Origin of the sequence: Siphonobacter aquaeclarae (assembly GCF_900103285.1) — a bacterium.
Classification (GTDB): Bacteria; Bacteroidota; Bacteroidia; order Cytophagales; family Spirosomataceae; genus Siphonobacter; species Siphonobacter aquaeclarae.
The window spans coordinates 120,579-351,264 of sequence record NZ_FNGS01000005.1 but is presented as its reverse complement, the minus strand read 5'-3'; the positions used below and the strand labels follow the sequence as shown (position 1 = coordinate 351,264).

Genomic DNA, 230,686 nt, shown 5'->3' with positions numbered 1-230,686 from the left:
TGATTTGCTTCTGCTCGCACGTGGATACCTCACCGGACTGCTCCGGGACAGGCGTCAAACCGTTGGTCCACTCTAGTTATGACGGCGCTGATCTCGTTCTCCCTGACGACCCGTCGCAAATAATCCGCCTCGCGGATCATCCGGACCTGGCATTTCAGTTCAGCAACGATATTATTACGGCCTCCGGAACTACCCTGCTCGGAGCGGATAACAAGGCCGGCGTGGCCGAGATTATGGACGCGGCGCACTACCTCGTCACGCATCCGGAAATTCAGCACGGTACCATCCGTATCCTCTTTACGCCGGACGAAGAAGTGGGTATGGGTACAGCAAAAGTAGATATGGCACGACTCGGGGCGGACTTTGGCTACACCATCGACGGCGAAACGCTCGGCTCCGTAGAAGATGAGACCTTTTCAGCCGATGCGGTGAAGATTACCATCAACGGCGTCAGCCAGCACCCCGGTTTCGCGAAAGGACGGATGGAAAATGCAATCAAAATTGCTGCCGATATCCTGAGCCGCCTCCCCAAAGACCGCCTTTCACCTGAAACCACCGAAGGCATGGAAGGCTTCGTTCATCCGACGCACATCGGCGGGACGGTCGAACAGGCCACATTGGAATTCATTATCCGGGACTTTGCCGTGAAAGGCCTTCACGAAAAGGAAGAGTACCTCCGCAAACTCACCAACGAGGTACTCGCGTTCTACCCCGGTTCATCGGTCGCGTTCGACGTATTCGAGCAGTACCGGAATATGAAGGAAGTATTGAATCAATATCCGCAGGTGGTGGAATATGCGCTGGAAGCGATCCGCCGCACCGGCGTGGACGCGAAACAAACCAGTATTCGCGGAGGTACGGATGGATCCAGGCTGTCTTTCATGGGCCTTCCCTGCCCGAACATCTTCGCCGGCGAGCATGCTTTCCACTCCAAACACGAATGGGTTTCCCGCCAGGACATGGAAAAAGCAGTTTCTGTTATCGTTCACCTGGCACAGATTTGGGAGGAAAAAACAGCATGAATGCACTCGCGACGATCCCCATCCTGCGCATCTTCGACGAAAAGAAGGCGTTTGAGTTTTACGTAGACTGGCTTGGCTTTCAGGTCGACTGGCAGCATCGCTTCGACGATAATGCACCGCTTTATATGCAGGTTTCCCTCGGCCAACTACTCCTTCACCTCTCTGAACACCATGGAGATGCCTGCCCGGGTTCTCAGGTGTTCGTCGAATGTTCAGGACTGGAAGCCTACCACGCCGAACTACTCGCCAAAAACTACAAATACAACCGCCCCGGCCTCGAAGAAGCCGAGTGGGACGCCCTGATCATGACGGTACATGATCCGTTTGGGAATAGGGTTTTGTTTAACCAGCGGAAAAACTAGTTTTCTGTTTTCGGTTTTTAGTTTTCGGTTGGGGTTCGTCAGATTTGCACACAACTGATAACCGAAAACAGTCAACTGAAAACCGCGTTCGATTTCACTCCATCACCATGAAAAAACTACCCCTCCTCTTAGCCGCGCCCCTGCTGTGGCTGGCTGCCTGTGAATCCAAAAAAGGTTCGTCCGAAACGAGCGAAAGTACCGCTGATACCCTGCACTATGCAGTGACAGCGGATTCCGTCAAAAGCAAAACCTGCATCCGGCCTGATTCGCTGTGTGCCACCGCCAGTTTTGCCTATCCCGTTTTCGATGGAAATAAGGCGCTCAATGACAGTATTTTGCGGGATGTCCTGACGTTTTCGGGCTTTTTTGATGGGGAATCCACACCGGAAGAGTTGAAGAAATCTACTCCAAAATCAGCCATGAGCGACTTCGTCGGCGGGTTTGATGACTTTGTGGCTGACCAGCGGAAGCGCTTTCCGAAAGAGCCGATTATGGGCGGCGTGTGGACAAACGAATTGAAGGCAAACGTACTCTATCAGACGAAAGACATGATCGCCGTTTCCTATTTCAATTTCATCTATTCCGGCGGCGCACACCCCAATACCAATACTTCCTATGCCAACTATCACCGCGACGGGCGGAAGGTACGCCTTTCGGAACTCTTTCAGGCAGGCTATGAACCCAAACTGGCCGCTATCGCCGAGAAAATCTTTCGGGCGCAGGAAGGGTTGAAAGCCGGCGAACCCCTGGGCGAGAAGTACTTTTTTGAAGGAGGACGGTTTGTTTTGAACGACAACTTCAGCATCCGGCCGGATGGTATTCTCTTCCATTACAATCCGTATGAAATCAAGTCGTATGCCGAAGGGCCGACCGATCTTTTCCTCCCGAATGCGGAGCTGAAAGCACTCCGGAAATAGCTACTTCTGTGAATGCTGTGCTTTCTGTGAGCAATCTGTTTTTTTCTCACAGAAAACACAGAATTCACAGAAAGGCAAGATTATCCAGTCCATTTTCGCGGATGAGTATCTCGGCTGCTGAAAGCTGCTCGTCTATCGCATCAGCGAGCCAGTGAATCGCCAGCCCGTCCCGCTCCATTTTCCGGAAAAACGTCATCTGCCGCTTGGCAAACTGATGAATGGCGACGCGCAGCCGGTCGGTCATGGTTTGCCCGTCCAGCACACCGGTGAGGTATTCGGTGACGAACTTGTATTCCAATCCGTAAAAAATCAGCTTCTCCGCCGAAACGCCCTGCGCAAGCAGCGTCTGTACTTCTTCGATCAGCCCTTCGTTCAGGCGGGTTTCCAGGCGCCGGTCGATGCGTTCTCTCCGGCGTTCAACCGGCGGATTCAATCCGAATACAAGTGGAACCGGTACGGGTCGTTCCGCCTCCGGCATGGGATGAATGCGCAGGTACTCGGCTATTTCAATCGCCCGGATCGTTCGCTTGCGCGTGGACAGGTCCGCCCGTTCGTGATATTTTGACGACAGCGCGAGAAAGCGCCGGCGAAGTTCTTCGTCGGTCGACTCCCCCAATTCTTCCCTTAATTGAATATCCACCGGAATACCCGTAAACTGATGGTTGTTCAATACAGCTTCCAGGTATAGTCCGGTACCGCCGCAAATGACCGGCAGCTTTTTTCTTTCGAGGATATCGGTATAGGCTTTTGTAAAGTCCTGCTGAAACTGATAGATATGGTATGTTTCGCCCGCATCAACGATATCAATGAGGTGATAGGGAACAGGCTTTCCATCGACAACGTACTCGTCATAGTCTTTCCCCGTGCCGAGATTCATACCCCGGAATACCTGCCGGGAATCCACACTCAGAATCTCGCCATCGTACAGGGCGGCGAGGCGTGTAGCCAGACGGGTTTTGCCGGAAGCGGTGGGGCCAAGTACGACCAGGCACGTCGGTTTCATCGTTTTTCGAGCAGGTATTTGTAGTTGCCGGTATTGAAGACCCGGATCCAGCGCGGATCGGGATCAACGTCGAGCCGTTCCGGATAATATCGGATGAGTGTATCAGGATCAAGCCAGAAAAACTGGACGGGCGTTGCACCGACACGCCGGAATCCGAGTTTTTCGTAGCTGCCTCCGGTGGACCAATCCCGGTCGGCATAGGTCATCACATCATCCGGCGCATGGTCCCGGAGAAAGGCCTGCACCAGTTTATCCAGGCCGCCAACCACGAGGTGATCGAGGGCATTGGCAAAACGGACAAGTTCCCCCGACCGGTAACCTTCTCCGCGGGAGGGCATGGGTCGTAGGGCACCGAATCCTGCCATCGCCACACACCCGTCCGTTACGTTAAAACCGGCATTCTGGTACTTGTCTTTTAAAAACAGGCCATAGCCGTATTTCATTTTGACCGTACCCTGGAGGTGATTATGTGTAAAGAAGCGGTCGCGTTCCGGTCGGGTGACAGGTCGTACATCGGTCAGTCGTGCCGAAACCCGGGCGAACCGACCGCTCATGGCACGTAGTCTCGACCGCGTAATAAGCGTATCACGCCGCCAGGTATCTTCCCAGAGATGCACCAGGGTATCTCCCATACTTTCAAACCGGTCGGATAGTGCGAGACAAGTCTCCGGCGACGGAATGGCATCGAGCGGAATCAGGTGAACGGCGTGCCGGGCATGCCGGAGAATCCGGTCGCCGTCGGAACGCCAGTCCGGCCCCAGAAACGCCTCTACAGCTGATTGAAAATCGCTCATAATGCGCAAAAATAAAGGGAAGAGCGCTGGCTCTTCCCTTTTGTGATGGTTTTACCGGTTGGCTTTTCTACCGTCCGATCAGGATTTTGTTGGTAACTTCCTGATCGATCGTAATGTAGCCGGGGTAGTTAACTTGTTTGTTTCCCATCGTAAGCGTCGGCTTAATCTTGATCGTCAGCTTGCTGGGTTTGGACGAGCTGCTTCCGGCGAGGTTCTGGACAAATTGAATGAAGGCGTCACGGGTTTTCGCATCGGACAGCAGCTGGAACGCATTGGCCGACAGGTTCACCGGAACGCGGATTCTTCCGCCGGGCTGTACGGCGATACGTTGGTTGAGGAAGCCCGTTGCGAGTTCCTGACCGGTCAGCAGCACCTTGTATTCGAGTTGGTTGATAGCGGCGAGCTTGCCCGTCGGGTTGGTGATGTCGAGGTTGATGCGCGCGTCGAGCGGCACGTTCCGGCGCAGGAGCGCAGCGCTCAGTTGCGGGTACTTGAGGGGGTTGAGGGCTTCGAAGCTTTTGAACTCGGAGATATCGATACCGGCGAGGTAGACGCTGTCGGCCGACGCCAGGTTATACCGGCAATCGCCCAGGGCTTTTGCTTCGGCAATTTGTTTGTTGACGCCGCAGCGGGTCAGGGAAACGACCGTCGCCAGCAGGGCAACGAAAAGAAGGGTCTTTTTCATGGTGGAATGAAGACAAAGGAATCGGCAACAAAAGTAACCAAGATTGGGAAAGGGGGGCATTTTTTCCATGCGGATGGAAGGAGTTTAAGGAGAATTAACAGAAAATGCCCGGTGAATGGATTACGAGTCGTCTGACCACTGCCGAATAAAGCGAAAATCCGGGGACCTGCGTCAATCAACTCGGGTTATTTCGAATTATAATATAACTATTCCACTATAAACTATACAAAATAAAACACAACGCACTGATATTCAATACTAAAAATCGACACAACCTTTCTATATATTGCATTTTTCCAGACTCATCCAACCTCTCATCCTCCTTTTTCCCCGATTCGGTAACCAAAATCCGGCATTCGGTCTCTTTGATTTTCGGGGGCGGGTCCGGTCAGGCAACTTTGTGTCAGTCAAACGAAAACAATAACACGCCGATAACCGGATCAACATCATGAAAAAGTCCATCGCATTCCTCGCCAGCCTGTTTGTTGCTACTGCCTCTTTCGCTGCTACAACTGAAGAGCCGCAAATCACAGTCACGAACGACAACAAGGTACAGCTCTCCATCAACCCCGAACAAGGCGTTGCATCGGTATCCATCCGCGACGAAGACGGCCACCTCATTTACACCGACAAGTCCAGTCTGACCAACGGATACAACCAGAAATTTGACCTGTCCAACCTGAAAAACGGCGCCTACAAGCTGTCCGTTTCGATTGGTAACCAAACCATTGACAAGACGATCAACCTGGGTGAAAAACCGGCTACGAAGCAGATTGTGGTTGAATAGTTCCCCTTTCCCCCTGAAAAGTTAAGAGAGGCGGCTCCGTTATGTACGGAACCGCCTCTCTCTTTTTCTGTGTATTCTGTGCTTTCTGTGAGAACACATTTTTCTTTTTTCTCACAGAAAGCACAGAATACACAGAAGTCAGCGGGTAAGGGTTTTCAGATAACTCAGGCTTTGCGGAACCTGTCGATAATAAACCGGGCTTTCGTCTTCAATGTAATAATGCCGGATACCTGCCTTATGCGCCGCCCGGAGGATTTCCGGCAGTTTTGCCTGTCCTTCACCCAGGGTTACGTCGTTCGTAACCGGCGTACCGCCCGACAAATCCCCTTTCACCCCCTTGCGAAGGTCTTTCAGGTGCATCAGTTTGAACCGGTTGCCGTATTTGTTCAGCAAGGCCGCGGCATCCTGACCCGGAAAAATCGTCCAGAGAATATCCATTTCAAAGCTTACATACTTCGGGTCGGTATGCTGGACGATATAGTCAAACAAGGTACCATTTTCATAGGGCTGAAATTCATAGCCGTGGTTATGATAGCAGAAGGTAAGGCCGTACTTTTCCTTCAGGTGCTTTCCGATCCGGTTGAAGTTGGCGGCTGCTTCTTTGGCGTCTTCCAGCGTAAAAGGTGCTTTCTTGAGAATCCAGGCCAACATGACGTATTCCGCACCCATGGCTTTGGCATTGGCGCCTACTTCATCGGTTTTGTTCAGCAGATCATCGTACCCTGCGCCGAAGGACGTACAGCGGATACCGCGTTCGTCCAGCAGCCTTCGCGACTCGGCAATCGTCTTTCCGGGAAAAGCTCCGCACTCTACCTCCTTGAAGCCCAGTGCTTTGATCGTATCAAGCGTGGCTTCAACGTTCTTCTTCATGCTTTCGCGGAAGGTATACGTTTGCAGCCCGGGCGGCTGCGGAAACAAGGCCTGCTGTGCCACCAGGCGGGCAGCAACAAGACACAGTACGAGGGTTAAGCGGGTACGCATGGTCAAGAGGTTATAGTTCCGCCGGGTTGCGGATGGCCGAATCTACAAAAAATTCCTACCAGCGGGTGCTGAATGCGTACTGTCCCGAACCTACCTCGTAAACCCTGTAGCCATTTTCTGTCCGCAGTATCCGGTACGCTGCGGGCAGCCCGTTTTCCAGTACGGTTTCACCCTGGCGGACGGGTATCCATATTTCTGCGGTGCTGTTGACAGGTACCTGAACATCCAGCTGGTACCGCCCCTCTTCTTTCCTCCAATGACAGGCAATTGCACCCCGCACCGAGCGGTACTCTCCCTTTGCCCAGGTGAGGTCTCCGGCGGGCTGGGGTTTCACCTGAAAACGGGCAAATCCCGGTTCTAATGCATTGATACCGAGCAGTGAACGGTAATACCATTCGACGATGGAGCCGAACATCGGGTGATTTTGAGAGTATACGCCATCGGAATAGGCCCAGGTTTCCCAAAGCGTCGTCGCGCCTTTTTTGACCATGTAACCCCATCCCGGAAACTCTTCCTGAGACGCAATCTGCCACGCCTGCCCGTTCCGGTCATTTTCCCGCAAAACATCGAAAAGCATTTTGGTCGCGAAAATGCCGGTAGACAGATGGTTGTTTTTCCGGGCAAACTCTGCGTCGAGCTGCTTCAGGGCGGCGTCTTTTTCCGGACCGGCGGCCAGGCCGTACCACAGGGCAAAAAGCTGGGCGGTCTGTGTGGCGTTGTCGAAACGGCCGGTTCCGGGGACGAGGTAGCGACTAACAAGGGCGCCTTTAATTCGTTCAGCCAGGCGGCTGTAGCGCACCGAGTCTTCGGTTTTTCCGGCAATAGCCGCAAACTGCGTCATCAGCCGCGCATGGTGGTAGTAAAAAGCGCCGGCAGTGAATGCTTCCGGCTTGGTATCAAGCGCCTCATGGTCACTGATGTCCTGGAAAAACAGGTTGTACTCGGCTTTGGACTGAAGGTATTCGATCTGCCGGCGCAGCGCGGGATACTGTTCTTCGACCAATAGCCTGTCTCCGTAAAAATCATACAACTGCCGGATCAGGTGCGGATAAGCCAGTTGCCAACCCAACGGACCGGCATTGCCTCCCGGACCACGGTCAGCAATGCCGACAAACGGGGCGGTTTCGGTGATGCCTCCGTCTTCCAGCTGATCATTCGCAAAATCACGGACAGCCTTCCGGTAAAACTGCGCCATGTCATATTTATAAAGATACGACTCGGCCGTTCCTACAATATCCCCTCCGTAGCCCAGCTTTTCCCGTGCCGGGCAGTCCGACTGCACACTGAAAACATTGCTCAGAAAGGTCCAGTCTGCCAGCGTGTTAATCTTGTTGAGCAGCTCTGACGAACAGGCGAAAGTACCCGTGGCAGGTAAGTCCGCATTCATCCGCAATCCATCTATATCCGCCAGACCGGGCTTGCCGGGCCAGCCTGTCAGTTCGACATAGCGGAAGCCGTGAAAAGTAAACCGGGGCGACCAGGTTTCAATACCCTTCCCGTTCAGGATATAGCTATCTTCCTGCCAGGCGATAGCCGGTGCGCCGGGTCCGCCGGTACCTTCCCGTTTGATCTGGCCGGCGACGGTCGTCATACCATTCAGCATACCGTCCGGATAGACATCTTCTCCGTAACGCAGCGAAATACGGGTTCCTGCCGGCCCCTGTACGCGGAGACGGGCTACGCCGGCAAAGTTCTGCCCCATGTCCGCCACGAAAATGCCGGGCTTGGGCTCAGTGATCCGGACGGGCTTCAGTACCCGGGTCACCCGGACGGGCGGCTGCAGTTGCGGCGTCAGTTCGCCGGAGGGACCGGAAACGACCACGGCCGCTTTCCAGTTTGCGGGTCGTTCCAGTCGGGCGTCATAGTGTTCACCGAGGTACACCGAGTTCCGCAGGACAGGCCCGGGAGCGGTTTCCCAGGATTGGTCCGTCGTAATCCGCCCGGAAGAGCCGTCAGCATAGGTTACCTTGAGGCAGGCTTTCAGGCAGGGGCGGCCCGTCTGCTGAACATCCCGCAGGTTGAACCGACCGAAGAGCCGGAGCGGCAGTGGATTATACCATCCATTACCCAGCAGTACCTGAAGCGTATTTTCGCCGGATTTCAGCATCGTCGTCACATCGTAAACAGAATAGAGAACCTGCTTCCGGTGAGCAGTCCATCCGGGCTCCAGCATCCGGTCGCCTATTTTCTTTTCGTTCAGGAAAGCTTCGTAGTATCCTAATCCGCTGATATACAGCCGTGCGGAGCGGATTTTCTTCTTCGGGGAAAAGGATTTCCGAAACAAGGGACACGGATCTTCCTTATAAAATTCTTCATCCCTGGAAGGCAGAGGTTTGCCGTCGCCGATCCAGTCGGCCGACCAGCGGTCAACCGTCTCAAACCACGCCACCGGGCTCCAGTCTCCTGCCTTGCCGTCCTGATCATATGCCCTGACTTTCCAGAAATACCGGACGCCGGGTTTCAGCGCAGTGCCGCTGTAGACGACGGCCACGTTTTGAGCGGAGGCTATCCGGCCGCTTGCCCAGGCAGTACCCCGGCCCTTCGCCAGGTCTGACGGTGTTTCGGCGACCAGGATTTCGTATGCGCTCTGGTACTGGTTTCGTTGAGAAGAAGTTAACATCCAGCCAAACCGGGGCCGGGTGACATCAATACTAAGGGGATTGACGAGGTACTCGGTCGTCAGTTTTTCCGGGTTGATGACCGCGTTGGCAGCGGTACCGGCCAGGAGCAATACGGCAAGCAGAAAGAGTTTTGCAGGCATGGAGGTCAGTGATTTCGGCGGATTTCATACAAGCGCCCTTCGCCGGGTAAAAACGTCCCGGTAATACGGCGGACACGCCGGGGCCGCCCGTCGGTTTTGGATATTTCCCGAAGCGAACGCAGGCCGGTCCGGAAATCCGGCTCAGCCGGACGGGTAAACGAAGCGTTCACAACCATCACATATTCACGGCCTTCCGGCCCGGCAAACCGGGTGATGATCCAGGGAATATGGCGGTCTTCCGGCTGCCAGAAATAACCAGCCGGAAGCGGAGTCGTACCTGCCCACAAACTATCTCCGGTATGAAAAACTTCCATAGCATCCAGGCTGCGCAGGGTTTTTCCGAGCTGCTTCATTTCCCGGTTCAGTTGCCGGAAAGGCTCGTAAAGATGGGTTTTCTGCCCGAGCGAATCGATGACCGAGTTCAGGAATTTCTGGCTGCCCTGTCCGGTCGGAGTAGCGTAGCAGAACCACACCGGGTTTTTAATACCGTATGCCAGATTCGAGTATACATTCAGCCGCATTTCATCGGTCGTCGGCAGGCGGTACATGCCAACGATCCCGAACGACTGCAGGTATGAAGAAGTCGGAACACGGTAGCGCAGCCCGGCCTTCCGGATGATATCGAGATTCCGATAATACGTCTTTTCCAGCCGTCCTTTGACTTTATAGGGATAGATATCGAACGACAGGTACTTCAGCCGGTCAGCTCCTACTCCTTCCACCCAGCGGTTCACATAGTTCGTTTCATATTCTTTCACGGCAAAATCCGGAAAGAGATTGACGTGCGGTACCCGGTCGGGATCCAGCGATGCGATGGTTTTGTAGGTAGCAATCGCCCAGGCCAGTTGAACCGAATCCGGCTCGTCCTTGATGTAATACCCTGCTGTAGCCGGATGCCGGCGATAGGCCTCGACCATTGCCCGGATATCGGCGTCACTTCCGCGGACGCGGGGATCGGAAACATATACTTTCAACCCCGCAGCCTGCGCCAGATCCAGCATACGGAGATTCCGTTCCGGCGTATTGAGGTCAGTACTTTCGACGTTCTGAATGAAATCGACACCCGCATCAGCCAGGATACGGTACTGGGCCTCGTTGGTATGTTTCCAGACCGGAGGCCAGAAAATGCCGATGCGGAAATCCTGGGCCGCCGCCGGAAGTGAAAACAGGCAGAGAAAGCAACTGATAATCCGGAACATAAGGGGGGTGAGGTTAAGCGGGCAAAGTACGCGCGGACGTTGCCGTCCGCCAACCTGTACTTCCCTGACGGGCTTTCCCCGTAATAAAAAAACACCTGTTGCCCGGACCGGACAACAGGTGTTAAGTACTTGTCAATCAGTCTATTCCGACAACTCGGAAGCCGCGTCCTCATCCAGAAACCACTGGAGATCTCCTTCCGTCGGATCGATGAGCTGCGCCGGAAACTGCTGGATATCCTCTTCGTCTTCGATGATGTGACGTACTGCCAGGGCCTTTCCTTTTCCGTACACGAGGTAGGCGATGTTCAAGGCCTGGTTGATCAGGGGAGCCGTGAGCGAAATCCGGTATACGTTTTCTTCCGGCAGGAATACCTCTTTCACTCCGACGCTCGTATCCGTCAGAATTGTCGTATGCGGAAAAAGCGAAGCCGTATGGGAGTTGTCTCCCAAACCGAGCAGTACCAGGTCAAACACCTGCGGACCGCCCCCGAAAAACGCAGCAATCGTTTCAGTATACGCCGCCGCCGCTTTCTCTGGTCCCAGCTCCGTCGGAACCGGAAAAACGTGCGCCGGATCGATGTTCAGGGGATCGAACAAGGCCGTTTTGGCCATGAGGTAGTTGCTGTCCTTATCGGTATGCGGCACGTTGCGTTCGTCGCCGAAGAAGAAGAATACCTTGCTCCAGTCGAGGTCGCCGGCATGCGATTGCGCCAGGATTTCGTAGAGCTTTTTGGGCGAGCTACCACCGGAAAGGGCTACTGAAAACCGGCCGGTTTCCGCTATCCGTTCCTGCGCAACGTCGAGAAAATACTCGGCGAGGCCGGTCAGGGTTTCGTCCGCAGTTTCGAAAATGTTGAGGGTCATGTCGTTACTTTTTGCCGTTCAGCGGCAGTGAAAACCAGTGGAAACCGTCGCGGGCGATGAGCGCCTCCGCTGCCTCGGGACCCCAGGAATCGGCCGAATAGTTCGGGAAACTGAGGCTCGTTTTCGATTGCCAGGTATTGAGCACCGGCATGAGCAGGTCCCAGGCCGCCTCTACCTGATCGCCCCGCATGAAGAGCGTCTGATCGCCCAGCATGGTATCGAGGAGCAGGGTTTCGTAGGCTTCCGGCGCATCGTTGGTATAGGTCCCCTTGTAGTCGAAAACCATATCGACTGTATTCAGGACCATGTTCAGACCCGGGCGTTTCGCCTGTACCTGCAGGCGAATGCTCATTTCGGGTTGAATACTGATAATCAGTCGGTTTTGCTGCCAGCTTTCCGCCGTTTCCGTCGGGAAAATGTAGTGCGGTACATCCTTGAACTGAATCATGATCACGGATGACGACTGGTGCATACGTTTCCCCGTCCGCAGGTAGAACGGTACCCCATGCCAGCGCCAGTTATCGATGAAGAATTTCATCGCGGCGAAGGTCTCGGTGTTCGATTGCGGGTTCACCTTTCCTTCTTCCCGGTAGCCCGGCACTTCCTTGCCTTCAATCCAACCCTTGGCATACTGGCCGCGGACGGCGGAGAGACGCACGTCGTCGGGCGTAAACCGGCGCATGGCTTTCAGGACGTCTACCTTGCGGTTCCGTACTTCGTCGGCACTGAAGCTCACCGGCGATTCCATCGCCACGAGGCAGAGGAGCTGCAGCAGGTGGTTCTGGATCATGTCGCGGAGGGCGCCGGCGCCGTCGTAATAGTCACCCCGTTCGCCAACTCCGAGCTGTTCCGTCACCGAAATCTGTACGTGCTGGATGTAGTTCCGGTTCCAGAGCGGTTCGAGGATGGAGTTCGCAAAACGGAACGCCATGATGTTCTGCACCGTCTCCTTTCCGAGGTAGTGGTCGATGCGGTAGATTTGCTTTTCGTCGAAGATCTTGCCGAGAAGCGCGTTGAGTTTTTTGGAGGACTCGAGGTCGTGGCCGAAGGGTTTTTCAATCACGATACGCGTCCGTTCGGTATCGGTACCGAGCTTCGCTTTCGAGATGTTCTCGGCGATGACGGGGAAGAAATTCGGCGAAACGGCGAGGTAATAGATCACGTTGGGTTTCGCGTTCCATTCCTTGCTGTAGTGGTCGATCCGGCGACCGAACTCCTTGTACGTTTCAAAATCGTTGATATCCGATACCTGGTAGGCGACGTGCTTCGAAAACTCGGCCCATTTGGCTTCGTCGGCCTTCCCACGGCGGGAAAACTGGTTGATGCCTTCGAGGAGTTTCTCGGAGAATACTTCGTCCGTCAGCTTCGTCCGGCCGGTGCCGATGATCGTAAACTGCTGGGGAAGAAAACCGTCGAGGTACAGGTTGTATAAAGCCGGAGCCAGTTTTCGGGAATTAAGATCGCCGGTACCACCGAAAATGATGAAGATGGTCGGCTGTAATGAGAGAGTGGAGTCCATGGGAATGGAAAACTGTTTTCAGTTTTCGGTTTTCAGTTGCTAGGCAGTTTTCGGTTTTCGGTTTCCGGTTTTCGGTTCTGACAGGGACCAAACAAGTATCATCCCTGCCAAAACCGAAAACCGAAAACTGTCAACCGAAAACTAAAAATTTCTCAATGCCACTGCGTATGAAACACACCTTCCTTACCAATGAGTTCATAGGTGTGCGCGCCGAAGTAGTCGCGTTGCGCCTGGATGAGGTTAGACGGCAGGCGACCGGTCCGGAATGATTCGAAATAGCTCAGCGCGGAGGCGTAGGCCGGAATTGCGACACCGGAAGTAATAGCCGAAGCGAGTACTTCACGGGCGCCGCCGAGGGATTCTTTCACGAGGCCGGCGATGGTCGGGTCGAGCAGCAGGTGCTCCAGTTCCGCGTTCTGTTCGTAGGCGTGGTAGATTTCCCGGAGGAAAGAAGAGCGAATGATACAGCCGCCGCGCCAGATTTTCGCGATTTCGCCGAGGTTCAGGTTATAGCCGTAGGCGACAGACGATTTCGCCAGCATGTGCATTCCCTGCGCATACGATACGACCATACTCAGGTAGAAAGCCTGCTCCAGCTTTTCGAGGAAAGCTTCCTTATCCGTTGCGATGGGGCCGGACGACAGTGCATAGAGCGCGTCGGCCTGCTCCCGCAGTTTTTTGTATTTGGACAGATCCCGCTGGGAAACGGCTGTATCGATCAGCGACAGCGGAATTTCCAGGTCCATAGAAGCCTGGGAAGTCCACTTGCCGGTACCTTTTGCCTTGGCTTCGTCCTTGATCAGGTCGACCAGGTAAGCGCCGGTTTCAGGTACTTTATAGCGGAAGATATCCCGCGTGATTTCGACGAGGAAGGAAGCCAGGCGGCCGTTGTTCCACTTCTCAAAAACGCCTGCAATTTCTTCGTTATCAAGGCCTAAGCCATTCTTCAGTAACGCATAGGTTTCAGCCAGAAGCTGCATCAACCCATATTCGATACCGTTGTGAACCATCTTGACAAAGTGACCGGAAGCGCCGGGTCCGATGTACGTCACGCAGGGAACGCCGTCTACTTTTGCCGCAATGGCTTCGAGTACCGGGCGTACCACTTCGTAGGCATTCGGATCGCCGCCGGGCATCATGCTCGGGCCGCGGCGCGCGCCTTCTTCGCCACCGGAAACGCCCATGCCGAAGAAGTGCAATCCTTTGGCCTGCAGCTCCGTTACGCGACGGTTGGTATCGGTGAAATGTGAGTTACCGGAGTCGATGATGAGATCGCCTTTGTCGAGCAGCGGCTCCAGACCGGCGATGACGCTGTCTACGGCCTTGCCCGCGGGCACGAGGAGAACTATGGTACGCGGGCTGGTGAGACTCGCAACAAATTCGGGCAGGGAAAGAAAGCCTTTTACCTGACGCCCCTGCCCTTCCTCTTCCAGGAGGGCGATCTTGCCGGCGTCGGTGTCATGACCGGCTACGGCGACGCCGTGATCCGCCATGTTGAGCAACAGGTTCCGGCCCATGGTGCCCAGGCCGATCATGCCGATCGTATACGAAGGTGTACTCATTTTTTTCAAAAAGGAGATAAGAAATGAAAGGTCAGTTTTTGTTTTCCTGAGCGGAAACTTTGCCGAGCCGGCGAACGTGCCGTTCGGCCCCGGTAAACCGGGCATTGAGAAACGTTTCGACGATCTCTTTCGCCGCCATGACGCCGGTTACCCGGCCGCCGAGGCACAACAGATTGAGGTCGTCGTCTTCCACTCCCTGGTGAGCAGAAAAATGTTCGTTGATCAGCGCCGCGCGAACGCCCGGCACCTTATTCGCCGCAACCGAGGCCCCCACCCCGCTGCCGCAGACCGCGACTCCGCGGTCTACTTCTCCCCCGGCTACCGCACGGGCGAGCGGCAGCACGTAGTCGGGATAGTCATCCTGATTGTCAAGCTCGTAGGCGCCAAAGTCCGTTACTTCATGGCCCAATGATCGCAGAAATGGCAGGATCTGTTGTTTGAGTTCAAATCCGCCATGGTCGGTAGCGATTCCGATTTTCATCGTGCGTGTTGGTTTACGTGCGGCATTCGGGCGGCAATATACCCGCCCAACGTCAGGTTCACATCATCCGGTACCCATCATTTCTTCCGGGACCGTTACGGGTCACAACTCCCTCCGCTCTCTTTCTGTTCCGGTTTTTGCCGGATAGCTGGTCATTTGCTATCGTTTTGGTGGGCTATTGTTATTTAGACTGTTTATAATTTACTTTGCCGACCGCTAGCTGCGAGCCCTGCATGAAGAAACTGATCGGAAAACTCCACCTGTACCTCGGCCTGTTATCAGGACTGATCGTTGTGATCATTTCCCTTACGGGTTGCATCCTTGCTTTTGAACAGGAAATCCGGGATATCACCGAGCCCTACCGGTTTTCGGCAGCCCGGCCTCGTCCGTACCTTCCCCCTTCCGTCCTCAAACAGGCGGCCGAGAAAGCCCTTCCCGTTAAAAAAGCCAACGGCGTGCTGTATCACGAACCCGGGCGGAGCGCGGAAGTAGGTTTTTTCCAGGCCGACCCGGAGTTTTACTTTGTGGTGTTCCTGGACCCGTATACCGGTGCAGTCAAAAAGGTATGGGACGAAGACGCCGATTTCTTCCATTTCATCCTCCACGGGCATTATTACCTCTGGCTACCGGAGAAAATCGGGCAGCCTGTTGTGGCAAGCGCCACGCTGGTTTTCTTCCTTATGCTCGTTTCGGGATTGATACTTTGGTGGCCTAAAAACCGCAGCGCTGCCAAACAGCGGTTTTCCGTCAAATGGTCAGCCGCCTGGCGCCGCAGGAATTATGACCTCCATAATGTACCCGGGTTCTACATACTGGCCATCGGGATGGTATTTGCCATTACCGGGCTGGTATGGGGATTTACCTGGTTTTCTCAGGGATTGTATACGCTGACGGGCGGCAAGGGATCCGATGTATACCAGATTCCGCCGTCAGATACCACCCGTTTCGCTACCTCATCGGTTTTTGCGCCGGATCAGGCCTGGTTTCGTCTCCGGAAACAATACCCGCAGACACAGGCGATGAATATTTCCTTTCCGACGACCAAAGGAGAATCCATCTTTTCGTACGTCAACTTCCGGGAGGGTACCTATTATAAAGTTGATTACGTTTATTTCGACCAGCATACCCTCCGGGAAATCCCTATCGACGGCCCCTATACCGGCAAGTACGCCGATGCTGCTTTCGCCAAAAAACTCCGGCGGATGAACTACGACCTGCACGTCGGCGCGATCTGGGGCCTCCCCGGAAAAATTCTTATGTTTTGTGCCAGTCTGATCTGCGCCAGCCTGCCCGTCACCGGAACGCTCATCTGGTGGGGCCGCCGGAAAAAAGCGCCGAAAGGCCGCAAAGCAGGCAAGCGCGTCGCTACGGCGTAGCAAGGTCGGGCCGACGGCGAAACAAATCAGCCCGTCCCGTTTCGGTCACCTGCGTTTGCCAGATATATAGTTTTTTCAGTTGCTTCATCCCCGATAGTGCCGGTATGCTCTGATCGGTCAGCAAATTTTCCGATACATTCAGAAAGCTCAGTTCGGGAAGGGATATCAATACCGATATTCCATTGTCTGTCAATGAATTACGTTGCAGGATCAGCCTGGAAAGATGCGGGTATCCGGCGAGCGACCGAATAGCTTCATCCGTCAGCCCGCAGCGGCTCAGTTCCAGCCAGAATACCTGTTGCTTCAATTCGGCAAGCAGTTTCAGGTCTTCTTTGAGGTTTTCGGGGGAAGTACCGCGCCGGGAAGCAAACGATATGTCGAGCAAATGACTTCCCGCTTTCACCGGTCGGATAAGTATTCCCCGCTCCGTCAGTTTCCGGACAGCCGCCTCCGGCGCTTCGGGAACATCCGGCAGGCGCGGTTCCCGCTTCTCTCCCGCTTCCATTCCCAGGTACGTCGCTGCGACAAAGCGCTGCGGCTCCTTCCATTCGGTAACCGTCTTCCGGAAATCCATACCCGATTGTATCCACCAGCGGAGCAGGGCGATTTCGGTTTTCGTCAGCGGCGGCTGCCCGTTGGCCGGCATAAAGGCTTTTTTGTCGGGAGTGAGCATGATACGCCGGATGAGTTCGCTTTTGTGTTCGTCTCCCGGTACCGCTGCCGCACCGCTCCTCCCGCCTTTGCGGATACCTTCTTCACTGCTCAGGTCGAGGTCGCCATTGCTTTTCTGCCCGTTGTGGCAGCTTGCGCAGCGCGCTTCCAGTACCGGTTGTACCAGGTCGGCATATAGGCGGATGGAATCGACCTCGGCGGGGAGTTTCTTCGCGAGTATTGCTTCTTTTTTTCCGAACGGAAGGGCGAGGTAGGTATCTCCGTGCGTCATGGAGCCGCCCAGGTGCCCGGCAACGCTCATAAAGACGACCGCCCCAGCCAGCAATATCCGGCTGACATACAGCGCTTTACGTCGGCGCGATAGCCACGCTCCCAAGGCAAGCAAACCCACGCAGATACCCGTCCACTGGTGCCAGAAAAGTGTATCGGTATTATATCCGCCGCCGGAGGCGAGAAGAAACCCCGACCAGGCCGAAAAACCGGCCGCAACAGCCCCCGCCAGCAGGCTCAGGGATATCCCTTTTTCCAGCCCGCTGATATACCGGGACAGGAGTTCCAGCAAAGCGGCCAGCAACAAAATACCGATAGGCAGGTGTACCCAGAGCGGGTGAAAGTGCCCGAAAAACAACGTCCAGTCAGTCAAGGTAAGTCAGGTTATCAGGCCAGCAGGTCTTTTACGACGGTACCGGCTACGTCGGTCAGCCGGAAACGGCGTCCCTGAAATTCATAGGTTAATTTTTCATGGTCGATACCGAGAAGGTACAGGAGCGTCGCCTGAAAGTCGTGTACGTGGACGGGATTCCGGACAATGTTATACCCGAATTCGTCGGTTTCTCCATAGGTCAACCCCGGCTGAATACCGCCGCCCGCCATCCAGACCGTAAAGCACCGCGGGTGATGGTCCCGGCCATAGTCTGTTTTGGTGAGTTTTCCCTGGGAATAGTTCGTCCGCCCGAATTCTCCGCCCCAGACAACCAGCGTATCGTCCAGTAATCCCCGCTGTTTCAGATCCTGGACCAGCGCAGCAGACGGCTGATCGGTGGCCTTGCATTGCTTCGTGATGGCCGTCGGCAGGTTTCCGTGCTGGTCCCAGCCCTGGTGGTAGAGCTGAACGAATTTGACATTTCGCTCGATTAATCTTCTCGCCATCAGGCAATTAGCCGCGAAAGTACCCGGGTTTCTTGCTTCCTGTCCGTATAAGTCGAAAACCCATTCAGGCTCGTCCGACAAATCGTTTACTTCCGGCACGGACGTCTGCATCCGGAAGGCCATTTCATACTGGGAAATCCGGTTGGCGATTTCGGGATCGCCGTAGAGTTCTTCCTGCGCGGTATTGAGATCCTTGAGCGCATCGAGCATGTAGCGCCGGTCGGCCGTTGAATACCCTTCCGGATTGCTTAGAAATAACACTGGATCGGTTCCTGAGCGGAACTGTACGCCCTGGTGCTTCGACGGCAGAAATCCGTTTCCCCACAGCCGGGCGTACAGCGGCTGATCCTGAGGCGCATCCTTGGATACCATGACGATGAACGACGGCAGGTTGTCATTATCCGACCCCAACCCATAGCTGATCCACGAGCCGATACTCGGCCGGCCCGCCAACTGATTCCCGGTCTGGAAAAAAGTCAGCGCCGGGTCGTGGTTGATCTGCTCGGTAAACATGGATTTCACGAAACAAAGGTCGTCCGCCACCTTCGCCGTATGCGGCATCAGCTCGCTGACCCAGGCGCCGCTTTTCCCGTGCTGGGCGAAGGCGTAGGGCGAGCTGACGAGCGGCAGGGAAGATTGCTGGGCGCTCATCCCCGTCAGCCGCTGCCCTTTCCGGACCGATTCAGGCAGGTCTTTGCCGTGCATTTTTTCCAGAAACGGCTTATAATCAAAGGTTTCGAACTGAGACGGCCCGCCGCTTTGAAACAGGTATACGACCCGTTTTGCGCGTGGGGCAATCGGCGGAGCCACCAGCGCCCGCTCTCCCGGATCGGAATAGATGCGGCCGGGCAATAGCGAGCCAAGGGCCAGGGAGCCGAATCCGAGGCCGGCTTTGGTCAGAAAGGAGCGGCGGTTAAAGGTATCCGCCAGGTGCTGGGTAAGCGGGTTTTTCATCGCTCAGTGCCGGGTTATGAATGCGTCGGAATTCAGGATCAGGCTTGCTGTGGCGGCCGCGGCCGCCAGTGCCGCTTGGTCAGTAGCTTCGGACCGGGATTCCCCCGCCATCAGCCAGCCTTTCATCTTTTCAGGGGATTGGGTAAAGGCCTTTCGCTGCTGTTCAAAAAAGGATAGGAGAATCTGCAACTCCTTTGGCTTCGGTTGCCGGCAGGCCAGTAAACGGAAGGCATAGGTGATCTGGCCGGGTACGTCTGTCGAAGCGTTCACCGCCCGCGCTGCCACCGCACGCGTCGCTTCGACAAACTGCGGATCATTCAGCAATACCAGCGCCTGCAACGGCGTACTTGTTTTCTGCCGTTGCACCACGCAATAGCTGCGCGATGGTGCATCGAAGGTATTCATCGACGGCGGCGGATTGGTCCGTCGCCAGAACGTATACAGGCTTCGTCGGTACAGTTTCTCCCCCGTATCAGGCTGATATACACCACCATTAACTGCCCATAGGCCTTCCGGTTGGTACGGCTTCACGCTGGGGCCGCCGATCGCGGGCGACAGCAGCCCGCTCGACGCCAACGCATGATCCCGGATCATCTCCGCGCTGAGCCGGAAGCCCGGTCCACGTGCCAGCCAGGTATTGTCGGGGTCTGATTTGCGGATCGCGGGCGTGGTCGTGGATGCCTGCCGGTATGTCGCCGACAGGACAATCAGCTTTTGCATCGCCTTCATATTCCAGCCCGATTCCCGAAAGGTAACCGCAAGCCAGTCCAGCAATTCCGGGTGGCTCGGCAGCCCGCCCTGATTGCCGAAATTATTGGCGTTTTTCTGCAACCCGGTACCAAAATAGGTCTGCCAGTAGCGGTTGACTACTACCCGCGCCGTCAGGGGATGATCCGGGTCGAGCAGCCATTGCGCCAGCCCCAGGCGATTATGCGGCAGGCGTTCGGGCAGCGGCAGGATACTGTTCGGCACGTCAGCCGATACCTGCTCGCCATGCGCATCGTACACACCGCGCTTGAGCAGGTACGTCGGGCGCGGGGTTTTCATTTCTTCCATGACCATGACCTCGTCTACCTCTTCCTCCGCTTTGCTTTTTTCGTCCCGAAGTTGTTGCAGGAAATGCAGTTGTTCCTGATAGACAGGCGATTGTGACAGCGCAAATGACTGGCGATCGGCAGGCCGGACCATCGCTACCGCCCCTGCACCCCGAGCCAGCGCCATGATTTCGGGGGTTGAAAGCTCGCGGTTATATACCGTCAGCTCGTCGACCAGCCCCTTTTTGAAACCCGGACCGCGCCAGTCGGCCCCGACCATCAGTCCTGTCTGGTCACCCTTGAAGAGTATATCTTTGTAGAGGTTGTCTTTTTCGGTGAGAAGGGCGGTTTCGGCACCGTCAACAAACAGGCGCAGGCCGTTGGCTTTGCTGGAGCCGTCATAGGTCATCGTCAGGTGCAGCCATTTTTCCTTCGGCAGTACCTGTTTTCCGAGGCGGACGATGCTGTTGGCTGGCCAGGTATGGGCCATAAGTAGCTCGGGTTTGCCATCTCTCAGGTTCAGAAAATAACCACGGAAATTGTAGAGAATATCGCCGTTTCCTTTGTGGACGAGTGCTGCCTTTTGTACGTCTTTCGGGATCTTCACCCAAACGCCGATGGTGAACGGCTGCGAGCGGTTGAAGACGCCCACCTTCCCCAGTTTCAGGATATCGTCTCCGTTGGATTGAAAGGCCATTCCGGATTTTCCGGGTGCGAGGACCGGATCGGCGACTTCTCCCTTGTCGGTTGCCTGAACGCTGGAAACGAATTTCCCGTCCACCAATTTATCAAAGGTAAAATGGGCCTGGAGGCCTTTATTCAGGTCGATCTGTGCCGTTGGAGAAGCCGCGCTCTCGCGTCTGGCGGCCTGTCCGAGCGCTACTTCCGCGGCTCGTACCCTGGCATTAAGCTCCTGAATGCGATGGTATTGGCGGCGCGTGGGCAGGCGAAGCGTCGGCACCGGCACGGCGTCATCCCAGGAAATCTGCCCTACTTCGTCGACGTTGTTGAAAAAGGCAAAGAGACTGTAATAATCTTTTTGTGAAATGGGGTCGTATTTGTGATCGTGGCAACGGGCGCATTCGACCGTCAGGCCGAGCATCGCCGTACCGAGGGTATTGGTACGGTCGGCGACGTATTCCACCCGAAATTCCTCGTTCACGATCCCCCCTTCCATGTTTTGGGAGTGGTTGCGGTTGAAGCCCGTGGCGAGACGCTGCTCCTTCGTTGCATTCGGCATCATATCACCGGCCAGTTGCCAGGTCAGAAACTGGCTGAAGGGACGGTTGCGGTTAAACGCATCGATAACCCAGTTGCGCCAGGGCCACATCGCCCGGTACCGGTCGACCGTATACCCGTGCGTATCCGCGTACCGGGCGAGGTCGAGCCAGTCCACCGCCATCTTCTCTCCATAATGCGGCGAAGACAGCAAGCGGTTCACTACTTTTTCGTAGGCATCGGGAGATTTGTCGTTGAGAAATGCCTGCTGTTCTTCAACCGTCGGCGGAAGCCCGGTCAGGTCAAGCGTGACACGCCGGAGTAACGTTTCCTTATCCGCTTCCGGAGCGGGTTTCCAGCCTTTTTCTTCGAGTTTTTGTAAAACGAAATAATCAATTCCGTTGCGGGGCCAGGCGGGTTGCCTGACCTCCGGAAGCGGCGCTTTTTCGGGTTTGATCAGCGCCCAGTGGGGTTTGTAATCAGCGCCCTGTTCAATCCAACGGATGAGAACGGCTTTTTCGCGGTCGGTGAGCATGCGGTTCGATTCCACCGGGGGCATCACGCGGCTTTCGTCCGTTGAAATGATGCGGTGAAATACTTCACTTCCGGCCAGGTCTCCCGGTTGGATGGCGGTATGTCCGCTTTTCAGCGCCGCCATTGCTCCTTCGCGGGTAGCGAGTTCGAGGCCGCCTTTCTGGCTGTTTTTGTCGGGGCCATGGCAGAAGAAGCACTTATCCGACAGAATGGGCTTTACATGCAGGTTGTAGTCGATCTTTTCCGGCAGCCCGGCCTCCGCCCGCTCGACGTTGACCGGTTTATCTACGCCGCATCCGGCCAGCCAAAGCCCGGCCGAAGCCAGCAGTGCCGCCTGTTTCCTCCAACCAAGAAAGTAACTACCTGAAAATGAGCCAATACCCATCATTTTTGCCTGTCAGAATGATTGTGTTCTGACAGGCAAAAATAGGATTTATGAGAGAAGGAGAAAATGAAGAGAAGCGAGGAGTTTTTATAGGGATCCGACTTGTTGCCCTGCGTGGCCCGCTCTAGAAAGTGCAGCCTAATGGCCTCGCTTGTCGATCAGATGTTCCGATTAATCTTTCGGCAGCTTTAGCTATAGCAAAGAATATCAGAGATAAGAAGTTCTATCCCAAATACTTCCTTTCAAAAAAGAATCCGAAAACGCTATCTCTTTATTAAGCGCCCTCTTTCGAATAAGATATTTCTTTAAATCGATTGCCTTGTTTTCGTGTAGTCGTTCAAGATTTTCGATTTCAGAAAGGTTGAAATGTCTTCTCTTGGCCTCACTATAGTGCTCCCATTCTTTTTTTTGCAGGGTCGTATACTCTTCGCCTAATCGGTATGGATTATCTTGATTTGTAGTTCGTTCGAGTGAACATCCTCCCCTGGCACATAATGAAATCGTCTGTTCAAATGAAAAAAAAGGCTTCTGCCGGATAAACATCGAATAGCCAGGAGCGATAAACGAAAACTCGCCGCTGTGACATTTAATTATCCATTGAACATCTTCTTCTCTTACTTGCTTCTCTATATTTTCTATTTCTATATCTCCCATGTAAAAAACCGATTCACATGAAAAATCTGTAATTTGGTCAAATACGAGTGTTGCAGGTACAATCCAGAAGGTAAAGGCCATTCCCACTATTTCGGGTTCATTCCATTCAAGAATATAATCGATGTCCATTTCCACGGATTTCCCTACTCGGAGTTTATAAATCCGACTGTCATGCCAGCCCATCTGATTGAAATCTTCTTCCGTCCAGATGTTCTTAAATGGCATATATTCTTTCTGCATTTTCCGGCAATTCAGTAACTCGTTATAAATGACAGTAAGCCCGACTCTTCTTCCTCCTAAAAAAGTAATTTCTCGCGTCAAAATTCAGATTACAATAGGCAAAATAGCTATTGAAATAAATTACCTGCTATATCACCGCCAATAACTCTTTATTGAAGTATCCAGTAACCCAGTATTTGCCTTGTTTGCGAGCCAGCCATCTCCCCCCGGTGGTTGAGCTACGTCGAAACCACCTGATCGGAATAGCTTTTGAATAGTTCATTATGCTGCTGTGGTTTCGACATAGCTCAACCACCGGAGACGGTCGTTTGTATGGAAGTACTCCGTGACTCAACATCGTCAGGCGCAGCCTGACAATTAAAAAAAAGTCCGGAGCGGATGCTCCGGACGGCGGGAAATAATCACGTCTTTGCACTACCTCACCTCCTCATCCCGCTCCTTCGCATACGCTTTTCCAAAGTCTACTTTCTTCACCTGACTCACCACAAAGGCCAGTCCCTGAAACAGGTGCTTCGTGAATACCGGATCCTGATAGTCTTTTTTGTCATGGCCGAGGGCCGTGCACCAGGTATGGCCGCCGTCGAACCGGTGGTGCCAGACGGCAGGATACAGCCGCGTATAGCCTCCGCCGAACGTACGGATCTGGGCGCGTTGGGAGGTATCGAGCGAGGTCAGGTCATGCGCCATGATGACCGTCGGGCCCGGCGATAGCTCCTTCGAGAAATAACACTCGTCTTCCTTTTCCCAGACATCCGGCAAACCGGCGAGCGACGGATGCTCCTTATCCAGCTTCACCACCCGCAGCTTCTGAAACTTCGGGTGCCAGGCAAACGTCCCGCCCAGCATGCGCTTGAACCAGTACCAGTTACGCTCCGTACCCATTACCGAGTGGATACCGACAAACCCGCCGCCCGCCTCGATGTAGCGGCGGAAGGCCAGTCGCTGGACGTCAGTATCGAACACGTCGTTGTTTGTACTGGTGAAAACCAGCGCATTATACCGGGCCAGGCTGGCTTCGGTAAAGACGGCGGGGTTCGAGGTACTGTCCACCGTAAACCCCTGCTCCTTCCCCAGCCGCTGAAAGCAGGCAACGGCAAAGGGTATGTTGTCATGCACGTACCCTTTGCCGTTTTTCGTGTAGACTAAGATGCGGACTTTCTTCCAGTTGACCTGGGCAGAGGCCGACGCCCCCGCCCAGAGCAGCATCCCGACGAACAGCGCTCTGATCATGCCTTAGCTGAGCTGGATACGTTGCGCGTGCTTCTGGGCTTTGAGCGCCAGCTCCGTCGCCAGAAAACAATGCTCCTGCGACATGGCCGTTTCGGTGCGGTTGAGCACGTCGCTCACCAGCTGCTCGCCATACGGAAGTACTACCTTCGAGCAATCAATGTATTGTGTGTCCTTCTGATCAATGAGGAAGAGGTGATTGCCGCCTTCCCGACCGGCGATATCAATGTTCTTCCGGATTTCGATGAACCCTTCGGTACCGAGAATGGTTAGGCGGCCATCGCCCCAGGTTTTGAGGCCGTCGGGCGTAAACCAGTCTACCCGGATATACCCCATGCCGCCGTTTCCGCGGAGCGTTACATCCCCGAAATCTTCCAGACCGGGATACTGCGGGTGGTTGACGTTTCCGACCTGCGAGGCCACAATATCTGCCTTCGTCGATCCCGTAAAAAACAGGTACTGATCGAACTGGTGTGAAGCAATGTCACACAAAATACCGCCGTAATGATTCTTTTCGAAGAACCAGGCCGGCCGGGATTTCGGGCTCATGCGGTGCGGACCCAGACCTATCGTCTGGATCACCTTGCCGATAGCGCCGGCTTTGACGAGTTCGCCGGCCTTGACCGTAGCCCTGTTTTCCAACCGCTCGCTGTACATGATGGAATAAATCCGCTTGGTCTCTTTCTGTACCTTGCGGGCTTCGGCCAGTTGCTCGAGCGTGGTGATACCGGGCTTGTCGACCATGTAGTCTTTCCCGTGTTTCATCACCCGGATACCCAGGGGAGCGCGCTCGTCGGGTATGCCGGAGCTGAGTATCAACTGAATACTGTTGTCCTCCAGAATACGGGCCTCGCTATCTGCCTGTTTGGCCTGCGGGTAGCGTTTGGCGAAGGCCGCTGCCAGGTCCGGTTCCTTCGCGTAGAAGGATACCAGTTCGCCGCCGCCACGGACGACGGCTTCCACCTGCCCGTAAATATGCCCGTGGTTGATACCGATGACCGAAAAGCGGATGCGTGCTGCCGGTTTCCGGCTCAGCGGCATTGCGGCGGACGCGATGGAACCGATGGTAGAACTACCGGCAAGACCGGCAAGGCCGGCAAATGATTTCTGAAGGAAAGATCGTCTCTTATTCATGAGGGATTAGGTTTTGGCAATGGCGTAGGCTTTGCGCTGCGGGCGCGAGAGCAGCTTGTTGGCTTCTTCGTCGTTTTGGAAGCGCTCCTTTGCCGGGTCCCAGTATAGTTTGCGGTTGAGTTTCATCGCGGCATGGTGCAGCAGGCAGGCCGAGCACGACCGGTGCCCGATTTCTGCCGGAGCGATAGGTTCCTTGCGGGCAGCGATGGCTTCCAGCCAGTTGCCGTGGTGTTCCTTGCTTTCGGTGAGGTGAATTTCGCTGGGACCGATAACCGACGTCAGCAGTTTCGGATCGCCGGCGTCGAGGGCTTTTGCCGCCTGCTGTTTGGCGACGGGGTCACTCGCCGTGACGGATGCGTCTCCCCGGGAAACGAAAATCCAGCCGTCCGTTCCTTCAAAGCGGATGCCGTTCGGCAGTTCGTTGCTGACAACCATGTGGACGCCGTTGGCGTACTTCGCCTCCGTCCGGAAAATACCATGTACATCCCACAGCCCGCTTTTCGGGAAATCGGCTTTGCCCCAGATTTCGACGGGACCGGTATGCTCGGTATTCATCGCCCAGTGAGCGCAGTCGATGTGGTGCGAACCCCACCCGGTAATCATCCCGGCGCCGAACTGCTCGCAGCGGAGCCAGCCCGGGCGGTCGTAGCCTTTTTGAGGGTGAACGCGCTTTTCAGTATAGTAGACGTCGGGCGTCGTGCCGAGCCACATGTCGTAATTGAGGTTTTGGGGGATGGGCATCTGTGTTTCCTCGTCTCCCGAAGGATCACCGGGAAGACCCACGTATACCGTCTTCAGTTGCCCGATACGCCCGTTGCGGACCAGCTCCGCCGCATACCGGAACTGCCGGGACGAGCGCTGCTGACTTCCCACCTGGACGATTCGACCGGATTTTTTCACGGCGTCGGCCATCTGCCGGCCTTCCGCGATGGTGAGAGACGCCGGCTTCTGCATGTACACGTCTTTTCCGGCCTGCACGGCATGAATAACGATGGGCGCATGCCAGTGGTCGGGCGTGCTGACGAGCACCGCGTCAATGTCTTTGTTGGTAAGGAGTTGCCGGTAATCGTCGTAGACTTTCACGCCGTCGTACGATTTGCCTGTTTTCTTGCTGTAGTACCCATTGACGAGTTGCTTCGCTTCCTCGGCGCGGTTGGTATCCACGTCGCAGACCGCCATAATCAGGGCGTTGTCATACTGCCAGACACCAGGCATGTCATGCCCCCGCGAGATACGCCCCGTGCCGATGGCGGCGACGTTGATGCGGTTGCTGGGGGCATTTTTGCCGAAGACAGAAGCAGGTACGATGGTCGGGATGCCGATCGACAGGACAGCGCTCTTCGCGGCCACGTCCAGGAAGCGTCTTCTGGAGAACCCGTTCTTTTCCATAGGTTTACGGTTTAGAGGCCGAGACGGCCGAAAGTCAAACTTGGGGAAAAGACGGACATTTTCCAACCGGACCCTATGAATCCGTCAGAAAGGTAAAATAACATCGCTCCGGCGGCTTTCCGGGATAATGTTCAGACGGGTAAGACGGCCGTTTTCATACGTTCCTTCCACGATGGTCTGATACGGCGCATGCAGTTTGAACCGGACGTCCCACTCCTTTGGCCAGGCCGGAAACAGGCGGATCGTTCGGCCGTCGGTTTGCATGAGCATTTCCTGCAACCCGATCATACCCGAACCTCCCCAGTTGTGGTCGGGCGTCCAGTCAAACCCCGGTCCCCAGAATGCCGGAAAGCGCCGGCCGGAGTCGCCCAGTTTTTGTTTGGTCAGACGGGCGGCTTCGTCCGTCAGTCCCAGCCGCGCGGCAAAGATGTTGTGTTGCCGCCAGCCTACCGGACTGACCTGCTTTTGTACATCGGGATCGTAGAGGTACGTATTCCGGGCGGTATCGAGTCCGGCCTTTCCGATTCCATAGACTCCCCAGGGATAGACGGGATACAGCTGCGGGCTTTCGGTATTGTTGACCCGCTCCCAGTGCAGGGCGGGCGAGAGTACCGGTCGTCCCTCCGACTGCCGGAACGAAAGCGGCGGTATCCGCGTCAGGAATCCCTCCCAGTGTTTTTTCTTTTCGGGGGAAAGTAAGCCGGTTTCGAGCAGGCGTTCCGTCACTACTTTCAGTCCTGCGATGGTCGAGTTGGCATTGTAGGCCATTTTATACGTTTCCGCAGCGGAACCCGGGTAGAGTACCAGGCGACCGTCTCCGTCGAGCGCAGCAGCGCCCCGCTGCCGGGCGAGGTACTGGTAATGTTCGTCGAAGAAGGTCAGGCAGCTTTCAATGAAAGGAAGATACCGGCCTGCGTCGCTTCCGGTATACCTGCTTTCGTCGAGCATCATCAGGCAAAATTCCAGGGAAGTATCCCAGAGGTATTCAAGCCATTTGTTGTATTCAAGGCCTTTGTCGAAGGATGCCGGTCGTTTCCAGCCATACTCCGCCGGATTGGGCAGGCCGAAATTCTCCAGTTGTTCCGTAAAAGAAGCGCCGTTGTGCCCCCAGTAAAACCGGGTACGGGCTTCCGCAGTTGGCAGGAGCCGGAGGTAAAAGGCAAGCTGGGATTCCAGCACATCCGTATCTCCCGTCTTCAGCATCGGGAAATACACCAGACGCTGGTTTTGTGCGGTATGCGTGCCGCCGCCCCAGGCCCGGAAATCAGGCGTAAAGGGACTCTTCGGATCTACCTCTTCCGGATCATAGGTAAAGAGTCCGCCGTTGAATTTGGTGGGCCACTCCCCGCGGGCGTTGCAGCCCATGAGATACCGGAAGAGCGTGTAATTCCGAGCCGCCTGCACCGCCAGGGTATCTTTTCCGGATATGACAAGATGGCTGCGGTCCCAGAACAGCTTCCACCACGCCGCTGTTTTGAGCCACGACTCCGTCCTCGAAATTACTTGAGACTCCTGCTTCTTTAGTCCTGACAGCCAATTATTCAACTGCTCTTCTTGCGCTGTATGAAGCACGACCCGGAGTCGATGCTGTCTCGCCGCGCTCCGGCTTTGCAGTTTCCAGCCGGAGAAAGAGGTCGAGCCGTATTTGCCGGATGTATTGCCGGCCGGCTCCAGGTTGGTACCGGTGAGGCGTCCGCCGAAGGTGCGGAATTTCAGCGGATCGTATAGCTTGTTTTGGATAGATGACAGCCCCTCATGCGCCACGGTCGTATCAAAGACCGTCCGTCCGCCATTCCGGTGAAAAAAGAGTACCGAAGCACCGTCAAACCGGATGCTGTCGCGGGAAGTCGTCACCGTACCCGGATACATGTGTTTCCAGGTATTGGCTTTGTTTTCGGCGCCCTTGGCGGTACGTTCGGTTGTGCGCCAGGATTCATAGGTCGCTTCCACGCGCGTGGGCGAAGTACTTTCCACTTCTACATGCACCACCGGCCGGAAGACATCGACCCATACGTGAATCCTGTTTTTCCCGGATTTTAACCGGATACTGCCGTCAGAAAGCCGTAATTCCTGTTCGAATGATTGATCGGTCAGTATGTTGGGTGATAGTTTTACCCGTAGACGGCCGGTTTTGAGCAGGGCATTGTTTTCGTCGAAGGAACCGGAGCGGGCGATATAGCAAAGCAGTTCACCGTTTTCAACCCAGACATTCAGGCCGATATCCCCGCCTCCGCAGGGCATGGATTCGGAGGAATTCCGGCTGGGAGTCTTCCAGATCACCGGATCGGGAGCGTATGTCTGTGCGGCGGCGGCACCGCAGACGAACAGCAGAACAGGTAAGAGGTAGCGCATAGTTGGTAAGGGGCAAAAATAATCCGGTAACCTGATCCTGGAAATTCACGAAGCAGACTTTCTTTTGTACAAATCCGGGGTGAGCGTGCAGGGGGCATGGGGCCTCGCGTAGCGAAGACGTGCCTCTCCCCCCGGTGGTTGAGCTCCGTCGAAACCTCCGGCAGCCGTTTTTTTCATCCCCGACGCTCCCGCCACGCTGGTTTCGACGTAGCTCAACCACCGGCTATTGTGCAGGGGCAAGGAGCAGAGGGCATGGGGCAACCCCACCCTAAACCCTAAACCCTAAACTCTAAACTCAAAACCCTAAACTCTAAACCCCAAACTCCTGAAAACCCCTCTCCCCGACCCCATCGCCCGCAGCCTGCACCTCTCGCTCCTGCACATGGGCTTTACGCCGCTGGATCAGCAGTGGCAATACGACCGTGTCATCAGCCCGTTTTCCCGGATGTACCTGATCACGGACGGCGAAGGCTGGGTCTCGCACAACGGGCAAAAGTTCGTCCTCAAACCCGGCTACCTCTACCTCATCCCCAGCTTTACCTACAGCCGGTACCATTGCGAGGAGTATCTCGAACAGTTTTACCTGACCTTTTTTGATGAGCTGGAGGAAGGGCTATCTATTTACGAGACGCGGCCGGTCCGGTATGAAGTGCCCGCCCTGCCGCACGACCGCCTCCTCTTCGAACGGCTGCTGGCCCTCAACCCCAACCGCGCCATTATCGAAAAAGACCCCAAACTATATGATAACCGGCCGGAGATCCTGAGTTTCAACCAGCGGGCCGATCAGCCGCTGCCCGATTACCTCGAAACCAACGGAATACTGCTGCAACTGTTCTCCCGCTTTCTGGAAGGGCAGACCGATCAGGAAAACCGGCGGGCACAGGGCCTTCATCAGCTTTCGGCCGTGCTTCAGTTTATCAACCGGAATCTGCACGACAAGCTGACGATTGAGCAACTGGCAGAGAAGGCCCACCTGAATGTCGACTACTTTTCCCGTCTGTTTCTGAGCATTGTCGGCGTCCGGCCAATGGATTACCTCATCAACAAACGCCTGGAGCGGGCGCAACTGCTCATGATGACGTCCCGGTCGTCGCTCAAGGAAATCGCGGAGCAGGTCGGGATACCGAACATCTACTACTTTTCCCGCCTCTTCAAGCGGCGGTTTCAGGTACCGCCGGGTGAGTACCGCTCGCGGGCCCGCTTCGGTTGAGTATGTTTGCGACATGAAGCGGTTGTCAGCATTCTTTCTGTTTCTTACGCTCTCCGCATCTGCGCAGACGCCGGAGCAATGGTACCGGCGGGAAACGGGTAGCCGCCTGTCTTCCCCAAACCGCCATATGTTGCCCGACAGTCTCTTTTCAGGCGCTTTTTTCCGCTGCCGTCCGCTACCGGCAGCGCACCCCTCCCTGATGGCGGGGGCTTCCCGGCTGGCGTGCCTGTCTGACGAGCTTTCGGCTATTCATACCCGGATTGTTCAGGCGCAGGGCGAAACCGGTAATCAGATACGCCTCGCCAAACTCTTGCTCGATGTCCGTCGCCAGGCGGTCGAACAATACGCGCTTCTCCGGAACGCCGCTAAACGGTTGCCCCTCGTCCGGAAACGCCTGAATACCTATGTTTTCGACGGATCTTGCGCCCTTACCCGGTACGACGGCCTTATCACCGAACTCCTCGGTACCGCCCCTCCTCCCATCGTTCCCTGATAAAAAAAGCCCGGACGAAACGCCCGGGCTTTTGTCTCAACTTGTGATTGACAGGATTAATATAACTGATTGAAGAGCCATTTGAAGGTCCCGTGTGCCTGCGCCCGGAAGGTGATCTCCGGCCCGAAGGCATAGAGCTTGCCGGCGCCTACTTTGGCTTCGAAGGCCGTTACGCCGTCCTGCAGGTAGGCTTCGCCCCAGGCCCATCCGCTGCGGAGAGGCTTGTTGTTCGGGAACCAGGCGAGCGGCGCCACAACGCCTTTGGCAACCGCGTCAGGCGACAGGTGGAAGACCGGGCTGTTTTCAAATACGATATCCGTTTCCGCCGGCAGGCCCCAGCTGGCTTTCGCAGTCGAGTCGACGCTTACCTTCAGAATAGAGCCCGGCACATAATACTTCTCATTCGGCAGGGGGCGCTCCACGCCGGCTGACGTCAGCTCCGTGAGGGCATTGCGAACCGGCAGACCGAGGTGGAAGGCCAGCGCTGTGCTGGTACCGATCGTCACGACTTTTCCGCCTGCTTCGAGGAAGGCTTTCAGCGCGGGGATTGACTTCTCAGCCGTCATCCGGCCCATCATCGGGCGGAATTCTGCGGGGATTTCGTCTTCCTTCGGATCGGTGCGGAAGGCGGCGTATGGGTCGTTTTCACCGCCGCGGTACGCCGGAATAGCCCGGGTTACGAAGACGATGACGTCGTACTTCTTCTTCAGGTCGCCAGCGTCAATGTCTTTCGGATAGACCACGGTGAACGGGAAGTGGTATTGTTCGAGAATCCAGCGGGTCCAGCCAGACGGCATCGAACCGCCGTACGTGTCCCACAGCGCAATGCGCAGCGGAGCTACTTTTTCCATCGCTCCGGCCGGCTTTTTCGCTACGCCTGCTACGCTGATTCCCAGGGTTTTGGAAGCATCTCCGAGCGTGGTTTTCGCCTTGGCGCTACCGGGGACATAGAAGCTGCCGGCAGACGGCCCGGAGGTAATCCGGAATACGTCCAGACCGGCTTTCACCAGGTCATTGACAGCGATGAACGAGTCGTTCACTTTAGAGCTCAGCAAATATCCTCCTGAGGCAGAAGCACTTACGCTTCCCGGCGCGAGCTGGAGTTCGCCGTACGGGAGTTTGGTAAACGGTCCGTCAAATCCTTCGAGAATACGGTCAAACTTCACACCCATCTGGAAAGCGAGGGTCCATCCGGCGGAATCGTAGGGCCGGATCGGAGGGCCTCCGGGGTATTGGAAATCGTTCGGATAATCCTGAGGCTCGAACATATCGAGGATGTGCGGACGGAAGGCCTGCGCCGTTTTGACGACAAACGATCCGGCCGGGTAGCTCTTGCCGTTTACCGTAAACGGCGCCGTCGCTTTTTCGATCTGGATACCGGTACGGATGAGGGCGTTGACGAATTTCACCGCTGTCGGGAAATCGGCCTGATCCGACGGAATAATGAAACCACGCGGATCACGCAGGATCGGCGCGTGCATCAGGCTGTCGTAATACTTGAGGGGAACACCGGCGCCGCGGGCGTTCCAGCCCATCGGATCGGCATTGGCGGCCGCAGCAGCGCCTCCTCTGCCACGCGGAGCGGCTTTCGCCTGGTCGTCACGGTAGGCCGTGTTGATGGCTTCTACCCGCTTCGGATACGGCGTCCAGTAATCCTTGCTGCCCCGGTCGATGGAGTTTTTACCCATCTTGTAAATGTTGTAAAGCAGGTGATCCGGGTTCCGCGCAGCGTAGTCGAGCACGGCGTAGTTGAGGGATACGGAGTAGTCGATCGACTGGCGGAAGTACCATTTCTGCGGCGTCACCGGGTTCGGCGTGTTGTTATTCGGAATCAGGCGCTGAGGGACAAGGGGTACTTCCTCCGGCGTCGGGCCGCCGATGATCTCGGTCAGCAGGCCGATCATGTTGTGGAAGTGCGTCGTAGTCCGCAACCCGCCGTTGTACCAGGTCGAGAAGCTGGAGCCGTTCAACCGGGTAAAACCGGGCTTGTTTTCGGCATTGAGGCGGTTGTACATCGCCGCGCCAAGGGCGTCGATGCCCGTCACCATACCCGGATCGAAGACGTAGTTGAACGGATCACGGTACGGAGGACCAGCCAGTACCGATCCGGCAGGACCGCGCTGGTGGTGGTTGTACATGATCTGCGGGATCCATTCCACGAAAAGCTGGCGGCCGACGTTCCGGGATTCCTTCATGTTCTGAATGAAGTAATCCCGGTTGTTGTCGTGGCCGACATACTTCTGGTACAACCGGGGGATGGTCTCCATCTTCCGCTTTTTCGGATCGCTGTCCTTCATGTACCAGTTCGCAACAAGCTCCTGCCCGTCCGGGTTGATGTGTGTGAAGAGAATCACAACGTTATCGAGAATACGCTTCGTTTCGGCGTCCTTCCGGCTGGTCACCTGCCAGAGGGTTTCGATGAGCTGGTGGGTGGCCACCATCTCCGTCGAGTGGATGCCGCCGTCGATCCAGACGATGGCCTTGCCTTCGGCTGCCAGGGCGTGAGCTGCCTCATCGGTGAGGCCTTCAGCCCGGGCCATTTTCACGGAAATTTCCTGCAGGCGGGCCAGCTTTGCGTGGTTTTCGGGGGATGTCACGATCGCCATGAGCTGGTCGCGCCCCTCTTCGGTTTTTCCGATCACCTGGAGTTTGACCGTCGCAGGGTTCGCAGCCGCGATTTTCTTGAAGTACGCCTCCGTCTGGGTATAGTTGGCGAGGTGGTAGTCGTCCCCGATCGTAAAACCGAAGTGCTCCTTCTGGGAAGGGACCTGGGCTCGGCTTCCCAGGCTGAAAAGCAGCAGAAAACAGAGAAGTCGATAAAAGCGTGTTGTCATACGGAACTGGTTTTGGTTATGCGATGAACTACTGATTTTTGAACCGAACCCCCACGCGGCAATCACATGGCTCTCCCCGCGACTCGTCGCAGGCATTATCCTGGAACTGCACCATGCGCATGCCATTCTTCATGGTCAGAATAAACTTAAAGAGAAAATAGTCGTTGACAGCCACCTTCGTCAGATCCGTTTTGGTGATCTGAGCGAGCTGGGTTGCAGTAAACGTGTACGTTTTGGGGAACGAGGTTACGGTCTCAACCAGTACTTCAGCGGAACCCACCGTACTGGGCAGGGGGAATTGCCTTTCCGTCGGATAAACGCCTGCTAATGAGAACGTCATGGGGTAAGCCGGAGGGCTCGACTCCTTTTTGTTGTAGCTAAGATACACCTCAATCGAGGCAACATCCGCCACGCCGCTGTTATAATAATCGAGCGTGTACTCAAACTGCTGATTGACAGCATAGTTCGGATCCTTCAGGTTAAAGAAGGAAACTTTGCCGGTCTGGATCGTAGGTAGTGCCGATTTGGCGGTATTGACCGTCACTTTGGGCGTGGCCGTGGTCACGTACTTTTCCCAGTCGTAATCGACCGTCTTGCACGACAGCATACCTGCCAGGGCGAGTACTAGTAAAGAGTATCCTTTCATTGGCTGAAAAGTCAGGTGTTTAGTGCAGAGGGCGTGGGGCAGAGGGCATGGGGCAGAGGGCATGGGGCACGATCCATCAACCCTGAACTCTAAACCCTAAACTCCAAACCGAAAACTATAAACCGTAAACTGAAAACCGAACATGCCCCTTATTTATCCCAGAATACCGGCGTCGTCTGCTGGGCACGCTGGAGTTTGTCGCGGTTGGCGATAACGGATTCGTTGGACGTCATTTCGGTTTCCGAATAGTAGTACCGCATCGGGAAGGTATCGAGGGGTGAAACAAGGTCGTCGAGTTCCGGAAGGCCCGTCCGACGGAAGTCGTTGTAGGCCTCCACCCCATTGCCATACGACGCAATCCACTTCTGCATCATCAGCAGGCGAAATTTCCCGTCGGCGTCGGCGGCGTCCCACTGCTGCCCGAGGCGGGTAACGAACCCGGTGATCGTCGCCGCCGGAATCGCATTCCCCTTGTTGGCCGTCGACACCGCGCTAACGCTGTTGAGCTGGGCCGTCACTGCATCCAGAAAGAGCTTGCGGGCGTCTTCGCCGGTGTTGAGTTTCAGGGCCGCTTCGGCGCGGATAAACCCGGCCATGAAGTTGGTCAGCAGAGGCAATACGCCTGCGCCGGTACCGTCTCCTGACGTAAAAAGCGCGATTTTGAAGGAGTTGGCCGTCGTCACCGCACTCGCGCCGGTGTTGTTCAGGTAGACGTTTGACGAGGTCAGGGTACTGATTGTTCCGTTGTCATACAGTCCGGCTGCCGGGTAAATACCGACGATGGCACGGGTACTGTGATCGGCGGGAGAAGCGGTACCGTCTCCCGGAAAGCGACCGTAGTAGCCGTCGCCGTTGGTCGAGTTGGCCAGACCGGCATTGTCCCGCATCCGAAAAACATAGTACCGGAGCCTTGGATCGTCCTGCGCCTTCAGCCGGTTGATCAGCGGCATGCTCATGTACCCCGAGCGACTGTTGTTGTACATCGCTGTATACCAGGGATGCCGGGCGCTGGGTGCCACGTTGCTGCCGTAGCGGAAGGTAAAATCCTGGCTGTTATCCGTCATGAGCGGCGCCTTGCTGTCGAGCAGCTGTTTGATACCGGCAGCCGCTTTTGACGGGTCCGACAGGCGGATCTGATTGTACATTTTCAGCTTGAGCGTATTCGCCATGCGCTGCCATTTGTCTTTCGATCCCTGGTAAAAGATATCCGCAGAAGCGAGGACCGTGAAGCCTTTGTCCATGTCGGCGAGGGCTTCGTCGATCAGTGTAAACAGGCTGGTGTAGATCACGTCGCCTTTGTCGAATACCGGGTTGGCGAACGTCCCGCCCGCCTGGGAGTACGGTACGTCGCCCCAGAGGTCCACCATAATGCTGTACAGATAGGCTTTCTGGAGTTTGGCAACGGCCACATATCCCCATTGCTTCTGCTCGGTACCTACTTTGATGATGGTTTCGAGATCAGGAATTGCGCCGGTGTAGAAGGCTGACCACGCCTGGGAGAACGTCGAACCCGACTGATCCCAGCGATTGAGCGAACCCGACGCAAAGTGCTGAATAACAGCTGTTCCGCCGCTGTTGATATCCTGAAAATTCCCGCCGATCACTACCTGCGTCGCCGGCAGCATCAGGTTGAGCGTCGGAGTCGTCGGGTTGTTGGGGTCGTTGTTGATGTCGACAAAGTCTTTGCAGGACCCGAGAAACAGAAGACTTGTCAGAAAGAGAAAGGCTCTTTTCATGTCTGTTGGCAGTTAGAAGCTGACTCTCAGGTTGATACCATACCGGCGGGCTGTCGGTACCCCGAGTGAATCGAAGCCCTGGTTATTGGCAGCGCCGGTACTTACTTCGGGGTCATAGTTCATGTACTTCGGCGTGTTCGGCGCCTTGTACCAGAGGTTCCGACCGCTGATCGACAGGGACGCGGCGCCGAATGGCGTATGCTTCAGCAAACCCGCCGGCAGGGAGTACCCGAAGGATATTTCCCGCAGGCGGAACACCGTCGCATCGAAGACATACCCCTCTCCGATCCCGCCGGGACCGTACCCGCCGTTGAAAAAGTAATCGATCACTGTCAGTGCTGTGTTATTCGGAATTTTCTTACCCTCTCCGTCCAGTATCGGCTGAAGGGTATTGACGTTTCCGAGTACGCCGGGACCTACCCAGAGCGTCTCCCGGTCTTCCGTGTCACGGGTTACCCCGCGGGAAAGAGCATTGCTGATGTTGGTCGAATAAATCGCGCCGCCCTGCTTCCAGTCGAACAGCACGTCCAGCGTAAACCGCTTGAACGAGAAGCTATTGCTGAGCCCGACGATGAAGTTCGGGTTGGGATTACCGATCGGGCCGCTCGTCGCCGCCGCAATCGGCTTGCCTGTCTGCGGGTTGACCAGGATATTCCCCTCATTGTCACGGGCATAGCGTGTTCCGTAAATCTGCCCATAGGGCTGCCCGGCAATGTGGACGTTGGATCCGTAGACGAGCTGGGCGATACCGCCGAGGTCATCGACACGGTTACGGTTGCGGGTGAAATTGGCGTTGATATTCCATCGAAAACCCGAGGCCGAGACATACGGCGTGCCGCTTACAGCTACTTCAAAACCTCTGTTTGAGGTCTGTCCGAGGTTGATGATCCGGTCGGTAAAGCCCGAACTCGGCGCTGATTTTACGGTGAAAATCTGCGAGGTACTGCGCTTGTTGTAGTACGTCACATCCACCGAAAGCTTGTTGTCAAAAAACTGAAGCTCCGTTCCAACTTCAAATTCGGTAATGAATTCAGGCTTGAGCACGGAGTTCGCCAGAATGTCCGACAGCGTCAGGGTGCTTACGTTCGTGACGGTTCCGTTGGAAAAAGGCGCGCCGAGGTCGCCGGAACTCGTGTTCGACGTGTACACATTGGACGTCTGGTACGGAGAAGCTTCGTTCCCGACCCGCGTGTAGCCGACCCGTACTTTTCCGAACGACAGCTTCTTTCCGGCCAGGTGAAAGGCTTCCGTGAAAATCAGGGAGCCGTTCACGCCGCCGTACAGATAGCTTCGGTTTTGAGGAGGGAGTGTTGATGAAATGTCATTCCGACCGACGAGGTTCAATGACGCGTAGTTTTTGTAATCGAGGGTAATGTCCGTGAAAAAGGCATAGTACCGCTGCTTCAGCCGCGCCCGGTTGTTCGGCAGGCCGCCGAGCGTGATGGTCGACGTATTGCTGATGTCGTTAATCCCTGCCGTGATAATATCCGTACCCATGAACGCCGAGCGCTGCGTCAGGCGCTGGTTGACGTTGTTGCCGAAGATGGCCCGGACGTTGAAGTCCTCCCAGAAACTCTTCGTCGCCGTTACGAGCAGGGTATTGTCCAGCTCCTGCCGGTAGATATTGTCGGTATTGATGGTACCGTTGGCATATACCGACGAGCCTTTGCCCAATACGCTCACCCGCCGGTCGGTATAGGCGTTGAAACCGGCCGTGTTCTGAATATTGAGCCAGGGCAGCGGGTCGAAACCAAGCACGAAGTTGCCGTAGTAGCGGTCAACGTTGCTGGTCGACGGACTATGCCTCACCGACCAGTACGGGTTATCCACCCCCGCATAATCGTACACGTTGGCACCGGTATTCGGGTTTTCGAAGGGGTAGTCGGTCAGGTTGTAGCTCGTCGGCAGGTAATACATCGTACTCATCACAGAGCCTGTACCGCCGATCGGGGGCGATTTCTGATCCGTCATGATGTAGTTGATCGTACCGCGGGCGTAGAATTTGTTGTCGAGGCGGGCATTGCCGCCAACGTTGATCGACGTCCGGTTGATGTCGTTCCCCGGCACCATACCCTTATTCGTCATCCGGCTGAGACCTACCGTGAAATTCCCCTTCTCGCTTCCTGAATTGACAGTCAGCGCGTTTTCAAATACCATACCCTGCCGGAAGAAATCCCGCTGTGCCTTGCCGGCATACGACCGGTACGGTACCTGCACCGGCGTTACGCCGTCGGCTTCGTAAAACTGCGGGAAGTCGGCCGCTGAAAAACCGGCACGCGCCAGCGGATGCGGGATGGTCGGCCGGCTGCTATAGGCGGAGCCGGAAGATCCGTATACGGCGCTGCGGTAGTCTCCGTTCGTACCTTGTCCGTATTTCTGCTGGTACTCAGGCAATCCGGCGATTTCTTCAATGGAATAAGACGTGTTGTACGTGATCTCTGTCCCTTTCCGGCTCTTCTTCGCCGACGCCTTCGTCGTGATGATAATAGCGCCGTTTGCCGCGCGGGAGCCGTAAAGCGCCGCTGCCGCAGCCCCTTTCAATACGGTGAGGCTCTGGATGTTATTGGGATCGAGGTCGAAGGCGCGGTTGGCGGTCGACTGGCTGCTCTGCGTCTGCCGCTGCCCGCTGCCGCCTACCGGCGCGAAGGTGGAGTTATCGAACGGGACGCCGTCGACGACGTACAAAGGCTGGTTGTTATTTCCAAGGGAAGAATTACCGCGGATGGTAATATTGGTAGCGCCGCCGGCTACCCCGCCGCCGCCCTGAATGTTAACGCCGGCGACTTTCCCGGCCAGGGCCCGGATGGGGTCCGGTTCGTTTTTCTGGGCGAGGGCGTCGGAATTAATGGTGGAAACCGAGTAACCCAGGGCTGTCGCCTTCCGCTCGATACCTGCGGCTGTGACGACTACTTCGTTGAGCTGCTTCATCTCGGTATCCAGTACGACGTCGAGCGTGGTCTGCCCGCTCAGCGTCACTTCCTGGCTCACATACCCGATGAACGAAAACACCAGGGTACTCTGCCCTGACGGGACGCTGAGGGTATACCTGCCTTCGGCGTCGGTGACAGTCCCGCGGGAAGTGCCTTTTACGCGGATGTTGACGCCCGGCAAACCGGTTCCGTCCTTCGCGGCTACCTTTCCTTTGATGATGATGTCGACTTCGCGGTCGACCGTCACCTTCGCAACACCGGCGCTCCGTCTTTCAGAGATGATGTAGGTTTCGCCGATTTTTTCGAAAGACAGGTTCAGCGGCGTCAGCAGGCGGGACAGGCTTCCCTCAACAGAGGCGGAAGTCAGGGCAAACGCTCCGTCTATACGTTTGTTTCTCAGTTCCCGTTTTTGGTAGGCGAATTGGACGTGGTAGCGCTTTTCAAGCTCGTCGAAGACTTCCGTCAGCGAACGGTCCCGCCCGATGGCAAGACGTTGCCCATGCGTCGGGAGCGTCAACACGAACAACGAAAGCAGCACCGTGCTTCGTAGTGGTAATGCCATATCTTGTTTTGGTTAGTGAAACTGATCCCGGGATGCAGTAGTAAGACAAGTGACGGCCGTGTCGAGGGTCCCCCTGTTTTTCAAAAAAAAGCAGATTATTCAAGAGGTTATACTCTTTATTTATTTAGTACCAATTTGGCCATTCCGACATTTTACCGAATAATCTTCTACTTCCGGAGAATAACCGTACTGTCTCTGCGGGCGGTATTGATTTGCAGTGTCCGGGCGATGACCTGCAATACGACATCGAGGTTTTTCCGGGAAACTTTACCGGTAAAGCGCTTGCGGGCCAGGTTATCCTCGATCCGGACGCGGATGCCGTAATAGTCTTCGAGCGCCTTGCCTACGTCCGACAGCGCAGCGTCGTCAAATACAAACAGATCCCGTTTCCATGCAGCCCATTCGGCGGCGCCATCGCGGGAGACAGACATGTGGCCGCGTTTGGAGTCATAGGCCATGAGATCGCCGGGCGCCATTTCTCTCCGGCCCGTACCCGCCGATACCGCGACTTTTCCTTTTTCGAGGAAGACGCTCGTTTCTCCGGGACGCAGCCGGACATTGAACTCCGTCCCGAGCACGTCAATTTTCAGGCGGTCAGGCGTCAGGACATGGAAATGGCGGGAATCGTGGAAAACGGAGAACCAGGCTTCTCCCTGCTCCAGCGTCACTTCGCGGCTTTCTCCGCTGAGCGCCTCCGGGTAGCGGAGACGGCTGTTGCCATTCAGCCAGACAACCGATCCGTCCGGCAAACGGATTTCCTTTGTTTCCCTCGGTTGGGTTTCCACCAAAACCGAAACGGCCGGTTCCGGCGCGGAAAGGTACCACCATCCACCGGCAACAACCGCTACGGCCGCAGCAGCAGTTGCAGCCCAACGGCTCCAGCGCCTTCGGGGTAGTTCCTGATCGGGCAGCTCGCGGATTTGCTCGTCCAGATAGGCATGCATGATCTCGTCGAGTTCCCCTTTTTGATAGAGGTGGACGAATACTTCCAGTTCCTGCATGGAGGCCGCAGACCGCATGTAGCGGTCCACAAGGCGGGTCTTCAGTTCTTTTTCGTTCATTCAGCGCGTGGTTGTGCCGGTAAGACAACGGCCGGGCAGTAGTGGGGTCCCCCCCGGCAGCCGGAAATTTGAATCAGGACCGGAAAACAGCCGCCAGAAATACGCTGAACGTAATACCCAGGTCGCGCTCCACAGCCAGCCGCAATACCTTCATCGACCGCACCATGTGCTTTTTGACGATATTCCGGGAAACGCCCAGCAGGTCAGCGACTTCGTCGTACGACAGTCCCTGTTGCCGGCATAGTTCAAATACCCGTCGGCTCTGCGGCGGAAGCGTCGCAAGAACAGACTGAAGAAAGCGCTGGTAGTCTTCGGCCTGGAGCGTCTCCTCGGGAGTGGTCGTCTGAACGTCCCGGTACTGCCGGACAAACCCGGACAGTGTACGCTCTTCCGATACCACCTTTTTCAGCATGTTCAGGCTCTGGTTCTTGCCGGCGGTCAGGAGGTAATACCGGAACGACTGCACCTGGTCGAGGCGCTGCCGGTCCTCCCAAATCCGGATGAACACCTCCTGGCAGGCGTCCTTGGTGAGGTCGGAGGATTTGAGTATCCCGTAAACAAAACGGTAGAGAACAGGGCGATACCGGTCGTACAATTCGGAAAAAGCCTGCTGGTCTCCGGCGGCAATCTGCCGCAGCATCAACTCTTCGGTTGCGAGTTGCATGATAGCCCAATCGTTTGGTGTCGGAACAGAAAGAACAGCCGTCTGCGCAGGCAGACGGGGAAATCCGGTCAACAAATCCAGAGGAAAGATGCGGCAGGCTTACCTGAGGGTGAGGCTAATTAACAACTTGACCTACAATAAATCAATGTGTTTTGTCAAGAAAGAAAAGAATGGAATTTTTGTGCAGTAAGATGTTGGGATTGTTCTATTTTGTTTGGCAGAGAGGAGTGTTGGGATAGATGCAGGGGGCATGAAGCAGAGGCGCGAAGACGAAGCTCTCCCCCCCGGTGGTTGAGCCCGTCGAAACCTCCGGCAGCCGTCTTTTTTTTCATCCCTACCGCTCCCGCCACGCTGGTTTCGACGTAGCGCAACCACCGGCTATTGCGCAGGGGGCAGAGGGCATGTAGCAGGGGCGCGAGGACGAAGATCCCCCCGGTGGTTGAGCCCCGTCGAAACCTCCGGCAGCCGTCTTTTTTTTCATCCCCACCGCTCCCGCGCTGGTTTCGACGGGGCTCAACCACCGGCTATTGCGCAGGGGGCAGAGGGTATGGAGCAGGGGCGCGAAGACGAGGCTCTCCCCCCGGTAGTTGAGCCCCGTCGAAACCTCCGGCAACCGTCTTTTTTTTCATCCCTACCGCTCCCGCCACGCTGGTTTCGACGTAGCGCAACCACCGGCTATCGCGCAGAGGGCATGGAGCAGGGGTCGCGAAGACGAAGCTCTCCCCCGGTGGTTGAGCCCGTCGAAACCTCCGGCAGCCGTCTTTTTTTTCATCCCTACCGCTCCCGCCACGCTGGTTTCGACGTAGCTCAACCACCGGCTATTGCGCAGGGGGCATGGAGCAGGGGGATCGCGAAGACCAAGCTCTTCCCCTCCAACTCTAAACACGAAACCCCAAACTCCCAAACAAAAAAAGCCTCCCACACCGGAGAGGCCCTAACTGAAAACCCAAAACGGAAAACCGAAAACTGCCTACTCCACTCCCTTCGCATTCATCTTCAACGTGTATACCGTTGTGGAGGCAGTGATCAGCAGTGTCTTTCGGTCTTTTCCGCCGAAACACACATTGCCTACCCAGCCAGAAGGCACAGGAATCTGCCGGATCTTTTTGCCGGCTGCGTTGTAGACAGATACGCCGCGACCGCTCAGGTAAACGTTTCCATGCGTATCGAGCGTCATACCATCGGAGCCCTGTTCGCAAAAGAGTTGCTTATCGGTCAGAGCGCCGTCCGGAGCGATGGTATAGCGGTATGTCTTCCAGGAACCGATGTCTGAAACATAGAGGTACTTCCCGTCCGGCGTGCCGACTATGCCGTTGGGCTTCTTGATATCTGCCTCAACGATACGGGCTTCCTTCGCGCCTTTCGGCAGAAAATACACACGTTCTGCTTCCAGATCAGGCTTTTTGCGGGTCCAGTAGTCGCGGGGATAGAACGGATCGGTGAAATAAATACCCCCTTTCGGCGCGATCCAGAGGTCGTTCGGTCCGTTGAATTTCTTCCCTTCGAACGAGCTGAGCAGGACGGTTACTTTTCCTTTTTTGTCGATCGACCACAGCTCGTCGTTTTCGTCGGCGCAACTGATCAGGTTTCCTTTCCGGTCGAAATACATGCCGTTGGACCGGCCCGTTTTCTCCCGGTAAAGCGACAACGTACCATCCGCTGCATACTTCCAGATCTTATCGTTCGGCTGGTCGGTAAAGAAGATATTTCCTTCCCGGTCCACCGCAGGACCTTCGGTAAACGTGAACTGGTCTGAAACCAGCTGCAACATTGCACCCGGTGCTACGACCGAGTCCGCCTGCGCGAAAACCGCGCCGGAAAACAAAAAGCAGGTAATAAAAAAAAGCGTGTGTTTCATAGGTTCAGCGATCTACCAGACATAGGTACCGACCGAGCCATCGGGCAGGGTTGCGGTCACCGTTTTACCGCCGGAGCGGATGGCAAAGGTCTGTTTTTCCCCGCTCACATTGGCGACGATCAGCACTTTTCTTCCTTTTGGTGTCCGGAAAGCCACATTCGGCAGGCCTTTTACTTCGTTGGAAGCGATGCGGACCGAGCCGGGACGGACATACTTTGACGCGTGCGCCATCGCATAGTAGGCGATGTTCCGGGATACCCTGTCGCCGTCGATCGTCACCGCGCCTTGGCACATCGGGCAGCCGCCCCGATCGGTAAACGGCTTGTTTTGCGGATCGGCCGCCAGGTTCCATTCCAGTACATTACGGCACCAGTTGCGCGTCGCTCCGATAAAAAGCCGCTCCACCGGCTCGGTGATCTTCATCGGGCCGTCTTCCTTTCCGATCACCATTTGTTCGGTGAAATAGAGGTGCTTGTCGGGGTACGCATTGTGTACTTCCGACAGCGCCTCGATCTTTCCGTTATAGAGGTGAAACGCCGAGCCGTCGATGTACTTACGGGCTTCGGGATCATTCAGGATGGAGATCGGGTAATCGGGACGATCGGCGTTGTGATCGTAGATGATGATCTTCGTTTTGATACCGGCTTTTTCGAAAGCAGGGCCAAGGTTTTTCTTGACGAAGACTGCCTGATCGGGCGCCGGCATCAGGAGGCTGGGGTTATTGCCCGGGTGCAGGGGTTCGTTCTGAACCGTAATGGCATCGATCCGGATACCTTCCTTTGCCATTTCCTGAATGTACCGGACAAAATAGCGGGCGTACACGTCAAAGCATTCCGGTTTCAGGCTGCCGCCGCGGGTATCGCCGTTGTCTTTCATCCAGACAGGCGGCGACCAGGGCGAGCCCAGGATTTTTATCTTCGGATTAATCGCCAGGATTTCCTTCATCACCGGAATAACATCCTGACGGTCAAGGCCCAGATCAAATTTCTTCAGGTCAAAATCGGTCTCTCCTTTCGGAAGATCATCGTAGGAGAATACTTTTTCGTTCAGGTCGGAAGCGCCGATCGTCAGCCGGATATAGCTAACGCCAATCGCATTCCCTTTTTCCCCGAATAATTCTGTCAAAACAGCCTTGCGCGCAGCGGGTGACATCCGGATCAGGTGCTGAGCGCTACCGCCTGTTAGGGCATACCCAAATCCATCGATCGTCTGAAATGTCTCGACATCGTTGACGTCAATAACCGGCCCGGAAGCCGCTGTCGCCGAAAAACGCAGCGCCTCCGGCTGGCGCGCAAAAAGCGCCGAACGATCGGCGTGGGTAAGCCAGGCCTCAGCCTTTTGCTGGGCCAGGGCCGGCAGACCCGCTATCAATAAAAAAGGAAGAAAGACTTTTTTCATGTACTTAATTTTTTGTCAGATTGATTTCGCTGAGCTGGAAGCCGCCGGTATCGAACCAGACACGCAATACATTTTTGCCTTTACGAAGCGATACATTCTTTTTTTCCGTAGGTCGCCAGCGGTCCACACCGCCTGTCGCCGGAACGGCTATGTCGGTAGCAGCCATTTCTCCGTTCAGCAGCAGGGTAATACGGCCCGCATCGGTTTCGGAGGCGACAGAAAAGGAGATATCGTACTTCCCGTCCTTTTTCGCCCAGAAGGTATACTGAAGCCATTCGCCGTCCTCAATATGGTCTACAACGTATTGATTACCAGCTTTACGGATGTCGACGCCGTCGTTCCGGTATACCCGGCCGCGGTTACCTGTCGTATTGACGCCGGGGGTATACTGATAGCTGGCTGTATCGCGGTCGAAGTAGGCGGAACGCTGACGGCCCAGGTCAAAATCCACTGCCCGGATGGTACCACCTCCTCCGATTTCTTTCACGGCATACGGGATAGACAGTTCGGAACGCGTCTGCCGGAACATGGCGTCGATGACGTCGCGGTGGTAGACATTGTTTTCAAGCTTCAGGTTGTCGAGCCATTCGTTCAGCGTACGTTCGGCCTCGGAAGCGGAAGGCTTCTCCCCTTTCCCGGTCCAGTAGTCAACCAGTTTCTGATACCCGGCGGGCTGCCTGATTTCGAGGGGGTTGGCGATACCCATTTTCTTTTCCTGCCACCAGCACCAGCCGATGTTTTCGCGTTCACACAGCCGGATGCATTCGGTAAACCAGTTATTCGAGTTTTCGCCTGTCTCGCCCAGCCAGATCGGAACATTGTACTGCTGCCGGAGGTCGAGGAACTTCTGAATAGCCGCCTTGCTGTTGTAGTTTCCGTATTTATGGAAACTGAGGGCCATGTTTTTGTCCCATGCCGGCATCAGGCCGCTGTAATTATTTCCGAAGCCGTTTCCTTCTATGATAATGAGGTGGTTGGGGTCCACCTCCCGAATAGCTTTGGTGATGTCGACGAGGAGTTTCTTCAGCGGTTCGTTTTTCGTCTCGGCAGTTCCGCGGACATCTTTGGGATCCTCGAAACCCCAGTTGGGCTCGTTGATAACGTCATAGCCACCGATCCAGCGGCTGTTTTTATACCGTTCAGCGAGCTTCCGCCAGAGGGCGACGGTCTTCTGCTGATTCGCTTCGCTCTGCCACAAAGACGGCTTGTCCGGATGGCGGTCCGAAATCGGCAGGTCGTTTCCCTGACCGCCTGGCGCGGCGTGGAGGTCGAGAATGAGATACATCCGGTTGGCTTCGCACCACTTCAGCAGCTCGTCGGTCAGGGCAAAACCTTCTTCCAGCCAGGTATCCTTGCCTTTAACCGGCTCCTCCTCAGCAGGCAGTGTATACAGCGCATAGTGCATCGGCAGGCGGATGGAATTAAATCCCCAGGCCGCCATCGAGTCGATATCGACTTTCCGGGTATGGTTGGCGAGCCACTTGCGGTAGAAGGCGTCCGCCTTTTCCTTACTCGTGACGTCGGCAATGGCCGCTTTGATTTTGTACTGCTGGCCCAGCGGGCTCAGCCGGAACATGTACCCTTCCTGGAGCATCCAGCCTCCCAGGCCCATGCCGCGGAGGATTATTTTCCGTCCGTCGGCGTCGACGAGGTCCCTGCCTTCTGCCCGGAGAAATCCCTGGGCGCCGGCGGTAGTCGTCAGCGCAGCCAGTGCCACCAGGCCGGCCATCTTGCGAAAAAATTGCATGAACACATTGAATTTCAGACCGTCACCGGTCGCTGAACAAAAAAAGCCGACCGGCCGCTTCGCAGAGGAAGCAGCCAGTCGACCCGAAAGTTACCTTATTTCGTCCCTCCCCACTCCTTGCTCTGCTGGATTTTGGTATTCTCCATTTCGAGCAGGGGAATCGGCAGAATTTCATTTTTTCCGGCGACAAACCCACGGCTGCCCAGCACGGCGGCTGCCTTGCCCCAGCGAACGAGGTCAAACCAGCGGTGCCCTTCGCCGGCCAGCTCTACGCGGCGTTCGGTGATGATGTTATCCATCGTCGCGGCCACGTGGTGCTTGTTGTCTCCGTAGGCCCGGTCGCGCACGGCATTGAGCAGTAGCGCGGCCCGGGTCAGGTCTCCGCCTCCGCGCACCAACGCTTCGGCTTCGAGGAGATAGGTATCCGCCAGGCGGATTTCATAGAGGTTTTGCGGGAAGTTCAGTTCGGGAGCGCCTGCGCCGGTCCAGCGGTTGGCCTGGCGGCCGGCAAACTTCTCCAGGAAATAGCCGGTGTTCATGTATCCCTTTTCATACGTAGCGATACCCGCTTTTTCGAGGCTGTCGAGGTTGGCGACTGTCGCCCGGCTCCGGGGATCGTTGCGGATGGCATTGAACAGATCCGCCGTGACGGGCAGGAAACTCCATCCCGAAACGTAATCAGGTGCTTCCGGCTTCAGCGTGCGGTAGCCGCGGGGACCTACCATAATATTGAGGACGTTCCCTTCCGTACACGACACACAGCTCCAGCCGCCGGCGGAGGTATTGGTAAACGATATCTCGAAAATCGACTCACTGTTGAATTTGTTGTTCACTTTGAAAACGTCAGCGAAGCTGCTCAACAGCTTGTATCCGAAGGGATTGGTACTTCCCGGGGTACCGTTCACACCTGCGAGCTCCTGCGCCGCCTGCGTGAACTTCTCCTGCTGAAGGTACACTTTTCCGAGAAGAGCTTTGGCGGTTCCCTGCGTAACCCGACCGCCTTCGGTGGCAACGGGTACGGTCGCCGGCAACACGGCAATCGCCTCCGTCAGATCCAGCTCCATCTGTTTGTAAACTTCGGCGGGAGCGGCCTGCTCAACATTGTACATGTCGCTCGTCGCGACGGTCTTCGTCAGCAGCGGAATATTCTTGAACAGACGAACCAGGTCGAAGTAGAAATACGCCCGGAGGAATTTGGCTTCGGCCGCATACCGCTTCTTCAGGTTTTCGTCCATCGGTACTCCGGAGAGTTTCTGGAGAATGGTATTCGCGCGGAAGATACCGGAGAATCCCTTGTTCCAGAGGTCGCCCTGCGGGCCGGTCGCCGGCGTGAGGGTATAGTTGGAGATGACCTGGAAGGCCGTCACGTCAGACGGGCCGCCACCGCCGGCGAAGTGATCGTCCGAAGCGGCGTTCATCGCCCCTATCTTCGTTACATATCCGTTTGATTGCCAGCCGACTACATCATACACAGCGACAAGACCGTTGAAGGCTTCCTGCTGGTTCCGGTAGTAGTTGGCTTCCAGATCGGTTCCTTTCGGCTTCACTTCGAGGAAGGAGTCCGAGCAGGAGACCAGTAAGGTGGCGGCTACAACCGCCAGGTATTGGGTATATCGTTTCATTCGTCGTTACAGCTTAAAAACCAAGATTCAAACCAACCATCAGGGAACGCGCCTGGGGATAGATACCCCGGTCGATACTCATGACGCCACCGCCGATTTCCGGGTCATAGCCGGTGTATTTCGTAATTGTGGCGAGGTTCTGGCTCATGGCGTATATCCGTGCCCGTTGCATACCCAGCTTCTTCGACAGTACCTGCGGAAGGGTATAGCCTACCTGCAGGGTTTTGATGCGGAAGTAGCTGCCGTTTTCGAGATAGAAGTCAGAAGGGTTCAGGAAGTTCTTGTTCGGATCGCCGTTTACGAGCCGCGGGAAGGCGTTGGTTGTACCTTCGCCGGTCCAGCGACCAAGCGCTTTCGTCTGCCAGTTGGCCGGCTGGATATCCAGGCGGCGGAGTCCCTGGAAGATTTTATTACCTGCCGCGCCTTGTCCGAATACCACCAGGTCGAACCCTTTCCACGCGGCATTGAAGGTAAAACCGAAGGTGGTAGTCGGGGTCGGGTTTCCGAGGAAGGTACGGTCGAGGTCGTTGATTTTGCCGTCACCGTTCAGGTCCGCCCAGCGGAAATCGCCCGGTTTGGCACCCGGCTGGATTTTGGCGCCGTTTTTGTCGACATACGCATCCACTTCGCCGGCATTCTGGAAGATACCCATGGTCTGGAAGCCGTAGAAGGCGCTGATGGGCTGACCGACGGCTGTCCGCGTGATCGGGTAGCTCGACGCCTGGAAGGTCTGGCCACCGGAGAGGTATTCTACGCCGCGGCCCAGGTTGGTAACTTTGTTTTGAATAAAGGATACGTTGCCGTTGAGGGAGAGTTGCACCTGTCCTACCTTGCGGCTGTAGCCCAGTTCGATTTCAACCCCGGAGTTGCGGATATCGGCGATGTTGGCAGCCGGGTTGGAAATCGCGCCGATGTAACCCGGAATCCGCGGATTCTGGAGGACGTCGGTCGTTACTTTCCGGAACCATTCTACTGTCAGGCTCAGCTTCTGGAAAAGCGTCGCGTCGATCCCGATATTGGTCTGGCTGGTCTGTTCCCATTTGAGATCCGGGTTTGCCGGGGCGTTGGGGCTATAGCCGATGACATAGCTGCCGGACGTGCCAAAGGTGTAGTTCCGACCGCTGCCAATCGTGGAAAGGAATGCAAAATCACCGATGGCGTCGTTTCCTACCACGCCATATCCCCCTCTCAGTTTCAGGAAGTTGACGACGTTATTGGCGGGAAAGAAGTTTTCCCGCGAAATTACATAACCCACTGACACGGAAGGGAAAATACCGTATTTGTGGTTCGCGCCGAAGCGGGAAGAACCGTCGCGGCGGATCAATGCCTGGATCAGGTATTTCTCGTCAAAATCATAATTCAAACGGGCGAACAGGGAGCTTACTTTGTGAAGAGCGCCTTCGGATCCGTCGGAAGATCGCTGGTCGGTCGGGCGCTTGTAATTCAGTGAAGCGTCGTCGAAGTTATCAACCGGAATATTGAAGAACGTCACGCTTGTACCATAGGAGTTGTTGTCCTGATACGCTCCCTGGCCGAGAAGCAGGGTGACGTTGTGGCGGTTGAAGACCCTGTTGTAGGAAATCGTGTTTTCGACGTTCCAGTCAAGCTTCCGGTTATTCCCGCGGGTGAACGACGTTTGGGAGTTGATCGTCGTCGCGTTCAGCCAAGATATCGGCGAGAAGCTCTCCGAACCCCAGAAAGACAGCTTCGCACCCAGTGTAGACCGCAGTTTGAGGCCTTTGACGGGCTCGGCTTCCAGGTATCCGTTGCCGACGAAATTATCGCTCCAGCTGTAGTTACCTAAACGGGTCTGGATATACGCAAGGGGATTGGTGATTTCCTGCGCAACATATTGGGAGATACCGAACGGGTTGCCGTTGGCATCGCGGCGGATCCCGATATTGGTATACGGGGCGGCAGCGGCTACCGCCGGATCGGTAATCACGGCCGGCGTAATCGGATCGAGGTTGATCGCCGAGCTCAGCGGGCCGCCGAATTCGCTGTTCGTATTACCCAGACCGATCGATTTCTCGCGGGCATAGCCAACATTTTGCCCGAAAGTCAGCCATTTAGCCAGCTTGTGCGTCGAGTTCAGACGCAGATTGAGGCGCTTGTACTTCGAAATGGCCGTCGCGACGATACCTTCCTGATCAAGATAGCCGAAGGAGAGGTAGTAGGTCGACCGGTCGTTTCCCCCGCTCAGGCTCAGTTCATGGTTCTGACGTTTGGCGCTGTTGTTGAAAATCAGCGCCTGCCAGTCGGTTCCCTTGCCAAGCGCGGCTGGGTTGGAGAAGATCGGCTGAGCGCCGGCGTTCACCGCCGATTCGTTGCGAAGGGTCGCGTACTGCTCCGCGTTGAGCAGATCGAGCTTCTTTGCCGGAGCGGAGGTTCCGAAAAAGCCGTTGTAATTGATCTGGAGCGCGCCCGATTTACCTTTCTTGGTCGTGACGAGGATTACACCAGCCGCAGCCCGTGCACCATAAATAGCCTGAGAAGCAGCATCTTTCAGGACTTCTACCGACTCAATATCGGACTGGTTGAGGTAGCCGATACCCCCGTTGTCGACCACGACACCATCGACCACCCAAAGGGGATCGTTGTTGTTGAGCGTCGTAATACCCCGCACCCGGACGGTGGAACCGGAACCCGGCTGTCCGGAGCTGGAGGCAATTGTGAGACCGGACGCGCGGCCCTGCAGGGCTTCTTCCACGCGGGAAATAGGCATAGATTGCAAATCGGAACCTTTTACGCTTGAAATCGCTCCGGTGACGACACTTTTTTTCTGGGCGCCATAGCCGACTACGACGACCTCCTCGAGGTTATTCACATCGTCTTCCATCACAATGGCCAGCTCCGTCTGGTTCCCCACTACGACCGCCTGCCGCAGCATGCCGACCTGGCTGAATACCAGCGTCGCGTTTTTGTCGGGTACCTGAATTTTGAACCGGCCCTGGGAATCGGTCGACGTCCCGGTTGTCGAACCTTGCACCAGTACCGACACGCCCGGCAACGGGGCGCCTCCGGTTTTGGCCGTTACGCGACCGGTCACCTGAGCGACCTGCGCGAGTAGCCACACCGGTTGGAGCAGCAGTAAACCGAGCAACCACACAGTAGATTTTCTCTTCATCAGCGAGAGGGGTTAAGAGTAAGAAATAGGAAATAACGGGCGGTTAACCCGGACCGAAACTAGCCTCCCGCGTTGCCGTTCCGGCTTTTTTCCTACCCCTACATGAACACTACAGACGGCCTTCGGAATGCCCCTAACCTGCTTACTTATCCCCTACTCTTCCACTACATACACCGGCTACCACCCTGACTTTCAGGTACTTAAAAAAGGCGTCTCATTCTTGCACTTTACCGGTAATTTTTGGCACTACAGACGCGATAACTGTCAGCGTGACACGATAGAGCGGGGTCACGGTTTATAGTTTTCAGTTTACAGTTTTTGGGTTTACGGTTTGGGGGACGGCGACGGTCGTTTATTGACACGGTATTATAGTTTGTGGTTTGGGCCACCAGCAGCGTCTCAAACCACAAACTATAAATGGGCAATCAGTCCGCCCCCAAACAGCAAACTATAATGCCACCACAATAGACGACCATCGCCGTCACCCAAAACCGAAAACTGTAAACCGCAAACTGAAAACCGAAACCCTACCCCCTCCCCACTCCCGTCAAAAACTCATACAGATTCGCTTCTGCCGGAAGCTGGAGTTTTTTCCGGAGGCGGTAGCGGCCCACTTCGATGGCCTTGACCGTGACGTTCATCAGGCGGGCAATTTCCTTCGACGACAGGTTCATTTTCAGAAACGCGCAGAGCTTCAGGTCGTTCGGAGTCAGCTCGGGGTATTGATCCTTGAGGCGGACGAAGAAATCTTCGTTGACAGTATTAAAATGAAGGGTAAACTGCCCCCAGTCGGCATCTTTACTCTCCACGTCGCGAATGAGGCGCAGTACCTGCCTGAAACTCAGGGCACTGTCTTTGGCATCCTGCTTCTTCACCCAGGAGGTAATCACTTCCTTCACCTTCACCAGTATTTCACCCCGCTGGACGAGCTGCATGGTCATCGTGGCCAGTTCGCGGTTTTTGAAGTCCATCTCGGCTTCGAGTTTTTCGTTTTTCAGGCGGACGATCTCCTTTTCCGAGCGATCCATCTCCAGCTGGTGCAGGTATTGCAATTGCTGCTGCTTGCGGACGTGTTTCCGGCGCTGCCAGGTGAAAAGCTGGAACAACAAACCACCGGTGAGTATTGCATACACCAGCCAGGCCACATACCCTTCGTACCAGGCAGGCAGTATCTCGATTTCATAGCGCAATACCGGTGACTCGTTTCCGAAATTGTTTCGTGCTTTTACCAGGAATACATAAGATCCCCAGGGCAAACGGGTGTAGTCTTTTTCCGGTTTGGGACCCCAGGCCGACCATCCGCGGTCAAAACCTTCCAGCTGATAACTGAACTCTACCGTATTCTGCAAGGCCGACGGCGGCGAGGAAAACTCAATGTGCAGCGAGTTCATTCCGGCAGCCAGGACCAACCTGTCTCCCTGTATATCAGACATTTTACCTTCTTTCATCCGGTATCCGCCAAATACCAGCGAATCCGTTACACTGGTGATGCGGATTTCGCCAAGCAATACGCCGGGTTTCCGGGTTTCCTGCTGGTACTTGCGGTAGTTGAGACGGAAGAATCCTTTGTCACTTCCTATGAAGATATTTTCTTCATCAACGGGATGGATGAACTCGAACCCGCCCACGAGCCGACCCTTCATTTCCGGAAAAAAGACCACCGGATCGCCCTTCCTGCGAAAATCGACGTACCCCAGCTGTTTATCACTCGCAAACCAAACGTTACCGAGGCGATCGTCCTTCAGGTATTGCAACGGCCGTGTTCCGAGTACTTTCTTCAGCGTTGGCTCCGGGAAGAAACGGCCACTACGGTATTCGTACACACCTTTCTCGGTGGCTACCATCATCTTCCCACGGATTTTGTAGACGTAATTGTACCGGGCCGATGGTAGCCCCTGTTTATCTGTCAGCAATTCCATCGACGTGTAGCGGCCCGTTGAACGATCCCATCGAAACCTGAATACGCCCCGGACGGGGTGAGACGACCAGACGGTCCCGCTGGCCGAATCCGTTACCAGAAAACGCAGGGGTTCTTTCATACCGGCGATCTGCCCGCGGTCCTGAAAACGGCCATCGCGATACCCAAGTCCGCGCAGGCCCTGGTAGGTACCCGCCAGCCACGCATCGGCGGCATAGCGACGAACCAGCCAGGTTCCCGTTTGCAGGTAGACAGGCGTAAGCCAGTTGCCTTCTACGCGATACAGGCCGTTTTCATGCCCCATCAGAAGCTGGTTATTGACGACCTCCAGGTTCCAGACCTGCCCTTTTCCGGCTGCCAGTTCACTGAAACGGCCTTTGGAAAGATCTCCGGTGGTGAGAGGCGCGACAAAGAGCCCGGAAGACATCCCTGCGTATAGATTGCCTTCATGGATCGCCAGGGAGTACCCTGCCGCGTTACCGCCCGGGCTGAGGTACTGAATGGGGCTGTTGATTGCGACATGGTCGATACCATCGTCGAGCCCGAGCCAGAGGTTTTGCTCGCGGTCAAGCCACATACCGCGGATATTAGCGCTTTGCAGGCCGTCGGCGGCCGAGTAGCGGTCAAGAACCGCACCGTCTTCATTGAGCAGGAATACCCCGGCAGACGACGTACCCACTGCCAGCCGGCCAGGGCCCAGCCGCAGGGCGCAATAAATCCGGTCGGCCAGAAGGGTTTCGTCAACCGCCGTCCGCAACGGAATCAGGATCGATCCGCGGAGGCGGAAAATGCCTTTTTTCAGTGTAGTCAGGACGAGATCTCCGGCGCCGGATTCCAGAATACCCGTCACGCCGAAACGCGCGAGCAGCGAATCCTGACAGACAGGTTGCCAGGTAGTACCGGACAGGCGGAAAAGCCCTTTTCCCCGTTCCTGGCCATAGAGCTGTTGCCCGGCCATACCCATGTATGCCCAGGCGGAGGCAGATTTGTAGACCGTCATTTTCCCGTCCCGGTACCACATAATCTGCCGAAGGGATTGAAAGAATACATCCTTTCCGCGGATAACAATATTCCAGATATCGTTGAAGCTCCGGTCTGCGGGAGGCAGCAGCGGCAGCAGGGAATGATACCGCAGAATACCCTGCCGGTCGGGAAAGAAATAACCCAGTTCGTCCTGCGCGCCGACAAAAATCCGGCCGTCTGCGTCGATTTCCACCGAGCGGACTACCGTACGGTTCGGCAGCGGGTGTACCGACCAATAGCGGCCGTTGAAGGTGAGAAGTCCTTCGTTGTTTCCGAAATAAAGAATGCCGGATGCGTCCTGTTCCACATCCCAGTTCTGCATACCGGCCCGGTAATCCTGGCTCCGGTAGTGGGTAATCTGCGGTGTGGCGATCCGGTTCTGCGCGTAAGTGAATAGAGAAAGAAACGGCAGAAGCAGTAAAATAGATTTCATAGGCGACTCTCCGCAAACCTGCGCGGGAAAGAGCAAGACGGATTTCGCCCGCCCGAACCCCGAGCCGGCAGCTTACCCGTTCAGCCCCACTTCCCGGAAAAACTCATCCCGGTAGTGATTCCCGATAGGAATTTCGTGCGATCGGATAAAGATACGGTTTCCTTCGATGTGGCCGATATGCGCCCGGCTTACCAGGAACGAACGATGCACACGGAGAAAGGCCGGACGCGGCAGCAGCGCCTCCACAGCCGAAAACGTCATTACCGGCGCCAGGGTATCTTTCACCGTGACAATCCGGGTATTGTTTCCGGCCGCTTCGGCATACAGGATTTCGTCGAGGCGGATGTGGTATATTTTTCCTTCGTAGCGGATGAATACCGTCTCGGGCGTCGCTGCGCGGACGTCGGCAGTCACTGCGACGGGTTTGGAAAGAAGGGCCGTCGCCCGGTCCACGGCCACGATAAACCGCTCAAACGAAAAGGGCTTCAGCAGGTAGTCGCAGGCAGCGAGGTCAAAGGCGTCGATCGCAAATTCCTTATAGGCAGTCGTAAAAATAACCTGCGGCGGATTCCGGAGGGTTTTGAGGAACGCGAGCCCGTCCAGCACAGGCATGTTGATGTCCAGGAAAAGAATATCAATCGGCTGTTTCTGCAGTTCGGTCTTGGCTTCCAGGGCGTTGCTGCAACTGGCCGCCACGTGCAGGTGCGGCAGGTGCCGGCAGTAGGTTTCGAGGATTTGCCGGGCGATGGGCTCGTCGTCAACAATGAGGCATTGAATCATACGGGAAGTTGTAAAAGCACAAGGTACGAATGCTCTTCCTCGGCGATGGTCAGGTCGTATTTACCGGGATACAGGAGTCCGAGGCGGCGGCGGACGTTTTCAAGCCCTACTCCACCATTAGTGTCGTCATTTTCAGCCGTTTGCCGCGAGTTTTTCACCGAAAACAGCAGTGACTTTCCCCAGCTTCTCACTGTCAGGTCAATCCGGATGATGGCGTCGGTCGTGTTTTTCGAGTGCTTGAAGGCATTTTCGACGAAAACGATCAGCAACATTGGCGCGATACGCGCTTCCGGCGGAAAGGTATCCTCGATCGTCATATCGAGCTGAAGGCGGTCGCCTATCCGCAATTTCTCAAATTCAATATAATGCCGGATGTAGTTAAGCTCCTCATTAAGCGGAACATACAGGTCCTTGGCTTCGTATACCGAGTAGCGCAGCAAGTCCGACAGGCGGAGCAGCAATGGCGGCAGTTTTTCGTGGTCGGTGATGGACAGGCCGTAGAGGTTATTAAGCGTATTGAAGAGGAAATGGGGGCTGATCTGGGATTGCAGTGCGCGGAGTTCTCCTTCGCGCTGTTCGGCGGTGGCGCGTACGTCACGGATTTCCTGTCGGACGACCGTCCGCAGGTGTTTCACGATGATTCCCAGGCAGATACTGAAAATCAGGTACGGAAATCCGAATAGCAGCAGGTTGAGCGCTACCCGGTCGTGAAGCGGGAACTCAGCCGCGATAAAAACCGCTACGACGCAACCCGCCATGATTACCGGAAGAATGACCCAGTGATCGCGCGGAATCTGCCGGAGCTTGAGAATCCAGATCCCGGAAAGTGCCCGTCCGACGAAAATTCCGCCAACGAAAAGAACAGCTGCAAACAGGGCGAGCTGCTCGTCACCATAGATCGTGATGCGCTCTGTATAGGTGCGTGTCACGAGGTACAGCAGAAACGTCGCCAGAATCAGCAACAGCACATATACCGTTTTGGTGGGCGTGTATAAAAACGAATGTTTTTCACTCATGGTTTTGCCTTTTCCGGTCAAATCTGTGAGACGGGAAGGTTCCGATATCCATTTTCCTGACAAACGCGGCGTGATAACGGACGGAAAGCCGTTTCCGGCTGTCGAATTCGCTGATCCGCTGGAAAACGGTGTTTGTCAGAGCGGGTTGTCTGTCCGCCCGGATTCTTTCCGTCAGCGAATATACGAGAGCACTTTCGGGGTAGTCAAACTATCTGCTCCCATGAAAATACTTCTCTTTTTGTGCTGTCTGCTTCCCGGCTATGTTTTTTCGCAATCGATCAGCGGGACCGTCCGGGATGTGCGGCAGGAGCCCCTGCCCGGCGCTTCGGTACGCCTGCTTTCGGCCCGGGATTCCGCGCAGGTCAATGGCGTGGTTACTTCTTCCCGCGGGACCTTCGTTTTTGAACGGGTACCCGACGGCATTTTTGTCCTGAAAATCACCTCGCTGGGTATGAAGCCGTATGTGAGTACACCGCTGACTGTCGACGCCGCCCATCCCCGTATCGCCCTGCCGGCGATTATCCTCCTGTCGGCCGGGGACAAGCAGCTTCGGGAAGTTACCGTCACCGCGAAACGACCGCTCATCGAGACCGAGCTGGACAAAACCATCGTCAACGTCGACGCGATGATCGGGTCGTCCAGTCAGAACTCCCTCGAAATCCTGGAAAAAACACCCGGTGTCAGCGTCGAACCAAACGGTGAAATACGGCTCAACGGCATGTCTAGCGTACTGGTGCTGATCGACGGCAAGCCTACCTATCTCTCCGGCAGGGAACTGGCGGACTATCTCAAGTCCCTGCCCGGCGGTGCGCTGGACCGGCTGGAGCTCATCACCAATCCATCGGCGAAATACGACGCCAATGGCAATGCTGTCATTAATATCCGCCTCCGGCGCAACCGGCAGGCAGGAATTTACGGGTCTTTTTCGACCAACTACAACCAGGGCATCGTCGGGCGCGGGAGCCAGTCTGCTACATTGAACTACAACCGCAGGAAGCTCTCGCTGTCCGGTATTTTTTCCTACAGCAAGGATGATTATTGGTCGCTCGACCGCTCAAACCGCACCTACCTTGCTTCCGGCTCGGACGTAACCGTCCGGAATGAAAACCGCTCCCGGACGCATTCGCTGACCGCACGGCTCGGACTGGACTATGCTTTTTCGGAACGTACCAATGCGGGGATTTCGGTCGAAACGGGCAGTCGCCCGCGAAACGACCGGCAGGATTACCGTTCCGTCACGCGCACCCGGAAAGCAGATTCCACCGGGTTTGGGCGTGTGACGTCAGACGGCGACCGCGACAATGTATCGGTATATGCCAACTTTCAGCACCGGTTCCGGCAGTCGGGGCATGAGCTCTCGGCCGAAGCCAACTACCTGTCATTCAGAAACGAAAGCAATCAATGGACGGACCGTTACACCGAAACCGATACCCTGATCCGGCAACCGGCGCTTCACTACCTGCTTCCGACGCGTACCACGCTGTACATCGCCAAGGCCGACTACCAGCTGCCTTTGTCCAAAACGGCGGCCTTTGAAGCAGGGGCGAAGTGGAATTCGGCTTCCAATGACAACGACTTCCGTTCGTTTGTCGGCTCGGAAGAAGACTATACCCGATCCAACCATTTTTTGTATGATGAGCAGATATCGGCTGTCTACACCAACGCCCGCAAAAGCTGGAAACGCCTGAAGGCGCAGGTGGGACTGCGTCTGGAACATACCAACCTCACCGGCAGGCAATTGGGAAACCGGGAAGTACAGGGCAGCAGGTTTCACCGGGAATATAGCAGCCTCTTTCCGAGCGGGACATTCAGCTATTCGCTTGACAGTGCCGGGCGGCATACGCTGTCGCTAAGCGCTTCGCGGCGAATCAACCGGCCAGGGTATAATCAGTTGAATCCCTTCCTTTTTTACGTCGACAACTACTCCTATTCCACAGGAAATCCGACACTGCTCCCGGCTTTTCAAAACCAGTTTGAACTTTCTTACCGGCATGGACAGCGTTGGGGACTTCAGTTTCGGTACGGACGTTTCCGGGATATCATTTTTTCGACGACGGAAGTTGTGGGTGAAACATTCATATCCCGACCGGCCAACGTAGCCGCCGGACAGATCATGATTCTGTCGGGGAATACTTCCCTGAATCCGGTCAAAGGCTGGGATTGCAACATCAATATAGCTGCAGCGCATATGGCGCTGATCCGGTCGGAGATCTATGGTCAGCAACTGACGCCCAGTACGTTTACGGCGCGGTTTTCAGTCTACAACCGGTTTCAGTTCTCGAAGCTCTGGAGCGGCGAGCTAACCGGGCAATTCAACGGACGGGACATAAACGGGCAGATTATCCGCCGCTCCCGATATGGCGTCAACGCGGGTATCATGCGGAAACTATGGAACGACAAGGGAAGTATCCGTTTGTCGGTCGACGATATTTTCTATACCATGAAAGCCCGGAGCTATGCCGTCGCGCTAGCAGGTACCGAAGCGTCTTTCGATAGTGAGTACGATACCCGGCGGGTAGCGCTAGCGTTTACATATCGGTTTGGCAAGGAGATACGGAAACGGGGGAAGACGGAGAATTCGGATGAGGAGCGGCAACGGGTGAACTGAGGGATCCAGACCCCGGAGGGGTCGAATGGTATTGGCCCGGGGCTGCGCCCCGGGTCTCTTCGTAGTCCCCGGGCTGACGCCCGGGGTTACCAGCGTTCGACCCCTTCGGGGTCAGGAAGCCCGTCTCCCGAAACAGAGCCGGTTGCCGTCCGGATCATCGACATAAAACTCGCGGTTGCCCCACGTCTGGTCTACCGGCCCCTGGTGAACCGGCGAATCGGGTTTGGCAGACGTATCGAGGCCGCGGGAAAGAAAAAGCCGGAATAATGCGTCGACGTCATTGACAGCGGCATACGCGCATCCTGACTGAAAGCCCCCTCCCTGGTAGCTCGACAAATGCAGCTCCGCACCATCCCGGAACAGGACGCCATAGGCGGGATCCGTATCTTCCGGCCACGTTCCCCAACATTCAAAATCAAGTATTTCGGTATAAAAAGCGACCGCGCGCTTCATATTCTGCACCGTAAAAACCGGGATGATCTTCATGAATGTGCGTATTTTGTGTGTTTGAAGGAAGGACCTTTCCTGCTTTCTTCTTCCATAAATACTGTTTATGAGCAACTTACGACCCATTCGCGAAAACGAAAAGACCCTGATTGCCTTTCTTCTCACCCGGGCCGGGCTCTCTCCCGATTCGTTCCCCTATGCGGAGCAGGTAGACGAGTACGAGGGCGGTAAAATGGGCAGTATCAGCGTCGGCGGAAACCCGGATACCTACGCCGGTGATATTATTCAGGCCCGGTATACCGATAGCGACGGCACAGACGTCGTCATCACACTGACAAAAGACGCCGACGGCCGTTTGCTTGATCTCGATTTCTGGAAAGTTGATTTTTCGCGACTCATCGACTATCCCGTCCCTGAAAAACTGACGTTTGCATGAAACTCGCGCTTGCTCAGTTCCGACCGGTTCCCGGAGATCTGCCCGCAAACCGCGAACGTCACCTCGCGTTCGTTTCCGACGCTGTAGCTGCGGGAGCAGATGCCATCGTTTTTCCCGAATTGTCTCTGTCCGGCTATGAACCACGCCTCGCGCCTGCCTGTGCGTTGCGGGCGGCTGATGCGTTTCTTGATCCGTTTCAGGAACGGGCAGACCGCACCGGAATCGTCATCGGCGCGGGTATGCCGGTCACCGGTGAAAAAGGTCTGCACATCGGTCTCGTCTTTTTTCAACCGGGAAAACCCCGTCAAACCTATACCAAGAAATACCTGCACCCGGACGAGGAACCGTTTTTCAAGCCGGGTACTGCAGAGGCCGCCATTCAAATCGGACAGGAATGGCTGATTCCGGCGATCTGCTATGAAATTTCCATACCGCAACACGCGTCCGACGCCCTGGCGGATAAACGGGGTATCTATCTGGCCAGCGTTGCCAAAACGGAAAAGGGCATGGACGCCGCGTGGAAGCGACTGCCGCAAATTGCAAGGGAATACGGCGTGCCCGCAGCCATCGTCAATTGCCTTGGCCCAAACGATGATTTCACCGGCGCTGGTCGTACTGCTGCGTGGGCGGCTGATGGTCTTCTTATCAGACAGCTGGACGGAGAAACCGAGAGGCTCCTGATCATCCATACCGGCAATTGAGTTCAAATGCCTTTTCCGACAAGATATTTTCAGTAGTTTTTTTCACTTTTCCCATGTCCTGGCCGGTCGAGATTAAATTACGGTTAGCCCGTTCCGCGCGGCCTTCTCTTTGCTATATTAGCCGCTGTTTTTCAATTGGTTGACTGAAGATTCGCCTCCTGCAGCTCAACTGTCACCGTCCAACCGCCAGGCGATGAATTACTCACTATTTTTCACCCCAAAATGAAAGCCTTCGTACTTTCGCCCCGTAAACTTATTATCTTCTTTTTTTCACTCTTTTTCTCAACACCCGCCCTTTCAGACACACACATCACCGCCGACATCTGTATTTATGGAGGAACTTCCGCCGGAGTCATGGCCGCATATACAGCTGCCAAACTCGGAAAAACAGTTGTTTTGATTGAACCCGGCACGATGCTGGGTGGCATGTCGTCGGGAGGGCTCAGCTTTACCGATGTCGGACACAAGGAGAGTATCACGGGGCTTTCCCGTGAGTTTTACCGGAGACTGGGTCCCTACTACCGGAAAAAGGAAGCGTTCCAGTTTGAACCCCACGCCGCCGAAGAAGTTTTTCAATCGTTTCTGAAACAACTTCCCCTGGTGACGCTGATGTATTCCCAACGCCTTGCGGGCATAGGGAAAGACGGAACAAGGCTTACTTCTATCGAAATCGAGTCGGTTGCGAATCCCGCTGTCAGGCAAACCATACTGGCCCGTGTTTTTGTCGACTGTACGTACGAAGGCGACCTGATGGCCCGCGCCGGCGTGAGCTATGCGGTGGGCCGGGAAGCCAACAAAACCTACCGGGAGAAAAACAACGGGTTTTTCTTTTCGATGAATAACCCGCATCAGTTTCCCGACAACATAGATCCCTATATCGTGCCCGGACAGCCTTCTTCCGGACTTATCTATGGCGTGGTAAACGGGAAACTGGAACCGGGCGGAACCGGCGACCACCGGATTCAGGCGTTTAATTACCGCATCTGCCTTACCGACGAAACCTCCAATCAGGTTCCGATCACCCAGCCCGGGGACTATGACCCTGCGCGATACGAGCTGCTACTCCGGCTGATGGCTGCCCAACCCGAGAAACGCTCCCTCAGCGACTACCTCGCATTCAGACCATTACCGAACCGCAAGTGGGATATCAACGCAAACGGGCCTTTTTCAACCGATCTTATCGGCGAAAATTACGACTACCCGGAGGCCGACTACCAAACCCGCGGGCAAATTGCCCTTCGGCACGAAAATCACATCAGGGGGTTGCTGTATTTTCTGGCGAACGATACGCGCGTGTCCGCTTCCATCCGTCAGGAAATGCGGAAATGGGGCTATCCGCGTGACGAATATGTCCGGTACAACAACTTTACACCTCAATTATACGTACGCGAAGCCCGCCGTATGGTTTCCGACTACGTCATGACCGAAGCCAACTGCCTGGGTACGGAATCAGTCGATGACGGTGTCGCCCAGGCCTCTTATATGATGGACTCGCACCAGGTCCAGCGCCTCGTTGTGACATATAAAGGAAAAGCAATGGTCAAAAACGAAGGCGACGTTCAGATGGAAGTCAAAAAGCCCTATCCCGTTTCCTATCGGTCTATTGTTCCGAAAGAGTCTGAATGTACCAACCTTCTGGTTCCGGTTTGCCTGTCTTCCAGTCATATCGCCTACGGCTCGATACGGATGGAACCCGTTTTCATGCAACTCGGACAGGCGTCGGGCGTTGCCGCGGTCATGTCCCTCCTTGCCGAGAAGCCCATTCAGCAAATCGACGTGTCTCTGCTTCAGAAAGAACTGCGTTTTGATTCTCTCGTCGTGAATCCTGTCATTTTGCCGGAGGGAGCAGCCTGGAACGCGTATGTTTTCCCTAATCCGGCAACTACATTTCTGTCTGTACAGCTTTTCGGCGTGCAGAACGAAATTCTCTCCACGCAGTTGTTTGATACGCAGGGAAGGTCGGTTTACCAGTCGAGCCAGTTTATCGAATCGGTCGACAAGGAGATCACCGTCAACGTCGCCGACGTACCGCGCGGCGTGTACCTCATTAACCTGCAAACGAGCCAGCGGCGTTTTTCGAAGCGTATTCTGCTTCGGTAGTTTCCCCGGGAATACCGCCATAAACAAGAACGGGCAGGGAAAATTTTCCCTGCCCGTTCTTGTTTATGGCGGAACGAACTACTTCGCCCCTTTTACTTCCGTCAGCAGCAGCTCCACTGCCTTTTCGAGCTGTTGATCTTTTCCTTTTCCGACGACTTCATACTCGTTCCAGACGTTCACATCCGGTTCTGTCTGCCAGTTTTCCAGGTATTTGCCGTTCATGGCCTTCACGCCCAGCGGCGGAACGCCCCAGCGGATGCTGTTGTCCTGAAGCATTTCCCAGCCGGCAAACGTACAGGTACCCGGTACCGGCTGGCCCACCAGCTTACCCAGTTTCAGCTCCTGCACGGTGAAGGCGTAGCAATGACCGTCTGAATAATTGGCCTCGTTAGCCAGGGAAATACTCGGCTTGGTCCACCGGAAATTCGGCTCGTATCCGTTACTCCGGGTATCCGTCGTATAGTCCATGAATTTCTTGCCGCTGAGGAACATGGCCAGGTCGGCAACCAGGTCGCCGCCGCCGTTGAAACGGGTGTCAATGACGATGCCTTTCTTACCGGCGAATTTGCCCATTACTTCTTCGTACGTCATGCGGTAGGCGCCGTCATTCATTCCCGGAATATGCACGTACCCCAGCTGGCCGCCGCTCAGTTTTTCCACTTCATCCTGGTTTCTCTTGACCCAGCGGCGGTACAGCAGCTGGCTTTCCTCGCCCGGAGAAACCGGTTTCACAATCACATCGCGGCGGTTAGTACCTTCGACAACCGTCAGCAGGGTATTTTTGCCCGCTTTGCGGTTGAGGTACTGCGCCAGGTCGCGGTCGGCGGCGAGTGCCTCACCGTCAATCGCTTCGATGATCGTTCCCGGAGTAATATTCAGACCGGCCTTTGCCAGCGGGCCTTCGGCGATCACTTCCTCGATCCGGACGCCGTTTCCGCGGTAATTCCAGTCATAAAAAACGCCAAGAGAAGCCGTTTGATCGGCATTCGCTGCGCCGCCAACGTACGAGGAGCCGCTGTGCGAGACATTCAGTTCACCCAGCAATTCGCTCAGCATCTCCGAAAACTCGTAGTTGGTTCCGATGTGTGGAAGATACTTTTCATAATCAGGCTTGTAGCTCTCCCATTTTACACCGTGGAAACCACCGGTGTAGAACGTCTTCTGGGTGCGGCGCCACACGTGTTCAAACATAAACCGCCGCTCCTGAGCCGTATTCAGCAGCATTTCGCCGCTCACTGCGATCCCTTCCTGCTTGCCCGCAGCCGGGTCGATCTTCACAATCCGGCCATCGGTATTCAGGAAAATGCTCTTTTGATCCTTGTCCCATACCATCCGGCCTCCGCCGCCGTTGAGGGGCAGTACCATTTTGGTTTCCTTGGTACGGAGGTTGGTCGACCAGAGGTTATACCCCTTCTCAAACCGGGCCAGGTAGTACAGCGTCTCCCCGTCTTTGCTGATCAGGGCGTCGGAGAGGAAGGAGGAGTGGATGGTCAGTTTAGCCTTCCGGTCAGAGAGTCCCTCCCACTCGATCGTCAGGGTACTGTCTTTTTTAACAGTCGCCTTTTTCTTCGTTGTATCCGCTTTGGCGTTCTTTTCCTCGATGTCTTTGAGCAATGCGGCATCTTCCTTGCTCAACTGAAACCGGTCGTAGGCGTCTTTCGTCAGAAAAACCGCATAGGCATCGTCCTGACTGCCGCCGCTCATCGCAGCGGAGCGCATACCATCCCGGTTGGAGAACCAGAGCAGCGCCTTTCCGCCCATGACCCATTTGGCGCGGTAATCCTGGAAGCCGCTTTGGGTTACGTTTACTATTTTTCCTTTTCCGGAGACAGGTACGATACCGATTTCGCCGGGAGCAATACCAGGTACCGCGTAGTCAAACGAAATCCATTTACTATCGGGGCTCCATTGGAAGTACTGGTCGTTATCCCGCATGGAGAATAATTCCTGATCGGTCAATAACGTCCGGACCTGTTTCGAGGCGAGGTTCAGCACCCGCAACGCCGTGCGGTCTTCAATAAAGGCAACTTCCTTACCGTCAGGCGAATACTGCGGCTGATAGTTTTCCTTTTCGTTTTCAATGAGCGGCGTTTCCTTGATCAGGGTCGACGCATAGAAGTAAGGTTCTTCTTTCCGTGCAATACGCGTTTCATAGATTTTCCAGCTGTTACCCCGCTCGGAGGAATAGATCAGCGACTTGCCGTCCGGCGAAAAACTCACGTCCGTTTCCTGCTCAGGCGTATTGGTGATGCGTTTGGTAATACCGCCTTCGAGGGAGCTGACGAATACCTCGCCCCGGAACAGAAACGCTACTTCCTTGCCGTTCGGCGAGACCGCCATTCCGCGGACGCCACCGGCAACGGGCAGTACCTTTTCATTGTTGACCCGGGCGTCGGCCGAGAGCGTTACACCCACTTTCTGCGGCTGGGAACCCGGTTTCAGCGTATACAGATCTCCGTCATAGCTGAAACACAGCGTACCGTCCTGCGCCTGGCTCAGGAAGCGTACCGGGTGTTTTTTGAAGGAGGTCAGGGCCTGGGGTTGCGCAGCTCCGTCCAGGCCGAGCTTATAGACGTTAAACGATCCGTTTCCTTCGCTCAGGTAGACCAGGCTTTTGCCGCCATCGGCGAAATGCGGGTTCCGGTCTTCACCGGTGAATTTGGTGATTTTGGTATGCTTGCCGGTTTTGCTGTCGTAAATCCAGATATCCCGGGCAATGGACGATACGTGGTGCTTCCGCCACGGATTCTCTCCGCCTTTTTTATCGTGGTAAACGAGTTTGGATCCGTCGGCACTGTACCGGACATCTTCTGCGGGAGTCGTCCAAACCTGCTCGACGCGACCGCCTGCCACCGGCACGCGGTACAGCTCGGGCTGGGAGCCGGTCGGAAACTGCCGGTTAGCTGCCACATCCTGCCGGACCGAACCAAAGACGACATGCTTGCCGTCGGCCGAAAAATCATAGGGATACTCATTGGCAGAGTGGTAGGTCAACCGGCGGGCTTCTCCCCCGTCCACCGGAATGAGGAACAGGTCGAAGTTGCCGAACCGATCGGAGGCAAAGACGATGGACTTCCCATCGCGCGACCACACCGGCATGAAGTCATGCGCTTCGTGGAAGGTCAGCGGGGTGGCGGCGCCACCTACAGAAGGTACCTTCCAGAGGTCGCCTTTGTACGTGAAGACGATGGTCTTTCCATCGGGAGACAGCGCAGGATAGCGGAGCCAGGACGGCGTCTGCTGGGCATGAACGGCCAGGCTGCTGAACAACAGGGCGGTAAAGAGCTTTTTCACACGATTAGTTTGTCAAGAAAAAAGCAAGATACATGATAACGGGCTGTCCTTCCAACGACGCGTGCGCAACGCCTCCCGGAAGGACGCAGATTGGCACCGTGTGCAGGCGATAACCTCGCTGCTTCTTCCGCGATATACAGAAAGTTACGGCGCATACCATCCCCATTTTACGTGGTTTACTTTTCACAATAGATTGAGTAGTGTTGTCCGGAAATTCAACCCCATCAATCATGCTTAAAAATTCACACTTTCTGCGGTTTGCAGCCGCTTCTGCGGTCATCGTCGGACACGCGTATGTGCTCAACGGCTTTTCCGATCCGATCGAAACGGCGAGCCTGGGGCTTTTTCCCACCGGACAAATAGCCGTCTATGTTTTCTTCGTCATCAGCGGTTATACAATTCTTCAAAGCCGGCTTCAGAGTGCCGATACCGGTACTTTTCTGCTGAAGAGATTCCTCCGTATCTTTCCGGGCCTTGTCGGCTCGCTGCTGTTCACGATACTTTTAGTAGGCAGCATCTGCACCAGTTACCCGCTGGGGCGGTATTTAACAATGCCGGAGACGTGGTTTTTCTGGGATAATCTGAAGTTATTTCCTCATACTACTCATGTTCTTCCCGGGGTGTTTCAGGGCAACCCTTCGCAGGGCGTAAACGGGTCGTTATGGACGCTATCTTATGAAATATTGTTATATGCCTTTGTAGCGTGTATCGTTCCGTTTTTTCGTTCGAGATGGTATTTATTTGCCGGATTATTTTGTGCCTTTTTTCTCTCGATCTGCCTGTTCAATGATGCCATTGCCCGTCACGAAATACTGCGTATTGTGCATCTGCAACCCGACCAACTCGTGATTTTCAGCACGTTTTTTATGCTGGGCATGATCTTTCGGATTTTCAGAGAGCAGATACCGTTGAAAGGCACATGGGCAATAGTTGCCATTGTGGCCTGGCTGGGGATGTATTATCCTTCCTCGATCCGGGGCTGGGTACCGCTCATTACCATTCATTGGGTACGTTTTTTCTGTTTGTCGTATCTTGTTATCTATGCCGCGTCAATACCCGGACGCCTCAATGATTTCGGCAGATTCGGCGATCTTTCGTATGGTATTTACATCTATGCGTATCCGGTCCAGCAGGTAATTATTCAATACTTCGGGGCAACGATGCCGATTCCACTACAGATATTGCTCGCATTTGTGCTGGTCCTGCCGCTTGCCTGGGTTTCCTGGCATTTTGTTGAAAAACCGGCGTTGCGGTACAAATCGCTTCTTCGTGCAGATCCCGGTGTTCGCAAAGAACAGTCTTTGCCTCCCGAGTCTTCTTTCAAAAGCCGATGAAAGGCAAAACAATCGATCCATTTTGCCGTTATCGGAGCAATACTCCGACAAAGTGCGCTGCAAACCAACCACAACATGAAGTCATTATTAATTGCACTACTTGCCTTATTTCTTTCGCTTGATTCCAGCGCTCAGCAGGAAAAACCGCTGCCCAAACCCGGCGCAACGTATGAGGATCCCTGGCTGGATCAATTTGAAGGAGAGTGGGCGACCAAAGCCGGCAAATCCGAAAAAATAAGATTCTATCTCTGGAAAGAAAAAAGAACCTACCAGGCTAACATTACTTCTACCGTACTTGCCGGCTATCACGAATTTGAAAAAAACGGAAAGACCATCGATTCTTCTTTTGAACGGAAAGATGCCGATACCGGCGCTCATCGGAAAAGCTCAGTCACGCTTTCCCGGTCCGGACGCCCCGACGAGCTGGGCGGCTTTCTGACCGAACAGGTAAGCGGCAAAAGGAGCATGATTCTGGCGAAATATCATCCGGCATCGGAAACGCTTGTTGTCACCCTGCACGAGTCCGGAGGATTAGTCTTCAACCAACCGAGGAAAGAGCGGTTGTTACCGGAGCGATTTGTCTTGAAAAGAGTAAAATAGACCTGGAGAACAGCGAACTGATTGCCGGAAAGACAGCCTGCAAAAAACACTCAGTACGCACAAAAGGATTGATACGGAACCCCGTTTACCAGATTCTTCAAGCTTCAATTGTTCCGCAAAAACATAAAAAGCCGACGTAATACACTGAATGCCAGCATCCGCCGGCATTCAGTATTCTTTACAGCCATAAACTCAAATTCACCATAGAAATTCACTGTCTTTTCAAAGCGCGAAGGCATGCTGGCGGAAGCGGTGAAACGCTTCGCGTTCAAGCGTTTCCTGATGATCCGGGTGTGCGATGCGGATCAGCGCAGCGGCCCGTTCAGCCAGGTTCTTGCCGTAGAGATCGGCGATGCCGTGTTCGGTAACGACGTAGCGTATATGTGCCCGCGTCGTGACGACGCCCGCCCCCTGCTTCAGCATCGGTACGATTTTGGACTCGCCCCGCGCCGTAACCGACGGGATGGCGATGATGGCTTTTCCCTCGTCGGAAAGCGTCGCGCCGCGGATAAAGTCCATTTGCCCGCCGACGCCCGAGTACATCCGGGTGCCGATGGAATCGGCGCAAACCTGCCCGGTCAGGTCAATCTCGATCGCGCTGTTGATGGCCGTCACTTTCGGATTTTTCCGGATGACGGAAGTATCGTTGACGTAGCCGATGTCGAGCATGGCTACGCCGGGGTTGTCGTCGATGAAGTCATACAATTTCCGGCTGCCGACGGCGAAAGCCGATACGATTTTGCCCGGGTGCACCCGTTTGTTGCGGCCCGTGACCACGCCCGACTCCACCAGGGGCAGCAGCCCGTCCGAAAACATTTCGGTATGAACGCCGAGATTCCGGTGGTTGGTCAGGTACTGCAACACCGCATTGGGTATTCCGCCAATGCCCATCTGGATGCAGGCGCCGTCGTCCACAAGCGCGGCAACATTGCGTCCGATGGCAGATTCAATTTCCGTAGGTTCTGTCAGTTCATGCTCATACAGCGGCTGCTCGCCGTATACCATCGCCGTAAACTGGCGGATGTGGACGAGGCCGTCGCCATGCGACCGCGGCATTTGCGGGTTGACCAGCGCGATTACCTTTCGGGCGGATTCCACCGCGGCGCGGGTAATGTCTACCGAGGTTCCCAACGAGCAAAAGCCATGCTGATCGGGTGGCGATACCTGGATAAGGGCTGCGTCTACCGGCCAGATCCGCTTCCGGAACAGGGCAGGTACTTCGCTCAGGAAAATCGGCAGGTATTGCGCGTGCCCGTCGGCGATAGCCGCCCGCAGGCTGGTACCGATAAAAATGGCATTGGGGTGGAACGACTGGCGGACGCCCGGTTCGACAAGCGGAAACGTCTCTCCCTCCAGGTGCATGTGAATGGTGTGCACGCCGGTGATTTCGCCGGCCCGATCGGCCAGGGCCTGTATCAGCGGCATGGGCGTTGCCGCTGCCGCCTGAATGAATACGCGCTCGTGGGAGCTTATCTGCTGTACCGCTTCCGCGGCTGAAATGTATCGGATCATGGTATGGCTGTCTGACGACACAAAATTCCCCATGATCCGCCTCCGGAAAAATGAAAAAAGTCAGTTTTCCGGAGGATAAAAGTTGGTCAGCGTTCCGCCTCACGGAAGCAGATTTTGCATGGTTGATACCGTTTTTGCTCAGCCTGACGGCGGGATATCCGGAAGATTTGATGCGTGCAACGCTGCAAACCGTGACAAAGGCTGTCGGCATGATAAGCATAAGCGCTGCGGGAATAGCAAATAAAGACGGTTTTTTCCCGGGAAACCGGGGACAGCGTCAGAAACAGGGTAAGGAGAAACGTATTCATGGGCGGACGAGGTTAAAAAAAGGCGGCCCTCAGAGCCGCCCTCAGGTTTCTTAGCTAGCGGGGCCGTTGTCGCAAAGTCAACGCAAAACGCGCCGAACGACCGGGTTGAGCAGGTAGTCGCCCGCCCTTTTTGTAAGCAGCAAAACCGATTGCGGGCCCGAGGTTCTGATCGGAGAAATAGACCGCAATCACGGTGGGCGTAACTTCAAAATAATAGGCTCCGTCGTTATCCTGCCCCAGGTAAGTAAAACGCTCATCGAGGTACGTTCCCGCTTCCTGGATAAGTGCAGTCGTGTTACCGGGAAGCACATAGGACTCCTTTAACGCGGCATTTTCAAAATAGTAGAATACCTGCCGGATCTTCGCGTTTTCCGGCTGGTAGACAACCAGACTGGCGGAATCCTTGGTCATCACCCGGGTTTCTTTGCTCTTGACATTCGCCTTGGAAGAACCGAATTCAATCACCGGCATTTTGAACATGGTTGTCTTCGGCGTTACGGTCACCTTCGCCTCCACCTTCGTCTTTCCATCTTTCGAAGTAGCGGTGACGGTCGTCTCCCCGATGTGATTGCCGTAGAATACACCCTTGGTATCCACTTTACCGACAGTCGTGTCTTTCGAAACCCAGGCATAGGTCGTTTCGTCGATATCTGTCCCTCCCTGTGTCAGTTTGAAGGGATAGGTTTCGTCGTAATGTAACTGGACGTCGGTTTTATCCAGCATAACAGGCTGAATTTTGGGGGCGTCCTCGCTTTTTTTACAAGCTGTAATCGCCGCCAAAAGGAGCAGGAACAGGAAAAGCTGTTTCATGAAGCAGGTAAAGGTTCAGATGTGATTTTGGGAAAATATAGGAAAAAACACGGGCATTTCTTTCTTCCGGTTAACGACCGGCAGCGGAATCTTTTTTCCGGCGGAAAGTCAGGTAAAGTGTATGACTGGGAACGGTACCCAGGACAGGGAATAGGGTTGTGTCGACATACTCCCAGCCGTTATTTTCGAAGATGTTGATCGCTTCTACCGTTGAGCGGATTTGTTTGGATTCCCGGCTTTTCCCGAAAGTAATCCGGGATGAGATGGATACATCTTTCGCCTGTCCGTAGTCAACCACAATACCCTGATCCCGGCGGGTATCCCGGTTGCCGACAATCAGTTGAATCACTTTCAGATCCGGAATGGAATCAAGCGAAACTCCATTGACCGCAATTTGAGAAAAAGCTGCACCCGGCAACAGGGAGAGGAGAAAAAACAGGCGTTTCATCAGACAATGGATTGGTTACTGCAAAAGAAGACGGCTGCGCCGAAAATCCAAGACGCAGCCGTTATTCTATGTTAAAACTGAACCAAACGTTAGCGTTGCCGTGCACCGAGGGTTTGAACTTTCTCCAGCCACCGCTCCCGTTGCCGGACAGTAGAGCCACGAACGGTCCCGACATACGTCACTTTCACAGGAGAGACGCCGCAAAACTCCAACGTAGACCGCTTGAGCTGATTGACGCTGGGTCTGCGGAAAAAGAGGCGGTAATACCAACCGGGCTGGTCGAGCGTCGTGACGATGCGGGCAGATTTTCCGGCCAGCAGTTTATCCCACCAGATCGAATCGGGCCGGTACCGGAACGCCATTCCCGGAAGAAACAACCGGTCGATAAAGCCCTTCGTCAGCGCCGGCAGCCCGCCCCACCAAACCGGATGAATCCAGACCAGGTGGTCGGCCCATTGTATGTCGGCCCATGCCGCCAGCAAATCCGGCTCCAGCTCCGTCCGTTGCCGGTAGCCAAACCGCAGACTGGGCTCGAAGGTAAGACGGGAAATCACCAGTTCACGGACGGTCGCGCCGCTCGCAACGGCGCCGTTTCTGTATGCTTCCGCCAAGGCCGCGTTGAAGGCATCCGGATCAGGATGCCCGTTGATAATCAGTATGTTCATGTTTGTCTGACTGCGATTGTCAGGCAAAAGTAGGCTCCTGTACAGCTTCGGATTCAGGACATTTGTCCAAAAGCAAGCTGACGCCGGATGCGGCTGAGGTGCCGCTGCGTGACGCCCAGGTACGAGGCCAGAAACTGCAGGGGAATCAGGCGAACATATTCCGGCTGCTTTTCCAGCAGCGTCTGATAGCGCGTCAGGGCGCTTACCCGCTGAAGCTGAAAAAGGCGGTTTTCGAGCTCCATGTATTCATTTTCGGCGATGTTTTTGAGGAAGTGAATCCAGGAAGGCAGTTCGGCAAGCCGGTCTACATCCGCTTTCCGGATGACGTGCACTACCGCAGGGCCAATCGCCTCCATCGTTTCCCTGCTTTCGTTTCCGGAAATAAACGAAGAGTAGGCGGCCATCAGATCACCCGGAAAGCGGAAACAATAGGTCATCTCCTCTCCCGCTTCGGAGGTATAGTAGGAACGAAAAACCCCGGATTCAACAAAGGCTACCTCGGTACAGCGCTGCCCTTCCCGGACAAACGCCTCGCCCTTGCGCAATTCGCGCCGGGTGAAGAGCGCCGCAATTTCAGCGATTTCGGCGTCAGAAAAGAGGCGGGTGGTATGGAGGAAGGCGTGCAGCATAGCTTCTTATTTCAACCCCTTCCACTTCTTCACCAATACCTTCGCAATCCGCTCATAGCCGGCATCGGAAGGATGCAGGCCGTCGTAGGTAAGGTCAATGGCGTCGGCCGGGTACGGGTATTCGTCCTTCGCCGGGTCAAACGGCACGGAGGTATACGCCGGCCAGGTATAGTTCCGGTAGGCGCCGGTGGCCGGATCGCGCAGGCGCTTGTAGCGGACGACGTTCTTCGGCGTAATGCCGCTTTTGTGGTACAGGTCAGCGACCGCCAGGTGTTCGTGTTTGCCGATGGCCCGGATGGCATCGGCCACCTGCTCGAGCGTCTGTCCGTTTTTCGGCTGATACGAGCCGAATGCGTTGTTTTTGAAATTGGTCAGGTAGACAAAGTCTCCGCGCTGGATAGGCGTCATCAGGATAATCTGCGCGTTCGGGTTCAGCTGGCGCAATTTGGAAATAATAATCCGGAACGCGCCGCTGATGGTGCCGGTGCCGGTATTCTGTTCGTAATCCGCGAGGGTACCGACGGGCTTACCCTGCCACCAGTCGTTCGTTCCCAGAAAAACAGTATATACATCGGCCGGTACCAGGCCCAGTTTCTCGATCTGTTCGGCGATGCCGACGGACGTCCAGCCGTTATACCCTTTGTTGATATACGTGACGTGGGGATAGCGCTCCGAAACAAGCGTCAGGTACCCTTTTGTCACCCGGTGGCCGGTTTCGTCAAGATGATCGTTGAGGTACGTAATGGAATCGCCGATGGCTACCCAGGTGATCTTGTCGGGGGTAGCGCCCAGTGTAACAGTAAGTAAGATAACAAAAAGGAAAAAACGCTTCATGGTTCAGAGGTTTGGGCAAGTGCGCTGCCGGACGGATTTCGGACCGGAAGATACAGGGTTCCAGCCGCTTCCGGGAAGCTGCATGGCGCTTTTTCTGCCGATAGCTGCCGGAGCTGATGACCGGGTATGTCTCCGTTCGCTAAAAAGGCTTCCGTTTACTCAGTATAAGACATCTGTTTTCCGAAAAAGGAATACCTTTTCGATGGGTAGACGGGCCGAAAAAACACGGCCTTCTTTCAGGTATTTTTCCCGTTGCCCGCAAGGAGTCATACCGCTACCTTCAACCTGAAATTCAATCCCGCGCGTACGCCGTATACCTGCGGAAAAGAGACACTACCGGCCCAGCACTCCCACGTCATGTCGCCCTACAACTCCCCTCCCGACCTCCCCGCCTTCCGGAAACTCCGGGGCTACGCCTTCGACCCGAGCCTCTCCCAGACACTGGCCACCAACCGGATCAATAACATCGTATACAAGGTTGCCTGGGAAGAATTCCCGGAGCCACTGGCAGGTGAGTACATTGAGATTGTGGATTATGACCCGACCGTCGGGCGGTACTACGAGGCCCTCGACCTCAACAGCCCCCTCGTGCTGGCACAGGACGGCCTCGACCCCAGCGAAAGCGACCCGCGGTTTCACCAGCAGATGGTTTACGCGGTGACGATGACGACCATCGCCAACTTCGAGCGGGCGCTGGGCCGCCGGATACTGTGGGCGTCGCGACTGCTCGACTCGCGGAAGAAAGGAACGCCGTACGAAGAATACGTCCCCCGACTGCGCCTGTATCCGCACGCGCTGCGGGAGGCCAATGCCTATTACAGTCCTCCGAAAAAAGCCATCCTTTTCGGGTACTTTTCCGCGGCGCCCGCGAACGACACGCTGATCATGCCGAACTCACTGGTATTCAGCTGCCTGAGCCACGATATCATTGCGCATGAGGTGACCCACGCGATTCTCGACGGCATGCACCGGAACTACAACGAACCGACTAACCCGGATGTACTCGCCTTTCACGAAGCGTTTTCGGATATAGTCGCGCTGTTTCAGCATTTCTCGTTTCCGGAGGTACTCCGCCACCAGATCGCGCGGACAAGGGGAAACCTGAGCAGTCAGAACCTCCTCGGCCAGCTGGCGCAGGAATTCGGCACGGCGATCGGTTCGTATGGAAGCCTGCGCGATTTCATCGGCGGCTGGGACCTGGTGCTGCAAAAATGGGTACCGCATCAGCCGTCGTCCGACGAATACCGGACTGTCACCGAACCCCATGCACGGGGCAGTATTCTCGTGGCCGCCGTATTCGACGCCTTTCTGCATATCTACGACACCCGGGTGTCTGATTTACTGCGGATTGCGTCGGGAGGCAGTGGGGTATTGCCGGACGGGGAAATTCACCCGGACCTCGTCAACCGCCTGGCAGATGAAGCAGCCAAAGCGGCGAAGCACGTGCTGACGATGTGCATTCGGGCGGTGGATTACTGCCCGCCCATCGACATTACCTTCGGCGACTACCTCCGCGGACTGATTACGGCGGATATGGAGCTGGTGGCCGACGACCGGCTCGACTACAGGCTGGCGTTTATCGATGCGTTCCGCCGGCGGGGTATTTATCCGGAAGGACTGCGGACGCTGAGCGTGGATAGCGTCCGGCTACCGGTTCGCAACATCCGTCTGGAGCCGAACCGTACGGGCGACGATCCAATGATGGCGCTTATTGATTTCCTCCGCGACTATGCAGAGCAGATTAAATACCGGAATGACAGAGCGGAAATCTACCGGGTTACCCGAAGTTTCATCACGGGATCGCCGGAGTACGAAACGGGCCTGCATGCCCGTCTGGGGGCGAAATTTTCCGGATCGGCGATGTTCTCCTACATTACCGGCCTTGCCTTTCACGGAGACTATGCGCAAGTCGGGGTGACGTCCGCCGGGCAGCAAGCGGAACAACAGCCTCCTTCTTTCGAAATACAGAACCTCCGGCTGGTGAACCGCGTCGGTCCGGAAGGAACACTGACGAACCAGGTCGTCTTTTCGCTCATTCAGACGAGCCACCTCGATCCGGAGACGCTGGGGCCTGTCGCCCGAAAAACTAACTACACGGCATTTAAGGGAGGCTGTACCCTGATTTTCGACCTGGATACCCTCAGCCTTCGGTATGCCATCAGCAAACCGCTGATCGATCAGGAATCCGCGCATACGACCGGTAGTCTTCAGTTAAACGAAGCCCGGCTAAGTGCCCAGCGGGCCTATCTCGGTGCAGAGTCACTTCAGACGGAAAATCCGCTGAGTCAGTTTTTTCTGGTCGACGGCCGCACCGGCGGCGAACCTTTCGCCCTTCTCCACCAACACTGACACCGCCATGCCTCCCTCTCCTATTACTCACTGCGAAGTACGGATGTACCGGATGGGTACGGGCGACTGCTTCGCTCTTCGTTTTTTTGCCGGGGAAGTACTGACCTTCCGGATGATGATCGACTGCGGCACGTGGCAGGGGTCTTCAGAGAAACTCCGGAAGTACGTCTCGGATTTGAAAACATACCTCGATAATCACGTCGACCTCCTTGTCGTCACCCACGAACACAAAGACCACGTATACGGGTTCGAAGCCTGCCAAACGCTATTCGGACAGGATTTCACGGTCAGCCAAACCTGGATGGCCTGGACGGAAGACGAAACCGCTCCCCGGGCTTCGCAATGGCTCAAGGATTTCGGCGATAAGAAAAAAGCCCTGATGCTCGCGGGTAATCAATGGAACCGCATGACTGCCGGGCGCAGGGGTACGGATACCCGGTTTTCGCCCTTCCAGCTGGCTGCCCGGCGTCATTTCGCGCAGGCACTGAGCGGTTTCACAGAACTGCAGTTTGCTGCCAATGAAAACGGCGAGTACGTCGGCATGCTCAAGGGTATGTCGATTGTCCGGAATCAGATCGCGAACAATAAGATCCGGTTCTGCCATCCCGGCGAAATCATCGCGAGCTTTCCGGCCGCGCCGGGTATCCGCTTTTATGTCCTTGGCCCGCCCACATCCTGGGAGGCCGTCAAAACCGAAAGTGGTGAAGACGGAGAAAGCTATTCCCATAACCTCGCTGAGAGCGATGCCTTTGCGGCGGCAGTACTGGCGGGCGACTCGCCACCTGCCAACGCAGCGCCGTTTGAGGAACGGTTTCTAAGTGATCCGAATGATACCTCCCACCCTTTCCGAAAGCGTTACGAGCAGAAAAACGCGGAATGGCGGCAGATCGGAGACGATTGGCTCAACAGCGCCGGGTCGCTCGCGCTGCGTGTGAATAGTATGACCAACAACCTCAGTTTGGCGCTGGCGATCGAGTTCGAAGAAAGCGGAAGAGTTATGCTTTTTCCGGGAGACGCCGAATACGGCAGCTGGCGCAGCTGGCATGGTATCGACTGGGCGCAGCCTGCCCGCAGCGGCGACAAGCACCTGACCGAAGACCTACTCAACCGGACTGTCTTCTACAAAGTGGCCCACCACCTGAGCCACAACGGTACCGCCAGGCGCCTGGGGCTGGAAATGATGAACCATCCGGACCTGGTGGCGATGGCGACGCTCGATTACAACGTCATCAGCAACGGCTGGAAAACGACGATGCCAAACCGGGAAATTGTCAATGAATTACTACGGCGTACCAAAGGCCGGCTCATCGTGATGAACGAAGACCAGCTGGAGGTAGGTGATGTGCCGCTTTCAAGTCGTGTTGCCGCTGCGAAAGAACGCATGACTGCGGCAGAGCAGGCTGCTTTCGACGCGGCGTTTGCGGCGTCAGAGCTTTATTTTCAGTTTACGGTGAAGGGGTGAATAGAGCGCAGGACCAAGTGCGTCATCTGGCAAAACCAGTGGAATCTTCCCGACTTCCGGCAGGGTTGTCGTACCTTACCGGCCACTATTTCTGTAATCCGGAACTATGCAAGTACTCATTGCTGAAAACCACGAAGAACAATCGTTTCAGGCGGCCATGCGGATGGTCGACGTATTCCGGACGAAACCCGATCCGGTTTTTTGCGTTGCCTCGGGAGATTCCCCACGGCTTGCCTATGGCCTTTTTGTCCCGCTGCTTCTCCATTCGGGGATTGATTTCAGTCGGGCGACGTTCATCGGGCTCGACGAATGGATCGGCGTTATGCCGGATAATCCCGGGAGCTGCCATTATTTTCTCCGCCGGTATCTTTTTGATCCGCTGGGACTTTCGCCGGAGCAGTTTCGGCTGTTCGATGCCCAGGCCGATGACCTGACGGCGGAGTGCCGGGCGATGGATGCTTTCATCGCTGAAAAAGGCGGAATTGATTTCATGCTGGTCGGCATCGGGATGAACGGCCACATCGGGTTCAACGAGCCGGGGACAGATCCCGGCCTGCGCAGCCATGTCGTATCGCTCGACGCGACAACTACTTCTGTCGGGCAAAAGTATTTCGCTGAAAAAACTTCACTCAAAACCGGCATTACGCTGGGCTTAACGCAGCTGGCCGAAGCCAGAAAGGCGGTCTTGGTCGCCAGCGGAGCACGGAAAGCACCTATTGTGCAGGCGGCGCTGGAAGGTCCGGTTTCGACCGAAGTACCTGCCTCGTTTTTGCGCCGGCATTCGGATGCGACTATTCTGCTGGACCGGGAAGCAGGCTCACAGCTGAAGAAAGGCTTGTAGCCTCTGTGCCGGCGGTACCCGCACCTACCCGACGCTGCCGGACAGTATGGCTGTTCGAAACATGCCGTTATACCTCTTATCTTCGCTAACAGAAGTTGTAGCGAAATTTACCCACGTATACCTGGGCCGTTTGAAGCCGGATACGGGATTTCAGACGAGGGATTCTGCTGGCGCACCCGCATAACAGGACCTCGAAAAACGGGCCGGAGCCCGCTGTTATGAACGCTTCAGAACGAGAAAACCGGAACCTCGGCACAGTTCCGTCAGGTGGGAAACTAAGCACATATTCCCACCAATCTATCTATAATGATTCTAAAAAATAGGAATCTCTGCGCACGAAGATGTCAGAAAAGCGCCAACTGTAGCTCGATTTTCTCCTGAACGTCGAAGAAATGCCAAAGATTGGTCCCGGTTCCTTATGTTTGGATCATGATCGGTTACCTCAAACTCAACAGCCTGATTTACGTCGATACCGCTGATTCGGGTAAAGTAGTGGGAAGGATTGTCGCCCTGGTGAAAGTTCACCGGATCAGCGGCAGGTGGTTCGCAGGTTTTGAGGGAACCGCCGTGTTGCCGCAGGAGCTGCAATCCGGCCCGATCCCGGTCGACTCCGTCGCCTTCTCCGATGCGAATTCAGAACCCATTCCCATCACACCGGCGATGCTTCGGTACCTGGGGATTCCCTTGCATGAGTCTTCCGGGGAAATACAACTCTCCAATGTACATACCGGTAGCTACGATGCTGAAGAGCATTCCGTCACCGTTTCTTTCCTGCCGCGGAAGTTGCAGTATGTGCATGAGTTGCAGTATATGCTGGGGTTGATTTTGGATATTGGGTGAGGAGGGGAAGACTCCCGCGTTACCTGCCGGTCTTTTCGCCCCTCTGCCTCCACTTGCTCCTCTTCCGCTTCTAACGGTTACACGAGGTACCCACAAAAAGAAAGCCCCGGAAAACCGGGGCTGTTCCATCGCACTGCAAATAACCCGCCCAGGCTAAAGCAATTCTGCGATGTTTCGAATATACGAGGAAAAGGGGGAAAAAGGCTCGATAAGCAAAGTAATATTTATCACTTCTGGCGAATTTTTGTCCCAACATGAGAATATTGTAAATAAACTCTACCGTCTCTTCACTATTCTAATGTTTAGATGATCCTATCTTCATGTTCGCAAGCTTATTATGGTGGTTCTAATGCCAAAATCAGATAGCGAGTAAGGGCCACGTTAATTTTCATTTGATTGACTTTTATATATAGTCAGCATAATTTACACAGAGATTATCAAATCGCTCTGTCTCAGAAAACACAACATTAAATTTTTTTTCCCGACTGAAAGTATCACATTTCGGAAGCAGCTTTTCAGATGATCAAAGACAACAGTATTTTTCGGCCCATAACTACCAAGTCTAAAGTATTTAGCCGCTGTTGCAGGAATTCCATTGTCCATCCCGACATTATGTCCATCTACGCAGTGCTCTCTCAAAAATAGCGTCTGCAACGTGCTCAACATCGTCAAATAGCTTAAAGCCGTTCCTTGCTACCGTTACAAAATGGCCTCACCAGCTTGGCGGAGTTATTCCCTCAGAAAAGCCTCAAAAGCAATACTGAAAGCTGATAAACACTCGAAAGATAACGCCAAACATAGAAGCCATCAGTATCTTCCAGCCACACTCACACATCTTCGGTAAAGTTGGGAAATGCAATATTTCCCATAAATGGTCTTGAACTAGTACAGGATGATGTAGCAAAAGTAATGAACGGAAAACCAACGCCTTCCATGAAAAAAAATGACATTTTAACGACCGTGGCTTGGAATCGCTACGGTAACTTTCATGTTTGGCTTCTGTGTCTTCAGGGAATGACTCAAACAACTTATCCTAAGAGATAGGGCCAAACCTCTTCTGCTTCACGCCACAGAAAGCGAAAGCCAGATAATCTACCACGAGCCTGACTGAGCAATATCGATTTTACACTGCTACACTTGGTTTTTTATACTTTCTAGTCTATCGCTTATCTTTCCACTTCTTTATCTGGATCAATTTCAGAATACCAATTCCAAAAATTCTAATTTATATACTATTCATTCACTAATTTGACAGCTACTTCATTAAATACTTTATCGGCGTCTTGTGAAATCATCTACTCTTTGAATATAACGAAGGCACCAAACGGATAAACCAACCTGCCATTGTCATCGGGATTCATCTTTCGGCTTGCAGTCGAGCAAAATCGAGGTGCATGGTAATGATACGCTCTTTCATTTCATTTTCCTGTAAGCAATTCTTGGCTGTTCCACTATTGGTTTTCAGGATTTTATCTTAGCAGCATTTTTTCAAGTCGTTAAGCCTATATTGGGTTGAGAGGCATCGGCGCAGTCTGCAATCAGTTCGGCTACAGTTTTGCCGGAAATGGCCCAATGCAGCTTGCTCTGAACAGCTTTAAAGAACTTTTGGGTTATTTCTACATCCTTGTTATAGTCTATACTACACTGCTCGTATATGTCGGCTATTTTGAGGTAGAAACGCCTTTCACTGGCCCTTATCTCCCGGATACGTTCCAGGAGTTCGTCAAAGTAGTATTGCCAAAGCGTTCTCCCTGTTTAAGTCTTTCATCGTCCAGCACAAACCCCTTGATAATGAACTCTCTAAGGATTTTGATAGCCCAAATCCGGAACTGGGTAGCCTGATGGCTGTTTACCCTGTAGCCCACGGCTATTATGGCATCCAGATTGTAAAACTCCACATTCCCCTTTACCATCCGGGTACCTTCCTGCTGAACTGTTTCCAAAATGGAAATAGTTGCCTTTTCGTCTAATTCGCCCGTTTCGTAAATATTACTCAGGTGTTTGTTGATAGCAGGAACTTCCGCACCAAACAATTCTGCCATCCGCTTTTGAGTAAGCCAAAAGGTATCGCATTAAAAATCACCTCAATTTTCACATCACCGGTGGGGGTGTTGTAAAATATGATGTCGTTGTATTATGGGTTATTGATCTCTGACATAATTAATTCGATTTACAAAGTAGTTAATGGGCTGCCGTCAGATTTGAAGTACAGTGACTCCCAATCTGCAATAGCAGGTATTTGAAAAGCATTATGAGTTACAATCTGAGTATACAAATCAGAAAGTGGTAAATCTTTATAGTGATTGAATTTCTTATCTTCTTTTAAAACGGCATTTTCAAACTCTCTTATTCTTATAGATTCGGATTTGCATGAGGCAAAACGGTCATTTAGACCATCTTTAAACCAAAATAAATCTTCCAGAAGCCCTACATCAATTTCGTAAGATGTTGTTGCATTCTTAGTGAGTTTTAAAGTAACAAGCTCACCTGACTTAATATGTACTCTATATGACACCAGTGAAAATGACTTTTCCAAAGCATCTAAAGTGACTATTATGTTTTTGATTTCGCCCTTATGTCTTTGAACTCCACGTTCTGTATGCGATAATGGGTTCAATAGAATTTTTACATACTGTTTTACATCTGATAAACTCGAGACTATTGTGGGCTGATTCATCTTGGTGAAAAAGATAATGGCCCTGCCAAGCATAGAATCCAATGTATAATTGCTGTTGGGCTCTTCTTTGTCAATGTTTGCATACAAATGATGAGGAAAGTATTTTTCCAAAATCTTCTCCGTATGCTTTCTCAGGTAATTGACAGATGCAGGATAGTCGCTTTCTGACAAGTGATATAGTGCCTTTGACAATTCCGTTTCATTTTCAAAAAACCTCGGTTTCGGAACAAGTGGGTCTTTTTCATTCACATAAAATTCCCAAAACAACCAGTCGTCTTTAAAACTGCTGTGCTCTATTTTGTGCTTAGCAATATTGAAGAATTGTTTATCGTGGGTGAAAATCAATAACTGATATTTATTCTGATACACGCCAAAGAGTAGTTTTAACACCACTTCCCGGTTGCTCATATCCAAACTTATCAGCAAATCATCCAAAGCCAGTACATTTAGCTTGTTGGCCAATAATCTTCTTTCCAAAATACCCAAACGTATTGCCAAACCAATGGCAGTCTTTTTGGCTTCGTTTAAAAATGAGTGAGGCTTTTTAACAGCATCTTCTTTACCATAATACTTTCGGATTTTCAGGAATATCTGCGGCATAGTATAGCGTACATCGCTATTGTTGGCCAGCAGTTCAAAATTATACTCCCGATATTCTAATTCAATTTCTATATCATACCCAAAATGATTTTTAAGTATGTCATTGGCTTTTGCTGTTGCATTTGCCAGTAAGGTTCTTAATTGAATATTGAAAGCATTTTTAAGATTTGTTTTATTGGTAACTATTGTGGATTGCCTATTTGGATATTTGCTTGGCTTGCCACTTTTAACCAATGTTTTTTTAAGCTCATCCCAGGCATCATTAAAGAAATCGAAAGTATATGGTGCTGGTGGTGCAAATTGTAAGTATCTGAAAATCTCCTCTTCAAACATTTCAAACAAAACAGGATTGTCTCTGTGATAAAAGCTGAGGAAACTTGCCAGTACCTGATAATTGATGAAATCACTACTGACTGCACTTAGCTGAACATCTTGGTCATTGATGACACTATAATCGCCAAGGGCAATTTTATACGCACTACCATTATCCAACTTCATTTCTATGAAAGAAGGATCACCGGCAGGTGTATGTATGTTTATGAGGTTTTTCTCGTGGTTTTCTGTAAAGTATGCGTCTATTCCATCATTATCTTTAAAACTGCACTGGAGCAATGTATAAATGCCCCAATAGATAGAAGATTTACCACTGCCGTTTTCGCCCCATATCAACAAGTTTTTACCGTCCAGCTTTAGTGTGTTGTCGGTTGCGGTAAAAAACTTGAAGTTATGTAGTGTGAGTTCGGTAATCTTCATTAGCTGATGGTTGAATTTATTACACCAATAATATCTTTACTCACTATGTTGGCTTTGAGTAAAGCGGTACGAACAGGATTGGTTTGCTCATGCAGCCAGTGGTAAAATTTCACCACTGTTTCAATATCGGCATCCGTGTAGTCTTCTGAAATTGGCTTAATATTCTCCAGGTATTTCAACACATACAATTCTGCCATTTCCGGCTCTGTGCCAAAATATATTTCGTAAAAAGCCTGGTCTATTACTTCATCAAACGAATGAATAACTAAATCATCGCCAATGTATTTTATCAACAGCTCCTTGCGGGGCTGTTGAACCAGCAAAATATAATCGACCAGCGTAGCAATAATTTGCTGCTTGTCAGACAATGCAATGGGTATCTCAAGCAAAGGCTCCTTATCTATCTGGTAATTGTTACCCTGCATTTTACCTTTGTTTCTTAACCAAAATGCTATTAGTTTACTATTTAGCAATGCAGTCAAATACTTCAGGCTTACTCTTTCAGTCCTAATTACATTAAACGAAAGCATTACATATGACATCGATTTAGTGTAAATGAACGTAGGTCTATCACACTTTCTAACGCTTAATATTTTTTCTCCCTCCTTAAAGAAATTTTCGTCTCTTGGCCATTGCAAATGGTAATAAGTAAGACGACCATTTTGATTTTCTCGCCTCTCTTCCATTATCTTACTATAGACAGAGAGATGCTTTAATAGATTCGGTGCATCATTTTGATAATTGGCTTTCGTGATGTACAATATTTCAGATTCGTAATCATCAATAAACTTGTACCGCTGAACTTCATTAGGCTCAAAGACTGGCTTGATGTACTTTTTCTCAGCATCATCCAATTTATCAAACTTACCCTTCGGAACAACAAAAACTCCATCGCCTATCTTTATTTTGTTGTCGCTAATTTCTCGTTCAGTAAAACGCTTAATATTCCTTGTATTAACAACATCGGGATTAGGCTGTATTCCGGTCGCTATCTCCTTTTCTTCCAATCGTATATGTTCAACCTCTTGAATTTTCTTTAGAATATTCTCATTAGTGTCATTTGCAAAAGTGATATAACCATCGATATAAGTGTCCGGAACAAACTCAAAGTTTACCTTTTCAAAGTTTTCATGTGTAGTATTTGCATCTGATTGCAGGAAGTAATCCAAAAAGGTTTTATCAATATTATCCACCAGCAATCTTGCATAGTTGGTGGTATATTTTTTTCTTGGCGTTGTTTTCTTCACTACATAAATCATGGTTTGTATACCGGCACTCTGAAATACTTTGTAGTTACCAAAATCAATAAACGAAAGCATTTCAGTTTCCTGCACAATTTTGTTCCGCAGTTTTGCAGCACCTGAACTGGTTATCCAGTTGTTCTGTGCAATAAAGCATTGTACGCCTCCATTGTCTTTCAGCATATCAATACAGAAGCAGGCAAAAAAGTACCATATATCCATTTTGCCAATGTAGTAAGGGCTGTCTCTAATTCCATCAAACGCCTTACGATTAGTGTATTCCTTAATGTAGGGTGGATTGCCTATAATAATGTCGAACTTACCCTTATCGAATACATCTTTGAAATAGGTGTGCCACAAAAAGTAGGGCCGTTCTTTCTCCTCATGCTCCCATCGGTTGAGGCGGTCTAATATATCACTCAGGTGGGCTATCTTGTATTCAAGGGATTCAATTTCTTTATTTAGTTTCTCTAATGCTTTGGTCTTTTTATCCTGAACTCCCTTTGGGTCATGGGTATTGATTGTATTAGCCTTTACATGGCTTCGCTTTTCGGCCAAAGTTGCTTGCAACTTGGTTTTATCCAATGCAAACTTTGCCTTCAACTTGCCCTCAACAATGGAGTTAATCATAGCCTTAACTTCCCGTTTAGTTTTGTACGGATGTGAGGCATCTACTTTAAAATCGAAGTATAAATCTATAAGGCTCTGAAACTCTTCTTTGATGGTACTGTCGAACACAAAAACACTTTGGTTTCTTCCAAAGCCAGGCAATTCTACCTGCCCTTTGTGTGCAATAATAATGTCTTCATTCTCGTCTTTTAACAGGTTGCTCAAATCCACGTCCTCAAACTTTTCAAGGATACTGTTTCCCTGCATGATTTTGTAGTCGAGGTTAGGTAAGGGTTGAGGCTTGTCTTCATCCACCACCAATGCCAGCCAAAATCGCAACCTTGCAATGTCAACGGCACCTTTTTCCAAATCAACACCATAGATGCTTTTTTGAATAATATCCTTTTTCACCTTAGCCTCATTAAATGATTCATTTGGGCTGATAGCATTGTGCAGGTTTTGCAATGCAGTGAATATTACTTTTAAAACACCCATTGGGAAAGCTCCTGAACCAATAGCCGGATCACATACTTTTACCTCTTTCAGCAATTTCTTTATCAGCGAACGATTGGCTCTTACAAGGTCAGAAACAACATTGCCCTTTACGAAATCATCTATGTCTTTGCTATCGGTATTTAAGTTGTGCTTAAGGTATTCAATAATACTTTGCTGGCTCATATAATGCACCACTTCCTTGGGTGTATAATATGCACCCTTATCCCGATTGTCTTCCAGGAGGTTTTCAAAGATGTGGCCAAGCATTTCAGGGTCAATACCTACCTCGTGGTCTTCCGGGCTGTTTTCATCAATGGTAAAATTGTACTGTTCTAAAAACTCAAACAGATTTTCAAAAATGTGTTTTGGGAAATCAATCTTATTGCCCTTCGGAAAATCATCATCAAACAAACCTCCATTGAGGTATGGAACACTCACATTTTTTGAATCATTAAATGGGCTTTTGCCATCTATCAGGAAAACAAAGTTTTCACGACTCTCGTTGTTCAGTGTATTGTAGAACAGTTCTGATAAATATTTGCTGTGAAATTTTTCCGGTTTAGCCGCTTCCGTAAAGAGTTTATATACAAAGTTTTTATACCCGTTTTTCCAAGTTACTTTCTGGCTGCCTGTTGGTGTGGATACACCCATCCATTCCTTACGCTGTAAAAAGTAAAGGAATACTAAACGACCTAATAATTTCTTTGTAAAATCACGAATGGCCAGTTCGTTGGCAGTTTTATTCTCTTCTTTCTCATTCTTATCAATATCAAAAATGCTATACCTTATTTTATCATCTTCAATAAGGTAGTTATTAAATATCTGGAACTGCTCTTTGTATTTTTTGAAAAACTCGTCATTCAGTTTTTCAACAGAGAAGGCATCAATGACATCCTTTAACTCGAAGTTGAAAGTGTTTTTCTTTGCTGCTAATTCCCTCAGTCGCTTTGCAGCAGTAGTAGCAGATTCATTGATACCCAACAGGTAGGTATAACGCTTAGGGTTTGTTTTAAATTCTTCAAACTGACCCTCTTCATTAAAACGAGATTCTTTGCAAATGAAAGATAGACGATAGTCTTGCTGAGACTTATCCTCCGAAACATAGAATACCAAAATACCGTGGTTGTTAGCCTGGTCAATATACTTAGCAGTGATATTGTGAAAACCTACTTTGGTTTTGGCAATCTTGTTCTCTTTCTTAATGCAAACTTCAAGGATGATTATCTTCTTACCGTCAGTGAGTGTAATATCCCCCTTCTGATGGACGTATTTAGTTTTATTACTACTATCATCCAAAGAGACAATGGAGTTTTCAAAATTGACTTTGGGAAACACAAAGTCAATAAGCCTTTGCCACTTGTCAAAGGCATAATCATCGGTGAGTGTATTTTTTATTTCTCTCTCTTGCATTTGATGAGTAGTTGATTAGTTATCGAAACTTTCACTAATGATTATTTCCGGTTTAAACTCCTTGATGTTGAAAATGGGTCGAAGCATTTGCATGGTATCATCTTCCACCACTTGTAAGGGGTATTTGTTTAGCAGTTTTATAACCTCTTCCAACAAATTGGCAGGTTTTAAGGGAGCAACCTTTATTGCTTTTGCCAGCTTATTTACATCCCTTTGCAATTGCTGAAATTTACCTAAACGAATGGCGGCTTTGGCATTTTGCATTAACTCCCTCTCCTCCGGATTAGCAATTTGCATATTGGTTAATGCATCAAGGAAACTCAAAGCTTTCTTTTCATTGGGGCCTTGTGTGGTATCAATTTTACGTTCCTTACTCTTCTCCTCTTCCATTTTGTTAGCAAACAAGCTGATGGCTTCCTTCACCTGTTTATGATGCTGTTCATTCAGTGGGATAGCTTTCTCCGTAATTTTTGCATTATACTCCTTTTCAGCTTGCAGAAATGTGAGTTCGTCAATATCTCCGTTTTCCTTAACAAGTAAGAAAGCATCTCTTTTCTCGTTGCGAATAAAGGTGATGGTTGCACCTTTCAGCACAGGACTTTTTCTGCCAACCCTTGCCCTTGTTGGCATGTTTTTAATTTGATTGAATAGATCAGGATTATCTTTTTTGAACTTTCGCAATTCCAACAAAATCCTCAGTTTCTCGTCTTTCTCCTCGTTTACTGTTTTATCGAACAAGCCAAAGCTCTCTGTAACCTCATCCGGCGAATATATCTGACTGTCTTCACCCATTGCTGAGTGAAATGCCTGTAATTTCATAATGGCCTTTTTCTCAAGTTCAATATCACTGTTGACCTTAGCCGTTGGAAAGAAATTGAAAATATGAATGTTGTTTGCTTTTGATCCAATACGGTTCACCCTACCAATACGCTGCATGAGTTTTGTACTGTTCCAAGGGGTGTCATAATTAACGATGATGTTTGCACGGTGCATATTTACGCCTTCAGCCAGCACCTCGGTACTGATTACGATATTGTAATCATCCTTCTGTTCTGTTAGTGGAATATTTGCATCGAAGTTTGCTTTTACGAAAGGGAATTTATCCTTTCTGTTTTTGCTATCTACTACTAATACCTTGTTGAAATTTGCCTTCTTTAATTCAGCTTCCAAGTAGGCCGTGGTTTCCTTCGATTCAGAAAAAACAACCAGTTTTTCATCTTTATTGATTGTTTTATCAAAGAGTTTATTTTTCAGGTAATCAACGAATACTTCCAGTTTAGGGTCTTGGGTAACATTTGCCCAATCCTGTACTAATTCATCCAGCAGCACTTTGTCATTTTTAAGACCAGTAATAAAGCCAGGCTCAAAATCATCAGCAGTGCAAATTTCAATTGTTGGATCAGTCTCGGCAAGATCAGTCAATATTGTAATTAACTCCTCTTCACGACCTTCATTTATGTAGTCACTTACTCCATAATTTGGGGCAATGTAAATCCTGTCATTATCAAACATGGTTACCATTGCATTGGTAGCAGCCAAAAAGCGATTTAAAGACTGCTTAAAGGCATAAAAGCTACTGTCGATACGTTTTACCAATAGTGTTTTCATAATGAAAGCCAACTGGGTTGAAATCATATCAGCCTTTTGATACTTACCCTTTTTATGCGGCTTCAAATATTTTATTGACTGATAACGATTGTAAGAAAGCCCCTTGGTGGGGTGGCTTAGATACAGAATCGTTTTATCATAGAGGCTGTCTAAATATTCATCTAATTGATAAAATATTTTCTCAGGTTTGTTTACTGCCGGGAAAATGACACCTTGTTCTTTCAAATCTTTTGCATACTCCTCGTTTTCTGAAAGGTCAGTTCTGGTTCTCCTCACTGTAAGGGGTTCGATAACCTTTACCCTTATTTTCTCATAAATACCTTTTACACCGGTACTCACTTTCTGAATATCAGTTTCAGCCTTCAGTTTTTTGTATGCATCAATTTCACATCTGAAAAAGTGCTGCAAATTGCCCACCTCTAAAGTCGAGTTTTTGGCATCCTGAAAAAGGTACACAAGATTCGCAATATCCTCCGGCTTATTGTTTAGTGGTGTGGCTGAAATCAGCATCACTCTTTTCTGCTCGTAAGTATCGTTGGTTAGTTTCTTACGTGTATGAGATTTGCAGATATTTTGTAAGTGAAAGTACATTTCGGCACTATCACTTCTAAACTTATGAGCTTCATCCACAACTATCAGGTCATAGTCATGATGCTTGTTTACTTTATGCAGACTACCCGATGTTACAATCTTATAGTTGTGTAAACCGAATTTAGAAAGAGTATTTTCCCAGTTTTCCTTCAATGCTGGAGGACAAACAATCAGCGTTTTAGACAAATAAGATGGGAACCCATTTGAATAAAAGAATTTCTTGGCTATCAACGTGGCTACTATGGTTTTACCAAGTCCTACTACATCAGATAAAAAGAAGCCGTGGTGCTTCATCATCTTGCTGTAACCATCTGCAACCGCATCAACCTGGTAAGATAACTTTTTAAATCCTTGTGGTAAATCCTGAATTGAGTTAGGGTCGAAATCAATGCTTCTGCCGAAATATTCAATTAAGAATTTCATGTATACCTCAAAGGGAGTAAACTCATCGTTCAGGTATGTTTCTTTTTTGAGCTTATCCACAAACTCTTTTCCTACCTCTACACTTTCATTCCAAAGTTTGTTAAAGGTTTCTGTAGCAAAATCTATATCTGTGTTATCCCGTAATTCAACATTGAACTCAAAATTTCTTTCTAAGCCGTTATCGGTTAAATTACTTGAACCAGTAATAACAGAGCCATAGCCGTGGTCATGCTTCTCTTGTTCTCTGAAAATGTAGATTTTCGCATGTAGGTTCTGCTTTGGGTGCACTTTGATTTTTATCTTCTCAGTAACCAAATCCTCAATCAACTGGAGCATTCCAGCTTCCACATCTTTATCATATTCTGCCTCCTGAATGTTCTTTTTCAGTTCAGCGAAGAAATCATCTCTGCTTTTGGCTGGATCTTCAATAAACAATAAACCCCGCTTATTCGCTTCATAAACAAGGTTGTCGATATTGATACCTACGAGTACTCTAATTTCAGCTGCTTTTTCTACAAATGGATGGATGCGGAAATAACCTGAAGCTCTGAAATAGCCTACTAAAGCATCGAAAAAGTGAATGTTTCGATGCTTGAATACCCCCTCAATTTTACTTAGAAGGGTGTTATTATTTTCATTTGTAAAAAACTTTGTAGACATTATTTCTTTTTCTTAATATTTTTCGAAACGGCTTTCAATGCTTCATCTGGCGTTGGTTGGTCTTTTATCAAACGCATTATTTGGTCGGCAAACCAAAGGACTTCCAACTCCATTCTATTCACTCCAAAGATTTGAGTCAGTAAAGGAATTTACTTCTCTTTTTTTGTCACAATCCTTTTTCGATTCTACTCAACTGAGCCGTGTCCATTTCAAGCAATGGGACTACCTGCCGCAAATACAAATGTTGCTGCTCTCTGAGTGCTCGTATTTTCTCACCAAACTGGCTTTCCATCGTCTTAGTATTGACTTGGCAAATATAAATAAATAAAAGAAGGAGTGTACCGACCTATTTGGCAGCCTTGCCAGTTCGGACGGACAAGCTTGCAAAATTTGCAAGCTTGTAAGACCTATTGATAAATTCAACCTGTGGGCATGGCAGCAACAGCAAAAAACTCCGATAGAGGTTTACGAATGACTATGAAACGGAATATCAGGAACGGCCAAAGGCCAGTAGCAAGCTGTAATCCCCTAGCCGACTGCGTTTACGGCTTTGAGGAGGCTGCCCGGTCGTCGCCCTTCGACTAGCTCAGGACAGGCCCCTCGCCGGACAGGCTGGCTGCTACTCAACTGAATACGGGCTGCTTGTGTATTTTACCAACAATGATGTCGGCAATGACGCGACTATGCTAGCCGTTGCCATTTGGGAAACAACGGATGCTTACAACGCTTTGCTTAAACCGCACTGCAATTTCATCGGGTGGGTAGGTATTCTTTTCGTGCCAATGGCGGATATCATCCGGCAGATACTTCAGCTCGGAGGATATTTGCCATTTGTTGTGAAACAAAGGAAAGAAAGCCGCTACTTCCCAATACAAAACTTCGAAAATATCACCTCCAACAAATCATCCGTCGTAATCTGCCCCGTAATCTCTCCCAAATGATGCAGCGCTTGCCGGATGTCCATGGCGAGCCAGTCCTGGGTGATGCCGGAGTCGAGGCCGCGGAGGGCGCGTTCGAGGGCGGCGTCGGTGGCGGTGAGGTGCTCGTAGTGGCGGAGGTTGGTGACAACGGTGTCGCCGGTACGTTGCCCGCGGGCGCGGGTCACGAGGGCGTCGCGCAGGGCGTCGATGCCTTCGCCGGTGGCGGCAGAGAGGATCAGGTCGGCCCCGACTCCTTCGTTCTCCGGTAAATCGGCTTTGGTACGAATGGAGATTACTCGGTCTGAACTGCCCATTCGCTCGGCAAAAAGGGTTTCAAACGCCGGATCGGCTACGTCCGCACTGCTGAGTTTGAGAATAATATCGGCCTTTTCCATCGCGGCGAGCGAACGCTCCACGCCGATGGCTTCGACCTTGTCAGATGTTTCGCGGATACCCGCTGTGTCGAGGATGCGGAACTTGATGCCGTCGAGAATGAGGACGTCTTCGATGACGTCGCGCGTGGTACCGGCGATGTCGGTAACGATGGCCTTCTCTTCGTTGAGCAACGCGTTGAGGAGGGTGGATTTCCCGGCGTTCGGCGGACCGACTATCGCCACCGGAACGCCTTCCTTCAGCACATTACCCAGTTCAAAGGAGTCGATCAGCGGGCGCAGCGCCAGGCAGATCTCGGTGATGAGCCGCCGCAGCTGGTCGCGGTCGGCAAACTCCACGTCTTCTTCCCCGAAATCCAGCTCCAGCTCAATCATCGAGGCAAAATGGATCAACTGCTCCCGCAATTGCGCGATATCCTTCGAAAAACCGCCGCGTATCTGGTGAATCGCCGCGCGGTGACTCGCTTCTGAATCGGACGCGATGAGATCAGCGACGGCCTCAGCCTGCGCCAGGTCGAGCTGGCCGTTGAGAAACGCCCGCTGGGTATACTCCCCGTTTTGCGCCATGCGACAGCCGTTTTTCAGCAGGAGCCGCAGGATTTTCTGGATGATGAACCCGGAAGCGTGGCAGGAAATTTCGACGGAATCCTCCTTGGTATAGGAATGCGGAGCCTTGAAAACGCTGACAAGTACTTCGTCTACGATCTCGTTATGTTCATCGCGGATGGTGCCGAAATGAATGGTATGGCCGGGCTGTTCCGCCAGGTTTTTGCCGCGAAACAGCTTCTGGACAATGGGGAAAGTCTCCGGGCCGGAGACCCGGATGACGCCGATGGCACCCACGCCGGGCGGGGTGGCCAGCGCGCAAATGGTCTGGTTCTGAGCCATGGCGGTTAAGAAAGAGTCGGCGCGGCCTTCGGCCGCGCCGCACACTAAAACAATGTTTGCAGCTTCATGGCTACGGCCATGTCGCCTTCGATCTTGATCTTTCCGAACATCAGGGCGGTCATCGGGTTGAGGTCGCCCGTCATGAGCTTGCCCAGGTCCTTTGCGCTGATGCCGATGGTTACGTCCGACTCAGCGTCGTCGTTCGTCACCACGCCGTCACGGCCGATGACGATGTTTCCTTCGTCGGTTTTGAATTTGATGATGTCGCCGGTGCCCCCTTTGGCGGCTGCCAGCTGCTTGATTTTGGCGTCTACTTCTGCGAACGTCATAGCTGTGTGAATGGAGTAACGGGGCCTTTCGCCCCTTCCGGTATTCCTTTCAAAAAGGCCGCAAGTTGTGTACTTCTCCTGACAATATCAAACCGCTGGGAGAAACAGCCGTACCGGTACCCGTGCGAGCCACCGCCGCTGAACAGGTACTGCCGGAAGGCCCAGCAGGTCGGCGAGTTCGTCTCCCAGCAGCAGACGCATCCGCGCCGGAACCATGCCTTTCATCGCGCCGGGCATTTCGGCTTCGAGGGTATGAACCAGTGCTTCAGCGAGTTGCCTTCCTTCGGGCGTGGGGCGGAAGAGGCGGCGGACCATCGCTCTCTCCAGCGTCCAGGCTTCCCGGGTATTGCGCGGAAGCAGTTCGTCCGGCACGCCGCTGAGCGCCCCGATGACGTTCCAGAGGTGGAGGAAGGCTTCTTCGTCGGCATCATCGGCCTGCAAACCGCCTTTACGCAACCCTCTGAGTACCAGATACCCAAACGACAGGTTGGTTCCCGCCATGTCTTCCAGGTTGACCGGCACGCCCCATTCTGCCTTCCAACGCCCGGATTCCAGGCAAAGCCGCCGCACCGCCGCGTGCATGAGCCGCACATTCAGGATACGTTCGACCGCCTCGCCCGACGCCCACTCACCTTCTTCCGCCATGGCGAAAACAAACGCGCCGGTTTCTTCGAGCCGTTTGCGGGTATCGTCCTGCATCCGGCGCGAAAGCGCCAGTACCTGCACGCCGTCCGCCCCCAGGTATGAATATGGCAGGGACAGGCAGCCCAGTAGTATTGCAATTTCGGGTTTATGTTTTCGGAAGAAGGCGCGACCGCGCTCCAGCTTCCGGGCGTCGGCCCAGCCGGGTAGCTTTCCTTCTTTCGTAAAAAATGCGGGATAGTCGGTTTGGACAGAACCCGTGGCCCGCTGTCGTAAAAAAACGGGAAGCGACGTGCCGTTTGCCACCGCCGAAGCTACTACCGCATCTGCCGCTTCATCTCCCTGCTGCCGGAAAGCGCCGAGCAGTGCGTCTGAGAAGATTCGCGTGGATTTAACGGGTCGACGATTCATACTGAGCGAAGGATTTTCAGACGCAGATCGTTCCCTACCGGTGATCGCGGTAGGTTTCGGGTTGAAGTACACGGTCCAGCAGCGTTACTTCTTCGGAAGCAAGTGCGGTATCTCCTGCCCGTAGCGCATCATTCAGTTGGGTTTCCGTGCGAATACCCACAACAGCTACCCTCGCCCGTTGCAACGCATACCGGATCGCAATACCGGCGGCGTTGTGCTGTCCGGTCGTCAGCGAAGTTACTACCTGCGCTACCCTCCTTGTTTCCTCCGGGGAATACCCAAGAAAAGGCGCAGCCGGCTTACCCGCGAGCAACCCCTTCGCCAGGCTTCCTCTTGCCAATACACCGATGCCTTTTTGTGCCAGTAAGGGCAGGCAGGCTTCTTCCGGGCGACGGTCCAGCAGACCATATTGCATCATAACCGATACCATTTCCGACCGCGCCGCCCATTCCCGGATGACATTCGGGCGAATGGAGGAAATACCGTAGGCCCGGATTTTGCCGGCCGTTCGCAGGGTTTCGAACGCTTCGATGGTTTCGTCGATCGGGTCATCGAAGGTCCCGCCGTGAAGCTGGTATAGGTCGATGTAGTCGGTCCGGAGGCGACGAAGACTTGCCTCAACAGCTTTCAGGATGTATTCTTTGCGGGGATTCCAGTCCCACCCGCTGCCATCGGCGCGCCATTCGTTGCCGACTTTCGTAGCCAGAACATATTCCTGCCGGCGATGCCCAAGGGCTTTTCCGAGCAATTCTTCGTTTTCGCCCCTGTCGTACAAATCCGCCGTATCAAAAAAAGTAATACCCTGATCCAGCGCCTGCTGCAGCAACCGGGGCGCATGGGTATCGCCCGCCTGCAAAGACATGCAGCCGAAAGCTACTTCGCTGACTATCAGCGGTCCGAGCGCTACTTGTTTCATCTCGTTAATCGCGTTCGCAAATCCGGACGAAGTCGCAATACTGACAGGTGTCGCGGTCGTCGGTTTGGCGGAACGGCTTGGTTTCGTCCATTAATTCATCTACAAAAGCCGTCAGAAATACCTCACTTTCAGCGAGAAATGTCGCCGCATCGGTTTCTTCCGAAAAACGCAGGTTTTCCTGTGCCATAAATCCGGCGGCCAGGTTCCGGAACGAGATAATACCGGGGCGGACGGTCTGGTCAGCCGATAAATCCACTCCCCCAACCTGCCGGTGATTCTGCTTGAGCACCAGGTACTTATAGAGCCACAGCTGCCGCAGATAGCCCCAATCGTCGTTGGAAAGGAAGGATTCCTGTAATTCTTCCGGCGAAAGGGAATCGCTGACGTCGACCGACCGGGGATCTACTTTGCCGGTTTTATAATCAACGATACGGATATCTCCATTGACCTGCTCCAGCCGGTCGATCTTCCCGGCAACGAGCAGCGGGCGACCGCGGTAATCAAACGACGCCTGTAGTTTCTGCTCCGGCGCGAGTACCACAACCTCTTTTCCCGCTTCCAGCTCCGCCTGCCGGAAGGCAAAGTAATGGGTCAGTATACGGCGGGCGACGTTGAAGAGGAGCAAATTCCGGCCTTCATCCATCACCTGACGCGGGAAGTTTTCCTTGAAGATCGTCGTCAGCCGCTGCGGTATTTCTGCCGTAAACCGCTCGTAATCTTCCCGGGTATAGCGGCGCTTTTCCTCCCGGATCATCTCCCGGTCAATCTGCTCGAGTACCTCGTGCACCCAGGTACCGAAGTCGTTTGCCTCCAGCGATTCCGTCTGCTCCTCTTCCTCGGCAATACCGGCAATCCGACTAAAGTAATACTTCAGCGAACATTGGTAATACATATTTAAATGAGTCGCATAGATGCCTTTTTTTGCGAGACGATCGAGAATTTCCTCCCGTATTTCAGGGCTTTTCGGGACGACGAGTTCGGTCTCCGGCCGCTCCCGCGGAACCTCCGGCACGAACTCGGCCATGCGCGCCCCCCACGAAAGATTCGGGTTTAGCTTGGCCAGCTCATGTTCAATCTGAAGAAGAAAACGGCTCGGCTCGGCCTTGGCGCCTTCGCCGGCGGGAACGGTATGTACCAGTACGACTTCCTTCGCCCGTTGCAACAGCCGGAAAAAGTGATAACTCATTACGGCATCGGCATCGACGTAGGTAGGCAGGCCAAATTCCTGCGCGGCGTCAAACGGTATCAGGCTGTTTTGCTTCTTTCCCGTTGGCAGGACGCCTTCGTTTACCGACAGAACAACCACCCGTTCAAAGTCCAGACACCGCGTTTCCAGCATCCCCATAAGTTGCAGCGGGGCGACGGGCTCGCCGGAGAACGGAATTTTCGTCTGCCGGATGAGTTCAAAAAGAAACCGCCGGAACGAAGTGATGGACACCGGTTCCCGGCGTTCGTTCAGAATACCCTCCAGGCGTTTGAGGATGGTGTAAAACTCGTACAGGTATTCTGTCTCAACAGCATCCGGCACGCCTTCGTAAAGCGGCCTGAGGGCGTCAATAAGGCTGTATAACTGTCGGGTAGCCCGCCGGGAGTCCTGTTCCCAGCGCGTAAAAATCAGCGTCAGCAGTTGGTCGCCCTTCGCCAGCTCCCGGATTTCCTCCTCGCGGACGAATACGTTTGCGCCTTTCCGCAATTCCTGCAAAAACGGCGCGACGGCCCTGCTGCGTTGCAAAAACGGGTGGCCGAGTACTTTGATGAGGTGTTTCAGGGGAAAGGCCGGCTTGCTCCCCGACCGTATGCCGCTTTGCTGTAACTCAAACAGGCTTTCGACGAGGGTAAACAAGGGCGACTGCCGCAACGATACCCCCATCGTCACGTTAAAATCCTCAATACCAGCCGGCAAAGACGACAGCATGGGTATCAGCAGGTTTTCATCGCCCAGTACGACTGCCGCTTCCGGCAGGCCTTTCCGGAGCCAGTCTTCCAATTGCCACGCCGCTACTTTGGGTTGCATGGTGGTATTGGGAACGCCGATGTCTGTCACCTGTTTGGCGCTGGTTCTCAGCAGCAGGGTCGAGGGATCCTGATCCCGGAAACGCCGGTTCCATTCGCCGCGGCCCAGGTCGGGGTCGGCGAGGTAGTTTCGCAAAAAACGCCCCGCTTCGTGCCCGGGACGCAGGTAAAAAAAGTCGGCGTCCCACAAGGCTTCGGCCCGTCCGGTACCGGTAAGTTTCCGGAGAATGGTTTCTTCCGAGCGACTTAAGGCATTGAATCCGAGGAAGTAATGAAAATCGTGAACCGGTTTTTCGAAGAAGACTTTGTCTACTTCCGTCGCGAGGTTGCGATACGCCATACCGCGGTAGGCCAGTCCTTTCTCTTCCAGACGTTTCTGTAGTTCGGTGTACACGCGGAAGAGATTTTCGAAGAGGCGGAAGTACCGTACCGTTGCGGAGCCTTCGCCTGCGGGCGGCGCCCCCGGCCATCGCTCCAGCGCCTTTTCTGCCTGTACCCAGCCGAAAATACCCTTTGCATTGCCCAGGTACAGGTCTATCTGATCGAAATCCCGCAGTACAACGGGCGCCCAGCTGGTGAAGCGGTCGAAGTCAAGCTCGGGTTCGATTTCTTTGAAAACATCATATAATTCAAACAGCAGAGAGACAGGGTCGGCCTGCTTCCTGTCACCACGAAGGAGGATGAAGTCGTCCATCGCGAGGATTTCCGGCGCGAGAAACGGCCGGTCGGCCAGTCGGGCCAGTTCCAGCTTGAAAAAATAAACCGCGCGGCGGCTCGGGAGCACCACACAAAGCCGGGAAAGGGCGTCGAGCGGATGCCGGTCGAACACATACCGGGCGGCTTCAGAAAGAAATGTCTGCATGGGTGGTCAGTGCATACGGTCGCCGCGGATGTCCATCCGGGCAATAATATCGGCTTCGATGGCGAGCCATTCCTGCCAGCGGACCTTCACATAGTCGGCCGGGAGGTATTCCTTCGCCAGATCAATGAAGTTAACGTAATGATTTGCTTCGGACACCATCAGGTCCCGGTAAAAATCACGGAGTTTTTCGTCGGAAATCTCTTCCGACAACAGCCGGAAGCGCTCGCAGCTACGCGCCTCGACGAGTGCATTGACGAAAAGGTGCTCGCCGAGCTGCTGATCGATGGTACCTCCCTTTCGCATACGCTTGCGGAGTTCGACGACGTATTCATCGTTCCGTTGCCGGCCCAGGGAGTAGCCCCGCTTTTCCAGTTCGCGGATGACCATCCGGAAATGCCCCCATTCCTCGGTCACGACCGGCATGAGTACTTCGCGCAGTTTTTCCTTCTCGGGATAATGAATGATCAGGGAAATGCAGGACGACGCAGCCTTCTGCTCGCAATAGGCATGGTCGACGAGGATTTCTTCAATGCTTTTTTCGGCGATACGAACCCAGCGGGGATCCGTCGGCAATTTCAGTCCGAGCATAGAGAGGACGATTAATCGAACAGCGGCCAGATCACTCCGAAGCTGAAGCTCCGTTTGAGGCCGGGGAAGTACGGCGTCGGGAAAAAGACTTTCGGCACAATGCCTTCAGCAAAATTGCGCATTTGCACGGTCAGGCGCACGCGGTTGATGCGAATATCGGCAAAGGCGTCCAGCTGTACGTATCCGGGAACTTTATACTTGTCGTTGAGGTAAAACTGCTGCGAAATCGGCTGGTAAAAATCCGCGTAGTAGCCGGCGCGGTAGTGGGCGTCGACCCCTACCTGAACAAACATTACTTTGGAATACACGAAATCCAGCGCCACACGCGACTGCGTCAGGATTCTCGGCATCCGGATCAGGTCAGGACCGCTGGTAGTGGTGAAATAGGCCTGGTGTGAAGTACTGAATTTCCCATACTTCCACGACAGGTTAATGCCCGCCCGGTACACGCTGATAGCGCTTCCAGCCTGACGCGCCACCGAAGCCGTATCAAAATAGATATGGTTTTTCGTGAGGCTGTAGTGGATGCTCGGTTCGATAAACAGGTTATTGAACTTCAGCGGAGCTGACGCCTGTACCTGGTTGGTGAAGACGTTGCTGAGGTTTTCGTCCCACTTCAGAATCGGGCTCAGAAACCGCTCCTGAATCAGCGTTGGCGAATTCAGGGTACTCGTGAAACTGGCCCGGAACCATTTGCCATAGTAGTCGGCATGGAGGCGGTAGTCGGCTCCGATGAGGTACTCCCCTTCGGCTACCAGCCGCGTGGAATCCTGAAAATAGTACCCTACCCACGCGCCTAAGAAGTTCTCATTCCGCCGCAGTTTCTGGTTGACATTCACAATCCGGCCTGTTACATACCCGGTATAGGTATCGGTAAACTGTACGGGATTGCCGAGGGTATCGGGCACGGTACGAATGAAGGTAGTACGGATGGTATCGGTGCTGGTCAGACGCACCCGCGACCACTGCGAGAGCGAGTAGTCCCGCCGCCTCACATGTACCCGGTAGTTGAATCCCTTGAACGACCCCTTCAAACCAAATTTGTTCTCCAGCAGCCAGTAATACGCAGTAGCTTCTACCGAGTCGGCTTGAGGAACATTTTTGATGTATTTGATGGGATCTGCTTTGCTGATATTCGCCAGGTTGTTGTAAAATCCGTTGGCATAGCCGGTGGCGAAGGCATTGTCGCGGGCGCGGTCAAACCGCCCGGTAAAGTCGCCGACATGGTATACCTGGAAGCCTTTTACGGGAACATACTCCTGGTAGACGTGCAATTGGTTCCGCCGCTCCCGGCTGCGGGAAGACGGCAGCATCTCGGAGCTTTCATTGATCCGCAGAAAAAGACTATCCCATTTCGCTTTGGAAGGATCTCCGGCGGTCAGCAGCCCGCCCTGATCCCGAATGGTATGTTCGAAAATATTGTAGTGCGCCAGCACCGCGTACTTCTCGTTTTTGGTGCGGTAGTTGGTATGAATGACGAAGTTCCAGTGGCTGGCCAGCTGGCGGTCGGACTGGCTTGAGCTCGATCCGAGACCAATTTGCCGCCGGCTGACGTTGCGCGCCACGTGCATCCCGACGTTCCATTGGGAGTTGACATTCCGGGAAAGATCGAACTCCAGAATACTCTGTCCGTTCCCGCCCTGCACATAGTATACCTGCGTAAACGGCGATTTGGTATCGTAATACTTCACCTGATACGGCGTGATGCCGTACGGAGAGTACACGTCGTACCCGAGTTGAGCGCCGATTTGTTTTGGAGCTTCAAAAAAAAGCGGGCGCAGTGCAGTATTGATGCCGCCGAGGTCGGTATACCACCGCCCGTTCCGTTCCTGGTAATCATACCGGTGGAAGTTGACATAGCCGGTATCAATCTGATAAAGCGTTTTCCGGTTATTGAAGAGATCTTCTTCCAGGAAATAGCGGGTGGTCTTCGGCCCGTAGATGTTCTGGGTCGAGTCGTCAAGTATTTTTCCGCCCTTCTTCGGAGCGGTAGTCGGATTGCGGGAAATATCGCCCGGAGCATTGGGCAGCTGCCCGGGAACGGTCTGCGCGGATACCCACAGCGGGAATACGAGCAGAAGAAATAGAATTCGCTTCACAGGGTCAAAGTTACGCGCAAAAACGGCCTGGGGAATGGTTTAAGCTTTATTAACGGACAAACGGCTCCGCAGCCAGGTATCAAACGCCCCCTGTTCAGGGAAATATACTTCGATCGGCAGATAGAAAAGCGAGGCATTTTCCTGCGGAAATGCGCGCAGTTTGACGACATCCTTTTCCGTCGTCAGCAGGGCCTTTCCCGTGGCTGTCATGCGCTGCCAGTCTTCGGATGTATAGGCGTGATGGTCCCCGAATGCCAGGTGGCTGGCAACGCGGAACCGGCTTTTTGCATACCGCTCAAACAACTCGGGCCGGGCCAGACCCGACACCAGCGTCACCTCCCGCTCTTTGGGGAAAGGCAGGCCCGGACGTACCGGTACCGGCTCTCCGTACCGGATCGAGGAGAAAAAAACCGGCGTACCAGGGCGTGTATACCGGCTGATACGGTGGGACCAATCGTCCCGCTCCGCCTGAGACAATTCATCAGGGCATTTTGTAACGATCACGGCGTCTGCCCGGCGGGCGCCATGCCGCCTCTCCCGCAGGTTTCCGGCCGGAAACGGAATATCCTGAAAAAAAGGCCGGTTAAAGTCGGTCAGCAACAGGTTCACAAAGGGTTTAACGGGCCGGTGCTGGAAAGCGTCATCGAGGAGAACGATTCCGGGATTTTTTTCCGTAATTAGGGGGATCGCTTCGGCCCTTTTTTCTCCCACACAAACGGTCACTTCCCGGCCAAATTTCTGAAACAGTTGCAACGGCTCGTCGCCCAGCGTTTCGGCGGTATCCTGTTCCGTTGCAATCCTGAATCCGGTTGTTTTTCGTCCGTACCCCCGGCTGAGTGTCGCCAGGGCATATTCCGGCTTCAGAAGCCGGATGAGGTATTCGATGTGCGGTGTTTTACCGGTGCCGCCAACGGTCAGGTTACCGACGCCGATCGTTCGGACATCGAAGGAGTGAACGGCATAAAACCCATTGTCATAGAGCAGGTTACGCAGGTCGGTAACCGCTCCGTACAACCAGGAAAATGGAAACAGCAGGCGACGCAGCAACAAAAGAACAGACCGCATTCGAACGTGAGAATAAACAAAAACGGATATGAGAGGGTTTTCCGGATTGACTTCCGGAAAGCGCAAAGAACGTCAGAACAATTTTTCAAAATTACATTTTTACAATTTTGTCATTTTGAAAAGATTGCTTGAAAGCGAAAGTGCAAAATCGGCAATTTGTGTATTTTTGCCGCCCTTTAAAACCACCAATATACCCCGGACATGTCTCTTAAAGTGCTGGTACATAAGCATATACTTGATTTCCGTTTCACCGCCGGAACGTCGAGGGGTAGCCTTACCCAGCACACGGCTTACTACCTGTCCGTGACGGACGACGAGAAACCCGGCGTCACCGGCATCGGCGAGGCCAGTCCGCTCAAAGGGCTCAGTCCCGAGTATCCGGATTTCGAAGCGCACCTCCACCGCATCTGCGACGAATTCAACAGCTACGAACTCGAGGTATTTCCGTGGAATCTCAACCTGATCCTCGATCAGTGCATTGATCCCGGATTTCCCTCCGTGCGTTTTGCGTTCGAAACCGCCCTGCACGATCTCCTCAACGGCGGTACCCGGCATGTCTTTCCGAATGATTTCAGCAGAGGTAAACGCCTGCCGATCAACGGCCTCGTCTGGATGGGCTCGCGGGAAGAAATGCTCGCCCAAATCCGGCAGAAACTGGATGCCGGATTTACGACCATCAAAATGAAAGTCGGCGCGATTGATTTTCAGCAGGAACTCGACTGCCTGGAATATGTCCGGAAGCGGTACAGTCCGGACGACATTACGCTGCGCGTCGACGCCAATGGCGCCTGGACGCCCGAAGAAGCCCGGCAGAAGCTCGAAGCGCTTGCCGCCCTTGAATTGCATTCAGTTGAGCAGCCTATCCGGGCCGGTCAGCCGGAGGCGATGCACGATCTTTGCCGGACGAGCCCGGTTCCCATTGCGCTCGACGAGGAACTGATCGGCGTTTACGACTACGTCGATAAGATGAAGCTTGTGAAAGCCATCCAGCCTGCATACCTCATCCTCAAGCCGACGCTTCTGGGCGGTTTTCAGCAATGTCGGGAATGGATTGAAATAGCCGGCCGGAATCACGTCGGCTGGTGGGTAACCTCGGCGCTGGAATCGAATATTGGACTAAATGCCATTTGCCAGTTTACGGCCGGCTTTCCGGTAACGTTGCCGCAGGGCCTCGGCACCGGAAGTCTGTACCACAACAATATTCCCTCTCCGCTGACGGTCGAAAACGGTACCATTTTTACCGATCCGGCGACTCCCTGGGATCTCTCGCTTACCCGGCAAGCCGGTGATCCGGCCCATTCAAGCCCGGTCTCTGATTTTTTGCTTCCGGGAAAAGCTGATTCAGATATTTGATTCTATTTTTGTTCTCCTCTCATCGAACATTGTTCCCAATGAACACCAAGCAACTCAACGAGACCCTTCTGGAACTGCTTTCCAAACGCTTCGCACTCAAAAAGATGGGTTATGACCATCCCGATTACGACGAAGCCGAGGAAACCCTCGAAACCCTCGAAGACGAGTTTGTAGACGAATACGGGGACGAATTCGAGCAAATCCTGCAACGGGTACATGCTGCTTTCTGCCCTGATACCGACGTCCTTCTCCCCACGGCCTACCTTCCGCGAAGTAAATTCGAACAGGTGACCGACGAAGAAACGGGCCAGGATGAATACGAAATCGGACCTGCTGACGGGGTTTGGGTGACACTCAAGGATTTCCCGAATCTCGATGCCAAAATGGTCCTCCTGCCCTCGCCCCCGCGGCTCGAAATTCTCTCCATGGGCGGCAGCCAGGAGGTATGGCGGGCAGCTGAATAAGCACTTAACTTGCTGTTTATCAAGACAAAATAAGATTATCCGGGTATAATTTTGTTCTTTATCCGGATAATCTTTTCTTTTCTTGCCCGGTGCTGCGAGCGGTGGTTACTTTGCAGCAATGAGTGATGTAGCGTCTAGGAAAAAGGGTACGCTCCGTGTCATCATTGCCGGGTTGATGATTGTAGGGTTGACACGTTCTCAGCAGGAGCCACCGCCGTTTTATTTTGAATACGAAACTTCTTACAGTATTCCAGCCGGCCTGATTGACGAAGCCTCCGGCATCGCCGACAGTCGCTCCATGCCCGGACATTTGTGGGTTCAGGAAGACGGGAATAACCCCAGCCGCCTGAGTCTGATCTCTTACCAGGGGCAATTGAGAGGACGTATCCAGCTACCGTTCCCGAACCGGGACTGGGAAGATATGGACCTCTTTTACGACAAAAACAGCAAGTCGAACTATATCTACATCGCTGACACGGGTGACAACCTGCGTCAGTACCCGGAATACTACATCTATCGGTTCAAAGAGCCCGAATCTATCCACGAAGAGGTAAAGGAATACGAACGGATTGTGTTTTATTACCCGGAAGGAAGCCGCGATACGGAGGCGATTCTCATTGAGCCGACTACGCAGGACATTTACGTCATCACGAAAAGTCCGGGGTTCTCCAAGCTCTACAAGATAGCTTTCCCCCAGAAATACGACTCGCCCATTCCGGCCATGTATGTCTGCGACCTGCCGATGTACATGATTACCAGCGGTGATTTTTCGGCAGACGGCAAGCAGATTATTCTCCGCAACTACACCACCATGTACCTCTGGCAACGGGACGACGTCAACGAGCCTATTCAGGACGTTATCTATTCCTCCTACAAACTGATGCTGCCGTATGTATTTGAGCCTCAGGGAGAATCCGTATGCTTTGAAAAGAACGGGAAAGGGTATTTCACCCTCAGCGAGAAGCTGAAATACCTGCCGATGCAGCTCTTCTACTTCGCCAAGAAATAACTACAGAAGAAAGGACCGGACAAAGGCTGCGAGTTTGGCAGATTCGCAGGAAGTTGCCATATGCCCGCACGGCCCGGTCAGTTCCACCAGCGGCGCGCCGATCGCGTTCGCAAATTGTGTCGCGGCGGCGGGGTTGACCATGTGGTCTTGCGTGGCGACGACAATCATCATTTTCGCCTTTACTTTTTTTGCCGCTGCTTCGAGGGTTTCACCCGGGGCGACGTCCTGTGCGAGCATCGCACGGAGCTGACACGCCCAATCATACGGCTGAATTTCAGCATAGCGCTTTTCGGTATCAGTAATATAGCCGGCGTACTCATCGGTTTTCCGTTTGTCGACGTGCGCGGCCGGCGTCCAGAGGTTAAGCTCGTGCAGGGCGCCGGCGGTCTTCATCGCCTCGGCCGAATAGTTGCCGCGCTCCAGCGTATTCAGCTGGGCGTTCCAGAACAGCTTGTCGTATACCGACTGCCGCGGCGTTCCGATAATGGGCACTACTTTATCCATGAACGTCGGATAGCTGACCGCCCATTGAAACGACTGCATCCCTCCCATCGAAATACCCATTACCGCATACAAATGACTCAGTTTCAGGTGCCTGGTTACCAGTTCGTATTGACTGTTGACCATATCCCGGACAGATATCACCGGAAACGCGCCGTTGGCCTGCGCTGGCGAATTGGACGGCGACGAAGAGACTCCGTTGCCGAGCGCGTCCACCACAATCACAAAAAAACGGGTAGAATCGGCAAGGCCGCCCGGGTTGGCCAGCGAACTCTTCTGTTCAGACGTTCCGCCGAACCAGGTTGGAATCAGGACGGCATTGCTCCGGTCTGTATTGAGGTGGCCAAACGTCCGGTATCCTACCCGGCAATGCTGAACAGACTGCCCGTTTTCAAGACGAAACAGGCCGAGATCTGCAAATTTCTGTTGGGCCCGGGCAGACAGGACAGTCAGCCCGAGGCAGGCGGCGACCAGAATTTTTTTCATAGTTGATTCAGCAGGACGAGGCCTTCGGGCCATTCTCCGAAACCGGAGGCGACGTTGATATGCCCGGCTGGTCCGATCACGACGAGCTCGCTGCCCCAGGCATCGGCAAACTGTCGCGCCCGTTCCGGCGTGACGTAAAAATCGTTGGTACTCGCAACCGCAATACTCCGGAACGGCAGCCGGTTGAGCGGCATGGGCGTAAAGCCCTTTGTACCAGTCGGATAGCTGTCGGCCTCCGTGTCGCTCGGCGCTACAAGCAGGGCGCCGCGGATCTTCCGGGGATGAGCAGCCGCCCAGTTCGCAATCGTGCAGCAGGCCAGGCTATGGCCTACTAGTACGACGTCTTCTGTTCCGGCCGCCACCACGGCTTCATCAAGGCGGGCTACCCAGTCTTCGCGAACGGGCGTTTCCCAGTCGTTCTGCTGTACCCGTTCGAATCCCCGGGTTTGCTCCCAGATCGTCTGCCAGTGGCCTTCGCCGGAGTTGCCGAGTCCCGGCACGATCAGTACATTCATAATTCGATCAGAATCTGGTTCCGGAGGATATCGCTGAGCGTTTCGCGCTCGCGGATGAGGCGCGCTTCGCCGTTCAGAATCAGTACTTCGGCTGGCCGGAGGCGGCTGTTATAGTTACTGCTCATCGAAAAACCGTAGGCGCCGGCGTTCAGTAACACGAGTATGTCTCCGGCGGATACCTTATTGAGCTCCCGGCCGAGGGCGAAGTTGTCGGTTTCGCAGATATATCCTACTACGTCGTATACTTCCTTCTCAGCATCGTCCGGGTTGGAGGCATTGAGTATATGGTGGTAGGCGTCGTACATCATCGGGCGGATGAGGTGATTGAGGCCGGAATTGACGCCAACAAACCGGCGACCCGGCGCCTGCTTCACTACATTAGCCGTAACGAGGAGGTAGCCGCACTCACTGACGAGGTATTTACCCGGCTCAAACCAGAGCTGCAGCTCGCGGCCATACTTTGCACAGAATTCCCGGAAAAAACCGGAAAGCTCGGCGCCGAAGGCTTCCATATCGGTACTGTAGTCTCCTTCCTTGTAGGCAACCTTGAAGCCACCGCCCAGGTCAATACACTGAAGATCAGGAAAATCATAGGCAAATTCAAAAATCCGGGACGCCGCTTCGATAAACGCAGAAGCATCCTTGATATCGGAGCCGGTATGCTGGTGCAGGCCGACAACCTTCAAATTATATCGTTGAACAATCGCCAGGATTTCATCCTTCTGGCGGATGTCGATACCGAATTTGGACCCTTCATGCGCCGTCATGATCTTGGCATTACCGCCCGCTGCAACGTTTGGTTTGATCCGGATCATACAGGGCTGGGTACCTCCGTAGAGGCGACCAAATTTTTCGAGCACGTCGAGGTTATCGAGGTTGACGAAGGCTCCCTGGGAAACCGCATACTCAATTTCGCTGAAATCTACGCCGCTCGGCGTGAAGTTGATCTGGCTTCCGCCGAATCCGGCCATGAGCCCGATCTGCAACTCCTGCGGCGATACCACATCCAGCTCCACTCCCTGACTATGCATCAGTTTCAGGATCGAAAGCGAGGTAAGCGCTTTACAGGCATACTTGATTTTCAGATCAATACCTTTAAATGCCTCATGTAACCGTTTAACCTGCTCGATGATCTTTTCCCCGTCGTAAACATACAGCGGGGTGCCGAATGCCTCGGCGAGGTCGGTGACTTTCTGATTCCGGATGTAATAGGAGCCTTCGTGAATGTGCATGGGAGATGACGTAAAAAGCTGCAATTTGGCCCAAAGTCTGCGATTTGACAACCCAAACGACCAAACCGACCGTTCAGAAAGCCATTCTGCCCGTTCGCTAACTGGCGGGTATCCCCTCCTGCCTATTCACGAAAGGATTCTGCATTTTTGTGCCGGATATGCAAAGCCTCCTTTGATAAGACTTTCCACGTCGCCCGTTCAACTTTCACCCTTTTATTCCATGAAAAAGATTTTGTTGTTTCTGTGCCTTTCCGCCTCCGCTTTTGCGCAGACCGCTCCCGACAATACCGTGTCGGTGAAGGTAAACGGCAAGGAGTGGTCGGCCAAGGCCACGCGTTTGCGCTTTCCTGCCGGACGCGTGCAGTATGTAGCTCTGGCCGGGATGGCGGTTAAGCCCGATGTTCAGACCTGGATACGTATTTATTATACCGTCGACCAGCTCAAACCCGGCACCTACCCGATCGTCACCGAAAAATCCATTGACGACGCGGTGAAGAAAGCCAACGGCGTCGGCGTTTTTCCCCTGATTGATTATACCGAAGAAACCAAAGGAATGGGTGGCGCCTTTCACGACGGTGTTTCCGGAGAGGGAACGCTGACGATTACCGCCGTTACCCCGAATTCGATTGAGGGTACCTTTGAAGCAAAACTTCAGGGCATCTACTACAAAAAACGCATGATGGCGGCCATCAGCGGTTCCGGTTTGTTCAGCAACATGGAAGACAAGGCCATCACCTCGGCAGGCGGTGGTATGCTCGTCAAAGCCGATCCCCACGATCACGACAACTGCCGCAAAACAGACGAAAAAGACGAAATCGTCCTCACCGACGGCAAGTTCAAAGTCACCTGGACGGAGAAAAAATAACATCCCACCTTTTCAGCGGTTTGCCTTCGTCCGGAGCCTGGTTGGGCTCCGGATTTTTTTGGCTTTAGGTGATACGCTGTAGGCTTTAGGCGATGGTCGCGGCGCTTTACCCGGCCGCATTTCCTAGGCTTAACGCTTACGGCATAAAGCTTATAGCCTAAAGCTCATCGCCACCGTGCCTTTACTAAAGATTCCGACTAATTTTATCCCCCGCAAGCGCATCCGCGTGATTTAAAGAATCCTTAATCAACGAGCTATGAGGAAATGGTTATTCTTCCTGTCTTTACTGGCGTATTCATCGGTGCAGGCCCAATTGCAGAGCGGGCCGATGCTCGGGTATTCCGATTACATGGAAGTCATGCTTTGGGCGCAGACCCAGAAGGCCGCGAAGGTCAAAATTGTTTACTGGGAAACAGGAAGCCCATCGAATAAACGTTCAACCGATGAGGTAAGTACTGAAAAATCAACGGCTTACATCGCCCGGATGTATGCAGATCAGGTTCTTCCCGGAAAGAAGTACGAATACGAAATCTGGGTGGACGGCAAGAAAGTAGCCCGCCCCTATCCCCTTCAGTTTCAGACGCAGACGCTCTGGCAATTCCGGACAGACCCGCCGGCCTTTACCTTTGCCTTTGGCTCCTGCGCGTATTTCGGAGAGCCGGAGTATGATCGTCCCGGTGCGCCTTACGGGCAGCAATACGAGATTTTCACGAAAATCGACAGCCTCCGGCCCGACTTCATGGTATGGGGCGGGGATAACAACTACTACCGGGAAGTGGACTTTGGCACCCGGACCGGTATGCTTCGCCGGATGACCCACGGGCGCTCGTTTCCGCAGATTCAATCGCTACTCGCGCACACGCACAACTACGCGACGTGGGACGACCACGACTACGGCCCAAACGACGCAGACCGCTCCTACTGGATGAAGCGCGATGCCCTCGATATCTTCAAGCTTTTCTGGGGAAACCCGAACTATGCCTTTGAAAAAGAAGGCGTTAACGGTACGTTCCAATGGGGCGACTGCCAGTTTTTCCTGCTGGACGACCGCTGGTGGCGGGCTCCCAACGAACTCGACGCTCCCGGCAAAGACTACCTCGGTCAGAAGCAACTCGACTGGCTCATTGACGCCCTGAAATTCAGCCAGGCAACGTTCAAGTTTGTCGTTTGCGGCGGACAGGTCATTAACCCTGCGGCCCAATGGGAGAATTACGCGGTTTATGGGGAAGAACGCGCGCAGTTGCTGGAGCGGATTACGGCGCAGAAGATTCCGGGAGTTGTATTCCTTTCGGGAGATCGGCACCATACCGCTGTCCACAAGCTGGAGCGGTTCAACGCCTATCCGTTGTATGATTTTACCATATCTCCGTTTACATCGGGTCCAGCCCGGTTAACGAAAGAGGAAACGGTTCTTTCTACCCTCGACAAGGAGACGGTACTGAACGAGCGGAATTTCGCCATTATGTCGCTCTCCGGTCCCAAGAACGATCGGGTATTGAAGGTACAAACCTACAATGCGCGGGGTGAACTCAAGTGGACGCGGGAAATCAAAGCTGCGTCGCTCAAGTGAGACTTGACATTCGGAAGCAAGACGCGTCGTATCCCGACGCGTCTTTTTTTGTACTTTACCATTCCTGAATCGCTGTTTTCATGCAAGACCTACTGACCATCACCGGGCGCTCCGTCGCCGTATACCTGTTTATCGTTCTGGCGATCCGCCTCTTTGGCAAGAAGGAGCTCGCACAGCTTTCGGTGGTAGACCTCGTCTTTATCCTCTTGATTTCCAACTCGGTTCAAAACGCGATGGTTGGGCCGGATACCAGTCTGGCTGGCGGACTGATGGCGGCGGTTGCACTGTTTCTGACCAATTATGTACTGAAATACGTATTGCTGCGGAACGAAAAAATCAACAGGCTCCTGCAGGGAGAGCCGGTGATGCTGGTCTACAAGGGAAGAGTCAAGCAAAAGGGACTATCCATAGCGCAGATCAGCGAAGAAGAGCTGTTGGCGGCAGTTCGCGAGCACGGTGTAGAGCATATCAGCGACGTAGACCTGGCCGTATTGGAAGTCGACGGTAACATCAGTGTCATGTCAAATGATTTTCACAAGAAAACAACGAAGAAGCGGAAAGTGCACAGGGTGTTGAAGAGTGATAGCTGAGGTTTTGGATAGGGTGTGATCCGCGCCAGGATTTTCTGTTCGTTGCCGGTGGGTTGGTCAGCGTAGCCTTTGCTGCGTAGGGCCAACCCACCGGCTTTTTTTGTTGCATGGCGAAAGGGAAAGGCCGTTTTCTGCCATTGCGGTTTCCGGGTTTGAACGCAAAATTATACTTACCAGCGATTAAGTATATAAAGTATTCGGCCATAGCCTAATAATGGTTTCAAATCACTTATTTAGCTTTTGTTAAACCATAAACCCTCCAATTCGCATGACAAAATCAATTCTCCTCTCCTTTCTATTGTTACTCAGCTGCCTGGTTTCCCAGGGTCAGACAGCTACGCCGGTAAACGAGATCAGCTCGCCGACGCTGTTTACTTCCCTGACAGACAACGTGGTGATTTACGATGGGTCGCCGTGGAAAAAAACACCGGTTACAACTCCGGCCAGGATTTACGATGAAGCCACCGTGTACAAAGGCCCATCCGGCTTCGATTATGTCCGTCAGTACGATGGTCCAGTAGAAGTCAGGTGGTTTGGTGCTATACCAAACGACGCCATTGACGATGCGCCGGCGATACAACGTGCCATCAATTCGCTTAAATCCGTTCATTTTGACCGGGGAGTTTACCTGGCTGGCGACAGAATCTACATGGGGACGAATAATGGCGCCGTGGTCTACAGCGGAGAAGGTGACACCTTTACTCCTGCGCCTCTTGCCGATACCACTGTTGGAACAACGATCCGAGCTATTACCGACGGGATGTCGTCCATCTTTGAAGTTTGGGGGAAAGGTGTAACCGTCAAAAACATGACGATCGACGGCAACTACAAGGCGAAGATTGGCATTAACGACGGTTACGGGATGTTTTTCCGCCTGATGGAGTGCTGTGTTATCCGCACCAAAGAATACGGAGCGCTTGTCTATCAATCTGCCGCGACGATTTCAAACTGCCGATTCTTTGCCAACAAAAAAGTAGGTCTTTTCGTGTTCGCCGATTCCGAAGTCAGCGGCGGCTCGTTTCAAAACGGTACAGTACCGTTATGGATTGGTTGCGGAGGCAACCGCATTTCAAACCTGAATGCCTTTCAGGGCACCGAATGTGCGATTCAGGTAAAATTTAACGAAGAGCTTTTTTCGATTATTGACAAGTTGACTTCATCAGACTTAAGTCGCAGGATCGGGAACAACCATTTCTCCAATATTTACGCTGATAATCCGGTCAGCGCGACGCCCATTCCGGTATTCCGGATAGAAGGCAGCAGCAGCGCCGACCGGATAAATGATCAGGAAATTGTTAATCTGCATGTAGGAACGGCGCAGACTGGCGGCGGCCCGTACAATCCCGATAGCCTGAACTTTAGCAACAAAATAGCTGGTGGTATCTGGATGAATAATACCGACCGGGTGACAATCAGCAATGCTACCTTTCTTGGCAACGGCGGCGGCGCCACCGCAACCCGTTATACAGACCAATGGATACGGGCAACCAACTCGGAAAGCCTGGTCATTACAAACTGTATTCTGAACGGGACCAACCGCAATGCCATTTACCTCGGCGACGGAAACGGTGACGTTACCATCGACAACTGCATTATCCGGGGCTGGAGTACGAATGCGCCCACTACTCCGGAAACGGGCCAGGCCGCTATTTTGCAGGAAGGCTCTATCGGCTCGTTCAATGTCACCAACAATACATTTGTGATCGATGGTAGCTCGGCTACATCCGCTTACGCGATTAACACTGCCGATCCGACACGGCTTATTGTATCCGGCATGCAGATCCGGTACCCCGGTGTCAAAACGATTGTCACTCCTTCAGGAGCTTTTGCCGGCAATTACCAGCGAAATGGCACTACAAGCTCCATCTATCAAAGCACAGACCTGCAGCAGGCAACGGTTAAATTGAGATCTGTTCCGCTTACCTACACGCCGGAAAACGGCCGGCTCGAATACGATGGAACCGGCCTTTATTTCACCGACAACAACACCCGGACGCGGTTAACCGGTACAAATTCCTTTACCCAGAATATTACCTATAGTGATACCAATTGGGGAACCGTTTTTTCGACTGGAACGACGCTTCCCGAAACAGCCAATTCCTATCTCATTCAGCTCTCTTTTACCACGAATACAGCCGGTGGCGGTCTGTACAATGCGGTTTGTTCGGGCGTGCTTCCGGTAGCCGGTAATACGAACAGTTCCGCCGTCATTTCGTTGCCACTGGCTATGCACGCTCACGCGACGAACGGACGAACCGTTCAGTTCCAATGGCAACTGGCCCCCACCGGAGGGCACTCCGCTTTTCAGATGAGAATTGTTGGCGACGGCGCGACAGACCGTACCATTCCTGTTCAGGTGAAAATCAGACCGTTATTCTAATCTGTTATGAGACAGCGAAGCTATTTTCAGCCAACCGTATCGAAAATGAAACCCCTTCCGTTACTCCTTCCGTTCGTGCTGTTACTCACCTCGGCGAAGCATTCTTTCGCCCAGCACGAAACCGATCACTGGATCTGCGGGAATTATTCCTTTCTGGCATTCGGCCCGGGAAAAACGACCGCTCTTCCGGGCAGCCGTTTGCGGCAACTGGAAGGAAGTGCCGTTGTTTCCGATGCTGTTTCGGGACGCCTGCTTTTCTATTCCGACGGCCAGAACGTCTGGGATTCCGGCCACCAGCTGATGCCAAACGGCGAACGGTTAAAAGGCAGCCATACCTCTACTCAGTCTGCGTTAATCGTGCCTTTTCCGGGGCACGACGGTCAGTACTTTCTGTTCTCGGTCAAAGCCTATGATGACGGTCCGGACGGTGGGCTTTATTCCTCTCTCGTCGACATAAACCTGCGAAACGGACTCGGCGATGTCACCGAAAAAAACCAGCTGCTCGAACGGCAGACAACCGAAAAACTTACCGCGGTACCTCACGCCAACGGTCACGACTATTGGATCATCTCCCACGCCTGGAATAGCGATGTTTTTCTTGTTTATCTCTTGACCTCCGAAGGAATCACCGAAAGCAAACGCATCGCCATCGGCAGCGTTCATCAGAGCGGGCCGGTAGCCGATTCGGAATCCATGGGTTATCTCAAAGCTTCACCGAATGGAAAGATGCTGGCGGCGGCTGTTTATGGTGTACAGAGACCGTTTGAGCTCTTCGATTTTGATGCAGGGAAAGGCGATATTTCGAACGTTTGCAGCCTTGGGAACTACGCAGGACAATATGGCGTCTCCTTCTCTCCGGATAATAGCAAAGTCTACCTGACCGGTCTTTATCCAAGCCAGGATGCCTGGGTTTTTGACCTGAAAACCGGTCGGAAAACAGTCCTGGTCATCGAAGAAGACAACGGCTCGGGAAAGACGAAATTAACCCCTGCCGGAGCCCTGCAATTAGGCATTGACGGGAAACTCTATTCATCTTTCGGACGAAACCAGCCAAATGGCTCCTACAGCCTCGCAGTATTGACGTCGCCTAACGGCTCCGACCCGGCACCCGTTTGGTTACGCCTGCCCGGCCGCGCACAGGCGCCTGTTTTCGGGCTTCCCAATTTTATGCAGGCAGTCTTTAATTCGGAAAAGACTCGAAACGAATCCGCTGACAAAACGCTGGTATATCCGAATCCGGTCGGCCAAGGCACCCGCCTGACTGTTTTCCGGAAAACAAATCCCGGTGATGCGATCCGGGTTTTTGATGCAACAGGGAAAGAAATCCCCTCAGGTGCGGCTAAAATCCTGCCGGACCGGATCGTCCTGGATACTTCTTCCTGGCCTGGCCAGCAGGTCTTCGTGATACAGATCGGTAGTTTCTCCCACAAAGTGGTTAAGAACTAATCGCTCCTTCCGGGAAATCAGCAATGAAGACGCCCCGCCGGTCGGGTTTGGTGAATATCAAACCTGACCGGCAGGGCGTCGTTGTTTCAATTAACGGAAAACCACTCCTCCCTACTCCCGCTTCAGCAGCATCGCCGATGCCTGTGCCGTCGGGAAAAGGAGAATATCGGCGATCACCATATGCGCCGGCCGGGTGACAATGAAGGCAATTGTTTCGGCGATGTCCTGTGCAGAAAGAGGCGTAAAACCCTGATAAACAGACGCCGCGCGTTTGTCGTCCCCTTTGAAGCGAACGAGCGAAAACTCCGTCTCCACCGCTCCCGGTGCTATGTTCGTAACCTTGATACCATAGGGATTGAGATCGAGGCGCATGCCTTCGCTGATACTTTCCACGGCTGCCTTGGATGCACAATAAACGGTTCCGTTCGGGTAAGTCTGCTTACCGGCAACGGAACTCAGGTTCAGAATGTGTCCGCTCCGCCGCGCAATCATACCAGGCATTACGGCCTTCGAGACGTACAGAATACCCTTTACATTACCGTCTATCATCGCATCCCAGTCGTCCGGGTCGTTGTCCTGTACCGGACCGAGGCCGTGCGCATTACCGGCATTGTTGAGAAGAATGTCAATGTCCTGCCATTCAGCCGGGAGACGGGAAAAAGCTTCTTCCACATCTTCCCGGTACCGAACGTCAAAATTCATCGTATAAACCTCTACGGGCAGGCTTTCTTTCAATTCATCGAGGCGTTCCTGACGCCGTCCGTGAAGAATGAGCCGGTAACCCAGGTCGGCAAAGGCCTTCGCTGTTGCCTGACCGATGCCGGATGTAGCGCCCGTAATCAATGCGGTTCGTTGCATGGTTTTTGTTGATTAAAGTTCTCTCTGCAGTAGCATTCCACAAAATGCGACCGAATACCCTACCCGGCGTCCTTCTGTCTTCCGAAGAAAACAAAAGCACATCCGATACTCCTGAATCGGAGGATTTCCCGGAAAATGCAGAGCAGGCGTTCAGGCCGGCACGAGGATACACGCCGGCCTGAATACCTGTGATCCTTCAGATTCCAGGCCGTGAATTTGCACAAATGCATGCAAATCGTCCGCCCGAATCTGAAAAAACGCGATCAGTTGAGGGAATGATACAGAAGGAAGCTGAGAAGCCGTTCGAAAGACTGCTGCTCGTCGACCGAAGCTCCATTTTTCGCCACTTGTACACGATGCAGGTCGATCAGGCGCAAAAACCGTTCATTATTGACGAATCGCGCGGCAATCACACCTTTGAAACTGCGGTGCACCTGGTTGTACACAAACTTGCAGGGCTTGGTCGGCTCCGTATTAAAGAGCTGGTTGAGCGAGCTGAGGGTTTCGTAGCGCGCCATAAATCCAAAACCCTGCTGCAACAAAAACTCTTTGATCTGCTCGCAGGCGTCGTCAAGGTCTTCCGGACTTTGAATCCGGTACTTGAAATACTTGTCATCGTTGAATTTCCCGACCGAAACAACCAGTGTATTGGCATCGTCCCGGAATTCTTCGGCATTGTCGAGGAACTGCTGGGCCAGAAATTCGATTTCCTGATGCCGCAGGCCAATGCTCACTTCCAGCCACACCTCGTTCGTCCGGTAGGAGGCCGAGAAGATGACGTTGTGAAAGCCGGTACCGGTGGATTTACGGAATTGCTTCCGGTCGGGCAACAGCTCAAACCCCCGCTCAGCAAAGAAAACGCTGAGTTTTTCATACAGTTCGGTTTCAAAAGGTGTAGTAATCATAGGCCCCTGATCTAAATCGTGCGACATACCTACCTCCCTGACGTAAAAGCAAGGGGATGACTTATCTTTCGGCGGAAGTCCCGTTCCGCCTGGGCTAAGGAGCCCGTTGTTCCAGGAGGAACATGATGCAGAGTTAATAACTTTTGGAATAATTGCAATGACTCGTATTTTTTTATTTTCCGACACGCACGGCTGGTTTGATCCGACGCTGGAAACGTATTGCCGGGCGGCCGACGAGATCTGGCACGCGGGAGATTGGGGACCGGGCGTAGCCGATCAACTACGAATTTTCGGAAAACCTGTGCGAGGCGTTTACGGAAATATCGACACAACGGAGATACGTACGGAATTCCCCCTCCACCTGCGGTTTTCCTGCGAAGACCTGATCATCGGCATGACACATATTGCCGGCGTGCCGGGTCGGTACAAACCGGACGCCCGCCAGCTTTTTGCGGAAGGCCTGCCGGATATCTTCGTCTGCGGGCATTCCCATATTCTCCGGGTAGAGCGCGATCCTGCGAAAAACAACCTCCTGTTTATCAACCCGGGCGCAGCAGGCCGCGAGGGTTTTCACCGGATGCGGACCGCTCTTCGGTTTTCGATAGAAGGTCGCCGGGTATTCGGTATGGAGGTCATCGAACTCGGCAAACGCGGCGCCATACCTGACAATTTTGCAGGGTAACGCACCGGGGAATACGTTTTTTCGGAGCAAGGTAGATCTATTTTTTGAGACAAATGAGCGCAATTGAGGGCCTGAATACGTTACGGAAAGTGACGATGATGGGCGACAAGATTTTGGTGAAACCGGCGGCCGACCAGCAGCAGACCCGCTCGGGACTGTACCTGCCTCCCACCGTGGCCGAAAAGGAAGATATTCAGAAAGGAACGGCAGTGAAAGTCGGGCCGGGCTTTCCGATTCCGGCAGCTACGGACGACGACGAACCCTGGAAAGAAAAGAAAGAAGACGTCAAATACGTACCCCTGCAGGTACGGGAAAACGATCAGGTATTGTTTCTCCGCCGGAACGGGTATGAAGTGGAAGTGGACGGCGAGAATTATATCATCATTCCGCAATCGGCCGTGCTGCTGATGATCCGGGAAGACGAGCTCAGCGAGCTCGGCCTTTGACATCGGCGCAGAAATTGCATATATTTGTTGTCCCGGAATCAACAATCCGGGACGTTTCACCTGGGGACGACCGGTATTGACAGCGGGTTGAGGTTGCAGGTGTAAGCATGCCGGGAGTTGGAAGGATCTCCTGTCAAAAATTCTTCTAAACAATAGCTGGCAATTATAGCTACGCTATGGCTGCTTAATCCGGAGTGATTAATCATTAGCCATCGTTCCGCCGGACCGTCACCTTACCGGGCCGGAGCACGGAGCGTCGAAAAGGTAGGGTCGGATGAGTGGATTCCGCTAGACTCGTCTCGTACCTGCGGATACGGAACAGGATCGGTTTGTTGCCGACCTGTCTTATTCCCGACAACCGAAAGGCAACTAAGCATGTAGAAGGCTTGTGGCGTCCCTGTTCTGGACGAGGGTTCGAATCCCTCCGTCTCCACAAAAGTTACAAAAAAGCCTTTCTGAGCTGATTCAGAAAGGCTTTTTTGCTTTCCTGAAGATCCGTTTCAGCTTTTCCGGGCGGAAACCGCCGCATGTTAAGATAGCATACTTGTCAGGACATCCGCCTCACTTCTTCCTCTTCGCCATGAGATAGCTTTGCATCAAGCATTCCATTTCCTCTCATCTCATGAAAAGACGTACGATCCTCAAACAACTTACGCTGGCGGCCCTCGCCGTACCGGTAAAGGCAAACCGCCTTTTTTTGCCCGGCGAGCCGATGGCCACCGGTGCCTTTAAACCTACCTGGGATTCGCTGGCCCAGTACCGCGTCCCTGAATGGTACCGCGACGCAAAATTCGGCATCTGGGCGCACTGGGGTGCGCAGTGCGAACCCGAACACGGCGACTGGTATGCGCGTGGAATGTATGAGGAAGGTAGTGATGCCTACCGCTTCCATGTCGAAAATTATGGACACCCTTCGAAAGTTGGATTCAAGGATATCATCCACCGCTGGAAAGCCGATGCGTGGAATCCGGACGAGCTCGTCGGCCTTTATAAAAAAGCAGGCGCGAAATATTTCGTCGGTATGGCAAATCACCACGACAATCTCGACAACTACAACAGCAAGTACCATACCTGGAACTCGGTTCGCCTCGGCCCGAAGAAGGACCTGATCGGCGGCTGGGCCAAAGCGGCCAAAAAACACGGCCTGCATTTCGGCGTAAGCATTCACGCCGCGCACGCCTGGAGCTGGTATGAAACCGCACAGGGCGCGGACAAAAATGGTCCGCTCGCCGGCGTACCGTACGACGGAAAACTCACCGCCGCCGATGGAAAAGGTGCCTGGTGGGAAGGCCTTGACCCGCAGCAGCTTTACGCTCAAAACCACGCATTGAGCCGCCGGGGAAAGGATGTCGACGTCAACAGCCAGTGGGCCTGGGGAGGCGGATCGAGCGTTCCGTCGGCCGCCTACTGCGAGCAGTTTTACAACCGGACGCTGGACCTGATTAACCAGTACGATCCCGACCTCGTGTATTTCGACGATACCGTGCTGCCGCTCTGGCCGGTCAGCGACGTCGGTCTGAAAATCGCCGCCCACCTCTACAACCGGAGCATGCGGAAAAACAAGGGCAAACTCGAAGCGGTTCTGAACGGGAAAATACTTGACGAACAGCAGCGGAAATGCATGGTGTGGGATATTGAACGCGGGCAGAGTAACCGGCTCGAACCCTTTGTCTGGCAGACGGATACCTGTATCGGCAACTGGCATTACGACCGGCGGGTGTACGATCACAACCGGTATAAATCAGCCGCAACGGTTATACATACCCTTGCCGACGTCGTCAGTAAGAACGGGAATCTCCTGTTAAGCGTCCCGGTCCGGCGTGACGGTACCATCGACGAAAAAGAGCGGGCGATTGTGGAAGGTATCGGCGCCTGGATGCGTGTCAACGGCGAATGCATCTATGGTACCCGACCCTGGGTAATCTTCGGGGAAGGCCCGGCGCTCGAATCGTCAGCACCCCTCGACGGACCCGGTTTTAACGAAGGAAAAGGCAAGGGTATGACTGCGGAAGATATCCGCTTCACCACCAAAGGGTCTGACCTGTACGCAATTACACTCGGAATGCCGGCGGGCAGGAAAGTACGTATCAAAAGCCTCGGCGAAAATACCCCGCACAAGCGCGCCGTCCGTTCGGTAACACTTCCCGGAAGTACTACTCCTCTGACGTTTACACGGACACCCGATGCGCTGGAAGTAACGCTTCCGGAGCGATTTCCGGATACTGTCGCCTGTGTCCTGAAAATCAGTTAAAAAAAGGGGAGCCGTCAGCTCCCCTTTTTTTGTCAACTAAAACGTAACCACCTTATAAAAAGCCTCCTTCGGGCTACTGTTCTGGTCAAACAGCAGGGGGTAGTCTTTTCGTCCGCGCACCGGGAAGTTATCCAGCCAGGTGGTTTTGTCGGACACATTCCAGAACGTAACGCCGGTCAGCGTACCCTTGTACTTCCGGAATATGTCAAAAAGCATCTGGTACTTTTCGGCCTGACGGGCTTCCATTTCCTTTGTGAGTACATCGCTGTCGGACGGCTGACGTTCGCGTCGGGCATGCTCCTTCGGATATACGGAGACGTCCAGTTCGGTAATCTGCACTTCCAGGCCCAGGCCGGCAAACTTCCGGATCGACTCCTCCAGGGCGGCTGCCGTGGGCTCGTAGATGGACCAGTGTCCCTGCAACCCGACGCCGTGGACCGGTATCTTCTTGTCTTTCAGCTTTTTGAGCAACTGAAAAATACGCTCGCGCTTGGAATCGCTTTCGGTATTGTAGTCGTTGTAAAACAACCTCGCGTTCGGATCGGCGGCATGGGCGAATTCAAAGGCTTTTTCGATGTAGTCTTCCCCGATGATCTCGAGAAACTTCGAGCGCCGGTAAATATCAGTCCCTCCGTCCGGTACGGCTTCGTTGACGACATCCCAGGCATATAATTTGCCTTTATACCGGCCGACGACGGTTTGGATGTGTTCTTTCAGTCGATCGAGCAGTACCTCGCGGGTGACCTGTTTTCCCTCGCCGTCTGTAAAAAACCACGACGGCGTCTGGTTATGCCAGCAAAGCGTATGCCCTCTGACTTTCAGCCCGTTTTGCTCCGCAAAGCCGACAATCTGATCGGCATCCTGCCAGAAGTACCGGTCAGGAGCCGGGTGAATCGGTCCCATTTTCATGGCGTTTTCGGGCGTGAGGCTGGAAAATTGCGCCCGGATCAGTTCCGCATCGGCCCCGGCAAGGTTCCGGGGCGCTACAGCCACTCCTACCGGAAAATAAGCGGCATAGGCTTCTTTGAGGGACTTTTGCGCCCCCGCATAGGGGCAAACCAGGACTGACAGCAGCAGCGCGGTACCGGTAAAGCGAATCATGAGAGGCAGGTTTAAACCAATGTGAATGAGTGGATTAACGGAAGAGCAGTTGCGAGAACTGATACAGATCATGCCGCCAGACGGGCCAGGTATGCCCGCCGGGATATTCGCTGTACTGGTATTTGATGCCCAGTTTATCGTAGCGGGCCAGCATGGCCTTGCAGTTTTCATAGGCGATGTCCTCTTTTCCGCCCATCGAAATCCAGAATTGTTTCAGTCCTGCATCCACCGCTTTGCCGTTCTCTTCCAGGAATTTGTAATGCGATGCCGACAGGGCGGGATTTGCCCCAAACCATCCCGAACTGAACACGCCCAGGTATGAAAACAGGCTGACATTTTTGATGCCGGCATACAACGTTTGCAGGCCACCCATGGACAGTCCTGCCAATGCCCGGCCGCCGGCGTCTTTCCGGGTACGGAAATGGCTTTCGACAAATGGAATGGCTGCTTCCTTCAGCTCATTTTCAAATTGACGGAGCATGTTTTCGTTGAACGCCGCCGGTCCGCCGCCACCGCCGAAATTGCCGTCAAGCATCACGACAAGCATCGGTTTGGCCTTGCCCGCTGCGATCAGGTTATCGAGGATAAGGTCCGTTTTTCCCTGTCTGGCCCAGCCGCGCTGGTCCTCGCCGCCGCCGTGCAGCAGGTATAGTACCGGGTAGGATTCGGTCGCTGAGTCATATCCCGGCGGGGTGTAAACGCACATTTCCCGCCAGGAACCCGTCGCATTGGAGAAATACCGGCTGGTACGGACCTGTCCATGAGGCACTTCCCGGAGCGCATAGTACGCTCCGTCTTTGTCGGGAATCTCGATGCCGCTGGCCATGCGTCCCATGCCGTAAAAAGTCTCGCTGGCCGGGTCGGCGAGCGGTACTCCGTCGATGAGCAGGGAGTAGTAATGAAAACCGCGGCTGACCGGGTCTGTGGTTACCGACCATACGCCGGTACTGTCTTTCGACAGGTCATATTTTCTCCCGAGATCCACCTGTACGGTCCCCGCCGCGGGTGCTTTCACACGGAAAACCACGCGGTTGTCCGGTAAAATCTGCGGGTACCGGGCCGACCGGACATTAGTAGAAGCAGGCGTACCCAGCAAGGTGTACTTACTCAGCGAAGCCGTATCGACCGGTTTGAACAGGAATTGGGAAAACATATACAAACCGTTTTTCCATACCTTGAAATCATGAACGCCCGGTTCCAGGTAGTACACGTGCGGAACGTCTTTTTCAAACAGGTAGTCGTGCGTGCGGCGGCTGAACGTGATCAGGCGGTCGTCGTCCCCGCATGAAATCCACAACAACTTCAGCTTTTGCTTTGCTGCTTCCGGGTCCGGCACCAGCTCCTCTGGTTTGCGGGTATTCGGCGCGGATGAAAAACCGCCCACCCAGGCAAAGGTATCGAGGTTGCCGAGACCAAAATTGAGGGACTGCCCGCCCCCCATCGACAAGCCGGCGATGGCCCGGTGCTCCCTGTCGGCCTGTACCGCGTATTTTTTCTCAACAAACGGTATCAGGTCGTTCAGCAGGTCCTTTTCAAACGTGGCAAAGGCGGCTACCTTATCGCCCGCCATGATGTTTCCGGTGGCGCGGTCGTCTTTCATGGCGCGGCCGTTAGGCATGACCACGATCATCGGCGTAATCTTTCCTTCTGCCAGCAGGTTATCGAGGATAACCTGGGGATGACCGCCGTTGAGCCATTCCTTCTCGTCACCGCCGATACCGTGCAACAGGTACAAGACAGGATAGCGTTTCTGTTTCGAATAGCCGGGAGGGGTGTAAATCAACGCTTTACGCGTAGATCCGACCGTGCGGGAAGTGTACTGCACGGTATCGATCTTCCCGGCGGGATTTTCCTTGTGTACCGTATCATAGCCTTTCGGCATTTCCCGGGCGATAGGCTGGGCATGCGTTGCGGCGATTATACCGACAGTACTGAAAAGAAGTGTAAACAGGTACTTTGTCATGACGGCGGTGCGTGGGGGTTTGACAGGCGTTAGGGAGAAGGTCATATTTTGACGGACTTACCGGAGGCTACCGATTTGTAAATCGCCTCGACGACACGGATATCACGCAGTCCCTCCTCTCCCGGCGCGATTAGCGGAGTATTCCCGACAAGGGCAAGGCAATCTTCATCAAGCTGCTTCGCCTGCTGGCTTTTGATGGGAAAGTTGATCAGGGTACCGTCGGACATACTTCCGTTGTTGCCGTTGTAACCCGACTGCGGCTCCATCTTCAGCCAGCCCTTTTCGTAGTTTACCTGCAGGTAGTTCATATTAATACCGAAACTCGTCTGGCAGGCAGCGCGGGCGCCGCTTGGAAATTCAAGAAGAAACATCATCGTCTCTTCGACTTCCTTATAAATCTCCGGTCGTGTGGTAGAAGCCTGCGCCAGTACGCTCACGGGCTCCTCGCCCGTGGCGAGGCGTGCGCCCTGAAGCGCATAAACGCCCATATCACCCATGGCGCCGCCTCCAAGTGCTTTTTTCTGCTTCCAGTGATCGGTCCGTGCATCGAAATACCCGGCGGCGCTGTTGACCATCTTCACTTTGCCGAACTTCCGCTCCCTCCCTACTTTCATATAGGCCTGAATGTTGGGATCGTGCTGGCACCGGTATCCGATGGCAAGCTTCACCTTGTTCTGTTGGCAGGCACTGATCATCGCTTCGCAATCCGCTACGGACGGAGCCATCGGTTTCTCGCAGAAAACATGCTTGCCGGCTTTCGCCGCCCGGACAACGAATTCCCGGTGCATCGACGGCGGCAGTACTACATACACGATGTCGATATCCGGGTTGTTTGCGATCTGATCGAAATTCTGGTAGTTGTAAATGTTCTTGTCCGGGATGTGGTATTTGGCCTTCCACGCTTCCGCTTTCGCGGGCGTGCCGGTTACAATGCCGGCCAGGTAACATCGCTCGGTAAGCTGAAGAGCCGGCGCCAGCAGGTCGGTGCTGTAATAACCGAGCCCAACCAGGGCAACACCCAGCTTGTCTTTTTTAGGGGCTGTTGCTCCTAAAAGTGGGTAGCCGGAAAACAGAGCCGTAGTACCGGCCAGCGATAGTTGGGTGAGAAAATCACGTCTTTCCATTTGAGTAGGTTTATGGCTGTCGGAGGTTAAGAAAAGGACGCGGGGTCAGCCGCTCTCAAAGATGCGCATTTTCACTTTTCCGTCAGTACTTTCCCCGTAATCAGTCAGCCGGACAGCGGACCGTCCCGATACCCGCCCGAAGGCGGCTACTATACGGAACGGCCCGCGTACGACCGTGGCCTATGTATTCCGACTGGTGGGTTGGACAGTAACGGAACAATGCCCCTGAACCAGGCCGGTCCTGTCAGTAGCCCGGGTTCTGCGGGAACGACGGTCCGGATACGACCCGGTCGATCTGTGACTGCGGAATCGGTCGGAGCATGTGGTAATCTTTCACGTAGGGAGCCGCCTCCTGGTTCCACTCCTTCACGCGTCTTACGAGCGAGCGGGTACGCACGAGGTCGTGCCAGCGCTGCCATTCCCCGAATAGTTCGCGGGTACGTTCGTCCAGAATAAAATCGAGCGTCACATCTGCCGCGGTGATGGCCATGGCTGCTGCTGCTGCGGTATTCTGTGCAGAAGTATTGGTTTTCCGGAAGGCAGCCCGCTGACGGACGACGTTCAGGAGAGTGGCCGCCTTCGTCGCATTTCCGGCTTTCAGCCAGGCTTCCGCCCCGGTCAGGTAGACATCCGAGAAGCGGTACAACACACAGGGGCGGGTCGACGGATCGTTGAAGTTCGCTCCGCGGCTCGGGTCCATGAACTTCTTCAGCGCCGGGAAGATCCCGTTGTTCCACAAGCTCGGCGGAACGACAATCCCCTTAAACGGCCGGCTGCCGATAAACTGCGGCGCACCCGCTACTTCGAAATCCGGCAGCCAGACAGCAGTATCCTGCCCCGCGACGGTCGTATATCCGATTCCGCGGCTGTTGTTGGCCGCATTGGCTGCGTTGGTTACGCTGGTATTCGAGATATATACCGTGTAAAACGAATTGGCAAAGCGCGAATCGACATCCCGGTTGGTAAAGGCCTGATCCAGGAAGTAGTTCTTTCCGGCATGCGCGCCCGACGGCCATTTGTCGGTATTCGGACGCATCCGTACGTAGGGACGGCCGTAGAACGAGTCACGGATCATCCCCGAAACGCCGCTGTTGACAAACGCGCCGGACGCGTTTTTAAAGGAATTGATACCGCTGTTGTTCGGATAGTTCCAGTTGGTAAACCAGGGTGAGAGGTTTTGTGCCGCTCCGCCGCCGGCGGCTCCGCCAACGACGTAGTAGCCATATTTCGGATCGAGTACGTGATCGCTGACAAACATCGTTTCCTTCCCGTAGTCATTGGCCGGAACAAACGCATCGCCGAAATCCTGCCACAAGTCGAGGCCATAGCTGGATTTATTCGCGATGATATCATCACAAATCGCCGCCGCCTGTGAAAAATCCGCTGCCGTATTGTTGAGCCAGCCCCGGGTGAGGTAGGCTTTGGCGAGCAGGAACTGCGCAACCGGCTTGGTAGCGGCCTTGCCCAGGAAGGGCGCCGTCGGCTGATTGGGCAAGTCCGCCGCCGCTTCAGTCAAATCCTTGATAATCAATTCATATACCTCCGCCACCGGCTGTCGTGATGCGGCCTGCGACGCCGTCGTGATGAACTCGGTATGCAACGGAACATCTCCCCAGGTCTGAACCAGGTAGAAGTACCAGAACGCCCGCAGGAATTTGGCCTGTGCGAGGTATTGCCGGCGGGTAGCGTCGGGTAAGTCAACGGTCTTTCCGTACTGCAATACGCCGTTCAGCGTGTTGATGTCCTGAAAGGCTACTCCCCAGGCAGATCCGAAGTTGCTGCTGTTCAGCCCGTTATAGGTATACGGAATAGGCGTACCGGCGCTCAGCCCCTGGATAAACTCGTCGGTTCCGGCCTGCATTTCGACGGTAAAACCTTCCGTTCCCCACTGCCCGCGGATATCGTTGTATACACCCGCGATACCGCCCAATACTCCCGAAGGACTGTTAAAGTACGACGGAACAATCTGAGACTGAGGATGTTCCTCCAAAATACGCTCGCATCCCGAGCTGAGTAAGCCCATGAGGCCCAGGCACGTCAATAACTGTATGGATTTCATAGCAATGTCTGAGGTTAGAATTTGAGGTTTAAGCCCAGGGTAAACTGCCGGACCGGCGGGTTGTTGAGGTTGACGGCGATCTGGCGCTCAGGTGTACCCCGGTCGCTCGCCCCTTGCGGGTTGAGCGTTGAGCTTCCGCTCGCATAGCTGTTTCCTTCGGGATCAATCGCCAGTTTGTCCTTGACGAGGGGCGAATAGATGATAAACGGATTCGTCACGTTGACGTAAATCCGCGCCGAGGAAGCGCCGATTTTGCGGATCAGGTCCTTCGAGAAGGTATAGCCCAGGTTGATACTTCTGCACTTGATGAACGACCCGTCGTAATACCCGAGCGTCGATCCGAAGTAAGCTACGGCGCTGCTGGCGTCAGGCGCCGGGAACGCATTGGTCGGATTGCTTTCCGTCCAGTAATCGGTCCGAAGCTGGTTTACGCGGCTCTGGTTGTAGAAGGCAAACCCGCCTGATCCGGTTGAGTTACCCGTGAGGTACGGCACAATTACCTTCATACCCATGCGGGCATATGTCACGATCGACGCATCGAAATTCCGGAAGCTGAACCGGTTCGTCCATCCTCCCTCCCACTGCGGCTGGAAATTGCCCAGAATCTGCCGGTCGCTGGCGTCGATCTTGTTGTCGCCGTTGACATCCTGTACCCGGATCTGGCCCGGAAACTGCACAGGCGCTACCTGCTTGGCCAACACGTCGGCGTCACTCAGTTGCCAGATACCTATTTTCTTGTAATCGTAGATCACGGAGAGCGGCTGTCCGACAAACCAGCCGGCGCCGATGTTCGCTTTCTCTTCCGGTGTGGTCAGCTGGGTGATTTTTTCCCGGTTGAAGAAATACGTCAGGTCCACGCTCCAGTTAAAGCCTTTGGATTTCCGGACGACATCGATCGACAGCGTCGTCTCAAGCCCCTTTCCTTCTGTTTTACCGAGGTTTTTCAGCGTCGAACCAGCGCCGTTGCTTGGCGGCAGCGGTACCGACAGGAGGATATCTTTGGTTTTCTGGTGATACCAGTCGACACTACCCGTAATGCGGTTGCTGAGGAAACCGAAGTCGATACCGACGTCCACCTGGGCGGTCGACTGCCAGCCGAGATCCTTTGCCGGCAGACTGGTGACCGTATAGGCCAGTTGCTGCCCGGCCGTTCCGGTACCGAAGTTGTAGTATCCTGCCGACAGCGCGCCGAGCGTGGAGTATGCTCCTACGTTCCGGTTTCCGGAGATACCCCAGCCTCCTCTTACTTTCAGACTGGAAACAAAGGACAGGGACTTCATGAAGTTCTCTTCGGCCACGTTCCAGCCGAGGCCGACTGCCGGGTAGTTGAAGTACTGGTTACCCGGTGACAGCGTCGACGATCCGTCGCGGCGCAGGGTCAGCGTGATGAGGTACTTGTCTGCATAGCTGTAGTTCAAGCGGCCCATGTACGACAGCAGGCCCATTTCCGAAAACGAATTGCCGAAATCCGAGCTGGCAACGGGCTGGCCGGAAGCGAGGGAGAAATTGGACGTTTTGATGTAGTCCGCCGGCACGCCCGTTACCGTAAACCGGCTGCCCAGGGAGTGGTTTTTCGTGATTTCATACAAGGCCGTAAAACCCAGCTTGTGTTTTCCGGCAAATACCTTGTCGTAATACAGCAAATGCTGCAGGTTCACGTCCCAGTACTCGGAATTGCTGATTTCGGCGGTAGACGAAGACTGTACCGTCGCCGAGTTGAAGTACGTCAGCGGACCGTTGTACCCGTTGTAATTCGACTGGCTGAAGTTCAGACCGGCATTGAAGCGGTACTTGAGGCCTGGCAGGATATTAACCTCTGCATAAAGGCTGTTGAACGTTCTCAGCGAGCGCGTACGACCCAGGTACGAATCCTTTTTTGTCAGGATAGTCAGCGGACTGACGCCGGCGGCATCGATCGAGCCTTCCGAAGGGAACATGTTCACGGAGCCATCCGCATTGTACGGAGACGCGAGGGGTGTCAGCCGGACGAGGCCGCCCGGTATCCCACCGCCGCCCGGGGTGTTCTGGTAGGTAATCGTGTTCAGGGTATTCAGCCCGATTTTGACGTGCTTGCCGATCTTCTGGTCGAGCGTTGCGCGAATGTTGAAACGCTGGAAATTCTGGCCGGGAATGATACCGGTTTCGTTGAAATACCCTAAACCCAGCGAGTACTGCGTATTATCGGTTCCGCCCTGCAACCCGAGCTGGTGGTTGGTCATAAAACCGGGGCGGTAAATCAGCCCCTGCCAGTCGGTCGATACGCCGTTGGCAAGCGCCTCCTGTTCTTTCGGGGTGAGCAGGTAACCGGACGTTCCCGGGCTTGTCCGGTTGTACTTCGCGGCGTCCTGCTTGAATTGCGCGTACTCCGTACCGTTCATGACGTTAAACTTGCCCATGATCTGGGTTACGCCGTGGTAGCCGTCGTAACTCAGGACCGGCTTTCCGGTTTTGCCCCGCTTGGTTGTGACGAGGATAACGCCGCCTGCACCGCGGGAGCCGTAAATGGCCGTCGCCGAGGCGTCTTTCAGTACTTCCAGGTTCGCGATGTCGTCGGGGTTGATGTCGTTCAAACCGCCATAGGGAATACCGTCTACCACGACGAGCGGACCGTCGAGGCCGTCGCTGCCGCCTGAACTCGTCGTCAGCGTGCGGTTACCGCGGATACGGATTTGCCCCTGTGAGCCGGGCGTCGAACCGTTGCTGATAATGGACACCCCGGCGGCACGCCCCTTGAGCTGGCTGATGAGGTTCGGAGCGGGCACTTCTTTCAGGGTACTTTCGCTGACGGAGACGACCGATCCCGTTACGTCGCGTTTCCGTTGGGTACCGTAACCGACCACTACTACCTCATCCAATGCACGGCTATCGGGGTCGAGGCTGACGTTGACAATTTTCTGCGCGCCGACGACTACTTCTTTCGTCTGATAACCGACCTGGGAGAAAACCAGCGTCGCGTTTTCGTTGTCCCGGAGGACAATTTTAAAATTCCCTTTCTCGTCGGTGATCGTACCGCGCGTGGTAAATTTGATCAAAACGCTGGCGCCGGGCAGTCCTTCGCCGTTCTCTCCCGTCACACGACCGCTGATCTCACTATCTATGCTCCGCGCTGGGTAATAACTGCCGGGAAGAATCCCCGCTGCGCCCGACGGCACCGTTCCCGCTACCAGCAGCAGGGGTACTACGCTGGTCCTGAAAACCCGGACCCACGGTTTGTTCATTCGTAAAAAGACTTGCATAAGCATTGGAGGTTTGTTGTTTGACCCGAATCCCTTCACAAAACAATTTTCAAATACAATATCCTGATAATCAGGATATTACATAATTAATTGTCATTTTGACATTTAATTAATTGCACAGGAAAATTCCAATAATTAATTTAACCGTAGCGGGGAACACGGCTCATACGGACGTATCGGACCAGCCGGACCATAGCCGTGGCCTGCCGGTCAATACTGTATGATTTTTCAATGATGATATTTAACTAATCATCGACAAAGGTAGGCGGGAGGATAGATCGGATGTGAGCACGTTTGTTCAAATTAAGGGGAGGATTGTTTAAAATGACGAGAAAAAAGGCAGATACGGGGACAGGATTGTACGATACCAACACGTCGGCCCGTCCGGGAGCGCTTCTGCGGCGCGCCGGGTACGCACTTTGTGTGCTGCTGGTATGGGTTGCTTCCGGGCAATGGTGTGAGGCGCAGCACGAGCCGCCGCGGTTTTCCTCTCTCACCTCTTCCAACGGATTATCTTCGAATACCGTCTCGACCATCCTTCGCGACCGGTATGGCTTGCTGTGGTTTGGTACGGACGACGGTCTCAACCGCTTTAACGGCAGTACCTTTTCAGTCTATCGGAGCAACCGGGAGGATCCGTCTTCCCTGAAGTCAAACGACATCTCGGCGCTGTACGAAGACCCTGCCGGGCGTGTATGGGTGGGAACCGTCACCGGCGCGCTGCATTTGTACGACCGGCGACGGGATTCCTTTGTACGCGTGCCTACCGGGCATACGGTCAACGCCATCGTCGCCGGTGAGCGGGGCATGCTGTGGGTCGCCACGACGCAGGGGCTGCAGACCGTTAACCCTGCCACGCTGCAGGTTACTTCCTTCCCGCCCGGTCCCGGAATCCCGGTTCAGGTTGCTGAAAGGCATGTTCACCGGCTGTTTCTGGATCACCGGAAGCGATTGTGGGTCGGGACAAACGAAGGCCTCTTCCGGCAGGAGCAGCCTTCAGGCCGCTTTCTGCCCGTCCGGTACCTGCCGGAAGGAATTACCTCGCCTGCTTCGGGCCATATCTCCGCCATCGCGGCCGATTCCCTCGGACATCTGTGGGTCGGTACGTACGACGGACTGTGCATGCTGACGCCCGATGGCAGGTTTCTGCGCATGTTCCGCTACGACCATGCTGACGACCACTCACTCAGCTGCAACATGGTATTCGCGATCGGCGCCGAAAGCCGGGACAAGCTATGGGTGTGTACCGACGGCGGGCTGAATATTCTTGATATCTCTTCCGGAAAGGTAACCCGCCACTGTCCGGATTTGCGAACGCCGTTCAGTCTAACGAATAAGTCTATACGCAGTCTATTGATCGACGACTCCGGGATTTGCTGGCTGGGGACCTACAAGGGCGGTATCAACAAGTACGACAAAAACCTGACCCTTTTCGGGATGAAGCGCTATGCCCCGTACGATCCGCACGGGCTTACGGCGCCGTTTGTGACGTCCTTCGCCGAAAAAGCAGATGGCGATCTGTTTATCGGTACCGACGGTGGCGGACTGAATCTCTTCCACCGGAAAACCAATCTGTTCAGCAAATACGTCCTCACCCCGGAGAACAAACAGGCTTCATCAGGCCTCGCCATTCTTACGCTCGCGCTGACGTCGCCGAATAGTCTTTGGGTGGGGACCTTTCAGGACGGTCTCTTCTGCCTTGATCCCGCTACCGGCCGGTACCGGCAGTACACACATACCTCCGACAGCACCTCGCTTGGTAACGATGATATCTTCTGCCTCAAACAGGATCGCCGCGGCCGGCTCTGGGTCGGAACAAACGGAGGCGGCGTGAATGTATTCGATCCTGTCACCCGGAAGTTTACCCGCTACTTCTCTCCTTCTACCCTGATTTCCAGGCGCATTATTCCGCTCAACGGTTACATCCGGGACATACTGGAGGACCGGCACGGCCGGATGTGGATTGCCTCACACGGCACAGGTATTGCCGTATTTGATCCGGAGAAAAAAACCTCCATCGTTCTGGCGAAAGAAAACAGCGGCCTACCCGGCAACAACGTACTCTCGCTGCTCGAAGACCGGCGGGGGAATATCTGGGCGGGTACTTCAGGCGATGGCCTGGCGGTATGGAACCCGCAAACGAAACGGATTTCCAGCTTCGGCGTGCGCGACGGCCTCGCCAGTGGCGTCATTCACAAAGTACTGGAAGACGCGCAGGGGCGAATCTGGGTGAGTACCAACGAAGGCATCAGTTCCATCGATCCCCGCACCCGGAAAATCACCAACTATGCGTCCTTCAACGGGCTGCAGAACAGCACGTTTGTCCTCGGCGCGGGCTTGCGGGCGTCGGACAATACCCTGTTTTTCGGTGGTATTTCCGGTTTCAACTACATCGATACCCGAAACCTGAAGCGCAACAGGCAAACGATTCCGGTTGTTCTGAGCGAACTGAAAGTTGGCAACCGGGCGGTAACCTTCCGTGATTCGGCGATTATCGATGCCGATATCTCGGTTGCTCACCGTATCTCGCTTGATTACAAACAGAGCTTTTCCATCGGCTATGCGGCGCTGAATTACACCAATCCCGGGCAAACCCGCTACCGGTACCGCCTCTCCGGCCTGGAGCAGGAATGGCACGAAGCCGGAACCGGCAATACCGCCACATATACCAACCTGGGCCCGGGGGAATACTCGTTTGAGGTGCAGGCCGGCGACAGCGAATCGGGCTGGAGTCCGAAAGGCGCGTCGATCGGCGTGGTTGTGCATCCTCCTTTCTACCTTACTCCTTTCGCCTACCTGCTGTATGTCACGGCTCCGCTGGCCCTGGTCTTTTTTATGCGGCGGCGCGGTATCCGGAGGCTCCGCCGGAAATTCCAGCTGGAGCAGGAAAAACGCGAGCAGGAACGGATACAGGAGCTGGATCGCATGAAAATCAAGTTTCTGACAAACCTGAGTCACGAGTTCCGCACCCCTATTTCCCTCATTCTGGCGCCGGCGGAAACGTTGCTGAGCCGTCCCGGTGAACACACCCCTCAGCTTGCCGCCATCCGGCGGAATGCAAAACGTTTGCTCAACCTGGTCGACCAGTTACTGGATTTCAGGAACTTACAAAACCAGGAGCTTACGCTGCACCGGACGCCGGGCGATATGGCAGCCGCCGTGAAAGACGCTGCCGATTCGTTTTACGATTTGTCCAAACGCCGGGATATCCGTTTCACCTGCGAAACCTCGCAGCCTTCGCTGCCGATGGAGTTTGACAGCGGGAAAATCGAACGGGTGCTGTTTAATCTTCTTTCCAACGCCTTCAAGTTTACGCCGCGCGGAGGCCGGGTAGACCTTCGCCTGACCGAAGGTATCGGTGAAAAAGGCGAAACCGAGGTATGCATCGTCGTCCGCGATACCGGAATCGGAATTTCGCCGGGAGCAAAAGAGCGCATATTCGACCGGTTTTTTCAGGACGATACCGGCAGCGCCGTGCTCAACCAGGGCAGCGGCATCGGATTATCGATCGTCAGGGAATTTGTCGAGCTGCATGGCGGGCGGGTATCGGTGGAAAGCGAACCCGGCCAGGGTACGACGTTTACGGTCACATTACCAGCTCTCCGGTCCGCTGACCTATTCCCGAAAATACCGTCGCCGCTGGTCGCGGATATTCCTGTGGGTGTGGAGGAAGCCGTGACAAAAAAGTCGGTGGAAGAGCCGGCTGGCCACCGGGCGCGCGTTTTAGTGGTTGAAGACAATGAAGAATTCAGGCATCTGCTGAAAGAAAGCCTCGAACCCTACTACCTCGTTTATGAGGCGGCTGACGGCGAAGAAGGCTGGAAGAAGACCCTCAGCACCCATCCCGATATCGTCATCAGCGACGTCGCAATGCCGGAAATGGATGGTATCCGTCTCAGCCACAAAATCAAGTCTGACAAACGGACGAGCCACATCCCGGTGGTTCTTCTGACCGCGTCGACCGGAGAAGAACAGCAACTGCAGGGCCTGCAATCGGGCGCAAACGACTACCTGACCAAACCCTTTAACTTTGATATTCTTCAGGCGAAGGTCAATAACCTGCTCCTGCTCAACCGTCTGCTCAAAAACATGTATTCCCGGCAAATCCAATTCAACGAAACGGATGCGGGGATCGAAGCGGGCGACGTCAAACTCCTCAAAGGCATACTCGCCTACATCGAAGAAAACCTGACGACCAGCCAGCTTTCCGTCGAGAAACTCGCCCGGCATGTGGGAATGAGCCGTGGCACTCTCTATAGTAAAATCCTGGAAATGAGCGGCCAGACACCCATCGAATTCATCCGGTCCATCAAGCTTGAAAAAGCGGCGATGCTGCTCGAAAAAAGCGACATGAATATCTCGCAGATAGCGTTTGCCGTTGGCTTTACCGCGCCCAACTACTTTGCGAAGTCGTTCAAGGCGCAGTACCATATGCTGCCTTCGGAATACAAATCCCTGAAACGATCGCAATCTTCTTCTCAGAGGCAGGAACCGGTTGCGCCCTGAATCCCGAAGCGCCCTTCCGGCATTCTGAAGAAGAAGCCGGAAGGGCGCCCGTTCACTGATCTTTTTGCGGGCTTCTAGACCCGGATTTCCCGCCGCATAAACAGTGCATAGGAAAGCGCGAAACAGACGACCGTTGCCGCCGTAAGACCGCTGACCTGCGGCCAGACAATCAGCAGGCTTTCGCGGAAGGGCAGTGGAGCCGGAATCGCACCCGCCATTTGTTCCATCGTCAGCGGTCCGAGACTTCGGACCGAGGGCATCAGCAATGTAGTCGTACCATCGGTATAAAGCTGCCCCGGAGAAAAACGCAGCAGATTCAGGATCAGCTCATTATACTTCATTATCTCCGTTGGCAGCAGGTAGGCCGGATCCGGCAGAAACGCCCGTACAGCCAGGTTCACTACGATTTTGAAGAATACCGTAAAAAACAGCCAGATACCGATCACAACCAGTGCCGACGTGGCCGTCTGACGAAACCGGATCGAGCACAATATGGCCAGCGCCAGCCAGAAGCCGACGTACAGTATGCTGAGAAACAGAAAACCGGAAATACGCAGGATTTCTTCCGGCTCTATCTTAACACCTGTGATGCATATTCCTGTGCCGATCATCAACAGGGAAAGCGACACAAACAGGCATCCGATCACGAGCAGCGCGCCGGCAAATTTGGATAACAGGAGATTATCCCGGTACACGGGCTGCGCGAGTATCCGGCTGAGCGTACCGTTGTTTTGCTCGGAATTAATGGCGTCGAAGCCAAGACCGATTCCGAGAAGTGGCCCGAGAAAACTCAGAAAGATGTGAAACGGCGGCAGGGAGCCGTCGGTCGTCGTCAGCAGTTTCAGGTATAGAAAAAGATGATCCGGATCCTGGGTATTGGCGACGGCCGCGCGGATATTACCGGCTGAAACGTACATCGACCCCAGGAATGTCAGCGCGATCAGCGACAAAAGCACGGCAAAACGCCAGCTGCGGACATGGTCCGTCACTTCCCTGGCGATCATGTTCTGCAGGGGCGTCCGCCCGCGCCGGGTTTCCTCACTCGTATTTCCGGAAAAGGGCCTTACGGGTAGCAGGGGCAGGCTTTTCATGCGATTGCTTGGTTTCGAAATAGGTCTGATAAATGTCGTCAAGGCCATACCTGACCGGCTGAACAGCCCTCACATCGAGGCCGTTGCCGACGAAAAACCGGACGATTTCCGGTGTGATTTCTTCGGAACAGGCTACTTCAACGATGCGGTCGTCGAGCGTCACCTCTTCAACTCCCGGCAGGCGGCGCAGTTCCTTCGCATGTTCGTCAAACAGAGGCTCCGTCACGGTCACGCGTACTCCATTCGCAGCGCTCCCGAATAACCCCCGCGCCAGGGTATCCATGCTTCCTTCCGCCAGCATCTTTCCGCCGACAAAAATGCCGACCCGGTCACATACCTGTTGTACCTGGTGCAGGTGGTGGGATGAAAGCAGGACAGTCAGTCCCTGCTCCCGGCTAAGCTGCCGGATCAGCGTCAGAAACGCGCGGACGCCGGCCGGGTCTATCCCCAGCGTCGGTTCGTCGAGAATGATGACCTCCGGTTGTTTCAGCAGTACTTCTGCCAAACCCAGGCGCTGTTTCATCCCGCGCGAAAAGGTGGATGTTTTTTGGGCCGCATCGGCGGTAAGGCCGACGACTTCCAGCAATTGCCGGGCCCGGACGTGCAATTCCTTTTCGGGGATGGCATTGAGCCGGCCGATGTACAGCAAGTTGTCCAGCGCCGTCATGTTGGCGTAAAAACCGAGGTTATCGGGCATGTATCCCACCACCTTTTTCACTGCCAGCGGATGCGTCGTCGCGTTATGTCCGCACAAGGTAACGGATCCTGACGTAGGTTCAGTCAAACCGAGCATCATCAGGATAGTCGTGGTTTTACCGGCGCCATTGGGTCCCAATAAGCCGAATATTTCTCCTCTGTGAATCGTGAGATCGAGGCGATCAACGGCTTTGAGCGAACCATAGCACTTGGTCAAACCTTTCAGTTGAATGACAGGTTTTTCCATCTCGTTTACCGTCTTCCGTACCGGCGGATAAGTCCGTATACCAGGGCTACTGAGGTCATAATCACCACCGCGCCGATCCAGCCCGACAGTGCCGACGTTTTGACGATAAACCGGAACGACGCCGCGGCATTGGCGTGGCTATCCTTCGCGGTGAAGGTAGCGGCGTAATCCCCCGCAATGGTTTTTTCCGGGACCTTGATGCGCGCCTTGACTTCTGATGTTTTACCGGGATCGAGGCGGTCGATCCGCGCCGGTTCGAAGGTTACCTCCCAGCCCGTCGGATGCTGGGAGCTGAGTTCGACATTTTCGAGCGGAAGCGTCGCCGGATTTCGTACCGTCAGGACAACTTCCCGGTTGCTGCCTTCGGTTACTTCCTCGCTCAGCCGGCCCGACGGCGTGGTGAGCTCCAGCGCGTATGCGCCTTTCAACGCGGCTTCGAGGTTCAGGTTCAGGCTGTCGCCTGCTGAAATTGCCGTCACGGGGACTTTGTACCTGGCAGGCTTTGAATCAGACCGTGCGGTCAGTTCGACGGCAATCTCCTGCGATTTACCCGCTTCGACATTGACCGAGGTAACCGGCGTGCCCATCACCCGGAAAACGACCGACCATCCGTCGGGTATGCCTGCGCGAAGGTCATAAAGCCTCGTCTGGCCGGTTCCGTTTGCCAGCGTGGTCGAATAACGGAAGGTTTCGCTGGCGGCCGCCTCTATGTTGACGAGGCTGGACCTGAAAGAAGATTTTTCGCCGGGCCTGGTTTGAGCAGAAAGAGTTCCCGGGACTCCGGACAAAGCTAAAACCAGCCAACCGGAAACAAGTAAAGGAGAGTTAAGCGTACACATTACTGCCATGATCTAATAAACAAAAAGAATAGTTTCATTTATTAAAAAATGCTTCCAAACCGTCTGCTGAGCGCAGGTCCGGATTGGGCGGTCAAATTTATAAAACAGACGTAGGTTCCGGAAAAGAGGTTTTTAGATTTTATTAGAATAATTATATATTTTATTATTTTAATATCAATATTTCACAAGTAGAATCGCACAGCAAACCAGTCGTCCATTTCCCGCAGGTACTCTTCCGGCATGCAGAACAGCCGGAGGCTCTGGTTTGAGGGAAAGAACGATTATAGCTATACGTTTCCATCAGAACCTCTGAACCATTTTTTTTCAAACCAGCAGCCTGCCGGACGGGGTATCCGACGAAGCTGTAACACGTCTGTATGCCTGTCTGAAACGAAAAAGCGGCAAACCGGAGTCTGCCGCTTTTCGTCAATTTTCCGCTCCGGCACTGCTGTAGTGCTCCTGCCGGCGTTCTTCGGGACTAGTTGGTTTTCACCATTTTATGTGAAACCGATTTTCCATCAAGGGTGTGTATGGTAATGATGTACATGCCGTTGAGCAGGGACCTGACAGGGACGGTCTTCTCAGATTGACCTGCTTCATTCCGGCTCTGCGCAACGCTGCGCCCGGAGAGGTCCTGTACCTCGATGGTTTCCAGTCCGGATAACCCTTTGACCGTCAGCCGATCCCGAACCGGGTTGGGATACACGGTGATGCGGGTAAGGGCGTTCTCGATGGAAACAGACCGGACCGGACTATGCGAGGAGTTTCCATCCAGGTCGACCTGCCGGAGGCGATAGTAGTTTGTTCCGTCCAGCGGAGCGCTGTCGGTGAAACGGTACGTTTGCCGTAGCTGCGTATTCCCGGAAGCAACATTGCTTTTGACAAACCCGAGAGACTTCCACTGGTTTGTATTGGCGCTGCGCTGAATTTCAAAGCCGCTGTTGTTGATTTCGCTGGCAGTAGTCCAGTTCAGGTTCACGCTTGCCTGTTCGGCGGTAGCGGTGAAATTAACCAGGGTAACCGGCAGCGCAGAGGATGCCTGCGGGCAAAACGCTCCGTCGCTGCTGGCAGAGGGGTTGGCGACGGTCGTCACCTGCGTCGCCATTTTCGTTGCGATATTAACCTGATAGAGATAGCCCGTCGTATTTCCGAATACCTTAAAACTACCGTTGGCGTCAATAAACGCGGATCCGAAGTTCTGGCCGCTTGTCTGGATGCCTCCCCCGTTTACCTGACCCGGGAGGAGCGTGGTGGCGCCGGTAAGCGGATTCAGCTGGAACACCTGGTATGGAGTGGCGCTGCTTCCGTCGGTCAGGGCGTAAATCCGGCTGTCAGCGGCGTTATAGGCCCAGTCCGAAATACCAACCGCTCCGCCTGACAGTGCTGTTCCCCAGGGAGCGGCAGCCTTGGCGGCAAAACTCGCCGTGGGGTCCACGATCTTCAGATACGTTGCCGCGCGGGATGGGCTGATATCAATTGTGATATAGCTTGCTGCGCCTTTTTCATACAGGTACAGGTAGCCGGTGGTACTGACCGTTCCGACGCTGTATCCGTCGGGCTGCGTGGCGGCAGGCATATTCGGGATCGTAAAACGCTGCATTACGCCGTTGGCACCCAACTGGAATACCTGAGCGGATGCGTTGTCATATCCCCAGAGCAAATTATCTACCGTGCTGTAGCCGATGGCGTTCAGGTTACCGGACAGGTTGGCCACCAGCGACCGCGCTCCGGTGTCATCGTAGCTGTAGAGTTTGTCGGTTTCCACCTGATAATACACCGGGGAACAAACGAAGGAAGTGAGCGGAATAGCCTGCACGCAGGACGCCGCGTCGTTGCCGAAACTGATCGGCGCCTTAGTCGTGGATACCCGCGTCGCGATGTTGGTCGACAGGTTGATTTCGTACCAAAATGCAGACAAGTACACCATCAGGTTTCCGTTTGAATTAAAATACTGCGAATCAATGACTTCGGAAGTCGGGGCGGCCGTAATGGAGCCGCCGCTGACGGCAGTACCCGACAAGGTTGAAACGCCGGTGACCGGGTTCAGCTGCATGACATAGTAGGCATCCGGTCCGGCTCCGTTGATGACGGCCTGAATGAGTCCGTTGTTGGGGTTGAAAGCCCAGTCCGAAATATTCCGCGCCGTCGTTGCTGTTCCCCACGGAGCACCCGATTTCGCAGTATACGAAGCGATAGGATCCACCAGCTGAAGGTACGTCCCGCGGGCAGGATTGACATCGATCGTAAAATACTGGGTCGTATTCGGCTGGTAGAGATAGAGATATCCGTTGAGGTCTACCGTGCCGACCGTCGTACTGGTCGAAGACACCGGAGCCGGCAAGTTGGGAATGGTGTAGTACTCCGCGCCGTCGGATCCCAGCTTGAAGACCTGGTTTGTCGCACGGTTATACCCCCAGAGAAAGTTATCGATCGGGCTGTAGCCCATCGCATTCAGATCGCCGGAAACCGTCGTGATGAAGGAACGGGTATCGCCGGAGGTAATACGGTACAGCGACGTCCCGTTGTCCAGGAAGTAGTAGCCGTTGGCACAGGTAAGCGGCGATGGCGCCGTCCAGGTAACGCTGGCTTCGCGGTGCGGATAAAGCACGGCGCCCTGACTGGCTCCGACAAAATCCTGGCGGGGCTCGGTCGCGCCGTTGTCACACGGGTGATATACTTTTACGTTGACATTCCAGTAGCCGGTTTCTGCATACTGTACCTGCAACTGTGCTGTCTGTACGGATGCCGAAGTAGCCTGAATGGTGGCCGTCCCGGAAGCAGAAGCAAAGTTGAGGAACCCTCCCGAATAGGTAGCCCCCGTTACCGTTCCGATGGTTACTCCTGCCGGAACAATCAGTTTAAGCCGGTTTGCCCCGCTTCCTGAATTGGCAAAATTAACGGTAAAGGCAGCCGGCTTGCCGGAGACGACCGACGCAGGCGCCGTGATGGAAAACGTGGGTTCAGCAGGAGAAGGCAGAGAGGGTACGGCCGTTTCCGATCCGCCGCCATAACCATAATTAACAATGCTCCAAACATTGTTCTGAACCCCGCGCAACTCCGTGAGCGGCACAGAGACGTTGGCTAAATACCAGCCAAGGCGCGCCATTTTGAGTTGGTCCGTACCATCTACAGTACCGGAACGGTCTATGTCATAATTGATATAGCTTGTAAAGTTGGTCTTTCCCGGATAGTCGCCAAACCCCGAGCCTACGTTGTGATAGTCGCTATCAACACAATAAGACATATCTGCTGACACGAATTTCTTGTTGGCGTCGAAGTATGCAATCGAAATCGGGTTCCAGTTATCCGAGTATGTCGACCCCAGCGGCGTGCCCCGGTGGTCATCCACAAATGTGTAGGAGTTGGCCTGTATGAAGTCCGTCCAGGCGGCTACTTTCCGTCCAAAGCTGGAGTCAAATACCTGATCGCCGGTGGAATACCGCATGACGATATCAAAATTCCCGGTCGTTCCCGGCGTCGGACTCACAAATTGAACAGTAACCGGACCGGCATAGGTAAACGACGTTCCCGGAAACGAAGACGCATTGGATGCATTGATGGTCACTGCAGGAGTACCGGTCGCCGTTGTTCCCTGGTAGATACGCAGCACGGCGTTCGGCGCATCCCTGAAATTCAATGTTTTGTAATAGAGTGCTACGCTTCCGGTTTTTCCATTTGTCAATACCGGGCGGATCGTTACCACATTCGAGGCATAAACCGAGGCTACAGCCGTTGCCGCCTGTAGCCTGCCGATGGTAGCCTGTCCTACTCCGGACTGACCCGCGGGCACACTCTGGGGATATAAATTAGTCGTATTACCACCCGTGTAGTCGAGGCCCGTGATTCTGTACCCTCCTCCTGGATCCGGCGGGCATGTCTGCGCCTGAGCAACCGAGCAGGCAATAACGAAAAGGAAAGCGGCAAATCCGCCGAGCCATCCGCTCCGAAACCGGCGTAATGCGTAATCATGAATCATACCAATAGTTGTTGAGTTGAACTTCAATTGTTTCCTGTTGAACACGTGATTGATTTTTAGGCGATAGAAGAAATGGATAGGTTTTTATTTGGCATTCTGAAAATCAACTACTTACAATACGAAGTATTAAATACCGACCGGTCCGCAGGTATTCTTTTCTCCTGCGGATTTCCGAATCCGTGACATGAACGCCCAGCCCGGACGGGCAGCGCCGCGTTTCATCACTCCGGTACGAAAACGTGATGGAAGTACTTACCCGGCTCATCGAAATCTTCCGTCGATACCCCCGTTTGTTGATTACGACTCCGGTGTTCATTCATTGATTGGCGCCTGGAGCTCGTAAATAGCTATTTAGGGTTTCGGAAGAAATTGCTGGAGCAGAAGCCAATAATCCGCCGGCAACCTGCCGGAAGCAGGGCCATGCGTCTGGCCGACGGGTCATTGTTTTGTCTGAGACAGAAGCTGAACTATCGCTTAAACTATAGGAAAAAGTGGGAACAATTTCCCTGCTGAGAATGCGCTGACGGCTATGTATACAGCCGTGACCAGAGGAGTCCGGACAGAGCCTATCCTTTAGTCCTGCGACAAGTAACATTTTCTTCATTCAATTGGTGGATTAATTCGTTCCGGTTGAACCACTAACTAAATCGCCGGACAAACCATTGATGGATCCAATGGTCAGTACGGCGGGCTTAAAATCTAACAATTTGTTTCCAGTTCGAACCGGACTAATCCGGTCGAAAATCAGGCGTTAATACGTTTCAGTTGCGATACTAGAGTTGGCACTGCTTACTAAAAAAGAATTGCGTGTATCTCCTGACAGATCCGTTATTCAACCTGATCGTCTCACTTTATACACTACCTTTTCAATCCGATTCACTTATTTAAAATGACTATCTGTTTATAGCTATTAACTTGAAAACCCGGGGTTATTTTTTGAACAGATTAGGAATATCAACTACCTCCGTACTTCGAAAAACATCGTTTAACAAAGGTGACAGATTACTTTAAAACCCAGGGTTGATTTTCTTCTCTTTTTGGGTAGAATATCTTGTCAGGCCGAAATAAAAGGCCCGCTGTTATCTCCGTTCGTCATCAGCGGCGAGTACGTACCTGCCGTTCAGGCGTTTAGCCGACAGGCACTGACCCGATAATCACCGTTCCGGAACCGGCGTTCGGGTTCCTTTTGTGAGTGCGGCTTTTCCCTGCCCCACCCTGCACGCCGTCGCTTTTCGTTTGATTTTCATAATCATTCCTTTCTTTTTCTTAACTCGCTCAATAAATTAGGCTATAGTTTTGCCACAATCCTTACTGGTCTATACGTAGCGGCATAAACGAGCAGCCGCCTGCGTATCCGTCAGTCGCAACCGACGTCCCCGCGCGGTATCGTTATCAGCACCCGACGGGGCTTACCGGCATGTTACGCGTCCTCCCGAATCCAGTTCCACAACCTCTTCATTCAAAAACATGGCCAAATACTCCATTCAGGTAAACAACAAAACCCACGAAGTCGACGCGCTGGAAGACATGCCCCTGCTGTGGGTACTGCGCGACATACTCGGTCTGAGAGGCACCAAGTTTGGTTGCGGGCGGGCGCTGTGCGGCGCCTGCACCGTGCACCTCAACGGAACCGCTGTCCGCTCCTGCAGCCTGCCCGTTTCTGCCGTGGGCGACGGCAAAATCACCACCATTGAAGGGCTTGCCGAAAACGGTGACCACCCCCTTCAGCAGGCCTGGGAGAAGCTTGTGGTCCCGCAGTGCGGCTACTGCCAGACCGGGCAGATCATGAACGCCGCCGCCCTGCTGCAAAGCAACCCGCATCCTTCTGAAGACGAAATCGAAGGCGCCATGCAGGGCAATCTCTGCCGCTGCGGCACGTACAACCGCATTAAAGCAGCCATTCTCAGCGTCGCAACTGCCTGACCCACTTCCTCAACGAGCAAGAAACATGAAAATACCAGCTTCTTTTGACGGGAAAACCGACGCGTCTTCCACCGAGATTTTCAAGGCTTCGAGAAGAGATTTCTTAAAAATAGGCGGATTGTTTTCCGGTGGACTGGCCCTTGGCGTCAGCCTCTTCAGCTGCAACGAGAAAGGCGAAAAAACCGCCACCCTCGCGCCTAATGTTTACCTGACGATTTCCTCTGCCGGTGATATCACCCTGATTGCCCACCGCTCCGAAATGGGCCAGGGTATCCGGACGTCGCTGCCGCTGGTCATCGCCGACGAGCTGGGCGCCGACTGGAGCAAAGTCAAAATCGTTCAGGCGGAAGGCGACGAGAAGAAATACGGCAACCAGAATACCGACGGCTCCTTCTCCATCCGGATGTTTTACAAGCCGATGCGGGAGGCCGGCGCAACGGCCCGCCTGCTGCTGCTCCAGGCCGCGGCCAACCGGTGGAAGGTTTCCGTGACAGAATGCGATACACAGAATAGTCAGGTAATTCACACGACTTCCGGCAAAAAACTGGACTTTGGCGAGCTGGTTGAAGAAGCGCAGAAACTACCCGTTCCGGCCGCCGCAAACATCAAGCTAAAAGATCCCGGACGCTTTACGATGATCGGCAAGGCAACGCCGATTGTAGATCTGCACGACATCGTCAGCGGGCAGGCCGTTTTCGGCATCGACGCATTTGCCGAAGGCATGAAGATCGCCGTCATCAAGCGTTGTCCGGTCGTCGGCGGGTCGGTCAAATCCTTCGATGACAAAAAAGCCCTGGCAGTACCCGGCGTGCTGAAAGTCATCCCGATCAAAGGCCCCGGCCTCCCGGCAACGCTGTCCAAGCCACTCTCCGGCGTGGCAGTCATCGCCGAAAATACCTGGGCGGCGATCAAGGGACGCGATCTCCTGGAGGTTCAGTGGGACCTCGGGCCGAACGCCACCTACAGTTCCGCAGAAGATATCGCCCGGCTGACGAAAGAAGTAGCCAGGGCCGGCACTGTGCGTCGGAACCGCGGCGACTTTGCCGCCGCCAAAGCCGGTGCAAAGAAGGTGATCGAACATACCTATATCGCCCCGTATCTCGCCCACGCTACGCTGGAGCCGCCGTGCGCCCTGGCCGTGGTCAAGGACGGTCGCTGCGAAGTATGGGCCTGCACCCAAAACCCGCAGGGCGCCCGCGACATCCTCGCCGAGACGCTGGGAATACCGGTCGACAAGGTAAAAATCAACATTACGCTCCTCGGCGGCGCCTTCGGGCGGAAGTCGAAACCGGATTTTATGCTCGAAGCCGCATTGCTCGCCAAAGAGTCCGGACTACCGGTCAAGGTGCAGTGGACGCGGGAAGACGACCTCCACCACGACTACTTCCACGCCCTGAGTGTGCAGCGCGTAGTGGCTACCCTCGACGCGCAGAACAAGCTCACCGGCTGGAATCACCACATTGCCTACCCGTCTATTTCCGCTACGGAGGATCAGTCGGTCGTACAACCGAGCGACGGCGAGTTAGGTCTTGGCGCGACAGACTTTCCCTACCAGGTTCCGGCAATCCGGATCGAAACCCACGATGCGCCGGCCCATCTCCGGATCGGCTGGCTGCGCTCGGTACGGAATATCCCGCAGGCCTTTGCCGTGGCGACGATGATGGACGAAGTCGCCGAAGCCCGGGGCGTAGATCCCGTCGCGAACGCGCTCGAACTCCTCGGAGAAGACCGCAACCTGACCTTCGAACAGGAAATGGGCAAAGGAAAGTACCCGAATTACGGCGAAAGCATCACGGACTATCCCTGGGAAGTAGCCCGGATGAAAGCCGTCATTCAGCGCGTTGCCAAAGAAGCCGGGTGGGGTAAGAAACTACCGAAAGGATCCGGTCTTGGTTTCGCGGCGCATAAGAGTTTTCTGACGTACGTAGCCTGCATTGTGGAGGTACGGGTAGAAGCCGGGAATAAAATCGTCATTCCGCATGTACACTACGCCGTCGATTGCGGTACAGCTGTCAATACCGACCGCATCCGGTCACAGTTTGAAGGCGGCGCGCAGTTTTCCGCCAGCCTGGCGCTGAAAAGCGCTATTACGGTGAAGAACGGGCAGGTGGAACAAAACAACTTCGACGGATATCAGCTCATCCGCATGCCGGAATCTCCCAAGGAAATTCACGTGCATATCATGGAAAATCAGGCTAAACCCACTGGCATCGGCGAGCCGCCGGTACCGCCTTTCACGCCGGCACTGTGCAATGCCATTTATGCTGCGACAGGTAAGCGGATTTACACGCTGCCGATTGATTTGAAGGGGTAATCATCTCTTTCTGAAGGAAATACATTTCATATGATAAAAAGCCCCCTGTCCGGTAATATTCGGACAGGGGTTTTTTATGCCTGTATTTCCGGACAAGCGCTGTTCCGAATTATTCTTTCGTCAAAAACCGGTATACATACGGCGCCTTGTGTGCGCCGCCGCCGTACTTCTTGTCGATGCGTTCGAGCATGCCTGAACCCAGCATACTCCGCTGAAAACTCGACCGGTTGAGGGATTTGCCGAGGATGGTTTCATACAGGCGCTGCAGGTCGGCCATGGTGAAGGTTTCTTCCAGAAGGTTGGAACCGATCAGTTTGTGGTCGAGGTTGGTTCGCAGCGTTTCCAGCGCTTTCCCGACAATCACCCGGTGATCCAGCATGAGTGCGGGCATATCCGTGAAATCGAACCAGGAGCAGCTATCCGCCAGGCCGTCCGTTTTGGGTACGGTTTTGGTAAAATCCACCAGCGCATAGTATCCGACCGTCACAAACCGCTGCAGGAGCCAGTGATCGTCGGGCGGAGTAAACCCCTTCGAAACCATGATACCCCGCAATGGATTCGGATCGAACCGGGCCAGGTCGCCGAAGGTATAAAACTGCTCCAGGTAGATCTCGTCGAGGCCCGTCCGCTCGAAAAGCATACGCCGGGCTGCCTGGTTGAGATCTTCCCGATCCCGGATAAACCCGCCCGGCAGCGCACAGGTACCGGACTCATAGGTCAGCAGCAAAATCTTCAGCTGCCCTTCATGGAAACCGAAGACAACGGCGTCCAGCGCCAATCCCGGAAGAAATCCCTTTCCTGCGGACAAGGTAACGTCCGGCGCATTTTGCTCACTCATGCCGCAAAAATAGCAACGAAATCCACTCCGCTTTTGGCAAAATCCAATCCGCTGGTTATTATTGTCGCATAGTGCAACAATAAACCTCTCTCAACGGCCGGTCAGCCAGTCAGGCGCCGGTCAAATCCTGTTTCCTTATGAAGTTATCCTTTATGGTTTTACTGGTGGCAGCGTCGCTCCCTGTGCTGGCACAGAAAAGTGCGACAACGGCGAAAACGGCCTCCGGGGTACTGGAAGGCGTGGTCGAACCGAGCGGTATCCGTTCTTTCAAAGGAGTTCCCTTTGCGCAGCCGCCCGTGGGCGAGCTCCGGTGGAAAGAGCCCCAGCCGGTAAAAGCGTGGACCGGCGTCCGGAAAGCCGATGAATTCGGCGCCAAACCCATGCAGCTCAATGTATTCGGAGACATGAACTCCCGGTCGAAGTCGATGGGTGAAGACTGCCTCTACCTCAACGTCTGGACACCGGCGAAGTCCGGAAAAGAAAAACTGCCCGTCCTGGTATACTTCTACGGCGGCGGCTGGGTAGCGGGCGACGGCTCCGAACCCCGCTACGACGGAGAGAGCATGGCGCAAAAAGGCATTGTAGCGGTGACGGTAAACTACCGCCTCGGTGTTTTTGGCTACATGTCACATCCTGAATTTTCGAAAGAATCCGGACATAACGCTTCCGGAAACTATGGCTACCTCGATCAGCGGGAGGCCCTGCGCTGGGTCAAGCAGAACATCGCGGCGTTTGGCGGTGATCCGAATCAGGTGACCATCGCCGGGGAATCAGCCGGTTCCTGCTCGGTGAGCGCCCAAATGGCTTCCCCCCTGTCCAAAGGCCTTTTCCACCGCGCTATCGGCGAAAGTGGCTCGCTGCTGGCGATGCCCATGCTCCCGCCCGTTTCCCTGGCAGATGCTGAAAAAGCCGGCGTCCGGTTTGGGGAATCCCTCGGGGCGACGACACTTGCCCAACTCCGGGCGCTGCCTGCCGACCAGCTGCTCAAGGCTTCCGGCAAACCCGGTGTGATGCAATGGACGCCGGTGGTCGACGGCTACTTCTTCCCCAAATCGCCCCTCGCTGCCTTCGAAGCCGGTGAGCAGGTGAAGGTACCGCTGCTTGTTGGCTGGAATTCACAGGAAATGGGCTATCAGTTTTTGCTGGGAAAAGAGCAGCCGACCGTTGCCGCTTATACGCAGGCAGTCGAAAAACGCTTTGGCGATCGGGCCGCGGAGGTACTGAAACTCTATGCGGCGACAGACGATCAGTCAGCCGAACAGGCAGCAACGGACCTTGCCAGCGACGGCTTCCTGAGCTATTGCACCTGGAAATGGGCCGATCTGCACAGCAAAACGGGCGGTAGCCAACCTGTGTACCGGTATTACTACAGTCGTCCGAGACCAGCCATGCGGCCTGAAATGGGCAACGCGAGCGCCGGTCTGGCCGGAGGTGTGGTACGCGACGGAGCTGCAAAAAAAGCGGATATCCCCAAAGGCGCAGTACACTCCGCTGAGATCGAGTATGCAATGGGTAACCTGGCCACGAATCAGGTATACGACTGGACACCGGACGACTACAAGGTCTCGAAGGTGATGCAGGAGTTCTTTGCCAATTTCATCAAAACCGGAAATCCCAACGGCGCGGGCGTTCCCGCATGGACGCCCATCAAGGGCAATACCGTTTCCGTCATGCATATCGACGTCAATACCCGTCAGGAGCCTGAACAAAACCGCGGGCGCTATCTTTTCTGGGATTCGAAGAAATAGGAAGCGATCGCTATTTAATACTAAAAGCAAAAACAGCGGCTCCTGTGAGCCGCTGTTTTTGCTTTTAGTATTAATAGTATCAAAACGGAAACCCGCTGATGAAAAACATAAGCCTCAGACTCTTCCGTTTATCCATTGCAGAATATCCGAAACAACCGTCTCCTTCCCCAGGTCATTGAGCAGGTCGTGGTAATGCCCCTCGTAAAGTTTCAGGGTCTTATCCGGCGAAGAAATATGGTCAAAAAAATACTGACTTCCCTCCGGCCGGGTGGCCTTATCCGCAGTACCGTGCAGAATCAGAACAGGAAGATTCATCTGCGGCATTTCCTCTTTGAGAAATCCGGCAGCCAGAATAAGCTGCTGCATGGTTTTGGTGGGCTGCTTTTCGTCTTTAAGCAACGGGTCCGTATTCATGGCTTCCACGACGGCCTCATCGCGTGAAAAGTCTTCGTTATTAAGCCGGACCACCCGGGTATGCGGGATGATATGGCTTAAAAACTTGAGCGTCGCCAAAGCAGCATCAGGCGCAGGAACCTGAAAAGCAAAGCTCTCCGAAATAAGGCCGTTCAATTTGTCCGGGTGCAACGCGGCAAATACCGACGCAAAAACGCCGCCGGCGCTATGCCCCAGCAGGAACAGCGGCAATTCCGGGTATGCGCCGTGTGCAATAGCAACAAGCTGCAAGATATCTTCAATAACCGCGTGGTAATCTTCTATGTAGTATCGCTCTCCTTCGGAACGGCCTCTGCCGGGCAGGTCAAGGGCATATACCTCGATTCCGGCGCCAATCACTTGCTGCGCAAAACCGTCGTAATATCCGCTGTGGGAGTTCAGGCCGTGAACAATGACGAGCACTGCTTTTGCTTCGCCTCCGGCTTCCCAATGCTGGTAGAAAATTTTGCTGTTATCTCCGGAAGTAAACGTCGTGGCGGTCGGTGTCATACGGAATAGGCGTTTGGTTTTTGTGAGAACGTAAGATACAGTATTTCAGCCGGTTTACGAGCCCAATCACTTCGGAATACCCCTGGATCCGGGCAACCGGCGAACCATTTCTTCCCCCACCGGAAAAAGTATACAAACAACCGGAATTTGTATCCCTGCTCCCGCCGTCGTCAGGCCGAATTTTGCATCGTAAACAACAACGAAAATGAAAAAAGTAATTCTGATTACAGGCGCAAGCTCCGGTATGGGCAAGGAAACCGCTCAAAAACTCATCGCGGAAGGTCACATCGTGTATACCGTCGCCCGGCGGCTGGATCTCATGGAAGACCTGAAGAAAATCGGCGGTCATCCCCTGCAGATGGACGTCACGCAGGAAGAAGATATCCAGCGCGTCGTCGATACCATCGTTAGAGAACAGGGCCGGATCGATGTACTCTGGAACAATGCCGGCTTTGGCCTGTATGGTTCGGTCGAAGACGTACCGCTGAGCGAAGCCCGGCGGCAGTTCGAAGTAAATGTATTCGGCATGGCGGCGGTGACGCAAAAAGTAGTCCCCTATATGCGCAAGGCCAATGCCGGCACCATTATCAATACGTCTTCCATGGGGGGCAAAATGTACTTCCCGATGGGCGCCTGGTACCACGCCAGCAAGCACGCGGTTGAAGGGCTGAGCGATTGTCTTCGCCTGGAACTCAAGCAGTTCAACATCCACGTAGTGGTACTTGAACCCGGCTTTATCGCGACCGAGTTCGGCTCTGTGTTGCTGGACGGCTTCGCCAAAATCCGGAAAGACAGCGCCTACCGCGACCTGATGGACAAAATCGTGGAAGGGACTAAAAAGTCGGCCGAAGGAAACGGGTCATCCAGCCCGGCTGTCATCTCGGACGCCGTCAGCAAAATCGTCAACAGCAAAAACCCGAAGACCCGCTACCGTGTCGGCAAGTTCGCCAAACCGATGGTCTGGATGCGGACCTACCTCGGCGACGATCTTTTCGACAAGATCGTCATGAGTCAGATGTAAAGAATCAACCTTAACACGCCGTTCTGAATACCATGAAATTCCTGAAACTCATTGCCATTCTGTTGCTGATTACGGCAACCCGTACCTTCGCTCAAAACGGCGAATCCGCCATTGTCGGAAAATGGGAATCCGACAAAAAAGACGTTCGTCTGGAGATATTCAAACAAGGAGATAAGTACTTCGGTAAATACCTCTGGGGGAATCAAATCGTCGAAGCCGACGGCATTACTTCGAAGAAAGACGTGAAGAATCCCGATGCTAAATTGCGGTCGAGAGAATTAATCGGCATCATCAGCCTGACGGACCTGAAATGGGACGGAGACGAATACACAGGTGGCCGGATTTACAACGCCCCCAGCGGCGATTATTACAGTTGCAAGGCGTGGGTAAAAGAGGGAAAAATGTATCTGCGGGGATACATGGGCGTATCGCTTCTGGGCAAAACGGCTACTTTTCATCGCCACAACTGATCCGGCATCAGTGTATTGCGGCACAGGGCCGGCGGCATGAATGAATGGCATACCTGACATTCTTTCAAATGCAAAAAGCGATGTTAAACAGAACACCTGTTCAACCGTAAACACCATCGACATGGATTTTTTCGAAAACACCCTGCATTGGATCAAAGCGGAATTATTCGAAGCCTGGTTTATCCTCGCATTCGGAGTAATTACAAGTCTCGGCGGCTTTCTCTTCTGGAAAATCGGGACTACACCTGGTTCGCAATCGCTGCTCTGGCCGCTTGTGCTCAGTGGCCTGATCTACGCTGGTATTGGCACAGGAATGCTGGTCTCTAATCAAAAACGCCTGGCAGTATTTCCGCCACTATATGAGCAGAACGAATCTGCTTTTGTAAAAGCGGAAAAGGCACGCGTTGAAGCGTTTCAATACGGATATCTCGTCTCCAAAATAGTAGCATCGGTATTTTTTTCCGCTACGCTGTTTATCTTCTGGACAACGAAAAATGCTGCCTGGCAAGGTATTGGTATCGGATTGTCCTATTTTGCCCTAGCCGGCCTGGTTATTGACTATTTTTCGCAGGAACGGGCTGATTTTTACTACCATACCATCCTGAAGTACCTGCACTGATACGCGTTGCCCGTCCTGTCAATACCGCAGAGGTTTCATTGAGAGGGCGGGCAAGTTGCAGAAGCAGTAATCTACTGACTTTCAGGTATTTATTTTCAAAAATCTGCAAAATGAAGCCGATAGTTCAACTAAAAAGCATCTCTGAAATCAACCGGTTTGTGAAAGGAGTTACGAAGCATCCGTTGGTAGCGGTGATTGATTTCAGCAAGGTCGACGAATACATCGAGGAAGATATCCGCGTCAGTTGTGATTTCTACTCGATCATGTTCAAAAACTACTGCGCGAACAAAATGCGCTACGGCAGAGAGTCCTATGATTTTCAGGAAGGCAGTCTGATCTGCATCGCTCCGAAACAGGTATTGACGATGGATAGCGAAATAGAAAAAAAGGAAGATATGGTCGGATGGGGATTGTTTTTTCACCCCGATCTGGTAAGGGGTACGTCTCTGGGAATGAAGATGAAAGAGTATACTTTCTTCTCCTATGAAATGTCGGAGGCATTGCATTTATCCGAAAAAGAAAAACAGACCCTGCTTGATTGTATTCACAAAATCCAGAGCGAGCTCGAGGAAAACATTGACAATCATAGCCAGAACCTTATCGTTTCCAATATTGAACTATTGCTGAACTACTGCCTGCGTTATTACGGCCGCCAGTTTATTACCCGGAAAAACACCAACCGGAATATTGTTTCGCAAATAGACGATGCTCTCCGGGAGTATTTCAGCAGTCCGATTTTGCTGGACAAGGGGCTTCCCAACGTCAGTTACCTGGCTGAAAAAGTCAACCTGTCCCCCAATTACCTGAGTGATCTGCTAAAAAAGGAAACAGGAAGAAATGCTCAGGATCATATCCATTACTACCTGATCGAAGAAGCCAAGGGTTTACTTTTAAGTACAGATAAAAGTGTTGCCGAAATCGCCTATTCACTGGGATTCGAATACCCCCAATACTTCAGCAAACTCTTCAAACAGAAGACCGGAAACAGCCCCCAGGAATTCCGGAATGTTAATTGAGCGAAAGAGCCTCTTTTGAAAATTTCCTATTCCGATAAAATCTCGACATACCCATCCGTCCCGTTTACCCGGATCCGCTGCCCGTCTCTGATTCGTCTGGTCGCATCTTCGATGCCGACTACCGCGGGCAATCCGTACTCCCGGGCGATGACGGCGCCATGCGTCATCAATCCCCCCACCTCCGTGATCAATGCCTTTACGGATACGAATACGGGTGTCCAGCTCGGATCTGTAAAGGGCGTAACCAGGATATCCCCTTCTTCCAGACCGGCGTCTTCCATCCGCAGCACTACCCGCGCTCTGCCTTCGACAATACCGGAAGACACGGCCAGACCTGCGAGCGCGTGCGCCGGGATGTTGTCGCGCCGGTACCGGCCCGCAATCGCTTCACCTTCAGACGTCATCACGCGGGGCGGCGTCAGCTTTTCGAAATGGCGGTAGGCTTCCTTTCGTTCCGGGACAGGGTTTCCGGGAAGCCTGCGGGAACGGACGACCTCTTTGAGTTCGTCAAATGACAGGTAGAAACTGTCTTCTTTTTCGGAGAAAACACCTTCCGCTACCAGCCGTTCCACCTCTTTCATCAGCGCCTGTTTATAAACAAAATAGCGGTTGACGAGCCCGTATTTCGGGTATTCCCGGTAGCTCATGCACAGGCGAACCGCATCGATCATCCGCCTGGTTTCCTGCACTTTATCTTCGCCATCGGGTAGTTCAGCGAGTTTACCGAGCAATTCCTTTGCCTTTGCGGAAGCTTCTGCCAACCCAAGTTCGTACTTCCGCTTGCCTGCTCCGGCAGTCTGGTTATGAATATTCCCCAACAGCAGCGGAATGAGCGTGGCCGGTCGCTCGCTCCAGCGCGTACGTGTCACGTCGATTTCGCCGGTACAGCGCATGCCGTAACGGTCCAGAAAAGTTCGGATGGCTTCCTTCGCCTCCCGACTGCCCGGTACATCGGGCAGGCTGTCGGGAAACGTTTCGGGGTTCGCGCGGGGCAGGTACTCCACCACCTGCGGATAAGGGCGGATGACATCTGCTACATCAAGCAGGGCGAGGCCCATTTCAGCGGTGACGTTATTCGGGAGCGACTGGGTCAGGGCGTCTGCCGCGTTCTTCTCCCCCAGCCATTCCTCCATTTTCGAATTGAGCCAGACCGAGCCGTTTACCCCGGCCAGAATGATGGCCAGGCTGGGCGACTGATTCATCACCCGCCGCGCTTCTTCCATGTCCGACCGGATAAAATCGAAAAGATCCGTCCCGGATTTGCCCTGAATCTCCTGCTTCAGCCGTTCGACGGAGGCCTGATTTTCGCGAATCAAATCGGCTATTGCTCCGGCAGGATCCGGTACCGGATCAAGGATATCCGCGGCGGAGAGGCCTTCCGCACCGCGAATGGGGCCTGGTACCGCACTTTCGTCCGGCAATGTCGGGAGGAAATCACCGCGTTCGATTACCGTAGCCAGCGCGTCGCGGATGAGCGGGTCCGACTGGTCGAAGATTCCGAGCAGGTTCGCGCGGCCGGAAAGAGTCGACAAACGCTTCGTGACATCCACAAACAACCGCCCGCCGGCAACCTGCATCGGCGCGGGGGTGAACATCAGAAAAAAGGACAATCCCCATGGCCGGATCGGGTCGGTCATCATTTGCTGGTGACCGACAGAAATGTAGACATGGTTTTCGTTGTCATCCACCTGGGGAACCGGAAACAACGTCGTAATCGGGCGACTCTGCACGACGTAAAAAACGCCTTCTGACAGACACCATTCGATATCCTGCGGTTCGCCGAAATGACCTTCAATGGTCCGCCCTATCCGCTCCAGCTCCCGGATTTGGGCATCGGTCAGGGCCTGCTGCGCGACACTGCCGGCTTCCGGCTCTACTTCCCGGGTACCTCCCTCCGGCGCTGCAAGAACCGCCCGTTTCTTTGTTCCGATTTGCTTCTCCCGGATTTCTCCGCTCCGTACCCGGTAGGTATCGGCGCTGACCAGTCCTGCAACAAGCGCTTCGCCCAGCCCAAAGCTGGCGTCAATAGTGGAAACCCGTCGGTTTCCGGAGAGTGGATCAGCCGTAAAGAGGATGCCTGACACCTCCGAAAATACCATTTGCTGCACCACAACGGCCAGGAAAACCTCCCGGTGGTCAAAACCCTGCTGCCTGCGGTAGGCCACCGCCCGGTCAGTAAACAGGGAAGCCCAGCACTGTTGTATGTGCCGGAGCACTGACTCTTTTCCTTTGATATTCAGATAAGTATCCTGCTGCCCGGCGAAAGAAGCCGAGGGAAGGTCTTCCGCCGTGGCGCTGGAGCGGACGGCGAAAGACTGCTCCGCATCAAAAGCAGCAAGAGCAGCATATACCTCGTGAACGATGCCTTCCGGAACGGGCAGGTTTTCAATGCGTTGGCGGATGCGCCCGGCGGTACGGGATACGTCGCCGGAGTCCCGGCTGAGCTCTTCGAGCAGTCCGGATAGCTCCGGGTCTGACCCGGTGACAGCCCGGTATGCATCGGTTGTAACGCAGAAACCATCCGGCACCCGGATGCCGTCGACGGAAGACAATTCCCCCAAATGAGCGCCTTTGCCACCGGCAAGCGGTAGCGCGGCGCGGTCGAGTTCATCAAAACGACGTACGAACATATACTGTCAGGAAGCGAAAAACGGGTTCGGGAAAAGCCCCCGGTATCCTCACCGATGGCTGATTTTCAAGAAGAAGCACAAAAAAAAGACACTTTTTCTTAGGTTGTATCTTTCGGAAAAAGATAGGCAAACGCGCATACCAAACGCCCCGATCTATACGTTATTACGACGTAAAAAAGCCCCGCCAGGTATGGCGGGGCTTTTTGTTTGGGTTACTTCTGTATTTCTGTTTCTCAGGGAGTCAATTTACAAAATCGTCTGCAACCCGGGTATGTGGTAGATCGCCAGTGTCAGGATAAGTCCCCAGAAAAACGCAAACACGCCCATCCAGAAAATGATACGGACCGGAGCGACGTTGAAAGACGTTGCCAGAAGCGTTCCGCCAATGGGGGTGAAAATCAACGGCGTCAGGCACGCAATTCCCGGCATTCCGAACCGGCGGTATACCCGCACGGCCCGCCGGCTGTTTTTCGAGAAACGCTTCGGCGGGGATTTCCGGTACCGTTGCCACCCCATCCGGATGGCTTTTCCGAGGTAGATAAAGACCAGCACCGTCAGCATCATACCGGCGATTGTGCAGAGCATCGTCTCCCACCAGGTCAGCTTCAACGCCACGCCGGCCAGCGGCCCGAGCAGGAATTTGAGCATGGAGGGCAGAATGACGCCCAGGTACTTTTCCGTGATTTCCATAGGACGAAGGGGTAAGAGCGACAAATCCGGGAGGAAGGATGAAACTACGTATTCTCCGGCGTGTTAACAAGTGATAGTCAACATTTTATGTCGAAAAAACCCTGCGATGTGGCATTGTGCAGCGGAGACGGCCTTTCTGTCCGGCACCGCTACGATCCTGCCGTACCCGTCGCCAGAACATGAAACTATCAAACTTTCTATAAATATAGTAATATTTTTGTCATTTATTAAAATTACAGTAATTTATTCTGTGTTTCCTTTTAATGGCAAAATAAAAATATGCACACACGTTTGCACAGGGCTGTTCAAACGGTTGCGCTGGGTTTAAGGATATAATACTAACTAACGGGTATAGGTGCAGGTCTTGCCATACGCTTCCGGCGTTCCTACATTCGGTTAAATTTTCCTCTATTCAACGCCGCAAACCCATTATTACCGGACGAGCCGCTTCGCCCGGACAGCTATTACTATGTTCATTTTTACCTAATTATCCTGCTTAACCTGACGTAACCTCCTGCTGCAACCCGACCGGAAAACGATTCATTTAACCATCTCAAACTAAGCAATGAAACAGCTGATCCCCCCTCCTCTGCGAAGAGGCCTGCTGCTTGCGTGCCTGCTGGCCTCTTCCCTCAGCACCCTGGCCCAGCAAATCAAGATTACCGGGACCGTGCGGGACGCCCGATCCGAACCGCTGCCGGGTGTGAATCTCTCGGTCACCCGGTCGTCGACCGGAACTACCACCGGCGCCGACGGGACCTTTACCCTCCTCCTTTCTGCTTCTCAGCGCCAGGATTCACTGGTAGTAACGGCAGTGGGATATACCCGCCAGGTACTGGCCATTCAGGACCGCACCGCGTTTGACATTGTGCTACAGGAATCGACGTCAATGCTGAGCGAAGTGGTGGTAGTCGGCTACGGTACCCAGAAGAAAGTCAACCTGACCGGCTCTGTGGCCGCGATTGATTCGAAACAACTGACGAACCGGCCTGTGACGAACGTCGCCAGCGCCTTACAGGGTACCATGGCGGGCGTCACCGTCACAGCGGCGTCCTCGGGCCAGCCCGGTCGCGACGGCGGTACCATCCGCGTACGCGGGATCGGTACGCTCAACAACAGCAACGCGATGGTCATGGTAGACGGTGTGATTTCGACGATGAACAACGTCAACCCCGACGATATCGAGTCCATCTCTGTCCTCAAAGACGCCGCATCCGCTGCTATTTACGGCTCCCGCGGCGCCAACGGGGTAATCCTCATTACCACGAAAAAAGGCAAAAAGGGCGCGACTCAGGTCAACTACCGCGCCTACATCGGGAAGACCAGCGCTACCTACCTGCCTGATTTCCTGCCCTCCTGGCAAGCTGCGAGCCTCTATAACCAGGCCCTGCTGAACGAAGGGAAAAACGCCAGGTATACCGACGCCGAAATCCAGAAATTCCGTGATGGCTCGGATCCCTACAACTACCCCAATACCGACTGGCTGGGGCTGTTTTACAAAGGCGACGGTATCCAGCAAAATCATTACATCGATGTCAGCGGCGGTACAGACAAGACGCAGTACCTGTTCTCTCTGGGCGGGTTCAACCAGAACGGGTTGGTGAAGGAGACGAATACGAAGCGGTATACCTTCCGGTCAAACATCTCCTCTGAAGTAGCCAAACGCCTGAAAGCCAACGCCAATATTGCCTTCACAAATACCGTCATCAACGAACCGAGCAACCCCTACACGAAGGAGTTTACCCAGCTCGTACGCCAGATCAACCGGATCTCCCCGACGATTCCATACAAGTTCGAAAACGGTCACTACGGGTACATCAGCGACGGCAGTCCGATGGCCTGGCTGGAAGGCAAGAGCTTCGCGAAGGAAAACTATTATGACCTGGCCGGTAACGTCGGCGCCGACTGGGAGCCCGTCAAGGGCCTCCACTTCCGGCCCATGCTGGCATACGTGCTGAAGATCGCCCAGACGAAGAAATTCATCTCCGACATTCAGTATTACAACGCACAGGGCGACGCGACGTTTTACCAGGGACCGAACTCGGTAACGGACGGAAACAGCGTCAACACCGTCGTCACCAACCAGTACATCCTCGACTACAGCAAAAGCTTCGGCAAGCACAACTTCGGTCTGCTCGCCGGTTTCTCTCAGGAAGCGACGAAATACGGATACGACGAAGGTTTCCGCAAGAACCTGCTGAACAACGAGTTATCGGAAATCAACCTCGGCTCTACGGACGGGCAGACGTCCGCAGGCTACTCTTATGAGCTCGCTCTGCAGTCTTACTTCGGACGGTTTAATTACGATTACGACGGCAAATACCTCTTCGAAGCCAACATCCGGCGGGACGGTTCTTCCCGCTTTTCAAAAGCAAACCGCTGGGGCGTATTTCCTTCGTTTTCAGCGGGTTGGAATATCGACCGGGAGGCGTTCTTCCAGCCGATCCAGCACATCGTTTCCTCGTTTAAACTCCGCGGATCGTGGGGCCGCCTGGGCAACCAGAACGTAACCGGCTCCGGCACCTACCCCTACTATCCGTATATCACGACGATCAGCTCGGGGCAGAACTACACCTTTGGCGGTACTTCTCCGGTGATCGCTCCGGGCGTATCGCCCGTCAACGGCGCCAATTCCAACATCAAGTGGGAAACCTCTACCGAGCGTACGGTGGGTATTGACGCGACCTTCCTCAAGGGGAAAATCTCCCTCACGGTTGATCACTTCAACAAACTCACGACGGATATTCTCCTGAGTATTCCTGTGGGCGGCGTATACGGCCTCAACTCACCGGTACAAAACGCCGGCGCTGTCCGGAACAAGGGCTGGGAATTTACCCTCGGCTTCAACGACCGGAAAGGAGACTTCTCCTACAACGCATCCGGGAATATCTCCTTTATCCGGAACGAAGTGACCGACCTGCACGGTACCGGCCCGATCATCAGCGGCTATACCTTCCAGCAGGTAGGATACCCGATTAACTCGCTTTATGGCTATGTGGCGGAAGGAATCTTCCAGAATCAGGAAGAAATCAAGAACCACGCAACGCAGAATACCCGCACTGCACCAGGCGATATCAAATACAAGGATTTGAACGGAGACGGCGTCATCACTACGGCCGACAAGCAGTACCTCGGCAACTACTTCCCGAAGGCTTCTTTTGGGTTTAACCTGGGTGGTTCGTGGAAAAATTTCGACCTCTCTCTCTTCTTCCAGGGCGCTGCCGGCGTGAAATCGTACATGGATGCTGGCAAAATCGGGGCGGTCAGCTCCGGACCGGGTAAACCGACATCGGTATTACTCGACAGCTGGTCGACGCAAAATACGTCTGCTGCCCTGCCGCGTATTCTCACGACCTATACCCAGAACGATCCGAGCAGTATGCCGTCTTCCTTCTGGGTGAAAAACGGCTCGTACCTGCGCCTGAAAAATTTCCAGGTAGGTTACTCCCTGCCACAGGCCTGGCTGCATGCGATCCGGGTACAGAAAGTACGGTTGTATTACAGCGGTCAAAATATCCTGACGTTCAGCAGTCTGTACAAATGGATTGACCCGGAAGCGCCCAATGTCAGCAGTATCTATTACTACCCGCAGGTCAAGACGAATACCATTGGGTTGAATGTCACATTCTAACTACATCCCGGACATGAAACAAGTTGGACTTATGCTGGGCCTGGCACTATGTCTGTCGGCCTGTAACAAAGACTTCCTCGATAAAAATCCACAGGATTCTTACAGTAACTCTTCTCTGTGGTCGTCGGAAAACGATGCGCTTTCGGCGCTGAACGGCTGCTACAGCGGCTGGGAAGACGGCTACAATACCGTCTACATGGACTGTGCCTCCGACAACGCCTATGGCCAGTACTACTGGGAAGGCTATACCTACTACGGAAACGGGTCCATTACTCCCTCCAGCCCCAGTGCGCAGAACCGGTGGAGCTATTCCACGATCCAGCGGTGCAACTGGTTTCTGGAAAACATCGATCCGACGCCGATGGGTGACGACCTGAAAAGCCGCTTCAAGGCAGAAGCGCGTTTTCTCCGGGCGTACCAATATTTCACCATGAGCCAGTTGTACGGCGATGTACCGCTGGTGACGAAATCCGTTTCGGCAGCCGAAGCGAATGTCGTTACCCGTGCCGCGAAGGCTGACGTTCAGGCATTTGTATTGAGCGAACTAACTGCCATCGCTCCGCTGCTTCCGGTGAAGTATACCGGCGGCGACATCGGGCGGATTACCCGGGGCGCGGCGCTTTCGCTGAAGGCCCGCCTCGAGCTGTACATGGGCAAGTACGCTGATGCGGCGACGGACGCTTCCACGGTCATGACCCTCGGATATACCTTGTTTCCAAGTTACAGCGATTTGTTCCGGATTCAGAACGAGAACAACAGCGAGGTAATCCTGGATATCCAGTACAAGGAAAACGACGTGTCGAACGGGTACCTGGGCGTCATGCCGTCGTCTTCGTTCGGGGGTTGGTCGTCGATCGACCCTACCCAGGATATCGTCGACGCCTACGAAACCAAAACAGGCAAGCTCATCACCGATCCGTCTTCAGGCTACAATGCCGAAGATCCGTACAACAACCGCGATCCGCGTCTGAATGCTTCGGTAGTATGCCCGGGGCAGTTGTACGAAGGGAAGTACTTCAACTCGATAGAGTCCACTTCAGCCGATTTCTACAACGGTGGCAATAACTCGCTTACGGGTTACAGCGTGAAAAAATTCACCTCTCACCTGTCCGACTACGCTGACATGTGGAATACGGGTCTGAACGCCATCGTCATCCGCTATGCCGAAATCCTGCTGACCTATGCGGAAGCGAAAATCGAGAGCGGCGTGATCGACGAAACGGTGTACCAGGCCATCGACGCCGTGCGTACGCGCGCGGGCATGCCTAAAACGGACCGTACCGTATACAAGGATCAGGCATCGCTCCGCCAGCTGGTCCGCCGCGAGCGCCGGGTAGAGCTGGCCTTCGAAGGCCTCCGGTGGTACGATATCCAGCGCTGGAAGGTAGGCCCGGAGACGATCGGCAAGACGGTTTACGGTGTCCGTCTCGGAAAAGTGGACAACGCCACCGGAAAACTCACCCTCACCGGCGACCACCTCAAAGTAGAAGAGCGGACGTTCGACCCGGAGAAAAACTACCTCTGGCCTGTTCCGCAAAAGGAAATGGACATCAATAAAAGCCTTGTTCAGAATCCGAAATACTGACCGACCCTGAGTACCGAAAAAGGCTTCCCGCGGTGGGAAGCCTTTTTCGGTTTTCTGAGGAAGAAAAACGGCCCTAAAAGGTACTGACGGCGTCCAGCGCAGTTATTTCATCGGCTGTCAGTGAAACAGACGGTGCGTCTGTCAGGGTTTTCAGTTGGGCAAGGGACGTCGCGCTGACGATGGGTGCGACGATATTCGGGCGCGTCAGCAGCCAGGCCAGCGCAATGGTAGCGGGAGTTGATCCGTGGCTTGCCGCTACTTCGTCCAATACCTTCAGTACGCTCAATCCTTTCGCGTTCAGGTAACCCTTCACGCCGCCACCGCGGGGACTTTTCCCGAGATCGGCCTCCGACCGGTACTTGCCCGTCAGAAAGCCCGACGCCAGTGAGTAGTAAGGCAAAACGGCCAGTCCGTGCGCGGCGATGACCGGCGCATAACGCGTCTCATAGTCCTCCCGGGCGAGAAGGTTGTAATGTGGCTGATACACTTCGTAAGCGGCCTTGCCCTGTTTCGCCGAGTACTCCAGCGACGCGATCAGGTTTTCGGGACTGAGGTTGGACGCGCCGATATGACGAACCTTACCCTCCCGGACGAGCTGATCGTGTGCCTCGAGGGTTTCTTCTACAGGTGTAAAACCATCGTCCTTGTGCGTGTAGTAAAGATCGATGTAGTCGGTTTGAAGGCGGCGGAGCGACTCTTCTACGGTTTTGAGGATGTTCGCTTTACTGACATCGGCCGGACGAACGCCGTTCTCATACCCGACTTTCGTCGCCAGAACGATCTCGCTCCGGTTTCCGCGGCTTTTGAACCAGTTGCCGATGATGGTTTCCGACTCTCCCCCCGAATTGCCGGGTACCCAGAACGAGTACGTATCGGCGGTATCGATGAAATTAAATCCGGACGCCTGAAACGCATCCAGTATCCCGAAAGACTGCTTTTCGTCGAGTGTCCATCCGAACACATTTCCTCCGAGGTTGATCGGCGCGACCTGAAGACCGGTCGAACCCAGTGCTGTTTTTTTCATGTCTGTTGGATCGTTTGCCGGTCGGTTTGCCGGGACAGGAACCTCCCCTGCTCCACAAAAACCGACGGCTTTGTTCGGTGGCGAATGTCCGGTATATTTGAATCATTCATTCAAATTTTTCGATACAATATCGATTAATTCAAAATGATTGAACAAAATGATTCAATCGGTTCAACGGACTTTCGCGATCCTGGAATACATCGCCGCCAACGGCAACCTGGTTCGCCTGAACGACATCGCGCAGGCACTTTCGCTGCAGAATACGACGGTACACAACTTCCTGACATCCCTGAAAGAGCTCGGGTATGTGGAGCAGGACGAACTGACACCCCGGTACCGGCTGACGTCCAAGGTCATGCAGCTCGATTATTCGGAAGTATCGGTGCCGAGGCTTCGCGCCGACCTCCGGCCGGTCCTCGAAAAACTAACGGCGGAACTTGGTGAAACATCCTTTATGGCCGTCCAGCTGGGTAGCTACTTCCGGCATGAATGGAAATGCGAGCCGAACCGGTCGATCCGTATTTCGCTGGAACTCGGCAGGGAATACGAGATGCAGCACACCGCCATCGGCAAGGTTTTCATGGCCTATTCACCCCATCTGGCGCAGGTTATCTGGCGAAATATCCCACAGGAGGAGGCGGTTATGCAGGCCTCAGAGCTGGCCGAGGTGGTGAAAAACGGCTATGCCCTGGACCTGGAAGAGTACGAAAAAGAGCTCAACTGTGTCGCCTTACCGTATGTGCGAAAAAACCGGATCATAGCCGTAGTAGGTTTATCCGGACCGGCGTTTCGTTTCGACGTCCCGCACATGCAGGAAGCCGCCGAACGCGTCAAAAAGCTGCTCAGTCAGGCGTTTTGAGCCGTCGGTTAATCGGGCAGTGCCGTTCAATAGGTCTTCTTCCTTCGTTCTGAAATCTTTTTGAACCTTTGGGCTTCACCTGTTGAGTACTATGAAGCTCCTTCTCCTTGGTTGTTTTGCCTTTTTTCCGGCGCTCGCACAGCAGCCGTGTCAGTTATCGGAAGAACTTGACGCCGTTCCGGGAAGTCATATCGACGCCGCGCATACCGAATGGCCGGCGCAGCGTGCCTCCTGGCTGAACGACATGAAAACCCCGGCCCGCAAAGCCCTGGCCAATCAGGTACTGACGCAGATCGAGTCGATTGAGAAAAACAGCCGACGGAATTTTACCCTCACCGGCGGCGTGCTGAAGTCGAGTTTCAGCGCGACGTCCGGCTGTTTGTATAACCGGAAAAATATCGCGGCAACCTATGCCTTTCAATTGGGCTGTTACCGCTACCTGTGTCTCAAAAACAAACGGGAAGTCAGCGGCGAGTATAGTACAGTACTGCGGGCGACCGTCAACCCGTCGTTTCCCGCGCTGTTTACCAACTTACCGTTCGACGGAAAGCATAATGCCCTGCTGTACGATGAATCAGCCTGTACGGCTGGCCTGGCCCTGTTCGGATACGTCGGTTTTCAGGACGCTGGTCTGGCGGCGGCAGTCAACGGCGGCGACGGGTACTACCAGGATGTTCCCGAAGAACAGGTGAAAAAACTACCCGCCGGCAGTTCGAATTACATCACTCGGACGTGGTACATCGCCAAACGCGGACAGACGCCCTTTCTCCCGGTCAGCCGGAAAGAGTTTCTGGAAAGTCTGCTGAGCTATTACGAAAAAGAACGGGAAGTTGCCCCGCAATACAAAGCTGCTATCGACAAAGAATATGCCGCCCTGATACCCAGGGGCTACGACGAGCGCTGGTACAAGAGCAAAATGAGCGTATACAGCGACTTCGGGCAGGTCTACCGGAGGAAGAAAGAGGCGGTTTTGAAACTATTACAGGAAAATACCGCGGAGTGGCTGGGAAAGCAGGCAATCGTAGATGTCAACCGCTGCTGGCTGACGGATCCCAACAAGCCGGATTTTGGCGGCATGTATACCTTTTTGTCTTTTTCGGAAAAAGAAACCGGGTTGACCATTCAGCGTATCTACCGGTATAATCCCGCCTATTTTGCAGATGAGCCTTCCGGAAAACCGCAATTGATCCGGATCACGTTCCGGTATGTCAAACGCCCGTTCGACGAGCGTATCTTCCGAAACTTTACGGAAAACTTCGACCGCGCGGCATGGCAGAAGCTTGTAGACGAGCTATAAGCTGTAGGCTTTAAGCTATAAGCTATAGGCGCGCCTGGTAGTATATCTGCCCAAAGCCTACAGCTTATAGCCCGGCATAAGCCAGTAGCTCAAACCGATTTCCCCACGGGTCGCGGAAAAAGCAACGGTCGCGGCCGTTGATCGGCGTCGAATAGGCAATATCCACCTGCTGTGCGGTCAGAAACCGTTTCACTTCATCGAGATTTTCCACTTCGAAGGCAGCGTGGCGGTCGGAAGAGTCGTTGTGAGAAGCTTCTTCCCGAATATGCAGTTCGATATCTCCGGTCCGGAACCAGATGGCGCCGCGGGGATGATCACCGGGAATTTCTTCCCATTGCAATACCTCTCCATAGAAAGTCCTGGCAGCTTCCCGGGTATCGGGAGGAACGGAAATGAGAATGTGATCGAGACGTTTGACGGTTAGCATGAACCAAAAATAACTGGAAAGCCGGTTATTCCGGCAGTGGTTAGTCCCACGTATCCAGCCCCAGCAATTTCCGCCCCAGGGGTGACAGTTCGGCTACCGGCTGCTGTTTTTCGCGTTGCAGCGGATCCCCGGGAAAGGCATGCCCCTGCGGCGCTTCTTTGTCGCGCCAGGAGTGAATACGCCACTCCCGCAGCGCCTGATTATCCTCTTCGGCCGGCATCATCGAAATGTACTGGGCGATGCGGACCTTTCCGGCGGAGCGGTTAGGGCGAATGCCATGTGGCTGTAAACTATTGAAAATCAATAAATCTCCGGCTTCCATCTTCACTTTCTCCAATTCGAACCCGGTGGTATCGGGTTTGTAATGGTCGCGGTCTGCCGGTTGGGTCAGTTTCCAGGTTTCATAGGTCCGGAATAATTCCGGAATACATTGAAACCCGCCCATGTTTTCGTCGGTCTGATCGGCAAGGGCCAGCACGCCCTGAACGTTCTGGGGTTTGTCTTCCGGATCGTAATCCCAGTGAATAAAGCCTTTGAAGCTGTCTTCCGGACGCAGCGGAAGATTGAGGTTGGCGCGGTCGATCGTCACCCACAACTTCTCCGTCCCCCAGATATCGACAAATGCCTCATACACACGGGGATACTGCCGGTTTTCCCATTGCAGCGGGTGGTTATACAGCTCCACCATACCACTGCCGGTCAGCTCCTTCATCTTCATTTCGGGGAAAGGAGTCGTGTACCAGGTCGACGGGTCCGCCGGATCCTTTCCTTCAAACTCCCAGAGCAGGTCGGCCAGCTTTTGTACCTGTTCTTTGGCTACGGCCTGTTTGATCACAATGTAGCCGTTCCGGATCCAGAATTGCCAGTCTTCTTCGGAGAGGACGCGGAGCGGGCGGCCGTTGCTGCGGTCATTCAGGCTGATTTTGCTGCTGGAAGCGGTAGAGGGATTCCCGGGGATATCCAGGTGAGTCATGGTTGCGTTTTTCATTGTCGTTCCGTTGAATCTTCCCGACAAAATTCAGGACTATTCAAAGGACACACTGACTCCGGAAGGGCGATCATGCGCTCTCCATTGACACTCTACAAGATAACTACCGCTTTTTTCCGTCATTTACAAGCTATATGAAGATCGTACGGGAAAATGTCATTTTTGAACCGGGTCAGTCGTTCCGGGTCTTTTCGCCCTCGCTCCGGCACTATTTCCTCTGGCACTATCATCCGGAGTTCGAGTTGGTGTATGTGGAAGCGGTGACGGGAATCCGCCACGTGGGCAGCAGCGTCACGAGCTATGACGAAAGCGACCTGATTCTCATCGGCTCCAACGTTCCCCACCTCAATTTTGACTACGGGATCGAAACAGACTACGAGCAGATCGTCATCCAGCTGCGGGAACAGTTTCGGGAGACGCTCCTGGCTGCGCCGGAGTTCGGGGCGATAGACCGCCTCCTGGAGCGGGCCTACCTCGGACTTGTCTTCCGGGGAGAGACGAAGCGGATCGCGGCGGAGAAAATCCGCCGCCTGCAGGCGCTCCGGGGTTATGAAGCACTCATCGCGTTGCTGGATATTCTGCAGCTCCTCGCCTGTTCGTCCGAAGTGGCGGAGCTGAATACAGAGGATACCCGCATCAAGCTATTCCTCAACGACAAAATCCGGATGGGGACGGTGTATGATTACATCCATGCGCGGTACAACCGGCAGCCGGATGTCAACGAAATCGCGGCGCAGGTACACCTCAGTACCTCAGCGTTTTGCCGGTATTTCAAGCGACAGACGCAGATGACGTTTACCGACTTTGTCAATCACTACCGGATCAGCCAGGCCAAGACGCTGCTCCTGCGCGACCTGAGCGTCTCGGAGGTTTGCTATCAGGTCGGGATTGAAAGCCTTTCCTATTTCAACAAAACTTTCAGGACCCTTGCTGGTGAAACGCCGACCGGTTTCAAGAAAAAACACCTGAAAAAATGATCGGCGACGGAAGGCACCGCTGCAAAGGGAAGCATCCAGAAACAAACGGGGGCATCTGCCTGTACAGCGCAGGTAGCTTATTAGGAGAGCCGGCGTGGCTGGCTCTCCTGTCTTACCGAACAATTGTGGATATACCTCTCACAGGAGCTGAGCCAATGCCTTTTCGAAGCGGGGAAGACGCATTTGATCGGCCGCGGTATTCAGCAGGGCTTTTCCGTAAAACAGCAGACCTTCGTATTCGGCCAGTGAAAGGCTACCACTTGCCATCAACGAACCGAAAGTCGGCATATCAAAGCCTTCCATACGCTGATCGTGGCGGAAACCAGCGGGTTTCATTTGCGCGGCAAGCTGAAACATCAGCATGGAATAAATAATCCTGCAAAGCTGTCGCATTACAAAGAACCGGCTCACCTGATTTTCATCCGGTTCGGCTTCGAAATACGTATACAGGTAGGCGCGTTCGTGTTCGGGCGTGTGAACGAAAAAATTCGCTGCGTTGGCAAGGTCTATATACCGGTTGTTTAGCGAGGCTGTGTCCCAATCGATAATCCAGATAGTACTCCCGTCGCAAAGGATGTTATTGGGATTGAGATCGTTGTGGCTGCAAACCTCGTCTTCTTTCCGAAGCGTATAATTCTCTTTGAGTCGTTGATACCCTTCGAGACAGGCATCTACTACCGGTCCAGAAAGTATACCGCTGTTATTAAACTGGCTGATCAGGGCGTCAACCGTCGTGAATAAGGGCCGGCCTTCGGCGACGGAGGGTAATGCGTGTATCGCCCGGATTGTCGTCGCCAGTTTCCTGACCAACTCATCCGGACTAAAAACGCCCCTCAAAGGTTGATTATTGATGAAATCACTGATCGACACACCCTGCCGCTGATCGTTAAAATACATCCGGGGTGCTACTCCTGCGGCGGCGGCCAGAGCCGGAACATCCGTCATTTCACCCTCCTGCGGCGGCGTCAATTTGAGTGTATACGCGTTGTCTCCGATTCGTAGTTTGTAGATAGCCGAACCCGACAGGCCGCCTGCAAGTAAGGCTACGTCACTTACTTCGGCCGAACCAAAGCTATGAACCAATGCACCTTCGATAGACTCTATTCTGTCGATGGGCAACATGGGAAATGATTTTACTGACATCACGGAAATATAAACGATCAGAATAGGGATAGTGAACGCGGGCAGGTGTACGTATGGAATACCGTTCCGGAGTCCCGCGCCCAGTATGAACCGGCAATCGGGTAAAAGCATTCCGTTCGGAGCAGGATATTTACAGGTAATAACGGGTAGCTGCGGCAAAATCCCCGGACCCCGAAGGGGTCAAACGCTGGTAACCGCGGGCTGGAGCCCGCGGGATTCGGGCTTCATTCCGCGTAAAAATTCCCCGGGCTATCGCCCAGGGCTACGGGTGTTTGACCCCTTCGGGGTCGGATTGATGATACGAGCGTCGTAAAATTCCGTTGAAAGGGAGGCAAGGCCCTTCCTGCTTTGACACCTCCCGCCGCCCTCCAAAAAAGAAACCCCAAAAGTAACCTATGCAATTCTCCATACCGCACTGGCGCTCACTGATATTAGAATATCATTAAAAGGATAGCCCGTAGTAGGTTTCTAACTTTTTGGGAATTATTAAAGCAAATTTCGCTTCCGGCAGGGCTTGTTTCTGTAATTTTGGGGGAACGCTGTCTTCCCCGAATGAAGAAAAGAAAACATAGCCTTCTCATTTACAGAGTGTTTTGCTTTATAATGGCTCTCCATGTCATTAACGTAAGCATTGACACCCGGGATCGCTGTGTGATCTATACCGAAACGGGAGAAGCACACGAAGACCTTTCCATCAACGACATGGAAAGCTTTGTGGAGTTTATTGTGGAAGACCTGCTCGGCATGGCCAACGCCATTCCGGAGCACGACGACCCGGACGAAGACAGCGACCTCGCCAAGCTCCTCCAGGAGTATTGCTTCTCTCCTGTTTTCCGCCTGCTGCCTCCGGCGCCGCAGGTCGTGACGCTCGAACGTGAAGAGCAACCCGAATCCGTGGAAAAGCCAATGCGGCTCTACCAGGAAATTACCTCTCCGCCACCCAGGCAAACCGCCTAAGTCGCTTTTCTGACTGGTTTTCTCCGCAACCTTTCGTTCCGGAGGCACATCCTGTTTTCCGAATCCTCTCTTTCTTCACCGGCTTTGCGGCCTGCCCTGCGGCAGACGGCATGGCCCTACATCGCATGTTTAGTATGAAAACCGGCGTCTATTGCTGCGTCATCCTGGCCGCTTTTGGCCTGACCAATTGCCATTCCGGCAAGGCTACTCCCGAACGTTCCGGGGAGAAACTAACCCTGCCTGTGGTTGAACTTCTTCCTCAAAAAACCCAGCTGCACAAAGAGTATGTCAGTACCCTCGAAGCCGTCCGGAACGTGGAAATCCGGGCGCGCGTGAGCGGGTTTCTGGAGCATATCCACGTCGACGAAGGCCAGCGCGTTCACAAGGGACAGGTCCTTTTCAGCCTGAATACCGCTGAATACCAGGTCGAAACAGACAAGGCACAGGCGGCGCTGAAAACCGCTCAGGCAGAGGCCAAAACGGCGGAAGTAGAAGTCAGCCGCGTGAAACTGCTGCTGGCCAAAAACGTCGTTTCCCCATCCGAAATGGAGCTGGCCAAAGCGAAACTGGAAGCGGCGCGGGCCGGCATCGACGAGGCCCGTTCCATGCTCGAAGCAGCCTCCCTGCGCCTCACGCAGGCGCATATCCGCGCACCGTTCGATGGCGTCATCAACCGGATCCCGTATAAAATCGGCAGCCTGATTGAAGCCGGAGCGTTGCTGACAACCGTGTCAGACATCCGGGAGGTCTTCGCCTATTTCGACGTTTCGGAACGGGAATACCTCGGTTTCGTCAAAAACAACAAAAACCTCCTCGGCAAAGGCGGTCAGGAAGTGGAGATTCTCCTCGCCGACGAAACCCTCTACCCCATCAAAGGCCGCATCGAGGCGATGGAAAGTACGTTTGAAGGCGAGTCGGGTACGATTGCCTTCCGCGCCCGTTTTGCCAATCCGGACCAGTTGCTGAAGCACGGTTCTTCCGGAAAAATCCGCCTGATATCCGTCGTGCCGGATGCGATTCTCGTACCACAAAAAGCCGTTTTTGAGATTCAGGACCGGAATTATGTGTATGTGGTCGACAAAACGGGTCGCGTTAAATCCCGCCATTTCATCCCGCAAAACCGGGTGGGTAAACACTACCTGGTGAAATCCGGGTTGCAGGCCGGCGACCGTGTCGTCTACGAAGGCATTCAGAATATCCGGGAAGGTGAAGCCATTACGGCGCGGGTAGTCGCCGGAGACAGCCTCGCCGATCTCCCGCAAAGCCCTGCCGTCCACTAACCTCCCGACTATTTCATGTTCGATATATTCATCAAACGGCCGCTTTTGTCGTCCGTTATCTCCATCATTATCACACTGTTGGGCGTACTGGCACTGACCGGGCTGCCCGTAACACAGTTCCCGGATATCGTTCCGCCATCGGTGACCGTCACCACCAAGTACACCGGCGCAAATGCGGAAGTATGTACCAAAGCTGTCGCCACGCCGCTCGAACGCGCCATCAACGGCGTTCCGGGTATGGTGTACATGAACTCGGTGTCCGGAAACGACGGTACGACACTGATTCAGGTATTCTTTGAAGTAGGGACCGACCCTGATCTGGCCGCTATGAACGTGCAGAACCGGGTGACTGCCGTCCTTGACGAGCTGCCGGAAGAAGTCATCAAAGCCGGGGTTATTACCGAAAAAGAGGTAAACAGTATGTTGCTGTACCTCAATATCTTCAGTGAAGATTCGACGATCGACGAGAAGTTCATTTACAACTTCGCCGACATCAATATCCTGGCCGAACTCAAGCGCATCGACGGCGTCGGATTTGCCGACATCATGGGCTCGCGGGAATACTCCATGCGGGTATGGCTGAAGCCTGACCGTCTGACAACCTATAACGTCTCACCCGACGACGTCATCCACGCCATCCGGCAGCAGAATGTCGAAGCTGCTCCTGGAAAAGCAGGGGAAAGCGCTGACCGCGCCCCGCAGGTACTGCAGTATGTACTCAAGTATACGGGTAAATTCTTCGAGCCTAAGCAGTATGAAAATATTGTCCTCCGGGCTGATCCGAGCGGGTCTATTCTTCGCCTCAAGGATGTCGCGGATGTAGAGTTCGGTTCTCTCGATTACGATGTACTCTCCAAAACAGACGGACGGCCCTCCGCCGCGATCATGCTCAAGCAGCGACCGGGGTCCAATGCACGGGAAATCATTCAGAACGTAAAAAGCCGCATGGCCGAACTGAAAAAGGAGACGTTTCCACCAGGGATGACCTACAACATGGCGTACGACGTTTCCCGGTTTCTTGACGCCTCCATCCATGAAGTCGTCAGGACGCTGTTCGAAGCGTTTATCCTCGTCTTCATTGTGGTGTTTTTGTTTTTGCAGGACTGGCGCTCTACCGTCATCTGCGCCTTTGTAGTGCCCGTGGCGCTGATCGGGACGTTTGCGTTCATGAGCGTCATCGGCTTTTCGGTAAATCTGCTGACCCTGTTTGCGCTCGTTCTGGCGATTGGGATTGTGGTGGACGATGGTATCGTGGTCGTCGAAGCCGTTCACGCCAAAATCACCGAAGAACACCTGTCGCCCGTAGAGGCTACCTTCGCTGCCATGCGGGAAATCCGCAGTGCGATTGTAGCAATTACGCTCGTCATGTCGGCTGTGTTTGTGCCGGTTGCCTTTCTTTCCGGGCCGGTGGGGATCTTTTACCGGCAGTTTTCGCTCACGCTGGCGGTTGCCATCCTCATCTCCGGCCTCAACGCCCTGACACTGACGCCGGCTCTTTGTGCGCTGATGCTCCGGCCGCACGCGGCAGGTAAGAAAAACCTGCTGGGCCGTTTTTTCGATGGATTCAATGCCTGGTTTGATCGCCTGACGAATGGCTATGGCGGACTGCTCGGCAAAATTGCCGGCCGGAAAACCGTCACGCTTGGTTTGCTGCTGCTTTTCTGCGCCGGAACCTGGGGCATCAATACCGTTTTACCCAGCGGCTTTATTCCGACCGAGGACCAGGGTATGATTTACGTCAATGTGACGACCCCGGCAGGCGCGACAGTCAAACGAACCGAAGAAGTCCTCGACAAAATCCAGGAAGTAGCGGCAAACATGGATGCCGTTGAAAACGTCTCCACCCTCGCCGGGTTCAGCCTGATGACCGACGGATCAGGCTCTTCCTACGGCATGGGAATGGTAAACCTGAAGAGCTGGGACGAGCGGAAGGAGACCGTCGATGATATCGTTACCCTCCTCGAACAGAAAACCCGGCATATCCAGGGAGCAAGTATCCAGTTTTTTTCACCGCCGACAGTACCCGGCTTCGGAAACTCCAGCGGGTTTGAGCTTCGTCTGCTCGACAAAACCGGCAAGGGCGATCTTCAGCATACCAAAAAAGTAACCGAAGCTTTTCTGGACGAACTCCGGAAGCGTCCGGAAATCGGAACCGTCTTTACCAGTTTCGACCCGACCTTCCCGCAGTTTATGCTGCACGTCGACTACGACAAGGCCGCGCAGAAAGGCGTTTCGGTCGACAATGCAATGAATACCCTTCAGACGTTGATGGGTAGTTTTTATGCTTCCAACTTCATCCGTTTCGGGCAGATGTACAAAGTGATGGTACAGGCCTCGCCCGAATTTCGAACGAAACCGGAAGATGTACTGACGATGCACGTGAAGAATGAAAAGGGAGAAATGGTCCCGTTTTCAAATTTCATCCGGCTGGAGAAAGTATACGGCCCTGAGCAGCTTACGCGGTACAACATGTATACGTCGGCACTGATCAATGGCGACGCGTCGGCCGGATTCAGCAGCGGCGACGCGTTGAAAGCGGTGGAAGAAACAGCGGCGCAGAAACTACCCAAAGGCTTTACGTTTGCGTGGTCGGGCATGTCGCGGGAAGAGGTACTGTCGGGCAACCAGGCCATCTATATTTTCCTGCTGTGCCTGGTTTTTGTCTACCTGCTGCTCGTGGCCCAGTATGAGAGCGTACTCCTGCCGCTGCCGGTGCTGCTCTCCCTTCCGACGGGGATATTCGGAGCCTTTCTGTTTCTGAAACTCGCTGGTCTTCAGAACAATATCTACGCCCAGGTAGCGCTCGTCATGCTGATCGGACTATTGGGCAAAAACGCCATTCTCATCGTCGAATTTGCCAATCAGCGGCAGAAAGAAGGTCTTTCCGCGCTCCGGGCGGCGATTGAAGGAGCCGTGGCCCGTTTGCGTCCGATTCTGATGACCTCCTTCGCGTTTGTGGCGGGCCTCATACCGCTGTGCATCGCATCGGGTGCGGGCGCGCTCGGCAACCGTTCCATTGGCACGGCAGCGGCGGGCGGCATGCTCGTCGGCACTGTTTTCGGCCTGGTGATCGTACCCGGGCTGTATGTGATGTTCGCGGGAAAGACGCGCTCAGCGGCTTCCCGTTCTCCGAAAAATACCCTTATTCATGAATCCTAAAAGCTATGCCGCCGTCGCCCTTTGCTTGTTCGCCGCAGGGTGCCGGACGGTTTCCATACCATCGGTCGATACTACCCTGAGACTGCCGGAAACCTATCTTTCCGGCTCGCGGGATACGACCGGCAGCGCTGCGACTCCATACCGCTTATTGCTGACAGATGAGATACTCACGGCATTGCTCGATACGGCGCTGACGCGAAACATCGACCTGAAAATCGCCGCGCAGCGTATCGAAATAAGCCAGGCGCAATGGGGTATTGCCCGGAATGCGCTGCTTCCGCAGGTATCGGCAGGAGCTACGGCAGGGGTCGACAGATACGGTAAGTATACCCTGAACGGTGTCGGAAATTACGATACCAACCTTTCGCCGAATGTCGAAGGATCCAGTCGTATTCCCGATCCGACGCCGGAGTATTTCGCCGGGCTGCGCAGCACCTGGGAAATTGACCTGTGGGGCAAGTTGAAGAAGCGGCGTCAGGCAGCATACCATCGTCTGCTGGCAAGCGTCGAAGGTCGTAATCTGATTGTAACGGGGCTCATCGGCGAAGTATCCCGCCATTACTACACCCTGCTGGCACTGGATGGGGAGCTGGAAATCATCCGGGAGAATATATCCCTTCAGGAGAAGGCCGTCGAACTCGTCGAAGTACAAAAAGCCGCCGGGCGCGTCACCGAGCTGGCGGTACAGCAGTTCCGGGCGCAGCTCATGAATACCCGGAGCCTCGAAGGCCAGGTACTTCAGGCGATACAGGAGGCAGAAAATCAGGTTAATTTTTTGTTGGGACGCTTTCCGCAGTCCATTCAGCGCGGCGGCTCGATCCGGAACCTGCCGTTGCCGGAGGCGCTGGCGGCGGGTTTGCCTTCGCAGCTGCTCCGTCACCGACCGGATATCCGTGCTGCGGAGCAGCAAATGTTCGCGGCGAATCTGGACGTTTCTGCCGCGCAACTGGATTTCTACCCGTCGCTCACGCTTTCGCCCTACATTGGCCTGAGCGCCTTCCGGCTGGGTGTATTGGGAGACCCGCAGTCGCTCACGACAGGTATTCTCGGCGGACTTTCGGCTCCGGTGTTCAACCGTCGCGCGCTGAAAGCCAACCTCAAGATCAACGAAGCGGCGGCGCAGGAGGCTTATCTTCAGTACCGGCAGTCGGTGATCCGGGGCGTTTCGGAAGTCACGACGCATCTCAGCGGAATCGAGCGGTTCAGGGGTGTTGTCGGCTATAAAACCGAAGAAGTCAATATCCTGAAGCAGGCGGCGTCTACGTCCGACAACCTGTTCGGAACCGGCTACGCGTCGTACCTGGAGGTCATTACGGCACAACGTTCCGTTTTGCAGGCCGAGCTGGACCTTATTACGTTGAAAAAGACACAGTTTCACGCGGTGGTGGATTTGTACAGGGCGTTGGGCGGGGGCTGGCAACGGTAATTCATGAAAAGCCGGCTGTTGGCCGGCTTTTCATGCCTTTGGCGAATTGCCCTTCTGCATTTCCCGTCTGATATTTGCTTCCTCCAAACTACTACGCATGGCGCGTCGAAGCGTTTCCATACCGGTCGAACCGTTGAAAGAGCCGTTTGAAAACGGATTGACCGTCGTCCGGTCTGCACCGGAGCTTTTCGAGACCCTGCTCCGGGCCGGACATGCGCACCGGCATGATTTCTATTTTTTTGCGTTGCATGAATGCGGGGCTTCGACGTTTGAGGTTGACTTTGTTTCCTTTGAAATAGAAGGAAAAGCAGCCCACTATGTCTCGCCGCAACAAGTGCACCGCCTTCTGAATCTGGACGGCGTGGAGTTGTTTACACTGGCAATAGCAGAGGAAAACATTTCTCCGGAGTACCTGACACTGCTGGAAGACCTGCCTCCGTCGCGGCCGGTCCGGCTGACAGACGCCGATTTCGAGCTTCTCCGAACTTCAGCCTCTTTTTGCCTGACCTTGCATCAGCAGGCAAAAGACCTTCACTCTTTTCATACCCTGCAACATGCTGCCAACGCGTTTATCGGGCTGGTACTGGAGCAGTACATGTCCGCACAACCCGCGGCAATGTCCCGTTTTGATCAGGTATACAAAGCCTTCCGGCGGATACTGGAAAAGAACTTCCGGAAGCTGAAACGGCCGGCGGACTACGCAGAGAGCCTTCATCTTTCAGTACCGTACCTGAACGAATGTGTCCGTGCGGCGACCGGCTTTCCCGTATCCGATCATATCCGAAACCGGGTCATACTGGAGGCTAAGCGGCTTCTTCATCATTCCGACCGGTCGGTAAAACTCATCGCCGGCGAGCTGGGGTATGACGATCCGGCATACTTCTCGCGGCTGTTTGCGCGTGCCACAGGTATGACCGCGCAGACTTTCCGCGCCAAAAACCTCGATTAGTCCATTACCTGTGGCGGTTGCTCCATTGAGTGCCGTTTCCTTTTGAACCAGCTTGCGGGACAATTTCAGACGTTCCGTAGTATGCCAGCAATGAAGAAGTGGATCGGCGATGCGATGGAGTCCCTGATGGGCTCGCGCATGCCGCATATGCAGGTGTTGACCACCGAATACCTTTCACCCGAAATCAAGCGGATCCGGTTTAGCGGCGCAATTTCCGCCATGAATTTTGAGCCGGGACATGCCGTAGCCATCCGCGTGAGCGACACCGAATACAGGAATTACACTCCGTCTTACAGTGATACCACAGCAGGGCTGGTGGATATTATCTTTCATCTGCATGGCCACGGACCGGGAAGCGACCTGGCAAACCGGCTCCAAACCGGAGACAGCCTCCGCATCAGTATGCCCAGGGGATGGAAACACTACGATCCTACGGTCCGAAATCAGGTCGTTTTCGGGGATGAAACCTCGCTGGGATTGGCCAGCATCCTCTTTCCCCTCTTTCGTGCGAATGGTCACCGGTTTCAGTTTCTGCTGGAACTGGAGGAATGTAACCGCGACGTACCAGCCCGGCTGGGGTTGGAAAATGTGAGTATCTTTCCGAAAAGTCAGGCTTTTCGCGACGAAGAACAGATCCGTGCACTTTCTCTCCTGCGCGACCCGGACTGGCGCGGCACGCACTACCTGCTGACGGGAAACGTGACTTCCGTCCGAACATTCCGGAACGTCCTGAGAGAACAACGACATACGGTACGGAGTCAGGGATATTGGCTGGAGGGAAAGATGGGGTTATAGGTCGGGAGTGGACGAAGTACCAGATCCGGCCCCGGGCTGACGCCACGGGGTTAATGGGGTTTGACCCCTCCGGGGTCTGAGGTCGCGGATACCGCAGCGTAAATTCCCGAACAGGTTGTTTCCCGGCGATCAGGAGTTTCGTACCTTCCATACGAATTCACTGCATCGCCCTTAACCATGAAATACACCTGCGCTTTTCTCCTGCTCGCCGGGCTGTTGTCTGCCGGATGGCAACCCAAAGGCCCGCTGACCGACTCCGGGGATATTGCCATCCCCCTGTGCGGCCCGGCGGTACCTACTGCCTTTACGACAGACGGCGCCGGCAAGTTCGCGCCGCTCTTTCCCGGAAGCGGGAAGCATACCTACGCCGTTTCAACCCGAAGCGACAGCGCGCAGCTCTATTTCAGCCAGGGGCTTCGCTTCTACTACAGCTACCACTATACCGAAGCTGTCGCTTCGTTTAAGGAAGCCGCCCGGTTCGATTCCACCCTTGCTATGGCGTATTGGGGCGAAGCGCTGGCCCTGGGTCCGAATATCAACGTCGTTCCCTACCGCATGCCGATGCGGGTACTGGCGGTTGTTGATAAGATGAACCGGTTCGCGGCGCATGCTACCCCGCGGGAACAGGCCCTGATGCATACGCTGAGCGTGCGCTACGAGGCTGATACCACGCAGGCACGCCGGATACAGCTCAATACGGGCTATGCCGACGCGCTGCGGGACATCGCCCGGCAATACCCGGAAGATGCTGATATACAGGTATTATTCATCGATGCCGTCATGAATTGCCACCCCTGGGACCTCTGGAATACCGACGGAACACCCAAGCCCTGGACGCCGGAGGTACTGTCTCTCTGTACCGAAATTCTGAAGAAACATCCGGAGCATCCGGCGGCGCTCCACTACCATATTCACCTGACGGAGGCCTCACACCACCCGGAGGCTTCGATTCCCAGTGCAGAAACGCTCCGGAATACGGTTCCGGGCATCGCTCACATGGTCCACATGGCTAGCCATACCTATGCGCGGACGGGCCAGTTTTCAAAAGGTGTGGCGGTTAACGATATTGCCGACCATGACTTCGCCGCGTACGATGCGCTCGCTCCTCAACTCACCATCCGGCAGCTGTATCAGCGCCCGATGATGCATTACTACCATGTTCAAACCCATTGCGCAATGAACCTGGGGGCGGCCAAGCTGACCGCCACCCTTGCTGATCGCTGCCGTAAAAGTGTTTCTCCGGAGTTTTTCAAAGGCCCCCAAACCCTTTCGCTCGTAGCTCAATACGTATATGCAACGCCGGAACTCGCGCTGGTACGCCTTGGAAAATGGGAAGAAATCCTTCGTCAGCCCGCTCCCGACCCTGCCCTGCCCTATGCCTATTTTCTGCATCAATGGGCCACAGGTATGGCATTGGTGCGGACGGGCGATACGGCCGGAGCATCCCGCCTGCTTGCCTGGATGGAGACGGCCCGGCAAAACCCCGGGCTGGCAATCCGCTATTACAACGCCCCGGCAGAGAGTTGCCTGATCGCGCAGAAAATCCTCGAAGGCGAACTCGCAGCGGCGCAGGGAGCAAACGCAAAAGCTGTCCTCGCCCTGCAGGAAGCCGTCCAAACTGAAGATGCGCTGATCTACCGGGAACCGATGGACTGGCCGCTGCCCGCCCGCCATTACCTCGGAGCCCTGCTCGTCAAACAAAAGCAATGGAAAAAAGCCGAAGAAGTTTACCGGAAAGACCTCGTCCATAATCCGAACAACGGATGGTCAGAAACCGGCCTCTCGGCAAGCCTCCGCGCGCAGCACAAAACCGCCGAAGCCCGTGTTTATGCCCGGAAATCAAAAGCGGCCTTTGCCCAGGCAGACATCCGGATTACGGCCTCTGCCCTCTAGGATCGGAACGTCGTCATAAGCTATTGAGAATATTCGACTCACAGGCTTTTACCGGGAACGGCGGATGGCCTTTTCTACTTCCACGGCTACCCAGACCAGCAGCGCAAGTCCGACGGTAATCAGCAGTTCGCGTGCGCTCAGCGGTTGTGTGTGAAACAGGTTATTGAGGAAAGGGACGTAAATAATCGCCGCCTGCAATCCGACAGTCAGCACGACACTGCCGAGAAGGGGTTTGTTGGTCCACAACCCGAGGCTGAACAGCGAGCGTTCTTCCGAACGAATGGCCATGACGTGCGCCAGCTGCCCCAGGCAGAGGACGGTAAAGACCATCGTCTGCCCGTGCGCGTTCCCGTCGTGGAGGGCATATGCCTGCGTTCCGAGCGTGATCGCGGCGAGCAAAGTACCCACCCAGGCGACGTGAATACCCAATCCTCCGGCCAGTATTCCCTGGTCCGGATTTCGCGGCGGCCGCTTCATGGCCTCCGGTTCGCCGCGCTCGCGGGTCAGGGCGATACCGGGCAGTCCGTCCGTCACAAGGTTAATCCAGAGAATATGAATCGGCAGCAGCGGCACCGGCAGTCCCAGGAGCGGCGCCAGGAATAAGGTCAGCAATTCCGCCGTATTACCTGTCAGCACATAGCGGATGAATTTCCGGATATTGCCGAAAATCGTCCGGCCTTCGCGGACGGCGGCTACAATCGTCGCAAAATGATCATCCAGTAAAATCAGGTGCGCGACTTCCCGGGATACATCCGTACCCGTGATGCCCATCGCGATACCGATATCGGCGTGTTTGAGCGCCGGCGCGTCATTGACCCCGTCTCCCGTCATGGCGACGATCTCTCCCCGCTTCTGGAGAGCACGAACGATATCCAGCTTTTGCGACGGCGTTACGCGGGCATACACGCGTATGCCGCCGGCCCTTTTTTCCAGGTCTTCCGCAGAAAAAGTCGCCAGTTCGGCGCCGCTGACAACCGCTTCGCCCGTTTCAAGAATACCGAGTCGCCGGGCAATTGTCGCGGCGGTAATGGGGTGATCTCCCGTTATCATCACCGTTTTGATTCCTGCTTCCTGACACTCTTTCACCGCCCCGGCGGCTTCTTCTCTCGGCGGATCAATAATACCTGCCATGCCAAGCAGGGTCAAATCACGCTCGAGCTCGTCCGGCTTATCGACCGGGGGTTGCTCCGGTACCTTCTTCATGGCGAAGCCGAGTACCCGGAGCCCGTCTTCCAGCATTTTTTGCTGCTTTTCCTTCCAGATGCTTGTGTCTGTGGCGGCTTTTGTCTCCAGTACATCCATCGCGCCTTTTACCAGGACGATGTATCCTTCGGGGCCCCGGTGGATGGTCGTCATACACTTCCGGTCAGCATCAAATGGAATTTCTGTTACCCGCGGGTATTCTTTTTCTACCTCCGGACGGGAGAAGCCCTTTTTTTCGGCATAATCATACAGCGCCATTTCTGTAGCCTCGCCTGTCAGCGTACCATCCGGATTGCGCTGTACGTCGTTGTTGAGCGCCATCGCGCGGAGCAGCCAGTCTTCCTCGTCTCCTTCCATCCGCTCAACCGCCATCTCATTACGGGTCAGCGTCCCGGTTTTATCGGTGCAGATACACGTGACCGAACCCAGGGTTTCGACGGCGGGGAGCTTCCGGATCAGCACATTTTTACGCACCATTTTCCGTGCCCCCAGCGCCAGAGAAATCGTGATGACGGCCGGCAGGGCTTCGGGTATCACGGCTACGGCGAGCGACAGCACCGTCATCAGCATGCGGATGGCGCTTTCGCCCCGGAGGTATCCGATCAGAAAGATGACGGCGCAGATCCCGAGAATGAGGAAGACCAGGGTACGTCCGAACGCCGCCAGCTTCCGCTGCAGAGGCGTCGCGGCATCGGGTTCCTGCAAAAATCCGGCAATTTTGCCCTGTTCGGTTTCTCCGCCGGTTCTGACCACTACCCCGCGCCCGCGCCCCTTCGTCACGAACGTTCCCTTGAAGGCCATATTGGTCTGATCCCCGGGAAGCAGGCTGGCATCAGGCAGCGGCGCTGTTTGTTTGGAAACCGGCAATGACTCACCCGTCAGGCTCGATTCGTTGACTACCAGTTGCTCAGCCACGAGTAGCCGGATATCCGCCGGAACGCTGTTTCCCGCTTCCAGAAGCAGCACATCTCCCGGAACGAGCTCCCGGGCAGGCACGGTACGGGCCGACCCGTCGCGCAGTACCACCGCATTCGTTCCGGCCAGTTGCCGGAGCGCTTCCATCGCTTTTCCCGCCTGAAACTCCTGCACGAACCCGATTACGGCATTGAGCAGAATGATGGCGGCGATGATAAGGGTATCTGTCAGTTCTCCCAGAAACCCGGAGATCACGGCCGTCGCGATCAGCACAAGAATCATAAAGTCCTGAAACTGATGAAGAAACAGTTTCCAGACCGGCGTCTTCCGGGCATCGGGTACTTCATTGTATCCATACCGGGTTTGCCGCTCGGCGACAGCGGCGGCTGTCAATCCGTTTTCGGCAGTACCCAGTGCGTGGAGGACCTCTTCGGTCGACTGGTCAACATACATATGTTTCAGTTTTTCGGGAAGAGGAGAAAACGCCGTTCCAGCGGGCGAAAACACAGAGACCCGCCGGCAGTTTGCCGACGGGTCTGAAAATCAACGGGTCTGTCAGGGCTCTGCGATCTGCAGGACGATGCGGCCTTCGATTTCTCCTTTTTTCATCTGTTCGAAAACCGTGTTGATGTCTTCCAGCCGGGCCATGTGAACGGTGGGTTTTACCTTTCCTTCCACCGCAAACGAAATCGCCTCCTGCATGTCTTTCCGGGTACCAACGATCGATCCGCGTACAGTATACCTGTTGAGAACCGTATCAAAAATCGGCAGGTCAAAGCTTCCCGGCGGCAGGCCGTTGAGGGAAATAGTCCCTTTTCGTCGCAGCGCGGATAGTCCCTGCTGAAATGCAATGGGCGATACCGCCGTCACCAGTACCCCGTGCATACCGCCGGTTTCTTTCCTGAGGTAGGCGCCAGGATCTTCCTTGCGGGCGTTGACTGTCAGGTCAGCGCCAAGCTTACGGGCCAATTCCAGCTTGTCGTCTGCCACGTCGATTGCCGCGACGTGCAAACCCATGGCTTTGGCGTATTGAACCGCCAGGTGACCGAGACCACCCACACCCGACACAGCCACCCATTCGCCGGGTTTGGTGTCGGTTTCTTTCAGGCCTTTGTAGACGGTGACGCCGGCGCAGGTAATCGGCGCCATTTCTGCAAAGTTGACGCCGGCGGGAAAATGCGCCACGTAGCGGGCGTCGGCAACGACATATTCGGCATAGCTGCCGTCGACGCTATACCCGCCGTTTTGCTGGGATTCGCATAGGGTTTCCCAGCCGGTGATGCAGTACTCGCACGTGCCGCAGGCGCTGAACAGCCAGGGCACGCCGACGATATCTCCCTCCTTGACCTGATCAACTCCCCTGCCCAATGCCACGACGTACCCTACCCCCTCGTGTCCGGGAATAAGCGGCAGCTTGGGTTTAACGGGCCAGTCGCCCTCACAGGCGTGCAGATCGGTATGGCACACACCGCTGGTGATAATTTTGACGAGTACCTGATTTTCTCCGGGTTCTCTGACCGGTACTTCTTCGATGGCCAGCGGCGCGCCGAATGCGCGGAGCACGGCAGCTTTCATGGTTTTCGGTATCATAGGCGACTTTCGGATGGATAGCGTTTCCATCACAAAGAACCACGGGATTCATTTCGTCTTCAATGATTCTTCGCAGTCGCCGGAATGACGAATGTCAGATCAGGGGGCGTCGCGCACGCAGCGCACGGAAAAAGCAGCTTCTTTTTCACCGTCGTTTTGTGCAAACAGGCGGCCGCTCCCCGCGCCGAAGTTCAGAAACCAGGCCATTCCCGGTTCTCCCTCCGTATCCATCCAGTAGAAGCCATGGGCGTTCCCGCGGGCAAACGATCCGTCGGCGCGCCGGCCTCCTCCCAATGCCGCCTCGAATCCCGATTTTCCTCCTTTCAGCAGCGCCTGGAAAGCGGCTTCGCCGTTACCTTGTTGCGGATGAAACACCCCGCCGAACGCGGCGGCAAGCCCAAGCCAGTCTTCACGCGCCGGCAGGCGCCACCCCTCGCCGAGCTGCGTACATACGTTCCGGGCCACGCGAAACGTGTAAAGGCGACCGTAATCGGCTCCTTTCGCCGGGTCATTTTCATACCACCAGGATTCTTCCGTGGCGAAATTGAGGTTGCGCATCAGCCACAGCCGGTTGTCCGGCATCCGTTTCCAGGGATACAAATTCCCGTCCGGATCGCGTACGAGACCCGCGTCCGTCTGGGCATGTGCCACAGCGCCCAGGAGACTAAGCAACAAAACCGGAAGAATCCGCATTGGCGAATCGGTTAGAGCAGGAAGAAAAGATACGCCGTTTCGGTAAGAAGACCGGCCACAGGACTCAAAAATTTATCCCCCGGAAAACAAAGAAGCCACCCTCACCAAGGATGGCTTACTCAACTCATGGAATTCGAGTGTTCACTAAACAATTGAAGGCTGTATCAGGTAGGGTTTTCTGAGGCGGATCGGGGAGATGGCGGTCGCCCCGTCAGAAAACCCTGAAAAAATCATGTCTTTTTCCGGGTCGAAATTCTTTCCGATTTCCCGAAATCACCCTCATATCAATCGGGAAGGCAAAATGTAACCTACCCTATTCGAAAAATCATATAAATTAGCATTAATTCATTGAAAGTTGTTAGAAAAATACAATCACTAGTTGACAGGTATTTTTCGTCGTTTTATGGCGCGAAGACCGCAAAAAAAGCCGGAGCTAACTGCCCCGGCATTTTTTGTCTATCCTGTCGCGGCGCTGTCAGGAACAGACTTCACCAGGGTCTGCTCCGGTAGCGCCGGGTCCTTCCGACCAGGACCTTTTACCGTCTGTCTGTCATGCTTTCTATCAGCATTTTGATCAGGTAGTCTTTTTCCTTGATCTGTTCTTTCAGAAATTCGTTTTCGTTTCTCCATTCGAACAAAGTCTGCCGCTGGCCGATCTCGTCGCTTCCGGTCTCTCCTCCGTAATTCATGATTTCAAGCAGGGAAGCATTCGTCAGCTGCCCGATCTTTTCAAGTAGCGCGCTATCGGATATCAGTTGCCGTTTGAAGATATCATACACCCCGCTGACGGACATACCGAGGAATGCGGAAGCTTTCAGGACAGAAATCCCCTTGTCCTTCATTATCCTCCTGATATTCAAGCCTATGTGATTGAGTTCCATAGATGTCAATTAATGTTGAGCCAAAGTGGAAAAAGTGAAAAAACGGAGTTTTTTCAGGCGTACTCGTCCCATTTCTCGAGCAACAAGTGGAAGGATTTTCCTTCTGACGGGAAGCAGGTTTCCCGTTCGGTTTGACGGAACCGGGCGGCAGAAGGTGTAAAGCAGAAAGTCACGACCGGAAGCATATCATTCCGGGATGCCGCGGCAGGAAGCCGGATCAGCCTCTTACCGCAACCGGCTCTCTTCCGGAGGCGAAAGGAGTGTTCGAAGAAAACATGTCAGATTAAGAAGCATTTTAGGTTCGTAAGATTTGTCGAAAGGTGGAACAAAGAAAACAGATAGTACGACCTAGTACTTATATTTTAGATAAATAGCGTTTTTCGGTAGTTTTTTTGTAGTGTTTTTGCTACAAACTGTCTACACACTCTTGCGCGCTTCCTTGATGCAAAATCGGCAGATCGCGGTTTCTGATTCGGCACCGCCCGGGGATAATCACCCTCCGCTCTACCTGTCGGCGCAGCATACCGGCGACCTGCCTAATTGTATCCTACGGATTGATTTTACCTCTCGCGAGCGAGATACCAATGCATTTTTCATTCCCGCTTATTTCATCACTTGTTATTTTGAAATTATCAAAAAAATAAACCCAGAGCCCAGCAGGCTAAGGGTTTACCATATTCCTTTCAACTAAATATAACAAGGGGTATTATAGTCCGCATTTATTACCGCCATTCATTCACAACATAAAACAACAATAGTCGCACCTCCAAATATAAAATATTTTATCCTATACCCTGCCATTATTCTCTTCCAAATGATCAAAAGAAATAAATATCATTATCTATTTCCCTGTTCTTTTCTTTCTGTTGAAATGCATTAAAACTGTTGTACCTTCTTACTTACCAGTCATTTTTTCAATCAGCATTTTGATCAGGTAATCCTTCTCCTTAATCTGTTCCTTCAGAAATTCATTCTCCGTCTTCCACTCAAAAATGGCCCTTTCGTAACTGGAAATGGTGTCTTCGTCCTCACGAAAACGCCCGGAGGCATCGTGGCTGAGTATTTCAGCCACCGGTTCTTCCGTCAATTCAGCTATTTTTTCAAGCAGTGCATCGTCCGTTATACTTTTCCTTTTGAAAATGTCGTATACACCGCTGACCGACATACCCAGAAACTTAGCTGTTTCTGAAACAGAAATACCTTTCAACTTTAATATTCTTCTGATGGTAAAGCCCGTATGATTTTGATTGAATTCCATAATTCAGGCATCATTAAATGTTCAAGTCGGTGGAGAAATTCCGTACGATTCATCATACGCGAAAGTGATTCACCATTGCATACGCAGGTATTCTGAAATCACTTCTGATGTCAGGGATGTTGCACAGAAATTTCCATTTTTCCTTTAAAAAACAAACTGTTTCACAGTAAAAATGTTTGGATTTCTGCGGCATAAAAACGAGCAAGAAGCCGGATTCTTTGTAGAATCAGCTTCCTGCTCTGTTTTATTGTTAAAAAGTGATTTTTATTACTTTCTTAAGGAACTACAACCCGTATGGAGGTGGGCCTGGATTCGTTTTCAAGCCGGATTACGTACAGACCGGAAGCGAGACCGGCTGATTCCAGACGCACTTCGTTTTTCCCTTTTGCAAGGTCAACCGGACGTACCGCTAACCGGCGGCCGCTCAGGTCCAGCAGGGAGATCGTTGCTCGACCGGCGAGCTGATCGTCCCCGTAATCGACCAGTATCCGTACGTTGCGGGCCGGATCAGCATAAGCAGAAAGGACTAGTCCTACGTAACTGTCGAACTGCACAGATTGTATTCCGGATAACGACGCCGTTCCGTCATTATCTACCTGACGCAGCCGATAGTAATGAATACGGGACTTGTCCGGTGCTACATCGGTAAAGCTGTAGGTATTCCTGCTGCTTGTCGTACCCTTGCCGAAGACTTTCCCGATCGATTCAAAGGTTTTGCCGTTGACCGAATGGAGTATTTCGAAGAAGGCGTTGTTCCGTTCCGAGCTCGTCGTCCACTCGAGGCGTGCATCTGCACCGACGACCGTAGCCTGAAACCGCGACAGGGTCACAGGGGTCGGCGCTTCGACGAGTACCGTCGTCGTAGCCGACTGGTTAGTGCCTACCGGGTCGCTGACACCTGCTCCGAAGACCGTCGATCCGACCGTAACAGCCGCCGAGCCCGTTGCCACGCCCCGGATCGGCAGGTGGATTTCGCAGCCGGTACCGCTCGGCAGCGGCTGGCTGTTCCGGATCTGGACGGTGGTGGTCGTGCCGGTTACGCCCGAGGTGAAGACCGACCACAGGTTGCCGCAGCCGTCGGTGATTGTAAAGGGCGTCACCCAGTTGATAATCGCTGTGTTGATCGTGATGGTCACCCGCGCCGAGCCGGTCGGCAGCGTCCCCGGGCCGTTCTGGTTTACGACGAGCAGGAGTTCTCCTGCGCCGTTGACGTTAAGGGTCGCGGGTACGGGATCGATCGAAACGACCTCCAGGTCGCCGGACTGCGCCTGCGCACGAACCAGGATTCCTCCGAAGAGAAGAAAGAAGAAGGCTAAACGCTTGAAAGAGAGTGTCATTGTCGTTACAGTTTGGTGACGGTATTTGCGATGGCGTTGTTATTGGTGGGGGTTTCGCCTCCACCGGTTCCGTTGGTGATTGTCACCGTGTTATTCAGGGAGCCGGGGGTACCTGTTGCCCGGGTGATGGTGAAGCCGATGAACTTGACGCCCAACGAGGGAATCACGACGCCGGACTTGGATACGATTTTAAACCGCGTCGTTTCCTGCGTGATGTCGAACTCGGCATTATTGAGAGTGAACGTTTCGCCGTCGATCACGACGCTGGATACGCTCTTCGGCGTAATCGTCAGCCCGGTAGCTGTTCCGAAGCGGGTCACGAAGAACTCGATCGTACCGGAGGTTGCCATCGGTCCGACGTTGCTGACCGCCACGACGTAGTCAACCGACTGCCCCGGCAGCAACTGAAGCGAGGTAAAGAACTGCGACGGAGTCAGGTCCGGGTATGGGCAGGAAACGCTGCCCGCGGGTACTTCCCGCGTGTCGACATAGGCCGAATACACGTCGGTAATCGTCAGCGCGCCACCCACAGAGCCTACCTTGATGACGATTTCGTCGAAGTCTTTTGTCGTCTTAAAACCAACATTGTAGACACCCGCGCCAGGTCCCAGCCAGGGAATGATGACAGCGAAGTTGATCAGGTTGCCACCCGTTTTGGATTCCATCAGCACCCCATTGTTGTAGGTTTCGATGGTAATGGCGTCGAACAAAGAAGCTTGCAGGAAATTATTGACATCCCGGATAGCAAAACCCGCGTAGGAACCCGCCGGATAGGTAGTGGACGGATCCACGACGCTGATGGCGCCTTGCGACAGGAAACCAGCCGCAATCTGAATACGGGCATATTTTGACGCATCTCCTGTCGCGACATTCCAGATATCCTGGATCGTACAGGCCCCGCACGCCGCGCCGGTGATACCGCTGCGCGCCGAGTTGATTACGGCCGGATACTTCGGCGCCTTCAGCCAGAAGGTATTGTTACAGGTCAGCAAACCCGGACAGGACTTCTGCACGACCAGGTTATAGATCTTTACATTTCCGAGGTTTCCACCGACCAGCTGACTGAAGGAAATCTTGACCTCGTCGAAATCAGCGGTTGCGACGATTCCCACCACTTGGCGGCTCACGCCGGTCAGCAACGACGAAGTCGCGCCGACGATCAGGGAGTTGCCGGTACCCGACTGAACCAGCGCGCCATTGTTATAAAGGGAAACCGTCATGCTGCTCAGAATACCCCCTGAAAGCAGCGTCCCCGCTTCCACATCAAACCCGGCGAAGCTACCGGCCTGGTAGGTATCGAGGGCGTTTCCGACGGCAAACTGGGCGGTAGACGCCGCCCCGGCAACGAGAACAACCGTGGCATAGTTTGTCGTATCAGCATCGGTAACCCGCTCAGAATCATTGATCTGACACCCGACACAACCGAGAGACGTGATACCGGTATTCGCTCCGTCGACATACACCGGGAAAGCCGGATTTGTCAGCCGGGTCTGCGTATTACAGGCAAGGGCCGGACCGGCGCAGAACTTCCGGATCACCGCGCCGAATACCTGCGTGGTACCAAGGGAGAGGCTGGCGGTCTGGGTAATGGTCAGCCGGATTTCATCAAACGGCACGGTAGCATTCAGCCCTACCAGCTGGCGGCCGGTTCCGGAAGCCAGCGAACTCGCCAGCGAAACGAGGCTTCCCCCGGATACCGTCTGCACCGGCGTATTCGGTGTTGCGCTGGCTGAATTGTACAGGGAGACCGTCAGCCCGCTGAGAAGATTAACCCCGATCAGGCTCGGGTTGTTGATGTCAAAACCGGCAAACGTTCCGGCAGGCCAGGGCGTCAGTTCTTTCCGGACGGAAATGGACCCGGAAGTAAGGGCGCCGGCGCCGATGGTGATGCTTGCATAGTTGGTCGTATTTCCGTCGAGCAGGTTGCCCAGGCCGGTTACACTGCCAAGGGCGGCTCCGCCGGAAATCCCCGTGCGTTGGTTGTTGATCAGGACAGGATAAGTACTTTCGTTGAGGTAGGTAGACGTGTTACAGGCCATCGCCGGTCCTTCGCAGAACTTCTTCACCACGGCGCCGTAAATACGCGTCTGCCCCAGGTCGAGAGAGATAAGTCCCTGATTGATCGTAAACTGAATTTCGTCGAACGCTTTTGTCGCCACGAAACCGACTACCTGCCGGCCAGAGGCGGTCAGGAACCCGGCACCGAGCAGCAACCCGGCGCCCGACTGGCTTTCCTGCGATACGCCATCCTTATAGGTAGTGACGGTAATACCGCCGAGCAGGCTGACGTCGAGCAGGGACGTATTCTGAATATCGAACCCGGCGAACGTACCGGCGGGATAGTCGGTCACCGCGTCTTTCACGGCCAGGCTGATGTTTCCGACGAGTCCGACGGTCGTCGTCACCGACGCATAGGTTGCCGGATCGTTGTCGATCACATTGCCCGTATTGGCCAGTACCGAGAGCGACAGCCCGCTTACGCCGGTATGCTCGGTGGCGATAACAGCCGGGTACGCCGGCGCTGTGAGCGCCGTATTGGCGTTGCAGGTCAGTGCAGGACCCGCTGCGAACGCGCGCATGACAGCATAGTACACGTCAAAATTGGCTGCGCCGATACCGGTATAGCTGTACGTAATGGCAATGGCATCGTAAGAAAGCGTGGTAAAAAAACCGGCCTCGTATGCGCCGCCAAGGTCCACCAGCGAAAGCGCGGAGGACAGTACTTTCGACTCCCGCTCCACCCCGTCGAGGTAGGTCCGGACGGTAATCGAAAAGGCGCCGACACCCAGATCGCCGGGGTTAACAACGAAGCCGGCGAAGTTTCCGGCCTGGTAATCGTTTACCGGATCCGTGACGCGAATCGAAGCTGACCCGCCGAGTACGACGTTGGCTCGGGCATAGTTACCCAGGTCGCTGTCGATAACCCGCGCCGGGCACGCGCCGTTGAACGAGCACCCGGCCCAGGACGAAAGTCCGGTTGTTGCGCTCGTCTGTGTGACGGCAAAGGAAGGCGTGCCGCCGTTGACGATGGCCGTCGACGTCAGTACGTTCGGCGTCAGTTTGCTTTGCTGCGCCCAGAGGGTACCGACAAGGAGCCATTGCAAAAGGAGTGCAACGGACATGAGAAGCATCCGCCAATGCCTGCTGCATGCGCCGTGCACTCCTTTGTTTGAACAGAAAGTAGACCTGATCATCATTCATTTCCGATTTAAAGTTGAACATGTTTTTACTAGCGATGAACCCATCACCTTAAAAATAAATAGAGCTATAATAACAGACAGAATACCCGAAACAATCAGCGGTTTACAGATGCCAATTAATAGCATTTGGTTAGTTAAAAAACAGGAATAAGGAGATAATTTTCAAAAAGAATAGAATTACAGCAAAAATCCGATTTCAAGCATAAAAACCTGATAATCAGATATAAAAATACAGTCCATGAACTGTATTTTTACAACATAATTGCAGTAATAGTCGATTATTTGTTACAATTATTTTTCAGTAACGATTCATTTTGTTTCTATAGTATTGCTATTTTAAATCGACATTTGTTATATCATTTCATCATTGAATTAATGGTTAAAACAGGCGCTTAATCAACAAAAAGTAACGCTTAAATATCCGTCTTATACCCGGAAACAGCTATCCTTAAAAGGCTCTTCTCCAGAAAAGACACGGACATAACCGTACTCCGGCAGGACACCCATCCACTGCCGGCCGGCCGGCCCCGGTTTTGCTCAGGTGACAAAGCGAATTGTTTTGATTTTCTTAACTTTGATGCATGGAACAAGAGGTAACGTCCGACTTCGCGTCGGAACTGAAGCTCCGGGGATTCCGGGCATACGAGATCTGCAGTGACTCGCCTGTGATGCGGAACTATGCGCGGAAGGATTTTTTCAAGATTTGCCTCAACAACGGGCGGAACATTGTTCACTATTCCGACAAGAGCTATGACGTCGAAGGCAGCCTGCTCTTTTTCGGCAACCCGCACATCCCCTATTCCTGGGAAACCGTCGCGACTTCCTATACCGGCTATGCCTGCCTGTTTTCGGAGTCCTTTTTCCGGCAGGGCGAGCGTTCCGAGAGCCTGCTGCATTCGCCGCTGTTCCGGCTCGACGGCACGCCGATTTTCCGTCTCAACGACGGGCAGCGGCAATATGTCAGCTCTCTTTTCCAGCGGATGATTGAGGAGCAGGCTACCGGATATGCCTTCAGGGACGACCTCATCCGCAATTTCATTCACCTGCTTATTCATGAAGCGCTGAAAATTCAGCCGTCTGAAAGTCTTCCCGAAAGCCGGAACGCATCTTCGCGGCTGACACGTATCTTCTTTGAATTGCTCGAACGGCAGTTTCCGATCGAAAACGCCGGACAGCCGCTTCGCCTCCGGACGGCGCAGGACTATGCCGGCGGGCTCTCGGTACACGTCAACTACCTCAACCGATCGGTAAAGGAAACCACCGGCAAACCCACGACCTCCCATATCAACGAGCGGATCGTAACCGAAGCGAGGGCGCTGCTGCAGCATACCGACTGGCCCGTCGCCGAAATTGCCTATTCCCTCGGCTTCGAATACCCGACGTATTTCAACAATTTCTTCAAGCGGTACACAGGAGAAACGCCGACCAACATCCGGCACCGGAAGGTTTGATATTCTTAGGCATCCGTTTGATATCCGTTAACGGCAACCGGGTACAGCGGCGGAACTTTGCCATGTCATTCGTGTGATGACCGCAAACTACCCGCTTTATGCCCTCGATTTTTGAACGGGACCGGGCCGGAGAAACCATCCATCCCGACGATCCCGGGTACCCGGCCCTGGCGGCCGTAATCGCCAAGGCCACCCGCAAAACAGCCGAACTCAATACCCTGGTAAGCGATGATCCGGCGCGTGTCCGGGAAATTTTCAGTGAAATCACGGCAAAGGAAATTGATCCTTCCTTTTACCTGATTCCGCCTTTTTACACGGATTTCGGGGAAAACATCCGGATCGGAAAGAATGTCTTCGTCAACCACGCCTGCACGTTTATGGACCGCGGCGGGATCACCCTGGAAGACAATGTACTGATCGGGCCGAAGGTCAACCTGATCACTACCAACCACCCGCTGAATCCAGCCGAACGGAGGGCAACGATCTCTCATCCCATTCACATCGGCCGGAATGCATGGATCGGCGCAGCGGCAACGGTCCTCCCCGGCGTTACGATTGGTGAAAATGCGATCGTTGCCGCAGGTGCAGTCGTGACAGCGGATGTTCCGCCCAATACGGTGGTTGCCGGCGTACCTGCCAAAGTCATACGTTCGGTATGATACGACTGCTGTCGGTGTTTATCGTCTTTTTTCTGGTTTCGTCAAAAACCGCGTTATGAAAATCCGAATCGTTTCCGGTAACCAGGTTCTCACGGGAGTTCTGTACGACAACCCCTCCGCGCCACCGGGCTCGTATTCCTTGGACGAATCGACGGCCCGCCCGTGACGCTTCCGGAAGGCACGGTGCGCATCCGGCAGGCCGAATAGCCCGCCGGCTAACGTATACGAAACAGCGTTAAAACAGACCGTACTGAGCATGCTTTCCGGTTCTCTTTCCTCCCATCGCTTGCCGGCCTATCGATAGGCCGGCAAGCCACTCCGGCCCACCCGACCACGCGGGCTTTTCCCCAATCTATATCTACTTGATTTTCAGAAGCTTTCCTAAATCGAAGCCGGAATAAGCAGTGTCTTTTTCAGGTTATTGTTTTTATTTAGTCTAAATTATTATTTCCTTTGTGGTCGATCTGACAGGGATTCCGGTATCGGAGCCTTGCCATGTCATTGAAGAGACCGGCTGTTGCAGCGGCCGCCTCGCCCCTGAAAAAGGGGATCGTCGTACCCAAAAAAGAACTCCATGAAGAGGTTGCTTCTGACAGGCTCCCTGTCAGCGCTGTGTCTGTGCGGCTATGCGCAGCAGAAACTTCCCGCTATCCTGTCGGGGCGGATAACGGCCGGGGAAAGCGAATCGCTCCCCGGTGCGACCATCGCGCTGAAGGGCCATCACCGCGGAACTACCAGTGCGGAAAACGGCCGGTATCGTCTCGAAAAAATCCCTGCCGGCACATATACCGTGCTTTTTTCACATGTCGGATACCGGACTGTTCAGCAGGCAATTCGCCTGAAAAACGGGGAAGAAGCCCGCCTTGATATCCGCCTGGAGCCGGTCTCCCGAGACCTTGACGCCGTTTCGGTAACCGGTCGGACCGAAACCCGGGAAGCCGCCCGCCAGGCATACAACATCACTGCGATTGACGCCAAGCCTCTTCACAACACAACGCAGGACCTCAATCAGGTACTCGGCAAATCGGCCGGTGTGCGTATCCGGGAGGACGGCGGCCTGGGCTCCTCTTTCAACTTCTCGCTCAACGGCTTCTCCGGAAACCAGGTCAAATTCTTTCTGGACGGTATTCCGATGGACAATTTCGGCTCATCGCTGACGCTGAATAACATACCGGTCAACCTCGCCGACCGCATCGAGGTGTACAAAGGCGTAACCCCGATCTGGCTGGGCGCCGATGCGCTGGGGGGCGCCGTCAACATCATCACCAATAAAAAGACCCGGAATTACCTCGACGTTTCCTATTCCTACGGCTCCTTCAATACCCATCGGACGGCGGTAACGGGCGCATATACCCATGCCAAAAGCGGTTTCACGGTGCTGGCAAACCTGTTTCAGAATTACTCTGACAACAACTACCGGGTACATACCGGGGTCACGGACCTGGTCACATCCGTCATAGGGCCGGAACAGCGGCTGCGCCGGTTTCACGACAACTACCGTTCGGAAACCATGCAGGCAGAGGCCGGATTTACCGGAAAGAAATTCGCGGATCGTCTCCTGATCGGTCTTGTGCTCTCCCAAAACCGGAAAGAAATACAGACAGCCGCACAGATGTCGAAAGTGTACGGAGGGTGGTATCAAACCAGTACGACGGTAATGCCAACTTTCAAGTACCAGAAAAAGGACCTGTTTCTGAAAGGCCTGGATCTCAATGCCTATGGCTCGTACAACCTCGGCCACACGCAAAATGTCGACACCCTGAACCGCGTCTATAACTGGGCCGGCGAATACAAGGACAACAGCCGGAACGAAGCCGGTCAGTACGTCCCCGGCGGCGAGAACAGCCGCAGCCTGTACCGTTTCCGGAATCATTCGGGCATTGCGACGGTCGGCGCGAATTATGCTCCGGGCGACCGGCAGTCGATCGGCCTCAACTATGTTTTCACCACCTTCGACCGGAAAGGAAGCGATGTCCTCCGCCCTCTGGAAGAATCCTACCAGCAGCCGCAGATACTCCGGAAACACGTCCTGGGCCTGGGCTACAAGCTGGATTACAATGATCGTTGGTCGACGTCCCTCTTTGTCAAACAATTCATAGTCCGCGGTGAAGCGACGCAGCGGGTGGACATCTACACGAATCCACGATGGGTACCGGTTTTCAATAATAAATCATCTACCGGCTTTGGCCTGGCTACTACTTACTTTATCGCTGATCCGCTTCAGTTGAAGTTTTCCTACGAAAAGACTTTCCGCCTCCCGGAAGGAGACGAGCTATTCGGAGACGGCATCAACCACGTGGCCAACCGCAACCTCCGTCCGGAAAAAAGCCACAATCTTAATTTGGGCGCGATGCTCAACCGGCGGTTCGGGCAGCGGCACAAACTAAGCGTGGAGGCTAACCTGATTTACCGGGAAGCCTCCGACTTCATCCGCGTGGATCTGGCGGACAACCGGACGCAGTCGGTCAACGTCCGCGGGGTCCGGAATACGGGCTTCGACGCGGATATCCGCTACTCCTTCCTCGATGGATTTACCGCCGGCGCAAACGCCACCTACCAGTACCTCATCAACACGACCAAATACGAAACCGAAACCAGCAAGGTTGTCAGTGCCATTTACAAAGACCAGATTCCGAACATTCCCTACCTCTTTGGAAACGCCAACCTTGGTTTCCAGACGAAAAAAGCGGGGCCGGAAGGCAGCCGCTTCGGGCTGACGTACCACGTCAACTACGTCGCGCCATACTACCTCAAGTGGCCGAGCCTGGGCTACCGTTCCGACAAAAACGAAATTCCGCAGCAGCTATCGCACGATCTCTCGGCGACCTATTCCCTCCGCAACGGACGGTACAACGTATCGGCTGAATGCCGCAACCTGACCGACGCCCGTCTCTACGACAACTTCCTTATGCAAAAACCTGGCCGGGCTTTCTACCTGAAAGTCAGGTATTTTATTCACAAACTCTAATTCATTTCTGCACATGAAAAAGGTACACGCCGTCCTCGCGGCGGCAATCGCCATGGGCTTTTCAGCCTGTAAAAGTGACTCCGACAAGGTAAACCCGGACGATCTGACCGACGGCAACAGCACCTATGTCCTGGCCCTCACCGCTGACGGGAGCGCCTCTGAATCAACCGATTACATACTTCAGACGAAAGACCTGATGACGGGCGTACTCTCACCCGTCGGCCAGGGTATTGAACAGAAAAGCTACCGCATGTATGAGCAAATCGGCAAAACCCTGCTCAGCATTACCTACCAGGGAACGAACGTCGTTCCGGGGTATACCCTCAACCAGGCCGGACTGCTGACGAAGAAAAACGGGGAGTTTTCCATTCTCCGCCTCCACGCCCGGAACCCGATCAACGACAGCCTGATGGTCGGGATGTACGTTCCCCGCGACGGCACCGCCGAAGCGACCGTCTACGAAATCAACGCTAATCAGATGAAAGTGACCCGGGAGGCCAAAGTCAACGTCTTCCAGGCAGCCGGAAACGGAAAGGAATGGGCGTATTTTAACGACGCGCGCGTCATCGGCAACAAGCTGTGGGCGCCGTTCTTCCAAATCAAAAATTCATCGTTTGAAACCGCCTATGCCGACACCGCCTATGTCGCCGTCTACTCCTATCCGGGGCTGAAACTGGAAAAGGTCCTCAAGGATGCACGCACCGGAGCGATCGGGGTATACGCCGGCAACGACGCGCTCAGCCTGACCGAAAACGGCGATATGTACACGTACTCGCCGACGGCCATTGCCTCGGGTTCTGCCCCGACGACGAAGCCTTCGGCCGTCATGCGGATCAAAAACGGTACCACGGAATTTGACAAAGACTACTTCTTCAACATCGAGCAGGTAACGGGCGGTTACAAAATCGCTTCCATGAAATACGTCGGCAGCGGCAAGGCCCTGGCGCAGATTTACAGCTTCAAGGACCATACGGCGGCAGACAAATGGACCACGCGCGACGTCCGCCTGGCAGTGCTCGATCTCAACGCCAAGACGGTGGCCTACGTCACCGACGTCCCCCTCCATACCGGCGGGATGAAGTACAGTTCAATCGTCGAAAACGGAAACGTCTACATCCAGATCAAAAACAACGACGGTGTCTTTATTTACAAAGTCGACATCGCAGCTGCCAAAGGAACGAAGGGCGCTCAGGTACAGGGAAAATCTGTTATGGGCTTCTTCAAAATGAGCAAGTAATTCGTGCTTAATGTTGCCTCAAACGGCCGGAGACTTTTCCCGGCCGTTTCTTTTTAGTCAGACAGCGCTCCGGCAAGTTTTCCTGCTTCCGCATGCGCGGGATCCAGTGCGAGGGCGCGGGCGGCGGCCCGGCGCGCTTCGGAGAGCCTCCCCGTTTCCTTCGCGGCGAGGGCTTTCAGGTACCAGAGTTGCGGCGATTCGGGGAATCGGGCAAGCGTTCGTTCCGCCAGTCCGAAGGCCTTTTCTGCCTGCCGGACATCGATCAGCATGTCGACGGCCAGGGTCCAGTCTGCAAGTGTGAACTTCTTTTCCGGGTACAGCCTTTCCAGCGTCGCGTCGTATATTCCATAAAAAGCGGGCAGGTTCTCTTTCCAGCGGGGTTCGGCCCGCAGCGCCTCCAGCACTAGTTTCCGGGCCGGAACCGGCTCCTGCAGCAACCAGTGTACTTTGGCGATACGGCCATAGAAACCATACCAGCCTTTCGTTTTCCGGGTTGCCTCGGCCAGGAAACCGCGGGCCCGGGCGGGATTGTCGTTCCGGGCTGCGAAGGCGGCACGGTTCGTCAGTACCCGCCCCTCGTAGTAGTCGAGCAGTCGGCGGAGATCTTCAAACGGATGCCGGGAGTGGTCAACGCGCAGGTCTATGTCTTCATACCATTCATGCCGGACGCCTTTCACGAGCAGCGCTGCTGATTGCTTTCCATTGATTTGTCCGCCGGCACGCTCGCCGGCCAGCAACGCGGCGAGCAGGCGGGTTGCGAGCGTACCGGTCGTGGTTTCAAAAGTCTCCGCCATCCGGTCGGTCACGCCCGGCGCCAGCTGATTACCCAGTACAGCAAAATGAAAACCGGTCCGATGGGTTGCCGTTCCCTTCCAGTAGCGCAGCGACTCACCGGTAAATGCAAAAACATTCCCATCGGCATCGACTCCGGCAAATTGCCGTTGATAGGAGAGCGTATCCTTCTTTCGGGTGAAGTCGAGGGCCTCTTCGATCGACCGGCCCTGTTCGAGCAGGCGAAATCCGTTGGCGGCATAAGCCGGTTCTGTTTCAGCGATCAGCGTAAACGCGCCGACACCCGGCCGGATATAGGCTGTGGAAGCGCCGACGGCGAGGTTGTTGGTCGCCACGGCGATCCCCCACTCTTCTGCCTGCGGATCAAAGGCCACAATGCTGAAGGTAGACTGGACATTCCGGTCGTGAAGCAGGCTCGGCAGGTTTTGCGCGTGCAGCGGCAGGGAGAGGCAAAGCAGGGCATAACGGAGTAGACGCATGTATCGGGGGATATCGTCCGGAAAGTAAAACCGGTATCCGGAGGCGGCAAAGCGATTTTACATGGCCGGACTCAATCCGGAAACGTCATCAGGGTGTGAACCCGCCACTGCGGACGCTTCTTCCAGACCAGGACGAAATGGGCAGTACCCCGGAAAGGCTCGCGGCTGCCGGGGCGGACGGAATAAGTCTGCCGGACCACGTGATACGCGGTCGTATCCCGTACCACCAGCGATTCGGTTTCCCATTGAATATCTGCCCGGAGGCTGTCTTTCCGGTGTCCGGCAACGACCGCCTGCATTACGCTGTCGAGTACGGTACGGCCATGCTGGAAAACGCCGTTGCCGGGATCGGCATAGGTGCCGTCGTCCGTAAATAATGCCGCAGACGTTTTCCAGTCGTATCGGTTCATCGCATCGGTATCGGCCCGGAGTGTGGAGTCAAGTATTGCGCGAACGGCGTCGGTTTCGGCTTTCGGCGACGCACACGCCGTCAGTAGAAAAAGAAGTATTAATTTTCGCATCGGTTTTGAGGTTCTTTTCGCAAGAAAGTGAAAATCGGCAAGTTTAATAGTTCTTCAAACCCGATGGGTATTAAACGGAAAAAGGAAAGCGTCAGTAACGCTTCCCTTTCCGGTTACGAATGTTTAACCTATCCAACGTTATGTAATATCGAAATACCGGCGGGCAAAGGCGAGCAGTTCGCCCATAGACCGGGTATTTGATTTTGTCATCATGTTTCGTTTGTGCGTAGCGATGGTGTGTCGGCTCAGGTGCATGATTCCGGCAATCTGTTCCGTATTTTTTCCTTCATATAAAAGAAAGAGTACTTCTATCTCCCTCGCGGTAAAATAACAGACGCCTTCGGTTTCAGCAGTATGAATAACAGCTTCTATGGATGGCGAGCAGATCAGGGCCTTTTCCCCGATCCGTTCCAGGCATTTTTTCAGATCTCCGAATGAATCCCGCTTGCTGATAATGGCATTTGCTTCGAGGCGTTGTACGCGGGAAATAACGCCGTAGTTCTCCGAGTTCATGCAGAAAATAATCGTCACAGCGGGGAAAATACGCCTGGTTTCTTCAACCAGATGAAACACATTGATTTTCCGGATCGACGCGCTGACAAAAAAATAGATTTCTTCCTTTTCTTCGTTCCGGAGGCGACCTGCTAACTCCCCGTCCGATAGCACAACTGACACATCGTCGAACATACCGAGGCGCAGCAGCGCGACACAAAAGGATTCTGAAAAAAGTCTCTGATCATCAAAGATGACAGCACGCTTAGGCGTTAATTTCACCATTCAATATAGCCATTTGGGGATAACAACTCACGGATATAAATACGCACAAAAGGCAAATTCATACCATAGGCGGAAGGAGTGATTCCCGGAAATTTGTTTCAGGTTAAGGTTTCAGTCAGGATACTATCACCGGTTAACTTTTTTGTTCCGTCAGTCGCTTCGGGTGGGCACTGATCTCTGTTTTCAATCACCGGTTACACAAACCTGACCAGCACTGTTTCACCTTCGTGCATCGCCATCAGGCAGCTTCGGCAGATTTATCACCCCGTCGCCCGGGACAACAAAGGACTAGCGGATCCTGTCACTTTTCTGCCGTGAATCTGCTGACATTTTCATTGCGCCAAACTCATCGTAAAACAGCGCCGGCCAGGAACGTCATAGACCGGAAGGCTCACCATTCCGACCGGTCGAATAGGTTGAAAATCACGCTCGCTATCGCGCGATTCATCAGCAAACAAACTCGTTTCGAAGCAAAAGTAAATGCTTCATTTTAATCAAAAAATACTTAAAACAGAGTATTTTTTTGTGTTGTTAACCGGTATTTCCATGTAGATACGGCAATAGGAATCACACATCAGGACTGGCAATTATTGGCACAATAATTCCACATCTGCTTTCTTCTGAAAAGCAAATTTTGTCAGAAATTTCAAGGGTTGAGAGCTACTGTGAGGTGTAGTATCGCGGACAACGCAATGTATCAGACCCAACGCATGGCCGTATTCCTTCTCCGGACGGCGACCGAACGCAGGAAACCAATTCCACTACCCGAACAGCCTGTATACTGTTCGACAGCGAAACAGCTGCAACACAATAAGTAGGAAGAACTAATTACTTAATCCTACAAACAATTACTCCTTCATTACAAAAGTATGACATAAACCTGCATGCAATGTTCGAAATTTTTAGCGAAACATTGTGCAATTTTTACTACAATAAGGTTAAAAAGTAATATGCAATACTTTCGTCAGCCTTCTGAAGCGGACGCGTGTATCCGGTCCGCAAACTCTCCCCTTACCTCCCGGAAAGCCCAGTCAGCCATGGCCTGGATGACGGGAATCAGCCCCCGGCCCGAAGACGTCAGGCGGTAGGTCACGAACGGCGGCACGACCGGCTTCGATTCGCGGAGGACGAGGTCGTCAACTTCCAGCTGCTTCAGGTGCTGTATCAGCATTTTTTCCGTAATCGCCGGAATGGCGCGGCGGAGTTCACTGTAGCGCTTGTCGCCCTGCGACAAATGATACAGAATAATAGGCTTCCAGTACCCCCCGATTTTCTCCATTACATAGGTAACCGGGCACTGTTCCAGCGCAAACTGCTTGTTCTGCTGGATGGTCGAACTTTCCTTGATCGCTGTCATAGGCACCTACTTTAGGGTAAGTACTTGTAAAAAAGTAAGTACCAAAGATACCTTTGCCGCGTCAAAATCGAAAGCAAAACCATGAAAATTACTCTCTCCGGTTCCCTCGGAAATATCGGAACCCACCTCGTCAAATCGCTCGTTTCTGCCGGACATACGGTTACCGTCATCACCAGCAATCCCGGTCGCCGGGCAGCGATTGAAGCGCTGGGCGCAACACCGGCGGTCGGCTCCGTGAGTGACGCCGCCTTTCTTGAAAGCGCCATCCGCGGCGCTGACGCACTCTTTGCCATGACCCCGCCAAACCTCGGCGGCGCCGATGTGCTGGCCAATACGGCCGCGGCCGGAAAAGCCTTTGCCGATGCGATCCGGGCAACCGGTATTACACGTGTCGTCATGCTCAGCAGCGTAGGCGCTGATCTTCCCTCCGGAAACGGTCCTATTGCCGGTCTTTACCCCATCGAAAAAGCGTATGCTGAACTGGATGGCGTAGCGGTAACCTTCCTCCGGGCGGGTTATTTCTACACCAATTTTTACAATGATATTCCGCTGATTCAGGGGCCCGGTATCATGGGCGGTAACTTCCCGGCCTCCCTCCCGCTGGCGCTGGTTCACCCGGCAGACATTGCCGCCGCTGCCGCAGAAGAGTTGCAGCATCCGGGAGACGGCAAGCACGTCCGCTACATCGTGAGCGACGTCCGCACGCCGCAGGAAATCGCTTCGGCCATCGGCGATGCGATCGGCAGGCCGGGACTGCCCTGGGTGGAGTTCAGCGACGAACAGTCTCTCCGGGGCATGATCCAGGCGGGAGTACCCGAAGAAATAGCAGGTCTTTATACCGAGATGGGCGTTGGCTTCCGCAGCGGCAGACTGCTGGCGCATTTTGAAGAAAGCGGTTCGCCGGTCGACGGAACCATCCGTCTCGAAACCTTCGCGAAGGAGTTTTCCGCACGTTTCTGACACCTGTAAAAAAAGGAGCAGCCCTCTTCGGTTGGACGGGGCTGCTCCTTTTGCGCTTCCGGGTGCTTACCCGGAGCCATACGGCCTTTCCTATTGCCGCTCTGACGAGAATTTACTGACCAGAATACCCACCAGCACCACCGTATAAAACTGCCCGGCAATACCGATAAAGGAAGTGATCAGTTTGGTCTCGTGTGAAGCCGGCGTAATATCTCCGAAACCGATGCTGGTAAACGTAATGGAACAGAAATAGACCAGATCGGTGAAGATTGCAGCAGGGCTCGTTGTATCAATACCCTTAAACGAAGCCGGGGAGCGGTACTGGCAAAACTGAAGCAGAAAAACAGACAGCTCAATCAGGAGCAGGTAACCGCACGCCGCGGCTGAAAGAATATCTGTATTGATGTATCCGGGCCGGATCAGAAACCGCAGCACATCTCCGAAAATGAACGCGAAGTAAACGACATAGTTGACATTCAGGAGCGTAAAATACCAGGGTACATCCCGGAAAAAAGGAATCCCGACCGGCAGCAGCAGAATCAGGACAAAATGAAGGTTCCGGATCCGATGCCGCCAGGCATGCCTGCCCGAAAACAAACCAATGGTTCCGGCGCCCAGAATCAGCATATTCAGCGGCCAGATAACCCGGGTGTAGAAATCCAGATCTGTCAGAAAAATTCCCACGAACAAATGCTGGCACAGCGCCAGCAGCAGGATTTCGTATTTCCGTTTGGCGAAAAAGGCCAGGCTCATGGAAATTCTCCTATCGAAAAAACGCCGGAGCGGGCAAATTCCCCTCCGGCGTGCGTTTGTCAGCGTGTCGTATACCCGCCGTTGGCGAAGATCGTCTGGCCGGTAATCCACCAACCATCCGATACCAGAAACTGCACCAGCGGCGCGATGTCGCGGATATCCGTCAGGCCACCGAGTGCCGATGCCGACTTGTGGTAAGCCACGGCATCCTCGCTTTCCTGTCCGTAGAAAAACGGCGTATCCATCGGGCCGGGCGCTACTGCCGTCACCGAAATACCCCGGCCGCCGAATTCCTTCGCTGCCGCACGGGTAAAGTGTTCTACCGGCGCTTTTCCGCCTTCGTACGTCGAATAATACCCGGTAAAGGCGGCGAGCAGAGAGGTCACGATCGTACAGATTTTGCCGTTATCGTTGAGCTGTTTTCCGGCTTCCTGAATGAAGAAGTAGGCGACTTTTGAATTGATGTCAAACATCGAATCATACTCCTCTTCTGTCGTGTCAACATAAGGCTTTTTCAGGACCTTGCCCACGGTATTGATCGCGATGTCGATCCCGCCGAAACGGGCTTTAGTTTCCTCAAAGAAACGGGTAATCTGCCGTACATCGGTCAGATCCGCTTGAAAGAGAAACGCTTCCCCGCCACGGGCTTCAATCGCCGCTTTGGTCGCTTCCGCATCGGCTCGCGTGGCTTCGCTGTTGTAGTGAATGGCAATTTTCGCGCCCTGCGCGGCGAGGTTCCGGCTGAGCAATCCTCCGAGGTTCTTGGCACCTCCGGCAATGAGTACGACCTTGTTCTGAATCGTGTGTTGTGACATGGCTGGAATACACATTAGTTACGTCACAAAAGTGGAAGACAGAACCCGTCGCAGCGTGGTGAACTTTTCGGAAGTTTTCGCTAGACAGAAAGAAGTACGCCGGTACTTTCCGCCCGGAACTGCCCAGGTGTTTTACCTACGTATTTCCGGAAAAACTTGGAAAAGTTGGAAGGATCATAGCTCAGCAGCCGGGCGATTTCGGCGGCCGGAAGATCGGAATCCTGCAACAGCTCTTTCGACCGCTCAATGATCTTCTGTACGTAGAAATGACACGGATGTTCGCCGCGTGTTTCTTTGACGACGGCGATGAGGTGCTTGTGCGACACACACAGCGTATCGGCTATCTGATTGAGTTCCAGCATTTCCGATACCCGCTGCGCGAGGAGGTCGTCCAGGTGCCGGTCTACCAGCGCGAGGTAATCGCGGGTAAGTTGTTCTTTTCGGGAAACTTGCATATGTCAGGTGGATAATACCCAAACATACATAATTTTTGGTATAGATCCGGCAGGTGCTCCGCACCGGCTCCTTCGTACAATTGCGGGGAGAATCGACTGCTTCGCATTTTCCGCGGCAGTCGCTACCAACGAACGGAATAACGTATCTTCCGGTCCATGCAGCCGACCGATCATCTCCCGACCCTGGCAATCACCGCGTTTCAGTCTGAGACGCAACCCGATTGTCTTTTTTCCTTTCATGAGCTGAGCGGGAGCCGGCACTTCGACAAACCCCACAAACACGATTTCTTTCTTTTCCTGCTGGTGGAAAACGGGTCGGGAACGCATACCATTGACTTTACGGACCATACTACCGCTCCGGGGCAACTGCATCTGCTTTTTCCCGGGCAGGTCCATACCTGGGCATTCGGGGAAGACCTCGTTGCCTGGCAGCTGATGATCCGCCGGGAAGCGTTCGAAACACTCGACCTGCCGGTGATTCCCTACCGCCGGCATCCGGTTTTCGGGCTCTCTCCTGAAACGTTTGCCCTGCTTCGTGCCGAGCTGATGGCGGTTCGGGAAGAGTTGCTCCGCCAGCCCGTTTCCTCCGAAATCGTGCTGCTCCGGTGCCGGTTGATCGCGCGGCTGATCGGGCGGGAAGCGGAGCAGCGGTTCGAAGAGCTGTCTGTTTACCGGATGACGCCGGTATTGCTCCGGTATCAGTCGCTGGTAGACAGCCGTTTCCGCGAGGAAAAGACCGTCGCTTTCTACGCGGAACAACTCGGCCTGACCGCCAACTACCTCACTATACTCTGCCGGAAGTACCTGGGCGTCACGGCGCTATCGGTTATCCGCAGCCGCATCGTCTTGGAGGCCCGACGCCTGCTTCAGACAACCGACCTCTCCGTGAAGGAAATCACCTTTGCTCTCGGATTTGAAGACGCCGCCAATTTCTCCCACTTTTTCAAGAGCCAGACCGGCCTTACCCCGCGGGAATTCCGGGAACAGTAAGGATTTTTACCAAAGGAGGAATAAAATACACCGGAAAGCCGCCTTGCCGCCGGATTACCTTTGTCAAAAATTCCGATACGATGTTTGCTGAATCGCTTTCACGCAAAGACTTTATCCGACAATCGTCAATTCTGCTGGCCGGTACCACCGGCTTCCGGCTCGAAGAAAAGTCTGCCGACATGCCCTTCCGCCTGAAAAACGTGCGCCTGGAAACAGGCTTCGTCACCGAAGACGGTGACATCACCGCCACCCGCACCGAGCTGGCGACGCTCGAGCTCCGGGATGGAAAAATAACCGCCATTCTCCCGAACGATCCTTCCGGAAAAGGCCACGACGCCAAAGGCGCCCTTGCCCTGCCCGCCTTCCGGGACATGCACATTCACCTGGATAAAACCTATTACGGCGACCAGTGGAAAGCCCGTTCGGCCAAAAACCGTTCCCTCCGCGACATGATCGCGTTTGAGCAGCGGAACCTGCCCGAATTGCTGAAAAACTCGACGTTCAAAGCCGAAAAACTGATCGAACTCCTGCAATCAAAAGGTTCGACGTTTGCGCGGAGTCACGTCAATATCGAGCCTACCTCAGGCCTTCGTTCCCTCGATCACCTCGAAAAAGCGCTCGAAAACAAAAAGGATACCTTTTCGGCCGAACTGGTGGCGTTTCCACAGCATGGCTTGTACTACACCGACTCTGCCGGCCTGATGAAGGAAGCCGCCGCCCGGAAAAGCATCGGGTTTATCGGCGGACTCGATCCGTTTGCGATCGACGGCAGCGTCGAAAAACCGCTTGATTTTGTCGTACAGCTCGCCCTCGATCACGGCAAAGGCATTGATATTCACCTGCATGAAGGCGGAGAATCCGGCATCCGGACCGTCGAATACCTCATCCGGAAAGTAGAAGAAAACCCGGCACTGAAGGGCAAGACCTACCTCAGCCACTGCTTTGTGCTCGGTCGGCTGGAAAAACCGAAACTGGAGGAAATCGCGCAGAAACTGGCTGCCGCCGGCGTAGGCGTCATATCGACGATTCCCTTCGGGGGACTCATCATGCCGGTTCCCGCACTACAACGCCACGGCGTGGAGGTATGGACCGGAAACGATAGTATTGTGGACCATTGGAATACCTTCGGCTCGGGCAGCGTCCTGCAGAAATGCAACCTCATGGCCCAGTTGTATGGCTATTCCACCGAGTTCGACCTGTCCCGCAGCCTGAAAATAGCGACCGGAGGTATCCTTCCGCTCGACGACAAAGGCAACCGCCAGTGGCCGAAGGCCGGTGACCGCGCCGATATCGCACTCGTAAACGCGACGTGCTCTGCCGAAGCCGTCTCCCGGATTTCACCGGTCAAATCGGTCCTGCACAAGGGCAAGCTGATCTTCTGATTCTTTCTGTGTATTCTGTGCTTTCTGTGAGAACATAATTTTCTTTTTCTCACATAAAGCACAGAATGCACAGAAAATCAGGTCAGTGTGTTCCGCCGCCCAGCGCGCGGTAGAGGCTGATAATTGCCTGCCATTGCTGGAGGCGGTCGCCCGTCCGGCTTAGTTGCGCCGCCAGCAATTGCTGCTCCGACAGCAACACATCTGTATAGTTGGTTGCGGAGCTATACCGGAGCAGCTCCTTGTTGAACTCCACCGCCCTGGACAGCGCGGTCAGTTGCTGCTCTCTCCCCGCATACTTTTCTTTCGCCGATTCGAGTGCGTACAGCGCATCGGATACTTCGTTTCCCGCTGTCCGGAGTACCTGCGTAAACTGCCACCAGGCTTCCTGCCGGCGGGCGGTTACTACGGCGAGCCGCGCCCTGTTCTCGCCCCGTTTGAATACGGGCTGCGTCAATCCGCCCAATACGTTGGCAAATAGTCCTCCCGAAGTAAACCACTGTGCAAAATCGAAGCTCGAAAATCCGCCGCCGGCGGTCAGCGTGAGGGAGGGGTAAAAGGCCGTCCGGGCGACATTGGTCAGTTCAAACGCATTCCGGAAACTCAGCTCCGCTACCTGAACATCCGGCCGGTTTTGCAGCAGCTGCGCCGGAAGGCCGGCCGATAGTCCCTCCGGCATCGCCTGCTCTTTCAAACTACCGCGAACGACGGGCCCCGCCGGCTGGGCCAGTAACAGACACAGCGCATTTTCCGCTTCCCGTACCTGGCGCTTCAGGTCCGGCAATGCGACCACCGCCGCCGCATATCCGGCCTCACTCTGCGCAACATCCGCGCCGGTTACCTGGCCCGAAGCCATGAGGTCTTTCATACTCCCGACGTCTTTCGCACGGTTTTCGATGGTTTTTTCGAGAATTTCCCGCTGGCTGTCCAGCGCCAGTAACTGGTAATACAACCCGGCAATATCAGCGACGAGCCGACTCTGCACCGCCTGCCGCGCCGCCGCGGTACCCAGCCAGGCTGCGAGCGCCGCCCGCCGGTTGCTGCGTAGTTTCCCCCAGATATCTGCTTCCCAGGCCATGCTGAGGCCCGCGTCGTACTGCGTCGCACTCGTCACAAGCCCGAAACCCTGCGGAAAGGCCAGTCGTGATTGTTTCAGCGACAGGGAGGAATTGACTTCCGGGAAAAAAGCCAGCCGGGTCTGGCGGGCGGTAGCCGACGCCGCCTGCATGCGTTCCACCGCGATTTTCATGTCCGGATTTTCACGAATACCTTGGTCAATGTACCGTTGCAGCAGGGTATCGGTGAAGAAACTTCGCCACGGCCGGGTTGCCAGGCTCAGGGCATCTGTGGTATCGGCGGAGACTGCGCGATAGGACGCGGTCGCGTCCGGACGACGGTACGGTTCGGTAACCTTGCAGGATACTATCGCCCATCCGGCTACAGCTATCCAGAAAAATGTATGTTTCATTCGTTGATTTCGTTCGAATACTCCTGTGTTTTGGCTACTATACCGGTCCCGCTTACCCGCTCGTGGAGCGCCTGAAACACAACAAACAGCGCCGGAATTACCAGCAGGCCAAAAACGGTACCGACGAGCATACCGCCAACCGCGGCCGTGCCGATCGACCGGTTACTCAGCGCTCCTACGCCCGACGCCAGCATCAGCGGAAGCAGGCCGAAAATGAAGGCAAACGACGTCATCAGAATCGGCCGGAAGCGCGCCACAGCACCGGCAATCGCTGCCCGGACGAGGCCCAGACCACTGCGGCGGCGTTGCAGCGAAAACTCGACGACGAGGATCGCGTTTTTCGCCAGCAATCCGATCAGCATCACCAGGCTGATCTGCAGGAAGATATTATTGTCCAACCCTGCCACACGGGCAAACAGGAAAGCACCCACCAGCCCGATCGGAAGCGACAGCAGCACCGACAGCGGCAGTACATAACTGCGGTACTGCGCACTGAGGAGGAAGTACACAAAGAGGAGGCACAGCCCGAAAATGACCCAGGTTTGCCCGCCGCTGTTGATTTCCTCGCGCGTCAGGGCACTGAACTCAAAGCTTGTTCCCCGCGGCAGGGTTTCGGCGGCTACTTCGCGGATGGCGCGGATCGCGTCGCCGGAACTGTACCCGCCGGCGGGAGCACCGGTTACCGCGGCCGATGTAAACAGGTTAAACCGGTTGATAAACTCCGGTCCGCTGGTCCGGTGCAGACTGAGAAAGGCAGAGACCGGCGCCATTTCACCTTTGTCGTTACGGACGTAGATCCGGTTCAGATCGGCCTCCTCTGCCCGGAAACCCGGTTCTGATTGCAGGAGTACCTTGTATTGTTTGCCGAATCGGTTGAAGTCGGATGCGTAGATACCGCCGAGAAAGCCCTGCATCGTGCTGAGTAAACCGTTGACGTCTATCCCGGCCTGCTTGCACTTCGGCACATCCACCCGGATCTCGTATTGCGGCAGGTTGGTATGGTAGGGCGTCGCAGCATACTGTATTTCAGGACGTTTACCGAGGCTTTCGGTGAATTTGGCGACCGTCGCCCCGAAACCCCGGTAACTACCGCCGGTTTTGTCCTGCAGCTGTACCTCAAAGCCGCTGCTGTTGCCAAAACCCTGCAGCGTCGGCGCGGCGAAAAAGATGATCTTCGCTCCCTGAATGGTTGATGTCAGTTGAAAGAGCCGTCCGACCAGGCTGTTAATATCCTGCCCGGGCCCGGTACGCTCCTTCCAGGGTTTCAGGGCGATGAACATCGCGCCGTATGAACCGCCGGTCCCGCTGATGAGGTTCATACCCACCAGCCGCGAGGTAACAGCTACTTCCGGCATCGCCCGGGCGAGGCTGTCGACCTGATCGGCTACCCGGGCCGTTTGTTCCAGCGTCGACGCCGGCGGCAGGATGATATCTCCGTAGATAGCGCCGGAATCCTCGTTGGGAACAAACCCGGTTGGCGTTGTCCGGAGGAAATACACCAGCAATCCTGAAAAAACGACCAGCATACCGAAGGCCAGCCATTTCCGCGCGATCAGGTTTCGCACAATATCCACGTACCGGCGCGTCAGCACTTCGAAGCCGGCATTGAATGCGGCGAAAAAACGGGCTTTCCATCCGGTGGCGGCGTGGCTTTCGTCGTGAGGCCTGAGCAAAAGCGCGCACAGGGCAGGACTGAGCGTCAGGGCATTAACAGCAGAGAGGAGAATCGCCACGGCGAGCGTCAATCCGAATTGCTGGTAAAATACGCCTGCCGAACCGGTCAGAAACGTCACAGGCACAAATACCGCCGACATGACCAGGGTGATGGAGACAATCGCCGTGCTGATTTCGCTCATGGCATGAAGCGTAGCCTTGCGTGCCGAGCGGGCGCCCTGATCGAGCTTGGCGTGGACGGCTTCGACAACCACGATCGCATCATCCACGACAATACCAATCGCCAGCACCAGCGCAAACAGCGTCAGCAGGTTCAGCGTAAAGCCGAATAGTTTGAGGAAGAAAAACGTCCCGACGATGGCAACGGGCACGGCGATGGCTGGAATGAGCGTCGACCGGAAGTCCTGCAAAAACAAAAATACTACTACAAAAACGAGCAGGAAGGCTTCGAAAAGCGTCTGGATCAGCTTGGCAATGGAAGCGTCGAGAAAGCTGTTGACGTTGATGAACGTCGCGATCTTTACACCCGGCGGGAAATCGGCTTTTGCGCGTTCGAATATCTCTTCCACCTTTCCCACTACTTCGTGCGCATTCGACCCGGCCGTCTGGCTGATGGCTCCGCCGGAAGACGGGTACCCCTGAGCGGTCAGGTCCGAGGCATAGTTGAAGGCCCCGAGCTCCACGCGGGCGATGTCCCGGAGGCGGAGCAACCGCCCGTCGCTTTTGGCGCGGAGGACAATATCCTCGAACTGCGTCGGCTTTTCGAGCCGGCCGGTATACTTGAGTACATATTGAAAGGTCTTGCGGCTGTTTTCTCCCAGCTTGCCCGGGGACGCTTCGATGTTCTGTTCGGCAAGCGCCGCGACGACGTCGTCGGGTACCAGTCCGTGAGAAGCCATCGCATCCGGCCGGAGCCAGATCCGCATGGAATAGGCCTGGTCGCTCCATACCTGCACGTCCCCTACTCCGGGTATCCGCTTCAGCTCCGGCAACAAATTGATCCGCAAGTAGTTATCTAAAAAATTCTCGTCAAACGCCGGATTTTCACTGTACAGCAGGAAGCCGAATACCTCGCTGTTCAGCTTTTTCGTGGTGGTAATACCGGTGCGGACGACTTCGGCAGGCATCAACCCCGTCGCCTTCGCTACCCGGTTTTGTACGTTGACCGCCGCCAGATCGGGGTCGGTTCCCTGCTCAAAATTGACGGTAATCAGCGCCGTTCCGTCATTGCTGGCCTTGGAGGTCATGTAGGTCATGTGCTCTACCCCGTTGATCTGTTCTTCGAGGGGAATAATGACGCTTTTCATGACTACTTCTGCGTTGGCGCCCTGATACGCGGCCGTTACTTCGACCGTCGGCGGAGCGATTTCCGGGTACTGCGAGACAGGCAGCGTGGCCAGGCCCAATATCCCGAGAATCACAAGGATGACGGAAATGACCGTCGCCAGTACCGGGTTATCGACAAATTTCTGAATCATGGCTTTGGATGCATTTGGGCAGAGTAGTCCCGGGCGCCGGGTTAAGCCGGCGCCGGCCTCAGCGGCCCTTTGAAAAGGATTAGCGGGTTGTCTTAGGCTGGATTTTGTCGCCGTCACGCAGGTTTCCCAACCCGCCGGAGACAATCCGCTCGCCGGCTGTCAAGCCGCTGCTGACCAGGAAGGTATCCCCTGCGGGCAGTTCTTCCACCGAGATACTGCGGGCATGCACTACGCCGGAAGAATCAACGGAAAACACGAATTTTTTACCCTGAAGCTCGAAGGTCGCTCCGGCAGGAACAGCGAGCACATCTTTAACGGAGTACACTATACGCACCGTCGCCGTACTCCCCGAACGGACACGCCCGGCCGGATTCCGGAATGCCGCCCGAAGGCTCATGGTACCGGTACCGGTATCGACCTGACCGCCGGTGGTCTCGACGCGACCGGTCTCGGAATACTCCTTTCCATCAGCCAGTACCAGGCGCACCGGCGGCAGGCGGCTGGCGTCGGTTGTCAGTTCCAGAAATTGCTTTTCGGTGAATGAAAACCATGCATACACCGTGGAGATGTCAGATACGACGGTCAGCGGTTCGCCGGCGCTGCCGACGAGGCTGCCGGTTTTGTAGGGCAGGCGCCCGATGACGCCGTCAGACGGGCTGGTAATCCGCGCATACCCCAGGTTGACGCGGGCATTGCGCAGAGCGGCACGCGCCTGATCCAGGTCTGCCTCCTTTGCTGCCAGGGCCTGGCGGGCCGTTTCGCCTTCAAACTCGCTGATAATACCCCGGGCTACCAGGGGTTCGGTCTTGCGCAGCTGGATACGCGCCGTACCGACGGCCGCTTCGGCACTTTTGACGGCCGCTTCGGCCCGGATCGCTTCCTGCTCGTAGGTCGGCGCATGAAGCCGGAACAGGAGTTGCCCCTTGCGGACGACGGCGCCTTCGTCGACATACATCCCGGCGATGTACCCTTCAATACGGGGCCGCACCTCGACGTTGCGGAAGCCCTGGATAGTCGCCGGATATTCAATGGTCCGGCGACTGTCTGCCAGTGTCACCGTCAGTACCGGATAGGTCGGTATATCTGTCGTCGTGGCAGGTGAAGGAGGCACGCAGCCCGACAGCAGCGAAGCTGCCACGGCCGGTAACAGGTAATGTGTTTTCATAGAATCAGCTGGCTTTTACGGGAAAAATGGTTCTGGTTCCGGGTAGGTATTTCCGGCTCTGCAGTTGGATATCCCGGGCAAAGTAAATACCTTCGCTCTATTAAACCAAATAAACACTTTGTTTATTATGAATATTTCTGACAACGAGCGGGCATTATGGGTATTGAAGTCAAAAGGTCCGCAGCCTCTGGCGGTACTGGCGACCGAAATGGGCGTTACCACAGAAGGAGCACGTTTTCAGCTGCTGCGCCTCGCAGGCGAAGGGTTAGTAGAGGCCCGGAGTGAAGCGAAGGGACGCGGGCGTCCGCAGCAGATCTGGTCGTTGACTACTGCCGGGCATGCCCGTTTTCCTGATTCGCACGCCGATCTGACGGTACGCCTCATCCAGAAAACCCGCGAGCTGTTCGGGGAAGAAGGGTTGCAGGCGCTGATTGACGCGTCGGCGCTCGACGCCCGTCAGAAATACCAGGCAGCCATGGCCGGACAGGCCACGCTGGAGGATCGCGTACGGACGTTGTCCGGCCTGCGCGACCGGGAGGGGTACATGGCGCGGGTTGAAGCCGATGGTGCAGATTTCCTCCTCATTGAAGATCACTGCCCGATTTGTGCGGCGGCAACGGCCTGCCAGAATTTCTGTAAAGCGGAGCTATCGGTTTTCAGGGAAGCTCTCGGCTCCGATGCAGAGGTCAGCCGGGTAGATCACCTGCTCAGCGGCGGGCGGCGCTGCGCTTACCGGGTATCCCCGAAGCAGTGACATATCCTTATTTCTGACAATTTTATCTTTGAATACTTTTATCTACTGCGTTTCCCTGCATTGGATTGCAAAAAGAGAAAATTTGACTGTTCAAAGAAGGTTAATGTATTGACAATCAAATTATTGAAATTTTTTAATAATTACCTGTCTCTATCCCGGAAATACTCATATCCGGTTTTTTCGTTTCCCGGAAACGTCCTACCTTTGTGACGTCGGTTTACCGTATCCCCATACGGCTGCACCGCCTTCGGACGAACACGTTTTCATCAACCAACAAGCCATCGTGTTTGGTCCGATCGGGTCTCTGTCTTTTTCGGCCCGCTTTTAAGAACGCGCTTATACTGCGCATTCCGTCAATCCTATCGTTTTTATTGATCACGCTGCTTCGGTTGTACAACCGGACTGGCACTAACATCAGGATGAGGATGCAAGAGATACTCACCGGCGAACCTGCCCTGTTCAGGTCGCCTGCACATACAAGGGCCAGTGTGGTCCACCTCGGTACCGATTACCCTGCCACCCGATATACGCATCGGAAACCCGGCGAAACATCGGTTTGGGGCGCTGTCGGCGCTTCGGTTTCAAACGAAGATACCCTCACTACCTCGCCTGAGGTACAGGTAGTTACGGTTTCTCTGGAGGACGGCCCGTTCTCCGACCTCCGGGTAGCGCGCTACCTCCTTGAGGCACTGCGCGAACGCCGGCATACCGGCGCAGGACCCTTCACGGTCATTTCCCGTGATGCCGTATCCCGCAACGGTGACGCCGTGCGCAACGTAGTTCTCGCGGTTGCCGGCGAGGAAGATCCGGACCTCGCGGCCTGGATCGCCGGAACGGTTACCTTTCCGAATACACTATCTTTACGTATAAATAAGTCCGTTAACTACCTGTTACACGGACCCGATGGAGCTCCCGGGTACCCGGATGCCTATACCATCGTGGAAGACCGTTTTAGTGCCGGCCATCCCGATTGGGAAGGGGTTTTGTTTGTGGACGACATTGCGCCCTACGAAGACCTGTTGCACCGGTTTGAAACCACAGCCCGTTTCATGCTCGGATTTCCTGCCTTCCTGGCCGGGTACCGGACAGCGGGCGAAGCGCTCTCCCACCTGTTTTTCCGGCAGTACCTGCAGGATTTTCTGGATACCGATCTGGCGCCGCTGACGGAAGTACCTGCCGGAGCGGCCTCGGAGGCATTCCGGGAGCGCGTATTCGGTCAGCTGATGGCAGATATAGGAGAAGAAGAGATTCATACCTGGCTGACGGCGGCGCCCGATACCATCGTCCGTACAATTCCGGATATGTCGGCCCGTGACGGAGATTTCCGGCGCGTCGCATTCCTCCTTGCCTGTTATGGCCATTACCTGGCCGGGCAGGTGCGGCTCGGGGCGCTCGACAGCGAAGCATTCCCGGAAGAAGACATTCTCCGGATTCAGGACGAAAACCAGCTGGCCTTTCTGCGGATTACGCCGCTTGCTGCGCTGGAAGATACGCCCCTGCTGGCGGCCCTCATCCGGCAGTACCGGAAGCAGCTGGATGTACAGGGCGTCATGCCGACGCTGGCTGCGCTGCTCTGAAGCCGGCTTTCCTTTTGACACTAAAAAGCCATCCCGGAAACCAGGATGGCTTTTCTTCCACCGCTGCAGGCCTGACAGAATGCAGCGGATCACTACTGTCGGGTGCGCGCTGCGTATCCGATAGTGCTTTTTCGTTTCGGGGAGATAATCATTCCTGCCCAATGGCGGGAAGATGGCTTGTTTGGTTTGGTCCGGTCAGCGACGGGGATCAGCCGCATTTTTTAAAGTCGCCCTCTTCTTCGCAAACGCGGCAGATCAGGCGACAGCACCGTTTCCATCAAGCGGTGGCAAGTATCGGTTTTTCCTGTTAATTCTTCAAAAAGAATAGATATAACCTATTGAAAATAAGATATTTAGATACAAATTATACAAAAATAAATACCTATATAATTAATGTTAATTAGTGGCCTTAGGAAGAAAATGAATGCATTGTTAGAAAATATATTCCGCCAATGCCTTCCTACCGTCGCGGATGGTAGCCGTACTGCCCGGCCGGTTTTCATCCTGGTTTCATAAAAAAGACCGGAAGGAAACCCCTCCGGTCTTCGGGAAGAAAAAACCAATCAGACTCAGATGTACTGGTTGATGATGCTTTCCAGCCATTCCTGCTTACCGCTGCGGACTTTGGGTTCGCCGGTTTCGATGGCGTATGCGCGCAGGTCTTCGAGGGTCAGCTTGCCTTCTTCAAAAGCTTTGCCCTGCCCCTGATCGAATGAGCTGTAGCGCTCTTTCCGGAATGCGAGGTAATCGGATTCACGGAGGATGGCGTCGGCTACGATGAACGCCCGTGCGAAGGCATCCATTCCGCTGATGTGCGCGATGAAAAGGTCTTCCACGTCGGTAGAATTCCGACGAACTTTCGCGTCGAAATTGATACCACCCGGACGGATACCGCCGGCCTGGATAATGACAAGCGCCGCTTCGACCAGTTCATAGACATTGATGGGGAACTGATCGGTATCCCAGCCGTTCTGGTAGTCGCCGCGGTTGGCATCGATGCTGCCGAGCATGCCGGCGTCGGCTGCGATCTGAAGTTCGTGGTCGAACGTATGGCCGGCGAGCGTCGCGTGGTTGACTTCAATATTCAGTTGGAAATCCTTGTCCAGCCCATAGTGACGCAGGAAACCGATAACGGTAGCCGCGTCGTAATCGTACTGGTGCTTGGTCGGTTCCATCGGCTTCGGCTCGATGAAGAACGTCCCCTTGAAGCCCTGCTTGCGGGCATAATCACGGGCGATGGTCAGGAATTGGGCGAGGTGATCGAGTTCCCGCTTGGTATTCGTATTGAGGAGCGACATATAGCCTTCGCGGCCACCCCAGAACACGTAGTTTTCGCCGCCGAGGGCGATGGTTGCATCGATGGCGTTTTTTACCTGCGTACCGGCATAGGCAACAACCGAGAAATCCGGGTTGGTCGACGCGCCGTTCATGTACCGCGGGTTGGAAAAGACGTTAGCCGTTCCCCACAGGAGCTTCACGCCGCTGGCCTGCTGCTTCTGCTTTGCATAGTCAACGACAGCCTGGAGGCGTGATTCGTAATCGGCGATGGAAGGGCCTTCGTCCACCAGATCCACGTCGTGGAAACAGTAGTACGGCGCACCGATTTTGGTGAAGAATTCAAATGCGGCATCCATTTTGAGCCGGGCGCGGCCAACGGCGTCAGAGTGGTTGTCCCACGGAAACTGCCGGGTACCCGGTCCGAAGGGGTCTCCACCCGCTCCGCAGAACGTATGCCAATAGCTGATTGCAAAACGAAGCTGCTCGCGAAGCGACTTCCCGCCGATCACCTGATCCGGGTTGTACCACTTGAACGCAAGCGGGTTTTTGGACTTGGTTCCTTCGAACCCAATGGCGCCAATGCCGGGGAAAAATTCCTGATCGCCTAAAACGATGTTCGACATATTAACTGATTTTGAGGTAGTTGACTTTCTACTAAACGAACGCCATAAAGAGGTTTCCGGTTATCGCGTTCTTAATGAGTGTAAAAATGACACTTATTTTTTAACCACCAAAGAAATCTACCGTATCTCCTGAAAAAAATCCCATCGGGCTTACCAGAAGATGGTTTCGGAGTGAGGCACGAAATTCAGAAACGACTTCGTCAACTGCTGGTATTTCGGGAGGTCCACCTGGTAGAAATAGGCGCCCCGGCGGGAAACACCCTTCTGTTTTTCCTCCAGTTTGATGAGCAGGTTGGTCGACAGGATTTTCCGGCTGAAGTTCCGCTTGTCGAAATCGGTGTCATAAATCGCGTCGTACAGCTTTTTCAGCTGAGGGATGGTGAATTTCTCCGGAAGCAGCTCAAATCCGATCGGATGCTGGGCCGCCTTGTACCGCAACTGCCGGATCGCCAGGTCTACCATCTCGCCGTGATCAAACAGCAGCGGGGGCAGGTCGTACAGGGAAAACCAGCGGGCCTGGTAGGTTTCGGATATTTTCGAATCGAAGTCGGCCACGTTGACGAGCGCGAAGTAGGCCACGGAAACCGTCCGGGTGACCGGGTCGCGGTCGGGCTCGCCGAACGTATGAAGCTGTTCGAGGTAGACATTGGTCAGGCCGGTCAGTTCAAAGAGAATCCGTTCGGCAGCGCCGGCAAGCCCTTCGTCGGGCCGGAGCCAGCCGCCCATCAGCGACCAGGTATCCTCCTCGATGCCCCGCTTGACGAGCAGGACGTTGAGTTGTTCGCCGTCGAATCCGAAAATTATCGAGTCAAGTGCGACTAAATAAGGTTTCTGTGCCTGGTATTGCTCAATCATGGAAGAAAAACAGAGGTCGGTCAAAGATAGGACGATTCCCCGAGACCTCCCGCCCGTGTTCAGGAAAGTCCTTCCGGAAAGCGGTCCCGGACCAGGTTCAGTTCCAGCGAATGTTCGAGCCAGGCCTTTGCGCCGGCCAGGACGAGGGTGAAACCTTCGGTGGAATTCCGGATTTTGCCGGCAAGGGTTTCGAGGTCCTCCGCAGAGATACCGTCGTTACGTACGCTGACGAAAGTGGAACCATCCGCCAGCTCCCGGAAAGTCCATTCTACTGTCTCCCCCTCTCCCCAGGTAACGCGAAGACGCTTGCCGGCTTCGAGCGCGAGCGTGCGGACGGGCAGCGAAAAGTTATACATCTCCCAGGTCCAGGTGGTTTCTCCGCCTTCCAGCAGCGGTCCGGTGCTTTTGGTAAACCAGAAGCGGGTGGTCACGGCAGGATCCGTGAAAGCGTCGAAAACGACTGAAACGGGGCGCCGTATCTGCATTTCGGCGAGAGCGAAGGAGGTGAGAGACATAGGGAGATTGATCAAATGACAAGTTATGCGAAAAAATCCCGAAAAACAGGCAGTACCGGCAAAAACGTAACTACTTCCATCGACCGTTTACATACAAAATTCTGTCATTTCCTGGAATATCCGATTTTTGTTCTTGTTAGTTCCGGTGAAAATCAGATATTTGACTGACAAAGTCCGCCAATTCACTAAAACTATGTTCCGCCATCTATCCAGCCTGATTCTGGTCATGCTGGGGGTTGCCTGCTACGGGCAGTCCATCCAGCTTTCCCCCCTCCCCGCCAACGTTTGCACAAACGTTCCGCTTACCTTCACCACCAGCGGCTCCTTCGGGAGTGACAATGTGTTCAAGGCCGTATTCGAAGACGTATGGTCGGCCCAAAAGACGGAAGTTACCCCTGTTCAGAACAACGGCGTATGGTCGATCCAGATACCGGACGCGCTTTCTGCTACAGGCGACTTCTACCTGACAGTATCCAGCACGTCGCCTGTCGTTTCTATCCGACAAACAATCAACAGGATTTCATCCGTACCAACCGTCTCTATCGTCTCTGTCAACCCGACACACGCCAATCCCGGACAGCCGGTACAATTGGAATTTCTGGCAAGAGCCGGTAGTGGTTACGCCACCGTTGTACTCAACGACGGCTCGCAGCTGCAGGTACAAACAGGGCCGAAAGATCTCAGAAGTATTCAAACCCTCATCGCGCCGAATCAATCCGTTGTCTATTCCATTGCGTCGGTTGCCAACTACTGCGGTAACGGTACCGGAAGTGGCAGTGCAAGTCTGACCATCGGCGATACGCCCGCCCGGGTAACCGGCGTATTTCCGGGCACTCTTTGCCGGGGGAGTAGTTTTTACATTTCACTGTCTCTGCCGGCCGGGAAAACAATTGCCGACGGCACTCCCTTTCTGGTAAAGCTCTGGTTGAAGAATCCGGACATCACGCCTCCGGCGGAGCTGTCCAACAGCTTTGATACGGATGGGATATGGGAAAACGGCCGGATCAAGTCGACAATACCTCCAAACATACCGACACAAAACTCCTTCTATGTACAGGCAATGAGCTCCGATGGGCAGGTGACGGCCGAGGTATTACCCACGCCGGTCAAGGTATCTCCCGCCGGGCAAATTCAGATTGAAACACGAACGGCAGAAGCCTTACCGGGGCAGCAATTTGCTATTACCCCTACGATCACGGGCCTGGCGCCGTTTTCCATCACCTGGTCAAACGGTGCATCTACCGCCGGAGAGCCGTTGAATTTTCCAATTGGACTGATTCAGACTGCCAGTTTCCAGGTATCCGGTTTTCAGAGCGGATGTGAAAAATCGACGATTATTCCGGGAACAGCCACTTACCCCGTTCCTCCGGGTATCCGGATCGATACGATACCGCAGAATCTCTTTTGCCCAGGCGATCAGATCCGGTTACCGATTTCGTCGAATATCAGTCCGACAGCTGCCACTGAATATTGGGTGGATTTTTACGGGGAGCTGCCGAACCAAGGCATTCAACTCCGCACTTCTGTGAAAGCGACCAACGTCGGCGGCCGGACGTTGCTGCTGACCGCGCCAAGCATTGTCGTGTACCAGGGTATATCCGACAGGCGGTTCTTCCTGAAAGTGAGGACCCTTTCCCCGGCTACGGACGGTTATATGCGGGTGAACCAGTTCCTTTTCCTGAATTCGCTTCCAAGACCTCTTTTTCTTGACTGGGAGACGGTCACTGTCAACGCCCCCCGAAACGTCACCCTTAATTACTATGATATGGGTGGCGGGCCGAGCAAGATCACGCTGACAACCGGCGATGTGGTACCCATTGAATGTAAAGCTTGTATCGCCGCGACGGCGGTTCAATACATTTACAAAAGCGGGACGGTCGGTGTGGTCTCAGCCACCAATACCTGCGGTACAACGACGATCCCGAACCCGGTCCTGGCAGGCCCTCCGATCGGAAACGGAGTGGTGATCGACTCTGTCGACCAGTTTCCCTGTCCCGGGGCGACAAAAGTATGGTTCCATACGTATGGAAACATCACGCCGGGACTGACCTGGTCGGTTTACGGCACGACGAAATACGCTTCCTCGGATGCTTCGGCCGTTTTCGACACCCTGCTGGCTTCCGGTACGACGAGCCCGCTTTCCATTCAGCTGCCCAGATCGATGCAGATCCGCGTTTCGTCCGGCACTGTCGTAAGTAACATCAAGCGCATTTATCCCACTTCGCCACCTTCTATGTCAATCGACCGGTCAGGTTCTTATGTCAATGACTCCCCCGGCATTTTCCAGAAGGATGCAGATGCCCGTGAAGCGATGTCTGTCCTCAATGGGGAACGCCTGACGCTTGCGGTAAACCCCTCCACCAATTTCAAACCCTACCGCTTCACGCTGACAGACGGCATAAAAGACTACCCGCAGGACGCCGACATCCGGCAGTATGCACGGCTTTACCCCATTCCCAATCAGGTTTCAACATTCCGGGTAAAAGAGGTCTCAAATGCATGTGGACAAGGCACGGCGAGCGGTCCTCCTTTCACTGTTACGGCGATGCCCTTCCGGATTATGGCGCCGGAGCTCATCGCCTCCAAAGTGGTAAATTTGTGTCCGGGTACTACCTTCAGTACGGTTTTTGTGACGCAGCCCATGGCCCCGGCCGGAACCCAGTTTGCTTTTGAAATCGCGGCGAAGAGCGACTCGGTATACCACGAACTCGGGACAACGACCAGTTCGCCGCTCGCTGTCCGCATCCCCGACAACCTCGCTCCGGGAGAGTATTACTTCCGGATAAAAGACAAAAACTCGCCCGCCCGGACGGCGATCCTGCGTGCGCTGGTGCAGGCAAAGCCGGTCGCCGCGCTCACTTTGATTACGCCGGCAAATGGCCAGCTGGTCTATGGTCAACAGGCCCGCTTCCGGGTAACAATAGCCGGTACGCTGCCTGCCCGTCTCCTGTTTTCGAACCGGGTCTCGAAGTGGTATGCATCCGCCGATTCGGTTTTTGTACTGAAACCGGCTCAAAACACGTCTTTCGGTATCGAGTCGCTGGTGAATACCTGCGGATATGGAGCAGCCAACAGCCTGACAAGTCTGATTGTCAAACCCAATATTCTGGTCAGCAATGTGAAGGTGACTTTCGCATGCGGTGGATCCACGCTCGGATTTACGGTGGACGCGGGAGGTAATTTCGGCGGCATTACGCAGGCCGATGTCAAGTTGCTGTCATCTGCCGGCACTTCGTACGCGGTCAGTTCCTGCCCTCTGGCGGCCGGAACTTATTTCTTTCCGATTCCGACCGGTATACCCTCTGGTACCTATCAACTTGTCCTGGAGACTCCCGTCGTAACCTCGGCGCCTGCAGAACTGACCCTTGTCCAGCCCGGCAGCCCGCCTGTCGTTGCCCAGGCCATTGGTATGCACTGCGAAAACGGGGTCGGCGTGCCCAATGGAACAGCGAGCGCGGCGTTCCGGCTGGCAGGCGCCGGGCCGTTTAAAATGGAACTGAAACGTTCGGAAGAACCGGAATCTGCCTATGTTTATAAAGGTACTGTCTCAGAATCTTCGGTATTGATGTCCCTTTCTGTCAACACGGCCTACGACGTCCGCGTAACCGATAACTGCGGCCTCACAGCAGTTTCCCAATTCACAACGGCACCTGTTCCGCAGTTGCAACCGACACCCTCTACTCCGCCGTGCCTGGGACAAGCATATACCTTGAGCCTTCCCGGCATATCAGGAGCCTACTCCTGGACGAAGGACGGACAGGAACTATCCACAAACAACAGCCTTTCGTTTGCGAACTATTCCGGTACCAACGACGGAGTTTACCAATACCGGGCGTCGCTGGCTGTTTCGTGCGTCATTCGGCAGGGGCAGGTAACGCTTACAGGTGTCACGTGCGATGGCCCGCTTCCTGTCACACTCGCTTACTTCTCCGCCAAAGCGGCTGAGTGCACCGCCGTGCTCGACTGGTCTACCACGAGCGAAGAAAATGCCTCCGCATTTGTGATCGAACGCTCTGTTTCCGCTACCCCCGCACTATTTGGACCAGTGGGTCAGCTATCCGTCCGCGGATCGGGAAGCCGGTACGCATTCACGCAGCGGGATTTGTCGCCGGACACGTATTATTACCGGTTGAAGATGGTGGACCGGGACGGGACCGCCGTCTACAGCAAAACAGCGTCGGTAGCAGTGGGATGCAACGGGTTCAAAGCGCGGCCTGTATCCGTCTATCCGAATCCGACTACTTCGTCGCCCGTAGTTTACCTGTCCCTCAACGCACCCGTATACCGCGGGACCGGCAGCATCCGGGTAGTCAACACATCCGGCCAGCAGGTCGCCGTCCGCGACATTCTCATTGATCAGGAAAATTCGGTTTGGGCGATTCAGGATTTATTGAAAAACACCCGTGGACCGCTGGTGATTCACGTCGAAACTGCCGGAGGACGTTCGCTCGGCTCTGTTCGGATACACGCCGATTAAACACAGCTTCAGCACTTAAAAAGCGAAAGGCGGGGAGTGATTCCCCGCCTTTCGCTTTTGTGCTGGCAGCTAGACAATCTTCAGCACATGATTCCGGATCAGCAGACAAGCCCCTACTACTCCGGCCTTTTCACCGAGGGCCGACATCCGCAGCTGGGTATCGTTGTTGACAAGGCTCAAGGAATACTTGTTGATCGCCGTGCGGATCGGCAGCCAGATGTACTCGCCGGTAGCAAGCAGCCCGCCTCCGAGTACAACCAGTTCGGGATTGAAGATATTGATCAGCGCGGCGATACCACGGCCGAGGTTCTCGCCTATTTTGGCGATGAGTTCGATGGCCAGTACGTCGTCGTTCAGGGCGGCGTCGATGATGTCTTCCATTTCGACGGATTCGACGGGTATGTTCCGCTGGGACAGTACCGACGACGAGCCTTCGCTTAGTTTTTCCCGGAAAAGCCGCGTCAACGCCCAGCCGGAGGCTTCCGTTTCAAGACAGCCTTTCTTCCCGCAACGGCAGATGAGTTCATTGTCGAAAATAGGCATGTGCCCGAATTCGCCGGCATAGCCTGATTTTCCGTAGTACAACTGCCCGTTCATCAGGATTCCGACGGCAATACCATAGTCCAGGTTGATGAACAGTACGTCCTTCTCCTCCTGCACGATGCCCATCGAAAACTCCCCGAAAGCCATCGCCCGGGAGTCGTTTTCCAGGATGACCGGTATCCCTACCTGCTTTTCGATGATCTGGCTGAGGGGCTCGTCCCCGAAATGAAAAAAGGAGTAGCTGTGCCCGGTGGCATAATTGATCCGGCCGGAGAGGTTGATACCGATGCCGAGAATCTTATCCGGGAAGGCCTGCGCGGCAATGAACGACTGAATATGTCCGCAGAGCTGGTCAAGGGATTCTTGGGTATTGTCGAGCCGGTAGGGCAGCTTCTCCGATACCCCGATGAGGTTCTTCTGGCTGTCCATCAGACCGATCAGAATATGAGTCTGCTTGACGTCTACGCCAACAAAAAAGGCCGACCCCGGCACAAGCCCGTAGAGGTTGGGTTTGCGGCCGCCGGTCGACTGAATTTTTCCGTAATCCTTGACTACCCCGTCCTGCATGAGCTTCTGGACGAGTTGGGTGACTTTCGGTACGCCGATCGACAGTTTTTTACTCAGATCGGGTATGGTAGCATTTCCCTCGTTGGCAAAACAACTGATGATTAACTGTTCAGAATCGGTGTTCGGCATTGAAAAATGCTTACTCATACGCGTCACGTCAGAAATTTTTCCAAACATAGTTTCTTCCGCGCGAAAGACAGCTTAGTTTTCAGTTTTCGGTTTACAGTTTTCTGTTTTCGGCAAAAACCCAACCGAAAACTGTAAACCGAAAACTGAAAACTACTCCCTCCACTCCGTCTCCACACCCTCCCTCCTCACCTTCTGCTGAAAGTCGGACAGGAGGTTTTTGTTGTCATAGACGGCGGCGGGGACGAGTTTCTTTTCGAGGGAAAACGCGATCAGCATACCTACCGCCTCGCCGATGCTCCATTCCACCGGGTGGAGGCGGTAGCATCCGTTGGTGATATGGGTGGTGCCGATGTTTTTATTCGCCGGCAGCAGGTTCTTCATCCGTTGCGGCAGCAGCGCACCCAGCGGAATCTGGAACGGCAGCGATCCGAAGTCGATGTAATTGTTTCCGCGGGAGCTGGGGTGCAGGTCGATGTGGTAATATCCTACCCCGACGCTGTCGGCAAATGCCGCCGCCTTGTTTCCATCTTTCTTCCCCGTTACCAACGCCCGGTTGTCGGCCCCTACGTGCTCTTCCAGAATGGTAAACTTCGCCTTGATCCGGCGACTCTCCCGGATATACGGATACTTCGCCAGTCCGTCTTCCGTGCCCATCAGGTCTTTCCGGAGGCGCAGGCCCGCCCAGCCCTGGCCGCCGTCGGGGCGCGGGGCTTCGGTCTGCAGCCAGTACAGCAGCGACAGACTCAGCTGTTTGGCGCGGTTGACGTGCGTGGTAAATTCCTTTTCGCTTACGCCGACGAGGTTGCCGAGGGAGTAGTCGTTCTGAGGCCAGTTGACGACGGAGATATCCCCCGGAAACGTCCCGGGTGCGAAATTTTCTTTATGAATCAGCCGCCGGTAGTTCCACAGGTTCAGCACCGCGCCCATGTCTACGCCTTCGGGGTGAAAACCGAGGGTCTTCGGCTCCAGTGTTTTCGGATTGGAATACGCCAGAGCGAGGAGTTTCCCCGACCAGGCGGGCGTCATCGCCGGCGCAAAATCCCGCCAGAAACCATATTCTTTCGGGCGGTCGATCACGTGGTTTTCCCCTTTCAGGTAGTCCACCGCAAAGCAGACGGTAAAGGCCTGCTGGTTATTCGGATCGGCTTTTTCGGGGGCATGCAGTTCCCGGGTATCTTTCTTCGACTCCGCGCCGGTGACGAACTCGGTCCCGGTCATCGGCAGGAGGTCGCCCAGTTCGGTCGCGTCCACAAAATAGGGCGCAGTGAGTACGCGCTGAGCGCCGGTACGAAGGTCCCTGATTTTCAAAGACCTTACCTGATCGCCGGTTACATCGGCGCCAGTCGCCTTGTGTTCGGTCAGAATGGTCAGCTTTCCCCCGCTGATATAGGGCGCGAGCATGGCAGTGAGTACCGCCAGTCCGACGCGGGGCTCGTGGCAGATTTTGGATACGGTACCGTCTCCCGGGTTGAGGTACGGACGCTGCCGGGCCTGTTCTGTCAGCGGGTAGTTTTGCCGGTAGTATTCGCGAACGGCATTCCGGTAGCGGCGGTAGGTTTGGGTCGCGCCGTGGGTTTCGATCCAGGGGTGTTCATCGGGCGGTACGCCCTGCTGGGTAATCTGCCCGCCGATCCAGTCGGTTTCTTCGGTCATGATCACGGTCAGGCCGTTGCGGAGTGCGGCCAGCGCGGCAGCACAGCCACCCAGCCCGCCTCCGGCAATGACGACATCGGCTTTGTATTCACTCCCCGCAAACGCAACAGCTCCGGCCGGAGCCGAAGCCATTGCCGCCCCCGGAAGGGCCATCCACCCGCTTCCTGCGGCGAGGTATTCGACAAAGGTTCTTCTGTTCATGGATAATTAGTTTTCGGTTTCCAGTTTTCGGTTTTCAGTTTTGGAAAGTCCGAACTGAAAACCGAAAACTGAAAACTGCTTTTTACCAGTCCGCATTCTGCGTCAGCTTCGGATTAATGTCGCGCTCGGACTGGGGAACGGGCAGGAGGTTCAGTTTGGGGAACCAATAGCGCTGTTCCCGCATCAAACGCAGGTTCTCGGAGCCGTCATATAAAGGAATATTGTTCAGATCCGCTGTTTCAGATGCTTTGAAATTCGGAACCGGCGGTGCAACGGCCGGGTCTTTGGCTATTCCTACTACCTTCACCGGCATGACCTGATCGGCGATGCCCCAGCGCCGGATATCGAACCAGCGGAATCCTTCCATCGCCAGCTCGGCTACGCGCTCCCGGCGGATCAGCTGGCGAAGCTTCGCCTGTGTCAGCGTAGCCGGAGCAGCCGGCTGACCGGCCCGGCTACGTACCTGATTGACAGCTTTGAAGACCGAATCATCGATCTGGTTGAGCTCTGTTTTCGCCTCGGCATACATCAGCAATATCTCGGCGTATCGCATCAGCAGGAAGTGTACCCGCGACGCGAAAGCATTTTCCGCCGTAAAAGTATACTTCGCATGTAGCAAACCTACGCCGCTTTTGGCCGGGCCATAGGCATTGTCGAAATCGGCATTGGTTTTGGTCGACCAGGTACCATCGGCATTTTTGAACGACGTCGTGCTTTTGTACACGTCGTACACAAACGTGATCTGGTTCATCGTGATGGTATCACCGGGAATCGCGACGGTGTATTTCAGGCGCATGTCCCGGTTGAGGCGCGGGTTTTTCGGATCATAGACCGTCGACTCGTCGATCCGCTTGCCGTCTTTCGCTTCAAACATATCCACGAGACGCTGCTGCGGGAACCGGCCGGACTGCCCGCCCGCCGCCCGGGAGATACTCCCCAGTGGCAGGTACGTAATCGAGTTGGCATCGGCTTCGGTATGCAGGATTTCGAACATGATTTCCTTACCGGCATTCGGAATCTGACCGGCACGGGTAAAGAGGTCCTGGAACTTCGGATTCAGACCGAGACCGGCGTTGTCGATGACGTTTTTGGCCGCTTCCGCTGCCAGCGTATACTCTTTATTGAACAGCGCGGTGCGGGCTTTGAGGCCGAGGGCCATCGAGCGACTGACGCGCCCGCGGTCGGTCGCCGTCCAGTCGAGGCTCGCCGCCGCGGCGTCCAGTTCCTGGTAAATAAACTGGATCACTTCGGCCTTAGGCGTACGGGTCTGGGTATAAAACTGGTCCGGCGTCAGCGGCTTTTTGATCAGGGGAACGTCTCCGAAAAGATTCACCAGGTAAAAATAGGCATACGCCCGAAGCACGCGGGCTTCCGCTTCGATACGGGCGTAGGCCGCAGCCGTAACGTTGTTTTTCCCGACTGCCATGCCGTCGATCAGGGTATTCGCCCGCTGAATCGTGACATAGGGCAGCGACCAGAGGTTCTTGGCATGGGCGTTGTAGACGTCGAAGTTGCCCTCGCCGAGGTCCACCGCCCGAAGCAGCGCCAGATCCGTCCATCCGTCCATCATCGACTGGTAGGGCGTGCTTCCGGTATTCCAGTACACCGAGTTGTAGACGGCCGTCAGCGCGGCGTTCATTTCGGTCTGGTTATTGAAAAACTGGCCGGTAGCCGGAGCCGACAGCGGCGCTTCCGTCAGGTAGTCGTTGCAGCCTGTCAGCAATCCAAGGCAGATTCCGGCGATATATAGGTTCTTTTTCATCGGTCTCAGAAGTTAAGGTTGATACCAGCCGTATAGGTCCGCATGATCGGGTAGAAACGCCCGCCCGTATCGATCTGCTCGGGGTCGAAGCCCTTGAAGAAGTTCGTGAGCGTAAACAGGTTCTGACCGCTCAGGTAGATCCGCGCCGAACGGATGCGGATTTTGTCGGATACCATTTTCGGCAGCGTATAGCCCAATACGAGGTTCTTCATGCGCAGGTACGAGGCGTCCCGTACCCAGAAAGACGAAACAACATAGTTATTCGGGATGCTGTTGGCCGTCAGGCGCGGCAGGGAGGCTCCGGTGTTTTCGGGCGACCAGTAATCCCGCTGACTCTCATACATCGACCCCTGGAAGTTGGCCGAATAGAACGGCTGCGATCCGGTGCCGGACAGGTAATTATCCCGCTTGCCGACGCCCTGGAAGAACACCGTCAGGTCAAAACCCTTGTACTGAGCGCCGAGGTTCAGGCTGTACTCGTACCGGGGGAAGTTGTTGCCGATAATCGCCCGGTCGTAACTGTCGATCTTGCCGTCGGGTTTGCCGGCCGGACCGCTGATATCCCGGTAGCGGATATCCCCCGCTGCCGTGTTGGCATAGTGGAAGGGGGCGTTTTTCACCTCTTCGGCGCTCTGGAAGAGGCCGTCGGCGATATAGCCATAATAAGAATTAAGCGCATATCCTTCCTGCTGGATCTGGGAACCGTTGATGACCGGGGTACCGCCGTTGTTTTGCAGGGTATTCTTCACGTCGGAAAGGTTGGCCGTAACCTGGTAGGAAAAGTCCCGGATCTTGTCTTTCCAGCCAAGGGATAATTCCCAGCCGGTATTCCGCATGGTTCCCATATTCACAAACGGGGAGGCAAGTCCGACGTACGACGGAATCGGCACGAGTTGAAGCATATCGGCGATGTCCCGCTGGAAGAAATCCGCCGTTACGTTCAACCGGTTTTTCAGGAAAGCGAGGTCGAGCCCGACGTCCAGGATTTTCGACGTTTCCCAGCGGATATTGGGGTTCGAAGCCGTCGTCAGCGCATACCCGGCGTTGATGACATCGTTGAAATAATAGTTATACGCCGTACCGGAATAGAAGGTAGCATAGGTCGGATAGTAATCCACCGAGCCGTTCCGGATCAGGTTCTGGTTGCCCAGCGTACCATAGGAAGCACGGATTTTGGCGTTGTTGACCACCGGGGCAATGCTGCTCCAGAAATCTTCTTCCGACAAGCGCCAGCCCGCTGACACAGAAGGGAATAGTTTCCACCAGTTGCTTTGCCGGAAGCGTGAGGACGCATCCCAGCGCCCGTTGACTTCGAGGAGGTACTTCTCGTTGTAGTTGTAGTTCACCCGTCCGTAAGCCGAAACCATGGAGTACCGGCTTTCGCCACCGCTCATGGTCTGCCCGAGGGGGTCGCCGCTGTCGAGGTACGGGCGATCCGGCGAAAGCAGGTTCTGACGGAAGGTATTCACATTGCTCGTGTAAAAATCTTCCGTGCTGAAACCACCCAATACGGTCAGGTTGTGCTTGCCGAAGGACTTGTTGTACGTCGCCTGTACCCGGAACAGGTTCTGGTTGTTTTCGGTGGTATTGTCCGACAACGAATTCAGCGCGGGCCACGGCCGGGCATAGATCAGCTTGTTGTTTGCCAGGTCCGGCGTATAAATCGCATACTGATCGGTAAACTGACGCTGATGCGTGGTATAGTAATTGGAGCTGTAGCTGGCGAGGAGCTCAAGCCCGTCGACCGGCTTGTAGACCAGCGTACCTTTCAGAATACGGGAATCGGTCTTGCTGCGGTTGAAGCCGCCGTCTTCGGCCTGGGCGGCCGGGTTGGCGTTCGACCAACCTTCGCCCCATTCACCGGTATTGAAACGGCCGGGAATGTTGGCCGGAAGGCCCAGCATCGCCAGAATGATACCGTCAGGGGTGTTTTGCCCCGGCCAGAGACGGTTGGACTTATTGAGTACCAGGTCCATCGACGCCGACAGTTTTTTCGAAAGCGCGACATCGGTATTGAAGCGGAAGTCGGTCCGCTTGTAGTTGGTGTTAGCTGTCAACCCGTTCTGATTCAGGAAGCTGCCCGACGCGAAGACCTTGATAATATCGGTTCCGGCAGATACGCTGAGGTTGTGGTTCTGCATCATCCCGTTATTGGTGAGAACGAGTTTCTTCCAGTCGGTATTGAACCGGGCGAAGTTGTCGGCGCCTTTCGCCTCGTAATCCGCGATTTGCTGGGTATAGGCTGCGGGCAGGCCGCTGTTCACCTGGGCAATATCCCAGAATTTCATGTGATCGAGGGCACTGACTTTCTGGGGAAGATCCGTCGGCGTCTGGCCGGTCAGGTAGGCATTGTAGCTGACTTTGACGCCCGACTGCCCGCGTTTGGTCGTCACGAGGATGACCCCGTTGGCTGCACGCGAACCGTAAACGGCAGCGGCGGCGGCGTCTTTCAGGACAGAAATAGTTTCAACGTTGTTCGGATCGATCGCGTCCAGGCTCATTTCCACGTTATCGATCAGGACGAGCGGATTCTGCCCGGCGTTGATGGAGCCGATACCGCGGATGCGGATGGTACCGGCGTCGCCGCCCGGCACGCCCGACTGCTGCGTGATCGTCACACCCGGCGCCGCGCCCTGAAGCGCCAGGGAGGTCGAGGCCACCTGCCGGTTCTTGATCATCTCACCGTCGACAACCGCCACAGAGCCCGTCAGGTTGACTTTCTTCTGGGTACCGTAGCCGATGACGACCAGTTCTTTCAGGTTTTTTGTGTCTTCGTCGAGTACGACGTTCACTTCGGTCATCGCCGCCGAAAACGGGGCTTCTTTCGACACCATACCGGTAAAGGAGAACAGCAGTACGCCTTCCGCCCGGGGCGATCTGAGTTCATAGGTACCGGCGGCGGTAGTCGTCGTTCCGACTACCGTTCCTTTCACCAGAACGGAAACGCCCGGCAGCGGGCTGCCTTTCGCGTCTGTTACTTTCCCGCGGATCACCTGCCCGAAGGAAAAGGAGCAGGTCATCACGAGCAATACGACCAGCCAGCCGCTCAGCCAGCTTCGTGTACAGGATTTATTCATAGCTGAATCTTGATAGGGTTTAAAGTAGGTAAGGCAATGCAGGTCCTCCGGTCACAGCAGGGTGACCGGTCCGTCAGGCGGCGGCAGCCTAGCGGCAAGTCAGGTCAAAATCAATATCGGCCTCAAACGTGCGGTTCCAGGGTAGTTGAAAACGCAGGCCGGTCGGGCGGTCGCAGGATACATTCCCGCTTTTGAAATACGCGTCGGTCACACGCCGGAAGTACGGAGTCAGTTGCTCCAGGCAGTACCGTTCGACATCTGCCCGCTGGGCGTCGGTCATGAGGTATGCGCTACGGTTGACCTGGCGGAGGTACCGGTTGGCGCGCGCCCGGACGACGTTGTGGAAGTAGTAGTCGTCCATCACCCGGTGCAACAGAAACCAGTGCTGGGCGGATAATACTCCGGCCCGATAGCCCGCCTGGCCGAGGAGGAATTTCTGGGCCATTCCGAAAACAACGCCCTGAGGCAACGCCGTTCCGATGGTATTTCCGGCGGTATTCCAGGAAGCATAACCGTTCAGGGCAGGTAACACGCCTTCCTTCAGGAGGGCTTCGGTAAAGAGCGAGTCCCCGCCCTGAACGTTTCCTTTCGGGTCGATGTCGGCGACGATTACCTTCTTCCCCGCTTTCACCGCTTCTGCGATTTCGCGGGCGAAGGAAACGGCACGCCCCGGCTCGAACCTCGACGCATATACGTAAAAATACAGTTCGGCCTTGTCGGCTACTTCCCGGGCGCCGGTCGCCCGGATATGAAAGCTGACGGTCTGGCTCAGCGGTTTATCTTCAAAAGGCATGGTCTTCGCGGCCATTTCGGCAGAAGAATACACGGCCTTGACAGTCGGCGTATACCGGTGGTAGTCATTGAGCGTCCGGGCGAGCAGCAGCATGGATACTTCGTCGGTACCCGGCTGAACGGCGATTTTCGCGCCGAGCTTGTATTTGGCTACTTCCGCGACCAGGCGCTCGCGGTCGGCCACGTGGATACCCACCGGCTTGGCATCGTCCTGAGAAAGAATAAGGTAGTGGATCGTTCCGTTTTTGACGAGGTCTACCACTTTCAGGTTCACGGCCAGGTTGCGGCGGCGCGCGTCTTTGTATTGCTGCAGGGCTTCTGCCGGGATGGCTTTTTCGAGTGCGGCGGTTTCTTCTTTTTTCGAGGGAATGACGCATACCTCGGCCCAGTCGGCCAGTTTCTGACGGTAGGCTTCGTTTTTGCCGTCGGCCGTTGGCGCCAGCCGCATGATCACGTTCTGGGCATAGATGCGGATGGCGGGATTTTTCTTCCGGATTTCCCGGACGATATCCAGTCGTTTAAGCGCTTCTTTTTCAGACGTTTGAAAGACGCGCGAGCCAACCAATCCGCCATAACTCATCATATCGAGGCAAAGAACGGCAGCGTCAAAGCGCTTCAGGTCCTGCTGTGCGATCCAGGCATTGATCCGGTCGGATTGCCCGAAATCCATGAAGCGCCCGAGCAGCTCTTTGGGTGGAGAAACGACCTCGGCGCCACCGATCTGCCCCATGCGCTCGGTGAATTGCAGGCAGGGCGGACGGTCGTCCAGAGGTACAAACAAAATCCGCATTTTCTGCTGCGCCTGCACGGTCAGGCAGCACAGGAAAAGGACAATCGAAAAAAAGGTTTTCATAGTGGTGGTGTCAGCGGGAAGACGGGCGATGCCCGTTTACCCCGTAAAAAACAAGGTAGAGGTAGCACAGCACCGGGACGACAAACGCCACGGGCCAGCTGTAATGGTCTTTCAGGATGCCCTGCGCATAAGAAATCACAGCGCCGCCGGCAATGGCGGTCGACAGCCAGCCGGACGCCCGCGTCGTGTACCCGCCGAGGCCTTCGACCGACAGCGAGAACACGATGGCGAACATGGTGGCGTTGCAGAGGCCGACACCGATCATCGTCCATGCCGCTACATACCCTGTAGCCGAAACGGAAACCAGAATCAGCGCCGCAGCAGCGGCAGCCGTGCCCGTCAGCAGGACGGATGGGTTTAGAGATCGAAGCAGGAAAGATCCGGCAACGCGGCCGACCAGCATACTTCCCCAGTAAAACGCCACAAACGTATTCGCGTCGCTTTCGGAAATCTGCAGACTGTCGGCCAGGTAATTGGTTAAAAATGTTCCGACAGAAACCTCCGCGCCCACATAGACAAAGATGGCGCCCAGCCCGAACCGGAAATTCCGGAACGAAAACAGGCCTTTGCCCGGCGTTTCCTCGGCGGTTTCTCCGGAAGAAAGAACCGGCAGTCGCAACCGGCTCACCACTACCGCAATCAGGGCCAGCGTGGCGGCGATGCCCAGGTACGGGTACTTGACAGCCTCGCTGGAGGCTTCTTTAAGAGAAGAAAGAATGAAATAGGCGCCGAAGAGAGGCGCGGTTGTCGTTCCGAGTGACCCTACTCCCTGAATCAGCGCCAGCCGGGACGAAGCCGTCCGGGCCGGGCCCAATACCGTAATGTACGGGTTGGCCGCTACCTGAAGGAGGACAATACCTACCGCCACGATAAACAGGGCTGCGAGAAACAGGCCGTACTGATGCAGGCCCGCAGCCGGGAAAAACAGCAGGGCTCCGAAACCGGCAATACCAAATCCACTGACAATACCGCGCTGATACCCAATGCGTTCGACGATCTTTCCAGCCGGAATCGACATCAATCCGTAGGTCAGAAAAAAGTAAAACTGCACGAGGGACGACTCCGAATAGCTCAGCGTAAAGCCCCGCTTGAAATACGGCACGAGCGTATCATTCAGACAGGTGATAAAACCCATCATGAAGTACAGCACAGCCATGGTCATCAGGGCCGGGGTATAATTCTCCCGGGTATCAGCAGTATCGGACAAGCGGACGGTGGCAGGTATCGGAGCCATAATGCGTTAATTTTCAGGACAATTGAGCTACTTTACCCGCTTCTTCCTTTTCCACGATGGCTTCGAGGGTCTTCCAGCACTGGTACAGCGCGCGGGGAATGTGAAAACACCCTTTCCATTTTCCGCCCTTGAGCGACAGCAGCGGCTCGCCCTGGCGGTTGAGGTAGCCAAACCATTCCCCGTGTCCGGGGTCGGGGAAGTGGGCAAAGGTATAGGCGTGTACCTTCTCAAACCAGTCCATACAGCGTTTATCGCCGGTATGGAGGTAGCCTTTGAGAAGGCTGACGAGGGTTTCGACGTGTACCCACCAGAGTTTCTGGTCCCACTCCAGTTGCAACGGCGGATGCCCGCTGATATCCAGGAAGTAGAAAATACCGCCGTGTTCCTGGTCCCAGCCATACTCCAGAATACTGAGAGTGAGGTCGGTAGCGCGACGGATCAGGGCATCGTCGCCGCGGCGGGCGGCAAGGTCCATCACAAACCACATGGCTTCCAGGCCGTGACCGGGGTTTACCGTCCGGCCTTCAAACGAATCTGAAAAAGAGCCATCCGGATTGACGTTTTCGAGAATCAGGCCGTGTTCCGGCTGGTAAAATACGTCCATGACGGCATGGATGCCTTCGTCGATGACCCGCTCCACCAGTTCCACCTCGAGCAGGTGCTCGATTTCCAGTACCAGATTGCAGAGAATCATCGGCAGGGCAAAGCTGATAAGCGGCCGCGTACCGGGTACTGCCTTGGTATAGAGACCTTTGGGATTGTCCTGGCGGGCGAGGATATTCCGGAAGGTTGCCACCGCGATATCGGCGTAGTCCTGGTTGCCGGTCGCCTTGAAGAGCTGACCGAATGCCATCGTCGCGAAGCAATCCGAGAAAATATTATAGGGCTGAATGAGCGGCTTTCCTTCCCGGGTGAGGGAGAAGTACCAGTTGCCGGCTTCATCCCGGCCGCATTTCCGGAGGAATTCGGCGCCCTGGACGGCGGCGTCGAGCCATTCGGCTTTGGGTTCTACCTGGTTGTACAGCATGGAGAAGCACCATACTTCCCGGCATTGCAGCCAGATGAATTTGTCGGTATCGTAGACGTCTCCGTCCCGGTCGAGACAGGTCAGGAACCCGCCCCACTCCCGGTCGATGGAGTGTTTCATCCAGAACGGAACAACGTCCTGCAAAAGGCTGTCCCGGTATTGCGCGATATAGGCTGTCTTCATAACAAGCTTTCTTTCCCCTCATGCATAAAAAAGACGGATTAAAGATCTGATCAGGATTTTCTCTCGTCTATTTTATGAATGATTCACACAAAGACTGTTTTAGTTAATATTTTAAAATATTTAGTTTCGACAAATGTAAAGGGACTTGCATTAAGTATGCAAGGGATTTGGTCAGTTTATTTTGGAAAATTTTCCAATTGCCAAATTTCCTATGGAACAGCGCGGAGATAGCGGGACACTATTTGGACTTTTTCGATTGAATAGTGCGTTTGGAGGCTTTTGAAGAAGGAATAGGTGTAAAAAAGAAAGTTGGATCATGAGAATATTGAATTAAAATTAAAGAAGGGAGCCCGCTGCCCCGCCTGCGCGATAGCCGGTGGTTGAGCTACGTCGAAACCAGCGTGGCGGGAGCGGTG

At 54.3% G+C, this 230,686-nt stretch carries 161 protein-coding genes and 1 other RNA gene (1 of these 162 running past the window's edge); 60 read left to right on the top strand and 102 right to left on the bottom strand.

Annotated elements, in window-relative coordinates:
* From pepT to BLR09_RS14605, 3 genes are all read left to right on the top strand, one after another.
* Positions 1-1,022: the 3' portion of a peptidase T gene (gene pepT, locus BLR09_RS14615; RefSeq protein ID WP_093203639.1), read on the top strand. It extends 235 nt beyond the left edge of the window; 1,022 of the gene's 1,257 nt are visible here — the last part of the coding sequence; the start codon falls outside the window, past its left edge; the stop codon is at positions 1,020-1,022.
* On the top strand, positions 1,019-1,384 hold the full coding sequence (locus tag BLR09_RS14610) for a glyoxalase superfamily protein (protein WP_093203636.1): 366 nt from the start codon (positions 1,019-1,021) through the stop codon (positions 1,382-1,384). Before pepT ends, BLR09_RS14610 begins: the two co-directional genes overlap by 4 nt.
* A gap of 107 nt (positions 1,385-1,491) precedes the next feature.
* Positions 1,492-2,301 (top strand): DUF3298 and DUF4163 domain-containing protein, encoded by an 810-nt coding sequence (locus BLR09_RS14605; RefSeq protein ID WP_093203633.1) that lies wholly within the window; start codon positions 1,492-1,494, stop codon positions 2,299-2,301.
* Positions 2,302-2,365: 64 nt separating this feature from the next.
* On the opposite strand, the gene miaA is transcribed toward BLR09_RS14605, so the two are convergent.
* The 3 genes from miaA to BLR09_RS14590 all read right to left on the bottom strand — a co-directional run bounded on the left by miaA (position 2,366) and on the right by BLR09_RS14590 (position 4,783).
* Positions 2,366-3,304: a tRNA (adenosine(37)-N6)-dimethylallyltransferase MiaA gene (gene miaA / locus BLR09_RS14600; protein WP_093203631.1), complete on the bottom strand. Its 939-nt coding sequence runs from the start codon at positions 3,302-3,304 to the stop codon at positions 2,366-2,368.
* Entirely contained in the window at positions 3,301-4,098 is a 798-nt protein-coding gene (locus BLR09_RS14595) for a hypothetical protein (RefSeq protein WP_093203628.1), read from the bottom strand. Before BLR09_RS14595 ends, miaA begins: the two co-directional genes overlap by 4 nt.
* Before the next feature lie 67 nt (positions 4,099-4,165).
* Entirely contained in the window at positions 4,166-4,783 is a 618-nt protein-coding gene (locus tag BLR09_RS14590; RefSeq protein ID WP_093203626.1) for an LEA/WHy family protein, read from the bottom strand.
* Between the two features lie 448 nt (positions 4,784-5,231).
* On the opposite strand from BLR09_RS14590, the gene BLR09_RS14585 reads away from it, so the two are divergent.
* The gene (locus BLR09_RS14585; RefSeq protein WP_093203624.1) at positions 5,232-5,570 is read left to right on the top strand and encodes a T9SS type A sorting domain-containing protein; all 339 of its coding nucleotides are present in this window, start codon (positions 5,232-5,234) and stop codon (positions 5,568-5,570) included.
* 138 nt (positions 5,571-5,708) lie between these two features.
* Here BLR09_RS14585 and BLR09_RS14580 read toward each other — a convergent pair whose 3' ends face one another.
* From BLR09_RS14580 to BLR09_RS14550, 7 genes are all read right to left on the bottom strand, one after another.
* Positions 5,709-6,551 (bottom strand): sugar phosphate isomerase/epimerase family protein, encoded by an 843-nt coding sequence (locus BLR09_RS14580; RefSeq protein ID WP_093203623.1) that lies wholly within the window; start codon positions 6,549-6,551, stop codon positions 5,709-5,711.
* A gap of 55 nt (positions 6,552-6,606) precedes the next feature.
* Positions 6,607-9,312, bottom strand: coding sequence for a family 78 glycoside hydrolase catalytic domain (locus BLR09_RS14575; RefSeq protein ID WP_093203620.1), 2,706 nt, complete (start codon positions 9,310-9,312; stop codon positions 6,607-6,609).
* A gap of 5 nt (positions 9,313-9,317) precedes the next feature.
* Complete coding sequence (locus BLR09_RS14570; RefSeq protein ID WP_093203618.1) at positions 9,318-10,511, bottom strand: beta-galactosidase; 1,194 nt, start codon at positions 10,509-10,511, stop codon at positions 9,318-9,320.
* A gap of 141 nt (positions 10,512-10,652) precedes the next feature.
* On the bottom strand, positions 10,653-11,375 hold the full coding sequence (gene pgl / locus BLR09_RS14565; RefSeq protein WP_093203615.1) for a 6-phosphogluconolactonase: 723 nt from the start codon (positions 11,373-11,375) through the stop codon (positions 10,653-10,655).
* Positions 11,376-11,379: 4 nt separating this feature from the next.
* Positions 11,380-12,894 (bottom strand): glucose-6-phosphate dehydrogenase, encoded by a 1,515-nt coding sequence (gene zwf, locus BLR09_RS14560; RefSeq protein ID WP_093203612.1) that lies wholly within the window; start codon positions 12,892-12,894, stop codon positions 11,380-11,382.
* 152 nt (positions 12,895-13,046) lie between these two features.
* Positions 13,047-14,456, bottom strand: coding sequence for an NADP-dependent phosphogluconate dehydrogenase (gene gndA, locus BLR09_RS14555; RefSeq protein WP_093203610.1), 1,410 nt, complete (start codon positions 14,454-14,456; stop codon positions 13,047-13,049).
* Positions 14,457-14,487: 31 nt separating this feature from the next.
* Positions 14,488-14,937: an RpiB/LacA/LacB family sugar-phosphate isomerase gene (locus BLR09_RS14550; RefSeq protein ID WP_093203607.1), complete on the bottom strand. Its 450-nt coding sequence runs from the start codon at positions 14,935-14,937 to the stop codon at positions 14,488-14,490.
* A gap of 233 nt (positions 14,938-15,170) precedes the next feature.
* On the opposite strand from BLR09_RS14550, the gene BLR09_RS14545 reads away from it, so the two are divergent.
* Entirely contained in the window at positions 15,171-16,313 is a 1,143-nt protein-coding gene (locus tag BLR09_RS14545; protein ID WP_093203605.1) for a PepSY-associated TM helix domain-containing protein, read from the top strand.
* Here BLR09_RS14545 and BLR09_RS14540 read toward each other — a convergent pair.
* The 8 genes from BLR09_RS14540 to BLR09_RS14505 all read right to left on the bottom strand — a co-directional run bounded on the left by BLR09_RS14540 (position 16,303) and on the right by BLR09_RS14505 (position 29,255).
* Complete coding sequence (locus BLR09_RS14540; protein ID WP_143011098.1) at positions 16,303-17,628, bottom strand: c-type cytochrome domain-containing protein; 1,326 nt, start codon at positions 17,626-17,628, stop codon at positions 16,303-16,305. The genes BLR09_RS14545 and BLR09_RS14540 overlap by 11 nt on opposite strands.
* A gap of 14 nt (positions 17,629-17,642) precedes the next feature.
* The gene (locus BLR09_RS14535) at positions 17,643-19,088 is read right to left on the bottom strand and encodes a DUF1501 domain-containing protein (RefSeq protein ID WP_093203600.1); all 1,446 of its coding nucleotides are present in this window, start codon (positions 19,086-19,088) and stop codon (positions 17,643-17,645) included.
* Positions 19,089-19,091: 3 nt separating this feature from the next.
* The gene (locus BLR09_RS14530; protein WP_093204247.1) at positions 19,092-22,259 is read right to left on the bottom strand and encodes a DUF1553 domain-containing protein; all 3,168 of its coding nucleotides are present in this window, start codon (positions 22,257-22,259) and stop codon (positions 19,092-19,094) included.
* A gap of 207 nt (positions 22,260-22,466) precedes the next feature.
* Complete coding sequence (locus tag BLR09_RS14525; protein ID WP_143011097.1) at positions 22,467-23,234, bottom strand: hypothetical protein; 768 nt, start codon at positions 23,232-23,234, stop codon at positions 22,467-22,469.
* A gap of 333 nt (positions 23,235-23,567) precedes the next feature.
* Positions 23,568-24,383 carry a ThuA domain-containing protein gene (locus tag BLR09_RS14520; RefSeq protein WP_093203595.1) on the bottom strand — a complete coding sequence of 272 codons (816 nt, stop codon included), beginning with the start codon at positions 24,381-24,383 and terminating at the stop codon, positions 23,568-23,570.
* Between the two features lie 3 nt (positions 24,384-24,386).
* A complete protein-coding gene (locus BLR09_RS14515) occupies positions 24,387-25,514 on the bottom strand; it encodes a Gfo/Idh/MocA family protein (protein ID WP_093203592.1) in 1,128 nt (375 codons plus the stop codon).
* 6 nt (positions 25,515-25,520) lie between these two features.
* Positions 25,521-26,903 (bottom strand): Gfo/Idh/MocA family protein, encoded by a 1,383-nt coding sequence (locus BLR09_RS14510; RefSeq protein WP_093203590.1) that lies wholly within the window; start codon positions 26,901-26,903, stop codon positions 25,521-25,523.
* Positions 26,904-26,987: 84 nt separating this feature from the next.
* Positions 26,988-29,255: a DUF5703 domain-containing protein gene (locus tag BLR09_RS14505; protein ID WP_093203587.1), complete on the bottom strand. Its 2,268-nt coding sequence runs from the start codon at positions 29,253-29,255 to the stop codon at positions 26,988-26,990.
* Positions 29,256-29,637: 382 nt separating this feature from the next.
* On the opposite strand from BLR09_RS14505, the gene BLR09_RS14500 reads away from it, so the two are divergent.
* Complete coding sequence (locus BLR09_RS14500; RefSeq protein WP_093203585.1) at positions 29,638-30,465, top strand: AraC family transcriptional regulator; 828 nt, start codon at positions 29,638-29,640, stop codon at positions 30,463-30,465.
* A 13-nt stretch (positions 30,466-30,478) separates the two neighbouring features.
* The gene (locus BLR09_RS14495; RefSeq protein WP_093203582.1) at positions 30,479-30,958 is read left to right on the top strand and encodes a hypothetical protein; all 480 of its coding nucleotides are present in this window, start codon (positions 30,479-30,481) and stop codon (positions 30,956-30,958) included.
* Positions 30,959-31,014: 56 nt separating this feature from the next.
* Here BLR09_RS14495 and BLR09_RS14490 read toward each other — a convergent pair whose 3' ends face one another.
* The 14 genes from BLR09_RS14490 to BLR09_RS14425 form a co-directional block, all read right to left on the bottom strand.
* Entirely contained in the window at positions 31,015-33,792 is a 2,778-nt protein-coding gene (locus BLR09_RS14490) for a M14 family metallopeptidase (RefSeq protein WP_093203580.1), read from the bottom strand.
* Positions 33,793-33,820: 28 nt separating this feature from the next.
* Entirely contained in the window at positions 33,821-34,438 is a 618-nt protein-coding gene (locus tag BLR09_RS14485; protein WP_093203577.1) for a hypothetical protein, read from the bottom strand.
* Positions 34,439-34,587: 149 nt separating this feature from the next.
* Complete coding sequence (locus BLR09_RS14480; protein WP_093203574.1) at positions 34,588-36,174, bottom strand: SusD/RagB family nutrient-binding outer membrane lipoprotein; 1,587 nt, start codon at positions 36,172-36,174, stop codon at positions 34,588-34,590.
* Positions 36,175-36,186: 12 nt separating this feature from the next.
* Positions 36,187-39,666, bottom strand: a complete 3,480-nt coding sequence (locus BLR09_RS14475; protein ID WP_093203572.1) for a SusC/RagA family TonB-linked outer membrane protein — start codon at positions 39,664-39,666, stop codon at positions 36,187-36,189.
* A 167-nt stretch (positions 39,667-39,833) separates the two neighbouring features.
* Positions 39,834-40,727, bottom strand: coding sequence for a FecR family protein (locus BLR09_RS14470; protein ID WP_093203569.1), 894 nt, complete (start codon positions 40,725-40,727; stop codon positions 39,834-39,836).
* Between the two features lie 73 nt (positions 40,728-40,800).
* The gene (locus BLR09_RS14465) at positions 40,801-41,391 is read right to left on the bottom strand and encodes an RNA polymerase sigma factor (RefSeq protein ID WP_093203567.1); all 591 of its coding nucleotides are present in this window, start codon (positions 41,389-41,391) and stop codon (positions 40,801-40,803) included.
* Positions 41,392-42,361: 970 nt separating this feature from the next.
* Positions 42,362-43,249, bottom strand: coding sequence for an SMP-30/gluconolactonase/LRE family protein (locus BLR09_RS14460; protein WP_093203564.1), 888 nt, complete (start codon positions 43,247-43,249; stop codon positions 42,362-42,364).
* 12 nt (positions 43,250-43,261) lie between these two features.
* The gene (locus BLR09_RS14455; protein ID WP_093203562.1) at positions 43,262-44,647 is read right to left on the bottom strand and encodes a glycoside hydrolase family 30 protein; all 1,386 of its coding nucleotides are present in this window, start codon (positions 44,645-44,647) and stop codon (positions 43,262-43,264) included.
* A gap of 4 nt (positions 44,648-44,651) precedes the next feature.
* The gene (locus BLR09_RS14450; RefSeq protein WP_093204244.1) at positions 44,652-46,394 is read right to left on the bottom strand and encodes a cellulase family glycosylhydrolase; all 1,743 of its coding nucleotides are present in this window, start codon (positions 46,392-46,394) and stop codon (positions 44,652-44,654) included.
* Between the two features lie 95 nt (positions 46,395-46,489).
* Positions 46,490-48,016, bottom strand: a complete 1,527-nt coding sequence (locus BLR09_RS14445) for a RagB/SusD family nutrient uptake outer membrane protein (protein ID WP_093203559.1) — start codon at positions 48,014-48,016, stop codon at positions 46,490-46,492.
* A gap of 13 nt (positions 48,017-48,029) precedes the next feature.
* Positions 48,030-51,143 (bottom strand): SusC/RagA family TonB-linked outer membrane protein, encoded by a 3,114-nt coding sequence (locus BLR09_RS14440; RefSeq protein WP_093203556.1) that lies wholly within the window; start codon positions 51,141-51,143, stop codon positions 48,030-48,032.
* A gap of 527 nt (positions 51,144-51,670) precedes the next feature.
* The gene (locus BLR09_RS14435; RefSeq protein WP_093203554.1) at positions 51,671-54,517 is read right to left on the bottom strand and encodes a triple tyrosine motif-containing protein; all 2,847 of its coding nucleotides are present in this window, start codon (positions 54,515-54,517) and stop codon (positions 51,671-51,673) included.
* Positions 54,518-54,589: 72 nt separating this feature from the next.
* On the bottom strand, positions 54,590-55,297 hold the full coding sequence (locus BLR09_RS14430; protein WP_093203551.1) for a LytR/AlgR family response regulator transcription factor: 708 nt from the start codon (positions 55,295-55,297) through the stop codon (positions 54,590-54,592).
* On the bottom strand, positions 55,294-56,313 hold the full coding sequence (locus BLR09_RS14425; RefSeq protein WP_093203548.1) for a sensor histidine kinase: 1,020 nt from the start codon (positions 56,311-56,313) through the stop codon (positions 55,294-55,296). The genes BLR09_RS14430 and BLR09_RS14425 overlap by 4 nt, the downstream gene beginning before the upstream one ends.
* 220 nt (positions 56,314-56,533) lie before the next feature.
* On the opposite strand from BLR09_RS14425, the gene BLR09_RS14420 reads away from it, so the two are divergent.
* Entirely contained in the window at positions 56,534-58,921 is a 2,388-nt protein-coding gene (locus BLR09_RS14420; protein ID WP_176785556.1) for an outer membrane beta-barrel protein, read from the top strand.
* Positions 58,922-59,032: 111 nt separating this feature from the next.
* On the opposite strand, the gene BLR09_RS14415 is transcribed toward BLR09_RS14420, so the two are convergent.
* Positions 59,033-59,494, bottom strand: coding sequence for a bleomycin resistance protein (locus tag BLR09_RS14415; RefSeq protein ID WP_093204240.1), 462 nt, complete (start codon positions 59,492-59,494; stop codon positions 59,033-59,035).
* Here BLR09_RS14415 and BLR09_RS14410 point away from each other — a divergent pair.
* The 3 genes from BLR09_RS14410 (at position 59,475) to BLR09_RS14400 (ending at position 62,605) form a co-directional block, all read left to right on the top strand.
* A complete protein-coding gene (locus tag BLR09_RS14410; protein WP_093203543.1) occupies positions 59,475-59,804 on the top strand; it encodes a DUF6984 family protein in 330 nt (109 codons plus the stop codon). The two genes, BLR09_RS14415 and BLR09_RS14410, sit on opposite strands and share 20 nt — an antisense overlap.
* Positions 59,801-60,505: a carbon-nitrogen hydrolase family protein gene (locus BLR09_RS14405; RefSeq protein WP_093203541.1), complete on the top strand. Its 705-nt coding sequence runs from the start codon at positions 59,801-59,803 to the stop codon at positions 60,503-60,505. The genes BLR09_RS14410 and BLR09_RS14405 overlap by 4 nt, the downstream gene beginning before the upstream one ends.
* A 222-nt stretch (positions 60,506-60,727) precedes the next feature.
* The gene (locus tag BLR09_RS14400; protein ID WP_093203538.1) at positions 60,728-62,605 is read left to right on the top strand and encodes an FAD-dependent oxidoreductase; all 1,878 of its coding nucleotides are present in this window, start codon (positions 60,728-60,730) and stop codon (positions 62,603-62,605) included.
* A gap of 78 nt (positions 62,606-62,683) precedes the next feature.
* Here BLR09_RS14400 and BLR09_RS14395 read toward each other — a convergent pair whose 3' ends face one another.
* Complete coding sequence (locus tag BLR09_RS14395) at positions 62,684-65,899, bottom strand: S41 family peptidase (protein ID WP_093203535.1); 3,216 nt, start codon at positions 65,897-65,899, stop codon at positions 62,684-62,686.
* A gap of 230 nt (positions 65,900-66,129) precedes the next feature.
* Here BLR09_RS14395 and BLR09_RS14385 point away from each other — a divergent pair, with 230 nt between their 5' ends.
* Positions 66,130-67,233 carry an acyltransferase family protein gene (locus tag BLR09_RS14385; protein ID WP_093203530.1) on the top strand — a complete coding sequence of 368 codons (1,104 nt, stop codon included), beginning with the start codon at positions 66,130-66,132 and terminating at the stop codon, positions 67,231-67,233.
* A 75-nt stretch (positions 67,234-67,308) separates the two neighbouring features.
* A complete protein-coding gene (locus tag BLR09_RS14380; protein ID WP_093203528.1) occupies positions 67,309-67,833 on the top strand; it encodes a DUF6705 family protein in 525 nt (174 codons plus the stop codon).
* Between the two features lie 222 nt (positions 67,834-68,055).
* Here the strand turns inward: BLR09_RS14380 and BLR09_RS14375 are convergent, their stop codons facing one another.
* Positions 68,056-69,345, bottom strand: a complete 1,290-nt coding sequence (locus BLR09_RS14375; protein ID WP_093204238.1) for an acetyl-CoA hydrolase/transferase family protein — start codon at positions 69,343-69,345, stop codon at positions 68,056-68,058.
* A gap of 50 nt (positions 69,346-69,395) precedes the next feature.
* Between BLR09_RS14375 and BLR09_RS14370 the strand changes: the two genes are divergently transcribed.
* Positions 69,396-69,707 (top strand): hypothetical protein, encoded by a 312-nt coding sequence (locus BLR09_RS14370; protein WP_093203525.1) that lies wholly within the window; start codon positions 69,396-69,398, stop codon positions 69,705-69,707.
* Here BLR09_RS14370 and BLR09_RS14365 read toward each other — a convergent pair whose 3' ends face one another.
* The 5 genes from BLR09_RS14365 to BLR09_RS14345 form a co-directional block, all read right to left on the bottom strand.
* Positions 69,708-70,463, bottom strand: coding sequence for an Ig-like domain-containing protein (locus tag BLR09_RS14365; RefSeq protein WP_093203523.1), 756 nt, complete (start codon positions 70,461-70,463; stop codon positions 69,708-69,710).
* Between the two features lie 70 nt (positions 70,464-70,533).
* Complete coding sequence (locus BLR09_RS14360) at positions 70,534-70,911, bottom strand: hypothetical protein (protein ID WP_093203520.1); 378 nt, start codon at positions 70,909-70,911, stop codon at positions 70,534-70,536.
* Positions 70,912-71,000: 89 nt separating this feature from the next.
* Positions 71,001-71,576, bottom strand: coding sequence for an NAD(P)H-dependent oxidoreductase (locus BLR09_RS14355; RefSeq protein ID WP_093203518.1), 576 nt, complete (start codon positions 71,574-71,576; stop codon positions 71,001-71,003).
* Between the two features lie 53 nt (positions 71,577-71,629).
* Positions 71,630-72,205: a Crp/Fnr family transcriptional regulator gene (locus BLR09_RS14350; RefSeq protein WP_093203515.1), complete on the bottom strand. Its 576-nt coding sequence runs from the start codon at positions 72,203-72,205 to the stop codon at positions 71,630-71,632.
* A 6-nt stretch (positions 72,206-72,211) separates the two neighbouring features.
* Positions 72,212-73,039 carry an SGNH/GDSL hydrolase family protein gene (locus BLR09_RS14345; RefSeq protein ID WP_093203512.1) on the bottom strand — a complete coding sequence of 276 codons (828 nt, stop codon included), beginning with the start codon at positions 73,037-73,039 and terminating at the stop codon, positions 72,212-72,214.
* A gap of 252 nt (positions 73,040-73,291) precedes the next feature.
* Here BLR09_RS14345 and BLR09_RS14340 point away from each other — a divergent pair, with 252 nt between their 5' ends.
* From BLR09_RS14340 to BLR09_RS14325, 4 genes are all read left to right on the top strand, one after another.
* Entirely contained in the window at positions 73,292-75,388 is a 2,097-nt protein-coding gene (locus tag BLR09_RS14340; protein ID WP_093203509.1) for a gluzincin family metallopeptidase, read from the top strand.
* Positions 75,389-75,395: 7 nt separating this feature from the next.
* Positions 75,396-76,850 carry a ComEC/Rec2 family competence protein gene (locus BLR09_RS14335; RefSeq protein ID WP_143011096.1) on the top strand — a complete coding sequence of 485 codons (1,455 nt, stop codon included), beginning with the start codon at positions 75,396-75,398 and terminating at the stop codon, positions 76,848-76,850.
* A gap of 106 nt (positions 76,851-76,956) precedes the next feature.
* On the top strand, positions 76,957-77,691 hold the full coding sequence (locus BLR09_RS14330; RefSeq protein WP_093203504.1) for a 6-phosphogluconolactonase: 735 nt from the start codon (positions 76,957-76,959) through the stop codon (positions 77,689-77,691).
* Between the two features lie 429 nt (positions 77,692-78,120).
* Positions 78,121-78,531 (top strand): hypothetical protein, encoded by a 411-nt coding sequence (locus BLR09_RS14325; protein WP_093203501.1) that lies wholly within the window; start codon positions 78,121-78,123, stop codon positions 78,529-78,531.
* A 1,488-nt stretch (positions 78,532-80,019) separates the two neighbouring features.
* On the opposite strand, the gene rhuM is transcribed toward BLR09_RS14325, so the two are convergent.
* The 13 genes from rhuM to lpxK all read right to left on the bottom strand — a co-directional run bounded on the left by rhuM (position 80,020) and on the right by lpxK (position 100,723).
* On the bottom strand, positions 80,020-80,229 hold the full coding sequence (gene rhuM / locus BLR09_RS25945; RefSeq protein ID WP_394331410.1) for a RhuM family protein: 210 nt from the start codon (positions 80,227-80,229) through the stop codon (positions 80,020-80,022).
* A complete protein-coding gene (locus BLR09_RS25705) occupies positions 80,226-80,573 on the bottom strand; it encodes a virulence RhuM family protein (RefSeq protein ID WP_218126661.1) in 348 nt (115 codons plus the stop codon). The genes rhuM and BLR09_RS25705 overlap by 4 nt, the downstream gene beginning before the upstream one ends.
* Before the next feature lie 128 nt (positions 80,574-80,701).
* Positions 80,702-82,561: an AAA family ATPase gene (locus tag BLR09_RS14315; RefSeq protein ID WP_093203499.1), complete on the bottom strand. Its 1,860-nt coding sequence runs from the start codon at positions 82,559-82,561 to the stop codon at positions 80,702-80,704.
* The gene (locus BLR09_RS14310; protein WP_093203496.1) at positions 82,561-86,316 is read right to left on the bottom strand and encodes an Eco57I restriction-modification methylase domain-containing protein; all 3,756 of its coding nucleotides are present in this window, start codon (positions 86,314-86,316) and stop codon (positions 82,561-82,563) included. The genes BLR09_RS14315 and BLR09_RS14310 overlap by 1 nt, the downstream gene beginning before the upstream one ends.
* A 15-nt stretch (positions 86,317-86,331) precedes the next feature.
* On the bottom strand, positions 86,332-89,598 hold the full coding sequence (locus BLR09_RS14305) for a helicase-related protein (RefSeq protein ID WP_093203494.1): 3,267 nt from the start codon (positions 89,596-89,598) through the stop codon (positions 86,332-86,334).
* Positions 89,599-90,457: 859 nt separating this feature from the next.
* On the bottom strand, positions 90,458-91,798 hold the full coding sequence (gene mnmE, locus BLR09_RS14300; protein WP_093204235.1) for a tRNA uridine-5-carboxymethylaminomethyl(34) synthesis GTPase MnmE: 1,341 nt from the start codon (positions 91,796-91,798) through the stop codon (positions 90,458-90,460).
* A gap of 44 nt (positions 91,799-91,842) precedes the next feature.
* Entirely contained in the window at positions 91,843-92,127 is a 285-nt protein-coding gene (locus BLR09_RS14295) for an SCP2 sterol-binding domain-containing protein (protein ID WP_093203491.1), read from the bottom strand.
* Positions 92,128-92,214: 87 nt separating this feature from the next.
* Entirely contained in the window at positions 92,215-93,180 is a 966-nt protein-coding gene (locus tag BLR09_RS14290; protein WP_093203488.1) for an oxygenase MpaB family protein, read from the bottom strand.
* Positions 93,181-93,214: 34 nt separating this feature from the next.
* Positions 93,215-94,096: an aldo/keto reductase gene (locus BLR09_RS14285; protein WP_093203486.1), complete on the bottom strand. Its 882-nt coding sequence runs from the start codon at positions 94,094-94,096 to the stop codon at positions 93,215-93,217.
* A 4-nt stretch (positions 94,097-94,100) separates the two neighbouring features.
* On the bottom strand, positions 94,101-96,971 hold the full coding sequence (locus BLR09_RS14280) for a PD-(D/E)XK nuclease family protein (protein WP_093203483.1): 2,871 nt from the start codon (positions 96,969-96,971) through the stop codon (positions 94,101-94,103).
* 6 nt (positions 96,972-96,977) lie between these two features.
* Positions 96,978-97,559, bottom strand: coding sequence for a MiaE family protein (gene miaE / locus BLR09_RS14275; protein WP_176785553.1), 582 nt, complete (start codon positions 97,557-97,559; stop codon positions 96,978-96,980).
* Between the two features lie 11 nt (positions 97,560-97,570).
* Positions 97,571-99,658, bottom strand: a complete 2,088-nt coding sequence (locus BLR09_RS14270) for a putative porin (protein WP_176785552.1) — start codon at positions 99,656-99,658, stop codon at positions 97,571-97,573.
* Between the two features lie 39 nt (positions 99,659-99,697).
* Positions 99,698-100,723, bottom strand: a complete 1,026-nt coding sequence (gene lpxK / locus BLR09_RS14265) for a tetraacyldisaccharide 4'-kinase (protein WP_093203476.1) — start codon at positions 100,721-100,723, stop codon at positions 99,698-99,700.
* Between the two features lie 201 nt (positions 100,724-100,924).
* On the opposite strand from lpxK, the gene BLR09_RS14260 reads away from it, so the two are divergent.
* The 3 genes from BLR09_RS14260 to BLR09_RS14250 all read left to right on the top strand — a co-directional run bounded on the left by BLR09_RS14260 (position 100,925) and on the right by BLR09_RS14250 (position 103,549).
* Positions 100,925-102,076, top strand: a complete 1,152-nt coding sequence (locus BLR09_RS14260; RefSeq protein WP_093203473.1) for an o-succinylbenzoate synthase — start codon at positions 100,925-100,927, stop codon at positions 102,074-102,076.
* A gap of 38 nt (positions 102,077-102,114) precedes the next feature.
* Complete coding sequence (locus BLR09_RS14255; RefSeq protein WP_093203404.1) at positions 102,115-102,540, top strand: hypothetical protein; 426 nt, start codon at positions 102,115-102,117, stop codon at positions 102,538-102,540.
* Positions 102,541-102,658: 118 nt separating this feature from the next.
* The gene (locus BLR09_RS14250) at positions 102,659-103,549 is read left to right on the top strand and encodes a hypothetical protein (RefSeq protein WP_093203402.1); all 891 of its coding nucleotides are present in this window, start codon (positions 102,659-102,661) and stop codon (positions 103,547-103,549) included.
* Here BLR09_RS14250 and BLR09_RS14245 read toward each other — a convergent pair whose 3' ends face one another.
* Genes BLR09_RS14245 through lysA form a run of 3 tightly spaced genes read right to left on the bottom strand, consistent with a single transcriptional unit; the run spans position 103,550 to position 106,283 of the window.
* Positions 103,550-104,536 carry an alpha/beta fold hydrolase gene (locus tag BLR09_RS14245; RefSeq protein ID WP_176785551.1) on the bottom strand — a complete coding sequence of 329 codons (987 nt, stop codon included), beginning with the start codon at positions 104,534-104,536 and terminating at the stop codon, positions 103,550-103,552.
* Positions 104,533-105,051 carry an RBBP9/YdeN family alpha/beta hydrolase gene (locus tag BLR09_RS14240; protein WP_093203396.1) on the bottom strand — a complete coding sequence of 173 codons (519 nt, stop codon included), beginning with the start codon at positions 105,049-105,051 and terminating at the stop codon, positions 104,533-104,535. Before BLR09_RS14240 ends, BLR09_RS14245 begins: the two co-directional genes overlap by 4 nt.
* On the bottom strand, positions 105,048-106,283 hold the full coding sequence (gene lysA / locus BLR09_RS14235) for a diaminopimelate decarboxylase (protein ID WP_093203394.1): 1,236 nt from the start codon (positions 106,281-106,283) through the stop codon (positions 105,048-105,050). The genes BLR09_RS14240 and lysA overlap by 4 nt, the downstream gene beginning before the upstream one ends.
* A gap of 220 nt (positions 106,284-106,503) precedes the next feature.
* On the opposite strand from lysA, the gene BLR09_RS14230 reads away from it, so the two are divergent.
* The 5 genes from BLR09_RS14230 to BLR09_RS14210 all read left to right on the top strand — a co-directional run bounded on the left by BLR09_RS14230 (position 106,504) and on the right by BLR09_RS14210 (position 113,134).
* Positions 106,504-107,148 (top strand): hypothetical protein, encoded by a 645-nt coding sequence (locus tag BLR09_RS14230; RefSeq protein WP_093203391.1) that lies wholly within the window; start codon positions 106,504-106,506, stop codon positions 107,146-107,148.
* 256 nt (positions 107,149-107,404) lie between these two features.
* Complete coding sequence (locus BLR09_RS14225) at positions 107,405-108,718, top strand: alkaline phosphatase D family protein (RefSeq protein WP_093203389.1); 1,314 nt, start codon at positions 107,405-107,407, stop codon at positions 108,716-108,718.
* 80 nt (positions 108,719-108,798) lie between these two features.
* Positions 108,799-109,308 carry a DUF421 domain-containing protein gene (locus BLR09_RS14220; RefSeq protein ID WP_093203386.1) on the top strand — a complete coding sequence of 170 codons (510 nt, stop codon included), beginning with the start codon at positions 108,799-108,801 and terminating at the stop codon, positions 109,306-109,308.
* A 268-nt stretch (positions 109,309-109,576) separates the two neighbouring features.
* Positions 109,577-111,688 carry a right-handed parallel beta-helix repeat-containing protein gene (locus BLR09_RS14215; RefSeq protein WP_093203384.1) on the top strand — a complete coding sequence of 704 codons (2,112 nt, stop codon included), beginning with the start codon at positions 109,577-109,579 and terminating at the stop codon, positions 111,686-111,688.
* Positions 111,689-111,733: 45 nt separating this feature from the next.
* Positions 111,734-113,134 carry a T9SS type A sorting domain-containing protein gene (locus BLR09_RS14210; protein ID WP_093203381.1) on the top strand — a complete coding sequence of 467 codons (1,401 nt, stop codon included), beginning with the start codon at positions 111,734-111,736 and terminating at the stop codon, positions 113,132-113,134.
* A gap of 111 nt (positions 113,135-113,245) precedes the next feature.
* Here BLR09_RS14210 and BLR09_RS14205 read toward each other — a convergent pair whose 3' ends face one another.
* Complete coding sequence (locus BLR09_RS14205) at positions 113,246-113,992, bottom strand: SDR family NAD(P)-dependent oxidoreductase (protein ID WP_093203379.1); 747 nt, start codon at positions 113,990-113,992, stop codon at positions 113,246-113,248.
* A 263-nt stretch (positions 113,993-114,255) separates the two neighbouring features.
* A complete protein-coding gene (locus BLR09_RS14200; protein WP_093203376.1) occupies positions 114,256-114,897 on the bottom strand; it encodes a hypothetical protein in 642 nt (213 codons plus the stop codon).
* Between the two features lie 157 nt (positions 114,898-115,054).
* On the opposite strand from BLR09_RS14200, the gene BLR09_RS14195 reads away from it, so the two are divergent.
* The 4 genes from BLR09_RS14195 (at position 115,055) to BLR09_RS14180 (ending at position 118,276) form a co-directional block, all read left to right on the top strand.
* Positions 115,055-115,579 carry a metallophosphoesterase family protein gene (locus tag BLR09_RS14195; RefSeq protein WP_093203374.1) on the top strand — a complete coding sequence of 175 codons (525 nt, stop codon included), beginning with the start codon at positions 115,055-115,057 and terminating at the stop codon, positions 115,577-115,579.
* A gap of 53 nt (positions 115,580-115,632) precedes the next feature.
* Entirely contained in the window at positions 115,633-116,025 is a 393-nt protein-coding gene (locus tag BLR09_RS14190) for a co-chaperone GroES (RefSeq protein WP_093203371.1), read from the top strand.
* 62 nt (positions 116,026-116,087) lie between these two features.
* Positions 116,088-116,461, top strand: a transfer-messenger RNA (tmRNA) gene (gene ssrA / locus BLR09_RS14185).
* Positions 116,462-116,647: 186 nt separating this feature from the next.
* A complete protein-coding gene (locus BLR09_RS14180; protein WP_093203369.1) occupies positions 116,648-118,276 on the top strand; it encodes an alpha-L-fucosidase in 1,629 nt (542 codons plus the stop codon).
* 36 nt (positions 118,277-118,312) lie between these two features.
* Here BLR09_RS14180 and BLR09_RS14175 read toward each other — a convergent pair whose 3' ends face one another.
* The 5 genes from BLR09_RS14175 to BLR09_RS14155 form a co-directional block, all read right to left on the bottom strand.
* The gene (locus BLR09_RS14175) at positions 118,313-119,377 is read right to left on the bottom strand and encodes an endo-1,4-beta-xylanase (RefSeq protein WP_093203366.1); all 1,065 of its coding nucleotides are present in this window, start codon (positions 119,375-119,377) and stop codon (positions 118,313-118,315) included.
* A gap of 34 nt (positions 119,378-119,411) precedes the next feature.
* Positions 119,412-121,340 (bottom strand): alpha/beta hydrolase-fold protein, encoded by a 1,929-nt coding sequence (locus BLR09_RS14170; protein WP_093203364.1) that lies wholly within the window; start codon positions 121,338-121,340, stop codon positions 119,412-119,414.
* A gap of 41 nt (positions 121,341-121,381) precedes the next feature.
* Positions 121,382-122,464, bottom strand: coding sequence for a Gfo/Idh/MocA family protein (locus BLR09_RS14165; RefSeq protein WP_093203361.1), 1,083 nt, complete (start codon positions 122,462-122,464; stop codon positions 121,382-121,384).
* 244 nt (positions 122,465-122,708) lie between these two features.
* Positions 122,709-124,523 carry a RagB/SusD family nutrient uptake outer membrane protein gene (locus BLR09_RS14160; RefSeq protein ID WP_093203358.1) on the bottom strand — a complete coding sequence of 605 codons (1,815 nt, stop codon included), beginning with the start codon at positions 124,521-124,523 and terminating at the stop codon, positions 122,709-122,711.
* A 14-nt stretch (positions 124,524-124,537) separates the two neighbouring features.
* A complete protein-coding gene (locus tag BLR09_RS14155; RefSeq protein ID WP_245689932.1) occupies positions 124,538-127,741 on the bottom strand; it encodes a SusC/RagA family TonB-linked outer membrane protein in 3,204 nt (1,067 codons plus the stop codon).
* Between the two features lie 342 nt (positions 127,742-128,083).
* Here BLR09_RS14155 and BLR09_RS14150 point away from each other — a divergent pair, with 342 nt between their 5' ends.
* Positions 128,084-132,265: a hybrid sensor histidine kinase/response regulator transcription factor gene (locus BLR09_RS14150; RefSeq protein WP_093203353.1), complete on the top strand. Its 4,182-nt coding sequence runs from the start codon at positions 128,084-128,086 to the stop codon at positions 132,263-132,265.
* A gap of 74 nt (positions 132,266-132,339) precedes the next feature.
* Here BLR09_RS14150 and BLR09_RS14145 read toward each other — a convergent pair whose 3' ends face one another.
* From BLR09_RS14145 to BLR09_RS14130, 4 genes are all read right to left on the bottom strand, one after another.
* The gene (locus BLR09_RS14145) at positions 132,340-133,356 is read right to left on the bottom strand and encodes an ABC transporter permease (RefSeq protein ID WP_218126660.1); all 1,017 of its coding nucleotides are present in this window, start codon (positions 133,354-133,356) and stop codon (positions 132,340-132,342) included.
* The gene (locus tag BLR09_RS14140; protein ID WP_093203351.1) at positions 133,304-134,299 is read right to left on the bottom strand and encodes an ABC transporter ATP-binding protein; all 996 of its coding nucleotides are present in this window, start codon (positions 134,297-134,299) and stop codon (positions 133,304-133,306) included. The genes BLR09_RS14145 and BLR09_RS14140 overlap by 53 nt, the downstream gene beginning before the upstream one ends.
* Positions 134,300-134,304: 5 nt before the next feature.
* A complete protein-coding gene (locus BLR09_RS14135; RefSeq protein WP_176785550.1) occupies positions 134,305-135,087 on the bottom strand; it encodes a COG1470 family protein in 783 nt (260 codons plus the stop codon).
* A gap of 529 nt (positions 135,088-135,616) precedes the next feature.
* Complete coding sequence (locus tag BLR09_RS14130; protein WP_093203346.1) at positions 135,617-139,114, bottom strand: DUF6923 family protein; 3,498 nt, start codon at positions 139,112-139,114, stop codon at positions 135,617-135,619.
* Between the two features lie 1,467 nt (positions 139,115-140,581).
* Here BLR09_RS14130 and BLR09_RS14125 point away from each other — a divergent pair.
* Together BLR09_RS14125 and BLR09_RS14120 are read left to right on the top strand one after the other, a co-directional pair.
* A complete protein-coding gene (locus BLR09_RS14125; protein ID WP_093203343.1) occupies positions 140,582-141,037 on the top strand; it encodes a (2Fe-2S)-binding protein in 456 nt (151 codons plus the stop codon).
* A 25-nt stretch (positions 141,038-141,062) separates the two neighbouring features.
* Positions 141,063-143,351 carry a xanthine dehydrogenase family protein molybdopterin-binding subunit gene (locus tag BLR09_RS14120; RefSeq protein ID WP_093203341.1) on the top strand — a complete coding sequence of 763 codons (2,289 nt, stop codon included), beginning with the start codon at positions 141,063-141,065 and terminating at the stop codon, positions 143,349-143,351.
* A gap of 109 nt (positions 143,352-143,460) precedes the next feature.
* Here BLR09_RS14120 and BLR09_RS14115 read toward each other — a convergent pair whose 3' ends face one another.
* Positions 143,461-144,189 (bottom strand): NUDIX hydrolase, encoded by a 729-nt coding sequence (locus BLR09_RS14115; RefSeq protein WP_093203338.1) that lies wholly within the window; start codon positions 144,187-144,189, stop codon positions 143,461-143,463.
* A gap of 137 nt (positions 144,190-144,326) precedes the next feature.
* On the opposite strand from BLR09_RS14115, the gene BLR09_RS14110 reads away from it, so the two are divergent.
* Positions 144,327-145,937: a carboxylesterase/lipase family protein gene (locus BLR09_RS14110; RefSeq protein WP_093203336.1), complete on the top strand. Its 1,611-nt coding sequence runs from the start codon at positions 144,327-144,329 to the stop codon at positions 145,935-145,937.
* A 114-nt stretch (positions 145,938-146,051) separates the two neighbouring features.
* Here BLR09_RS14110 and BLR09_RS14105 read toward each other — a convergent pair whose 3' ends face one another.
* The gene (locus BLR09_RS14105) at positions 146,052-146,879 is read right to left on the bottom strand and encodes an alpha/beta hydrolase (RefSeq protein WP_093203333.1); all 828 of its coding nucleotides are present in this window, start codon (positions 146,877-146,879) and stop codon (positions 146,052-146,054) included.
* A gap of 205 nt (positions 146,880-147,084) precedes the next feature.
* Between BLR09_RS14105 and BLR09_RS14100 the strand changes: the two genes are divergently transcribed.
* The 4 genes from BLR09_RS14100 (at position 147,085) to BLR09_RS14085 (ending at position 150,005) form a co-directional block, all read left to right on the top strand.
* Positions 147,085-147,900 carry an oxidoreductase gene (locus BLR09_RS14100; RefSeq protein ID WP_093203331.1) on the top strand — a complete coding sequence of 272 codons (816 nt, stop codon included), beginning with the start codon at positions 147,085-147,087 and terminating at the stop codon, positions 147,898-147,900.
* Between the two features lie 32 nt (positions 147,901-147,932).
* Positions 147,933-148,370, top strand: a complete 438-nt coding sequence (locus tag BLR09_RS14095; protein ID WP_093203328.1) for a DUF2147 domain-containing protein — start codon at positions 147,933-147,935, stop codon at positions 148,368-148,370.
* 121 nt (positions 148,371-148,491) lie between these two features.
* The gene (locus tag BLR09_RS14090) at positions 148,492-148,989 is read left to right on the top strand and encodes a hypothetical protein (protein WP_143011095.1); all 498 of its coding nucleotides are present in this window, start codon (positions 148,492-148,494) and stop codon (positions 148,987-148,989) included.
* A gap of 110 nt (positions 148,990-149,099) precedes the next feature.
* Complete coding sequence (locus BLR09_RS14085; RefSeq protein WP_093203323.1) at positions 149,100-150,005, top strand: helix-turn-helix domain-containing protein; 906 nt, start codon at positions 149,100-149,102, stop codon at positions 150,003-150,005.
* A gap of 26 nt (positions 150,006-150,031) precedes the next feature.
* Here the strand turns inward: BLR09_RS14085 and rph are convergent, their stop codons facing one another.
* The gene (gene rph / locus BLR09_RS14080; RefSeq protein WP_093203320.1) at positions 150,032-152,635 is read right to left on the bottom strand and encodes a rifamycin-inactivating phosphotransferase; all 2,604 of its coding nucleotides are present in this window, start codon (positions 152,633-152,635) and stop codon (positions 150,032-150,034) included.
* Between the two features lie 246 nt (positions 152,636-152,881).
* Positions 152,882-153,325, bottom strand: coding sequence for a triphosphoribosyl-dephospho-CoA synthase (locus BLR09_RS14075; RefSeq protein ID WP_093203318.1), 444 nt, complete (start codon positions 153,323-153,325; stop codon positions 152,882-152,884).
* A 565-nt stretch (positions 153,326-153,890) separates the two neighbouring features.
* Between BLR09_RS14075 and BLR09_RS14070 the strand changes: the two genes are divergently transcribed.
* Complete coding sequence (locus BLR09_RS14070; protein ID WP_093203315.1) at positions 153,891-156,956, top strand: SusC/RagA family TonB-linked outer membrane protein; 3,066 nt, start codon at positions 153,891-153,893, stop codon at positions 156,954-156,956.
* 13 nt (positions 156,957-156,969) lie between these two features.
* Positions 156,970-158,541: a RagB/SusD family nutrient uptake outer membrane protein gene (locus BLR09_RS14065; RefSeq protein ID WP_093203313.1), complete on the top strand. Its 1,572-nt coding sequence runs from the start codon at positions 156,970-156,972 to the stop codon at positions 158,539-158,541.
* 73 nt (positions 158,542-158,614) lie between these two features.
* Here BLR09_RS14065 and BLR09_RS14060 read toward each other — a convergent pair whose 3' ends face one another.
* Positions 158,615-159,565: an aldo/keto reductase gene (locus tag BLR09_RS14060; protein WP_093203310.1), complete on the bottom strand. Its 951-nt coding sequence runs from the start codon at positions 159,563-159,565 to the stop codon at positions 158,615-158,617.
* Positions 159,566-159,722: 157 nt separating this feature from the next.
* Between BLR09_RS14060 and BLR09_RS14055 the strand changes: the two genes are divergently transcribed.
* Both BLR09_RS14055 and BLR09_RS14050 read left to right on the top strand, forming a co-directional pair.
* A complete protein-coding gene (locus tag BLR09_RS14055) occupies positions 159,723-160,424 on the top strand; it encodes an IclR family transcriptional regulator (RefSeq protein ID WP_143011094.1) in 702 nt (233 codons plus the stop codon).
* Positions 160,425-160,515: 91 nt separating this feature from the next.
* Positions 160,516-161,721 carry a hypothetical protein gene (locus tag BLR09_RS14050; protein WP_093203305.1) on the top strand — a complete coding sequence of 402 codons (1,206 nt, stop codon included), beginning with the start codon at positions 160,516-160,518 and terminating at the stop codon, positions 161,719-161,721.
* A gap of 64 nt (positions 161,722-161,785) precedes the next feature.
* On the opposite strand, the gene BLR09_RS14045 is transcribed toward BLR09_RS14050, so the two are convergent.
* Positions 161,786-162,148 (bottom strand): VOC family protein, encoded by a 363-nt coding sequence (locus BLR09_RS14045; RefSeq protein WP_093203303.1) that lies wholly within the window; start codon positions 162,146-162,148, stop codon positions 161,786-161,788.
* Positions 162,149-162,188: 40 nt separating this feature from the next.
* Positions 162,189-163,136 carry a phytanoyl-CoA dioxygenase family protein gene (locus BLR09_RS14040; protein WP_093203300.1) on the bottom strand — a complete coding sequence of 316 codons (948 nt, stop codon included), beginning with the start codon at positions 163,134-163,136 and terminating at the stop codon, positions 162,189-162,191.
* A 134-nt stretch (positions 163,137-163,270) separates the two neighbouring features.
* Between BLR09_RS14040 and BLR09_RS14035 the strand changes: the two genes are divergently transcribed.
* Positions 163,271-164,113 (top strand): helix-turn-helix domain-containing protein, encoded by an 843-nt coding sequence (locus BLR09_RS14035; RefSeq protein ID WP_093203298.1) that lies wholly within the window; start codon positions 163,271-163,273, stop codon positions 164,111-164,113.
* A 138-nt stretch (positions 164,114-164,251) separates the two neighbouring features.
* Here BLR09_RS14035 and BLR09_RS14030 read toward each other — a convergent pair whose 3' ends face one another.
* On the bottom strand, positions 164,252-165,235 hold the full coding sequence (locus BLR09_RS14030; RefSeq protein ID WP_176785549.1) for a phosphotransferase family protein: 984 nt from the start codon (positions 165,233-165,235) through the stop codon (positions 164,252-164,254).
* A 624-nt stretch (positions 165,236-165,859) separates the two neighbouring features.
* Here BLR09_RS14030 and BLR09_RS14025 point away from each other — a divergent pair.
* The 7 genes from BLR09_RS14025 to BLR09_RS13995 all read left to right on the top strand — a co-directional run bounded on the left by BLR09_RS14025 (position 165,860) and on the right by BLR09_RS13995 (position 175,715).
* On the top strand, positions 165,860-166,213 hold the full coding sequence (locus tag BLR09_RS14025; protein WP_093203292.1) for a hypothetical protein: 354 nt from the start codon (positions 165,860-165,862) through the stop codon (positions 166,211-166,213).
* Between the two features lie 134 nt (positions 166,214-166,347).
* On the top strand, positions 166,348-167,493 hold the full coding sequence (locus BLR09_RS14020) for an efflux RND transporter periplasmic adaptor subunit (protein WP_093203290.1): 1,146 nt from the start codon (positions 166,348-166,350) through the stop codon (positions 167,491-167,493).
* Between the two features lie 15 nt (positions 167,494-167,508).
* The gene (locus BLR09_RS14015) at positions 167,509-170,652 is read left to right on the top strand and encodes an efflux RND transporter permease subunit (protein WP_093203287.1); all 3,144 of its coding nucleotides are present in this window, start codon (positions 167,509-167,511) and stop codon (positions 170,650-170,652) included.
* Complete coding sequence (locus BLR09_RS14010) at positions 170,642-172,078, top strand: TolC family protein (RefSeq protein ID WP_093203285.1); 1,437 nt, start codon at positions 170,642-170,644, stop codon at positions 172,076-172,078. The genes BLR09_RS14015 and BLR09_RS14010 overlap by 11 nt, the downstream gene beginning before the upstream one ends.
* Before the next feature lie 97 nt (positions 172,079-172,175).
* A complete protein-coding gene (locus tag BLR09_RS14005) occupies positions 172,176-173,027 on the top strand; it encodes a helix-turn-helix domain-containing protein (RefSeq protein WP_093203282.1) in 852 nt (283 codons plus the stop codon).
* A gap of 90 nt (positions 173,028-173,117) precedes the next feature.
* Entirely contained in the window at positions 173,118-173,822 is a 705-nt protein-coding gene (locus BLR09_RS14000) for a siderophore-interacting protein (RefSeq protein WP_176785548.1), read from the top strand.
* Positions 173,823-173,999: 177 nt separating this feature from the next.
* Positions 174,000-175,715, top strand: coding sequence for a tetratricopeptide repeat protein (locus tag BLR09_RS13995; RefSeq protein WP_093203277.1), 1,716 nt, complete (start codon positions 174,000-174,002; stop codon positions 175,713-175,715).
* Positions 175,716-175,763: 48 nt separating this feature from the next.
* On the opposite strand, the gene BLR09_RS13990 is transcribed toward BLR09_RS13995, so the two are convergent.
* From BLR09_RS13990 to BLR09_RS13960, 7 genes are all read right to left on the bottom strand, one after another.
* Positions 175,764-178,286, bottom strand: a complete 2,523-nt coding sequence (locus tag BLR09_RS13990) for a cation-translocating P-type ATPase (protein WP_093204230.1) — start codon at positions 178,284-178,286, stop codon at positions 175,764-175,766.
* 102 nt (positions 178,287-178,388) lie between these two features.
* Complete coding sequence (gene adhP, locus BLR09_RS13985) at positions 178,389-179,408, bottom strand: alcohol dehydrogenase AdhP (RefSeq protein ID WP_245689931.1); 1,020 nt, start codon at positions 179,406-179,408, stop codon at positions 178,389-178,391.
* 114 nt (positions 179,409-179,522) lie between these two features.
* On the bottom strand, positions 179,523-180,116 hold the full coding sequence (locus BLR09_RS13980; RefSeq protein WP_093203272.1) for an FISUMP domain-containing protein: 594 nt from the start codon (positions 180,114-180,116) through the stop codon (positions 179,523-179,525).
* A gap of 536 nt (positions 180,117-180,652) precedes the next feature.
* Entirely contained in the window at positions 180,653-180,997 is a 345-nt protein-coding gene (locus BLR09_RS13975) for a hypothetical protein (protein ID WP_093203270.1), read from the bottom strand.
* Between the two features lie 895 nt (positions 180,998-181,892).
* Entirely contained in the window at positions 181,893-182,255 is a 363-nt protein-coding gene (locus tag BLR09_RS13970) for a helix-turn-helix domain-containing protein (protein ID WP_093203267.1), read from the bottom strand.
* A gap of 275 nt (positions 182,256-182,530) precedes the next feature.
* Positions 182,531-183,592 carry a T9SS type A sorting domain-containing protein gene (locus tag BLR09_RS13965; protein ID WP_093203265.1) on the bottom strand — a complete coding sequence of 354 codons (1,062 nt, stop codon included), beginning with the start codon at positions 183,590-183,592 and terminating at the stop codon, positions 182,531-182,533.
* 5 nt (positions 183,593-183,597) lie between these two features.
* Positions 183,598-186,714, bottom strand: coding sequence for a hypothetical protein (locus tag BLR09_RS13960; RefSeq protein ID WP_093203262.1), 3,117 nt, complete (start codon positions 186,712-186,714; stop codon positions 183,598-183,600).
* Positions 186,715-187,373: 659 nt separating this feature from the next.
* Here BLR09_RS13960 and BLR09_RS13950 point away from each other — a divergent pair.
* From BLR09_RS13950 to BLR09_RS13935, 4 genes are all read left to right on the top strand, one after another.
* A complete protein-coding gene (locus BLR09_RS13950) occupies positions 187,374-188,243 on the top strand; it encodes a helix-turn-helix domain-containing protein (protein WP_093203257.1) in 870 nt (289 codons plus the stop codon).
* A gap of 98 nt (positions 188,244-188,341) precedes the next feature.
* Positions 188,342-188,902: a sugar O-acetyltransferase gene (locus BLR09_RS13945; protein ID WP_093203254.1), complete on the top strand. Its 561-nt coding sequence runs from the start codon at positions 188,342-188,344 to the stop codon at positions 188,900-188,902.
* A gap of 574 nt (positions 188,903-189,476) precedes the next feature.
* Positions 189,477-191,870 carry a TonB-dependent receptor gene (locus BLR09_RS13940; RefSeq protein ID WP_093203251.1) on the top strand — a complete coding sequence of 798 codons (2,394 nt, stop codon included), beginning with the start codon at positions 189,477-189,479 and terminating at the stop codon, positions 191,868-191,870.
* Positions 191,871-191,883: 13 nt separating this feature from the next.
* Positions 191,884-193,107, top strand: a complete 1,224-nt coding sequence (locus BLR09_RS13935; RefSeq protein ID WP_093203249.1) for a DUF4374 domain-containing protein — start codon at positions 191,884-191,886, stop codon at positions 193,105-193,107.
* Positions 193,108-193,160: 53 nt separating this feature from the next.
* Here BLR09_RS13935 and BLR09_RS13930 read toward each other — a convergent pair whose 3' ends face one another.
* From BLR09_RS13930 to BLR09_RS13915, 4 genes are all read right to left on the bottom strand, one after another.
* The gene (locus tag BLR09_RS13930; RefSeq protein ID WP_093203246.1) at positions 193,161-194,378 is read right to left on the bottom strand and encodes a DUF1028 domain-containing protein; all 1,218 of its coding nucleotides are present in this window, start codon (positions 194,376-194,378) and stop codon (positions 193,161-193,163) included.
* 71 nt (positions 194,379-194,449) lie between these two features.
* Positions 194,450-194,899 (bottom strand): YybH family protein, encoded by a 450-nt coding sequence (locus BLR09_RS13925; protein ID WP_093203244.1) that lies wholly within the window; start codon positions 194,897-194,899, stop codon positions 194,450-194,452.
* Between the two features lie 138 nt (positions 194,900-195,037).
* A complete protein-coding gene (locus BLR09_RS13920) occupies positions 195,038-195,673 on the bottom strand; it encodes a response regulator transcription factor (RefSeq protein WP_218126659.1) in 636 nt (211 codons plus the stop codon).
* 967 nt (positions 195,674-196,640) lie between these two features.
* Positions 196,641-197,033, bottom strand: a complete 393-nt coding sequence (locus BLR09_RS13915; protein ID WP_093203238.1) for a winged helix-turn-helix transcriptional regulator — start codon at positions 197,031-197,033, stop codon at positions 196,641-196,643.
* A gap of 81 nt (positions 197,034-197,114) precedes the next feature.
* Here BLR09_RS13915 and BLR09_RS13910 point away from each other — a divergent pair, with 81 nt between their 5' ends.
* Positions 197,115-197,993: an NmrA family NAD(P)-binding protein gene (locus tag BLR09_RS13910; RefSeq protein WP_093203236.1), complete on the top strand. Its 879-nt coding sequence runs from the start codon at positions 197,115-197,117 to the stop codon at positions 197,991-197,993.
* A 90-nt stretch (positions 197,994-198,083) separates the two neighbouring features.
* On the opposite strand, the gene BLR09_RS13905 is transcribed toward BLR09_RS13910, so the two are convergent.
* From BLR09_RS13905 to BLR09_RS13895, 3 genes are all read right to left on the bottom strand, one after another.
* Complete coding sequence (locus BLR09_RS13905) at positions 198,084-198,746, bottom strand: potassium channel family protein (RefSeq protein WP_093203233.1); 663 nt, start codon at positions 198,744-198,746, stop codon at positions 198,084-198,086.
* A gap of 59 nt (positions 198,747-198,805) precedes the next feature.
* Positions 198,806-199,561 (bottom strand): SDR family oxidoreductase, encoded by a 756-nt coding sequence (locus tag BLR09_RS13900; RefSeq protein WP_093203231.1) that lies wholly within the window; start codon positions 199,559-199,561, stop codon positions 198,806-198,808.
* Positions 199,562-199,641: 80 nt separating this feature from the next.
* A complete protein-coding gene (locus BLR09_RS13895; protein ID WP_093203228.1) occupies positions 199,642-200,016 on the bottom strand; it encodes a helix-turn-helix domain-containing protein in 375 nt (124 codons plus the stop codon).
* 156 nt (positions 200,017-200,172) lie between these two features.
* Between BLR09_RS13895 and BLR09_RS13890 the strand changes: the two genes are divergently transcribed.
* Entirely contained in the window at positions 200,173-201,006 is an 834-nt protein-coding gene (locus BLR09_RS13890; RefSeq protein WP_093203225.1) for a helix-turn-helix domain-containing protein, read from the top strand.
* Between the two features lie 80 nt (positions 201,007-201,086).
* The gene (locus tag BLR09_RS13885) at positions 201,087-202,388 is read left to right on the top strand and encodes an amidohydrolase (RefSeq protein WP_093203223.1); all 1,302 of its coding nucleotides are present in this window, start codon (positions 201,087-201,089) and stop codon (positions 202,386-202,388) included.
* Between the two features lie 82 nt (positions 202,389-202,470).
* Here BLR09_RS13885 and BLR09_RS13880 read toward each other — a convergent pair whose 3' ends face one another.
* From BLR09_RS13880 to BLR09_RS13870, 3 genes are all read right to left on the bottom strand, one after another.
* Positions 202,471-203,853 carry an efflux transporter outer membrane subunit gene (locus BLR09_RS13880; RefSeq protein WP_093203220.1) on the bottom strand — a complete coding sequence of 461 codons (1,383 nt, stop codon included), beginning with the start codon at positions 203,851-203,853 and terminating at the stop codon, positions 202,471-202,473.
* A complete protein-coding gene (locus tag BLR09_RS13875; RefSeq protein WP_093203216.1) occupies positions 203,850-207,005 on the bottom strand; it encodes an efflux RND transporter permease subunit in 3,156 nt (1,051 codons plus the stop codon). The genes BLR09_RS13880 and BLR09_RS13875 overlap by 4 nt, the downstream gene beginning before the upstream one ends.
* Positions 207,006-207,084: 79 nt before the next feature.
* Positions 207,085-208,170, bottom strand: a complete 1,086-nt coding sequence (locus BLR09_RS13870) for an efflux RND transporter periplasmic adaptor subunit (protein WP_093203214.1) — start codon at positions 208,168-208,170, stop codon at positions 207,085-207,087.
* Between the two features lie 127 nt (positions 208,171-208,297).
* Between BLR09_RS13870 and BLR09_RS13865 the strand changes: the two genes are divergently transcribed.
* The gene (locus tag BLR09_RS13865; RefSeq protein WP_093203211.1) at positions 208,298-208,924 is read left to right on the top strand and encodes a helix-turn-helix transcriptional regulator; all 627 of its coding nucleotides are present in this window, start codon (positions 208,298-208,300) and stop codon (positions 208,922-208,924) included.
* A gap of 425 nt (positions 208,925-209,349) precedes the next feature.
* Positions 209,350-210,501: a mannitol dehydrogenase family protein gene (locus tag BLR09_RS13860; RefSeq protein WP_176785547.1), complete on the top strand. Its 1,152-nt coding sequence runs from the start codon at positions 209,350-209,352 to the stop codon at positions 210,499-210,501.
* 569 nt (positions 210,502-211,070) lie between these two features.
* Here BLR09_RS13860 and xylA read toward each other — a convergent pair.
* The 3 genes from xylA to BLR09_RS13845 all read right to left on the bottom strand — a co-directional run bounded on the left by xylA (position 211,071) and on the right by BLR09_RS13845 (position 213,772).
* Positions 211,071-212,402 (bottom strand): xylose isomerase, encoded by a 1,332-nt coding sequence (gene xylA / locus BLR09_RS13855; protein WP_093203206.1) that lies wholly within the window; start codon positions 212,400-212,402, stop codon positions 211,071-211,073.
* Between the two features lie 150 nt (positions 212,403-212,552).
* Complete coding sequence (locus BLR09_RS13850; RefSeq protein WP_093203203.1) at positions 212,553-213,257, bottom strand: NUDIX hydrolase; 705 nt, start codon at positions 213,255-213,257, stop codon at positions 212,553-212,555.
* Positions 213,258-213,316: 59 nt separating this feature from the next.
* Positions 213,317-213,772, bottom strand: a complete 456-nt coding sequence (locus BLR09_RS13845) for an SRPBCC domain-containing protein (RefSeq protein WP_093203201.1) — start codon at positions 213,770-213,772, stop codon at positions 213,317-213,319.
* A gap of 193 nt (positions 213,773-213,965) precedes the next feature.
* Between BLR09_RS13845 and BLR09_RS13840 the strand changes: the two genes are divergently transcribed.
* Positions 213,966-218,249 carry an ML domain-containing protein gene (locus tag BLR09_RS13840; RefSeq protein WP_093203198.1) on the top strand — a complete coding sequence of 1,428 codons (4,284 nt, stop codon included), beginning with the start codon at positions 213,966-213,968 and terminating at the stop codon, positions 218,247-218,249.
* Positions 218,250-218,318: 69 nt separating this feature from the next.
* Here the strand turns inward: BLR09_RS13840 and BLR09_RS13835 are convergent, their stop codons facing one another.
* From BLR09_RS13835 to BLR09_RS13805, 7 genes are all read right to left on the bottom strand, one after another.
* A complete protein-coding gene (locus BLR09_RS13835) occupies positions 218,319-219,506 on the bottom strand; it encodes an ROK family transcriptional regulator (protein WP_218126658.1) in 1,188 nt (395 codons plus the stop codon).
* A gap of 132 nt (positions 219,507-219,638) precedes the next feature.
* Entirely contained in the window at positions 219,639-221,342 is a 1,704-nt protein-coding gene (locus tag BLR09_RS13830) for an FAD-dependent oxidoreductase (protein ID WP_093203193.1), read from the bottom strand.
* A gap of 82 nt (positions 221,343-221,424) precedes the next feature.
* Positions 221,425-223,104 carry a RagB/SusD family nutrient uptake outer membrane protein gene (locus BLR09_RS13825; RefSeq protein WP_093203191.1) on the bottom strand — a complete coding sequence of 560 codons (1,680 nt, stop codon included), beginning with the start codon at positions 223,102-223,104 and terminating at the stop codon, positions 221,425-221,427.
* Positions 223,105-223,109: 5 nt separating this feature from the next.
* Positions 223,110-226,181, bottom strand: a complete 3,072-nt coding sequence (locus BLR09_RS13820) for a SusC/RagA family TonB-linked outer membrane protein (protein ID WP_093203188.1) — start codon at positions 226,179-226,181, stop codon at positions 223,110-223,112.
* Between the two features lie 88 nt (positions 226,182-226,269).
* Entirely contained in the window at positions 226,270-227,826 is a 1,557-nt protein-coding gene (locus tag BLR09_RS13815) for a DUF4127 family protein (protein WP_093203186.1), read from the bottom strand.
* 10 nt (positions 227,827-227,836) lie between these two features.
* Positions 227,837-229,060 carry a sugar MFS transporter gene (locus tag BLR09_RS13810; protein ID WP_093203183.1) on the bottom strand — a complete coding sequence of 408 codons (1,224 nt, stop codon included), beginning with the start codon at positions 229,058-229,060 and terminating at the stop codon, positions 227,837-227,839.
* Positions 229,061-229,073: 13 nt separating this feature from the next.
* Complete coding sequence (locus tag BLR09_RS13805) at positions 229,074-230,270, bottom strand: n-acyl-d-glucosamine 2-epimerase (protein ID WP_093203181.1); 1,197 nt, start codon at positions 230,268-230,270, stop codon at positions 229,074-229,076.
* Positions 230,271-230,686: the final 416 nt, after the last annotated feature.

Coding starts and splice junctions, on each gene's coding strand:
- BLR09_RS14240 (WP_093203396.1), bottom strand. CDS start 105,051: ATGAATGTACTGATCGTGCCGGGACTCGGCAACTCCGGCGAAGGCCAC.
- BLR09_RS14445 (WP_093203559.1), bottom strand. CDS start 48,016: ATGAAACGATATACCCAATACCTGGCGGTTGTAGCCGCCACCTTACTG.
- BLR09_RS14355 (WP_093203518.1), bottom strand. CDS start 71,576: ATGAACATACTGATTATCAACGGGCATCCTGATCCGGATGCCTTCAAC.
- BLR09_RS14575 (WP_093203620.1), bottom strand. CDS start 9,312: ATGCCTGCAAAACTCTTTCTGCTTGCCGTATTGCTCCTGGCCGGTACC.
- miaE (WP_176785553.1), bottom strand. CDS start 97,559: ATGCTCGGACTGAAATTGCCGACGGATCCCCGCTGGGTTCGTATCGCC.
- BLR09_RS13960 (WP_093203262.1), bottom strand. CDS start 186,714: ATGTCCGTTGCACTCCTTTTGCAATGGCTCCTTGTCGGTACCCTCTGG.
- BLR09_RS13940 (WP_093203251.1), top strand. CDS start 189,477: ATGAAGAGGTTGCTTCTGACAGGCTCCCTGTCAGCGCTGTGTCTGTGC.
- BLR09_RS14470 (WP_093203569.1), bottom strand. CDS start 40,727: ATGAACGAAAAAGAACTGAAGACCCGCCTTGTGGACCGCTACATGCGG.
- BLR09_RS14580 (WP_093203623.1), bottom strand. CDS start 6,551: ATGCGTACCCGCTTAACCCTCGTACTGTGTCTTGTTGCTGCCCGCCTG.
- BLR09_RS14380 (WP_093203528.1), top strand. CDS start 67,309: ATGAAGTCATTATTAATTGCACTACTTGCCTTATTTCTTTCGCTTGAT.
- BLR09_RS14595 (WP_093203628.1), bottom strand. CDS start 4,098: ATGAGCGATTTTCAATCAGCTGTAGAGGCGTTTCTGGGGCCGGACTGG.
- BLR09_RS14160 (WP_093203358.1), bottom strand. CDS start 124,523: ATGAAATCCATACAGTTATTGACGTGCCTGGGCCTCATGGGCTTACTC.
- BLR09_RS13900 (WP_093203231.1), bottom strand. CDS start 199,561: ATGTCACAACACACGATTCAGAACAAGGTCGTACTCATTGCCGGAGGT.
- BLR09_RS14170 (WP_093203364.1), bottom strand. CDS start 121,340: ATGACAAAGTACCTGTTTACACTTCTTTTCAGTACTGTCGGTATAATC.
- BLR09_RS14230 (WP_093203391.1), top strand. CDS start 106,504: ATGAAAAAGATTTTGTTGTTTCTGTGCCTTTCCGCCTCCGCTTTTGCG.
- BLR09_RS14480 (WP_093203574.1), bottom strand. CDS start 36,174: ATGAAAAGAGCCTTTCTCTTTCTGACAAGTCTTCTGTTTCTCGGGTCC.
- miaA (WP_093203631.1), bottom strand. CDS start 3,304: ATGAAACCGACGTGCCTGGTCGTACTTGGCCCCACCGCTTCCGGCAAA.
- BLR09_RS13845 (WP_093203201.1), bottom strand. CDS start 213,772: ATGTCTCTCACCTCCTTCGCTCTCGCCGAAATGCAGATACGGCGCCCC.
- BLR09_RS13885 (WP_093203223.1), top strand. CDS start 201,087: ATGTTTGCTGAATCGCTTTCACGCAAAGACTTTATCCGACAATCGTCA.
- mnmE (WP_093204235.1), bottom strand. CDS start 91,798: ATGGCTCAGAACCAGACCATTTGCGCGCTGGCCACCCCGCCCGGCGTG.
- BLR09_RS13910 (WP_093203236.1), top strand. CDS start 197,115: ATGAAAATTACTCTCTCCGGTTCCCTCGGAAATATCGGAACCCACCTC.
- BLR09_RS14200 (WP_093203376.1), bottom strand. CDS start 114,897: ATGATTACTACACCTTTTGAAACCGAACTGTATGAAAAACTCAGCGTT.
- BLR09_RS13990 (WP_093204230.1), bottom strand. CDS start 178,286: ATGTATGTTGACCAGTCGACCGAAGAGGTCCTCCACGCACTGGGTACT.
- BLR09_RS14255 (WP_093203404.1), top strand. CDS start 102,115: ATGAACACCAAGCAACTCAACGAGACCCTTCTGGAACTGCTTTCCAAA.
- BLR09_RS14590 (WP_093203626.1), bottom strand. CDS start 4,783: ATGAAAAAGACCCTTCTTTTCGTTGCCCTGCTGGCGACGGTCGTTTCC.
- BLR09_RS14025 (WP_093203292.1), top strand. CDS start 165,860: ATGGCTCTCCATGTCATTAACGTAAGCATTGACACCCGGGATCGCTGT.
- BLR09_RS13930 (WP_093203246.1), bottom strand. CDS start 194,378: ATGCGTCTACTCCGTTATGCCCTGCTTTGCCTCTCCCTGCCGCTGCAC.
- BLR09_RS14435 (WP_093203554.1), bottom strand. CDS start 54,517: ATGAAATCTATTTTACTGCTTCTGCCGTTTCTTTCTCTATTCACTTAC.
- BLR09_RS14115 (WP_093203338.1), bottom strand. CDS start 144,189: ATGAGTGAGCAAAATGCGCCGGACGTTACCTTGTCCGCAGGAAAGGGA.
- BLR09_RS14500 (WP_093203585.1), top strand. CDS start 29,638: ATGGGCTTTACGCCGCTGGATCAGCAGTGGCAATACGACCGTGTCATC.
- BLR09_RS13905 (WP_093203233.1), bottom strand. CDS start 198,746: ATGAGCCTGGCCTTTTTCGCCAAACGGAAATACGAAATCCTGCTGCTG.
- BLR09_RS14055 (WP_143011094.1), top strand. CDS start 159,723: ATGATTCAATCGGTTCAACGGACTTTCGCGATCCTGGAATACATCGCC.
- BLR09_RS14370 (WP_093203525.1), top strand. CDS start 69,396: ATGAAAAAAGTCAGTTTTCCGGAGGATAAAAGTTGGTCAGCGTTCCGC.
- BLR09_RS14425 (WP_093203548.1), bottom strand. CDS start 56,313: ATGAGTGAAAAACATTCGTTTTTATACACGCCCACCAAAACGGTATAT.
- BLR09_RS14210 (WP_093203381.1), top strand. CDS start 111,734: ATGAAACCCCTTCCGTTACTCCTTCCGTTCGTGCTGTTACTCACCTCG.
- BLR09_RS14325 (WP_093203501.1), top strand. CDS start 78,121: ATGATCGGTTACCTCAAACTCAACAGCCTGATTTACGTCGATACCGCT.
- BLR09_RS13975 (WP_093203270.1), bottom strand. CDS start 180,997: ATGGAACTCAATCACATAGGCTTGAATATCAGGAGGATAATGAAGGAC.
- BLR09_RS14035 (WP_093203298.1), top strand. CDS start 163,271: ATGAAGATCGTACGGGAAAATGTCATTTTTGAACCGGGTCAGTCGTTC.
- BLR09_RS14315 (WP_093203499.1), bottom strand. CDS start 82,561: ATGAAGATTACCGAACTCACACTACATAACTTCAAGTTTTTTACCGCA.
- BLR09_RS13890 (WP_093203225.1), top strand. CDS start 200,173: ATGCAGCCGACCGATCATCTCCCGACCCTGGCAATCACCGCGTTTCAG.
- lpxK (WP_093203476.1), bottom strand. CDS start 100,723: ATGCGGTCTGTTCTTTTGTTGCTGCGTCGCCTGCTGTTTCCATTTTCC.
- BLR09_RS14105 (WP_093203333.1), bottom strand. CDS start 146,879: ATGACACCGACCGCCACGACGTTTACTTCCGGAGATAACAGCAAAATT.
- BLR09_RS14345 (WP_093203512.1), bottom strand. CDS start 73,039: ATGAAGCGTTTTTTCCTTTTTGTTATCTTACTTACTGTTACACTGGGC.
- BLR09_RS14385 (WP_093203530.1), top strand. CDS start 66,130: ATGCTTAAAAATTCACACTTTCTGCGGTTTGCAGCCGCTTCTGCGGTC.
- BLR09_RS14195 (WP_093203374.1), top strand. CDS start 115,055: ATGACTCGTATTTTTTTATTTTCCGACACGCACGGCTGGTTTGATCCG.
- BLR09_RS14330 (WP_093203504.1), top strand. CDS start 76,957: ATGCAAGTACTCATTGCTGAAAACCACGAAGAACAATCGTTTCAGGCG.
- BLR09_RS14305 (WP_093203494.1), bottom strand. CDS start 89,598: ATGTCTACAAAGTTTTTTACAAATGAAAATAATAACACCCTTCTAAGT.
- BLR09_RS14065 (WP_093203313.1), top strand. CDS start 156,970: ATGAAACAAGTTGGACTTATGCTGGGCCTGGCACTATGTCTGTCGGCC.
- lysA (WP_093203394.1), bottom strand. CDS start 106,283: ATGCACATTCACGAAGGCTCCTATTACATCCGGAATCAGAAAGTCACC.
- BLR09_RS14420 (WP_176785556.1), top strand. CDS start 56,534: ATGAAAATACTTCTCTTTTTGTGCTGTCTGCTTCCCGGCTATGTTTTT.
- BLR09_RS14410 (WP_093203543.1), top strand. CDS start 59,475: ATGAGCAACTTACGACCCATTCGCGAAAACGAAAAGACCCTGATTGCC.
- BLR09_RS14030 (WP_176785549.1), bottom strand. CDS start 165,235: ATGTTGCCCATCGACAGAATAGAGTCTATCGAAGGTGCATTGGTTCAT.
- BLR09_RS14145 (WP_218126660.1), bottom strand. CDS start 133,356: ATGAAAAGCCTGCCCCTGCTACCCGTAAGGCCCTTTTCCGGAAATACG.
- BLR09_RS14450 (WP_093204244.1), bottom strand. CDS start 46,394: ATGCAATTTTTTCGCAAGATGGCCGGCCTGGTGGCACTGGCTGCGCTG.
- BLR09_RS14530 (WP_093204247.1), bottom strand. CDS start 22,259: ATGGGTATTGGCTCATTTTCAGGTAGTTACTTTCTTGGTTGGAGGAAA.
- BLR09_RS14005 (WP_093203282.1), top strand. CDS start 172,176: ATGGCGCGTCGAAGCGTTTCCATACCGGTCGAACCGTTGAAAGAGCCG.
- BLR09_RS14015 (WP_093203287.1), top strand. CDS start 167,509: ATGTTCGATATATTCATCAAACGGCCGCTTTTGTCGTCCGTTATCTCC.
- BLR09_RS14495 (WP_093203582.1), top strand. CDS start 30,479: ATGAAGCGGTTGTCAGCATTCTTTCTGTTTCTTACGCTCTCCGCATCT.
- BLR09_RS14585 (WP_093203624.1), top strand. CDS start 5,232: ATGAAAAAGTCCATCGCATTCCTCGCCAGCCTGTTTGTTGCTACTGCC.
- BLR09_RS14310 (WP_093203496.1), bottom strand. CDS start 86,316: ATGCAAGAGAGAGAAATAAAAAATACACTCACCGATGATTATGCCTTT.
- BLR09_RS14285 (WP_093203486.1), bottom strand. CDS start 94,096: ATGAAACAAGTAGCGCTCGGACCGCTGATAGTCAGCGAAGTAGCTTTC.
- BLR09_RS13935 (WP_093203249.1), top strand. CDS start 191,884: ATGAAAAAGGTACACGCCGTCCTCGCGGCGGCAATCGCCATGGGCTTT.
- BLR09_RS14605 (WP_093203633.1), top strand. CDS start 1,492: ATGAAAAAACTACCCCTCCTCTTAGCCGCGCCCCTGCTGTGGCTGGCT.
- BLR09_RS13850 (WP_093203203.1), bottom strand. CDS start 213,257: ATGATTGAGCAATACCAGGCACAGAAACCTTATTTAGTCGCACTTGAC.
- BLR09_RS14130 (WP_093203346.1), bottom strand. CDS start 139,114: ATGATTCATGATTACGCATTACGCCGGTTTCGGAGCGGATGGCTCGGC.
- BLR09_RS14175 (WP_093203366.1), bottom strand. CDS start 119,377: ATGATTCGCTTTACCGGTACCGCGCTGCTGCTGTCAGTCCTGGTTTGC.
- BLR09_RS14085 (WP_093203323.1), top strand. CDS start 149,100: ATGAAGCCGATAGTTCAACTAAAAAGCATCTCTGAAATCAACCGGTTT.
- BLR09_RS14290 (WP_093203488.1), bottom strand. CDS start 93,180: ATGAATCGTCGACCCGTTAAATCCACGCGAATCTTCTCAGACGCACTG.
- BLR09_RS13895 (WP_093203228.1), bottom strand. CDS start 200,016: ATGCAAGTTTCCCGAAAAGAACAACTTACCCGCGATTACCTCGCGCTG.
- BLR09_RS14060 (WP_093203310.1), bottom strand. CDS start 159,565: ATGAAAAAAACAGCACTGGGTTCGACCGGTCTTCAGGTCGCGCCGATC.
- BLR09_RS14125 (WP_093203343.1), top strand. CDS start 140,582: ATGGCCAAATACTCCATTCAGGTAAACAACAAAACCCACGAAGTCGAC.
- BLR09_RS14150 (WP_093203353.1), top strand. CDS start 128,084: ATGACGAGAAAAAAGGCAGATACGGGGACAGGATTGTACGATACCAAC.
- BLR09_RS14180 (WP_093203369.1), top strand. CDS start 116,648: ATGAAAAGACGTACGATCCTCAAACAACTTACGCTGGCGGCCCTCGCC.
- BLR09_RS13810 (WP_093203183.1), bottom strand. CDS start 229,060: ATGGCTCCGATACCTGCCACCGTCCGCTTGTCCGATACTGCTGATACC.
- BLR09_RS14360 (WP_093203520.1), bottom strand. CDS start 70,911: ATGAAACGCCTGTTTTTTCTCCTCTCCCTGTTGCCGGGTGCAGCTTTT.
- BLR09_RS14215 (WP_093203384.1), top strand. CDS start 109,577: ATGACAAAATCAATTCTCCTCTCCTTTCTATTGTTACTCAGCTGCCTG.
- xylA (WP_093203206.1), bottom strand. CDS start 212,402: ATGTCGAACATCGTTTTAGGCGATCAGGAATTTTTCCCCGGCATTGGC.
- BLR09_RS14350 (WP_093203515.1), bottom strand. CDS start 72,205: ATGCTGCACGCCTTCCTCCATACCACCCGCCTCTTTTCTGACGCCGAA.
- BLR09_RS14475 (WP_093203572.1), bottom strand. CDS start 39,666: ATGGCATTACCACTACGAAGCACGGTGCTGCTTTCGTTGTTCGTGTTG.
- BLR09_RS14050 (WP_093203305.1), top strand. CDS start 160,516: ATGAAGCTCCTTCTCCTTGGTTGTTTTGCCTTTTTTCCGGCGCTCGCA.
- BLR09_RS14515 (WP_093203592.1), bottom strand. CDS start 25,514: ATGAATAAGAGACGATCTTTCCTTCAGAAATCATTTGCCGGCCTTGCC.
- BLR09_RS13835 (WP_218126658.1), bottom strand. CDS start 219,506: ATGAGTAAGCATTTTTCAATGCCGAACACCGATTCTGAACAGTTAATC.
- BLR09_RS13815 (WP_093203186.1), bottom strand. CDS start 227,826: ATGAAAACCTTTTTTTCGATTGTCCTTTTCCTGTGCTGCCTGACCGTG.
- BLR09_RS14000 (WP_176785548.1), top strand. CDS start 173,118: ATGAAGAAGTGGATCGGCGATGCGATGGAGTCCCTGATGGGCTCGCGC.
- BLR09_RS13825 (WP_093203191.1), bottom strand. CDS start 223,104: ATGAAAAAGAACCTATATATCGCCGGAATCTGCCTTGGATTGCTGACA.
- BLR09_RS14440 (WP_093203556.1), bottom strand. CDS start 51,143: ATGAAGAGAAAATCTACTGTGTGGTTGCTCGGTTTACTGCTGCTCCAA.
- pgl (WP_093203615.1), bottom strand. CDS start 11,375: ATGACCCTCAACATTTTCGAAACTGCGGACGAAACCCTGACCGGCCTC.
- BLR09_RS13840 (WP_093203198.1), top strand. CDS start 213,966: ATGTTCCGCCATCTATCCAGCCTGATTCTGGTCATGCTGGGGGTTGCC.
- BLR09_RS13820 (WP_093203188.1), bottom strand. CDS start 226,181: ATGAATAAATCCTGTACACGAAGCTGGCTGAGCGGCTGGCTGGTCGTA.
- BLR09_RS14225 (WP_093203389.1), top strand. CDS start 107,405: ATGAGGAAATGGTTATTCTTCCTGTCTTTACTGGCGTATTCATCGGTG.
- BLR09_RS14120 (WP_093203341.1), top strand. CDS start 141,063: ATGAAAATACCAGCTTCTTTTGACGGGAAAACCGACGCGTCTTCCACC.
- BLR09_RS14460 (WP_093203564.1), bottom strand. CDS start 43,249: ATGAAACACACGCTTTTTTTTATTACCTGCTTTTTGTTTTCCGGCGCG.
- BLR09_RS14250 (WP_093203402.1), top strand. CDS start 102,659: ATGAGTGATGTAGCGTCTAGGAAAAAGGGTACGCTCCGTGTCATCATT.
- BLR09_RS14045 (WP_093203303.1), bottom strand. CDS start 162,148: ATGCTAACCGTCAAACGTCTCGATCACATTCTCATTTCCGTTCCTCCC.
- BLR09_RS14415 (WP_093204240.1), bottom strand. CDS start 59,494: ATGGGTCGTAAGTTGCTCATAAACAGTATTTATGGAAGAAGAAAGCAG.
- BLR09_RS13860 (WP_176785547.1), top strand. CDS start 209,350: ATGCAAGAGATACTCACCGGCGAACCTGCCCTGTTCAGGTCGCCTGCA.
- BLR09_RS14610 (WP_093203636.1), top strand. CDS start 1,019: ATGAATGCACTCGCGACGATCCCCATCCTGCGCATCTTCGACGAAAAG.
- BLR09_RS14245 (WP_176785551.1), bottom strand. CDS start 104,536: ATGAAAAAAATTCTGGTCGCCGCCTGCCTCGGGCTGACTGTCCTGTCT.
- BLR09_RS13965 (WP_093203265.1), bottom strand. CDS start 183,592: ATGACACTCTCTTTCAAGCGTTTAGCCTTCTTCTTTCTTCTCTTCGGA.
- BLR09_RS14010 (WP_093203285.1), top strand. CDS start 170,642: ATGAATCCTAAAAGCTATGCCGCCGTCGCCCTTTGCTTGTTCGCCGCA.
- BLR09_RS25705 (WP_218126661.1), bottom strand. CDS start 80,573: ATGGCAGAATTGTTTGGTGCGGAAGTTCCTGCTATCAACAAACACCTG.
- BLR09_RS14455 (WP_093203562.1), bottom strand. CDS start 44,647: ATGAAAAAAGTCTTTCTTCCTTTTTTATTGATAGCGGGTCTGCCGGCC.
- BLR09_RS14520 (WP_093203595.1), bottom strand. CDS start 24,383: ATGATCAGAGCGCTGTTCGTCGGGATGCTGCTCTGGGCGGGGGCGTCG.
- BLR09_RS13970 (WP_093203267.1), bottom strand. CDS start 182,255: ATGGAATTCAATCAAAATCATACGGGCTTTACCATCAGAAGAATATTA.
- BLR09_RS13995 (WP_093203277.1), top strand. CDS start 174,000: ATGAAATACACCTGCGCTTTTCTCCTGCTCGCCGGGCTGTTGTCTGCC.
- BLR09_RS14155 (WP_245689932.1), bottom strand. CDS start 127,741: ATGAACAAACCGTGGGTCCGGGTTTTCAGGACCAGCGTAGTACCCCTG.
- adhP (WP_245689931.1), bottom strand. CDS start 179,408: ATGAAAGCTGCCGTGCTCCGCGCATTCGGCGCGCCGCTGGCCATCGAA.
- zwf (WP_093203612.1), bottom strand. CDS start 12,894: ATGGACTCCACTCTCTCATTACAGCCGACCATCTTCATCATTTTCGGT.
- BLR09_RS13950 (WP_093203257.1), top strand. CDS start 187,374: ATGGAACAAGAGGTAACGTCCGACTTCGCGTCGGAACTGAAGCTCCGG.
- BLR09_RS14465 (WP_093203567.1), bottom strand. CDS start 41,391: ATGCAACTCGCAACCGAAGAGTTGATGCTGCGGCAGATTGCCGCCGGA.
- BLR09_RS13805 (WP_093203181.1), bottom strand. CDS start 230,270: ATGAAGACAGCCTATATCGCGCAATACCGGGACAGCCTTTTGCAGGAC.
- BLR09_RS14485 (WP_093203577.1), bottom strand. CDS start 34,438: ATGAAAGGATACTCTTTACTAGTACTCGCCCTGGCAGGTATGCTGTCG.
- BLR09_RS14040 (WP_093203300.1), bottom strand. CDS start 163,136: ATGAAAAACGCAACCATGACTCACCTGGATATCCCCGGGAATCCCTCT.
- BLR09_RS13925 (WP_093203244.1), bottom strand. CDS start 194,899: ATGCGAAAATTAATACTTCTTTTTCTACTGACGGCGTGTGCGTCGCCG.
- BLR09_RS13830 (WP_093203193.1), bottom strand. CDS start 221,342: ATGAACAGAAGAACCTTTGTCGAATACCTCGCCGCAGGAAGCGGGTGG.
- BLR09_RS14430 (WP_093203551.1), bottom strand. CDS start 55,297: ATGATTCAATGCCTCATTGTTGACGACGAGCCCATCGCCCGGCAAATC.
- BLR09_RS14095 (WP_093203328.1), top strand. CDS start 147,933: ATGAAATTCCTGAAACTCATTGCCATTCTGTTGCTGATTACGGCAACC.
- BLR09_RS14220 (WP_093203386.1), top strand. CDS start 108,799: ATGCAAGACCTACTGACCATCACCGGGCGCTCCGTCGCCGTATACCTG.
- BLR09_RS14535 (WP_093203600.1), bottom strand. CDS start 19,088: ATGAAAAACCCGCTTACCCAGCACCTGGCGGATACCTTTAACCGCCGC.
- BLR09_RS14100 (WP_093203331.1), top strand. CDS start 147,085: ATGAAAAAAGTAATTCTGATTACAGGCGCAAGCTCCGGTATGGGCAAG.
- BLR09_RS14070 (WP_093203315.1), top strand. CDS start 153,891: ATGAAACAGCTGATCCCCCCTCCTCTGCGAAGAGGCCTGCTGCTTGCG.
- BLR09_RS14365 (WP_093203523.1), bottom strand. CDS start 70,463: ATGAAACAGCTTTTCCTGTTCCTGCTCCTTTTGGCGGCGATTACAGCT.
- BLR09_RS14020 (WP_093203290.1), top strand. CDS start 166,348: ATGAAAACCGGCGTCTATTGCTGCGTCATCCTGGCCGCTTTTGGCCTG.
- BLR09_RS14075 (WP_093203318.1), bottom strand. CDS start 153,325: ATGGAAATCACGGAAAAGTACCTGGGCGTCATTCTGCCCTCCATGCTC.
- rph (WP_093203320.1), bottom strand. CDS start 152,635: ATGTTCGTACGTCGTTTTGATGAACTCGACCGCGCCGCGCTACCGCTT.
- BLR09_RS14405 (WP_093203541.1), top strand. CDS start 59,801: ATGAAACTCGCGCTTGCTCAGTTCCGACCGGTTCCCGGAGATCTGCCC.
- BLR09_RS14165 (WP_093203361.1), bottom strand. CDS start 122,464: ATGGAAAGACGTGATTTTCTCACCCAACTATCGCTGGCCGGTACTACG.
- BLR09_RS14400 (WP_093203538.1), top strand. CDS start 60,728: ATGAAAGCCTTCGTACTTTCGCCCCGTAAACTTATTATCTTCTTTTTT.
- BLR09_RS14375 (WP_093204238.1), bottom strand. CDS start 69,345: ATGATCCGATACATTTCAGCCGCGGAAGCGGTACAGCAGATAAGCTCC.
- BLR09_RS14490 (WP_093203580.1), bottom strand. CDS start 33,792: ATGACAACACGCTTTTATCGACTTCTCTGTTTTCTGCTGCTTTTCAGC.
- BLR09_RS14205 (WP_093203379.1), bottom strand. CDS start 113,992: ATGCAACGAACCGCATTGATTACGGGCGCTACATCCGGCATCGGTCAG.
- BLR09_RS13870 (WP_093203214.1), bottom strand. CDS start 208,170: ATGAAAACACATTACCTGTTACCGGCCGTGGCAGCTTCGCTGCTGTCG.
- BLR09_RS13980 (WP_093203272.1), bottom strand. CDS start 180,116: ATGCGGATTCTTCCGGTTTTGTTGCTTAGTCTCCTGGGCGCTGTGGCA.
- BLR09_RS13945 (WP_093203254.1), top strand. CDS start 188,342: ATGCCCTCGATTTTTGAACGGGACCGGGCCGGAGAAACCATCCATCCC.
- BLR09_RS14545 (WP_093203605.1), top strand. CDS start 15,171: ATGAAGAAACTGATCGGAAAACTCCACCTGTACCTCGGCCTGTTATCA.
- BLR09_RS13915 (WP_093203238.1), bottom strand. CDS start 197,033: ATGACAGCGATCAAGGAAAGTTCGACCATCCAGCAGAACAAGCAGTTT.
- BLR09_RS14335 (WP_143011096.1), top strand. CDS start 75,396: ATGCCTCCCTCTCCTATTACTCACTGCGAAGTACGGATGTACCGGATG.
- BLR09_RS14510 (WP_093203590.1), bottom strand. CDS start 26,903: ATGGAAAAGAACGGGTTCTCCAGAAGACGCTTCCTGGACGTGGCCGCG.
- BLR09_RS14190 (WP_093203371.1), top strand. CDS start 115,633: ATGAGCGCAATTGAGGGCCTGAATACGTTACGGAAAGTGACGATGATG.
- BLR09_RS14550 (WP_093203607.1), bottom strand. CDS start 14,937: ATGAAAATCGGAATCGCTACCGACCATGGCGGATTTGAACTCAAACAA.
- gndA (WP_093203610.1), bottom strand. CDS start 14,456: ATGAGTACACCTTCGTATACGATCGGCATGATCGGCCTGGGCACCATG.
- BLR09_RS14090 (WP_143011095.1), top strand. CDS start 148,492: ATGGATTTTTTCGAAAACACCCTGCATTGGATCAAAGCGGAATTATTC.
- BLR09_RS13880 (WP_093203220.1), bottom strand. CDS start 203,853: ATGAAACATACATTTTTCTGGATAGCTGTAGCCGGATGGGCGATAGTA.
- BLR09_RS14260 (WP_093203473.1), top strand. CDS start 100,925: ATGTCTCTTAAAGTGCTGGTACATAAGCATATACTTGATTTCCGTTTC.
- BLR09_RS13865 (WP_093203211.1), top strand. CDS start 208,298: ATGAATATTTCTGACAACGAGCGGGCATTATGGGTATTGAAGTCAAAA.
- BLR09_RS13875 (WP_093203216.1), bottom strand. CDS start 207,005: ATGATTCAGAAATTTGTCGATAACCCGGTACTGGCGACGGTCATTTCC.
- BLR09_RS14110 (WP_093203336.1), top strand. CDS start 144,327: ATGAAGTTATCCTTTATGGTTTTACTGGTGGCAGCGTCGCTCCCTGTG.
- BLR09_RS14570 (WP_093203618.1), bottom strand. CDS start 10,511: ATGTTCCGGATTATCAGTTGCTTTCTCTGCCTGTTTTCACTTCCGGCG.
- BLR09_RS14280 (WP_093203483.1), bottom strand. CDS start 96,971: ATGCAGACATTTCTTTCTGAAGCCGCCCGGTATGTGTTCGACCGGCAT.
- BLR09_RS14140 (WP_093203351.1), bottom strand. CDS start 134,299: ATGGAAAAACCTGTCATTCAACTGAAAGGTTTGACCAAGTGCTATGGT.
- BLR09_RS14505 (WP_093203587.1), bottom strand. CDS start 29,255: ATGCGCTACCTCTTACCTGTTCTGCTGTTCGTCTGCGGTGCCGCCGCC.
- BLR09_RS14295 (WP_093203491.1), bottom strand. CDS start 92,127: ATGACGTTCGCAGAAGTAGACGCCAAAATCAAGCAGCTGGCAGCCGCC.